Source organism: Flavobacterium flavigenum, from assembly GCF_027111255.2.
In the GTDB taxonomy this organism is placed as follows: Bacteria; Bacteroidota; Bacteroidia; order Flavobacteriales; family Flavobacteriaceae; genus Flavobacterium; species Flavobacterium flavigenum.
On sequence record NZ_CP114285.2, the window covers coordinates 3229600 to 3460285 of the forward strand.

The 230686-nt window shown below is 34.4% G+C and carries 203 protein-coding genes, 6 tRNA genes and 1 pseudogene (2 of these 210 running past the window's edge); 90 read left to right on the forward strand and 120 right to left on the reverse strand.

What is annotated here, in order from left to right; all coding sequences use genetic code 11:
• From OZP09_RS13240 to OZP09_RS13265, 6 genes are all read right to left on the reverse strand, one after another.
• Positions 1-336 carry the 5' end (the start) of a hypothetical protein gene (locus OZP09_RS13240; protein WP_281309514.1) on the reverse strand. Its footprint begins 1056 nt before the window's first position, so the window shows 336 of its 1392 coding nt (coding positions 1-336); its start codon is at positions 334-336; its stop codon lies off the left edge, out of view.
• Positions 337-341: 5 nt separating this feature from the next.
• Entirely contained in the window at positions 342-1874 is a 1533-nt protein-coding gene (locus OZP09_RS13245; RefSeq protein ID WP_281309515.1) for a T9SS type A sorting domain-containing protein, read from the reverse strand.
• A 36-nt stretch (positions 1875-1910) separates the two neighbouring features.
• Entirely contained in the window at positions 1911-3188 is a 1278-nt protein-coding gene (locus OZP09_RS13250; RefSeq protein WP_269234206.1) for a hypothetical protein, read from the reverse strand.
• A 79-nt stretch (positions 3189-3267) separates the two neighbouring features.
• The gene (locus OZP09_RS13255; RefSeq protein ID WP_281309516.1) at positions 3268-4779 is read right to left on the reverse strand and encodes a transglutaminase-like domain-containing protein; all 1512 of its coding nucleotides are present in this window, start codon (positions 4777-4779) and stop codon (positions 3268-3270) included.
• 31 nt (positions 4780-4810) lie between these two features.
• A complete protein-coding gene (locus tag OZP09_RS13260; RefSeq protein WP_269234210.1) occupies positions 4811-6277 on the reverse strand; it encodes an O-antigen ligase family protein in 1467 nt (488 codons plus the stop codon).
• Between the two features lie 979 nt (positions 6278-7256).
• Positions 7257-7946, reverse strand: coding sequence for an NUDIX hydrolase (locus tag OZP09_RS13265; protein ID WP_025570941.1), 690 nt, complete (start codon positions 7944-7946; stop codon positions 7257-7259).
• Positions 7947-8499: 553 nt separating this feature from the next.
• Between OZP09_RS13265 and OZP09_RS13270 the strand changes: the two genes are divergently transcribed.
• From OZP09_RS13270 to OZP09_RS13290, 5 genes are all read left to right on the forward strand, one after another.
• On the forward strand, positions 8500-10044 hold the full coding sequence (locus OZP09_RS13270; RefSeq protein WP_269234211.1) for an alpha-N-arabinofuranosidase: 1545 nt from the start codon (positions 8500-8502) through the stop codon (positions 10042-10044).
• Positions 10045-10167: 123 nt separating this feature from the next.
• A complete protein-coding gene (locus tag OZP09_RS13275) occupies positions 10168-11859 on the forward strand; it encodes a ribulokinase (protein WP_269234212.1) in 1692 nt (563 codons plus the stop codon).
• Positions 11843-12544 (forward strand): L-ribulose-5-phosphate 4-epimerase, encoded by a 702-nt coding sequence (locus OZP09_RS13280; RefSeq protein WP_025570946.1) that lies wholly within the window; start codon positions 11843-11845, stop codon positions 12542-12544. The genes OZP09_RS13275 and OZP09_RS13280 overlap by 17 nt, the downstream gene beginning before the upstream one ends.
• Positions 12545-12737: 193 nt before the next feature.
• The gene (araA, locus tag OZP09_RS13285) at positions 12738-14246 is read left to right on the forward strand and encodes an L-arabinose isomerase (RefSeq protein WP_269234213.1); all 1509 of its coding nucleotides are present in this window, start codon (positions 12738-12740) and stop codon (positions 14244-14246) included.
• A gap of 109 nt (positions 14247-14355) precedes the next feature.
• A complete protein-coding gene (locus OZP09_RS13290; RefSeq protein WP_269234214.1) occupies positions 14356-15537 on the forward strand; it encodes an aldose epimerase family protein in 1182 nt (393 codons plus the stop codon).
• 147 nt (positions 15538-15684) lie between these two features.
• Here OZP09_RS13290 and OZP09_RS13295 read toward each other — a convergent pair whose 3' ends face one another.
• Positions 15685-16557, reverse strand: coding sequence for a Dam family site-specific DNA-(adenine-N6)-methyltransferase (locus tag OZP09_RS13295; protein ID WP_269234215.1), 873 nt, complete (start codon positions 16555-16557; stop codon positions 15685-15687).
• A gap of 87 nt (positions 16558-16644) precedes the next feature.
• Between OZP09_RS13295 and OZP09_RS22670 the strand changes: the two genes are divergently transcribed.
• The 5 genes from OZP09_RS22670 (at position 16645) to OZP09_RS13315 (ending at position 19797) form a co-directional block, all read left to right on the forward strand.
• Positions 16645-16899 (forward strand): helix-turn-helix domain-containing protein, encoded by a 255-nt coding sequence (locus OZP09_RS22670; RefSeq protein ID WP_432419434.1) that lies wholly within the window; start codon positions 16645-16647, stop codon positions 16897-16899.
• Positions 16883-17734, forward strand: coding sequence for a DUF7687 domain-containing protein (locus OZP09_RS13300; protein ID WP_269234216.1), 852 nt, complete (start codon positions 16883-16885; stop codon positions 17732-17734). Before OZP09_RS22670 ends, OZP09_RS13300 begins: the two co-directional genes overlap by 17 nt.
• Positions 17735-18132: 398 nt before the next feature.
• Positions 18133-18546, forward strand: a complete 414-nt coding sequence (locus OZP09_RS13305) for a helix-turn-helix domain-containing protein (RefSeq protein ID WP_269234217.1) — start codon at positions 18133-18135, stop codon at positions 18544-18546.
• Positions 18547-18789: 243 nt separating this feature from the next.
• On the forward strand, positions 18790-19257 hold the full coding sequence (locus tag OZP09_RS13310) for a hypothetical protein (RefSeq protein WP_269234218.1): 468 nt from the start codon (positions 18790-18792) through the stop codon (positions 19255-19257).
• Positions 19258-19326: 69 nt separating this feature from the next.
• Positions 19327-19797, forward strand: coding sequence for an OsmC family protein (locus OZP09_RS13315; RefSeq protein ID WP_269234219.1), 471 nt, complete (start codon positions 19327-19329; stop codon positions 19795-19797).
• 82 nt (positions 19798-19879) lie between these two features.
• Here OZP09_RS13315 and OZP09_RS13320 read toward each other — a convergent pair whose 3' ends face one another.
• The 4 genes from OZP09_RS13320 to OZP09_RS13335 form a co-directional block, all read right to left on the reverse strand.
• Positions 19880-20536, reverse strand: coding sequence for an aspartate kinase (locus OZP09_RS13320; protein ID WP_025570960.1), 657 nt, complete (start codon positions 20534-20536; stop codon positions 19880-19882).
• 117 nt (positions 20537-20653) lie between these two features.
• Complete coding sequence (locus tag OZP09_RS13325) at positions 20654-21025, reverse strand: YraN family protein (protein ID WP_269234220.1); 372 nt, start codon at positions 21023-21025, stop codon at positions 20654-20656.
• Positions 21026-21065: 40 nt separating this feature from the next.
• The gene (locus OZP09_RS13330) at positions 21066-21578 is read right to left on the reverse strand and encodes a hypothetical protein (protein WP_269234221.1); all 513 of its coding nucleotides are present in this window, start codon (positions 21576-21578) and stop codon (positions 21066-21068) included.
• 21 nt (positions 21579-21599) lie between these two features.
• Complete coding sequence (locus OZP09_RS13335; RefSeq protein ID WP_269234222.1) at positions 21600-22496, reverse strand: S66 peptidase family protein; 897 nt, start codon at positions 22494-22496, stop codon at positions 21600-21602.
• A 225-nt stretch (positions 22497-22721) separates the two neighbouring features.
• On the opposite strand from OZP09_RS13335, the gene OZP09_RS13340 reads away from it, so the two are divergent.
• Positions 22722-23813: an endonuclease/exonuclease/phosphatase family protein gene (locus OZP09_RS13340; RefSeq protein WP_269234224.1), complete on the forward strand. Its 1092-nt coding sequence runs from the start codon at positions 22722-22724 to the stop codon at positions 23811-23813.
• 158 nt (positions 23814-23971) lie between these two features.
• On the forward strand, positions 23972-24505 hold the full coding sequence (locus tag OZP09_RS13345; protein WP_269234225.1) for a 3-hydroxyanthranilate 3,4-dioxygenase: 534 nt from the start codon (positions 23972-23974) through the stop codon (positions 24503-24505).
• A gap of 236 nt (positions 24506-24741) precedes the next feature.
• Here the strand turns inward: OZP09_RS13345 and OZP09_RS13350 are convergent, their stop codons facing one another.
• The 6 genes from OZP09_RS13350 to OZP09_RS13375 form a co-directional block, all read right to left on the reverse strand.
• Entirely contained in the window at positions 24742-25119 is a 378-nt protein-coding gene (locus OZP09_RS13350) for an ASCH domain-containing protein (protein ID WP_269234227.1), read from the reverse strand.
• Between the two features lie 52 nt (positions 25120-25171).
• Entirely contained in the window at positions 25172-25525 is a 354-nt protein-coding gene (locus OZP09_RS13355; protein WP_281309517.1) for a hypothetical protein, read from the reverse strand.
• Between the two features lie 137 nt (positions 25526-25662).
• Positions 25663-25896 (reverse strand): HNH endonuclease, encoded by a 234-nt coding sequence (locus tag OZP09_RS13360; protein ID WP_269234230.1) that lies wholly within the window; start codon positions 25894-25896, stop codon positions 25663-25665.
• Positions 25897-25900: 4 nt separating this feature from the next.
• Positions 25901-27394, reverse strand: coding sequence for a PIN domain-containing protein (locus OZP09_RS13365; RefSeq protein WP_281309518.1), 1494 nt, complete (start codon positions 27392-27394; stop codon positions 25901-25903).
• Positions 27394-27912, reverse strand: a complete 519-nt coding sequence (locus OZP09_RS13370; protein WP_269234234.1) for an ATP-binding protein — start codon at positions 27910-27912, stop codon at positions 27394-27396. The genes OZP09_RS13365 and OZP09_RS13370 overlap by 1 nt, the downstream gene beginning before the upstream one ends.
• A 50-nt stretch (positions 27913-27962) precedes the next feature.
• Positions 27963-29303, reverse strand: coding sequence for a serine hydrolase domain-containing protein (locus OZP09_RS13375; RefSeq protein WP_281309519.1), 1341 nt, complete (start codon positions 29301-29303; stop codon positions 27963-27965).
• A gap of 343 nt (positions 29304-29646) precedes the next feature.
• On the opposite strand from OZP09_RS13375, the gene OZP09_RS13380 reads away from it, so the two are divergent.
• From OZP09_RS13380 to OZP09_RS13405, 6 genes are all read left to right on the forward strand, one after another.
• A complete protein-coding gene (locus tag OZP09_RS13380; protein ID WP_281309520.1) occupies positions 29647-30861 on the forward strand; it encodes an aminotransferase class V-fold PLP-dependent enzyme in 1215 nt (404 codons plus the stop codon).
• 10 nt (positions 30862-30871) lie between these two features.
• The gene (locus OZP09_RS13385) at positions 30872-31297 is read left to right on the forward strand and encodes a putative periplasmic lipoprotein (RefSeq protein WP_269234236.1); all 426 of its coding nucleotides are present in this window, start codon (positions 30872-30874) and stop codon (positions 31295-31297) included.
• Between the two features lie 2 nt (positions 31298-31299).
• Positions 31300-31725: a SufE family protein gene (locus OZP09_RS13390; RefSeq protein ID WP_269234237.1), complete on the forward strand. Its 426-nt coding sequence runs from the start codon at positions 31300-31302 to the stop codon at positions 31723-31725.
• 107 nt (positions 31726-31832) lie between these two features.
• Entirely contained in the window at positions 31833-32156 is a 324-nt protein-coding gene (locus OZP09_RS13395; protein ID WP_031453991.1) for an SUF system Fe-S cluster assembly protein, read from the forward strand.
• Between the two features lie 64 nt (positions 32157-32220).
• Positions 32221-32730 carry a DUF2480 family protein gene (locus tag OZP09_RS13400; RefSeq protein WP_223681277.1) on the forward strand — a complete coding sequence of 170 codons (510 nt, stop codon included), beginning with the start codon at positions 32221-32223 and terminating at the stop codon, positions 32728-32730.
• A gap of 79 nt (positions 32731-32809) precedes the next feature.
• Positions 32810-33742: a DUF3078 domain-containing protein gene (locus OZP09_RS13405; protein WP_281309521.1), complete on the forward strand. Its 933-nt coding sequence runs from the start codon at positions 32810-32812 to the stop codon at positions 33740-33742.
• Between the two features lie 194 nt (positions 33743-33936).
• Here the strand turns inward: OZP09_RS13405 and OZP09_RS13410 are convergent, their stop codons facing one another.
• Positions 33937-35058: a hypothetical protein gene (locus OZP09_RS13410; RefSeq protein WP_281309522.1), complete on the reverse strand. Its 1122-nt coding sequence runs from the start codon at positions 35056-35058 to the stop codon at positions 33937-33939.
• 111 nt (positions 35059-35169) lie between these two features.
• Between OZP09_RS13410 and OZP09_RS13415 the strand changes: the two genes are divergently transcribed.
• On the forward strand, positions 35170-36444 hold the full coding sequence (locus OZP09_RS13415) for a hypothetical protein (RefSeq protein WP_269234242.1): 1275 nt from the start codon (positions 35170-35172) through the stop codon (positions 36442-36444).
• A gap of 180 nt (positions 36445-36624) precedes the next feature.
• Here the strand turns inward: OZP09_RS13415 and OZP09_RS13420 are convergent, their stop codons facing one another.
• From OZP09_RS13420 to OZP09_RS13430, 3 genes are all read right to left on the reverse strand, one after another.
• Positions 36625-36954, reverse strand: coding sequence for a DUF4870 domain-containing protein (locus OZP09_RS13420; protein WP_269234243.1), 330 nt, complete (start codon positions 36952-36954; stop codon positions 36625-36627).
• A gap of 114 nt (positions 36955-37068) precedes the next feature.
• On the reverse strand, positions 37069-37809 hold the full coding sequence (locus OZP09_RS13425) for a LytR/AlgR family response regulator transcription factor (RefSeq protein ID WP_269234244.1): 741 nt from the start codon (positions 37807-37809) through the stop codon (positions 37069-37071).
• Between the two features lie 4 nt (positions 37810-37813).
• On the reverse strand, positions 37814-39772 hold the full coding sequence (locus OZP09_RS13430) for a histidine kinase (RefSeq protein ID WP_269234245.1): 1959 nt from the start codon (positions 39770-39772) through the stop codon (positions 37814-37816).
• 298 nt (positions 39773-40070) lie between these two features.
• Here OZP09_RS13430 and OZP09_RS13435 point away from each other — a divergent pair, with 298 nt between their 5' ends.
• Genes OZP09_RS13435 through OZP09_RS13450 form a run of 4 tightly spaced genes read left to right on the forward strand, consistent with a single transcriptional unit; the run spans position 40071 to position 42063 of the window.
• Positions 40071-40538: a hypothetical protein gene (locus tag OZP09_RS13435; protein WP_269234246.1), complete on the forward strand. Its 468-nt coding sequence runs from the start codon at positions 40071-40073 to the stop codon at positions 40536-40538.
• A 2-nt stretch (positions 40539-40540) separates the two neighbouring features.
• Positions 40541-41008: a hypothetical protein gene (locus OZP09_RS13440; protein WP_269234247.1), complete on the forward strand. Its 468-nt coding sequence runs from the start codon at positions 40541-40543 to the stop codon at positions 41006-41008.
• Positions 40986-41507: a hypothetical protein gene (locus OZP09_RS13445; protein ID WP_269234248.1), complete on the forward strand. Its 522-nt coding sequence runs from the start codon at positions 40986-40988 to the stop codon at positions 41505-41507. The genes OZP09_RS13440 and OZP09_RS13445 overlap by 23 nt, the downstream gene beginning before the upstream one ends.
• Positions 41508-41520: 13 nt before the next feature.
• A complete protein-coding gene (locus OZP09_RS13450) occupies positions 41521-42063 on the forward strand; it encodes a hypothetical protein (RefSeq protein ID WP_269234249.1) in 543 nt (180 codons plus the stop codon).
• Positions 42064-42125: 62 nt separating this feature from the next.
• On the opposite strand, the gene hflX is transcribed toward OZP09_RS13450, so the two are convergent.
• From hflX to OZP09_RS13495, 9 genes are all read right to left on the reverse strand, one after another.
• Complete coding sequence (gene hflX, locus OZP09_RS13455; protein WP_269234250.1) at positions 42126-43355, reverse strand: GTPase HflX; 1230 nt, start codon at positions 43353-43355, stop codon at positions 42126-42128.
• 161 nt (positions 43356-43516) lie between these two features.
• Positions 43517-44380 (reverse strand): hypothetical protein, encoded by an 864-nt coding sequence (locus OZP09_RS13460; RefSeq protein WP_269234251.1) that lies wholly within the window; start codon positions 44378-44380, stop codon positions 43517-43519.
• Positions 44381-44516: 136 nt separating this feature from the next.
• The gene (locus OZP09_RS13465; protein ID WP_269234252.1) at positions 44517-45866 is read right to left on the reverse strand and encodes a DUF5689 domain-containing protein; all 1350 of its coding nucleotides are present in this window, start codon (positions 45864-45866) and stop codon (positions 44517-44519) included.
• Positions 45867-45885: 19 nt separating this feature from the next.
• Positions 45886-48723 carry a carboxypeptidase-like regulatory domain-containing protein gene (locus OZP09_RS13470; RefSeq protein ID WP_281309523.1) on the reverse strand — a complete coding sequence of 946 codons (2838 nt, stop codon included), beginning with the start codon at positions 48721-48723 and terminating at the stop codon, positions 45886-45888.
• A 301-nt stretch (positions 48724-49024) separates the two neighbouring features.
• Positions 49025-50242: an MFS transporter gene (locus tag OZP09_RS13475; RefSeq protein ID WP_269234254.1), complete on the reverse strand. Its 1218-nt coding sequence runs from the start codon at positions 50240-50242 to the stop codon at positions 49025-49027.
• Between the two features lie 111 nt (positions 50243-50353).
• The gene (locus OZP09_RS13480; protein WP_269234255.1) at positions 50354-50917 is read right to left on the reverse strand and encodes a DUF4256 domain-containing protein; all 564 of its coding nucleotides are present in this window, start codon (positions 50915-50917) and stop codon (positions 50354-50356) included.
• 15 nt (positions 50918-50932) lie between these two features.
• Complete coding sequence (locus OZP09_RS13485) at positions 50933-51973, reverse strand: Gfo/Idh/MocA family oxidoreductase (protein WP_281309524.1); 1041 nt, start codon at positions 51971-51973, stop codon at positions 50933-50935.
• 187 nt (positions 51974-52160) lie between these two features.
• Entirely contained in the window at positions 52161-53231 is a 1071-nt protein-coding gene (locus tag OZP09_RS13490) for an NADH:flavin oxidoreductase/NADH oxidase (protein ID WP_269234257.1), read from the reverse strand.
• Positions 53232-53369: 138 nt separating this feature from the next.
• Positions 53370-54002, reverse strand: a complete 633-nt coding sequence (locus OZP09_RS13495) for an ATP-binding cassette domain-containing protein (protein WP_269234258.1) — start codon at positions 54000-54002, stop codon at positions 53370-53372.
• A 1144-nt stretch (positions 54003-55146) separates the two neighbouring features.
• On the opposite strand from OZP09_RS13495, the gene rseP reads away from it, so the two are divergent.
• From rseP to OZP09_RS13510, 3 genes are all read left to right on the forward strand, one after another.
• Positions 55147-56487, forward strand: a complete 1341-nt coding sequence (gene rseP, locus OZP09_RS13500; protein ID WP_269234259.1) for an RIP metalloprotease RseP — start codon at positions 55147-55149, stop codon at positions 56485-56487.
• 86 nt (positions 56488-56573) lie between these two features.
• Positions 56574-56647, forward strand: a tRNA-Asn gene (locus OZP09_RS13505).
• A 38-nt stretch (positions 56648-56685) separates the two neighbouring features.
• Positions 56686-56759 (forward strand) — tRNA-Asn (locus OZP09_RS13510).
• Positions 56760-56808: 49 nt separating this feature from the next.
• On the opposite strand, the gene OZP09_RS13515 is transcribed toward OZP09_RS13510, so the two are convergent.
• Positions 56809-57498 carry a hypothetical protein gene (locus OZP09_RS13515; RefSeq protein WP_269234260.1) on the reverse strand — a complete coding sequence of 230 codons (690 nt, stop codon included), beginning with the start codon at positions 57496-57498 and terminating at the stop codon, positions 56809-56811.
• 265 nt (positions 57499-57763) lie between these two features.
• Positions 57764-57843, reverse strand: a tRNA-Leu gene (locus OZP09_RS13520).
• Between the two features lie 283 nt (positions 57844-58126).
• Here OZP09_RS13520 and OZP09_RS13525 point away from each other — a divergent pair.
• Positions 58127-59068 carry a ribose-phosphate pyrophosphokinase gene (locus OZP09_RS13525; RefSeq protein WP_269234262.1) on the forward strand — a complete coding sequence of 314 codons (942 nt, stop codon included), beginning with the start codon at positions 58127-58129 and terminating at the stop codon, positions 59066-59068.
• Positions 59069-59120: 52 nt separating this feature from the next.
• Complete coding sequence (locus tag OZP09_RS13530; RefSeq protein WP_269234264.1) at positions 59121-59732, forward strand: 50S ribosomal protein L25/general stress protein Ctc; 612 nt, start codon at positions 59121-59123, stop codon at positions 59730-59732.
• A 160-nt stretch (positions 59733-59892) separates the two neighbouring features.
• Here OZP09_RS13530 and OZP09_RS13535 read toward each other — a convergent pair whose 3' ends face one another.
• Positions 59893-60030, reverse strand: coding sequence for a hypothetical protein (locus OZP09_RS13535; protein WP_281309525.1), 138 nt, complete (start codon positions 60028-60030; stop codon positions 59893-59895).
• A gap of 163 nt (positions 60031-60193) precedes the next feature.
• On the opposite strand from OZP09_RS13535, the gene pth reads away from it, so the two are divergent.
• Positions 60194-60871 (forward strand): aminoacyl-tRNA hydrolase, encoded by a 678-nt coding sequence (gene pth / locus OZP09_RS13540; protein WP_269234267.1) that lies wholly within the window; start codon positions 60194-60196, stop codon positions 60869-60871.
• Positions 60872-61007: 136 nt separating this feature from the next.
• Entirely contained in the window at positions 61008-61616 is a 609-nt protein-coding gene (locus OZP09_RS13545) for a superoxide dismutase (protein WP_269234269.1), read from the forward strand.
• 433 nt (positions 61617-62049) lie between these two features.
• Here OZP09_RS13545 and OZP09_RS13550 read toward each other — a convergent pair whose 3' ends face one another.
• Together OZP09_RS13550 and OZP09_RS13555 are read right to left on the reverse strand one after the other, a co-directional pair.
• Positions 62050-63948, reverse strand: coding sequence for an amidophosphoribosyltransferase (locus OZP09_RS13550; protein ID WP_269234271.1), 1899 nt, complete (start codon positions 63946-63948; stop codon positions 62050-62052).
• A 79-nt stretch (positions 63949-64027) separates the two neighbouring features.
• Positions 64028-64951 carry a PfkB family carbohydrate kinase gene (locus tag OZP09_RS13555; RefSeq protein WP_269234273.1) on the reverse strand — a complete coding sequence of 308 codons (924 nt, stop codon included), beginning with the start codon at positions 64949-64951 and terminating at the stop codon, positions 64028-64030.
• 230 nt (positions 64952-65181) lie between these two features.
• Between OZP09_RS13555 and OZP09_RS13560 the strand changes: the two genes are divergently transcribed.
• On the forward strand, positions 65182-65760 hold the full coding sequence (locus OZP09_RS13560) for a hypothetical protein (RefSeq protein ID WP_281309526.1): 579 nt from the start codon (positions 65182-65184) through the stop codon (positions 65758-65760).
• Between the two features lies 1 nt (position 65761).
• Here the strand turns inward: OZP09_RS13560 and OZP09_RS13565 are convergent, their stop codons facing one another.
• Positions 65762-66166: a hypothetical protein gene (locus OZP09_RS13565; protein ID WP_269234275.1), complete on the reverse strand. Its 405-nt coding sequence runs from the start codon at positions 66164-66166 to the stop codon at positions 65762-65764.
• On the reverse strand, positions 66150-66737 hold the full coding sequence (locus OZP09_RS13570) for an RNA polymerase sigma factor (protein WP_281309527.1): 588 nt from the start codon (positions 66735-66737) through the stop codon (positions 66150-66152). Before OZP09_RS13570 ends, OZP09_RS13565 begins: the two co-directional genes overlap by 17 nt.
• A 206-nt stretch (positions 66738-66943) precedes the next feature.
• On the opposite strand from OZP09_RS13570, the gene OZP09_RS13575 reads away from it, so the two are divergent.
• Positions 66944-67294 carry a DUF6249 domain-containing protein gene (locus OZP09_RS13575; RefSeq protein ID WP_281309528.1) on the forward strand — a complete coding sequence of 117 codons (351 nt, stop codon included), beginning with the start codon at positions 66944-66946 and terminating at the stop codon, positions 67292-67294.
• A gap of 58 nt (positions 67295-67352) precedes the next feature.
• On the opposite strand, the gene rnhA is transcribed toward OZP09_RS13575, so the two are convergent.
• Positions 67353-67832, reverse strand: a complete 480-nt coding sequence (gene rnhA / locus OZP09_RS13580) for a ribonuclease HI (protein WP_269234277.1) — start codon at positions 67830-67832, stop codon at positions 67353-67355.
• An 88-nt stretch (positions 67833-67920) separates the two neighbouring features.
• Positions 67921-68484 (reverse strand): phosphoribosylglycinamide formyltransferase, encoded by a 564-nt coding sequence (gene purN / locus OZP09_RS13585; RefSeq protein WP_281309529.1) that lies wholly within the window; start codon positions 68482-68484, stop codon positions 67921-67923.
• Between the two features lie 175 nt (positions 68485-68659).
• Between purN and OZP09_RS13590 the strand changes: the two genes are divergently transcribed.
• The 5 genes from OZP09_RS13590 to pyk all read left to right on the forward strand — a co-directional run bounded on the left by OZP09_RS13590 (position 68660) and on the right by pyk (position 73133).
• Positions 68660-68896, forward strand: coding sequence for an acyl carrier protein (locus OZP09_RS13590; RefSeq protein ID WP_007137004.1), 237 nt, complete (start codon positions 68660-68662; stop codon positions 68894-68896).
• Positions 68897-69077: 181 nt separating this feature from the next.
• A complete protein-coding gene (gene fabF, locus OZP09_RS13595) occupies positions 69078-70331 on the forward strand; it encodes a beta-ketoacyl-ACP synthase II (RefSeq protein WP_025571040.1) in 1254 nt (417 codons plus the stop codon).
• Positions 70332-70340: 9 nt separating this feature from the next.
• Positions 70341-71081 carry a ribonuclease III gene (gene rnc / locus OZP09_RS13600; RefSeq protein WP_025571042.1) on the forward strand — a complete coding sequence of 247 codons (741 nt, stop codon included), beginning with the start codon at positions 70341-70343 and terminating at the stop codon, positions 71079-71081.
• 125 nt (positions 71082-71206) lie between these two features.
• Positions 71207-71695, forward strand: a complete 489-nt coding sequence (locus OZP09_RS13605; protein ID WP_269234279.1) for an IPExxxVDY family protein — start codon at positions 71207-71209, stop codon at positions 71693-71695.
• Positions 71696-71699: 4 nt separating this feature from the next.
• A complete protein-coding gene (pyk, locus tag OZP09_RS13610) occupies positions 71700-73133 on the forward strand; it encodes a pyruvate kinase (protein WP_269234280.1) in 1434 nt (477 codons plus the stop codon).
• A gap of 145 nt (positions 73134-73278) precedes the next feature.
• Here the strand turns inward: pyk and OZP09_RS13615 are convergent, their stop codons facing one another.
• Complete coding sequence (locus tag OZP09_RS13615) at positions 73279-74139, reverse strand: CPBP family intramembrane glutamic endopeptidase (protein WP_269234281.1); 861 nt, start codon at positions 74137-74139, stop codon at positions 73279-73281.
• 76 nt (positions 74140-74215) lie between these two features.
• Entirely contained in the window at positions 74216-75013 is a 798-nt protein-coding gene (locus OZP09_RS13620) for a helix-turn-helix transcriptional regulator (RefSeq protein ID WP_269234282.1), read from the reverse strand.
• Between the two features lie 243 nt (positions 75014-75256).
• Here OZP09_RS13620 and OZP09_RS13625 point away from each other — a divergent pair, with 243 nt between their 5' ends.
• The 5 genes from OZP09_RS13625 to OZP09_RS13645 all read left to right on the forward strand — a co-directional run bounded on the left by OZP09_RS13625 (position 75257) and on the right by OZP09_RS13645 (position 84324).
• A complete protein-coding gene (locus OZP09_RS13625) occupies positions 75257-76453 on the forward strand; it encodes a C1 family peptidase (RefSeq protein WP_269234283.1) in 1197 nt (398 codons plus the stop codon).
• A gap of 158 nt (positions 76454-76611) precedes the next feature.
• The gene (locus OZP09_RS13630; RefSeq protein WP_269234284.1) at positions 76612-77337 is read left to right on the forward strand and encodes a metallophosphoesterase family protein; all 726 of its coding nucleotides are present in this window, start codon (positions 76612-76614) and stop codon (positions 77335-77337) included.
• 42 nt (positions 77338-77379) lie between these two features.
• A complete protein-coding gene (locus OZP09_RS13635; protein WP_269234286.1) occupies positions 77380-77904 on the forward strand; it encodes a DUF6646 family protein in 525 nt (174 codons plus the stop codon).
• A 430-nt stretch (positions 77905-78334) separates the two neighbouring features.
• Positions 78335-81103 carry a pectate lyase family protein gene (locus tag OZP09_RS13640; RefSeq protein ID WP_281309530.1) on the forward strand — a complete coding sequence of 923 codons (2769 nt, stop codon included), beginning with the start codon at positions 78335-78337 and terminating at the stop codon, positions 81101-81103.
• A gap of 467 nt (positions 81104-81570) precedes the next feature.
• Complete coding sequence (locus OZP09_RS13645; protein ID WP_281309531.1) at positions 81571-84324, forward strand: pectate lyase family protein; 2754 nt, start codon at positions 81571-81573, stop codon at positions 84322-84324.
• Between the two features lie 70 nt (positions 84325-84394).
• Here OZP09_RS13645 and amaB read toward each other — a convergent pair whose 3' ends face one another.
• Both amaB and OZP09_RS13655 read right to left on the reverse strand, forming a co-directional pair.
• A complete protein-coding gene (amaB, locus tag OZP09_RS13650; protein ID WP_269234292.1) occupies positions 84395-85948 on the reverse strand; it encodes an L-piperidine-6-carboxylate dehydrogenase in 1554 nt (517 codons plus the stop codon).
• 80 nt (positions 85949-86028) lie between these two features.
• Positions 86029-86550 carry a hypothetical protein gene (locus OZP09_RS13655; protein WP_269234294.1) on the reverse strand — a complete coding sequence of 174 codons (522 nt, stop codon included), beginning with the start codon at positions 86548-86550 and terminating at the stop codon, positions 86029-86031.
• Positions 86551-86721: 171 nt separating this feature from the next.
• Between OZP09_RS13655 and OZP09_RS13660 the strand changes: the two genes are divergently transcribed.
• A complete protein-coding gene (locus tag OZP09_RS13660; protein WP_269237880.1) occupies positions 86722-87711 on the forward strand; it encodes an MBL fold metallo-hydrolase in 990 nt (329 codons plus the stop codon).
• Between the two features lie 79 nt (positions 87712-87790).
• Here OZP09_RS13660 and sufD read toward each other — a convergent pair whose 3' ends face one another.
• From sufD to OZP09_RS13680, 4 genes are all read right to left on the reverse strand, one after another.
• Positions 87791-89107 carry a Fe-S cluster assembly protein SufD gene (gene sufD, locus OZP09_RS13665; protein WP_269234295.1) on the reverse strand — a complete coding sequence of 439 codons (1317 nt, stop codon included), beginning with the start codon at positions 89105-89107 and terminating at the stop codon, positions 87791-87793.
• 65 nt (positions 89108-89172) lie between these two features.
• A complete protein-coding gene (gene sufC / locus OZP09_RS13670; protein WP_232677711.1) occupies positions 89173-89919 on the reverse strand; it encodes a Fe-S cluster assembly ATPase SufC in 747 nt (248 codons plus the stop codon).
• A gap of 162 nt (positions 89920-90081) precedes the next feature.
• Positions 90082-91530 carry a Fe-S cluster assembly protein SufB gene (sufB, locus tag OZP09_RS13675; protein ID WP_269234296.1) on the reverse strand — a complete coding sequence of 483 codons (1449 nt, stop codon included), beginning with the start codon at positions 91528-91530 and terminating at the stop codon, positions 90082-90084.
• 94 nt (positions 91531-91624) lie between these two features.
• Positions 91625-91954, reverse strand: a complete 330-nt coding sequence (locus OZP09_RS13680; RefSeq protein WP_026727150.1) for a HesB/IscA family protein — start codon at positions 91952-91954, stop codon at positions 91625-91627.
• Positions 91955-92238: 284 nt separating this feature from the next.
• Here OZP09_RS13680 and OZP09_RS13685 point away from each other — a divergent pair, with 284 nt between their 5' ends.
• Positions 92239-93096, forward strand: a complete 858-nt coding sequence (locus OZP09_RS13685) for an MBL fold metallo-hydrolase (RefSeq protein WP_269234297.1) — start codon at positions 92239-92241, stop codon at positions 93094-93096.
• A 61-nt stretch (positions 93097-93157) separates the two neighbouring features.
• On the opposite strand, the gene OZP09_RS13690 is transcribed toward OZP09_RS13685, so the two are convergent.
• Entirely contained in the window at positions 93158-94525 is a 1368-nt protein-coding gene (locus OZP09_RS13690; RefSeq protein WP_269234298.1) for a T9SS type A sorting domain-containing protein, read from the reverse strand.
• A gap of 328 nt (positions 94526-94853) precedes the next feature.
• Between OZP09_RS13690 and OZP09_RS13695 the strand changes: the two genes are divergently transcribed.
• Both OZP09_RS13695 and OZP09_RS13700 read left to right on the forward strand, forming a co-directional pair.
• Positions 94854-96473 (forward strand): S8 family peptidase, encoded by a 1620-nt coding sequence (locus OZP09_RS13695; protein ID WP_281309532.1) that lies wholly within the window; start codon positions 94854-94856, stop codon positions 96471-96473.
• Positions 96474-96552: 79 nt separating this feature from the next.
• Positions 96553-98433 carry a M1 family metallopeptidase gene (locus tag OZP09_RS13700; RefSeq protein ID WP_281309533.1) on the forward strand — a complete coding sequence of 627 codons (1881 nt, stop codon included), beginning with the start codon at positions 96553-96555 and terminating at the stop codon, positions 98431-98433.
• 71 nt (positions 98434-98504) lie between these two features.
• On the opposite strand, the gene OZP09_RS13705 is transcribed toward OZP09_RS13700, so the two are convergent.
• Positions 98505-99443 carry an L-threonine 3-dehydrogenase gene (locus OZP09_RS13705; RefSeq protein WP_269234300.1) on the reverse strand — a complete coding sequence of 313 codons (939 nt, stop codon included), beginning with the start codon at positions 99441-99443 and terminating at the stop codon, positions 98505-98507.
• Between the two features lie 292 nt (positions 99444-99735).
• On the opposite strand from OZP09_RS13705, the gene OZP09_RS13710 reads away from it, so the two are divergent.
• The 4 genes from OZP09_RS13710 (at position 99736) to OZP09_RS13725 (ending at position 106153) form a co-directional block, all read left to right on the forward strand.
• A complete protein-coding gene (locus OZP09_RS13710) occupies positions 99736-100344 on the forward strand; it encodes a hypothetical protein (protein WP_281309534.1) in 609 nt (202 codons plus the stop codon).
• The gene (gene mfd, locus OZP09_RS13715) at positions 100337-103702 is read left to right on the forward strand and encodes a transcription-repair coupling factor (protein ID WP_281309535.1); all 3366 of its coding nucleotides are present in this window, start codon (positions 100337-100339) and stop codon (positions 103700-103702) included. The genes OZP09_RS13710 and mfd overlap by 8 nt, the downstream gene beginning before the upstream one ends.
• 782 nt (positions 103703-104484) lie before the next feature.
• Positions 104485-105567 (forward strand): DNA polymerase IV, encoded by a 1083-nt coding sequence (gene dinB, locus OZP09_RS13720; protein ID WP_281309536.1) that lies wholly within the window; start codon positions 104485-104487, stop codon positions 105565-105567.
• 67 nt (positions 105568-105634) lie between these two features.
• Positions 105635-106153 (forward strand): PAS domain-containing protein, encoded by a 519-nt coding sequence (locus OZP09_RS13725; protein WP_269234304.1) that lies wholly within the window; start codon positions 105635-105637, stop codon positions 106151-106153.
• Between the two features lie 50 nt (positions 106154-106203).
• Here OZP09_RS13725 and OZP09_RS13730 read toward each other — a convergent pair whose 3' ends face one another.
• The 18 genes from OZP09_RS13730 to aspS all read right to left on the reverse strand — a co-directional run bounded on the left by OZP09_RS13730 (position 106204) and on the right by aspS (position 123809).
• On the reverse strand, positions 106204-106977 hold the full coding sequence (locus OZP09_RS13730; RefSeq protein WP_269234305.1) for a Bax inhibitor-1/YccA family protein: 774 nt from the start codon (positions 106975-106977) through the stop codon (positions 106204-106206).
• A gap of 162 nt (positions 106978-107139) precedes the next feature.
• Positions 107140-108531, reverse strand: a complete 1392-nt coding sequence (locus tag OZP09_RS13735; protein WP_281309537.1) for an NADH-quinone oxidoreductase subunit N — start codon at positions 108529-108531, stop codon at positions 107140-107142.
• Between the two features lie 57 nt (positions 108532-108588).
• Positions 108589-110028 carry a complex I subunit 4 family protein gene (locus tag OZP09_RS13740; protein WP_269234307.1) on the reverse strand — a complete coding sequence of 480 codons (1440 nt, stop codon included), beginning with the start codon at positions 110026-110028 and terminating at the stop codon, positions 108589-108591.
• A 10-nt stretch (positions 110029-110038) separates the two neighbouring features.
• Positions 110039-111922, reverse strand: coding sequence for an NADH-quinone oxidoreductase subunit L (gene nuoL / locus OZP09_RS13745; RefSeq protein ID WP_269234308.1), 1884 nt, complete (start codon positions 111920-111922; stop codon positions 110039-110041).
• Between the two features lie 6 nt (positions 111923-111928).
• On the reverse strand, positions 111929-112249 hold the full coding sequence (nuoK, locus tag OZP09_RS13750; protein WP_017494599.1) for an NADH-quinone oxidoreductase subunit NuoK: 321 nt from the start codon (positions 112247-112249) through the stop codon (positions 111929-111931).
• Positions 112249-112788 (reverse strand): NADH-quinone oxidoreductase subunit J family protein, encoded by a 540-nt coding sequence (locus OZP09_RS13755; RefSeq protein WP_223681330.1) that lies wholly within the window; start codon positions 112786-112788, stop codon positions 112249-112251. Before OZP09_RS13755 ends, nuoK begins: the two co-directional genes overlap by 1 nt.
• Positions 112789-113334 (reverse strand): NuoI/complex I 23 kDa subunit family protein, encoded by a 546-nt coding sequence (locus tag OZP09_RS13760; RefSeq protein ID WP_269234314.1) that lies wholly within the window; start codon positions 113332-113334, stop codon positions 112789-112791. It lies immediately after the preceding gene.
• 156 nt (positions 113335-113490) lie between these two features.
• Positions 113491-114546: an NADH-quinone oxidoreductase subunit NuoH gene (gene nuoH, locus OZP09_RS13765; RefSeq protein ID WP_269234315.1), complete on the reverse strand. Its 1056-nt coding sequence runs from the start codon at positions 114544-114546 to the stop codon at positions 113491-113493.
• A 2-nt stretch (positions 114547-114548) separates the two neighbouring features.
• A complete protein-coding gene (locus OZP09_RS13770; protein ID WP_269234316.1) occupies positions 114549-115580 on the reverse strand; it encodes an NADH-quinone oxidoreductase subunit G in 1032 nt (343 codons plus the stop codon).
• A gap of 93 nt (positions 115581-115673) precedes the next feature.
• Complete coding sequence (gene nuoF / locus OZP09_RS13775; protein ID WP_269234317.1) at positions 115674-117044, reverse strand: NADH-quinone oxidoreductase subunit NuoF; 1371 nt, start codon at positions 117042-117044, stop codon at positions 115674-115676.
• Position 117045: 1 nt separating this feature from the next.
• Positions 117046-117576, reverse strand: a complete 531-nt coding sequence (locus OZP09_RS13780; protein WP_269234318.1) for a complex I 24 kDa subunit family protein — start codon at positions 117574-117576, stop codon at positions 117046-117048.
• 82 nt (positions 117577-117658) lie between these two features.
• Positions 117659-118897, reverse strand: a complete 1239-nt coding sequence (locus OZP09_RS13785; RefSeq protein ID WP_223681336.1) for an NADH-quinone oxidoreductase subunit D — start codon at positions 118895-118897, stop codon at positions 117659-117661.
• 25 nt (positions 118898-118922) lie between these two features.
• Positions 118923-119444: an NADH-quinone oxidoreductase subunit C gene (locus OZP09_RS13790; RefSeq protein ID WP_269234319.1), complete on the reverse strand. Its 522-nt coding sequence runs from the start codon at positions 119442-119444 to the stop codon at positions 118923-118925.
• Between the two features lie 2 nt (positions 119445-119446).
• Positions 119447-119995 carry an NADH-quinone oxidoreductase subunit B gene (locus tag OZP09_RS13795; protein WP_163391742.1) on the reverse strand — a complete coding sequence of 183 codons (549 nt, stop codon included), beginning with the start codon at positions 119993-119995 and terminating at the stop codon, positions 119447-119449.
• A gap of 84 nt (positions 119996-120079) precedes the next feature.
• Entirely contained in the window at positions 120080-120445 is a 366-nt protein-coding gene (locus OZP09_RS13800) for an NADH-quinone oxidoreductase subunit A (protein ID WP_223681338.1), read from the reverse strand.
• A gap of 237 nt (positions 120446-120682) precedes the next feature.
• Positions 120683-120877: a cold-shock protein gene (locus OZP09_RS13805; protein ID WP_007137066.1), complete on the reverse strand. Its 195-nt coding sequence runs from the start codon at positions 120875-120877 to the stop codon at positions 120683-120685.
• A gap of 344 nt (positions 120878-121221) precedes the next feature.
• Positions 121222-122028, reverse strand: coding sequence for a hypothetical protein (locus OZP09_RS13810; protein ID WP_269234320.1), 807 nt, complete (start codon positions 122026-122028; stop codon positions 121222-121224).
• 35 nt (positions 122029-122063) lie between these two features.
• Positions 122064-123809 (reverse strand): aspartate--tRNA ligase, encoded by a 1746-nt coding sequence (gene aspS / locus OZP09_RS13815; RefSeq protein WP_269234321.1) that lies wholly within the window; start codon positions 123807-123809, stop codon positions 122064-122066.
• A gap of 154 nt (positions 123810-123963) precedes the next feature.
• Here aspS and OZP09_RS13820 point away from each other — a divergent pair, with 154 nt between their 5' ends.
• Positions 123964-124959, forward strand: a complete 996-nt coding sequence (locus OZP09_RS13820) for a TlpA family protein disulfide reductase (RefSeq protein ID WP_269234322.1) — start codon at positions 123964-123966, stop codon at positions 124957-124959.
• A gap of 208 nt (positions 124960-125167) precedes the next feature.
• On the forward strand, positions 125168-125515 hold the full coding sequence (locus OZP09_RS13825; RefSeq protein WP_269234323.1) for a toxin-antitoxin system YwqK family antitoxin: 348 nt from the start codon (positions 125168-125170) through the stop codon (positions 125513-125515).
• Positions 125516-125571: 56 nt separating this feature from the next.
• Here the strand turns inward: OZP09_RS13825 and OZP09_RS13830 are convergent, their stop codons facing one another.
• The 8 genes from OZP09_RS13830 to OZP09_RS13865 all read right to left on the reverse strand — a co-directional run bounded on the left by OZP09_RS13830 (position 125572) and on the right by OZP09_RS13865 (position 134897).
• Positions 125572-127131 (reverse strand): PepSY-associated TM helix domain-containing protein, encoded by a 1560-nt coding sequence (locus OZP09_RS13830; protein ID WP_281309538.1) that lies wholly within the window; start codon positions 127129-127131, stop codon positions 125572-125574.
• A 3-nt stretch (positions 127132-127134) separates the two neighbouring features.
• On the reverse strand, positions 127135-127437 hold the full coding sequence (locus OZP09_RS13835) for a hypothetical protein (protein WP_269234326.1): 303 nt from the start codon (positions 127435-127437) through the stop codon (positions 127135-127137).
• A gap of 3 nt (positions 127438-127440) precedes the next feature.
• Positions 127441-127773: a hypothetical protein gene (locus tag OZP09_RS13840; protein ID WP_269234327.1), complete on the reverse strand. Its 333-nt coding sequence runs from the start codon at positions 127771-127773 to the stop codon at positions 127441-127443.
• Between the two features lie 160 nt (positions 127774-127933).
• Entirely contained in the window at positions 127934-131110 is a 3177-nt protein-coding gene (locus OZP09_RS13845; protein ID WP_269234328.1) for an efflux RND transporter permease subunit, read from the reverse strand.
• A 134-nt stretch (positions 131111-131244) separates the two neighbouring features.
• Positions 131245-132312 (reverse strand): efflux RND transporter periplasmic adaptor subunit, encoded by a 1068-nt coding sequence (locus OZP09_RS13850; RefSeq protein ID WP_269234329.1) that lies wholly within the window; start codon positions 132310-132312, stop codon positions 131245-131247.
• 9 nt (positions 132313-132321) lie between these two features.
• A complete protein-coding gene (locus OZP09_RS13855) occupies positions 132322-133656 on the reverse strand; it encodes a TolC family protein (RefSeq protein ID WP_269234330.1) in 1335 nt (444 codons plus the stop codon).
• Between the two features lie 12 nt (positions 133657-133668).
• Positions 133669-134268, reverse strand: a complete 600-nt coding sequence (locus OZP09_RS13860; RefSeq protein ID WP_269234331.1) for a TetR/AcrR family transcriptional regulator — start codon at positions 134266-134268, stop codon at positions 133669-133671.
• Positions 134269-134375: 107 nt separating this feature from the next.
• The gene (locus OZP09_RS13865) at positions 134376-134897 is read right to left on the reverse strand and encodes a YceI family protein (protein WP_269234332.1); all 522 of its coding nucleotides are present in this window, start codon (positions 134895-134897) and stop codon (positions 134376-134378) included.
• A 254-nt stretch (positions 134898-135151) separates the two neighbouring features.
• Here OZP09_RS13865 and OZP09_RS13870 point away from each other — a divergent pair, with 254 nt between their 5' ends.
• The 3 genes from OZP09_RS13870 to OZP09_RS13880 all read left to right on the forward strand — a co-directional run bounded on the left by OZP09_RS13870 (position 135152) and on the right by OZP09_RS13880 (position 137329).
• A complete protein-coding gene (locus tag OZP09_RS13870; protein ID WP_269234333.1) occupies positions 135152-136126 on the forward strand; it encodes a polyprenyl synthetase family protein in 975 nt (324 codons plus the stop codon).
• A gap of 10 nt (positions 136127-136136) precedes the next feature.
• A complete protein-coding gene (locus OZP09_RS13875; RefSeq protein WP_269234335.1) occupies positions 136137-136871 on the forward strand; it encodes a hypothetical protein in 735 nt (244 codons plus the stop codon).
• Positions 136872-136975: 104 nt separating this feature from the next.
• A complete protein-coding gene (locus tag OZP09_RS13880; RefSeq protein WP_269234336.1) occupies positions 136976-137329 on the forward strand; it encodes a hypothetical protein in 354 nt (117 codons plus the stop codon).
• Positions 137330-137359: 30 nt separating this feature from the next.
• On the opposite strand, the gene OZP09_RS13885 is transcribed toward OZP09_RS13880, so the two are convergent.
• Together OZP09_RS13885 and OZP09_RS13890 are read right to left on the reverse strand one after the other, a co-directional pair.
• On the reverse strand, positions 137360-137566 hold the full coding sequence (locus OZP09_RS13885) for a hypothetical protein (protein ID WP_269234337.1): 207 nt from the start codon (positions 137564-137566) through the stop codon (positions 137360-137362).
• A 32-nt stretch (positions 137567-137598) separates the two neighbouring features.
• Positions 137599-138153: a hypothetical protein gene (locus tag OZP09_RS13890; protein ID WP_269234339.1), complete on the reverse strand. Its 555-nt coding sequence runs from the start codon at positions 138151-138153 to the stop codon at positions 137599-137601.
• A gap of 118 nt (positions 138154-138271) precedes the next feature.
• Between OZP09_RS13890 and OZP09_RS13895 the strand changes: the two genes are divergently transcribed.
• The 3 genes from OZP09_RS13895 to OZP09_RS13905 all read left to right on the forward strand — a co-directional run bounded on the left by OZP09_RS13895 (position 138272) and on the right by OZP09_RS13905 (position 143230).
• Entirely contained in the window at positions 138272-141049 is a 2778-nt protein-coding gene (locus OZP09_RS13895; RefSeq protein ID WP_269234340.1) for a 2-oxoglutarate dehydrogenase E1 component, read from the forward strand.
• 71 nt (positions 141050-141120) lie between these two features.
• Positions 141121-142362: a 2-oxoglutarate dehydrogenase complex dihydrolipoyllysine-residue succinyltransferase gene (gene odhB, locus OZP09_RS13900; protein ID WP_269234341.1), complete on the forward strand. Its 1242-nt coding sequence runs from the start codon at positions 141121-141123 to the stop codon at positions 142360-142362.
• An 85-nt stretch (positions 142363-142447) separates the two neighbouring features.
• Entirely contained in the window at positions 142448-143230 is a 783-nt protein-coding gene (locus OZP09_RS13905; RefSeq protein ID WP_269234343.1) for a ThuA domain-containing protein, read from the forward strand.
• Between the two features lie 50 nt (positions 143231-143280).
• Here OZP09_RS13905 and OZP09_RS13910 read toward each other — a convergent pair whose 3' ends face one another.
• From OZP09_RS13910 to OZP09_RS13930, 5 genes are all read right to left on the reverse strand, one after another.
• Positions 143281-143718, reverse strand: coding sequence for a retropepsin-like aspartic protease (locus OZP09_RS13910; RefSeq protein ID WP_269234345.1), 438 nt, complete (start codon positions 143716-143718; stop codon positions 143281-143283).
• Positions 143670-146318 (reverse strand): CHAT domain-containing protein, encoded by a 2649-nt coding sequence (locus tag OZP09_RS13915; RefSeq protein ID WP_281309539.1) that lies wholly within the window; start codon positions 146316-146318, stop codon positions 143670-143672. The genes OZP09_RS13910 and OZP09_RS13915 overlap by 49 nt, the downstream gene beginning before the upstream one ends.
• 106 nt (positions 146319-146424) lie before the next feature.
• Positions 146425-148377 (reverse strand): DUF7849 domain-containing protein, encoded by a 1953-nt coding sequence (locus OZP09_RS13920; RefSeq protein WP_281309540.1) that lies wholly within the window; start codon positions 148375-148377, stop codon positions 146425-146427.
• A 205-nt stretch (positions 148378-148582) separates the two neighbouring features.
• Positions 148583-149563 carry a hypothetical protein gene (locus tag OZP09_RS13925; protein ID WP_269234353.1) on the reverse strand — a complete coding sequence of 327 codons (981 nt, stop codon included), beginning with the start codon at positions 149561-149563 and terminating at the stop codon, positions 148583-148585.
• 201 nt (positions 149564-149764) lie between these two features.
• The gene (locus OZP09_RS13930) at positions 149765-150064 is read right to left on the reverse strand and encodes a hypothetical protein (RefSeq protein ID WP_281309541.1); all 300 of its coding nucleotides are present in this window, start codon (positions 150062-150064) and stop codon (positions 149765-149767) included.
• 130 nt (positions 150065-150194) lie between these two features.
• Between OZP09_RS13930 and OZP09_RS13935 the strand changes: the two genes are divergently transcribed.
• From OZP09_RS13935 to OZP09_RS13990, 12 genes are all read left to right on the forward strand, one after another.
• Positions 150195-150779 (forward strand): RNA polymerase sigma factor, encoded by a 585-nt coding sequence (locus tag OZP09_RS13935; protein ID WP_269234355.1) that lies wholly within the window; start codon positions 150195-150197, stop codon positions 150777-150779.
• 2 nt (positions 150780-150781) lie between these two features.
• Positions 150782-151507 (forward strand): tetratricopeptide repeat protein, encoded by a 726-nt coding sequence (locus OZP09_RS13940; RefSeq protein WP_269234356.1) that lies wholly within the window; start codon positions 150782-150784, stop codon positions 151505-151507.
• 333 nt (positions 151508-151840) lie between these two features.
• Positions 151841-152608: a TatD family hydrolase gene (locus OZP09_RS13945; RefSeq protein WP_269237881.1), complete on the forward strand. Its 768-nt coding sequence runs from the start codon at positions 151841-151843 to the stop codon at positions 152606-152608.
• Between the two features lie 63 nt (positions 152609-152671).
• Positions 152672-153808: a 1-acyl-sn-glycerol-3-phosphate acyltransferase gene (locus OZP09_RS13950; RefSeq protein ID WP_269234357.1), complete on the forward strand. Its 1137-nt coding sequence runs from the start codon at positions 152672-152674 to the stop codon at positions 153806-153808.
• A complete protein-coding gene (locus tag OZP09_RS13955; protein WP_281309542.1) occupies positions 153798-154835 on the forward strand; it encodes an asparaginase in 1038 nt (345 codons plus the stop codon). The genes OZP09_RS13950 and OZP09_RS13955 overlap by 11 nt, the downstream gene beginning before the upstream one ends.
• A gap of 95 nt (positions 154836-154930) precedes the next feature.
• A tRNA-Ser gene (locus OZP09_RS13960) sits at positions 154931-155017 on the forward strand.
• A 186-nt stretch (positions 155018-155203) separates the two neighbouring features.
• Positions 155204-158194 (forward strand): type I restriction endonuclease subunit R, encoded by a 2991-nt coding sequence (locus OZP09_RS13965; protein ID WP_281309543.1) that lies wholly within the window; start codon positions 155204-155206, stop codon positions 158192-158194.
• Entirely contained in the window at positions 158187-159218 is a 1032-nt protein-coding gene (locus OZP09_RS13970; protein ID WP_281309544.1) for a PDDEXK nuclease domain-containing protein, read from the forward strand. Before OZP09_RS13965 ends, OZP09_RS13970 begins: the two co-directional genes overlap by 8 nt.
• Positions 159202-160452, forward strand: coding sequence for a restriction endonuclease subunit S (locus OZP09_RS13975; RefSeq protein WP_281309545.1), 1251 nt, complete (start codon positions 159202-159204; stop codon positions 160450-160452). The genes OZP09_RS13970 and OZP09_RS13975 overlap by 17 nt, the downstream gene beginning before the upstream one ends.
• 3 nt (positions 160453-160455) lie before the next feature.
• The gene (locus tag OZP09_RS13980; RefSeq protein WP_269234365.1) at positions 160456-161526 is read left to right on the forward strand and encodes an AAA family ATPase; all 1071 of its coding nucleotides are present in this window, start codon (positions 160456-160458) and stop codon (positions 161524-161526) included.
• A gap of 6 nt (positions 161527-161532) precedes the next feature.
• Positions 161533-162513 (forward strand): N-6 DNA methylase, encoded by a 981-nt coding sequence (locus OZP09_RS13985; RefSeq protein WP_269234366.1) that lies wholly within the window; start codon positions 161533-161535, stop codon positions 162511-162513.
• Entirely contained in the window at positions 162485-163144 is a 660-nt protein-coding gene (locus tag OZP09_RS13990; RefSeq protein WP_269237882.1) for an N-6 DNA methylase, read from the forward strand. Before OZP09_RS13985 ends, OZP09_RS13990 begins: the two co-directional genes overlap by 29 nt.
• Before the next feature lie 206 nt (positions 163145-163350).
• Here OZP09_RS13990 and OZP09_RS13995 read toward each other — a convergent pair whose 3' ends face one another.
• The 6 genes from OZP09_RS13995 to OZP09_RS14020 form a co-directional block, all read right to left on the reverse strand.
• Positions 163351-164127, reverse strand: coding sequence for an SGNH/GDSL hydrolase family protein (locus OZP09_RS13995; RefSeq protein ID WP_269234367.1), 777 nt, complete (start codon positions 164125-164127; stop codon positions 163351-163353).
• Between the two features lie 67 nt (positions 164128-164194).
• Positions 164195-164977, reverse strand: a complete 783-nt coding sequence (locus OZP09_RS14000; RefSeq protein WP_269234368.1) for a DUF3050 domain-containing protein — start codon at positions 164975-164977, stop codon at positions 164195-164197.
• 89 nt (positions 164978-165066) lie between these two features.
• On the reverse strand, positions 165067-166245 hold the full coding sequence (locus OZP09_RS14005) for an acyl-CoA dehydrogenase family protein (RefSeq protein ID WP_281309546.1): 1179 nt from the start codon (positions 166243-166245) through the stop codon (positions 165067-165069).
• A gap of 160 nt (positions 166246-166405) precedes the next feature.
• Positions 166406-167113: a tRNA1(Val) (adenine(37)-N6)-methyltransferase gene (locus OZP09_RS14010; RefSeq protein ID WP_269234369.1), complete on the reverse strand. Its 708-nt coding sequence runs from the start codon at positions 167111-167113 to the stop codon at positions 166406-166408.
• 115 nt (positions 167114-167228) lie between these two features.
• On the reverse strand, positions 167229-167753 hold the full coding sequence (gene rimM, locus OZP09_RS14015; protein WP_269234370.1) for a ribosome maturation factor RimM: 525 nt from the start codon (positions 167751-167753) through the stop codon (positions 167229-167231).
• Between the two features lie 15 nt (positions 167754-167768).
• Positions 167769-168338 (reverse strand): 30S ribosomal protein S16, encoded by a 570-nt coding sequence (locus tag OZP09_RS14020; RefSeq protein ID WP_269234371.1) that lies wholly within the window; start codon positions 168336-168338, stop codon positions 167769-167771.
• Between the two features lie 243 nt (positions 168339-168581).
• Here OZP09_RS14020 and rbp point away from each other — a divergent pair, with 243 nt between their 5' ends.
• A complete protein-coding gene (gene rbp / locus OZP09_RS14025; RefSeq protein ID WP_025571406.1) occupies positions 168582-168932 on the forward strand; it encodes an RNA-binding regulator in 351 nt (116 codons plus the stop codon).
• 129 nt (positions 168933-169061) lie between these two features.
• Here rbp and leuB read toward each other — a convergent pair whose 3' ends face one another.
• From leuB to leuC, 4 genes are all read right to left on the reverse strand, one after another.
• Positions 169062-170117, reverse strand: a complete 1056-nt coding sequence (leuB, locus tag OZP09_RS14030) for a 3-isopropylmalate dehydrogenase (RefSeq protein ID WP_269234372.1) — start codon at positions 170115-170117, stop codon at positions 169062-169064.
• A 49-nt stretch (positions 170118-170166) separates the two neighbouring features.
• Complete coding sequence (locus tag OZP09_RS14035) at positions 170167-171690, reverse strand: alpha-isopropylmalate synthase regulatory domain-containing protein (protein ID WP_269234373.1); 1524 nt, start codon at positions 171688-171690, stop codon at positions 170167-170169.
• Positions 171691-171818: 128 nt separating this feature from the next.
• Positions 171819-172415, reverse strand: a complete 597-nt coding sequence (gene leuD / locus OZP09_RS14040) for a 3-isopropylmalate dehydratase small subunit (RefSeq protein ID WP_269234374.1) — start codon at positions 172413-172415, stop codon at positions 171819-171821.
• Between the two features lie 105 nt (positions 172416-172520).
• Entirely contained in the window at positions 172521-173915 is a 1395-nt protein-coding gene (gene leuC / locus OZP09_RS14045; RefSeq protein WP_281309547.1) for a 3-isopropylmalate dehydratase large subunit, read from the reverse strand.
• Between the two features lie 667 nt (positions 173916-174582).
• Between leuC and dnaE the strand changes: the two genes are divergently transcribed.
• Together dnaE and OZP09_RS14055 are read left to right on the forward strand one after the other, a co-directional pair.
• Positions 174583-179124 carry a DNA polymerase III subunit alpha gene (gene dnaE, locus OZP09_RS14050; protein WP_281309548.1) on the forward strand — a complete coding sequence of 1514 codons (4542 nt, stop codon included), beginning with the start codon at positions 174583-174585 and terminating at the stop codon, positions 179122-179124.
• 177 nt (positions 179125-179301) lie between these two features.
• The gene (locus tag OZP09_RS14055; RefSeq protein ID WP_269234376.1) at positions 179302-180240 is read left to right on the forward strand and encodes an outer membrane beta-barrel protein; all 939 of its coding nucleotides are present in this window, start codon (positions 179302-179304) and stop codon (positions 180238-180240) included.
• A gap of 398 nt (positions 180241-180638) precedes the next feature.
• On the opposite strand, the gene OZP09_RS14060 is transcribed toward OZP09_RS14055, so the two are convergent.
• The 4 genes from OZP09_RS14060 to OZP09_RS14075 form a co-directional block, all read right to left on the reverse strand.
• Positions 180639-181634, reverse strand: coding sequence for a Gfo/Idh/MocA family protein (locus OZP09_RS14060; protein ID WP_281309549.1), 996 nt, complete (start codon positions 181632-181634; stop codon positions 180639-180641).
• A gap of 364 nt (positions 181635-181998) precedes the next feature.
• On the reverse strand, positions 181999-184086 hold the full coding sequence (locus tag OZP09_RS14065) for a prolyl oligopeptidase family serine peptidase (protein WP_432419435.1): 2088 nt from the start codon (positions 184084-184086) through the stop codon (positions 181999-182001).
• 130 nt (positions 184087-184216) lie between these two features.
• Positions 184217-186424 (reverse strand): TonB-dependent receptor, encoded by a 2208-nt coding sequence (locus OZP09_RS14070; protein WP_269234378.1) that lies wholly within the window; start codon positions 186422-186424, stop codon positions 184217-184219.
• A gap of 142 nt (positions 186425-186566) precedes the next feature.
• The gene (locus OZP09_RS14075) at positions 186567-186920 is read right to left on the reverse strand and encodes a hypothetical protein (protein ID WP_281309551.1); all 354 of its coding nucleotides are present in this window, start codon (positions 186918-186920) and stop codon (positions 186567-186569) included.
• A gap of 207 nt (positions 186921-187127) precedes the next feature.
• On the opposite strand from OZP09_RS14075, the gene OZP09_RS14080 reads away from it, so the two are divergent.
• Positions 187128-187826 (forward strand): porin family protein, encoded by a 699-nt coding sequence (locus tag OZP09_RS14080; RefSeq protein ID WP_269234379.1) that lies wholly within the window; start codon positions 187128-187130, stop codon positions 187824-187826.
• Here OZP09_RS14080 and OZP09_RS14085 read toward each other — a convergent pair.
• On the reverse strand, positions 187821-188426 hold the full coding sequence (locus tag OZP09_RS14085; protein WP_281309552.1) for a hypothetical protein: 606 nt from the start codon (positions 188424-188426) through the stop codon (positions 187821-187823). The two genes, OZP09_RS14080 and OZP09_RS14085, sit on opposite strands and share 6 nt — an antisense overlap.
• Positions 188427-188557: 131 nt before the next feature.
• Between OZP09_RS14085 and OZP09_RS14090 the strand changes: the two genes are divergently transcribed.
• The 4 genes from OZP09_RS14090 to OZP09_RS14105 all read left to right on the forward strand — a co-directional run bounded on the left by OZP09_RS14090 (position 188558) and on the right by OZP09_RS14105 (position 193290).
• Positions 188558-191026 (forward strand): bifunctional UDP-N-acetylmuramoyl-tripeptide:D-alanyl-D-alanine ligase/alanine racemase, encoded by a 2469-nt coding sequence (locus tag OZP09_RS14090; protein WP_269234381.1) that lies wholly within the window; start codon positions 188558-188560, stop codon positions 191024-191026.
• Positions 191027-191095: 69 nt separating this feature from the next.
• Positions 191096-191479, forward strand: coding sequence for a large conductance mechanosensitive channel protein MscL (gene mscL, locus OZP09_RS14095; protein ID WP_269234382.1), 384 nt, complete (start codon positions 191096-191098; stop codon positions 191477-191479).
• 170 nt (positions 191480-191649) lie between these two features.
• A complete protein-coding gene (locus OZP09_RS14100; RefSeq protein ID WP_278011906.1) occupies positions 191650-192639 on the forward strand; it encodes an aspartate-semialdehyde dehydrogenase in 990 nt (329 codons plus the stop codon).
• 114 nt (positions 192640-192753) lie between these two features.
• Positions 192754-193290: a hypothetical protein gene (locus OZP09_RS14105; RefSeq protein WP_281309553.1), complete on the forward strand. Its 537-nt coding sequence runs from the start codon at positions 192754-192756 to the stop codon at positions 193288-193290.
• 51 nt (positions 193291-193341) lie between these two features.
• Here the strand turns inward: OZP09_RS14105 and OZP09_RS14110 are convergent, their stop codons facing one another.
• From OZP09_RS14110 to OZP09_RS14140, 7 genes are all read right to left on the reverse strand, one after another.
• The gene (locus OZP09_RS14110) at positions 193342-193659 is read right to left on the reverse strand and encodes a 2Fe-2S iron-sulfur cluster-binding family protein (protein WP_269234384.1); all 318 of its coding nucleotides are present in this window, start codon (positions 193657-193659) and stop codon (positions 193342-193344) included.
• Between the two features lie 62 nt (positions 193660-193721).
• Positions 193722-194207, reverse strand: coding sequence for a hypothetical protein (locus OZP09_RS14115; protein WP_269234385.1), 486 nt, complete (start codon positions 194205-194207; stop codon positions 193722-193724).
• Between the two features lie 214 nt (positions 194208-194421).
• Entirely contained in the window at positions 194422-194661 is a 240-nt protein-coding gene (locus OZP09_RS14120) for a NifU family protein (RefSeq protein WP_017494691.1), read from the reverse strand.
• A gap of 82 nt (positions 194662-194743) precedes the next feature.
• Complete coding sequence (locus tag OZP09_RS14125) at positions 194744-195874, reverse strand: Mrp/NBP35 family ATP-binding protein (RefSeq protein ID WP_281309554.1); 1131 nt, start codon at positions 195872-195874, stop codon at positions 194744-194746.
• A 277-nt stretch (positions 195875-196151) separates the two neighbouring features.
• Entirely contained in the window at positions 196152-198575 is a 2424-nt protein-coding gene (locus OZP09_RS14130) for an ABC transporter permease (protein WP_269234387.1), read from the reverse strand.
• Positions 198576-198698: 123 nt separating this feature from the next.
• Complete coding sequence (locus tag OZP09_RS14135) at positions 198699-199406, reverse strand: ABC transporter ATP-binding protein (RefSeq protein WP_269234388.1); 708 nt, start codon at positions 199404-199406, stop codon at positions 198699-198701.
• Positions 199407-199537: 131 nt separating this feature from the next.
• Positions 199538-200782, reverse strand: a complete 1245-nt coding sequence (locus OZP09_RS14140; RefSeq protein ID WP_269234389.1) for an efflux RND transporter periplasmic adaptor subunit — start codon at positions 200780-200782, stop codon at positions 199538-199540.
• A gap of 155 nt (positions 200783-200937) precedes the next feature.
• Here OZP09_RS14140 and OZP09_RS14145 point away from each other — a divergent pair, with 155 nt between their 5' ends.
• The 3 genes from OZP09_RS14145 to OZP09_RS14155 all read left to right on the forward strand — a co-directional run bounded on the left by OZP09_RS14145 (position 200938) and on the right by OZP09_RS14155 (position 205136).
• Positions 200938-202281: a sigma-54-dependent transcriptional regulator gene (locus tag OZP09_RS14145; protein WP_269234391.1), complete on the forward strand. Its 1344-nt coding sequence runs from the start codon at positions 200938-200940 to the stop codon at positions 202279-202281.
• 74 nt (positions 202282-202355) lie between these two features.
• Entirely contained in the window at positions 202356-203681 is a 1326-nt protein-coding gene (locus OZP09_RS14150; RefSeq protein WP_281309555.1) for a sensor histidine kinase, read from the forward strand.
• A 249-nt stretch (positions 203682-203930) separates the two neighbouring features.
• The gene (locus OZP09_RS14155) at positions 203931-205136 is read left to right on the forward strand and encodes a L,D-transpeptidase family protein (RefSeq protein ID WP_281309556.1); all 1206 of its coding nucleotides are present in this window, start codon (positions 203931-203933) and stop codon (positions 205134-205136) included.
• Here the strand turns inward: OZP09_RS14155 and OZP09_RS14160 are convergent, their stop codons facing one another.
• From OZP09_RS14160 to OZP09_RS14180, 5 genes are all read right to left on the reverse strand, one after another.
• Positions 205137-205463 (reverse strand): MGMT family protein, encoded by a 327-nt coding sequence (locus OZP09_RS14160; protein WP_281309557.1) that lies wholly within the window; start codon positions 205461-205463, stop codon positions 205137-205139.
• A gap of 119 nt (positions 205464-205582) precedes the next feature.
• A complete protein-coding gene (locus OZP09_RS14165; RefSeq protein ID WP_025572805.1) occupies positions 205583-206221 on the reverse strand; it encodes a LysE family transporter in 639 nt (212 codons plus the stop codon).
• Between the two features lie 41 nt (positions 206222-206262).
• Complete coding sequence (gene trmB, locus OZP09_RS14170; protein WP_269234397.1) at positions 206263-206940, reverse strand: tRNA (guanosine(46)-N7)-methyltransferase TrmB; 678 nt, start codon at positions 206938-206940, stop codon at positions 206263-206265.
• A 124-nt stretch (positions 206941-207064) separates the two neighbouring features.
• A complete protein-coding gene (locus tag OZP09_RS14175; RefSeq protein ID WP_281309558.1) occupies positions 207065-208444 on the reverse strand; it encodes an ammonium transporter in 1380 nt (459 codons plus the stop codon).
• Between the two features lie 262 nt (positions 208445-208706).
• Complete coding sequence (locus OZP09_RS14180) at positions 208707-209198, reverse strand: nuclear transport factor 2 family protein (protein ID WP_281309559.1); 492 nt, start codon at positions 209196-209198, stop codon at positions 208707-208709.
• Positions 209199-209526: 328 nt separating this feature from the next.
• Between OZP09_RS14180 and OZP09_RS14185 the strand changes: the two genes are divergently transcribed.
• Positions 209527-210201: a hypothetical protein gene (locus OZP09_RS14185; RefSeq protein ID WP_269234399.1), complete on the forward strand. Its 675-nt coding sequence runs from the start codon at positions 209527-209529 to the stop codon at positions 210199-210201.
• Between the two features lie 94 nt (positions 210202-210295).
• Here OZP09_RS14185 and OZP09_RS14190 read toward each other — a convergent pair whose 3' ends face one another.
• The 7 genes and pseudogenes from OZP09_RS14190 to OZP09_RS14220 all read right to left on the reverse strand — a co-directional run bounded on the left by OZP09_RS14190 (position 210296) and on the right by OZP09_RS14220 (position 218681).
• Positions 210296-210610 (reverse strand): HPF/RaiA family ribosome-associated protein, encoded by a 315-nt coding sequence (locus tag OZP09_RS14190; protein WP_269234400.1) that lies wholly within the window; start codon positions 210608-210610, stop codon positions 210296-210298.
• A gap of 98 nt (positions 210611-210708) precedes the next feature.
• Positions 210709-211155: pseudogene (locus OZP09_RS14195) on the reverse strand (very short patch repair endonuclease).
• A gap of 99 nt (positions 211156-211254) precedes the next feature.
• The gene (locus OZP09_RS14200; RefSeq protein WP_281309560.1) at positions 211255-212937 is read right to left on the reverse strand and encodes a hypothetical protein; all 1683 of its coding nucleotides are present in this window, start codon (positions 212935-212937) and stop codon (positions 211255-211257) included.
• Positions 212938-214470, reverse strand: coding sequence for an McrB family protein (locus OZP09_RS14205; protein WP_269234403.1), 1533 nt, complete (start codon positions 214468-214470; stop codon positions 212938-212940).
• A gap of 13 nt (positions 214471-214483) precedes the next feature.
• On the reverse strand, positions 214484-215740 hold the full coding sequence (dcm, locus tag OZP09_RS14210; RefSeq protein WP_269234404.1) for a DNA (cytosine-5-)-methyltransferase: 1257 nt from the start codon (positions 215738-215740) through the stop codon (positions 214484-214486).
• The gene (locus OZP09_RS14215; protein ID WP_269234405.1) at positions 215737-215958 is read right to left on the reverse strand and encodes a helix-turn-helix domain-containing protein; all 222 of its coding nucleotides are present in this window, start codon (positions 215956-215958) and stop codon (positions 215737-215739) included. The genes dcm and OZP09_RS14215 overlap by 4 nt, the downstream gene beginning before the upstream one ends.
• Positions 215959-216221: 263 nt before the next feature.
• Complete coding sequence (locus OZP09_RS14220; protein WP_281309561.1) at positions 216222-218681, reverse strand: AsmA family protein; 2460 nt, start codon at positions 218679-218681, stop codon at positions 216222-216224.
• 255 nt (positions 218682-218936) lie between these two features.
• Between OZP09_RS14220 and trxA the strand changes: the two genes are divergently transcribed.
• Positions 218937-219254 (forward strand): thioredoxin, encoded by a 318-nt coding sequence (gene trxA, locus OZP09_RS14225; protein WP_025572826.1) that lies wholly within the window; start codon positions 218937-218939, stop codon positions 219252-219254.
• Positions 219255-219493: 239 nt separating this feature from the next.
• On the opposite strand, the gene OZP09_RS14230 is transcribed toward trxA, so the two are convergent.
• Positions 219494-221572, reverse strand: a complete 2079-nt coding sequence (locus tag OZP09_RS14230) for an ATP-binding protein (RefSeq protein ID WP_269234407.1) — start codon at positions 221570-221572, stop codon at positions 219494-219496.
• The gene (locus OZP09_RS14235; protein WP_269234408.1) at positions 221573-222274 is read right to left on the reverse strand and encodes a LytR/AlgR family response regulator transcription factor; all 702 of its coding nucleotides are present in this window, start codon (positions 222272-222274) and stop codon (positions 221573-221575) included.
• A 195-nt stretch (positions 222275-222469) separates the two neighbouring features.
• Between OZP09_RS14235 and OZP09_RS14240 the strand changes: the two genes are divergently transcribed.
• The 4 genes from OZP09_RS14240 (at position 222470) to OZP09_RS14255 (ending at position 227033) form a co-directional block, all read left to right on the forward strand.
• Positions 222470-223048, forward strand: a complete 579-nt coding sequence (locus OZP09_RS14240; RefSeq protein ID WP_269234409.1) for a hypothetical protein — start codon at positions 222470-222472, stop codon at positions 223046-223048.
• A gap of 328 nt (positions 223049-223376) precedes the next feature.
• Positions 223377-225950, forward strand: a complete 2574-nt coding sequence (locus OZP09_RS14245) for a M1 family aminopeptidase (RefSeq protein WP_269234410.1) — start codon at positions 223377-223379, stop codon at positions 225948-225950.
• Positions 225947-226873 (forward strand): DUF58 domain-containing protein, encoded by a 927-nt coding sequence (locus OZP09_RS14250; protein WP_269234411.1) that lies wholly within the window; start codon positions 225947-225949, stop codon positions 226871-226873. Before OZP09_RS14245 ends, OZP09_RS14250 begins: the two co-directional genes overlap by 4 nt.
• A gap of 86 nt (positions 226874-226959) precedes the next feature.
• Positions 226960-227033: transfer RNA gene (locus tag OZP09_RS14255), tRNA-Asp, on the forward strand.
• 281 nt (positions 227034-227314) lie between these two features.
• Here OZP09_RS14255 and OZP09_RS14260 read toward each other — a convergent pair.
• Positions 227315-227545: a helix-turn-helix domain-containing protein gene (locus tag OZP09_RS14260; RefSeq protein WP_281309562.1), complete on the reverse strand. Its 231-nt coding sequence runs from the start codon at positions 227543-227545 to the stop codon at positions 227315-227317.
• 86 nt (positions 227546-227631) lie between these two features.
• On the opposite strand from OZP09_RS14260, the gene OZP09_RS14265 reads away from it, so the two are divergent.
• Complete coding sequence (locus OZP09_RS14265) at positions 227632-227865, forward strand: hypothetical protein (RefSeq protein ID WP_269234413.1); 234 nt, start codon at positions 227632-227634, stop codon at positions 227863-227865.
• A 242-nt stretch (positions 227866-228107) separates the two neighbouring features.
• On the forward strand, positions 228108-229322 hold the full coding sequence (locus OZP09_RS14270) for a hypothetical protein (RefSeq protein ID WP_269234414.1): 1215 nt from the start codon (positions 228108-228110) through the stop codon (positions 229320-229322).
• Positions 229323-229682: 360 nt separating this feature from the next.
• Here the strand turns inward: OZP09_RS14270 and OZP09_RS14275 are convergent.
• Positions 229683-229764, reverse strand: a tRNA-Leu gene (locus tag OZP09_RS14275).
• 157 nt (positions 229765-229921) lie between these two features.
• On the opposite strand from OZP09_RS14275, the gene OZP09_RS14280 reads away from it, so the two are divergent.
• Positions 229922-230686, forward strand: partial view of a dipeptidase gene (locus OZP09_RS14280; RefSeq protein WP_269234415.1) — the 5' portion only. 624 nt of this gene lie beyond the right edge of the window; only the first 765 of its 1389 coding nucleotides appear in the window; it begins with the start codon at positions 229922-229924; its stop codon lies off the right edge, out of view.

A 230686-nucleotide genomic window follows, 5' to 3' on the forward strand; every position in this document is an offset into this window, starting at 1 on the left:
GACTACAGGATCCTCTTCCGGTTCTTCAAAGTTAACAGGAGTAGGATCATTCAAATGATTGTAGGGATCATATAAATCGGCATTTAAATATTCAGAATAATCAGGCTCATGGTAATTATTTGTTACAGTAACATTATTTAATGTACCTCCATTGACATCGGCTCCAAAATCATTATTCCAATAATCATAATCGTTTGAATCATCACTATACCAGCCGTCATTACTATCCTCCCAGCCAAAATCATCATCAAAATCCTGCCAGTCCTGCGCATAACTGCTCTGACCTATTAGCAAACTTAAGAACGTAAGGACTAATATAAAATATTTATTTTTCATCGTTCTTATTTTTTAATTAAAAGTGTGGTTTTTACTTCATTTCCGTACGTAAGTCGCAGCAGGTAATATCCTGGAGGAGCATTCAAAGCCAGGGTTTTGGTTTGTTGCCCGGCTCTCAGGCCATTCCATTGTTCCCTGTACAATTCCCTTCCGGTGATGTAGTAAATACTCATAGTAGCATCAATGTCTTTTGCCAGATCAAAACTCAGGTTGAAATCGCTTACAACGGGATTTGGGTATATGACCACAGAGGAGAACATTTCGTTAGCTGTAGCTGTTTTTTCCTGTTTCTTATCTAAAATAAGATACATGGGCCTTTCGTTCTCACGCTCCTTTATATTGTAGAGATTTAGATTCCCAATGATAAATAAAGATTCATCGGTTTGCAGCAATTGTAATTTGGCCTCTTTAAACTGATAAGCCGCTACCGTATCTTTGTAGAAATGTTCCGTACGGTCTATTTTAGAATCTTCAAATACAATGGCATTCTCCTGTATTTGGGCATTAAAGGAAACGCTGTCACCGGCTTGTTCTTTCCATATTCCAGTCAGCTTTATTCCATCCTGGGTAAGGTCGATCTGCAAAGGTGTTTTACTGATGATATTTTGTCCACTCCAGTCATAACGCAGCAGATGCCCTGTATAATTGCCTGAAATATTTGTCGTTATTGGGGCCTGTTTTACCTTCTGAAAAGTTTCCGGAGCCTCTGTTTGAGTAATATTGATTACCTCAGGAATGGCTTGCGAAATAGTTTTGGTTTGGTGAGGATTTGCATTTTCAGCCTCCGGTTCTGCCAGTTCAGTTTCAGATTTTTTTAATCCCCTGGCTGCCGATTTGCTTAACCAGAATTTTGCTTTCTCGCTATCGATAGCTACTCCATAGCCGTTGCGGAAACACAGCCCCAGCATATACATGGCAGAGAGATTGCCTTTTTGTGAGCCTAATTCGAATTGCTGTACGGCAAGGCTGTAGTCTTGTGCACATCCTAAGCCTTTATAATACATGTAGCCAACGGAGTAGATAGAAGCCGGATCTCCCTTTTCTGCTCCTTCTTTAAAAATGCTTAAAGCCAAAGGATAATTTTGTGGGATGCCATTTCCTTTCATAACCATTCCTCCCCAGCTATTGTAAGCTTTGGCATATCCTGTTTTGGCTGCTTTTTCAAAATAAATCAAAGCTTTTGTCTGATCTGCCGGACTGGTTGTTTCTTTAAGCAACAGCCCTAAGTTATACGAGGCTTTTGCATATCCTGCTTCGGCTGCTTTTTCCAGCCATTGTATTCCTTCCTGCTCGTTTACGGGAACGCTGATTCCGTTGTTATAAATCAGTCCCAAAGCATTCATGGCTTCGGCATTGCCAAGGTTTGCGAGTTGCTTGTAACTGGCGATTCCCTGTTCAGGATTGTAGGTTTTACTGCCTTGCGTCAATTGTAATCGGGCTGTCAATAAACTCTTTTTGACATCGGGATTTTCCTGTGCCTGAGATAGCGCAGTCCCCAGAAGTAGGAGTAAGACCGCCTTTCGGGTAATTCTCTTCATAGATTTAAGTATTGGTTATTTATTAATTTTAAATTTCTACCAGGCCAGGGCATTTTTGGTCTTGGTATTTTTAGATTTTTTTAGATTAATGGCATCAAGTTGTTTGAGCAGTTCAGGTTTTTTCTTCTCGATATCCCGTTTTGCAAAAATGTTTTCCTGCGTATGATATACCATGGCTCTGTCTTTGGTTACCAGAAATTGTAACTGATAGACACCAAATTCTGTTAATGTCTTGTCTTTATCCAAATCTTTGGTTAAGCCTTCTTCCTCTAGCTGTAACCAGTTTCTTTGGGCTTCTTTTTTAGCGGCTAGTTTGTTTTTTTGAATTAGCCATTTCTTTACTTGCTCAGGAGTCAGTATATGGGCTATATTTTCGTATTCTGAGGGCACGATTTTGGAAGCTTCTACAGAAGATTCATTGTCTTTATTTTCTATTTTAATACGTTCCAGCTGATTGTATCTGAGTAAAAGTGTGTCAATCTGGCTTTGTGTGAGCTCCAGTTCTTTTTCATATTTAATGACAGAGGAATATTTATTATTGGAGTAAGTCCCATCGGATAAGATATTAGCACGCACTAATAGAGGCGGTTCTCCCAATGCCATTTTTTTGGCTAAAAGGTCTCTTTTGGTTTTTTCAAAGCGATCGGACTTTTTGTCTAAAAAAGCATTTTTAGCTATGTGGTAATTCAAGATTTTGGTGTACTGGGTTTTCTCGTCTTTATCAGCAACCAATTGCAGTTTTTTAATTTTCGCCCAGTCTTTTTGTGCTTCCTCAACAGACTGTTCGTGATACATCGCTTTGAGTACAGAGATATACTGTTCTTTCGTCAAAACTTCAAGAAGTTTTTTGTTGTAAATATGAATCACTTCTTTTTTTGAGGACATTTTTGGATCAACTTTCAAAGAATCATTAGCCTTTCGGATTGTGTTTATTTGTTCATGAGTCAGTTTTAACTGAGAAGAAAAAATTAAAACTGCCAAAAAACGATTATCTGTATTTTCCTGATAACCATAATAATCTAATTCCTCAGTAGATAAGATTGGCGTCAAAAAATTGACATCAACTTTATAATACGATTTTAAGTCAGTTATAGGGCCTCCATTTGCTAAACTTACATTTGCTAAACTGTCGGCTGTGTGAAGTTTTCGGCCTATTTTAATTTGCTTTCCTTCGGAAAGTTTTAGTTTTGAGTTTATTTCATCTATTTTATACACAATGTGTGCAGGAAACATCATGCTTACCTTTTGACTTACCTGTGCCCGGCCTAAGCAGGAAATGCCTAATAAGGCTAAGAAAAATAATTTCGTTTTCATATTTTTATATTTTTTGATTATCATAGTTGTCTTGAATTTTGTGATTGATATTGCCATTGAATTTTGAATTTTACCATTATCAAAACCATGTCCTGCTGCCGTTATCATCTATAGTAAAGGGACGTTCCAGTTTTTTAGAATCGCTGGCCAGTAATAAGAGAAGAGCATTTTTAGGTACTTTACTGAAAAGCATAGATGTAGTTTGGTTGCTGACTTCCCGGGTATCAATTAATTTCCATCCGTTGTTCCAGTAGTATAACTTGTAGGTAGTACCCATTTTAAAACGCAGGTATTTATCTGCCTCGGTTATTAAAATTTCTCGGGTATGGTTAAGGTCGGGAAGTAATACTTTCGATTCTTTCCCGTCAGCCACAACAGGTGCTCCGGCATGAACTAGTTTCCCGTTGGTGTAATATTGCGGAATCAGGACAGTTCCTTTGCATACAGCATTGAAAACAGTTTTTCCGTTTTCTGCTTTTCCCCACCAGAAAGGTCTCCACGAGAGTCCGTTAAAAGTAGTGGCATATACAATTTTAGATGGATTTGTTGAAGCAAATAAAGGGCATGTTACATCTGTCGTTTCCCAATAGTCCTTGGTAACGTCTATATAATTTTGCTGTTTTAGAATCGCTGTGGGAATATTGTTTTTGTCTTCAAAACTGGCCAGGGTTCCGGGTTGTTTAGAATAGGTAAGGCGCAGGACTTTGGCAGGTTCTCTTTTTAAATCTTCTTCGTAATCTTTTGCCCCAAAATCACAATTGTAAGGATGCATTTTATCATCAAAAAAAGTATTCGTAAAATGACCTCCTGTAGCGGTTGCCCAATAGGGAATTACATTTACAGTTGCAGGAATTCCCTGCGAACGCATCACAAAAACACCAAGATTGGCAATGTCAGGGCAAGGGCCTTCTTTTCTTGATAATAATTGCAAAGCGCTTAGTCTTGGCAAGGGTTCTTTGCGCTGTTCCCTTAAAGTGTTTTTAAACCAGCTGTTGTAATCATCTTTTACATTAAACAAAACGGGCTTGAATCCTTTGGACGGGATTTGCTCACTAATCCACTTAAATTTATCCGCATAAACAGGGCGCCAATCCTGCAAAGGTTCATCGCTTACACGATAAGGTAAAATAAATTCACAAAAATCAGTAAAAGAGGTGTTCTTCATTGTAGAAGAATGCCATACTGCAAAAGCCTTTTCAAGGTTCTGAATTAAGTAATCACCTGTAATGGTTTCTATATCCTGATAAATAACGGGTTTGGGGTGTATTCCCGGATTTTTTTCTTTGATAGCCGTAAGAGCTTTTTTTGCCTGTTCAAAGTCAGGATAGGCTAATTCATTATAGTCAACCTTTTCCTTTTCTTCGTTTTCCCAATAATAATCCGCTGATGAATGAATATCCATGTTGCTGATTAAAAACTGCATGGCTTTTATTTTTAATGCATCTCCAGTTTTATGGGTATATTGAAGTGCTTTTTCGAGTTCCGGTCTGTTTTTACCTGATTTTTTCAAATTGGCTTCAACCTGAGCAGGATATTGGGCATGGATTAAAAAGGGAATAAGAAAAAATACGATTTTAAAGGGTAGTCGCATATTTATTTTAAAGTTGAATTTGTTATAGATATTATTGGGTCTGAATTTTTTTTATGTTTTTAGGTACGCCTAATTTTATCAGTAAAGCCCTACAGTGGCTTTTATACCGACCCACTTTTTCAGATGGTATTTTTGGTTTGAGTCTGATGATTTCCTCCGCAAGCGAAATTGCATTGGGAATATTTTTGTTTTTTAAATACATCTCAAGCAATAGCATTCGGTATAAAAATTTTGAGGGGTATAATGCAACGAGTGTTTCATATTCCTGAACTGCATGAGGATATTGTTTTAGTTTATGGTAGATTTTTCCGCTGCCTAAATATACTGGAGGTAGTGAACTGAATTTTTTTGCTTTCTCAAAACAGACTGACGCTTCAGGAAAACGTTGCATTTTAAAGTACAGATGCCCATAATTTTGCCAATAATCACTGTTTTCTTTTAACGCAGGCTCGAGACTGGCCAGAATTTGCCATGATTGTTCGTAATTGCCTGTTTCTTTCAGGAGTTTTGCTTTTTTATTTTGTCTGTCTGCAGAGGCCAGTATTATAACCTGATAGAGCAAAAAGGAGCTGGCCGAGATTGTACATGCTTTAAAGATTATTAAAAATTGATCTGTTTTAAAGAAAGAAATGCCTTTAAAAACTGAAACAGGTTCTGTAGTGCTACAAATCATAGCGGCATAAATCATCAACAAACACATTAATGGTATTATTTGGGTAGTAGAATTGACCATTGACATGGCTATAAAGCTGATGGTTCCTGCATAACCTAAATTAAAAAAGCTGTTTTCCGGAACTTTCGTGATTTTATCCTCCGAGTTTTCCGGGTTGTCTTTGTTTTTTTGTCTTATGGTAAAAAGAAGGGAACCAAAAAATAGTGAAATCAATAAAACTCCTATAAAGCCTCCTTCTACAGCATGTAACAACAACTCATTATGGGGCATAATTACAGGACCAGCATTGACTAATTCTTCAGGTGTTGCATTGCCTTTTTTTATATAATTGGCCTGGAACAAATTGTATTCTTTTTCAAAGGAACCATATCCGTAGCCGGTAAGTGGTTTCTCCATCGCCATAACACTTGATAGTTTCCAGATAAATTTCCTTCCATCGGCTGAATCTTTTTTCGAATTGTATAAATAAGAGCAGGCTGAAACACTAATGATCAGACTTAAAACCAGAAACGCCTTTACGCTGAGGTTGTTTTTCTTATTTTTTGCCCAATCTGCGAGCCGGTATTCTAAACTGTAGAAAACAATAATGGAAACTATTGTCCCAATAAACGCAGCACGGCATTTAAGCATCAAAAGCGCAGAAATTGAAATAACAAATCCGGCCAGAATTATTTTCTTGTTTTTTCGCTTCAGTAAATACAGGAAAAAAGGCACAGTAAGCGCCAGGAACATGGCTGTAACATTAGGGTTTTCCCAACTGCCCGTAACTTTGAAATCGTTATTCTGACTTTTTACAAAGCCTGAATACTGTATAAAACAATACAATGCTTCTATCGTTGAAATTACAGTGACTCCGATGCAGAATTCTATAAATCTTAATTTAAGGCTGCGGAAGAAAAAGGTTGAGGTAAGCAGTAAAAAGCAAAGGACAATACTATAAATTGTAAAAACTAAACTTGTCCTGTGCGTTAGGCAATAAAATAAAACATAGAAACACCATAAAATAAACAGAACAAGAGGCGTTTTAAAGACAGTCTGCTGATGACGATTGAGAAAAATATTGAAAATTGTGTAAAGTAAAATTGCTGTGCAAGTACTATAATAAGCAACAGAATTTGAATTAAAAAAATATTCAATATTAAGTAACGAAACAACAATAATAAGGAGCAATAAAAATATTTGCCACCTTGCAAAACAAATAGGAGATAATTTCATTTTTTAGCAGAATATGCCTGCTAAAATACCCCCGATGATGTAGTAAGACGCAATACCCACTTTTGGTGATATTGTTAATAAATATATAACGAAATATAGTAAAAAAAGTTTTTTTTAAAGGATTACTTTAATTGATGATATAATTTGATTTTAAATTAAATTATATCATTTTTGCTATATATGGATTTAAAGTGGTTAAAAAATTGCATGGCTGAAATTGAATAAAGATAAGGTCTGACATTGCGTAAGTTGTTAGTTATAATATGATAAGTATGAGGGACTAAAATTTTTAAAGGTTTAGCTACATCTTATAAGACTCACATATGGGTCTCAGTGCAAGACAATGTTATTTCGATTTTGAAAAGTCTAAAAAGGAAGAACTAACTTTATAAATATCAATGAAATTTCCGAACCTTCAGCCGTTTGGATGCGTTGTTTCAGATTCTATAGGGTATAGGAATATTACAGATGAGGGATAATTCAAAAATTCATTCTAAAAATTAAATTTAAAGAGGGACTAAAAGTCCTTCGTAAAACAAACCTCTACTTAGTTTTTAATACTTGCAGACTCGATCTAAAATCTGAGGTTTTATAAATTCAGGACAAAATCGTTAAGTAATTTTTCTTCGTATTTTTCTTTATTGAACGTATATAAATAAGATCCTTTTCTGGAAGACTGCATGTCTTTTTCATCCAGTTTGTTTAAAATTTCTAAAGAATTAATCTTACTGATAAAGTTACGTTTGTCTAATTCTTTGCTTAAAATTGCCTCATACAATTCAAGCAATTGTCGCATGGTGAATTTTTCCGGCAGTAATTCAAATCCAATTGGTTTTATCGAAGTTCTGTAACGTAACCTTTTAATGGCATGCTTAACCATTTCGTTGTGGTCAAAAATAAGGTTAGGGGCATCTACAACGCTAAACCATTCTGCATGATAGTTTTTAATGAGTTCTGTATTATGGTTTTCAATATTAATGAGTGCATAATAAGATACAGATATAGTCCTGTCGACTGGGTCACGATCTATTTCGCTATAGGCGTGCAGCTGTTCCATATAGATATCCTGCAGTCCGGTATAGGTACTCAAAATACGAATGGCGGCATTGTCTAATATTTCATCACGTTTTAAGAATCCGCCAATTAAAGACCATTTTCCTCTTTCAGGTTCAAAATCCCTTTTAATTAAAAGTATTTTTAATCCCTGATGATCGAAACCAAAAATGATACAATCGACTGCTAATAAAACCTTATCCGCAGAACTATAACTATTTAACATATACTGTAATTTGGGAGTAAATATATAAACTTCCTAATAGGTTTCATAATTTATTAATGTAGATAGAACACTTAATTCATTATGGTCAAATTAAAAGTAATAATTATTATAGTTGCTTGTGATATTTAGATCCATAATTATTTAGTAAAGATGTTTGGAATAATCTCATGATTAATAAGCTTTTTTATCAAAAGCTATAAAGTACATCTTTTTAATTTCTTACAAAAGGTATAAAATCATTAAAACTAAATTTTTATCTAATAAGTCATATTTTTCTCCAAAATTATCTTTATTCATAAAAAATTTATGCTACCGGTTGTGTTTTTAGAATAAAAAATAACATTTGAATGTTTGAATTGAAGTTAAATTATGAAATATGCTCTAATTGTACAGTTATTTTACCATATCAATTTGTTTTTAAGCTTTTTTTTTATTTAAATTTACAAATGTTAAAAAGACACTTAATGAGTATTTTTATTAGATTACTACTCAAAAGTTAGAAAAAATGGGTTAACAGCTATTCTTCTAAAAACTTAAAAAACTAAGAAAAACCATGAAAAAAAACCTTCTATTTTTATTTGTTGCACTTTCTTTACAAACGATTTCTGCACAAAACCAAACGACAATAATTGCCATAAAAAATGATGCGGGTGCTCCAACTATCAACAAAAATATTTATGGGCATTTTGCTGAACATTTAGGACGCTGCATTTATGGAGGTTTTTTTGTGGGAGATACTTCTAAAATACCCAATACTAAGGGAGTTCGAAACGACATTATTGCTGCTTTAAAAGATTTAAAAATTCCAAATCTAAGATGGCCTGGAGGTTGTTTTGCTGATACCTATCACTGGAAAGACGGAATTGGCCCTCAGGAACAAAGACCAACAATTGTAAATAAATGGTGGGGAGGCGTGACCGAAGATAATAGTTTTGGTACTCATGATTTTTTGAATATGTGTGAAGTTCTTGGAGCTGAGCCATACTTGTCAGGAAATGTAGGAAGCGGAACGGTTCAGGAATTAGCTGACTGGGTTCAGTACACCAATTTTAGCGGTAAAAGTCCGATGAGTGACTTACGCAGAAAAAATGGAAGAACAGAGCCATGGAAAGTTAAATTCTGGGGAATCGGAAATGAAGCATGGGGCTGTGGTGGAAATATGACTGCTGAATATTATGCAGGAGAATATAGAAAATTCGCCACTTTCATGTCCGATTGGGAAAACACAGGAGGCATTACACGTATTGCATCAGGTTCAAATGGTTCAGATTACAACTGGACCGAAGTGATGATGAAAAACATTCCTCTTAATATGCTGGGCGGCCTTGGTGTACATCATTATGCTGTAATTGACTGGAATAAAAAAGGAGACGGCGTAGATTTTACGGAACTGCAATATTTTCAAACGATGAAATCTGCTTTGAAAATGGAAGAACTTGTTACCAAACATGCTGCTATAATGGATAAATATGATCCTGAGAAAAAAGTAGCCATGCTGGTTGACGAATGGGGCGGATGGTATGAAGTAGAAAAAGGAACAAATCCAGGATTTTTATATCAGCAAAATACGATGAGAGATGCGGTTTTGGCCGGAGCAACGCTTAATATTTTCAATAATCATGCAGACAGGGTCCGTATGGCAAATTTAGCACAGTGTGTGAATGTGTTGCAGGCGGTAATTCTGACTGATAAAGCTAAAATGATTACAACACCAACGTATCATGTCATGAAATTATATGCGGTTCACCAGGATGCAAAATTATTACCTGTAAGCTTTCAATCACCTTTGTACACAGTTAATGGAGAAACCCTTCCGGCAGTATCAGCTTCCGCTTCAAAAGATAAAAATGGAGCAGTTCATATTTCTTTAGTAAATGTAGATTCAAAAAATAAAAATAAAATTGAAATAGATATAAAAGATCTGGGGGTTAAAAATTTCACAGGGTCTGTAATTACATCTTCAAAACTGCAGGATTACAACTCTTTCGAAGCACCAAATAAAATTGTACCAACCGTTTTTAAAGGTTTCGAAAATAAAAAAGGGAAATTAGAGATCACCATTCCACCTTTCTCAGTGGTTGTTTTAGAAGGAAAATAGCTCTATATAATATGATGTAATTGATAAAAATATTATAAAAAATAGTAAGCTAATTTTATTAAGTGTTTTTTGTACACTTATAGGGTAATTATATTATATTTGTCGTCATTAAATGAATTTGAAATGAAAAACTATGTTATAGGATTAGATTACGGAACAGATTCTGTTCGTGCAGTGCTTATAGACACTGAAAATGGACAGGAACTGGCATCAAATGTTTCTCATTATAAAAGATGGAAAAACAAACAATATTGTGACGCTTCTATAAATCAGTTTCGTCAGCATCCTCTGGATCATATTGAAGGACTGGAAATTACCATTCAAAATGTTGTTAAAGAAAGCAAAGTTGATCCTGCCGCCATAAAAGGAATCTGTATTGATACCACAGGATCTTCTCCGGTTCCGGTTACAAAAGATGGAATTCCACTGGCTTTGACAAAAGGTTTTGAGGAAAATCCAAATGCAATGATGGTGTTGTGGAAAGATCATACTGCCATAAATGAAGCAAACGAAATCAATGAACTGGCAGTAAGCTGGGGCGGTGAAAATGTAACAAAATATGTAGGTGGAATCTATTCATCAGAATGGTTTTGGGCAAAAATCCTGCACATTGCCAGAGAAGATGAGGCCGTAAGAAACGCAGCCCACACCTGGTTAGAGCACTGCGATTTAATGACCTATTTATTAATTGAAGATAAAGATTTAAAAACATTCAAAAGAAGTCGTTGTGCAGCAGGTCACAAAGCCATGTGGCACCAGGACTGGAACGGACTTCCTCCTGTTGAATTCTTAGAAAAACTACATCCATATTTAGCTGCACTTCGTGTCAATTTATACGATGAAACCTATACTTCAGATTTGGTAGCCGGAAAATTGAGCAAAGAATGGGCTGACCGTTTAGGACTTACGACAGATACAGTTGTAGCTGTTGGAACTTTCGACGCACATTCTGGAGCAGTTGGGGCTAAAATTGGCGAAAATACTTTGGTACGTGTAATGGGAACTTCGACTTGTGATATTTTAGTTGGTTCTTATGATGAAGTAGGCACCAAAAACGTTCGCGGTATCTGCGGTCAGGTTGACGGATCTGTGATTCCGGGCTATATCGGTCTTGAAGCAGGTCAGTCTGCTTTTGGAGATTTACTGGCCTGGTACAAAGAATTGCTAATGTGGCCAACAGAACAATTGTTAGGTTCTTCATCCATTTTAAATGATGCTCAAAAAGAACAATTAAGAGAAGAATTCAGTGATAAATTAATCGTAGAATTAACCAAAGAAGCTGAAAAAATTCCATTGTCTGAAAGTGTACCAACCGCTTTAGACTGGATCAACGGACGCAGAACCCCGGATGCAAATCAGGAAGTAAAAAGCGCCATTTCAAACTTATCATTAGGATCAAAAGCACCTCATATTTTTAAAGCTTTAGTAAACGCAATCTGTTTTGGATCTAAAAAAATCGTGGATCGTTTTGAAGAAGAAGGGGTAAAAATTGACAGCGTTATCGGTATCGGTGGTGTTGCCCGTAAATCGCCTTTCATCATGCAGACTTTGGCAAACGTTTTAAACAAGCCAATTAAAGTAGCCCTGTCAGATCAGGCACCGGCTTTGGGAGCTGCAATTTATGCCGCTGTCGCTTCCGGGATTTATCCAAATGTAATTGAAGCCAGTCAAAAAATGGGAAGTCCTTTTGAAAGTGAGTACACACCACAACTTGACAAAGTAGCAGCTTACAATAAACTGCTTATTGCTTACGAACGGTTAAGTGCTTTTGCAGATCCATCTATTAAAATTACAGAAAATGAGTTCTCTTTATAAAGATTTAAAACAAGAATGCTACGAAGCCAACATGCAGTTAAATGCATTGAATCTGGTAGTGTATACTTTTGGAAATGTAAGTGCAGTTGACAGAAAAAATGGTGTTTTTGCCATTAAGCCAAGCGGTGTTCCTTACGAAGATTTAAAGCCTGAAGATATTGTGATTGTTGATTTTGACAACAATATCATAGAAGGAACAATGCGTCCGTCATCAGACACCAAAACGCATGCTTACTTATACAAAAACTGGCCAAACATTGGAGGCGTTGCACACACACACGCAACCTATTCAGTAGCCTGGGCGCAATCTCAGCGAGATATTCCAATCTTTGGGACAACACATGCAGATCACTTAACTGCTGATATTCCGTGTGCTCCGCCAATGGCAGATTCGCTTATCGAAGGAAACTACGAACACAATACCGGAATTCAGATTTTGGATTGCTTTAAAGAAAAAAATCTTTCCTACGAAGAAGTAGAGATGGTTTTGATAGGAAACCACGGTCCGTTTGCCTGGGGAAAAAATGCAGCAAAAGCGGTTTACAACAGCAAGGTTTTAGAAGTCGTAGCCGAAATGGCGTACCTGACTTTACAAATAAACCCGAATGCACCAAGACTGAAAGATTCATTGATAAAGAAACATTACAACCGTAAACACGGAAAAGATTCGTATTACGGACAGTAAAAATTTAGTTTCAGGTTTCAGGTTTTTTTGTTTCAGGTTATTGGAACGCTGAACTTGGAATCTGCAACTTAAAAGAAATAAAATAAATAATAAATAACAAAGATTTTCAGCATTTCAAAAACTTGAATAGACAGTCCTGATCGAAAAGGAGAAGCAAACTTGAAACCTGAAACTTGAAACAAAAAATAACAAAATGATTGACATTTCTCAAAAAGAAGTATGGTTTGTAGTAGGAAGCCAGGAATTATACGGTGAAGAAACACTAAGAAAAGTAGCAGAACATTCTCAGATAATTGCAAAAGGATTAGGAGAATCATCTCAAATCCCTGTAAAAGTGGTTTATAAAGATGTAGTAAAATCACCGGCTCAGATTTTAGATGTTTGTTTAGCGGCAAATACAACGAAAAACTGTATCGGTCTGATTACCTGGATGCATACATTTTCACCGGCAAAAATGTGGATTGGCGGATTGAGTATTTTGAAAAAACCATTATGTCATTTACACACACAATACAATGCTGAAATTCCATGGGGTTCTATCGATATGGATTTCATGAACCTGAACCAATCAGCTCACGGAGATCGTGAATTTGGTTTCATCATGTCCAGAATGCGTAAAAAACGCAAAGTGGTTGTAGGACACTGGGAAGACGAAAGAGTTCAGAAAAAATTAGGCATCTGGACAAGAGTAGCTTTAGGATGGGACGAGCTTCAAAACTTGAAAGTAGCACGTATTGGAGACAATATGCGTGAAGTTGCTGTTACAGAAGGTGATAAAGTGGAGGCTCAAATACGTTTCGGAATGTCGGTTAACGGATATGATTCTTCTGATGTTACCAAGCATATTGAGAAAGTTACTGATGCCCAATTAAACGATTTATTGGCAGTTTACGAAACTTCTTATAACTTAACGGATTCTTTAAAAGAAGGCGGAGCACAAAGAAGTTCATTAGTAGAAGCAGCAAAAATCGAACTAGGTTTAAGAGCTTTCCTTGAAGAAGGAGGTTTTGGAGCTTTTACAGATACATTCGAAAACCTTGGTGCATGGAAACAATTACCGGGAATCGCAACACAAAGATTAATGGCAGATGGTTACGGTTTTGGTGGAGAAGGTGACTGGAAAACAGCTGCTATGGTAAGAGCATTAAAGGTAATGAACATTGGTCTTGAAGGCGGAACTTCTTTCATGGAAGATTACACCTATCATTTCACACCACAAAAATCATACGTTTTAGGATCTCACATGTTAGAAATCTGTCCATCTATTGCTGACGGAAAAGCTTCCTGCGAAGTGCATCCTTTAGGAATTGGCGGAAAAGAAGATCCGGCTCGTTTGGTATTCAACTCACCTGCAGGAGAAGCTATCAATGTTTCATTAGTAGACATGGGGAACCGTTTCCGTTTAATCGTAAACGAAGTGGTTGCTGTAAAACCTATGGCTGAATTGCCTAAACTTCCGGTTGCCCGTGTATTGTGGGATTGTAAACCAAACCTTGACATTGCTGCTACAGCATGGATTTTAGCAGGAGGAGCACACCATACAGTGTACAGCCAGGCAGTTACAACTGAATTTATGGAAGATTTTGCAGATATCGCCGGAATTGAATTATTGGTGATTGATGAAAAAACAACTATCAGGGATTTCAAAGATAAAATTAATGCAAACGAAGCGTACTATCATACGTTTCAGCACGGATTATAATCTGGTCCAAAGTCGAAGGTCATAAAGTCATAAAGATTGGTTAACTTTGGATCAATTGGCTTTAAGACTTTCGGCTTTAAGACTTTACTAACTTAAAAAACCAGTATTTATGAATGTATTAAAACGTTGTGCTTTCGGAATTACGATAATCGGTTTGGCAGCACTTTCTGTTCAATGTAAAAGCGATAAAAAAATGGAGTCGAACACAACTCAAAACGCAAAAGATTCTGTAACAATTGTAAAATCGGATTACGGAACAACTCCAAAAGGAGAAAAAATTGAAAGCTACAAGCTGAAAAACCAAAACGGAATGGAAGTCGATATCATCACTTTTGGTGGTATTATTACAGATCTGAAAGTGCCAAATAAAGATGGTGTTTCTGAAAATGTGGTTACGGGATTTACTTCTTTGGAACAATACATGAAACCAAATCCGTTTTTCGGAGCTTTGATCGGACGTTTCGGAAACCGAATTGCAAAAGGTAAATTTACATTAGACGGTAAAGAATATACGTTAGCAATCAACAATACACCAAATGCCCTACACGGAGGACCGGAAGGTTTTTTCAGGGCTGTATGGAAAGCAGAAGAAGCTAAATCAGGAGAAACAGCTGTTTTGAAATTATCGTATTTAAGCAAAGATATGGAAGAAGGCTACCCTGGTAACTTAAAAGTTATTGTAACCTATACGTTAACGAAAAACAACGAACTGGAGGTACTTTACGAAGCAACTACAGATAAAAAGACCGTTGTAAACTTAACGCAGCATACGTATTTTAACCTTTCAGGTGATTTCTCTAAAACAATTTTAGATCATGAACTTACGTTGAATGCGGATAAAATTGTTCCTGTGGATGCTACTTTAATTCCAACTGGTGAATTACAGGATGTAGCCAATACACCTTTCGATTTCAGAACACCAAAATTAATTGGAAAAGATATTGATGCTAAAGACGAACAATTAATAAGAGGAAAAGGCTACGACCATTGCTGGGTACTCAACAATCCTGAAAAAGGGAAAACCGTTATCGCTAAAGCTTACCATCCTGCAAGCGGGAGAGTTTTGGAAGTTACCACAGACGAACCTGGAATTCAGTTCTACTCCGGAAATTTCCTTGACGGAACTTTACCAATGCGCAACGGCGGAACTTATGCGCACAGAACAGGTTTTTGTTTAGAAACACAACATTATCCAGATTCTCCAAACCAGAAAAACTTTCCAACGACAGTTTTAAATCCGGGCGAAAATTATAAAACGAAAACAACCTTTAAGTTTTCAGTAAAAAAATAAGTTTAATCAGTTTTGTTAGTTCAAAAAACCTCGAAAGTTGTTATTTCGAGGTTTTTTTGTTTCTATTTGAATTTTATACATTTTAAATAAGAAAAATTTAAAGACTTTAATTGCGAATTATTGAAGTCATGTATCCATTATCCTTAATTAATAGCTTAGTAATAAACGATCAGAAACGTTTTCATTTTCTAAAGTTTGACCTTCTAATTGAAATCTTCTCAACATAGATCTTCCGCAATTTACATAAAGTTCCTTCTCAAAAAGACCATGTTCAATCGGTAAATCACAAAGTAAGTTTCCAGATTTTTTGTGCCCGTCAATACTAAGGGCAACACGAACACCTTTTGATTTTGCTTTATCAATTTCTAATAATAAATCTTCTAATTTAAAATCTTGTGCTCCGTAAAGAATTGTTTGACTATGGGAATATGGAGGATCACAATAAATTAAATCACCATATTTTGCTTGTGAAAAGGCTTCTCTATAATCACAATGCTCAAAATCAACTTTACTTAGACGATTCTTCCATTCATTTACACGTTTAGAAAAACTTTCGACAGAAATTGGTTCATGAACACCACAAGGAGTAGACATATATCCATCAGCTTTACGAAAACGAATTATTCCTCCATAGCAAGAACGAGTTAAAAAGAGAAAATCTGCACCGTTTGGTTTTGCATTATATGAAGCTAAAACTCTTTTATAAACTTCATCTTTAGCTTCTTCTCCTATTTGATTTCTTCTTTCTGCATACCAATCTATGAGTTCATTAGAATTTGCTTTTAGCATTTTCCAAATTTGCATTAATGGTTCGAAAGTGTCAGAACCCAATCCATTATGTGGAGCTACTGTGGCTAGAATTGCACCGCTTCCTAAAAATGGTTCAAAATACCTTCCATAATGTGTTGGAAAGCTTCGTGTAATTTCTGCAGCAAATTTTTGTTTATTTCCAACCCATTTTAGTAACTGTGATTTTGGCGGATAATATGTTCCATACTTTTCTTCTAAGGTGAGTTGCATATACTTTGTAGATTTATTTTCAAAGGTAATAAATTTGCGCTATTATCCTATTTTGGGATATTCTGTTTTAGGATATATTTTTGAAATGTGAAAAAATCGCTTAATAGTAAGGAAAATAAATTACTACTCGAACTGCTATACCAGCTTCGAGTATCTTCTGGATTACGCCAATCCGATCTCGCAGACTTACTAAAAGTCCCTCAATCTTTCATTAGTAAAATTGAAAGTGGAGAAAGAAGAATCGATTTCATTGAACTTCGAGAAATTTTAAAGTGCTTCAACACGAACATGATTGAATTTCTAACAGAATTTGAAAATAAAATAAATGCAAGCAGAAAATAAGTTTTTAAAACAACCTCAAGAATTTTGGGCAAATGTAAAACTCATTAGTCAAAAAGTAGGTTATACAAACAGAGGGCTAGGAACTATTAAAATTCCATCTATTGAAGAAATTGTAACTGCTTATGATAGGCTCGGGTTAGATTCAAGTAAGATTGTTTTAAAAAATGAAGTAACAGTTTTTGGTAGTTTACTTATTGAATATTTTCAGTTTCGGGCTGATTTTCTTACTAATCATATCGAGCCAAATCTTCAGAACCTAAAACAAGCGAAGGATTTATACACAAAATTAAAAGCTGATTTAAAACCTACATGTCCTGAACCTTTGAATAAGCAAAAAGGAGAAAAACAAGGTCCTGCATATTTTACTTCTATTATAAATATGTTAATTGAAGCAAATTCAGTAGGATATGACTGTAACTATGATCCAAAAGAATTATCTGCATTCACTCACGATAATTTTCCTATTCGCAGTTTATCTCGAAGAGTTGATGGATCATTTCCGAATGTTATAAACCCAATAGCTTTGTGGGAAATAAAAGAATATTATTATACAACTACATTTGGAAGCCGTGTTGCTGATGGAGTCTATGAGACGCAACTAGATGGTTATGAACTGAATGAAGTTCGTGATCATTTAGGGAGAAAAATTCATCATTGTTTAATGATCGATGACCATAATACTTGGTGGGGAATGGGGAAATCATATTTGTGCAGAATATGTGACATGTTGCATATGGGACTTGTGACTGAAGTTATTTTTGGAAAAGAAGTAGTTACTCGTATACCTGCACTCGTAAAAGAATGGACAAAACAATTTGACGAAGAGGCTAAGTAGAAAAAACTCAAAAAGTAATTTTTAATCTAGGTTGATTTTTAAATTTAGTTCTTGTGATTGAAAATACGGTATTAATTGCGAAATCATTTAATAACTGTCCTTCGAACACCTTTTCAAAGCAGCAATAAATGAGATTCTAACCCGAATCTAGTAACGACTTCCAAATTTTACGGCAAAAGTTATAAATCGTCATTTAAAGGAAGACGAGTTTTGGGTATTTCGGTTGTAAAGCGTTTCAATCAGTTATGTAAAAAATCTTGGTTTAATAACCTAAAGTCTAATTTTATAAGAACTTATGACCAGCAACCTGACAACAATGCCGTAAAAATGTCGCAAATAAACCGCTATAAAAATTACAGTTTCATAATAGTTTTGTCCCAAAATAAACAGAATTAATTATGAAAGAAATCGGAGAAAAAATCAGGGAAGTCAGAAAGAAAAAAGGGCTGTCTCAGGAAGAGCTGGCAGAATCATCTAAAATAAATTTAAGAACCATCCAGCGAATCGAAAATAACGAAAGCGAACCACGCGGCAAAACGCTCCATTTGATTTGTGAAGTTCTCGACATAAACGCAGAGGACATTTTAGATTACGGGAAAAAAGAAGATCATCATTACTTGATCATTTTGCATCTTTCCGTGTTAGCGTTTTTATTTATTCCGGTTGGAAATATTATTCTCCCTTTAATTTTATGGATGACCAAAAAAGATAAAATTATAGGTATGAAAGAAGCTGGCGCTAATCTTTTGAATTTTCAGATAATATGGTCTGTTTTTTGCTTACATTTCAATAACGCTTTTCGCCTTATTTAAAATTATGCATTGGGGTCCTCACGATATTTTGTTTTATGTAGTGGCTATACTTTACGCATTAAATGTAATTCTGCCGATACTGTCTGCTGTTAGAACAAGAAATGGAAATACACAAAACGGGTATCCGAAGTTAATTAGAATTATAAAATAGTGAAAACAATTTTCAAAATCCGTTTGTTGAGATATTAAGCTAGTAGTGGAATAGTTTTTGTCAAATGAAACTGAACGTCTTTTTAAAATAATATGGAAAATAAAATCACTATACCAAAACCTTGTAATGAAAATTGGAATTCAATGTCGCCAGATAAAAATGGCAGATTTTGCAATTCCTGCAATAAAACAGTAATCGATTTTACAAAGATGAAGAACGCTCAAATCCATAAATATTTCACTGAAAACTCAGACAAGGAAAGGATTTGCGGGCATTTTAAATTGAATCAGATTGAAAGCGAAGAAAGCATTAAATACGAAAAAATAAGAAGCAGACTTAGCCGAATTAAAATAAAGCCAATTCAAAAAATCGCGCTATTTTCATTGGGCTTAGCTTTTACTTTAACAAGCTGTATGGGCAAAGCAGTTGTAGATGGCGAACCGGCTGTAAAAAGCAACGATACAATAAACGAAAGTGAAATTAATCACCATGTAGAAAATGGCGAAAAGCAGAATGATTCTATAAAAAAGGAAAATATTCAGGTAAAAATAAATAAATAAGGATTTAATAAAAATTAGTTATTAATTACTCCCATTAGTTCCGTATTAATAGATAATATCAATTAATTTATGACATTTAAGCATCTTTTTAAAGCAGCAATAAACTGGACTTCAAACCCGAATCCGATAAGACCAATTTCAAAATCCTACAGCAAAAGCCATAAAATTTCAATAGAAGGAAAACCAATTTTAGATGTTTCCGCAGCAAAAGCATTCAAAGGCGATCCCGACTTATATAATCCTGAGGATTTACTTTTAAGCAGTCTGGTTTCCTGCCACATGATGTCGTATTTATATGCGTGTTCCCAAAACGGAATTGAAGTTTTAGAATATACTGATAATGCCGAAGCAGTCCTTGAAGTTTCTGCTGATGGAAGCGGCCGTTTTACAGAAGTCCGTCTGTACCCAAAAGTGAAAATTGCTAATCCCGATAAAATTCAGGAAGCTTTAGAGCTGCATAAAAAAGCCAATCAATTGTGTTTTATTGCAAATTCCTGTAATTTTCCGGTTCTTCATAATGCCACTTGCGAAACAGCATAAAAAAAGAGACTGTTTTGAGAACAGCCTCTTCGTATATTGTCTTTTTTTTTCTTTTTTTTGGATTGGGTTTCTCGGAAGAGAATTAATTTTTCAAATCTTTGATTACTTTAAAAGCAACATCAACCTGCTCTTCTCCTACCAGGATCGTAAATTCGTTTGAAGTTGAAATTACCTCATTTATAATAATTCCTTCCCAGGCTAAACGCTGAAAAATGAAATAATAAATTCCAGGAACTACAATATTTTCTTTTGGTAATTTTACAGTAATAGAAGCCAGATTATCTAATTTCTGAATCAGTTTTTCGCGAATAAAATGTTTCTCCACTAAATGGTTGATACTGCTACTTACTACGATATTGGTTTCGTTTACACCGCGTGATGAGGTATAGAATATATCAGACAGTACATTAATATCAGAAATCAAATCGGCCTGTTTATTTAAAACAGTGTCAGAAGCAGCAAAAGTGTAATCTGTCAATTCAGAACGAACCGTGATTTCACCAATGTTTTTTATGACTTTGTTGATTTTGTGGTTCAGTTTAAAGTCTAACTCTTCTGTCAGTCTTTTTAGGGACATTACGACAGCACCTTGTTTAACTTCTTTACCGAATTCACTTTCCAGTTCGGTCATGATATTACGCGACAGGGAAGTCAGGTTAATAATTCCAAGAGAAAGTGCATTGAGTAAAAATGGCTTTGTCTTGATGTAATTTTCTACAATAGAAGAAACGGTTTTCATAATCTTTAATTGTTTTTGAACGTAATTGTGTTAGTTTGGTTTGTTTGAGATGTTATAAATCTCTGCAAATATAAATTAAAAAACAATTTGTTACAAATATAACAATAAAAAATTATGTTAAAAATGATAAAAAGCGTCAGTAAGATGCTCAACAGCAAATGTTTCCTGAGTTTTATGGATGGCAATTATATCAAAACGGATTTCTAAATTATCTTCAAAATCCTTTTCCCTATCGTTTATGTAGGCATTTACTGCTTTTATGAGTAATTGAATCTTTTTTGGTTTCACAAATTCCTGCGGCAAACCGAAATCTAAACTTGATCTTGTTTTAACTTCGATAACAGTAACGATATTTTCTTTTTTGGCAATAATATCAATTTCGGCTTTTTGAAAAGTCCAGTTTCTTTCTAAAATTGTATAATCATTTTGAAGCAGAAATTCTACGGCTAAATCTTCACCTTTTTTTCCGAGTTCGTTGTGTTCAGCCATTTTTGGAGTTATTGATTATGAGCTGAGGATGAATTTGCAGCTAAATTGTTAGTAATGCTTTTATATACTTTCTTTCATATTGTGTGTCGAAACCAATATAATTTATGTCACTGAATTTAATAACTTTAATATCGATCCAATTAGAATCTTCGTCAAGTAAATGTAATTCGACACATTCATTTTTTACAGATAGAATTTTTGCAAGATAGAATGAATCCTCATTGCCGTATGTAAATATTGAAACTAATTTTGATTTTAGACTTTTTAATGAAGTTGCAATATCTAAAAATTTGTTTAAGTCAATTTTTGCTATTAAATCTTTAGAATTATCGTTTTTTAGTTCTAAGTAATTATCTTCATTCCACGTACAATATTTTTCAACATCATTATTTTTAACAATCGTAAATCCATCAAACTCTCCTTTTGCTTCATCAAAATTAAGTAGCAGCATTATTTCTGAGTTCGCAATCAAACACATTCCTGTATAAACAGCATCAACATTTGGAGCCAGATCTATATCAATAATTAGTCTTTTTTCAGCTAAGTCTTCCACTTATAAAAGAACCATTAATTTTTATTTAAAAACAACAGTACTTCCCGAAGCATTCACTTCAATAGAAACTGTACTTCCCATAACAAGCGCGCGATTATCCTGAATGTGGCCCGCCGGAAAATTAAAAATCACCGGAATATTATATTTTTTGGTTACATCATCAATAATTTCCAGCGCATTTTTTCCCCACGGAATTTCATTGTCCTTCATCTTCGTCATACCGCCAATAATGATTCCTTTCAGGTTTTCGATACAGCCGTTGCGTCTCAGATTCATCATCATACGGTCAATATGATACAGGTATTCGTCTAAATCTTCGATAAATAAAATCTTGTCTTTGCAGTCAATTGCTGATGGCGATCCTAATAAACTGTATAAGATAGAAAGGTTTCCACCCACTAATTCGCCCGTTCCCTGACCAAAACGATTCATTTGATGCGGAGCAACCGAATAAGACAAAGGTTCACCAAACAAAGCCGATTTCATAGAACTAATCGCAGCCGGTGTCGCACGCGGAATAGTAACCGGCATCACACCATGAATCGATTTGTAACCCATTGTGTTTAAATGATTGTGCAAAACCGTAACATCACTAAAACCAATAACCCATTTAGGATGCTGCTTGAATTTTGTAAAATCAAGTAAATCTAACATTCTCACAGTTCCGTAACCGCCACGGACACACCAGATGGCTTTTATATTCGGATTATCCATTTGTTTTTGAAAATCGGCAGCACGCTGTTCGTCTGTTCCGGCCAATTGATGGTAATCCAAACCAATTGAACTTCCAATTACAGCTTCTAAACCCCAGCTTTTGAGTAAATCTATGGTAGGTTTTAAATTATCATCTATGTTTTTTCGGGCTGTTGCTAAAAGAGCTACAGTATCTCCTTTTTGTAAATAAGGTGGTGTTATCATGTTTTGTTGGGATTGACAGGTAAAGCATTGTAAAGCAAAAATAAGGAATACGAATTTGCAAAAAGCAAAAGGGCTGTTTATAAGAAGGAACCTGCTTGTATTCATTTTCTTTTTGGCTTTTGGAATTTATTTATAACAAAGATAAAGATTTAAAAAAATAAAATTAATTGAAATTTCTTACAAATGTAAAAATTCATTAATTTCAGCGATTAAAAAAATCATTTTATGCGAATCATTATCCTTAGAATTTGTTTTATTTTCTTGTTTTCGATTACAACTTTTGGTCAGGCCAAAAAATATAGCATTCACACAGTTGCTTTTTACAATTTCGAAAATCTTTTTGACACGATTGATGATATTTACACCAATGATAATGAATGGACACCAAACGGAACGCAAAACTGGACAACAGAAAAATACAATCAGAAACTCCAGAATCTTTCTAAAGTCATCTCAGAAATTGGTAAACCGGAAAATCCAAATGCACCTGTTTTGATTGGAGGTTCGGAAATTGAAAACAGAGGCGTTCTAGAAGATTTAGTCAAACAGCCCAAATTATTGTCTTTTGATTACGGAATCATCCATTTTGATTCGCCGGATAAACGCGGAATAGATGTGGCATTATTATATCAGAAGAAATATTTTAAACCCGTGACTTTTTCGAATATACCTTTATATATATTGAAAAATAAAAATGTACAAGAAGAGAAAAAAGAAGAAGCAACAGATGCGGAAACAACAATGGCAATTCAAAACAATCGTGTTTTTACCCGTGATCAGCTTTTGATAACCGGTTTTCTGGAAGGAGAAGAAATTAGTATTATTGTCAATCACTGGCCGTCGCGTTCCGGTGGAGAAAAACCCACAAGCGAATATCGCGAAGCAGCCGGAAAATTAAACCGTAAAATAATCGATTCGCTGCAACAGATCAATCCAAACGCAAAAGTGATTACGATGGGCGATTTAAATGACGGTCCTTATAATAAAAGTATAAAAGTGGCTTTGGGGGCAAAAGCCAAAAAAGCAGAAGTCCCGGAATTTGGCACTTACAATCCGTTTGAAGAAATGGCAAAACGCGGCATGGGAACGACAGCCTTTCGGGATTCATGGGACATTTTTGACCAAATCATCATTACAGAATCATTCATAAAACCTGATTTCTCATCATTCAAGTTCTGGAAAGCGGGAATTTTCAACAAACCCTTTCTTATACAAACTTCAGGAAAATACAAAGGTTATCCGTTGCGGCACAGTACAAATGAAGTAGGTTACAGCGATCATTTTCCGGTTTATATTTATCTCATAAAAGAAATGTAAACGTAGAGGCGCACTGCAGTGCGTCTGAAATTGCCCTAGATATTTAATGGGCATCTAAAAAGACCTGATCTCAATATAAAAGACGCACAGCAGTGCGTCTCTACAAATTTTCGTTACCTTAGCGTCTCAGAAACTTAGCAACTCAGAACCTTTAAAAAATGGCTATAGCAAAACCTTTCAACCTGACAAAATGGATAGACGAAAACCGTCATTTACTAAAACCTCCTGTTGGAAATAAAAATTTATACGTAGACTCCGGCGATTATATTGTCATGATTGTAGCGGGTCCAAATGCTCGAAAAGACTATCATTACAACGAAACTGAAGAACTTTTCTACCAGCTGGAAGGCAATATAAAAGTAGTAATCCAGGAAGATGGCGAACGCAAAGAAATGGTTTTGAATGCCGGCGATATGTACCTGAATCCTGCTAAAGTACCACATTCTCCCGTTCGTTCAGAGGGTTCTATTGGTTTGGTAATAGAAAGGAAACGTGCAGGATTAGGCTATACCGATGGTTTGCTTTGGCATTGCGACAACTGCAACCATAAATTATACGAAGTGTTTTTTGAACTGCACAATATCGAAAAAGATTTCCTGCCGCATTTTGAACATTTCTACAATTCAGAAGATTTAAGAACCTGCGATAATTGTGGAACTGTGATGGAATCTGATCCGAGATTTGTTAAATAAAAATAGTCTTATTTAATAAAAATGGGTAAAAACTTAAATAAGATTTTTTTAAATTAATAAAAACGTCAAAAAACTTAAATAGTAGTTTTTAAAATTAACTAAAACCGATAGATTTTAAAAAAGACTATCGGTTTTTTTAGGAGCTATTTCCCGCTATTCGTTTCAATCTTTTTTTCGATAAAGAATCTCAAAAAAGGATTTCCACTTCTTTCGGGGCTAAAACCAACATATCATAATTATTCATTTGACCAGTATGCAAATGACTGAGGAGGAGATAAATTATAATCTGCTTTTAAACATTTAGGATTTTCAAATCTATTTTTATTTTTAATTTGAATAGCGAAACCCTGTTCTCTATTTTCAAAATACTCATAAAAATACTCTTCAGTTATTCCTGAATATTCTTTTGTTTTATCCCAAAGGGTTTTTAAATCTAAATTAAATATTTCGGCTATTTCAAATTCACCAATTACTTTTTGAACAGGAGAAGAAGCATAAACCAAAACTGAAGTAACATTCTGGTTTTTGAAAATAGATTTTCTGAATTCAAATTTTTTTGTCCCATCAAATATTTTATTTGCAAATTGGGGCTTGATTGATAGTACTACTTTCATAATTATTTTAAATAAATTGTGCATCAAATGTAATATAAATTTACATTTGAGATTAAACAATAATAATTCTTTCTTCGGGTTCCTTAAATTTATAATTTTCCTCTAAAATTACATTTTCTACCAAAGGAACAAAAAATTCAAGGTAGTAAAGCTTAAAATGTAAAAACACTAATCCATTATCTTCATAATGAATATCCATAAAACAATGATAGTCATCCCAATATTTTTCTTTTAAATACCTATTGATTAAGTTATTATTTTCTTTTTGAATATAAAACGAAGGTAAATCTTTGATTCCAGTTAAAGCATATTTTCTAGCAGGATTAAATCTTTCTTCAAAAACTAATTTATTGTCATTGGCTCCGATAGTTTCAATCCCTATTTTTAAGAGAGTACGTAAAACCATATCGGTTTTTTTTTGTTTGTGCTGGAATAATTGTATGTTTTTTTTGTCCGGTTTCAAAAGAATTTTTAAGCACTTCATTGGGTTCATAAATTATTGTCCCTGATTTTCCTCCTGAAATTAAAGTCCCTTCCCAATACTTAAACCAAGGAGCTTTTTGTTGGAATTCCTAAAAGAGTTCTAAAATTTACAAATGGATAATCTGCCAATGCTTGTTGTTCAATAGAAGAGCCAAATATATTTTGACAATTATCACAAAATAATCCTTCAGGTAAAATTGCCCAATCACCACCTCCAAGGCTATCTGGAAGAATATGTTCTTTTGTGTTAAACTTTGTTTCATCAGTTATCAAACAAAAAATACATTTTTTCATTTTCTTAATATGCAAATTGTAAAAGTTTATCAAATTGTTCAACTGTTATTTTTGAAAATCCTCTTGGTACATTTTCATAGCTTGATATGATTCCATTATCAACTAACCATTCAAGGTTAGGTCTTTTCCTAAATGAGTATGTATATAGAAAATTAACAATAAAAGGTGTGTTTGCAGGATTATGATTCCAATGTTTAGATAATTCTTCGTTTGAAAAGACACTTCTTTTTCTGCATAACAAAAGAAACTCTTCTTCAGTTTCAATATTTAAAACAGATGATTCAACTATTCCTAATGTTGTAGCAACTCCTTTATATTTTCCACCTGTCATATAAAAAACTATAATATCACCAGATTTCAAATTTTTTTCATAAGAACGTGAAATATATACTTTACTCAAAGCATTTCTATGAGGGTAGTTTTCAATGAAATCTTTTGGAGACTGGTTATTCAATATTGAATCTGGAAATAATTCCGTATGATATTCCGGATAAATGGGAACAATAAAAATATTTTGTTGTCGGGAAAAAAAAGGGAATGTCAATTTTGGATTTTCAATATTAATTAGTTCTCTATTGAAAGTCCTAACATAAACTTGTTCATCACCATTGTGAGTTGATTTTATACCAAAATGATTAAACCCCCATGACTTTAATAAATCTATTAATCTTTCTTGTTCTTCTCTTTTATCAAAAATTGTAACATATATTTCATCAACTCTATATTGTAGAGCATTATCAAAAATTATTTTTAAAAATCTCTCGCCTATTTTATAACCGTTTGCAGTTACTTTAAATGTGCCAATTTTTAATCTCTTTTTAGGTTGAAAAACCGGAGAAATATTAGAATAATTCTCATTTTCATGTTCTCGTTTTATAAATAAAAAAGCGGTTAATTGATTATCACTATAACAGACATAACAAATATCATCTGCTTTTTTATTAAACCATTTGTCAAATTCAGCATAATCCTCCCTAAAGCTATCAAAGAACTGATCTCTTATATTCACTTTCGCAAAATCAACTTTTTCTACTGATAAAACTTTATAATCAACTAATTCCGGATTTTCAGATATTACTTTTTCTAAGAAACTTTGAATTTTAAAAACTTTATCTTCTATCCCAAGAAGCTTTGCTTTAGAGTGTATTTTTTTATCTTCAGAAATTAAAATATCGACTCTGCTTTCATAAACTTCATTAAGAATTTGAGTATCATTTATGTCGTTATCCTGATTGTCAATTTTTTTACTGACGTTTAATATTTCTTCTCCTAAAGGAGCTTGATGCTTAAGCAAGTTATAACTTTGGATTTTAATACTCATTGTATCAAGAGCATTTGGATCTTTATATCTTTCTAATTCTTCAACTGTTAAGGGATGAATATATTTTGAATATTTAAGATTATCAATCCATTTGAAAAGTTGTCCAATTTCAGGCTTATATATCTTACTTGCTTCTCTATGGATAATGATATTAGTATCGAGTAAAATTTTCATCATTAAATAATTTCTATTAATCGATTATAATTTCCGTTTTTTATTTCGATATAAGGAACTGAATACTTATTTGAAAGATACTTTGCATATTCGATTTCCATTAGTTGCAATTGATTTAAAACTCCTACATCGTAAATTTTATAGTCTCTCGATTGTAATCTTTCGGCAACTTTTTCAGCATCATCAATAACAATTGCTATAATTTTTGGATTAATTTGATCAAAAGTATCTTCATCGACTCTTTTTGAAACTCCATTTGAATCTAATAGGCAGAAATGTCCATCCAAAAGATATGTTTCGTCTTTTTTTATTAGATTTTTCAAGCCTTCTACTAATCGGTTTTGTGATGAGGTAATATCTTTTACAAGTTTATTATTGCTATCGCTAATTTCTTCCCATTTTAAAACTTGACTTGCAGTTATATGTATTAATCTAGTCTTAGATGCTATTTCTTTACAAATAGTTCCTTTTCCTACACCATGAATCCCACCGATAAAATATATGTTTTCAAATACCTCCATGAAATGAATTTTTCGACTAATATATTAAAAAGAATGAAATGGCTTACAAATTATTTCACACATCCAATAATTCCTTTCAAAAACCCATTAAAATCAAAAGCTGGATCTTCCGTCAATCCCATCCTTACAATCACCATATCTTTTGATGGAATAATCGCTACCATTTGTCCCTGATAACCGTTGCAGTAAAACATGTCGCGAGGTGCGTCCGGGAATTTTCCACCGGCATTGAGCCAAAATTGTGCACCATATTTTCCTTCAGAAGTATTAGTTGGTGTTGAGGTGTATTTTACCCAGCTTTCATCGAGAATCTGTTCGCCGTTCCAATTGCCTTTATTCAGATATAATAATCCAAATTTAGACCAGTCACGTGCCGTTGCCCATGCGTATGAAGAACCTACAAAAGTGCCGCTCATATCCTGCTCGACAATCATTGAACTCATTCCGATTTTATCAATAACGGCGTTGTACCAAAAATCAAGATATTCTTGTTGGGTTTTGAATTGTCTTTTTAAGATAAGCGACAATAAATTGGTTGTTCCTGAAGAGTAATTCCAATGTGTGTTGGGTTTAAACTGAGCCTGTTTGTCCAGTTGTACTTTGCCCATATCTTCGGCCTGAAATAGCATTTTCGTAGCATCGCAAATGGTGCTGTAATTCTCTTCCCATTCTAAACCTGAATTCATATGCAGCAGATCGTTGATGGTGATGTTTTTACGCTCGTCATTCTGCCATTCTGCTACCGGAGCCGGTTTGTAGATATCAATTTTTCCTTGTTTGGCAAGCACTCCAAAAGCCGAACTAGTTATGCTTTTGGTCATGGACCAGCCCAGAATCCGGCTGTCTTTCGTAAATCCGGTATCATATTTTTCGGCAATGAGTTTGTTTTTATATAAAACTACTACGGCGCGTGTTCTTTTCAATTTTCCACCCGATTTGTCAAAAGCATTGTCAATTGTTTTTTGTAATTGGGTATAATCAATATTCGAAAAAATAGTGTCTTTCGGATCAACATTTCCATAAGGGAAAGGCAAAGTTTTGGCTTTTAATCTTCTGGGAAGCAAATACGGTTTCGAAACATCAAAATCATCATTTATCAGAGTAGCTCCCAAGCCTTCACGGTAAATGGCTTTTCGTTCTTTTAATCCGTAAACATTCGAAGTGGCAAATTTTCCTGCCTCATTAATAGTATTTGTTGCCAGATCAATTAGTTTAATATCATTGTCGGTTTTCTCGATTAATTCTTTTGAACGGTTATCCAAAAAATGGCCTGAAGCAATACTTTTGGCTGAAAAGCCTGAAATCAGATCCAGTTTTGGGTAAGTGGTAAAACCAAAATAAAGAATTATCAAAAGAAGAAGAATGCCAAGTAATTTGAGAATTTTTTTCATATTTCGATACAGCTGTTTTTTATGCAAGATAAATAATTTAAGGTCACGATTTTAAGTCGTTTAGTTTGAATCATAAACTTCTAAATAAACACATAGACAACATAGTTTTAAGTGAAAAAAAGAATATAAAAGAGAAACTTATTTCTCAACACATAGCTATGTTTTTTTGGAATAAGTGAAACGCCTTTTTACACTTACAAAATCTATGTTTCTATGTGTTAAAAAATAATGGATTAAGTTATTAAAATATGGAATGATAGCACTATAAAAGGAAATTATAGAATTGGCGGATAAAACAATTTAGTTTTAGTACTTTTGTACTTAGAATTTTTCTAAATAAATTATGCTGGATATTCAAAAAATAAGAGCTGACTTTCCGATACTTTCTGAAAAAGTAAACGGAAAACCATTAATATATTTCGACAATGGGGCAACCTCGCAAAAACCACAGGTGGTGATTGATGCCGAAGCGAAATACTATCAGGAAATAAATGCCAATATTCACCGTGGAGTTCATACATTAAGTCAATTAGCGACTGATGCCTATGAGATTTCACGTGTAAAATTGCAACATCATATTAATGCCAAATTTTCTCACGAGGTTTTATTTACTTCGGGAACAACACACGGAATCAATTTAGTAGCCAATGGTTTCGCTTCTATTTTAAAACCGGGTGACGAAATTTTGGTTTCTTCTTTGGAACACCATAGTAATATTGTTCCGTGGCAAATGTTGTGTGAAAAAACAGGAGCTGTCTTAAAAGTGATTCCGATAAATGAAGAAGGCGAACTGATTATCAGTGAATACGAATCTTTATTATCTGAAAAAACTAAAATCGTTACGGTAAATCATATTTCGAATGCATTGGGCGTAATCAATCCTGTAAAGGAAATGATTTCCAAAGCTCATGCCGTTGGAGCTGCTGTTTTAATTGACGGAGCGCAGGCTGTTCCACATTTAAAACCGGATGTTCAGGATTTGGATTGTGATTTTTACGCTTTTTCAGGACATAAAATGTGCGGACCAACCGGAACCGGAATTTTATACGGTAAAGAAGAATGGCTAAACAAACTTCCTCCGTATCAGGGAGGCGGCGAGATGATTAAAGAAGTTACTTTCGAAAAAACAACATATGCCGACCTGCCTCATAAATTTGAAGCCGGAACCCCAAATATCGCGGGCGGAATAGTTTTAGGAACCGCAGTTGATTATCTGAATGAAGTTGGTTTTGGAAATATCCAGCTGCAGGAAAAAAAATTACTGGAACACGCTACAAAGAGACTACTTGAAATTGAAGGTTTGAGAATTTACGGAAACGGAAAAAATAAAGCTTCTGTAGTTTCGTTTAATATAGATGGGATTCATCCGTATGATATTGGTTCGATAATTGATAAATTAGGAATTGCAGTTCGTACCGGACATCACTGCGCGCAGCCGATCATGAATTTCTTCTGTATTCCGGGAACCATCCGTGCTTCGTTCTCTTTTTATAATACGAAAGAAGAAATTGATGTAATGGTAGAAGCGGTTAAAAAAGCAAAAACAATGCTAAGCTAAAAAACTTTTTATGAGAACTGTATCTTTTTTATTGCTGACTATTTTTATGATGACAGGCTGTTCAAGCCAGAAAAAAACAGATATGACATCGACAGTGATTGAATATTCGGCTATGTCGCGAGGTTATTATAAAAAGATAGTGGTACAAAATCAAACGGTTTCAGTGATCAATAAAAGAGATGCGCAACCTGTAGAAAGCAAAATTGAAAAGGCAGATTGGGATAAAATCACAGCCGAATTCGAAAAGATAAATTTAGAAAGTATTCCCACTTTAAAAGCGCCAACCGAAAAACGTTTTTATGATGGTGCAGCGATTGGGAATCTAAAAATAACCCAAAATCAGAAAACTTACGAAACACCGGGTTTTGACAATGGTTTTCCTCCAAAGGAAATTGAAAAACTGGTCAATTTGCTGACTGATTTTGCTAAAGAATAATTATGACAATCAAAGAAATACAAGACGAAATAATAGACGAATTTTCGATGTTTGATGACTGGATGCAGCGTTATGAATACATCATCGAATTAGGAAAAAGTCTTCCTTTAATTAAAGAAGAATACAAAACCGACGATAATTTAATCAAAGGTTGTCAGTCGAAAGTATGGCTTCAGGGAGAACAAAAAGATGATAAAATTGTGTTCACTGCAGACAGTGATGCGATTTTGACCAAAGGAATTATCGCGATTCTGATTCGTGCTTTCTCAAATCAAAAAGCATCTGACATTATAAATGCGGATACAGAATTTATAGACGAAATCGGATTAAAAGAACATTTATCTGCAACCCGAGCCAACGGACTGGTTTCGATGATAAAAAACATCAAAATGTACGCTTTGGCTTTTGATTCGAAAAATAAAAATTAAATTTTTTCTGCCACGAATTTCACGAACCCACCCGAATTTTTTAAATATCAAAGTAATAAATTAGGGAAATTTGTGAAATTCGTGGCAACAAAACAATAAAAAATAAAATGGAACAAGAAATAGACACAAACGAATTAGGAGAATCAATTGTAAAAGTTTTAAAAACGATTTACGATCCTGAAATCCCTGTAGATATTTACGAATTAGGATTGATTTACGACGTAATGGTAAATACGGATTACGAAGTAAAAATCCTGATGACTTTAACATCTCCAAATTGTCCGGTAGCAGAAAGTCTGCCACGCGAAGTAGAGGAAAAAGTAAAAACAATCGAACATATAAAAGATGTTGAAGTAGAAATTACTTTTGACCCGCCTTGGAGTAAAGATTTAATGAGCGAAGAAGCAAAATTAGAATTAGGAATGCTTTAATTATTTTGTTTCAGGTTTCAGGTTTCAGGTTATGACAACTTGAAACCTGAAATAAACTTTTCATATGGAAGAAATTATCAATAAAGTTGCCAATAGTGCCTTAGAAGTTTTTGATTTAGAGGATTATTACCCAAAAGGAATGCGTGTTCAGATTGACATTTCGCAATGGCTTTTGGAAGGTTTTTTATTGAAAGAAAAAGACTTTAGGGAACATCTTAAAAATCACGACTGGACACAATATCAGGATCAGTATGTGGCGGTACATTGTAGTACCGATGCTATTATTCCGGCATGGGCATTGATATTGGTTTCAGTTCATTTGGCTCCTTATGCCAAAAAAACAGTTAACGGAACAATCGAAGATTTAGATGCCAGTTTATACGAGGAAATTTTAAGTAAAATTGATTATTCTGTTTACCAAAGTAAACCGGTAATCGTAAAAGGCTGTTCTAAAAAACCTGTTCCTATGCGTGCTTATATTTTGGCAACTACCTATTTACAGCCTTTTGCGAGAAGTATTATGTACGGAGAGGCATGTTCTGCGGTACCACTTTACAAAGAATCTAAGAAATAACTTTCTTTATAACCCAATAAACTCTCGGGCTTTAGCGTTTTTAATATTATATTTGTTACTACACTAAACTAAACAACCCATGAGAAAGATAGCTTTATTACTATTCGTTTTAGCGAACTTTACATTTGTTCAGGCTCAAAATACCGAAAAAGAATTAATTCAGAATACCGAAAAAGCGGTAACTAAGATAAATGATACAATTGAAGGCGAAGGCTGGAAAACAAAAGGAAATCTTTCTTTATTACTAAATCAGTCCAGTTTTAATAACTGGCTTGCCGGAGGTGAAGACAGTTTTTCAGGAACTTTAGGAATCAACTACGATTTCAATTACAAAAAGGATGATCTTACCTGGGATAATAAAATTTTGGCTTCATACGGAATCTTACAAACTAAAAACACCGATTTCGGAAAAAAGACAGATGACCGTTTAGAGTTTAATTCGATTGTTGGAAAAAGAGCTTTTGGTGAATGGTATTACTCTTATTTTTTAAATTTCAGAACTCAATTTACAACAGGCTACATCTACGATAAAGATGAAAACGGAAAAGAAATCAGAACAGAAAACACCAAATTTATGTCTCCGGGTTATCTGACAACCGGTCCCGGAATTTACTGGTCAAAAGATGAAAATCTAAAAATAAACTTTGCACCTTTAACTTCAAAATTCACTTTTGTAGACAGTGCCTATACGTCAGGAGCTGGTTATGTAAACGGCGAATATTTTGGTGTAGAAGCCAATAAAAGCATGCGGTACGAATTAGGTTTTTATGCTGCTGTGTATTACAAACTTGCCCTTATGACCAACGTAACCGCAGAAAATTCGCTGAATTTATATTCTAATTATCTCGAAGACCCGCAAAATGTAGACATCAACTACTCTTTGAATATTATCATGAAAGTCAATAAATTCCTTTCTGCAAACCTTTCATTTCAGGCTATCTATGACGACAATGCTTTTAGAGGATTTCAGACCAGGGAAGTTTTTGGTTTAGGAGTTAATTTCGGATTCTAATTTTAATAATCAGAAGCAGTCCAATAGGCTTCTATTTTAAATATTGTTTCTATATAATTTATATTATACTCGCTAAAGAAGTGACGATAAGTATATCTTTCCAATAATGGCTAATTTCAAAAAATCGGGTTCTTATAAATATTTAAAAAATGCATTATAAAAAACGGCTGCTGAAATTTTTCAGCAGCCGTTTTTTATAATGAAGGATTATGTCTTGTTCTAATTTGCGATTTATTGAATTTTTCAATTAATTTTTTTGAACTTGCAATAATATCTTTTCCATCTCCTTTATCATAATCATTAGCAATTAAACCTTCCCCTTCTAGTATAGCTTTTTCAGGCTGGTCTAAATACAAATAAATTTTCCCAAGATTATAATATGCTGAATATCTAATTTTTTTGTTCCCTTTGCTGTCTTCTTTGTATTTGGTTTTTAAAGACTCAAAATATTCAATCAAAGGTTTTAAATCCTCAGTTAATTTATCAATTGACTGGTCTGCTTTCATGGTAGCAAACTGAACTTTTACAGCTTCAATAGCTTCTTTTTGAATAGTTCCCTCTTCATCTTTCGAATCTAAAATCCATAATTGTTCCTGACGGCTAATTGGTGTAAATCCATAATTGTAGTTTAATTCTGAATTTGCATTTCTGATAGCATAATCAATAAATTCCCTTAAGCTTTTATTAAAATTAACACGTCTGTTTTTAATATTTTCTTTTTCTAAATAAGACCTATTAATATTCTCAGCAGATTTTATAGTTACGGTATTAGACAGGTTGTAATTTTTTTTACTTTCACCTGTAGCCTCTGCCGGTACTTCCTGGTTAGTACTCTTCAAAAATCTGTTTGCAGGCTTAGCTGCTTCCTGTACAGGAGCTGTGGCTGCTTTTGTAATATTTGGGGCAATAACATTAGCATAAGCCTTTCCTTTGTAGGTTGTAACAAGAGTGTACATTGGATAAGATCGAATTACTTTTCCATCTTTATCTTTTTCTTCTACTGTTCTTGTTTCCACTTTAGTTCCTTCTTCATAAAAATCAGCCAAATTAAGGTTAACAATTACTGAGGCACCTTCGGTTACTTTTTTCCATCCATAAATATTGAGCTGATCATTAAGAACTCTTGCTCCGTCAAATTCATTTGATATTGGTCCATCTGTTATGACATTTGTCGAAAACGTTCTCTGCTCAAACGGAACAATAGTAGCGGGAATATCCTGATAATTTACATTAAAATAAAATCGGTCTAAATCTACTTTTTGAGCAAAAGAAAAAAGAGAGTAAAAAGAAAAACATAATAGGGTAATTTTTTTCATAAATTTAAACGGCTGGTTAATTACTGTTTTATTAAAAATTTGTTGACAAAAATAGGGTATATTGTTTGTTAAATATTATTTTTATCCGATAAACCTTAAAATATTTAAATAATGATTAAAATCAAAGCAGTGGCTATGTTTCTTCTTTTTTCTGTAGCCATAAATGCACAAAAAGCAGATACCAAAACAAAGAGTTTTATAATTCCGGTTCCAAAATCTGATTTTTTTAATTCAATAAAAAAATACTCAATTATTGTACAAGGTTCTGAAAGATGGTCATATACATCAGAACGTGTAAAAGATGCCACTTACGAAAAAGATATAACGCTGGACAAGTACAAAAACGATACGCATATTGACAATGCTAATCCTGACTTAAAAGTTTTGGTTGGTTATTCCCCTACTAAATCACGATCTGTTAATGCAATGGGGCAAACAATTATAGAGGGTGATTTTAGTTTCTTGTTTTTAACCAAAGACAATGAGATCATTTATCAAACTTCTATTAATAAGGCCTGTACTCTCGAAAAAAGTCCTAATAAAACGAATGAATCTGATTTAGCAAATACTTTGTGCGGACAAGCTTATGAATTAATGGATAACTTATTAATTACTGCCAATGAATCAAAAACTACTTTTAATTACGGAAATTTTGAAAAATGTGAAGAGTTTCCGGAATTAGTTACTTTTAATACCAAAACTGATGAAATGCTGAGTAAATTAGAATCACTTTCTTTTGAAGATGCTTATTTGGATGAAATGCAAAGTTTTTACAAAAGTTACATCGGAAAACAATTCGGAAAAATGAAAGATAAGGACCTTAACAAGGTAATCTATCTTAACCTGAGCCTTATTGAAATTTTCAAAGTAAATTTTGCAAAAGCAAATGAATACCTGGCTGAAGCAAAACAAGGTGCGGGATTATTAAGTTTATGGCCAGACAATGCTAAAAAAACGATTGCTAAATTTGAATTAGTGAATCAGCCGGGAGTTTTCACAAATAAAATAAGCAATTTTAACTCAGAGTCGGTTTACTATATCGCGACAAGCGGAACTGCTTATTATAAAAAGAAAATATTCGTAGGCGACTTTTACGTTCCAAGATTTAAACCATCATCAAATAGTTCAGGAGGCATGATGAGTCTGGACTCCTATACTCCAAATTTCATCATCTACGAAAACGGCAAAAAAACGAATGATTATCCTAATGGAGACCAGTTTAGTGTTAAAACAAAAGAAGGAAAAGAACTTTCATTTAAAAAATATAAAGGTGAAATCATAATGGTAGAGAAAAATGCCGATGGAACTTTTAAACCTTATGAAAGCCTTTCATCAGAAATCTACACATCTCCTGATGGGGAAAAATTGGAACTAAAAAAAGCATAATTTCGTTTAAACATCACAGAATTTATAAAAAAATCGGTTTTTGAAATTTTCAAAAACCGATTTTTTTTTCTTATAAAAAGAAAGATTCCCAACTACTCTTAGTGTGAAAACCAAGATTGTTGAGAATCATTTTCTACTTTTCCAAAAATAAAAACGTCAGCTAAAAAAGATAATTTGATATTAGTCTATAAAACCAAATTTATCTTCAAAAATTTTTCCAATCACCGGAATTGGTTTTTTCTGTTCGTTGGCAGCGTTGATGATACCGAAAATCCATAAGATAAAAATGGCATATCCAATGTAGCTTAAGAAATACAATGAAGTCACAGTTGCAATAACCACAGAAAGAATAATGTTTACGGCGAGAGAAACTAAAAAGATTCCGAAACCTTGTTTCAGATGGTAGGTTACCAAATCGCTTTTTGGGTTTAAATCTTTGTTTTTTACAAACGCTACAATCCACCCAATAATAGTGATGTAGCTTAAGATAGATAGGGTTTTTCTGTTCATCGTTATAGTTATTTACTGCATCAAAAATAACTGCAACTGCTGCAAGTCAAAACCCGCACTTTGTCTTCTGCTGTTTCCGGTTGGTATTTAGTTTCTTTAAACAGATATTGCGTATTAAATTTCATCTTTCATCAGTTTAAAAAACTGCTCTTTTTTTGCCCTTGAAATAGGTATAAAAGATTTATCATTCATCTGGACCATTCCTTCACGGGAGTAACTTACAATGCAATTCACATTTATCAGATGCGATTGATGTATCCTGAAAAATGCGGGTGGTTCCAGCAGATCTTCATAATTTTTGAGTGGTTTGGAAACGATAATTTTTCTGCCGTCAGTAAGAAAAAAAGTCGTGTAGGATCCAGAAGTTTCACATCTTATGATTTGCTCGAGCTTTACCACATACATCGCTTCCTGCGTTGGCAGGATAATCCGGTCTGGTGTTTTAGAAAGATTGGTTTGTAATTCAGTAAGCTGTTGTTTTTCTAAAACCCTTTCCTGTAAAAGAGCAATCCTATTTATAGCGGTTTTCAGTTCTTCCGGATCTATGGGCTTCAAAAGATAATCAATGGCACTGTATTTAAAAGCATTGATGGCATGCTGTTCGTATGCAGTTGTAAAAATCAGGTGAAAGGAATTAAAAGAAATTTGCTGCAGCACATCAAAACCGGTTCCGTCTTTCAGCATGATATCCATAAAAACCAGATCCGGTTTTAAACGGTCAATGAGTTTTACAGCTTCTTCAACGCTTTCGGCGTAAGCCACAACCTGAATTTCATCAGGGGCTGTCATTTCGAGCATTATCGATAAAGCCTCTCTGAGTCGCTGTTCATCTTCAATAATAATAGTTTTGTACATTTTATTATAGTATTGGAATATTTAAAATTACGATACAGCCAGGTCCTTCATCTGCATTGCGTTCCCGAACCTCAAATCCTGCATACGGATTTTCTTTCTGCATTTTGCTTAATCTCTCATCTGTAATTTTGGTAGACAAAGATTCGTGATTGTCTTTTAGTTTCAGTTTTCGGGAAGCCGCTAAACCGATTCCGTTATCTTTAATGGTACAGATCAGGTTTTTTTCATCTGTATGTTGTGTAAAATGAATGGTAATCAAACCTTTAATCTCTTTTACCTGCGGTTTCAGTCCATGTTCAACGGCATTTTCTATAAAAGGCTGGATCAATAATGGTGGTATAAGAACATCGGTTTCAACCGTTTCATCACATTCAATGAGATATTCAAAACCATTATTAATACGCAATTGCTGCAGTTCGATATAATTTTTTAGAGTATTGATTTCTTCGTCCAGCGCAATGGTTTCTTTGCGTGATTGTTCTAAAACCTGACGCGTTAGTTTCGCAAATTTATTCAGATAAGAAACGGCTGGAAGCGTATCTTTTTGCAGAATCATGCTCTGGATATTCCCCAAAGCATTAAAAATAAAATGCGGGTCCATTTGAGAACGCAGCAATCTTCTTTCCATAGCAAGACGTGCAGAGAGATTTTCTATCGTTTCCTTTTCCATCAACTGTACTTTAAGTTCAGTATTGGCCTGTTCTTGTTTCAGGAAATCTTCACGCTTTTGGTAATAACGCTGACGATAATAATAGGAACGAAACATAAATACTAATCCAATCAGTAAAACACCGGCAATTCCGTAACCCAATAATTTGTTTTTTTGTACGAGCTCGTTTTCGAGTTCCAGTTGTTTGATGCGCTCTATTTTTTTTGAAGATTCATAACGTACATCAGCATTTTGCAATACTTTTTGAGCAGATTCATCATATTTTAACTCATTGTATTTAACATATTCTGCATCATAATTGTAGTAAGCCTCAAAATCTTTTCGCTTCGCCGCAACATCTTTGAGGGAATTGTAAAAAGCAGCTAAAAGATAATTATCTGTATAAGGAAGGCTTTTTTGGTATTTTATTCCTTCAATAAATAACAATTCAGCTTTGGCATAATCACCTTTTTCTGTAAAATAAAACCCCTTAAGCCCTATGGCACTTCGGTAAATGATTCTGATATTGTATTGTTTCGCAATAGCAGTTGCTTTTTCCAGGTTTTTCAAAAATGCTTTTTCATCAATAGGTTTTGGCCCTTTCGAATAAAGGTCGGCCAGATTGATATACGCAATTCCCATATTGCTTTTACTTACTATTGAGCTGGCATGTTTTTCAGCAAAATCAACCGTTTCCTTAAAAAAAGTTATTGCTTTCTGCCATTCGGCACTGTCTGAAGTTTCAAGATTATCAGTTAAGTAGCTTCCAAAAGCAAGGCGGGCGTGCAGTATACTTTCAGCATCACCGGCTTTAGCAGCATGATATAAAGCTTCCCTGGCATATTTTTCGACTTTAGCTGGTGACGCCGGATAAAAAAGATAGGATATATCGGCAGCAATTTTAGAACACTGATCATAAGCCTGTGCTTTTGCAAAAAGCTTATAGGAAGCCAAAAGATATTTTAATGCTTGCGGTTTCTCATCAATATAGGATTTTAATGATCCCATAGCGAGGAATGCATATGCTTTCGGCCTTATTTTATTGGTTTTGCCTGATAAATAATAGGCACTGTCGGCATAATGCGAAAATTGTTTTAAATGCAATAACCGTTTTTGGGTTAAAGCTAAATACGAATAGCTAATAATCTTGTCATCAATACTGTTTTTCCTTTTTGCCTGATCTAATGCCAGCTGCTGCATTTTTTTGCAGGAAGCAGTATCCAGGAAACGTTTAGAATATCCATAAGCAGCCAGATTTTCTGTAGCAGAAGCTTTTTGCGCATGGACTGAAATTCCAAAAAAAACAAATAACAACAGGAAAAAAATGCATTTTAAATAGTCGTTTTTTAAAGGCAAAATTATTGAATTAAAGTGCATAGATATCGATATTACTGAAGCAAAGTACAAATTGTCTGATTACCGACCAAACATTTTCAGACTGAAAAATTAATTTGTAAACAGGGTCCTAAATCAACTCTAAAGCTTGGTTTTACTTATACACTGTAACTCTGACCAAATAAAAATCTAACCCAGCCATATACCAATTCCGAATTGTTCTAAGGCTTAGTAAATAGTAATCTTGCTATAAATATTTTTTAAATAAATCTAAATTATGAATAAGAAAAAACTTGCATTAATACTGGTGGTATTTTGTTTTTTGACCACATTGAGTTACGGACAACAGGAAGAAAAACGTGTTAAAATAGAAATTACGGTAAAGGACGGAAATAAAACTATTGTAGCGCCGGTTCGTTCTGCTACGTTTTCTTTTACAACTTCAACAAATAACGTCACAGCAACTGACGGTACTGAAAAAAAGGAGCAGACCAAGAATTATTATTTCTCGATAGATTTTGAAAAGCAGAATATTGCTTTATTAAAAGCTTTTATGACCAATAAAAACGGGCTTGATGGGTACATCACAATGGTAGATTCTTACGGTAAAATGCCTTCCAGAAAATTAGAATTTACAAAAGCGAACATAGATTCTTTAAGTGATCAATTAACTGCGGATTATACCAGCTCGTATATGTCCATAATATGTGCTACACTAATTATTGACGGGGTAAAAGTTGAATAATTATGGAAGCATTACAAAAATTCACAAAAAACGGAAACCAGTATGTCATGAAAAGACAATACGGTTTTGGTCTTATTGTAGTTTTCGGAATGGCAGCATTTGCTTTTGCAGGCGTATTGATCAGTAACACAGCGATGATCTGGATTTTTGGAATTTTGACTGTTTTATGCCTGATTTCGGTTTTTATAAATCACGTCGTAATTGACATGGGTCAAAGAGAAATCCTCATCAAAAATGCCCTGATTATTCCGCCTGTTCGGATTCCGCTGAGTGATTTTATCAATTTTGAAGTTGTACGGACCACTCAGTATTTCATCACTATAAATGTTTCTTTGAATTTGTATTATATGAAAAACGGAAAAGAACAATGCAGCGGTATCGCACAGGGATTTACAGCCAGATCGATGCAAAATTTACTTAACGAAATTCATGAAATTATAAATACAGATGAACATTCAGGAAAAATATAATATTGAAGAAACACTCCATACTTTTTCTTTATGTCCCAAAAAACCATCGCTTTCCTTGTCGTGGTGGTTTTTAGCAGGAATTATTGTGGGAATTGTTATTTTATTTCTTTTTGATCATCGTCTTGATGAAGCTATGCGATGGGCAATTTACATCTTAATGGGTTATTTTGTCCTGCACAGTGTGTATGATATACAAATAGGGAGTAAAATACGGTATACTTTTGATGCCAAAGAAAATGCGGTTTTTAAGAGCAGTCCGTTACGGGCTAAAAGAAAAATCATGAAACTGGAAGAGATCGTAATTTTTGTACACTCCGAAATGGGAAGCTGGTATTACGCATTAGGTGCACAAAAAAGTCAGTTTATAAAAAGTTATATCATAAGCGAAAGTTTTAGTTCAGGTAAAAAAAGCGAAATAAAACAGCATGCTTATGAAAATTTTGTTTTGATGAAAATAGATAAATTGCAGGCTTCAGTCATAAAAAAGCAGGATGCTTAAAAACTATAATAACATGAAACTTAAAATTATTTTTGCTCTTTTTTTGTCGGCTATTATTTCGTCCTGTAATTTGTTAAATGATAGCCCGGATCAGATATTTCAAGTCATTGGCCTCAATGCGAATAAAATTCCCAGAAGTTTTGAACAGGTTTTCAAAGAACTGCGCCAGCATAAGGCAAACGGAAACCTGCAGGTTCCGACAGCGGATAATAAATCAATGCGTCCTGGCACATGTGTGGAGTCTATAAAATATTGGTATGGCAATACATTTAAAGAAGATATCAAAAAAATCAAAAAGCTAAAGGTGGAGGAAGAGGCCAAACCTATCGTAAAAGCTGCTTTAGATTTGTTTGAATATGCCGATGAAATACAAAAAACAGATTTTGTAATAATCGCTAAAATGATTGACGAGGGAAAAAGTGACAAAGAGATAGATACTGCCAGCAGAAAACTAGACGATACCAAAGGTATTTTGCTCGATAAAAAATATGAAAGCGTCATGAAGCTTTTGTTGCCTTACGCTGATAAAAACGGTGTTGAATATAAGACGTTTTAGTATTAATAAAAAATCCCTTTTGAAAGCCAAAGGGATTTTTTGTATTTAATTTTTTCAGAGATTTATTCCTCTTCCTTCTCAACTGCATCCTTATAATCCGGATACAGGAATTTATTATAAGGAAATCTGGTAATGTGAATCTGGCGGACCGCTTCATACACGATTTCTCTGAATTCTTCGAAGTTTTCTTTTTGAGTTGCAGATATAAATAAAGCTTTATCCTGACCTACATTACTCATCCAGGTTTGTTTCCATTCGTCAAGCGTGTAATGTCTTCTGGTTTTTTCAGTAATCAGATCATCTTCGTCAATGGTCAGATGTTTGTAGGCATCAATTTTATTAAAAACCATAATTGTTGGTTTGTCATTACTCTTGATTTCCAACAAGGTCTGATTTACAGATTCGATATGGTCTTCAAAATCCGGGTGCGAAATATCTACGACATGTAATAATAAATCGGCTTCGCGAACTTCATCAAGCGTACTTTTAAAAGAATCTACCAGTTGAGTTGGCAGTTTTCGAATAAAACCTACAGTGTCCGAAAGCAAAAAAGGAAGGTTTTTAATCACCACTTTTCGTACTGTAGTGTCTAGAGTTGCGAATAGTTTATTTTCGACAAAAACATCACTTTTTCCAATCGCATTCATCAAAGTTGATTTTCCCACATTCGTATAACCAACTAAGGCAACCCGTACCATAGCGCCGCGATTGCTGCGCTGAATACTCATTTGTTTATCAATGGTTTTGATTTTATCTTTCAGCAATGAAATACGGTCACGAACGATACGCCTGTCGGTTTCAATCTCTGTTTCTCCAGGACCACGCATACCAATACCTCCTTTTTGACGCTCAAGGTGTGTCCACAAACCTGAAAGTCTTGGCAATAAATATTGGCACTGCGCCAGTTCAACCTGAGTTCTTGCATAGGATGTTTCGGCTCTTTGCGCAAAAATATCCAGAATTAAATTCGTTCTGTCAAGGATTTTGCAGTCAATAATTCGTGAAATATTCTTTTGCTGTGAAGGAGTTAATTCATCATCAAAAATAACAGTCGATATGGCATTTTCTTTTACAAAAAGATTGATTTCATCTATTTTTCCCGTACCCACAAAAGTCTTAGGGTTTGGTCGTTCCATTTTTTGCGAAAAGCGTTTAATCACTTCTCCGCCGGCCGTAAAAGTTAAAAACTCCAGTTCGTCCAGATATTCTTGTAGTTTCTCTTCATTTTGATTTTGAGTCACAATACCAACAATGGCTGTTCTTTCAAAATTTATTATTTCTTTTTCTAACATAGCTTGGAATAAGCTGCAAATTTAATGATTTGTAAATAGAATACTTATAGAATTTAGTTTTTAAGTTCTATTTAAGAAATTGTTATAGTCTGTAAAAAATAAAAACCATTTAGAAATTTACTTTTCTAAATGGTTTTAAAGGATATCAGAGAATAGGGTTTTTATTCGTAAATAAAAGTTTTCTCCGTTTTTACAATTCCGTTTTCTTCAATTTGAGAGCACGATATCGGGAAATTCAGTTTGTTGTATTTGTACTTTCTGCTTACAGCGACCAACGCTGTTGAAGTAGGACTAAAGTTAACTTCATTATTATACGATATAGATTCGAAGCTAAATTCATTTTCATGATACGAAATCATGGGTACAATAATTTTGTAATTATCGCCAAATAAATTCTGGACGATTAACTGATCTACCGATTTTTTATCATCAAAAGTATAGGTTTTGGATATTTTGTCTCCTACCAAACCTTTGTGTTTTGATACATTGTCGTTCACATACACATATTCAATTTTACCGATAATGGCTTTGTTTCTGTCACGTGAGGTACGTCTGACGATAATACCGTTCTCAACAATATATTCAATATCTTCAAGCACATTCTGATGGTTGGTACTTTTCTTTGTTATGGCTTTAATCCTTGCTCCATCGTAATTAAAAGTAACCGTTTTGGTTATATAATCATTACCTTCATGATACTTATTTACAAATTTTGTAATGTTGTTGTCTGCGTCATAAGTATAATTGGTAACTTCTTTCCAGTCACTTCCTATCTTATCTTTTACAGTCATATCCAGTAATCCGTTTTTGTTATAAAAGAATTTCTGAATAACATCTGAGGTAGTGATGGTTTCGATTTTTCCATCTTTAAAAACAACCGTTTTGTTTACAATTTCACCGTCTTTAGAATTTTGATAATTTGTTTTTACGATGTTAATCTGTTTCAATCGAACCGGATTGTCCTGACTGTGCAGCAAACCGGTAGAAACCATTGCAAGAATGGCTAGCAGGTAAATTTTTTTCATAAGAAGTTTTAATTTGGGATGACCAAAATACAAAATTCTATTAAATTTTAACAATCAAACAACTGAAAAACACAATAATTAGATTTTTATTACCATTTTATTATTGTAAGTCATTGGATTATATTGTTTTCGAAACTTATTTTTCTCCAAACATTTTTACATCATCAACCATAAATGCTCCATTAAGAGTTTTATCTTTTCCTGATCCGGTATATTTAAATGCAATATTGACATTTCCTGAATAAGCAGATAGGTCAATTCCTCCTGAACTAATAAACTGGCGTGTTGGCGTAGAAAGTGATGCTATTTTGGCATTTAATTTTATCCAGGTGGCTTTATCTACTTCTGATCCGTCAAAATTAGTTGAGATATAAACTTCTAAACCATTCAAAGGCGAATCAACTTTTAAGTCATGTTGCGCACTTCTAAAAGAAAATACCGTATTTTTATAATTCGTCAAATTAATTTTCGGGGTTATAAGCCAGGCAACATTCTCTGCTGCTGTCGTGCTGGTGGTATTAAACTCGGCATATCCGTTTCCGGCAGTAACCATAGTTCTCCATAATTTTGAAGCTTTCTCTACAATATTGCTCCAGTCTGGTAATGCGAAATTGACATTATTTGTAACCGTTTGAAAATCTTCAGTAAAAAACGGAACATTACTTTTTCCATCCATGACGACATCTTTTTCAGAGCGGACCATTAACTGATAATCGGAACCATATTTGGTTAAAATTCCGCGCACTTTTCCGCTTCCCTCCGGAACTAAATGGGTCGAAAAATCGGCAAAACTGCTCGTCCTGAAAATAATCTGATTTCCGGATTTGTCTCTTAATCCCCAATTCGTAGATCCTCCAACATTATTAGCTTCTTCAAAATAATGACGGCCAATAGCCGCTTCCAAAAACTGGACATCTGATAATTCTATAAGTGTGTTGAGCTTACTGTCCTCCAAAGCTTCTTCAATAGAAATTGAATTCACTAATTCATCTTCATTCATTATCGTACATGATGCATGTAATACATTTTTATAATCATTTTGCGAAATTCTTCCAACAGATGCTGTTCCCGAACTGCCTTCATATAAACTTCCAATCCGCATTCCGCCGTAAAATAAATCGGTAAACTGATCTTTTAATTTTATATAGACTTTATTTCCAATACGGTAATCAATGTAAGTATTTGTCGCATCCACAGCAACACTAAAACCTACAGACGGTTTGGTTTCTGTTGCTAAAGTCTGAAGATACAGGATTTTGAAAAAATTTCCGTTTTCGTCGCTTGAAACTACATACGCTTCAATTACATCATCATAAACATATTTTGTAGCGGTAATTGTAGCGGTTTTAAGGACATCATGAACTGTTCTGTTCACCGTAAAATCAGGTTGTGTGCATTCTAATTTTGGAACAGCCACATCTTCACTGCAATTGCAAAAAAGCAATACAAATACTATCGAAATAAGGTTTTTATAGTTGTTTTTCATTTGGAAAAAGTTTTTTTAATTATAAACTGATTGTCAGGTTTACGAAATAAGTTCTCCCATAGCCATAAAAATATTTTGGCGCGAAAGAAGGCGTTCCGCTGGAGACATCCTGATTCAATTCTCTAAAATTTGAATTTCTTGCCTGTTCAAATCCGCCTGTTTTATACTTAAAATCAAGGACATTATTAATGCTGGCAAAAAGCCCTATTGTAGTCTTATAAATACGCCAGGATTTTCCGCCGGTCATATTTAAGAGCGATACCGGGTTTAATTTTTCCTGTTTAAGCAGCGTTTTGGTTCGTTCTTCTGAAGCTTCCGGAAAATTGAAACCACTTGCCGGATTGATATAAAATCGTGATGTTCTTGTAATTGGAGAAACATCGATGTAACGGTCTGTGATGTAATTAATATTAGCAGAAAACCACCAGAATTTAGGATCATGATATTCCATTCCCAATGAAAATGCCTGCTGTGGCATTCCGGATTGCTTGTAATTTTTGAGTAATGATTGGCCAAAATCAAAAGTTGTTTCCGCATCAGCAATGGCCGCATTTGCATCGTTGGTGATAGAAACATTTGGATTGCTGTTATAAATGTAACTTCCGTAAGCAGCTGAAAAGACAGTTTTAAGAGTAGACGAAACTGGATATTCCAGACTTAACTCAGCACCAATGTTTTTCTTGTCTAAGTTGGTTAATGTTTGACTTACAAAGGCATCCGTATTATCATAGCCGGCTCCATCGTCAAATATTCCTTCTGCATAAAAGAAGGATGTTTTTGTTGTATTTTTTATCAAGGCATAATAACCGGAAATACGCATTTTAAGTTTTGGTGAGTGGTAAACATAATTGATATCAGCACTGCTTAAGGTTTCATTTTCGATTCCGTTTACAATTGAATTGTTTAGCCTTGAATTAGAAAAAGTATTTCGGAGGGAAGGTGCTTTGGTTTGATACATTCCACTAAAAAACAACCATTGCTTTCCTGAAATTTTATAGTTAAGTCCGCCTTTGAATCCGAAATTTTCAAAATTTACTTTTTGGCTTTTGCCAAATGAACTTTCCGGATAAATACCATTTTGATACAAACCTTCTCTCTGGTATTTTGAAGTAGAAAATGAATTTCCCAGATAAAAGTCTACTTTTTTATACACAAATCTAAACTGCGTAAAAGCTTCTACTGTGGTAGCATAAAAATTAAAATTATAACCATAACGATCACCTGTTTTTACCTGGCGATCCGGGTTTTTTAAATCCGACTGCGACTGATCTCCTTTATAAAATGAATCAATATCGTCAAAGTAGGCACCGCCTAATAAATCCAGCAGATTCTGAAAATTGTGTGATTTTAGATTCTTAAAAAGTATTCCGCCGCTAAAAAATATATTTTCTGAAAGCTGCGCGTTGAGGTTTGAATTTAAAGCTAATGTTTTGTCATCGGTTCTGTCTTCATACAAAACATAATTACTTTTTGAAGGTTCGTATCCTGTAATGCTTCCTTCAGAATTGGTTATAGGTTTCTGATTCGCTCTGTACATTGAATCCCAGTTGATTTGCGAATTTTGTGAAAATAATGTTTTGCTTATTACTGCATTTTCATAATCAGGAGTAAATGCTCCTGAAAATTCTCCCTTGTCAGCCGAATAAAGGGAGGTAAAATAACTCGGCAATTTTCTGTAATAAGTGGGGTCAGGACTGTCTGCGTTTTGAAAATCAATATTGCTGTTACCCACTTTTCCAAATTGGTACATAATGGAAGATGTGAGGTTAGTATGGTCATTAATTTTAAAATAATGATTGAGCATGAGCAAAGGTTCTTCGACGTTTTTTACTCTTGCATTTCGTTTTTCGCCACTTTGATATCCCCAATACGAGTTGTATTGCTCCGATTTTAAATTAATAATTTCATCAGTATTTGGCGAATTTTTTCCACGTGCATTTGGTGTAAAAAAACCGGTAAAATTTAAAGAATGTTTCGGATTTAATTTTTTCTCAATACTTATAAAAAAAGAGTTCGCATTATAATTTGTTCCTTCAAAATAACCTTCGTCAGCCCAGCGTTTTCCAACCGAAAAAACATAAGCCCAGCCGGAAGATTGCATGCCCGAAGCATAAGTAATCATGGTTCTCCAGTTGTAATTGGTATTGGTTCCTGAAAAAGACATCCGGATTCCCTTTCTATAGGCTGATGCCTGGGTGAAGATTTGCTGTGTGCCTAAAATCCCTCCAAAAGTATAGTCAGAAGGAGCAGGGCCAATGGTAAATTCCTGATTTCTGAGAACATCATTTAATCCTCCCCAATTATTCCACTGGGGTCTTCCATCGTAAATTTTATTCATTTTAACGCCATTAAGCATCATCGTTGCGTTTTCGCTGTCTAATCCGCGGAGGCTAAATCTTGCTTGTCCCCAATTGAATGCTGCTGCCTGCAAAAAAGCATCTTTTGAAGATTGCAAAAGTCCGGAGGTAGTTTCTGATGAAGTGTTGTCTTCGTTCAGGTCGCTTTCTAAAAGTGAAATAATGGTGGTTTGAAGATTTTCGATTTGATCTTCTTCTAATAATAAGATGCCGAGATTTACTTTTTGACCAGCATTCGTATTTACTTTCAGAAGCAGATCCCTGTAACCCTGACTGTGTATTAAAAGCAGTTGCTCGCCGGGCAATGCAGTATGTAATTCGAAAGTTCCATCATTTTTGGTCAGCTGCATTAAAGCTGAATTTTGGATACTAACGACTACATTTTCTAAAGGATTCTGAGTTTTAGAATCCATAACACGCCCTGAAAAAATAGTTTCTTTTTGGGCTGAAGCAATTTTAAAAATAAAAAGGAGTATAAGAACGAGTAATTTTTTGTGCATGTAAACCGAATTAATTAAAAAAACCCTCTTCTTTTTTACAAGAAAAGGGTATAAATCTTTTTTGACTGAAACTTTTGAATTCAGAAAATTTCAGTCAAAAAAATCAAATTGAGTTTGGAAATGCAAATGTTTGAAAGTAGATAATTAGTGGTATTTCAATTTTCCAAACAAATAATAAGTTTATATTAGGTCTGAATTATATTACAAAGGTAAAACAAAAAATGTTTTTATTTCTTTTTTCCTATTAAAATATTTCAGAAATCGAAAATATTTTGTGTAAGCAGTAATTGATAATTTAGATTTACGCCGATACTTTTATTTTCGAAGCCATAAAAGCGATCAAAACGCCAAATATTCCGATAAAGGCAAAGGAAAACTGAAGTCCGAAGGTTTCTGCAATATATCCAATAACAGGAGGTCCCATAAGAAATCCAAGAAAGCTGACACTTGAAACAATAGTTAGGGCTTCTCCGGCAGAAACACTCTCATTTTTACCGGCAAGGCTATAAACGGTAGGAACTATAGTAGAAACGCCCAGACCAACAATCATAAAAGCAATTGTACTAGGAATAATATACGGAAAGAAAACAGCGGTAAAAAGACCAAGTGAAATCATACAGCCACTAATTTGCATGACCCGTTTCCGGCCAAATTTATTATTCATGGCATCTCCGATAAATCTCCCGCTGGCCATCATAATCATAAAGGAAGTGTATCCTAAAATTACCAAGGCACCCGGCGCTTTTACGATATCTTTAAAATAAATACCGCTCCAGTCAAACATGACACCTTCGCTTGCCATGCTGCAAAAGCCAATTATACCCAGCCATAATAAAGAACTATCGGGTCTGGTAAATAATTTTTTGCCTTCTTTTTTGGGTTTGATTTTTTCTTTTGCCTTAACTAAAAATTTAAAATTAAAAACAATCATTACTACTACAATAGCAGCAACAATTAAAAAATGCTGATACGGATTTAGGTGAAGAGACAGCATTCCTAAACCTACCAATGCACCTGTAAATCCTGCAAAACTCCACATGCCATGAAAAGAAGACATGATGTTTTTTTTGAAAAGTGTTTCGGTGTAAACTCCCTGAGTATTTACGGCAATGTTGGCTAAATTCCCGAATATGCCAAAAGTAAATAATCCCATCGAAAGCTGAAACGCACTTGCAGCCAGACCTAAATTGGTCAGACTGAAAACGTACATAATTAAAGAGAAAATCAAAATGCGGTGACTCCCAAATTTGGTTACCATTTTTCCCGAAAAAGGCATAACGATCAATTGCCCGACAGGAAGTGCAAAAAGCACAGAACCTAATTCGGCTTCACTTAAATGTAAAGCCGTTTTAATATCCGGAATTCTGCTTGCCCAGGTGGCAAAACTTAAACCCATTCCAAAATAAAGCATGCTAACGGCAAAACGAATTCTTTTTAAATAGGAAGCTTTTGCCTCACGATAGACTTTTTTAATTTTTCCTTTGGTCTGGAATAAAGCTAATGGATTGAAATCTATCACAGAAATGCATTTTAAATTTGAAGATACAAAGGTATAGAATTCCTATTTTAAAGATAAAGAACAGCGAATTGTTTATTAAATATACAACGTTATTGTTTATAAATTGTGAATTTAAACACTTAACGCTCCCCGAAAACCTCTTGCCGCATAATATGACTGGGCACTATTGTGATACACAAATACTGTATTGTAACGAAAATCAGCAAAAAGGGCGCCGCCAAGTTTTCTGATTTCAGCAGGGGTTTTGATCCAGCTTGACGTTTTTTCGTCAAATTTTCCAAGCTGCTGTAATGCCCTGTATTGTTCTTCATCGAATAGTTCAATACCCATTATAGCAGCCATGTCAATAACATTATTCTCAGGCTTATATTCTTTTCTGGATTCCTGGGCTTCGTTATCGTAACAAAGACTTCTCCGTCCTTTTGGACTTTCAGCCGAGCAGTCATAAAAAATATATTCGTTTGTTTTTTCATCGAAAGAAACCACATCCGGTTCACCTCCGGTTTTCTCCATTTCATTCAGAGACCATAATTTTTCAGGATTGGATTCCAGCTTTATTTGTACAGTATCCCAATCCAGATTTTGGTGACGGCTTTTGTTTTTTTCAAAACGGTTTTTTAGGGTTTTAAGCAGCTGTTCACGCTCTTCAGGTAACAATTCTTTTTTGTTTTTCATGCCTGGATGTTTGAATTACAAATCAATAACTTTTCTCTGCAGGTTGCTCGCAATTGCGGCTTCAATAACCTGCATTACTTTTACGCCATCCTGAGCCGTAACAGGTTCTGGTTTATTATTAGTAATGGCATCATAAACACCATCAAAATATTCAAAATAATTACCCTGAAGTGTTTTGATTTTTTCGCGGATTGGTTTTCCGTCAATTTCGGTATGCAGGATTCCTTCAAAATCGTCTAATTCTGTTCCCCAGGATTCCCGGTTTGGTTTTTTTCCTATTTTAAGTTCGTCTTCCTGCACATCACCGCGCTGTTTTAAGAAAGAACCTTTTTTTCCATGAATAGTGTAGGAAGGATGGGCTTCTCTCACAAAATAGCCAGCTTTTAACCGCACCCTGAAATCTTCATAAATCAATAACAAATCGATCCAGTCATCTACTACTGTATTTTCCCTCGTATAGCGAATATCTGCAAAAACCGATTTTGGCGAACCAAACAGACAAACAGCCTGATCGATTAAATGCGGACCTAAATCTTTAAGGATTCCGGCTCCGTCGTTTACAGTTTCTTTATGCAGTTTCGGGCTTAATACCGGATTGTATCTGTCAAAATGAAATTCGGCTTCGACAAGATCTCCTAAAACACCGTCATTGATTACTTTCTGAATCGTTTTAAAATCGCTGTCCCATCTTCTGTTCTGGAAAACGGCAAGCTTCAAACCTTTTTCTTTAGCGATTTGAGCCAGTTCTTCGGCTTCAGCTGCGGTTGTCGTAAATGCTTTTTCAACAACGGCATGTTTCCCTGCCAAAAGTACTTTTTTAGCATATTCAAAATGTGTCCCAACGGGTGTGTTTACAATAACTAAATCCACATCATCGGCTAATAAGTCATCAATTGAAGGATAACTTTTTACCCCTGGATAATCTTCCTGAATCAGTTTTTTGCTTCTTTCCCAGGAACCTAATAATTCAAAACCGGGATGAAGATTCAAAAAAGGAGCGTGAAAAACTTTTCCCGACATTCCGTATGATAAAAGTGCTGTTTTTATTTTTTGCATTTTTGTATATAATTATTTTTTGCCACAGATTAAAATGATTTGCACAGATTAATTTTTTCTTTCGCCACGAATTACAAAAATTTACACGAATTATATTTTTATTATTTGAAAAAAAATAGGGAAAATTTGTGTAATTCGGGGCAACAGAAAAATCTTTTTTAATCCATATAATCTGTGGCTATATTATTTAATTTTTAGCTCTTTCGTATTGTTTTGGCCATTGAACATCATTGTTCAATTCTCTCGCAAAATCCAAAGGCATGTTCGGATTTCTGAGTGATTCTCTGGCAAATAAAATCAAATCAGCCTGACCATTATTCAAAATTTCTTCGGCTTGTTGTGCTTCTGTTATCAAACCAACTGCTCCGGTTAATATGTCGGCTTCTTTTTTTACTTTTTCTGCAAATGGAACCTGATAACCCGGTCCAAGTGTGATTTTTTGATGAGAAACCAATCCGCCGGATGAAACATCGATTAAATCTACTCCTTTTCCTTTTAATAGTTGCGAAAGCTGTACAGATTCTTCCGGGTTCCAACCGTCTTCTGCCCAGTCTGTAGCAGAAATTCGAACGAATAAGGGCAAATTTGAAGGCCACTCTGTCTGAACGGCTTCAACGATTTCTAATGTAAAACGGATTCTGTTTTCGAAACTTCCACCATATTCATCGGTTCTGATATTCGTTAAAGGCGACAAAAACTGATGTAATAAATAACCGTGTGCGGCATGGATTTCGAGAACCTGATAACCGGCTTCAACGGCTCTTTTAGCAGCAGCTTTAAAATCAGAAATTACTTTTTGTATTCCGTTTTTATCCAAAGCTTCAGGAAGAAACGGCTCGTTTTCATGATACGGAACGGCACTTGGCGCAACAGTCTGCCATCCGCCATGAGCGAAATCTAACTTTTTATTTCCTTCCCACGGGGCAGAAACACTTGCTTTTCTCCCGGCATGCGCCAGTTGAATTCCCGGAATTGAATGCTGAGAAACAATAAACGCATTGATTTGTTTTAGTTTTTCAATATGCTCATCTTTCCAGATTCCAAGATCAGAAGGAGAAATTCTTCCGTCAGTCGATACCGCAGTAGCTTCCTGAATAATCAATGCGGCGCCTCCGCTGGCACGGCTTCCTAAATGAACCAGATGCCAGTCGTTTGCAAATCCGTCAACTGAAGAATACTGGCACATGGGCGAAATGACGATCCTGTTTTTTAAAGTGATGTTTTTTATAGTAAGCGGTGAAAATAATAGTGAAGCCATAGCGATGTAACTTTTAATGTGTTTGAGCTAGCAATTGGTTAAAGTCATGAAAAAGTAAAGTTAAAGCATCTTCTTAAAAATAGAAATCCAAATGTTTGTTAATTACAAATATTTTCAACAAAATAGTGCTTTACAGCATTACCTGAAAAGCTTATCTTCTATTTCGGAAAAATCATCCTTATCAAATTCAGTAATTTTCTTGTCTTTCAGTAGAAAAATTTTATCACACTCTTTATAAAGAATTTCCAAAATATGGGATGAAATAAAGATAATGCTTGTATTTGAAATTTCCCTAATATAGTTCATTAATAAATAATTCGATTCTAAATCCAATCCATTAAAAGGTTCGTCTAAGATATAAATCGGAAATTTTTTTTGAAAGACGGCATTTAAATAGGTTTTCTTTTTCATTCCTGTAGAAAATCCGCGGATTAACTGCTTTTCCGGGACTTCAAATATTTTATTAAAAATGGGTGTATTCAGATCTAACAAATGTGCATAAAAGTCATAAAATTCTTTGGCGGTAAGTTCGTCATAAATTGGAGGTTCCGTTGGCGCCCAGCCAGCATTTTGAAGTAAAAGTTTTTCATGATTAAGAAAGCAACTTCCTTTAAATTGTTCAAGACCTAAAATGCATTTAAAAAATGTCGTTTTCCCTTGACCATTTTTACCAGCCACTCCATAAATTCCAGGCTTTTCAATCTTAATTTTTATATCTTCTAATATAGACACATTGCCGTATTTTTTTTGATCAATTTGAATGGTCAGCATATTTAATGGCTTTTAAATTTTTAATGGCTTTTTTATACATAAAAGGGATTGCTACTAGTGGTATTCCAAACAGAAAAAAGATAGAGGGAACAAATAGTGCAAAAACAATTTGGTGAGTTAAATTATTATGGAAATGTATATATTTTAAAATTATGTTTAGAGCCGGAGGGATAAAAACGATTCCGAATAACAGCAACTGCTCCCATTGCTGTAAGAAACAAAGCACTATAAAAACTGGAATTATAATATAAAAGGTATTGATTATTTGGTTCTTTAATTGGAACCATAAATATTTTTCGGCTTTAAAAGGATTACGTTTTATTTCTTCTGTTTTTTCTCTCTCAAAAGAGGGCAGACAACCAATTAGAGCTAAAATCAGTATAACAAAATAAATTAGATTTTCATTTTCATATTCAGATGCAGCATAAATTAAGAACGCTAAAAATGGAAATAGATAGATTAATTTGTATTGCCTGAAACAGATGTGCCAATAGACATTAAATAAATGAAAAGGATATCGAATGGTTTTAGAATTTGATTTTGGTGTGTGTATTAAAAGGATATTGAATATAAAAATAGCCGCAATGAGCAGGAATTCTTTTTTGAATAATAAAACCAAATGAAATGGGAGGGAATAAATGAGGTATTCTAAAAATATTATGACCTTGTAATTTTTCTTCAATTTCAGAATTTCGATATCAGATCTTTGCAAATGATAACCGACAATATCAAAAAAAAATAATAAAATATAATTTTGGAAGTATGTATAGTTTTTAAAAACAATGAAAGCTGTAGTAAAATAAAGCAGTATAATTAAAAATATGGCAATATTGTCATCTTTAGAAACAAGTTTTCTAAAACGAATAATAAATAAATACTGTAAAATTTTTATCAATGCTCTTAGGGTTTATAGTTTCACAAATATTTGTAATGTAAAATAGTTGTAATTCAGTATAAATAACCTTACTACATATTTGTAACATAAAATGGCAATACGTTACTAATAAAAATAATCTAAAATTTAAAATATTAAGACAACAGCAATTATTAACAAACATTTAAAGCCTTATGTATTATATTGCGCTCTCAAATTAAAATAGAAAACGTTACTTTTGTGCGTTAAATTACGAACTAAAATTACAAAATGGATATAGTTATCAAACTCTCTCAATTTCTATTGAGTTTATCTTTACTTATTATTCTTCACGAATTAGGGCATTTTATTCCTGCTAAATTATTTAAAACAAGAGTCGAAAAATTCTACTTATTTTTTGATGTAAAATATTCTTTATTCAAAAAACAAATTGGCGAAACGGTTTACGGTATCGGATGGCTTCCGCTTGGGGGCTATGTGAAAATCTCCGGAATGATTGATGAAAGTATGGACAAGGAGCAAATGGCACTGCCTCCACAACCTTGGGAATTTCGTTCCAAACCGGCATGGCAGCGTTTAATTATCATGTTGGGCGGTGTTACGGTAAACTTTATCCTGGCTTTTATCATATATATAGGTATGGCATATGCATATGGTGATACTTATGTTGCAAATGCTGATTTGAAAGACGGTGTTTGGATAACGAATCCCGCACTTGAAAAAGCGGGAATAAAAACAGGAGATAAAATAATTTCAATAGATGGTCATAAAATTGAGAATTTTGATGATGATACCAATTTAAAGGTAGTTATGGCCAAAGAAATTTTGATCGAAAGAAATGGGCAACAACAAGCAATCAAAATACCTACAGATTTTATTGATGACCTCTCAAAGCATGAGAAAAGTTTATTGATTAGACCAAGAATGCCTTTTGTTATAGGAAGTGTTCAGGCTGATTCACCAAATACTTCACTTAAACCAAAAGATTTGCTTATCACATTAAATGGTCAAGAAGCTAAATATTACGATCAGGCTAAAGTAATTTTAAATGCAAACAAAGGAAAAACAATTCCTGCAGTTGTTTTGCGTGATTTAAAACAAACTCCAATTACGGTTAAGGTTTCTGACAAAGGAACATTAGGTGTAGTTTCAGGAGGTTTAGATATCAAATCATTAGAAAAATTGGGCTATTATAAAATTAGCACCAAAGAATATAGTCTTGCTGAATCTATTCCGGTCGGACTAGAAAAAGGGAAAAACAAGTTGGTAGATTACGGGAAACAACTGAAAATGATTTTTAATCCTGAAACAAAGGCGTACAAACAAGTTGGTGGCTTTGCAGCAATTTATAACATTTTTCCGGATTCATGGAGCTGGGAAGCGTTCTGGTCAATCACTGCTTTATTGTCAATTATGTTGGGTGTAATGAATTTATTGCCAATTCCGGCACTTGACGGAGGTCATGTGATGTTTTTATTATACGAAATCATTAGTGGTAAAAAACCGAGCGATAAATTCCTTGAAAACGCCCAAATGGTTGGTTTCGTTCTACTTATCACACTGCTTTTGTTTGCTAACGGAAACGACATTTACAAGGCAATTGTCAAGTAGAAAAAATATTTTTTAAAAAGAGTTAAAATATTTTTGAGAAACTAAAAAATCATCTATATTTGCACTCGCTAAAAAGAGCAACAACTTCCTCCTTAGCTCAGTTGGTTAGAGCATCTGACTGTTAATCAGAGGGTCCTTGGTTCGAGCCCAAGAGGGGGAGCAACTTTTTTTAGCAAACATATTGACCTTTAAGGTGATTCCTCCTTAGCTCAGTTGGTTAGAGCATCTGACTGTTAATCAGAGGGTCCTTGGTTCGAGCCCAAGAGGGGGAGCAAAAAAGACTATCAGAAATGATGGTCTTTTTTTTGTTTCGGACCTATTCTATTTTTTGGTCATTGCAAGAGTTGTATTTTTACTTTCAAAGAGTTTTGTTATTTCTTCTGATTTTTCTGGCTGGTTGATTGCTTTTAGGGATTTGGCACATCGTAAATAAAATACTGGTTCTGAATTTTCTTCAACACTAAATAATTCCAGGTAGTATTTGGCGGCAGCTTCGAAATTATTTTCAAAATAAAATTTATCGGCAACCTTTTTAAGCATGTCTGCAGATTTGTAGCCTTTGTCCAGAACATTTGCATATGTACTTAAGATATCTACGGTTATAGATTTTTTGCTTTGTGTGGGAACTGTGGTCTGGATTGTAATGGGTTGAATGGTTTTATCGGTTTCAATTATTACAGTTTTTGTGGGTGTTATAGGTTTCGTTTCTTTAACGTATGCCTTTTTGTATATTGCGGTTACCGTTATGGTGTTGTTAGATCCCGGATCGTAGGCATTAACCATGTTGAGTTTTGAGACTTCGTATGTTGTGATTCTATTTTTTTCGATAGCAAGGTTAATTACTTGTTCTACACAATACGATTCTATAACAAGATCTTCTTTGGACTTGTCGTCAAACTTTAATGGTGCTTTACGAACGTCTGGATTGGTGATTACCTGACTTACCTGACCAAAACAATTCAATGAAAAAACACCTGCAAATACTATAAAATGTATTGTATGGGTTTTCATGATAATTAAAATAAAGTTGAGAGCTGTATTGAAATTATATAGTAAAGGTATTTATTATGTTTTGTTTGTATTTGTTTTGACGCTTAACTGTTATTAAAGTCGTTTAAAATGCTGCATTTGAGGTATGGAATGTGTTCTTTTTTAAAATAAAATTTTCGAACCAGTAAAATGAATGAGGTAATTGAGGTTTTAACTAAGGATAGTAGGAGTTCAGAAGTGCTTAAAAAAGAAAAAGCCGTCAAAAATGACAGCTTTTCCGTTAATGTACCCGGAGCCGGAGTCGAACCGGCACGGTTTCCCACAGGTGTTTGAGACCAGCGCGTCTACCAATTCCGCCATCCGGGCTTAGCAGACGAAAAACAATCAGAATTTGATTATTTTAACGCAATAGAATAAGCTATAATAGGCTTATTCCTTTAACACGGTGCAAATGTAAAAAATAAAATTAAAAGTTCTACTAAAAATACTCGAAAATTTCCTTTCAGTCTCCAATAAATTTTCTAAATTTGCACCTCGTTAAAACGAAGCACACACAACTAACTACATCCGAGGCAGATACAGGAATTTGGCTAAAAAATAAATTTAGCCGGAACTCCGCAGAAACCAAGGAATAAAACAACAAATTATAATGTCGCACCTAGAACCAGAAGCTAAAATTTTTGCTTGTTCACAAAGTGTTTATCTTGCAGAAAAAATTGCAAAAGAGTACGGAATTCCGTTAGGAAAAGTAACGATGTCAACGTATAGCGATGGTGAATTCCAACCGTCTTACGAAGAGTCAATAAGAGGTTTGCGGGTTTTTATCGTTTGTTCAACTTTTCCAACAGCCGATAATTTGATGGAATTGTTATTGATGATTGATGCTGCAAAACGTGCATCTGCAAGACATATTACAGCTGTAATGCCTTATTTTGGCTGGGCAAGACAGGATAGAAAAGACAAGCCAAGAGTTCCGATTGGAGCAAAATTAGTAGCAAATCTATTAAGTGCTGCGGGAGCGACAAGAGTAATGACGATGGATTTGCACGCAGACCAGATCCAGGGCTTCTTTGAAAAACCGGTAGATCATTTATTTGCTTCAACCATCTTTTTACCTTATGTAGAAAGTTTAGGCCTTGAAAATTTAACGATTGCATCACCGGACATGGGAGGTTCAAAAAGAGCCTATGCATATTCTAAGTTTTTAGAATCTGATGTAGTTATCTGTTATAAACAAAGAAAAGCAGCCAATGTTATCGATACTATGGAGCTGATTGGTGATGTAAAAGGACGTAATGTAGTCTTAGTGGATGATATGATCGATACAGGAGGTACTTTAGCGAAAGCTGCAGATCTTATGATCGAAAAAGGAGCGTTAAGCGTAAGAGCAATTTGTACGCACCCAATATTATCAGGAGGGGCATACGAGAAAATTGAAAACTCGAAACTAACAGAATTAATCGTTACAGATTCAATTCCGTTAAAAAAAGAATCAAAGAAAATCAGAGTAGTGAGTTGTGCACCTCTTTTTGCAGAAGTTATGCACATGGTGCACCACAACAATTCCATAAGTGGAAAATTTATAATGTAGTTTAACTACATAACGAATTAGAATATTTTTTTAATAACTATATTTTTTTACAATGAAATCAATTACAATTAAAGGATCAGAAAGAGAAAGCGTGGGCAAAGTGTCAACTAAAGCCTTACGTAATGCTGGAGCGGTTCCTTGCGTGTTATACGGAGGAAATCAGGCAGTACACTTCTCAGCAGAAGCTGCGGCTTTCAAAAACTTGGTTTACACTCCAAACGCACACACAGTTGTGATTGAGCTTGGAAAAGGAAAATCATTCAATGCAATTTTGCAGGACATCCAGGTTCACCCTGTAACTGACAAAATTTTACACATCGACTTCTTCCAGTTATTTGATGACAAAGAAATCACAATGGAAGTTCCTGTGAAAATCGTTGGTACATCTAAAGGTGTTCTTGCGGGAGGTGTTTTACGTTTAAACACTCGTAAATTAAAAGTAAAAGCTTTGCCTAAAAATCTTCCTGATTTTGTTGAAGCTGATATCACGCCACTTGAAATGGGTAACAAATTATATGTTACTAAAGTTGGTGCTCCGGAATACAAAATTATGCACCCGGACAACACGGTTGTAGCTCAGGTAAGAATTTCTCGTGCTGCTATGAAAGCTGCTCAGGAAGCTGCAAAAGCTGCAAAAGCGCCTGCAAAAGGAAAGAAAAAATAATTTTTTTTCAATCATACAAAAAGCATCAATCGAAAGGTTGGTGCTTTTTTTGTTTTAAAGGTTCTGAGTTGCTAAGGCTCTAAGTTTCCATATGTCAGGATGAGCAAAGTCAAACGTTGCGCAAAAAAATAATTGCTTAATTCCCACATTCCCAAATTATCTAATTGTTTTTTAAGAGCAGAAATTTCAGGTTTTTCAAGACGTGACGTTCCTGCCATCCGCTAAATCTTTTCCCGGCTAAAGAAGCCGGAAAAAGGATACCGCTGCTGTCAGGGCTAGCCAGAAATATCTTTTTCATAAGTTTTTAGGATTGAAAAAAATCTGCTTCATCTGCAAAATCTGCGGGAACCCTTTTATAGCGAATTTTGATTAAATAAGCCATGCAGAAATCAATTATCTAATTTTCAAATTATCTAATTGACACATTTCCTAATTCCCCAATTAACCTTACTTTTGCAAACATGATAAAATGGATAAATAGCCTGTTTTCATCAACATCAAAAGAAGAGAACAAAGAAGATAACATCAAAGCAGAGGTTCACGAACACCAAAAAAATAATATAAAAAGCGTGAGTAAAAAATATTTAATCGTAGGATTAGGAAATATCGGAGCCGAATATGTAAATACAAGACATAACATCGGATTCAAAGTTTTGGATTTTTTAGCCAGAAAGGAAAGCCTTTCTTTCGAAACCGTAAAATTAGGAGCTTTAGCTGAGTATAAGTTTAAGGGAAGAACATTGTTGCTGCTTAAGCCAAATACGTACATGAACCTTAGCGGTAAGGCCGTAAAATACTGGATGGACAAAGAAAATATTCCGTTAGAAAATATTCTGGTCATTACAGATGATTTAAACTTATCTTTCGGAACCATCCGAATCAAGCCAAAAGGAAGCGACGGAGGTCACAACGGACTTAAAAACATAAATCTTGCGTTAAATACACAGCAATATACCCGTTTTAGGTTTGGCATCAGTGATCAGTTCAAAAAAGGACAACAGGTCGATTATGTTTTAGGGGAATGGGATGAAGAAGAAAAAGCAAAATTACCGGAAAGATTAGAAGTTGCGTCTGAAATTATAAAATCTTTCGGTACGGCAGGATTAGAAAATACAATGACAACTTTTAACGGAAAATAAAGATTTACAAGTATTTATGCCTTAAAAAGCCAAATTATCAATTAATTAAATTGAATTATAACGAAATAGTATTTTCTATTACAAAGTTAAATGTTTAAATTTGGATAAATTAATATAAATCATAAAATCATATATCATGGCTTTTGAATTACCACAATTACCTTATGCATATGACGCATTAGAACCACATATTGATGCGCGTACAATGGAAATCCACCATACTAAACATCATAATGCATACACAACAAACCTAAATGCTGCCATTGCAGGAACAGATTTAGAAGGAAAAACAATTGAAAATATCTTAATCAACTTAGATAAATCAAACGCTGCAGTTCGTAACAATGGCGGAGGTTTTTACAACCACAATTTATTCTGGACTGTGATGTCTCCAAATGGAGGCGGATTGCCAACAGGCGATTTGTTAGCTGCAATTGAGGCTTCTTTTGGAACTTTCGAAGAGTTTAAAGCGAAATTTGCTAAAGCCGGAGCAACACAATTTGGTTCTGGATGGGCTTGGTTATGTGTTCAAAAAGGAGGAAAATTAGAAGTTTGCGGAACTCCTAATCAGGACAACCCATTAATGCCGGAAGTTGGCTGCGGTGGAACTCCAATTTTAGGAATGGATGTTTGGGAGCATGCTTACTATTTAAACTACCAAAACAGAAGACCAGATTATATTGAAGCTTTCTTCAGTGTAATCAACTGGACAGAAGTGGCAAGGAGATTTGCTTTAGAAAAGTAATCTTTTTTCAAATAAAAATAAAACCCGATTAGTTCATTTTGAATTAATCGGGTTTTATTTATTGTTACATTCGGATTAAAGGCAATAATATCCGATTAAATTATTTGAAGATTTTTTCTGTTTTTTGACCAAATCTACTTTAAAATTCAATTTATTCAAAATTGGAAGATTGGAAAACTCGATATGGGTATATTATTTTTTTCAACAATCAGGATGAACGGCAATAAATATCCGATTAAATGATTGTTTTTTTAACTTAAGTTTATTCCAATAAAAAAGGTGAGATTTCTCCCACCTTTTTTGCCCCAAATCTACCATAAACTTAACCTACTAATGTTATGGTCTCTCAAAGATATATCAGCATTGCAGTTTTCCCAAAAAAAAAGGATGAAATGCAAAAAAATCCGATGAAATGCATTTTTTAACTTTTTATTTAGTATGCCCTTGCGTTTTTTCCTTCATAAAAGTTAATAAATGCTCTGTTTACCACACGATTTCCGCCTGGTGTTGGATAATCTCCGGTGAAATACCAATCTCCAAGATTTTTCGGACAGGCAATATGTAGATCATCTACTTTTTGGAATATAATTTTCACTTCAGCATTAATCTCAGGAGAACTTAACATTTCTGCAATCCTGTCTGAAATTTCTTCCGGTGTAAATTGATTATAAATTGCGGTTACATAATTTACAATATCGGTATCAGCAAAATTTTCCTGAGCTTTACATTTAGCATATACTTCATCAACTATGTGATATAAATTTCTTTCCTTCAGTAAATCTAAAGCAGCTCTAAAAGCAACAAGACCTTCTAGTTTTGCCATATCAATTCCATAACAATCCGGGTAACGAATTTGTGGGGCAGAAGAAACAATCACAATACGTTTTGGTTTCAATCGATCCATCATTTTAATGATACTCATTTTTAATGTCGTACCACGAACAATACTATCGTCAATAATTACCAGATTATCTTCGGGCTTAATTACTCCGTAAGTAACATCGTAAACGTGAGCTACTAAATCATCACGACTGCTGTCTTCTGTAATAAAAGTTCTGAGTTTAGCATCCTTTATGGCAACTTTTTCTGTACGTATTTTTACAGAAAGCAATTCCTGGAGGGTTTCGGCTGTAAGTGTATTTCTGTTTTCTAAGATATAATTGTTTTTTCTCTGATTTAAGAAATCCTGAGCCGCTTCAACTAAACCATAAAAAGAGGTTTCAGCTGTATTTGGTATGTAAGAGAAAACAGTATTATCTGTATCATTGTCAATTGCTTTAAGGACAGCAGGTAAAATTAATTTACCTAAATTTTTACGCTCCTGGTAAATTTCAGCATCGCTTCCTCTTGAAAAATATATTCTTTCGAACGAACAGGCCTTTTTAACCGTTGGTTCTAAAATTTGTTTCATTGAAACGTTTCCGTTTTTCTTGATGATCAGAGCATTCCCCGGATCGATTTCCTGAACACTTTCGAAAGGAACATTAAATACAGTCTGAATAACAGGCCTTTCAGAAGCTACAACAACTACTTCGTCATCCTGATAGAAATAAGCCGGACGAATCCCTGCCGGATCTCTAAATACAAAAGCATCTCCATGACCTAATAATCCGGCCATAGCATAACCTCCATCTAAATTTTTAGCTGAACGGGCTAAGATTTTAGCAATATCCAAACGCTCTGCAATTACCGGTGAAGCTTCTCTTTTTGAATAGCCTTCTGCTTTACAGTCCTGATATAATTGCATTACTTCTTTATCCAGAAAGTGACCAATTTTTTCCATTACAGTAACAGTATCGGCCATTTCTTTTGGATGCTGACCCAGTTCAACCAGATTTTGGAAAAGCTCTTTAACATTCGTCATATTAAAGTTTCCTGCCAAAATCAGATTACGGTGCATCCAGTTGCTTTGACGTAAAAAAGGGTGAACGCTTTCGATGCTGTTTTTTCCGAAAGTTCCATAACGAACATGTCCTAAAAACAATTCCCCAACATAAGGAATACTTGTTTTTAATTCTTTCATATTATCCCCTAGTTCAGGATTTGCTTTCAGTTCTTCACTGATACGATCATTGATTTGTTTAAAAACGTCCTGTATAGGCTGTGAGTGGTTTGAACGAACCCTGCTGATGTAACGTTCGCCAGGTTCTACATCTAATTTGATGCTTGCAAAACCGGCACCATCCTGACCACGGTTGTGCTGTTTTTCCATCATCAAATACATCTTCTGGATTCCGTAAAAAGCAGTTCCGTATTTCTCTTTGTAATATTCAAGCGGTTTAAGAAGTCTGACTAAGGCTATACCACATTCGTGTTTTAAAGCGTCGCTCATTTTGTTTTGTATTTGTGTTGTTGTAAGTTGTGTGTATTAACGTAATAAAAAAGCCCCGTTTTATCGAGGCTCTTAGGCATTATATTTCTATGTCAAACTGAGTTAACGACTTAAATTGCTGTAATCGAATCGCTACTTCTGCTTTACTTAATGTTTCCATCCTCTCTGTTCCAAATTTTTCTACGCAGAACGAAGCTAAATTTGAACCGTAAATAATTGCGTTTTTCATGTTTCCGAAAGAGATGTTTTCGCTTTGCGCAATAAAGCCAGAGAAACCGCCTGCAAAAGTATCTCCAGCTCCTGTTGGGTCAAAAACTTCTTCTAAAGGTAAAGCCGGTGCAAAGAAAACTTCTCTGTTATGGAATAAAAGTGCGCCGTGTTCTCCTTTTTTGATCACCACGTATTTTGGTCCCATTTCCTGGATTTTAGCAGCAGCTTTTACTAATGAATATTCACCTGAGAGCTGTCTTGCTTCTTCGTCATTAATTGTGATGACATCCACACGCTTAATAACGTCTAATAATTCTGGAAGAGCGCAGTCCATCCAGAAGTTCATGGTGTCTAAAACCACTAGCTTTGGTTTTTTCTCCATTTGATCCAAAACACTGCTTTGTACTAATGGATGTAAATTTCCTAACATCACCACATCAGCATCTTTAAAGTTTTGAGGAACTTTTGGCTGAAAATCAGCTAAAACGTTCAACTCAGTTACCAGTGTGTCTCTTGAATTCAGATCGTTGTGATATAAGCCGCTCCAGAAAAAGGTTTTTCCTCCTTTTACAATTTCGATACCAGAGATATCAATATTTTTTGAAGTCAATAAATCTAAATGCTTTTGAGGAAAATCGTCGCCAACTACAGAAACTATGGCCGATTGCAGGTTGAAAAAGGATGCTGATAAACCAATGTATGTTGCAGCACCGCCTAATATTTTGTCTGTTTTTCCGAAAGGAGTTTCAATCGCGTCGAAAGCAACTGTTCCAACAATCAATAATTTATTCATTTTATGAATTTCGAATTTAAGGTGCAAAGATACTTTATAAGTTACAATATTGCAACGGTTTGTAATCTCAAAGTTTTCATAAAATAATAACGATGATTTCTAAGTAAAACTCTTGTAAATGAATTGGTTAAAATTGTTTTTCTGAAGGCTTATAATAGGTTTTCCGGATTTAAAATGCAACTTATATTTTGTAAATATTTTTAATTAGATTTGTTTATATATGATTTTATATGATGAATAAAATTTTGACTTTATTGTTGTTTTGCTTTTTGTTTTCCTGCGAAAAAAAAGAGCCTGCTTTTTCTAAAGAAATGATTGAAATCTTATCAGAACGAGGAGAGTTAAAAAATAATACGGAATCATTACCACCACCTCCAATATCATTTTCAGATGTATATCTTTTGACAAATAACGATGAAGTTGTTATACTAAATGAAAATGAATTGTTTTTCTTTTACAAAAAAGATTATTATACAAAGTTTAAATCTTTTAAAGAATTTTTAAATGCTGTTTTGAATAATGGATTCGTAGTAGAAAAAAAAATGTTTAAACATCCAAATTATCCTAGACGATTTAAATTAAACTCCAAAATCAAGAAAGAATATTCAGATTTAGGATTTCATGAATTTTTAAAGAAGTATTCTAAATTATCAAGTAGAAAAGTAGCTTTAGAACTTAATAAATCAATTATAAAATCAGAAGAATATCTTACAATAACTTATCTGTTGTATAAAAATAAATATGACATGAGCAGAGATTGTTATCTTGGTAAAGATTATGTTGAAAAAAGAGTAGATGCGTTTAGATAATTTACACCTGATACTTTTTGTCAAAATAATTCTTCAAAACCCCAACCTGAACCAAAACCATAAAAGGAATTATTAAAATAGCATACAGGATATTTTTAGAAAAATGAACTCCGGTGAATACTGAAGTAATTTTGTTAGAATATAATTTTCCGATTTCGTCAATTTTAAGAGTGCTTTCGGAAACTGAAAAAAGAGAAGTGTAAACCACTAATAGAGCTAAAGCGATTCCGATTGAAACCCAGACCGATTTAGAAATCAATGGTTTGTATGTTTTTTGTTTTTTCTCTTCCAAAATTAGAACTTTCGCCATTATTTTAGAAGTAAAATCTATTGATGGTGACTGCAGTTTTTCTTCAGCCATTATTTTATCAATAAGGTTTTCTAAGTTTTTATCGCTCTCTTTCATAACATTGTATTGTTTCTGGTTCTAACTGCTGTCTCAAAATTACGGCTAATTTCTGTCGGCACCTGAATAATTTTACCTTGACATTATTAGCATTAATATTCATGATTTTTCCAATTTCTTCTAAACTCTGATCTTCAAAATAAAATAAAGTCAACAGGAAATTTTCTTCACTTGGTAACAAATTTAAACAATTTTGAATGGTTTGCTTCCGCTCTTTGTCTTCTAAAGCGCTCAAAGCATTGTCCATCGTTTTGATTAAATGAGCGGAAAATTCATCTATCGAAATATTGTTGTCCTCTTTTTTATTTTTTTTCAGACGATCTAAACAGGTGTTGTAAGCGATTTTATAAATCCAGGTCGAAAATTTAGAATCCCCCTTAAACTTGCCTAAAGAATTATATATTTTGATAAAAGTATCCTGAGCAACTTCTTCTGCTTCTTCTCTGTTTTTAACCATTTTCAGCGCCAAAGTAAAAATCATGTCTTTATAACGATCAACCAGCACGGCAAATGAATTTGTTTCGCCCTGCAGAATTCTATCAATATAATGTTGATCGCTTATTGTACTCATATTATATAGGACGACAATTTGTCTTCAAAGGTTACATCGAATTTATAAAAAAATAAAATTCCAATATTAAAATTGCTTCACCAGAGTCCAAACACCACTTTTATATATATAATAGGTATAGAATTTGGAATTTATTCCTAAATTCTTGTAACCTTAATTTAAAAGGTGTCGTCCTATGGAGTATCAATCAATTAAAATATAAAATTATGAATGCAGAAATTTTAATCCCAATCACTTTTTTTCTGATGATTTTCGGAATCGTATACCTTATTTATTCAACACGAAACAGAGAACGATTAGCACTTATTGAAAAAGGTGTCGATGCCAGTATTTTTTTAGAAGGAAAAAATAGAGGTGTTCCGGCATGGAAAGTATTTGTTGTGAATCTGGCTTTCTTATTAATAGGAAGCGGTGTCGGAATTTTTATTGCGTTATTAATCACAACATATACCTCTTTAGAAGATGATGTGGTTTATCCTTCCATTATCTTTATAATGTCGGGAGTTGGCTTATTGGTAGGATTTGGAACTGCTAAAGATTTAGATAAAGAGCAATAAAAATTTTAAATTAGTATTAAAAACGTATCGGGATTTGATTTTCGATACGTTTTTAATTTTATATCAGTTTTGAATCGGTTGTTTCATAAAAAGAATCTACAGAAAGCTTTGGTTGCATCGATGCCATTACGGCCAGTTGGTCACAGCGTTCGTTTTGAGGGTGATTGTTGTGGCCTTTAATCCATTTAAAATTGACCTGATGTTTGCGGTAAATAATTAAAAACCGTTTCCAGAGATCCGCATTTTTTCTTCCAGCAAAACCTTTTTTCTCCCAGCCTAAAACCCATTTTTTTTCAACAGAATCTACCACATATTTAGAATCCGAAATTACAAGGACTTTCATGTTTGGCTTTTTGAGTTTTTCTAATCCCACAATTACAGCCAGAAGTTCCATTCTGTTATTAGTAGTGAGACGAAAACCTTCGTAGAATTCTTTTTTATGCGGAGTCCCAACGAGTTCCATTACTACCCCGTAACCTCCATTTCCTGGATTTCCTTTTGCGGCACCGTCTGTATATATATGTACTTCGTGATTCATTTAGACATCTTAGATATTAGAATTTAGATTTTTCAGATTTGGATTTTCAGACTCTTAAAATCTAAGAAGTCTAACAATCTAAAACAATTTATTGTTCTAATATGGTCTGAATAATTCCCGGAAAATGTTTTTGCTCCAGTTCATGAATCTTCTCTGCAACGGTTTCTGCAGTGTCTTCGTCTGTTAAAGCCACATTTGCCTGAAAGATAATAGCCCCTTCATCGTAATGCTCATTTACATAATGAATTGATATTCCGGTTTCTTTTTCCTTATTATTAACTATCGCCCTGTGTATATGCATCCCGTACATGCCTTTGCCTCCGTAATTGGGTAAAAGTGCAGGATGTATATTGATTATTTTATGAGGGTATTGTTCAATTATATTTTCAGGGAATTTGAGTAAAAAACCAGCCAGGACGATCAAATCCGGATCGATTTTTTGTATTTTTTGTAAGATATTATGTTCTAAAAGTTCGTTTTTTGAGAAGATTTCGACTGGAATTTGATGTTTTTCTGCCCTTTCAATGACTTTTGCATTGGCGTTATTTGTAAAGATGGAAACAACTCTTGCGATTTCGGTTTTTTTAAAGTATGTAATAATATTTTCTGCGTTACTTCCTGAACCTGAAGCAAAAACGATAATTTTTTTCATAATCAAATTTATTTTGAGAATGCAAAAAACGGAATAAAAAATCAAAATAAATAGTATTGAAACACCTTTCTTGAAATTAATTTTATAAATTAGTAACACATTTATTAACTAAATAGTTGTTTTAAAATAAAGTTTTTTATTTTTGCCAACAAATTAAATTCTAAAATTAAAGATTATGTCAGACATTGCATCAAGAGTAAAAGCGATTATCGTAGACAAATTAGGTGTTGACGAAAACGAAGTTGTAACAGAAGCAAGCTTCACTAATGATTTAGGAGCTGACTCATTAGACACTGTTGAGCTTATTATGGAATTCGAAAAAGAATTTGATATTCAAATTCCAGACGATCAAGCAGAAAACATTGCTACTGTTGGTCAAGCTATTTCTTATATCGAGGAAGCTAAAAAATAATAATATCACACCCGATTCTGATTTAATTAGAATTCGGGTGTTATTATTTTAAAAAAAATTAAAATTTCGATTGATTTTCAATCCAAAAGATATATTTATATTGTAATTCCCATGGCTCTTAAGTAACAATACAGTTAAGAAATCATGGGTTTTATTTGTTTAAGATACAAAACACATATTTATGGCATTAAAGCGAGTTGTTGTAACAGGATTAGGTGCTCTTACTCCTATCGGAAATAATATCCAGGAGTATTGGGATGCACTTATTAATGGAGTTAGCGGTGCTGCCCCAATAACGTATTACGATACAGAGAAACATAAAACTAAGTTTGCCTGTGAAGTAAAAAACTTCAATATTGAGGATTATATGGACCGTAAAGAATCTCGTAGATTAGATAAATTTGCTCAGTATGCAATTGCTGCGAGTGATGAAGCTATTAAAGATGCGGGATTAACAGACGAAAATATCGACAAACAAAGAGTAGGAGTTATCTGGGGAGCAGGAATTGGAGGTTTAGAAACTTTCCAGGATGAAGTAATGTACTATGCAAAAGGTGACGGAACTCCAAAATTCAATCCTTTCTTTATTCCTAAAATGATCGCTGATATTGCACCGGCACATATTTCTATGCGTAATGGTTATATGGGACCTAATTATACTACCGTTTCGGCTTGTGCTTCTTCTGCAAATGCTTTAATTGATGCTTTCAACTATATTCGTTTAGGGATGTGTGATGTTATTGTATCCGGTGGTTCTGAAGCCGCAGTTACAATTGCTGGTATGGGAGGTTTTAGTTCAATGCATGCTCTTTCAACAAGAAACGAAAGTCCGGAAACAGCTTCAAGACCTTTTGATGCCACAAGAGATGGTTTTGTTTTAGGTGAAGGCGCAGGAGCTTTGGTTCTTGAAGAATATGAACATGCAAAAGCCAGAGGAGCAAAAATTTATTGCGAAATTGGCGGCGGCGGAATGTCATCTGATGCTTACCATTTAACAGCTCCACATCCGGAGGGAATTGGTGTTATTGCAGTAATGAAAAATACTTTAAGAGATGCCGGAATGAACCCTGAAGATGTTGATCATATCAACACACACGGAACTTCAACTCCTCTTGGTGACGTAGCTGAGTTAAAAGCTATTAGTAATGTTTTTGGTGAACATGCTAAAAATATCAATATAAATTCAACAAAATCAATGACAGGACATTTACTTGGTGCTGCAGGGGCTATCGAAGCTATTGCTTCTATTTTAGCAATGAAACACAGTATTGTCCCTCCAACAATAAATCATACTGTGGTGGATGAAAACATTGATCCATCATTAAATCTTACCTTAAATAAGCCTCAAAAAAGAGAAGTAAATGTTGCTATGAGTAATACTTTTGGTTTTGGAGGACATAATGCCTGTGTATTGTTTAAAAAATTAGCTGACTAATTTCTGTATATGAATATTATCAAAAAAATATTTTCAAAATCCCGTTCTCAAGAAGACGGGATTTTTTTTGACACTATTCAGAAAATTCTTGGTTTTCAGCCAGTTTCGCTTGGATTTTACAGAAAAGCTTTTACGCATCGCTCTTCTAATAAATTGGATGAATCAGGAAATCCAATTAATTATGAGCGACTTGAGTTTCTGGGAGATGCTATGTTGAGCTCGGTCATAGCTGCGCATTTGTATAATAAAGCGCCTAACGGAGATGAGGGTTATTTAACCAAAATGCGCTCTAAAATTGTGAGCAGGGAACACTTAAACGAATTAGGTAAAGATTTAAATTTAGTACGATTTGTAGAGAGTAAAGTACCTATCCAGCATTTTGGTGAAAATATTCATGGAAATATTTTCGAAGCACTTATAGGTGCAATTTATTTAGATCGTGGATATTCTTTTTGTGAAAAATTTATTCAAAACAGGGTGATTATACCGTATGTCGATATTGCCCGGCTTGAAGGAAAAGTAATCAGTTATAAAAGTTTGGTTATTGAATGGTGTCAGAAGGAAAAGAAAGTCTTTCATTATGATATTTTTGAAGATAACGGCATTGACGGGCAACGCTTATTTGGGGTTAAATTAAGCATAGACGATAAAATTATTGCAAGGGCACGAGCTACTTCGAAAAAGAAGGCAGAAGAGAAAGCATCACAAAGGGCTTATTTTGCATTTCAGGAAAAAATGGATAAGAAATAATGCAAAAAGTAGTGTAATATTCTTAATGCTATAACGTTTTCGTTTATAAATTAATAAAAACATACTGTAGTTAACTATTTAAGCTACGATAGAAATAGTATATTTACAGCTTGATATTTCATGACATGGCTGTTCATAGATTGGATTTAGACGAATTTGACGAGATTGATTATTATTTAATGGCAATCCATACTTCTTTAGAAGATTATAGATTAGCCTATTTTATAAATAAAAAACTTCCGATAAACTTAAGTAAGAGCAAAAACGAGATTCATGCTCAGACTAAGGAAGGTGAGACAAATTTTTCAAGATTCTATTACTATGATACCGAGAAAGCCATTTCGTGGAACTTGATTCAGAATAAAAATGAAATCATTTCTGTGAGTAAAAATGATTTTCAGAATTTGTTTTCTAATGAAAATAGTGAGATTTCAACAACAATTCATTTACTTCCTGAATTCAAAAAAGTAGATTTTTTCCTGAAAATCGATAATAGCGGTGAGGCTATAAACTTTTCAGAAATACAGCAAAAGCTAAATACAATTGAGAGTATCGCGGCTATTTATGCTGTAGATATCAATAAAATAAAATCAAAAAACAATTTAATTTTTTAAAGAAATGCTTACAAACAAAAAAACCAAAATTGTAGCTACACTTGGGCCTGCATGTAGTACGAGAGAGATCATTAAAGACATGATCGATGCAGGGGTTAATGTATTTAGAATCAATTTTTCGCATGCTGACTATGAAGGAGTAAAAGAGAAAATAAATATTATTAGAGGACTAAACGAAGAATTTGGTTACACTACAGCAATTCTAGGGGATTTGCAAGGGCCAAAACTTAGAGTTGGTGTAATGGAAGAAGGGACTGTAGTTAATGATGGTGATTTAATCACTTTTACAACTGCTGAAGATATTGTCGGAAATGCAAAAAAGGCATTCATGAAATATCAAAATTTCCCAAATGATGTAAATGTTGGCGAGCGAATTTTACTTGATGATGGTAAATTGATTTTTGAAATTGTTTCAACAGATAAAAAAACTGAAGTTGTTGCAAAGGTAATTCAGGGTGGGGAATTGAAATCTAAAAAAGGAGTGAATCTTCCAAACACTAAAATTTCATTACCAGCTTTAACTGAAAAAGATATTGCAGATGCCATTTTTGCTATTGAGCAAAAAGTAGACTGGATAGCACTTTCGTTTGTGAAAACACCTCGTGATTTGCAAGACTTACAGGAGTTAATTGCAAAACATTCGGAAGTTAAAATTCCAATTATTGCTAAAATTGAAATGCCGGAAGCTCTTGAGAATATGGATAGAATTGTAGCTTATTGCGATGGTTTGATGGTAGCTCGTGGGGATTTAGGAGTTGAACTTCCTGCTCATGAAGTGCCATTAGTTCAAAAAGACTTAATTCGCAGAGCAAAAACTGCCAGAATTCCTGTTATCGTTGCTACGCAAATGATGGAAACAATGATTACAAGTCTAACTCCAACAAGAGCTGAAGTTAATGACGTTGCGAATTCAGTAATGGACGGAGCTGATGCTGTGATGTTATCTGGAGAAACTGCTACTGGAAATTATCCGGTACAGGTAATTCAGAGAATGACGCAGATTTGTGAAGCTGTTGAAGATTCTCCGCTTATCCATGTACCTCAAAATACACCTCAAATCAAAACAAAACGTTTTATTACTAAAACAATTTGTCAACAGGCGGCTATGATGGCCAACACAATTCAGGCAAAAGCAATCTGTACACTTACAAATAGCGGTTATACTGCTTTCCAAATTTCTGCCTGGAGACCATCCTCTGCACATATACTGGTATTTACTTCAAACAAAAGGATTTTAACGCAATTAAATTTATTATGGGGAGTTAAATCATTCTTCTATGATAATGAAAGCAGTACTGATGATACAGTAACTGATGTAAATAAAATTGCTGTAGAAAAAGGTTATGCTGTAAAAGGAGATTATTTAATTAATCTTGCTGCAATGCCAATTAAAGACAAAGGAATGGTAAATACCATGAGAGTTTCTGAAATAGAATAGTTTTTAAAACACATATTTAAAAATCCACCTGATTACCGGTGGATTTTTTTATTTTTATAATTAATTGTATTGGTGTAGTCAAGGAAAAACTCCCGACAAATAAAATTGATCGGGAGTTTTGATTTTTTGTTCAGATATATAAAGACTATCTTTTCCAGTATGGTTTAATGATTTTATTTTGTTTATGAATTAAAATTAAGAATAAAATTGTTGCGAGTCCGCAGAAAACAATAGCCTGGATTGATCCTTCGGGTCCAAATTCACCTCCAGTAATAATTTCAGGACCTTGTATTTTAGATTCCAATAAGCTGTTTGTTTTTTCATTCCCGGATGTAATGGCGCCAAAGATTCCAGATTGTGTAAAGTTCCATGCAAAGTGTATGGCAATTGGAAGCCATAAATTACGACTGTAAATAAAGGCAGCTCCAAATAAAAATCCTGCGGTGATTATGCATATTGTTGACAGTAAGGTACAGTGAGGATTTGCAAGGTGAAAAACACCGAACAGGACTGATGAGATAGTAAGAGCAATATAGCTTCCAAGTTTTTCTTCTAAAATTCTGAATATAATTCCACGAACCAATATTTCTTCAATAATAGCTACTGTAAACATAATGGTAAAAGGAATTATAATAAAGGAGACTGGATTGATATTCAAAATGGTATAATAACCATTTATATACATCACTAAAATAGTAAGCGATTGTAAAACAAAGCTTATTAAGATACCGAGAGATATATTTTTGATAATTCCCTTTGTAGCAAATTCAGTTATGATTCGTTTGTCATATTTTTTAAAAAATAATATGTAGCTAAAAACGCAGGCTGATGAAACTAAAAGCCCTTTGAGCAGGTTTCTGTAGTCTTTATCCAGAGGAGTTAAGACCAGTAATTTTGAAGCAATTTGCTGTCCAATTATAACAACTGTCATAAAAACAAGCAAAGCAAGCATTATCTTAGTAACTGGCGATTTAAATATTTTTTGTTTTGTAGTAAGGGTTTCCATTCAGATTGGTTTTAATATTAATTTGAGGCAAATGTAAATTGCAGCAAAACCAAAAAATAGAATGAAATTTGCCTTCTTATAATTTTTGAAATTGTTTTGGTAAAAAACCAGTTTGATTCTTGAAAGTTCTGATAAAATGACTTTGATCAGCAAAACCACATTCGAGACCAATTTCGGTTAAATTGCTATTACAGGACTGAATAAGAGAAATGGATCTTTCTATTTTAATACGTCGCATGTATTCACCCAGTGTACAGCCAAAATATTTCGGAAAGTGTTTCGATATTGTAATAGGATTAAGTTGTAGTACATGTGCCAAATCTTTCAGATTTGGGTTTTCATTCCAGCAGTCATTTAATAATTCATTTAAGCTTTTTACCCAATACGGACTCTTATCAAATCGTTCTAAATGATGATAGGTCTGGAATAATTGAGAAAAAAGCATCGTTATGTTGTCGCTTGAAAAAGTATCTGCAGTAAGTGTTTCTTTAAAAATTTTCAGAATTAAAAATTTTGTAAGTGCAGTATTTTTAACAGACTTTTCAATTATGGCTTCATTAATACGAAGTTCTTTTAAAATGTTTTCTTCGATTTCGATATTGATGTTTTTCGATGGAAAAAGTGTATTTTGATTTAGATGCAGTTCATCACTATGATAAAACAGCAATGAACCTGCACCTACTGTTTCACTAAAGTTTTTTCGTTTTTCCGTCGTTCCGCCTTTCAGAAAAAGTGTAATGTGAGCATTATTGTGTGAATGCCAGCCTTCGTAAACCTTATTTTGATATTCAGTTTCAACAACAGCAATCCCTTGATTGTTATTGAAGATGTTTTTGTTATTGCCTAAATATTTTTCTTTTTCGAGTTCGTACATTCGTCGATGGCTGATGTTATTTTAAGGCTTAAAAATACTATTTATTAAGTAAATAAAAATAGGTAATAAATTACACTTTCAATATCGAATACTTTTTGAATAATTTGTAAGTTTTGGATGCTTAACAAAAATATTGTGTAAATATTAACTGAAAAATAATAGTTTTTTTACTTATTATTTAATTGATTTGTAACAAAAATAAAATAAGGGTTACTAATTAGGTAACTATTAAATCATTTGATTATGTATAAATTTACAATGAAATCATTATTTGCTGCGTCTATTTTTTTGGCAGGTGTCAATGGATGTTTCGCACAAGACATTTTAGTAAATTCACTTAAGCTTAATGCAAGTGAAAAGAGCAAAGAAAACTTTAAATTCACTGAAGTAATTAATTTAGGAACTACTTCAGTAAAATTGCAGGGCTCTTCTGGAACCTGCTGGAGTTATTCTACAAATTCTTTTTTAGAGTCTGAAATGATTCGTTTAGGAAAACAGCCAGTTGAGTTGTCTCAGATTTTTTCAGCAAGAAATGTATATGTTGAAAAAGGAAAAAATTATGTACGCATGCACGGCGCTGTTACTTTAGGAGACGGAGGTTCTTTGCATGATGTAATTAATATGTATAAAAAATACGGAACAGTTCCGAGAGAAGTGTACACAGGATTAAATTACGGAACAGATAAAAATAAATTTGCTGAAATGGCAGCTCTTATTGAAGGGGTATTGACAGCAGTAGTTAAAAATCCAAATGGGGAACTGACTCCAAACTGGCAAAAAGCCTATGCATCTGTAATTGATTCTTATTTAGGAAAAGTTCCGGATAATTTTGACTATAAAGGAAAAAACTATACGCCACAAAGTTTTGCTAAAGAAGTTGTTGGAATTAATCCTGATGAGTATGTAGAAATGTCATCATTTACAACAGCTCCGTATTACCAAAAAACAGTATTAGCAGTACCTGATAACTGGTCATTTGATCAGGTTTATAATGTAAAAGTAAATGATATGACAGATGTTATTGATAATGCTTTGAAAAAAGGGTATACTGTAGCGTGGGCAACAGATGTGAGTGAGAAAAGCTTTAGCTGGAAAAATGGCGTTGCTTATGTTGCTACAAAAAAATATGATGATATGACGGCGGAAGAAAAGGCCGACATGTTCAACGGCCCAAAAGCTGAACCTGAAATTACTGCGGAAATGCGTCAGGCTGCTTTCGATAATTACCAGACTACAGATGATCACGGAATGCATATTATCGGTTTGGCAAAAGACCAGACAGGGAAAGAATATTATATTGTAAAAAATTCATGGGGAGAAACAAATGATTATAAAGGTTTCTTATTTGTAACTAAAAATTTTGTAAAATATAAAACAACAGCTTTAATGGTTAACAAAGGAGGAATTCCATCTGAGATTGCAAAAAAACTTGGAGTTTAATTTATTAAAAGTTTTAATTATCCTGACAATACTTAGACATTGCGTTTAAGATTTGTCGGGATTTTTGTTGTTAAATAGCAATATAAATTAGATTAATAAGTTACTTGTTTAAAGCGGTTCTTTCTATATTTTTGCAATTAAAGATTAAATGATTAAAAATGAGAACATTTGTTATAGGTGACATTCATGGTGGCTTACTCGCACTTGAGCAGGTGATGAAAAGAGCTGAAGTTACAGAGAAAGATACCTTAATATTTCTTGGGGATTACGTTGATGGTTGGAGCCAGTCGCCACAGGTAATTGATTATTTGATTGATCTTCAAAGTAAGCAAAATTGTATTTGCATCAGAGGGAATCACGATGAGCTCTTATTAGAGTGGCTTAAAAATGCAAAAAATAATGAGCTTTGGTATCAGCATGGTGGTGAGGCTACGGTTTTGGCTTATGAAAAATTAAATAAAGGCCAAAAACAAAAGCATATAAAATTTTTAGAATCACTAGAAGATTATCATCTTGATGAACAAAATCGTTTATTTGTTCATGCGGGTTTTACAAATTTAAACGGTGTTGGCTATGAATACTTCCCAACATTATTTTACTGGGACAGAACTTTATGGGAAACAGCTCTTTCTTTGGATCCAAATATGAAAAAAGACGATTTGTATTATCCAAAAAGGTTTACACTATACAAAGAAATTTTTATTGGGCATACACCTGTGAGTCGGATTGGTGAAACGGTTCCTGTCAATAGGGCTTGTGTTTGGAATATTGATACCGGAGCAGCTTTTAAAGGGCCTTTGACAATAATGAATGTTGATACAAAAGAGTTTTGGCAGAGCGAGCCTTTAAATAAGCTGTATTCTAATGAAAGGGGAAGAAATTAATTGTAAATTTCTATTTTTGCACTCAAAATATATTTTAAAATTATGAAAAAAGTTATCACACTATTATTTTTAGTATTGGTAGGAGTTGTACAGGCACAACAGGCATTTAAAGGAAAAGGAGATACAAAAATTAATGTTGGAGCGAATTTACAAAATGACGGATCCGGAATCCAAGGTTCCATTGATTTTGGTTTGGCAGAAAATTTTTCTTATGGTTTTGTAGCTTCCTATTTGTTAGGAGTAAATGAGTTTTCCGGATTTTATGGAACTACTCAATATGTAAATGAAAAGCCTGAGTTTAAAGATCGATTTGATGCCAAATTCAGAATAAACGCTAATATTGGGAATGTTTTAAATATTGATGAAAAATTAGATATTTATCCTGGTTTAAATTTGGGACTGAAAAATTTCGGAGGCCATGTTGGGGGACGATATTTTTTTACTGAAGGATTTGGAGTATTTACTGAATTAGGATTTCCAATTGCAAAATACAGTGATGATAATGATTTATTTGATCATTTAAACAATCAGGTTACTTTTAGCCTTGGTGCTTCATTTAATTTGTAGATACTAAATTAAACATAAAAGCGGTGGTTTTGAAAATTTCAAAACCGCCGCTTTTTATTTGGAAGGAATTTGAATCTTTTTTTAATTAAAATTGTAAAATGAACAGTTTAAAATTGGAAGAGCTTGTATGGTAAAAGTAAGAATATGCTTGTTGTTTAATTTCTTTGTTTGTGAAATGTGAATTTTAAAGTTTGAGATTAAATTAGTTTCTGGTTACGTTAGTGTTTTCAATTACTTGAGCGTTTTTCGAACCACAACGTTTTAGTTGTTTAAGTGATAATTTATTAACATGTATTTTTTGTTATATGTAATTTTTTGTTTAAATAATTTTTATATTAATAAAAAACATTTATTTTAGTGTAATCGATTACATCTTGACTTTCTATTATTTAAAATAAACTATCTAATCTATTTACTTTAAACCACAATTATGAAAAGAATTTTACTTTACATGGCTTTGCTATTCGTTTCTCTACAACTTCGAGCGCAAACCATTACAAAATCATCCGGATGGCTTGAATCTGCTTTTGTAGAATGGTCACCTGTTGCAGGAGCAGACAGTTATAATGTTTATTACACTGGTGGCGCAGAAACAAACAAAAAAATTGATGAACAGCTGATTCGCAGTTATGGTACTTATTTTCGTGCTGATGTTCCGGGTCTTGCAGCAGGATCTTATACGATTACTGTAAAACCCGTAATATCAAGTGTTGAAGGTGTTGGTACAACAACATCAGTTTTAACTGTTTTGGCTCAGGACCGTGCAGGCTTCGCTTTTCAGGGTGGTCGTATTCCAGGGGCTTATAATTTGAACGGTACATTGAAAAACAATACTATCGTTTTATATATTACACAAAACACCAAAAATACGATCTCTCTAGATGTTGTAACGGGTTCAAATGGTACAACCAAAACTAAATACACCGGTTTGCAAAGTATTTTGGATGGATATAAAAAGGGGAATGACACCCGCCCTCTAGCAATTCGGTTAATTGGAAATATTAGTGATTTAACTTATATGCTTAACGGAGATCTTGTTATTGAAAACAATCAAAATACCTTAAGTTCAATTACAATGGAGGGTATTGGAAATGATGCTGCTGCCAACGGTTGGGGACTTCGAATTAAAAATGCTTCTAATGTTGAAGTTCGTAACATTGGATTTATGTTAACTGATGCTGCTGAAGGGGATAATGTGGGATTGCAACAGGATAATGATCACATTTGGGTTCATAATTGTGATATGTTTTATGGAGCAGCAGGTGGTGATGCAGATCAGGCAAAGGGTGACGGTGCATTAGATGCTAAAAGATCTACCTACATTACATTTTCATATAACCATTTTTGGGATTCTGGAAAATCTAATCTATTAGGATTAAAAGAAGGGGCTTCTATGGCTGGATTATACATAACTTATCATCACAATTGGTATGACCATTCTGATTCGCGTCATCCTCGTGTAAGATATTATTCTGCTCATGTTTACAACAACTATTACGATGGGAATTCAAAATATGGAGCCGGATCAACTTTGGGTTCGTCAGTATTTATGGAGTCAAATTTTTTCCGTAATTGTAAATATCCTATGCTTACTTCTCAACAAGGTACCGATAAATATGGGGGGGCTGAAGGTACTTTCTCCGGAGAGGCAGGAGGAACAATAAAAGCTTTTAATAATGTCATGAGTGGGCAAACCCGTTATGTGACTTATGACGCAATTAGTAATCCAATAGAATTTGATGCAATTGAAGTTATAGACAAATCGCTTCCTATAAGTAATAGTATTAAGTCGAAATTAGGTGCAAATGCTTACAATAATTTTGATATCGATCCTCTGATCATGTATCCTTATATAGCAGATAGTCCCGCAGATGCAAAAGCAAATGTGATGACGTACGCTGGACGCATTGAAGGTGGAGATTTGAAATGGACTTTTAACAATGTTATTGATGATATGTCATCAGATGTAAATGTAGCATTAAAAACAGCGCTTACAGATTATACGACAAAAATGCTGTCTGTACAGGGTGAAACTGTAGTTCCAGGAAACCAAACATTAGTGGTAACTACAGCTAATAATGATCAAAGTGTTTCTAGTGGAAATGCAATTACTAATATCGTATTTACTTGGGGGGGAGATGCTACTGATGCTACTGTAACAGGATTACCAAATGGAATTATTGCTACAAAAAAGACTACTACAAAAACATTAACTCTTTCAGGAACGCCAACTGAAACAATGGATTATACGGTTACCACTACTGGAAGTATTGGTTCAGCAGCTTCTATTTCCGGAACGATTACAATGTTGCCTCCAAGTAGCCAGGTGCTTACTTCTACAAGTAAAAAGGACCAGACAATAACTTTGGGTGCAGCTATTGCTCCAATTGTATTTACCTGGAGTGGTGATGCAGAAGATGCAGAAGTTGGTACCTTACCAGCAGGTCTTGGATCAGTAAAGGATATATCTGCAAAAACAATTACAATTTCTGGTACTCCAACAGCGACAGGTTCGGTTACTTTTACGGTAACTACTTCGGGTAGTACAGGTACTCCGGTTGCTGTATCCGGGACAATTGTTGTTAATGCGGTTCCTGCGGGTGATCAAATACATAATTTTACAGCAACGTATACTTTATCAAATAATTTTTATGCTATTACAGGAAATTTATCTGATAGTAAAGGTACTGTTTCTTATAATGGACTTACATTAACAAAGGGTTTAAAAATAGAATCAAAAGACGGGACTGTCAGTTATACTACAACCCAACCAAGCACTTTGACTTTGGTTTTTGCAGAAGCTACGGCAAAGATTAAAATTGACGATGTGTCTAGAACAGCTTCTTCAGGAATTATTTCTTTAACTCTTGCTGCAGGAAATCATACACTTAGCAGGGATTCTGGAACTACAACATTGTACTATATTAAGACTTCTTATCCAACATTAGGTTTAGGAGATAATATTCAGGCTTCAAAATTAACGGTACATCCAAACCCTGTATCAGATCAATTGTTTATTTCTTCTAAAGATCAAAAAGTAGAAATCGTTGTAATATATAGCTTAACAGGAACTGTGGTGAAAAGCATTTCAAATTTAGCTGAAGAAACCGTTAATGTTAGTGATTTAGCTACAGGGAATTATGTTGTAAAAGTAACTACAGATCAAGGCATTGCTACCAGAAAGATTGTCAAAAAATAATTAAAAATTAAGTTTCGTTAATTCATGAAAAGGCTTCCAGATGGAAGTCTTTTTTTGTTGCTATGTTTTTTAAAAAGGCACAAGTTGATTTTTTTTAATTGATTTACAGCTTGTTGGTTTTTAAATAGTAAATTTTTTCTTACTACATTTTAAATATTTAACATTTTTAAATTTATAAAACAAAAAACGTAATTAACCTTCTTATTTGTTAAATCACATTTTTGAAATGTTTGGGATGCTTTATAGAATAAGGGGTTTTTAAATGTGTGTAATTTATTACATTTAATGTAATTTATTACATTTTAATCATTTAAATTGATTTATTTTATTTAATGTTGTTTTTTATTATAAAAATATTATGAATAATGAAAATTTATATATTTTTACGTAATCGATTACATTTTTTAATGCAGTCGATAAAAATAAAAAACCACTTTTTAAAAAACTATCAATTAACCAAACCACACATGAAAAAAAAACTATTTTTTCTGACTATTTTGTTTGTATCAATGCAAACATGGTCACAGCAAATTAATGAGGCGGCCGGCTGGCTGGAATCTGCTTTTGTAAAATGGCAGCCCGTCAGTAATGCCCAGACGTACAATGTTTATTATACCGGAAACGGCTTTACAGACAAGAAAATTGACAATCAATTAATCCGTAGCTATGGTTCTTACTATCGCGCCGATATTCCGGGTCTTAAAGCAGGAACTTATACTGTAAAAGTTAAACCGGTTATTTCAGGTGCTGAAGGAAATGGTACTATAACCGGTACTCTTACTGTTTTAGCTCACGATCGTAACGGCTTTGCTTTTGATGGAGGCCGCGTTCCGGGAGGATATAAAGCGGATGGAACTCCGAAAGACAATGCGGTAATTCTTTATATCTCACAGAATACTAAAAACACTATTTCGATGGACATTACCGGAGCAAGTGCAAATCCGTGTGTTGGATTACAAAATATTTTGTATGCCATTAAAAAAGGAAAAGATACGCGGCCGTTCATCATCCGTCTGTTAGGGAATATTACTGATATGACTGTTATGGAAGGCGGAGATGTTGTTATCGAAAATGATAATAATGCTTCGAGTTATCTTACTTTTGAAGGTGTTGGTAATGATGCTGTTGCAAACGGTTGGGGAGTGCGTCTTAAATCTGCTTCAAATATTGAAGTCAGTAATATTGGATTTATGAATTGCAATAGCACGGCCGGAGATAATGTAGGGATGCAGCAGGATAATGATCACATCTGGGTTCATAACTGCGATTTATTTTACGGTGATGCCGGAAGCGATGCCGATCAGATTAAAGGAGACGGAGCATTAGATAATAAATCATCAACTTATGTTACATTGTCCTATAATCACTTTTGGGATAGTGGTAAAGCCAGTCTTTTAGGTTTGAGTGAAGGAACAACAACAGGTTTGTATATTACCTATCACCACAACTGGTTTGACCATTCTGATTCCCGTCATCCAAGAGTTCGTTATTATTCTGCACACATTTATAACAACTATTATGATGGAAATTCAAAATACGGAGCCGGCTCAACATTAGGTTCATCTTTATTCATAGAAGGAAATGTTTTCAGAAATTGTAAATATCCGATGCTTACTTCTAAACAGGGAACTGATATTTTTTACGATTCTACAGGTACTTTTTCTGGTGAAGCCGGAGGAACTATTAAAGCATTTAATAATACGATGACTGGTCAGACACGTTATATTCCGTATAATGCAACCAATTATCCTGTTGAGTTCGATGCTATTGAAGCCACAACCAGAGGTGAGGTTATCAGCAGTAGTATCAAATCAAAACTGGGTGGCAATAGTTATAATAACTTTGATACCAATGCTGCATTATATGTCAAAAATCTGGTTATCGATCAGCCCGCAGCAGCGCAAACTAAAGTGGTGCAATATTCTGGTCGTGTCTCCGGAGGTGATTTAAAATGGACTTTTGATAATTCGGTTGACGATGCATCTTCAACTGTAATTGCAGCATTAAAATCGGCTCTTACTAATTATACCGGAACATTAATTTCAGTACAAGGAGAAACAAATTTAGTAAGCAATCAGACGCTGACTTCAACAACCAATAATAATCAAACTGTAACTAGTGGAACAGCAATTGGTTCAATAGTTTTTACCTGGGGCGGAAGCGCAACAGATGCAACAGTAACAGGATTACCAGCATCAGGGATTACTTTTGTAAAAAATACTACTGCTAAAACCATTACGATTACCGGAACACCAACAGCGACTCTTTCATACTCAATTAGTACAATAGGAAGTGGAACAGCTGCTACAGGATCAGGGACGATTACAGTTACGTTGGCAAGTGCTCAAACTCTTACATCAACAACTAATAATAGTCAAACTGTAACAAGTGGAACGGCAATTAGTTCAATAGTCTTTACCTGGGGAGGAAGTGCGACAGATGCTACCGTAACAGGATTGCCGGCATCGGGAATTACTTTTGTAAAAAACACTTCGGCTAAAACTATTACTATTTCAGGAACACCAACAACAACGGTATCTTATTCTATTGCTACAACCGGAACAGGCACAGCAGTTACAGGATCTGGAACGATTACAGTTACAGGAACATCAACAGGAAACCAGGTTCATAACTTTACAACATCCGGAAAAACAAGTACATTTTACAGTATTACCGGAAATATGAATTCGACAGCAGGTTCTGTAACCTATGCCGGACTAACATTGACAGCCCGTTTAAAAATAGAGTCCAGCACATCTATTACATACACAACAACAGCTGCGTCGACATTAAAATTGGTATTCGATTCTAATTTTACAGGAACAATAAAAGTGAATAATGTGTCTTATACTGCAGTTTCAGGAGTAGTTACAGTATCGCTTCCTGCTGGGGTTAATACGATAACAAAAGGTTCTGTTGCAAATTTATATTACATCAGTACAACATATAATACTACAGCTCGTATGTCGGCAAACAGTTTTGCAGAAGAAGTGGCTTCTGCAAAACTGACGTTGTATCCAAATCCTGTTTCAAGTGAATTGAATATTGATTCAGATAAAGCAATTCAAAAAGTGGAAGTGTATAATTTAACAGGATTATTGGTAAATACACAACAAGGAAATAATAATAGTTTTGATATGAGTAATCTTGCCAATGGCAGTTATTTGGTAAAAGTTCATACTGAAACGAACGTCACTACTAAAATTATCATTAAAAAATAATACCTAAATAACCATTATTCAATGCAAAAGGCTTCCTAAATTTTGGAAGCCTTTTGTGTATTTAATTATTTTACAAATCAAATTTAATTCCCTGTGCCAAAGACAAACTCGTAGTATAATTAATTGTATTGGTCTGGCGTCTCATATAGATTTTCCAGGCATCAGAACCAGATTCTCTTCCGCCTCCAGTTTCTTTTTCTCCGCCAAAAGCACCGCCAATTTCAGCTCCGGAAGTCCCGATGTTTACATTTGCGATTCCACAATCAGAACCGGTTACCGATAAAAATCGTTCGGCTTCACGTAAGTTGTTTGTCATAATTGCTGATGATAACCCTTGTGCAACGCCATTTTGTTGTTCGATAGCATTATCTATTTCTCCGGAATATTTCATCAGATATAAAACCGGTGCAAAGGTTTCATGCTGTACTATTTCAAATGAATTTTCGGCTTCGGCAATTGCGGGTTTTACATAACAGCCGCTTTCATAGCCCTCACCGGAAAGTACGCCGCCTTCAACTATAATTGTTCCGCCTTCTGCAACAACTCTATTTAAGGCTTTGGCATACATTTCAACTGCATGAATATCAATTAGCGGGCCTACATGATTGTTTTCGTCAAGCGGATTACCGATTCGTAATTGTTTGTAGGCAGCAACCAGGGCCTCTTTTACTTTATCGTAAATACTTTCGTGAATAATCAATCTTCGGGTTGAGGTACAACGCTGTCCGGCAGTTCCAACGGCTCCAAAAACAGCTCCAATTACAGTCATTTTTATATCAGCATCCGGAGTAACAATAATCGCATTGTTTCCTCCTAACTCCAATAAAGATTTACCTAAACGTCCGGCAACAGCCTGAGCAACTATCTTCCCCATTCGGGTTGAGCCGGTAGCAGAAATCAACGGAATCCGGGTATCAGCAGTCATTAATTCACCAATAGTAAAATCACCATTTATAAGACACGAAATTCCTTCCGGCAAGTTATTTTCCTTAATAACCTGTGTAATTATATTTTGACAGGCAATACCGCAAAGAGGTGTTTTTTCAGAAGGTTTCCAAACACAAACATCACCGCAAATCCATGCTAAAGCTGTATTCCAGGACCAAACCGCTACAGGGAAATTAAAGGCCGAAATAATTCCGACAATTCCTAAAGGATGGTATTGTTCGTACATGCGGTGTCCGGGCCTTTCAGAATGCATTGTTAATCCGTGCAACTGGCGTGAAAGGCCAACTGCAAAATCACAAATATCGATCATTTCCTGTACTTCTCCGTAGCCTTCCTGTAATGATTTACCCATTTCATAAGAAACTAATTTTCCAAGAGCTTCTTTATTTTGGCGTAATTTTTCTCCAAACTGACGTACAATTTCTCCACGCTGAGGTGCTGGAATTAAACGAAATATTTTAAAAGCTTCTGTTGCAGACTGCATTACTTTTTCGTAATCTTCAGGTGTTGTCATTTTTACAGATGCGATTAATTTTCCGTCAACCGGAGAATAGCTATCTAAAATTTCTCCTGATGAAAAACTTTCTATTCCCGTAGATGTTCCTTCATTTATAAATTTGATGCCCAATTTTTCCAGGGCTTCATTTATTCCAAATTGAGACGCTATTGTTGTCATTGTAACTTTTTTAGTTTAAAATGTGATATTTTAACGTAAAGATATTGTTTTAAGATTGAATTCCTTCTTTAAAAAATAATTTACAGCTTTTTCTTTTTTACAATTATGAGAATCAAGAATAAAAGGAAACTTAATCCTGAAAGAGTATAAATTATTTTATCCTTAGTTTTTAATTTTTCTTCAAATGAATTTTTAACTAAGTCAATCTGATATTGAATGTTGTTTTGAAATCTTATTATTTTTATTTTTTGCTTATTCTTAAGGAAATTTTTACGTAAGTTTTCTAAAGTTACCAATTCTTTTTCATCTATATTGCTTAATAAATTTGTTCGGGAACAAATTGAACAATTAAGAGTATAACCATTACTTTTAGCATAAATCAAATATTCTTCACCAATTATAAAAGAGAAGTCACAAGAGCCACTATCAGCAAACAGAATAGTTCTGTTTTTTCTTTCTCCAAAAATTTCCTGCTTATAAGAATTGCTTATTGTAATAGTAAAAGAATATATTTTTTTCACCATAATTTCCATAAAGTAGGCTGTCAACTTGAATGATTTTTGCAGTAAAAACTTCGCTAGCCAATTCCCAATTTTTTTCAATTGATGGTTTTTCGGAACAGTCACATGAATAACTATTTTGAATTACGAAGCATAAAATTACGAAGAGGAATAGTTTTTTCATTAGGCAAAAGATATTTTTTAAATGAAAAGTAAATTTAGATTATTAAACAGGATTTTCAGGAATCAGTACAAATTTATTCCCTATAAATGATGAAATTTGCAATTGCAAAATTATCAAAGATGAATTTCTCTAAATATTTACTAATTGCGTTACTTCTAATTTCGGGATCTGTATTTTCTCAAAAAAAGTTACAATCAGCTTTTCAGGTTGTTCCTTTAGGTGTCAAGGGTGGAATAGATGAAAAAAACCTTTCGGCCTATTTAATAGCATCTTCTAATACTAAAGATTACATCTGTCTGGATGCCGGAACCATCAATTCAGGAATCGAGAAAGCTATTGAAAATAAAGTATTCAAAGTTCCAACAAGCGAAGTACTACGAAAATACATTAAAGGATATTTAATTTCACATGCACATTTGGATCATGTTTCGGGTTTAATAATTAATTCTCCGGCAGATTCCTCAAAAACAGTTTATGCCACAAATAAATGTATCGAGATGATGGAAAACCATTATTTTAATGACAAAACCTGGGCAAATTTTGGAGATCAGGGAGTAGGTTTTCCATTGAAAAAATATCATTTTCAGACTTTGAATGTTAATGAAGAAACTCCCATTACAAATACTCAAATGACAGTAAAAGCTTTTTCCTTAAGTCATGTCAATCCATATGAAAGCACTGCTTTTTTGATAAAAAATGGAAACGACTATGCTTTGTATCTTGGTGATACTGGTCCGGATGCAGTAGAGAAAAGCAATAATTTACAGGTGTTATGGAAAGCAATTACTCCATTAATCAGGAGTAAACAATTAAAAGGCATTTTTATAGAAGTTTCTTTCCCAAATGAGCAGCCGGATCAGTTTTTATTTGGGCATTTGACTCCGAAATATTTGATGGATGAACTTCGTGAACTAGAGAAACTGGCGGGTAAAAATTCTTTAAACGGATTTAAAATAGTAATTACACATCTGAAACCGCCTGCGAAGAATATTATAAAAATTAAAGAGCAATTGAAGATCCAAAATAATTTAGGATTGAAATTTATTTTTCCAGAGCAGGGAAAAAGTTTCGAATTGTAATAAATAAAAGCATACAAAAACCGGTAACTTACTTTTTTAGTATGTTACCGGTTTTTATATTTTTGAACTTAGAATATTTTTACAAATCAAATCCTAAATTCACGCCTAGTTTGGTGGCAATGATTTTAGTGATTCTTTGCTTTAATTCCGGTATTTTGATGCTTTCGATCACGGCATTTGAGAATGCGTACATCAATAAAGCTTTAGCTTCTTTTTTAGGGATTCCGCGGGACTGCATGTAGAACATTGCTGTTTCGTCCAGCTGTCCAACTGTACATCCGTGAGAACATTTTACGTCATCGGCAAAGATTTCCAGTTGAGGTTTTGCATTAATTGTAGCTTTGTCGCTTAATAAAATATTATTGCTCTTTTGGAAAGCATTGGTTTTTTGAGCTTCCTTGTCAACTAAAATTTTCCCATTGAAAACTCCAGTTGAACGATCAGAGAAAATTCCTTTATAATCCTGAAAACTTTCGCAATTTGGCTGTGCATGGTTTACCAACGTATAATGATCGACGTGCTGTTTGTCATTTAGAATTGAAATTCCGTTAAGCGTACTGGTTAATCTTTCGCCAAAATGGTAAAAGTTTAGATTGTTACGCGTAATGTTTCCTCCAAATGAGAAAGTGTGAACGTAAGCGTGACTTTCCTGCTGTTGAGAAACGTAAGTGTTATCAACTAAATTTGCTTCGCTATTGTCGTTTTGAATTTTATAATAATCGACAATGGCACGTTTTTGAGCGAAAATCTCCGTAACAGAATTCGTTAAAACCGGATTTTCATTCAGGCTTTGGTGACGTTCAATAATCTGAACATGTGAATTTTCACCCACAATAACAAGGTTTCTTGGCTGCACCATTAACGCAGTTTCATTTCCAGTTGAAAAATACATGATTTCAATTGGTTTATCAGCTACTTTTTTCTTTGGAATATTGATAAAAGCACCTTCAATTGCAAAAGCAGTGTTCAATGAAGTTAAACTGTCATCTTTGCTTGCAATTTGGTTAAAATACGTATCAATAACCATTTTGTATTTAGGCTTAGTCAATGCCGAAGACATCAGACAAACATCGATTCCGTCGTGGGTTGTAGAGGATAAATGCGAACTGAAAATACCATCAATAAAAACTAATTTATAAGTGTCAATTTCGTGTAAAAAGTATTTTTTTACCTGATTGAATTCGATTGCATTTTCCTGCTTTGGAAAAACCGTAAAGTCATTTTTTAAGATGGCATTTAGCGATGTATATTTCCACGCTTCTTCTTTTTTGGTTGGGAAACCTTTATTTTCGAAGTTTTTTATAGCATTTGTACGTATGTCATGCAAGTCTGAATGCACATCAACACGCTCTTCAAAAGCCATAAAAGACGATACTAATTTTTCTTTTAAATCCATTTCTTTAGTTATAAGTTATGAGTTATAAGTTATGAGTTTGGTAAACTGTAAACTGTAACTGTAAACTAGTTTTCTGCCTTGATCCAGTCGTATCCTTTTTCTTCTAATTCGTAAGCCAATTCTTTCCCTCCTGATTTTACGATTCTTCCGTTGTAAAGAACGTGAACGAAATCCGGAACGATATAATCTAACAAACGTTGGTAGTGTGTAATTACTATAATTGCGTTTTTGTCGCTTTTTAATTTGTTTACACCATTAGCCACAATTCTTAAGGCATCGATATCAAGGCCAGAATCGGTTTCGTCAAGGATAGCTAATTTTGGCTCTAACATTGCCATTTGGAAAATCTCGTTTCTTTTTTTCTCTCCTCCGGAAAAACCTTCATTTAAAGAACGAGATAAAAATTTACGGTCGATTTCTAACAATTCAGATTTCTCACGAATCACTTTCAACATTTCGTTTGCAGGCATTTCTTCCTGACCGTTTGCTTTACGAGTTTCATTAATGGCAGTTTTCATAAAGTTAGTTACACTAACTCCAGGAATTTCTACCGGATATTGAAAAGAAAGGAAAACACCTTTATGTGCTCTTTCTTCTGGAGCTAAATCAGCCAGGTCTTCTCCGTCAAGAATTACCTCTCCGTCTGTAACTTCATAATTTTCGTTTCCTGCAATAACTGCAGAAAGGGTACTTTTTCCAGAACCGTTTGGTCCCATTATCGCGTGAACTTCTCCAGCTTTAACTTCTATATTAATTCCCTTAAGGATTTCTTTATCACCAATTCCGGCGTGAAGGTTTTTTATTGATAACATCTTTTCTTTGTTTAAAGTTTCAAGTTTCAAGTTTTCAGTTCGGCTGAAAACGAAACTTTGAAAAATCTTTTTATTTTAAATTGATATAAAATTCTTTTTATAATGGTTATAAAGAGCAAAGTTTCGGATTCAAAAACTTGAAACCTGAAACCTGAGACTTTTCTAACCCACAGATCCTTCTAAAGAAATCTCTAATAATTTTTGAGCTTCAACAGCAAATTCCATTGGGAGCTTGTTCAAGACATCTTTACTGAAACCGTTTACAATTAAGGCAATCGCTTTTTCAGTCGGAATACCTCTTTGGTTGCAATAAAAAACCTGATCTTCTCCAATTTTACTTGTAGTGGCTTCGTGCTCGATTTTTGCTGATGGATTTTTACTTTCGATGTAAGGGAAAGTATGCGCACCACAATTGTTACCCATTAATAACGAGTCACACTGAGAAAAGTTTCTTGCATTTTCTGCTCTTGGTGAGATTTGCACTAAACCACGGTAGCTGTTTTGCGATTTTCCAGCAGAAATACCTTTAGAAATAATAGTCGATTTAGTGTTTTTTCCTAAATGGATCATTTTTGTTCCGGTATCAGCCTGTTGGTAATTATTGGTAACGGCGATAGAATAAAACTCGCCAACCGAATTATCTCCTTTCAATACACAAGAAGGATATTTCCAGGTTACAGCAGAACCTGTTTCAACCTGCGTCCAGGAAATTTTAGCGTTTGTTTCGCATAAACCTCTTTTGGTTACGAAGTTGTAAACTCCACCTTTTCCTTCTTTGTTTCCAGGAAACCAGTTTTGAACAGTCGAATATTTAATTTCAGCATCGTCCAAAGCGATTAATTCAACTACAGCAGCGTGTAATTGGTTTTCGTCACGGCTTGGAGCAGTACATCCTTCAAGATAAGAAACGTAACTTCCTTCGTCAGCAATAACTAAAGTTCTTTCAAATTGTCCTGTTCCTGCCTGGTTAATTCTGAAATAAGTTGAAAGTTCCATAGGACAACGAACGCCTTTTGGAATATAACAGAAACTTCCGTCAGAGAAAACCGCTGAGTTTAAAGCGGCGTAAAAGTTATCTTTCTGAGGAACAACAGTTCCCAGATATTTTTTAACTAATTCCGGATGTTCTTTAATCGCTTCAGAAATCGGACAGAAAATAATCCCTTTTTCTCCAAGTGTTTTTTTGAAAGTTGTTGCAACAGAAACAGAATCGACAACAATATCCATAGCGACATTGTTCATCATTTTTTGTTCGTCAACAGAGATTCCTAACTTTTTGTACATTTCTAAAAGCTCAGGATCTACATCGTCCAGGGTTTTATTTGGATCTACCGCTTTTGGAGCTGAATAATATGAAATGGCCTGAAAATCTGGTTTTTCGTAGTTTACGTTTGCCCATTCCGGCTCAATCATTTCTTTCCAGACACGAAAAGCTTCAATGCGCCATTCGGTCATCCACTCTGGTTCTTCTTTTTTAAGAGAAATAGCTCTTACAATTTCTTCGTTTAGACCAATAGGAAATGTTTCAGATTCTATATTGGTATAAAATCCGTACTCATATTCTTTGGTTTCCAGTTCGATTTTTAAATCGTCTTCGGTGTATTTGCTCATTGTTTTTTTATTGAAAGATTTCAAAATAGAAGGATTTAAATATTTAAAACCACTTCTGTAATTAAATCTTTAAATTTTGCAATTGTTTAATTGTTTATAGCGAAAATGATTCACCGCATCCGCAGGTTCTGCTTGCGTTTGGGTTGTTGAAAACAAATCCTTTTCCGTTTAATCCGCCAGAGAATTCTAAAATTGTTCCGGCTAAATAAAGAAATGATTTTTTTTCAACGGCTATTTGTATGTCGTTGTCTACGAATATTTTATCGTCATCTCCTTTGGTTTTGTCGAATTTTAAATCATAAGACAAACCAGAGCATCCACCGCTTTTTACTCCTACACGTACATAGTCATGTGCGGCATCAAAACCATCATCAGTCATCAGGTCGATGATTTTCTTTTTGGCTGTATCAGAAACTTTTATCATTTTTTATAGTATTTATCTTTTTCAACATTCCTTTTAAAAATAGTAATGAAATTATTACAATTAAAGTACTGTATGTCAATGTTGAAATGAAATTATCTGCAAAGATACGACTTAAAAACCTTTTTCCATAACGGTTCACATTATTATAACAAATGTTAAAATAGATATAAGTTATTTAATAAACAGGATTACACAGAATAAAAGGGGGTTATGGTTTTTTAGTTGAAATTTTAGCATAAGGAAATCCAATTTCCTAGCTTTGTTTCTAATATTGATTTTTTATTATGAAACTTTATCCAATAGAATCAGGAAATTTTAAATTAGACGGAGGCGCCATGTTTGGCGTTGTGCCAAAAACAATCTGGAATAAAACCAACCCCGCAGATGCCAATAACCTAATTGATATTGCCGCACGCTGCCTGCTGATCGAAGATGGAAACCGCCTGATTTTAATTGATACCGGAATGGGTGATAAGCAATCAGACAAATTCTTTGGCTATTATTCGCTTTGGGGTTCACATTCTTTGGATAATTCTTTAGCAAAATATGGTTTTCACAGAGATGATATTACCGATGTTTTTATGACGCACCTTCATTTTGATCATTGTGGCGGAAGTGTTCAATGGAATGCGGATAAAACAGGATATGAACCTGCATTTAAAAATGCAAAATTTTGGACAAACGAAAATCATTGGGAATGGGCAATACAGCCAAATGCCCGTGAGAAAGCTTCTTTCTTACCAGAAAATATTTTACCAATGCAGGAAAGTGGTCAGTTACATTTTGTGAAAAGACCAAATGCCGATTTTGGCTTTTCGGAAGAATTAGGTTTTGATATTTACTATGTTGATGGTCACACCGAAAAACAAATGATTCCACATATACAATACAAGCATAAAACTATAGTTTTTTGTGCCGATTTATTGGCTACAGCAGGACACATTCCGCTCCCGTATGTTATGGGATATGATACAAGGCCTTTATTGACGATGCCGGAAAAATCAAAATTGCTAACTGCTGCGGCTGACAAAAATTATTATTTGTTTTTAGAACACGATGCCCATAACCAGATTATTACAGTAGAACATACTGAAAAAGGAGTTCGGTTAAAAGAAATTTTTACCTGTGAGGATATCTTATAAACATTAAAACCATATTTCAGTCATTAGAAATATGGTTTTAATTTTATAATGAGTTTGTGTTTTATTGGACTAGAATTTTTTTAACAATAGTTGCTCCTTCGTTTTCTAAATAAATGTAATAAATACCATTTTGTAATCCTGCTAAATTAATATTGTTATTAGTGTCGTTTTTAGTAAACTTAGTTGTTGTAATTAGTTTTCCAAATGCATCATATACATTTGCTTTTTCAAGAGTACTATTGTCAATGTGTAGTTCTCCTTTTACAGGGTTGGGATAAACAGCTATTTTTTTAAAACCTGCTTCTGATAGTCCTAAAGTAGGACAAGTTAAATTATATGTTGATGCAGCGTCTTTACTAGTCCAGTTAGTATTTGAATAGGTAACATCATCTACCTGAATACAACTTAAATTAGCATTTGAAGTAAAATTTATATTTGTTAAAACAGTATTCTTTCCGTTTTTTAAATTAAGACTTGTTAATTGGTTAGAATAACAATGTAAAGTTTCCAAAGCGATGTTTTTAGAAAGGTCTAATGCTGTTAATGAGTTAGAATGACAATCTAAACTTTTCAAAGCAATGTTTTTAGAAAGATCTAATGTTGTCAATGAGCCTGAATGACAAGATAAATTTTGTAAAGCAGTATTCATAGACAAATCTAATGTTGTCAATGGGTTATAAAAGCATTGTAAAAACAGCAAAGCGGTATTATTAGAAAGATCTAATGATGTTAACGGATTTGATGAGCAGGTTAACTGTGTTAACGCGGTATTTTTAGAGGTATTTAATGCAGTTAATTGATTATAATCGCAAGTTAAAGTTTTTAAAGCGGTATTTTCAGAAACATCCAATGTTGTTAATTTATTATTATCGCAATGTAAATTTTTCAAATCCTTATTCTTAGAAATATTTAATGTTGTCAATAAGTTAAAACTACAACCTAAATCTGTTAAAGCGAAATTATTAGAAAGATCCAATGTTGTCAGTGAGTTCGATTGAAAATCTAAATTCTCCAAAGCGGTGTTATTAGATAGGTCTAATGATGTTAATTGGTTTGATCTGCAATATAAAAATTTCAAAGCTGTATTCATAGACAGGTCCAATGCCGTTAACGTGTTATAGTGGCAATACAAATATTGCAAAGCGATATTTTTGGAGAGATCTAATGTGGCTAATGGATTATTGTTACAAATTAAAATTTTTAAAGACACAAAATTCTGAATCCCTGTTAAGTCAACAATAGAACTATTTGAAATATCAATGGAAGTTAATTTATCAATACTACTAGTCAGTACCTGATTATCAGGTGCTCCGGAATCAATTCCAAGGGCAATCAGTTTGTTTTCAAAATTATTATCCGGTATGCTGGTATATTGAGCATAAATAGCAAAATTTGCGAATAATAGTAATGTGAGTAATTTTGTTTTCATAGGTTAAAATATTATTTTTAAGGACATGCAAATATATTTAACACAGCGTATTTTCCTAATAATTTTTTAATATAAATTTTTGTTCAAAATAATTTTGGAAAAAAATAGATTCTTTAAAAGAACGTCCTGTTTTCATTCATTAGAAAATGGTATAATTTAGTTTTAATGAGGTTCAATTAACCATTATTGTTTTTTAGCAGTACATATCCTGATTATATAGGTATTTTCTTTTAGGATAAAATTTCATAACACAGTGTTAACAGTTAGTTTTTTGTAACAAAATATCATAATTTAGTCCCATCTTTAACTTTTACATTATAATAGGTAAATGAATACTATAAAACCACTTAATTTATCTGCTTTTGCATTACTTGTTTTAGCAGGCTGCAGCGCCACTTTGCAGGCGCAGGTTTCAGCTCCAAAAGAATTTATAACTGCTCCAGCAGCTGTTGTTAAAAAAGCACCGGTTACTGAAAATGAATTGAAAAGATGGAGTCATCTTGATTTAATCAAAGATTCAATTCCTGGAATGAGTGTTGACAAGGCTTATGCTGAATTACTAAAGGGAAAAACAGGTAAAAAAGTAATTGTTGGGGTTGTGGACTCCGGAGTTGATATCGAACATGAAGATTTAAAAGGAGTAATCTGGAAAAATCCAAAGGAAATTCCGGGCAATGGAATCGATGATGATAAAAATGGTTACATTGATGATATTAACGGCTGGAATTTTCTAGGGGATGCTGTCAACGAAAACCTTGAAATGACCCGTATCGTTAAAAAAGGAGATGATGGTTCTGAACAATATAAACAGGCTTTAGCGCAATACACAGAAAAATACGAAAAAGCATTAAAAGATAAAGAGCAAGTAGATTTTTTACTGGATGTTCACAAAACCATACAAACAGCTTTAAATAAAAAAGAATACAAAAGCGAAGATTTAAAATTAATTACTTCTACTGATCCAAAGGTGGCCAGAAGCAAAATGGTAATGACACAGATTTTTACCAATGCCGGGCCAACATTTAATCCGGAAACTGAATTGGAAGATTACAGAGAACATGTTTATAACGAATTGGATTTCAATTTAAATAAAGATTTCGATGGAAGAAAAGTTTTAGGTGATAATGCAGAAGACATTAAAAGTACTAAATACGGGAACAATATTGTATTTGGCCCGGATAAAGAAAAAGCATTACATGGAACCCATGTTGCGGGGATTATTGCACAGGTTCGAGGTAATAATTTAGGCGGAGACGGAGTTGCAGACAATGTTGAAATTCTGACTGTAAGAGCAGTTCCTGATGGAGACGAATACGATAAAGATATTGCTTTGGCAATTCGTTATGCGGTTGATAATGGTGCAAAAGTAATTAACGGAAGTTTCGGAAAAAGCTTCTCACCACATAAACAATGGGTGTATGACGCCATTAAATATGCAGCAAAAAAAGATGTATTGATTGTTCATGCAGCTGGTAATGATGGTTATAATATTGATGAAAAGCAAAACATTAATTATCCAAACGATTCTGAAGATAATGTGAAAGAATTTGCAGACAATGTAATTACAATTGGAGCTATTAATAAATCGTATGGTCAAAATGTAGTAGCCGGGTTTTCTAATTTTGGAAAATTAAATGTAGATGTTTTTGCTCCTGGTGAAGAAATTTACGCAACTATTCCAAACAATAAGTACAAATATTTGCAGGGAACTTCAATGGCATCTCCAAATGCTGCGGGTGTCGCTGCTCTAATTCGTTCCTATTATCCAAAGCTAAAAGCGGCTCAGGTTAAAAAGATTTTAATGGAATCCGGAGTGGCTCTTCCTGAAAAAGTGGTTTTAGGTGAAGAAAAACCAGAAGCAGTATCTGCTACAGAGTCATCAAAAACGGCTAAAATGGTTAATGCTTATAACGCTTTATTGATGGCTGAGAAAATGTCAAAAAAATAAATTTTATCGTTTTTAATAATCAAACTACAAGTTTACAAGATCACTTTTGTAAACTTGTAGTTTTTTAAATAATATCGTAATGAAAAAAATTGTCCTTCTTTCTTTTTTGAGTTTTGGTTTAAACGCAGCTTTTGCACAAAACACCTCATACTGGCAGCAGCATGCAGATTATAAAATGGAGGTTTCGATGGATGTAAAAAACTATCAGTATAAAGGAAAACAGGAATTGGTTTATACGAACAATTCTGCAGATACTTTGCGAAAAGTATTTTATCATCTGTTTCCAAATGCTTTTCAGCCTGGAAGTGAAATGGACGCCCGTTTGCATTTTATAAAAGATCCGGATGGGAGAATGGTAACAAAAACAAAAGGAGCTGATGGAAAAGACATAAAGCAAAGCCGAATAGAAAATCTGAAACCAAATGAAATTGGTTATTTAAAAATCACAAACTTCAAACAGGATGGTGCTGATGCTCAAACAAGAGTTTCGGGAACAATCTTAGAAGTAACTTTGGCAAAACCAATTTTACCGAATTCTAAATCGACTTTTACGTTAGATTTTGACGGACAGGTTCCGGTACAGGTTCGTCGTTCGGGAAGAAATAATTCTGAAGGAGTAGAGCTTTCCATGTCGCAATGGTATCCAAAATTAGCCGAATTTGATTTTGAAGGATGGCATGCTGATCCTTACATCGCAAGGGAATTTCACGGTGTTTGGGGTAATTTTGATGTGAAAATCACCATTGACAAAGACTACACCATTGGAGGTTCAGGATACTTACAGGATAAAAATACAATTGGTCACGGTTACGAAGATGAAGGAGTAAAAGTCGTTTATCCTAAAAAAACAAAAACATTGACGTGGCATTTTATCGCGCCAAATGTTCATGATTTTACCTGGGCGGCTGACAAAGACTACACGCATGATATTGTAAAAGGGCCAAACGATGTCGATTTGCATTTCTTTTACAAAAACAATCCAAAAACTACTGAAAACTGGAAACAATTGGAGCCTTTAATGGTGAAGGTAATGGATTATTACAATCAAAAAGTAGGAACTTATCCGTACAAACAATACTCCTTTATTCAGGGTGGAGACGGCGGAATGGAATATGCCATGTGTACACTGATGTTGGGAAACGGAACTCTTGAGGGAATTTTAGGAACGGCAACTCACGAATTAGGGCATTCCTGGTTCCAGCATATTCTGGCTTCAAATGAGTCAAAGCATCCCTGGATGGATGAAGGTTTTACAACCTATATCGAAGACAGTGCTTTGAATGAATTAGCTGGAGATAAAAAAGTCTCAAATCCGTTTAAAGGTAATTATGCGGCATATTACAGCTTAGTAAATTCAGGTAAAGAACAGCCTCAGACAACTCATGGTGACCGTTATGACGAAAATAGACCTTACAGTATTTCTTCTTATATTAAAGGAAGTATTTTCCTTTCGCAGTTGGAATATGTTATCGGAAAAGAGAATGTCGACGCTGCTTTAAAAAGATATTTTAATGATTTTAAATTCAAGCACCCAACTCCAAACGATATTAAAAGAACAGCCGAAAGAGTTTCGGGAGCAGAATTAGACTGGTATTTGACAGACTGGGCACAAACAACCAATACAATTGATTACGGAATTAAAGACGTTGCTGATAATTCAGGGAAATCAACAGTTACTTTAGAAAGAATCGGAAGAATGCCAATGCCAATTGATTTAAAAGTGGATTACACAGACGGGACTTCCGAGACATTCTATATTCCATTGCGAATGATGAATTTCATTAAACCAAATCCGAATCCAAACGAAAAAAGAACTGTTTTGGACGACTGGGCTTGGGCACAGCAAAACTATAGTTTTACAATTGACAAAAACAAAGCGTCAATCAAAAAAATCACTATAGATCCAAGTGGATTAATGGCTGATGTGAAAGCTGCCAATAATGTTTTTGAAGTAAAATAATCTTCAAGTTAGAATATAAAAAGTCCCGTTTAGAAATACTAAGCGGGACTTTTATTTTAGGATAAGTCAAGTTAACCCAAATGCTCCAGCATATCTTTCGTCATCGATTCTAAATCAAAACTATGATTCCAGTTCCAGTCTTTTCTGGCATCAGAATCGTCGATACTCGCTGGCCAGCTGTCGGCAATTTTTTGGCGGAAATCGGGATTATAAGTGATTTCAAATTCCGGAATATGTTTTTTAATTTCCGCTGCAATCTCTGTTGGCGTAAAACTCATAGCAGCTAAATTATAAGAAGAGTGTATTTTGATTTCTTCAGCAGGAGCCTTCATAATATTGATCGTAGCATCAATAGCATCATCCATATACATCATTGGCATTTTGGTTTCGGATGATAAAAAGCACTCATATTTTTTATCGGCAATAGCTTTATAGAAAATATCCACAGCATAATCTGTAGTTCCGCCGCCGGGAGGAGTAGACCAGCTAATCAAACCTGGATAACGAATACTGCGAACATCAACTCCGTAAATATTGTGATAGTATTCGCACCATCTTTCACCAGCTTGTTTACTAATTCCGTAAACGGTTGAAGGTTCCATAATCGTATATTGAGGTGTGTTTTCTTTTGGGGTTGTGGGGCCAAAAACAGCAATGCTTGATGGCCAGAATATTTTCTGAATTTTTTTGGCTTTTGCCAGATTCAAAACATGAAATAAAGAGTTCATATTCAAATCCCAGGCAAATGCAGGGTTTTTTTCGGCAGTAGCAGATAAAAGTGCTGCCATTAAATAAATGTCAGTAATATGATGAACTTCTACCAGATGTTCAATTTGATTAAAATCCAAAGCATTAATCACTTCAAACGGACCTGAATTAACCACATCTGTATTTAATTTTCGAATATCAGAAGCAATTACATTATCAGTTCCGTACAGTTTACGAAGTTTCTGAGTCAGCTCTGTCCCAATTTGACCACATGCGCCAATGATTAATATTTTTGGATTCATTTGAATATATTTAAAGAACAAATATAATTTTTTCGCAAATAATCCTGCTTTTTATAATGTTAAATTATGAATTTAATAACAAATAATATTGATTTTTGTTTAATTCATTTCGATACAGCTTTATTAAGCTTAGATAAAATGGTTGCAAATCAAAATTCATAATTGTAAATTTACTTGTAACTTTGTAGCTTAATGTTTTACCACGTTGAAATCGCCATTACCAAAAGTTTACTCAGGCAGCAATAAATGAAGGTGATATCATATAGGGGCATTGAAAATAAATTTAACACATATGAAATACAAAATAGCTCTTGTTCTGCTTTTAGTTTTTATACTGAACTCCTGTCAGGATGAAAATGAAAAACGTCTTGCAGAAAACAAAAAAGAAGCAAAAAAGAAAGAAATCATTTTTAATAATATAAATAAAGAATGGTCATTTATTGACGAACCAATCAATGAAATCTCAGAGAAAAATGCAACCGACTGGAAAGAGTGGGGAGAATTTTTAAAAGAGCTGGGTGGAAAGCCCAGAAAAACGATTGGGGCATTCCAAAAAAAAGCTGCTGCTATTGCAAAAAAGGCAATGGCATTAAACAATAATATTCCTGCACAATTCAATCAGCCTCAAATCAGAAGCCGAATTTCTATTTTGATTACTAAAGTAAAAATGATGGATTTATTCATTCATTTGCAAAAAATTCCGGATGATAAAGTCACTTTTTTAATTGGAGAAATCAATAAAGAATTAGTTTCATTACAAAGACAAATGGATAAAATTGTCGAAAAAAGCAAAATTCCGCAAGAAGAAGGGGAGTCTGATTTTTTAAGAATGTTAGATACTGCCCGGGCGATCCCGAATTCGATGCCACCAATAGATCAAAATTTACCTAAAGTTGAGTAAAAACGCCTTATATACCACCTATGATAATCTGCCAAAAGCTGAGCAGATTGCAACAAGTTTACTGGAAGGGAATCAGATAAAAATGAACATCAGCGGATTGTTAGGATCTGCAGTATCATTTATAATCCGGTCTGTCTTCAAAAAAACCGAACTGCCTTTTTTAATTGTTTTAGACAATAAAGAAGAAGCCGCCTATTATCTAAACGATCTGGAACAAATGATTGGTGAAGAGGATGTATTGTTTTATCCTGCGTCTTTCCGTCGCCCGTATCAGGTTGATGAAACTGATAATGCGAATGTTTTGCTTCGTGCTGAGGTTTTAAATAGAATTAATTCCCGTAAAAAACCAGCTGTAATTGTTACGTATCCGGAAGCACTTTTTGAAAAAGTGGTTACGAGAAGAGAACTCGATAAAAACACTTTAAAAGTAGCTTTGAACGATAAAATTTCGATAGATTTTATCAACGAAGTCTTGTTCGAATACGAATTCAAAAGAGTAGATTTTATTACAGAACCCGGAGAGTTTTCGGTTCGTGGGGGGATTGTCGATGTATTTTCTTTTTCAAACGATCATCCATACAGAATCGAATTTTTTGGAAACGAAGTAGACAGTATCAGAACTTTTGATGTAGAAACGCAATTGTCTGTAGAAACGCATAAAAAAATCACGATTATCCCGAATGTCGAAAACAAACTTTTTCAGGAAAATCGCGAAAGCTTTTTAGATTATATTGCAGAAAAAACCGTTCTTTTCATTCAAAATACTGAAGGACTTTTTAGTCAGTTGGACAAACAATTTGCAAGAGCAGAAGAAGCTTTTGAGAAACTTTCGAAAGAAATAAAACACGCGACGCCAGAGCAATTGTTTTTAAATCAGGCGTCGTTTATAAAAAGATCTTTGGACTTTTCTGTTGTAGAATTGGCTTCAAGACCCGTTTATAAAACGACTAAAAAATTCGAATTTCATATTCAGCCTCAGCCTTCGTTCAACAAACAATTTGATTTATTGCTGAATAATTTAAGCGAAAATCATTTTAACGGATATATCAATTATTTGTTTTGTTCGAATGATACACAGGCAAAACGTTTTCACGATATTTTTGAAAGTTTAGATGAAGCCAATTCAGAAAATATCCGAAAACAATATCACACCATTGTACTGCCTTTATACCAAGGTTTTATTGATGAAGAAAACCAGATTACAGCTTATACAGATCATCAGATTTTTGAGCGTTATCATAAATTCAACATCAAAAACGGTTATTCTAAAAAGCAGAATATTACGTTAAAAGAACTGACGGCACTTTCTGTGGGCGATTACGTAACACATATCGATCACGGAATCGGGAAGTTTGGCGGACTGCAAAAGATTCAGGTCGAAGGAAAAACACAGGAAGCCATAAAACTGGTTTATGCCGATAATGATATTGTGTATGTAAGCATTCACTCGCTTCATAAAATCTCAAAATACAACGGAAAAGACGGAACGCCTCCAAAAATATATAAATTAGGTTCGAACGCCTGGAAGGTTTTAAAACAGAAAACCAAAGCGCGCGTTAAACATATTGCATTCAATTTGATTCAGCTCTATGCAAAGCGCCGTTTAGAAAAAGGTTTTCAGTTTGCGCCAGACAGCTATCTTCAAAACGAATTAGAAAGTTCGTTTATTTATGAAGATACTCCGGATCAAACCAAATCAACGGCAGAAGTAAAAGCAGATATGGAAAGCGATCGCCCAATGGATCGTTTGGTTTGCGGTGACGTTGGTTTCGGAAAAACTGAAGTTGCGATTCGTGCAGCTTTTAAAGCCGTTGACAATAGCAAACAAGTGGCCGTTTTGGTTCCGACTACTATTTTGGCGTATCAGCATTACAGAACTTTTTCGGAACGTTTAAAAGATATGCCCGTTTCAATCGGTTATTTAAACCGATTTAGAACGGCGAAACAAAAAAAGCAAACGCTACAAGATTTAGCCGAAGGAAAACTTGATATTGTTATTGGAACACATCAATTGGTCAATAAAAATGTGGTTTTCAAAGACCTTGGTTTATTGATTGTCGATGAGGAACAGAAGTTTGGAGTAAACGTAAAAGATAAACTAAAAACGATTGCTGCGAATGTTGATACGCTGACATTAACGGCAACGCCTATTCCGAGAACGCTTCAGTTTTCATTGATGGCTGCGCGCGATTTATCGGTGATAACAACGCCTCCGCCAAATCGTTATCCGATTGAAACGAATGTGGTTGGTTTTAATGAAGAAATTATCCGCGATGCAATTTCGTATGAAATTCAGCGAAACGGACAGGTTTTCTTTATCAATAACCGAATCGAAAATATAAAAGAAGTGGCCGGAATGATTCAGCGTCTGGTTCCAAATGCAAGAGTCGGAATTGGTCATGGACAAATGGACGGCGCTAAACTCGAAGAATTGATGTTAGGTTTTATGAACGGCGATTTTGACGTTTTGGTCGCAACCACAATCATCGAAAGCGGATTAGACGTTCCAAATGCCAACACGATTTTCATTAATAATGCGAATAATTTTGGATTGTCAGATCTGCACCAAATGCGTGGTCGAGTAGGTCGAAGCAACAAAAAAGCATTCTGTTACTTCATCTGCCCGCCGTATTCATCCATGACCGAAGATGCCAGAAAACGTATTCAGGCGTTGGAGCAGTTCAGCGAACTCGGAAGCGGTTTCAACATAGCTATGAAAGATCTTGAAATTCGTGGTGCCGGAGATTTATTAGGCGGCGAACAAAGCGGTTTCATTAATGAAATTGGTTTTGATACGTACCAAAAAATCATGAACGAAGCGATTGAAGAATTGAAGGAAAACGAATTCAAAGATTTATATCCTGAGGAAAATGATATTGATACCAAAGAATATGTAAAAGACATTCAAATTGATGCCGATTTTGAGTTATTATTCCCAGATGAGTATATCAATAACGTTTCAGAACGTTTGGTTTTATATAACGAATTGGGCGCTATAAAAGACGAAGCCGGATTACAGGAGTACGAGAAAAAATTAATCGATCGCTTTGGACCATTGCCAAAACCCGCCGTTGCTTTATTGAACAGTATCCGAATAAAATGGATTGCAACAAGGGTCGGAATTGAGAAATTAGTCCTTAAACAAGGCAAAATGATTGGCTATTTTGTATCCGATCAGCAATCAGATTATTATCAATCTGCTAAGTTTAGAAAAGTTTTAAATTTTGTTCAAAAACAAAGCTCACTCTGCAAGATGAAAGAGAAACAAACCGTCAACGGATTACGTTTGCTATTGACTTTTGATAATGTGAAATCAATAAAACGGGCTTTGGAATTAATGGAGCTGTTTGAAGAATAGTTGTTTTTTTAGGAGCAGATAATTTCGTTTCAACAGGCCCTCAGTCCCGCTATTCCTTACAACCTTTTGTGCCGAACCCCGGCACAAAAGGGTTTTCAGTCCTATCGGGGCTAGGTTAGAAGTATATTGATTTTAAGCATTTTGAAAAGTAAACATAAAAGCCCGAATGAAATTTCATTTGGGCTTGCTTTTTTAACAAATTCGTGTAATTGTGAATTTAAAAGTTTTTTGCTTTAAAGTTTATTTTATTGATTGGCTGTAAGATAAATTTTCAAAACAAAAAAAAATCACCCGGGGGAAGGTGATTTAATTGGTCAATTGGTTTTTTGGTTTAGATAGTTCATCATGAACCCAAAATGCTTGCATTTATTCGATGCTGTCTTTTTGTTTTCTGATAATATTTATAGATATGCTGAGTCATTATGATTTATCTTAAGAACTCATGCGTTTCTTTCCTGATATTTAAAACTTGTTTTTGTTTGTAATTTTCAATTCACTTTTACCGGAATGTATTATGTAATTCGTTTCGGTACGGCAAATATATAAAAATATTTTTCGCAATTATTGATATATAAAAAAACTTATTTTATTTTTTTTTATGCTTAAATTTTTAATAATGAAAATAAGTGCCTCGTTTATTGAGATATTTTAAATGTATATGATTCATTTTATTAGTCCCGGAAACGATTTTTATTAGGAATTAAATAAAAAATTGAATTTTCTGAAAAACATTTGACCAATTTTGATAACTCAGATTAGCTGTTCTTCTTTAAATTTGTAGTATGTCTGAAACTCCAGTTTATCGAAAAATAATCCACATCGATATGGATGCTTTTTATGCTTCGGTAGAGCAAATGGATAATCCTGCTTTACTGGGAAAGCCTATTGCAGTTGGAGGCTCAGAGAATAGAGGCGTCGTTTCGGCAGCAAGTTATGAGGCGAGAAAATTTGGTGTCAGAAGTGCTATAAGTGGTGTTTTAGCCAAGAAATATTGTCCCGAAATCATATTTGTCCGGCCTCGTTTTGAACGTTACAAAGAAATTTCATCTAAGATTCATAAAATTTTTCATGAATACACAGATATGGTTGAGCCACTTTCGCTTGATGAAGCGTATCTTGATGTGACCCAAAATAAAAAAGGAAATCCAAGTGCCTCTTTATTAGCTCAGGAAATCAGATTACGAATTTTAAACGAAGTTGGGCTTACAGCTTCTGCAGGCATTTCTATAAATAAATTTGTAGCTAAAATTGCCAGTGACTACAATAAACCCAATGGACAGAAGACGGTAAATCCGGATGAGGTAATTCCGTTTTTAGAAGAATTACCGATCAGAAAATTTTATGGCGTTGGAAAAGTGACGACAGAAAAAATGTATCAGTTGGGTATTTTTACAGGATTAGATTTAAAAAGTAAATCGCTTGAGTTTTTAGAAAAACACTTTGGTAAATCAGGTAAGTTTTATTATTACGTTGTAAGAGGAATACATAATAGTGAAGTAAAACCTTCAAGAAATACTAAATCGGTTGCATCAGAACATACTTTTGATGTCAATCTCACATCCGAAATTTTTATGCTGGAACAGCTCGAAAAAATAGCTGCTTCGTTGGAGAAAAGATTAAAAAGATACAATGTTTCAGGAAAGACGGTCACGCTTAAAATTAAATACAGCGATTTCACGCAACAAACCAGAAGCAAGACTTTACCTTATTTTATTTCTGATAAAAGCTTAATTTTAGAAAGTGTTGAAGAATTATTATATCAGGAACGAATGAAAGATTCTGTTAGATTATTAGGAATTTCTTTGAGCAACCTCAATACAGAGCAAAAAAAAGCAGTAGTTGTACAGTTAAAATTTGCCTTTTAAATGAATATTAATTTAAAAACGGAATATTACAGAGAAATTTGGCTAACTTTATATATAAATTTTTTTTATGAATTCTGTAAATAATTATGGCGTGTTTCTCGAAGAATATGAGGCAAATCTAAATTGCAACTCTGTTCCGATACTTTGCTGGGATTTTCATTATGAATCCATAAATGAACTGAAAACATTTTCTTCCGACTTAAAAAGAATCAAAAACATTTCTGATAAATTTAAATGGGAAATCACGCATTTAGATATTAACGAACGGCTGAAACAAGAAGTTGTGTTGATTACAGATCCGGAACAGAAAATAATTTTTGCTTCTGAAGGAATTACTAAAATGACAGGTTATACCGAGAAAGAAATTTTGGGAAAAGGGCCAAAAATGTTTCAGGGGCCTATGACTTGTCCTTCAGTTTTAAATGAAATTAAAATTGCAATCGAAAAACAAATTCCTTTCGAAAAAACAATTTTAAATTATAAAAAGAATGGTGAAACCTATAATTGTACCATTCATGGTTTTCCTGTTTTTAACCTGAAAGGGAATTTATCACATTTTATAGCTTTTGAAAAAGAAGCAGCATAAAAAAAGCCTTTTTGAATTTCAAAAAGGCTTTTTTTATTATAGGAAAAGAATTAATCTCTGCTTGCAAATTTTGATAATAATCTAAGGAATTCAATGTACAACCAAACTAAGGTAATCATCAATCCCATAGCGCCGTACCATTCCATAAATTTTGGCATTCTTTGCTGTGCACCTTTTTCAATTTGGTCAAAATCCAAAAATAGGTTTAGTGCAGCAACAATGATTACAAAAACACTAATTCCGATACTCATCAATGAATTTCCATGATGAACAGGCGTGTAGTTTGTAAACATAGAAACAATCCACGAAATTAAATAATAAGTTGCAATTGCCAGTGTAGCAGCAATAACTACTGATCTGAATTGCTCATTTACTTTTACAATTTTAAATTTATACAATCCCAGACAAACTAAAAATGTAACTAAAGTTGCTCCAACAGCATTAATTACGATTCCTGGAAATTTAGCCTCGAAAATAGCAGAAATCCCTCCGATAAATAAGCCTTCAAACAAAGCATAACCGGGAGCTAAATAAGGAGAAGCCTGTGGTTTGAATGCTGAAATTAAAACCAAGATAAAGGCAACAATAGCACCACCAATAGCTGGCAGCATTGCGTTCATTCCGTTAAATGCCATCCACCATGTCAACATTGCTCCGGCACATAACAATAAGAATAAAATAGCTGTTTTATTGATAGTTCCGGATATAGTCATATCCTGATTGTAATCAATAATTTGTGCATGATGCACTTCTTCAGTTTTTGAAACAGCGTTTGAAGAAAAACGTTTGTCGCTTAAAAATGGATTTTTCGAATTGAAGTTCATATTTCTAATACATTTATTTGTACTCAAATATAAGTAGTTTTTTTGATGTTCAATTGTTTCTGTAATTTTTTTAACATGATTTTTTCTTCTGAATAAATTCATCTTAAAAATAAAAAATCCATCCTTGTGGGGATGGATTTGATATATTTGAATTGAATGTTTTTAATTCAATAAGTCTAAAACTAATGATGGAAATAAGCCTAAAACAATATTTAAAGCAATTGAAATAACAGCTACAGCATAGATAAGAAATGGTTTTCCGGTACGCTCCTGATTCGGTTCTTTTGAATACATAGCCAATATCAGTTTGAAATAATAACCAACACTAATGATAGAATTGATAACAGCAACTATCACTAAGATAATATGACCAGCCTGAATCGTCTGATTAAACAAAAATAGTTTGGCAAAAAATCCTGAGAAAATCGGAATCCCGGCCATAGATAATAAGGAGCCGGTTAATATTGCAGCCAATAACGGATTTGTTTTTCCTAAACCGTGAAAGTTAGTAATATCTTCGTTGTCTTGATTTTTACATACATATAAAATTACACTAAAAGCAGCAATCCCAGCCAAAGCATAAGCCGCAGTATAGTACAATAAAACTCCTGCTGAAGTAGCTACAGTTAAGAAAGTCATTAGCATAAAACCGGCATGAGAAATTCCTGAGAAAGCCAGCATACGCTTTACATTTACCTGACGCAATGCCATAATGTTACCAACAGTCATCGAAGCAATTGAAATAATTACGATGATATTCTCGAAAGTGTTTAAATGATCCTGATTTTCTAAAGACGGTATTAAATTTAAACCCGAAATTAATTTAAATAAAGTTGCAATGGCTACCACTTTTGCCAAAGTGCTCATTAAGGCTGTGGTTAATGCAGGTGAACCTTCGTAGACATCCGGAGCCCAAAAATGAAAAGGGACTGCGGCTATCTTAAATAACATTCCGATGGTTACCAAAATCATTCCGATAGGGAACCAGATTGGCAATTCGGCAGATAGAGAAAATTCGCTGATTTCAACTACATCGAAACTTCCCATTGCTCCGTAGATCAGACAGATGCCGAATAAAATAATTCCTGATGCGAATGAACCCATCAAAAAGTATTTCATACCTGCTTCGTTACTTTTCAGATTCAAACGGTCACTTGCCGCAAGAACATAAAGTGCAATAGATAAAATTTCAATTCCAAGGAAAAACATCGCTAAGTTTCCAAAAGAAACCATAGCAACGGCTCCTGCTAATAAAAATATTTTTATGGCAATAAAATCAGAAATCTTTGTCTGATGGTTTTCATAAAAATTATGGCTTAACGCTACAAGAAAAATAGTTAAGATGATAAACAATGATGAAAAAGCAGTAGAGAATTTACTCACTGTTATCATGTTGTAATAGTAACTTTCTGTTGATCCAAATTCATAAAAATTAAGCGCCAATACACCCAATAAACCTAAAATGGTAAACGGAACGATGCCCTTTCTAAAATTTAGAATTTCAAACAATAGGCAGAAAACACCTAATCCTGTTATAGCTATTAATGTATTCATTTTTGTTTTTTTGATTTAGGAAATCTAAAACGCCCTAATTTATTTTTATTTAAAATATTAATTTTTATTGATAACGTTTAAAATCGTTTCTAAACTTGGTGTAATCAAATCTGTAATTGGTTTTGGATAGAAACCAAAGAATAACAAAACAGCAATGATTACAGTAAATGAAATTCCTTCGTTAAGTGTAACATCTGCAAAAGTTTTAGAATTCGTTTCACCTAACATTACGTGCTGAAACATTCTTAACATATAGTAAGCTCCTAAAATAATTGTGGTTCCTCCAAGAAGAGCAAACCAGATATTAACTTGGGAAAGACTGTATAAAACTGTAAATTCCCCAACAAAGTTAAATGTACCAGGCAAAGCAACAGAAGCTAAAACCAAAATTAAAAACATCGAGGTAAATTTTGGAGATTGCGTACGGATTCCACCCAATTTAGAAATTTCCCTGGTTTCAAATCTTCTGAAAATAACTTCAGCAGCAAAGAATAATCCAACAACTACAAAACCGTGAGCGATCATTTGTAAAACCGCACCTCTTAAACCATCAAGAGTTAAAGTGTATGATCCTGCTGCGATTAATCCTACGTGAGCAAGAGAAGAATAAGCTAATAATTTTTTCAAATCATTTTGTCTCAAGGCTACAATAGAACCGTAAATTACACCTGCAATTCCAAGAGCGATAAAGATGTACATGTATTCTTTAGCAGCAAGAGGGGCGATTGGCAATTGCCATCTGATAACACTATAAAGTCCCATTTTTAGCATGATACCAGATAAAAGCATCGTTCCAACAGTTGGTGCTTTTTGGTACACATTTGCCTGCCATGTATGAAAAGGAATAATTGGAATTTTAATAGCATAAGCCAAGAAGAAAGCCAAGAAAATCCAGAATTGTTCGCAAGCAGATAATTGTACTTTATATAAATCTTCGATTAAGAAAGAACCTGCTTTTTGATATAAATAAATAAAAGCAGTTAACATGAACAGCGAACCTGCAAGCGTGTAAATAAAGAATTTAACCACTGCTTTTCTGCGTTCATCAGCATCTCCGTTGCCCCATATAAGCGCAATAAAGTAAATTGGAATTAAAGCTAACTCCCAGAAAATATAATATAAAAGACCGTCTGCAGCAAGGAAAGTTCCTGTCATAGCAAACGCCATGAAAAGAATCAATCCGTAGAAAGCTTTTGAGTTTTTATATTCATTTCCAAAAGAAGAAAATATAATAACTGGAGTAAGAGCTGCAGTTAATAAAACCATTGCTAATCCTAATCCGTCAGCATTTAAAGCGAAAGAAATTTTCGGTTGTGTAATCCAGCTGTTGATTACGCTGATATTTTCGCCGGCATTATAATTATTCAATAATACAATTGAACATCCTAAAGCAGCTAAACTAAAAAGCAAAGCAACTTTTGAAGCTAGTTTGTCACCGGAAAAATAAGTGGCAAAGGCACCAATTAAGAGTATAATTAATATAGTAGAAACGTTCATAGTTATAATATTATTGAGCTAAAAATATATAGGAAATAATGGCACACATTCCTAAAACAAAAACAAACAGATATAATCCGATACTTCCCGATTGTAATTTCTTTCCTTGAAAAGCAATTTCATTCGTTACTTTACCTAATCCAAAAACAAGATTAGATAAGCCAGTTTCAATATAATCTCTAAAGAATTTAGATAAAGCATTAATTGGCTGTACAAATATTGCATCGTAAATTTCATCTACATAATATTTGTTGTATAAAACTTTTGCTACGCCAGTAATGTTTTCATCAGATTCCGGAACATTATCTTGTTTGAAATATTTAATGTAAGCAATCAAGATTCCTAATAATCCACCAACAACAGCAATACCCATTAAAGTATATTCTGTTGCACCTAAATGATGTTCTTCGCCAGCTGCTTTTGTAAAAAGAGGAGCAAGATATTCGTTTAACCAGCTGTTTCCTGGCAAACTGATTAATCCTCCAAATGTTGCTAAAATAGCTAAGATAATAAGTGGAATAGTAATTAAAGAACCACTTTCGTGTAAATGATGTTTTTGCTCTTCAGTTCCTCTGAATTCTTTGAAGAAAGTCAGGAACATTAAACGAAACATATAAAAAGCTGTCATGATTGAAGCAACAGATCCAACAACGTATAATGGAATACTGTGGTGGAAAGCCGTCATTAAAATTTCATCTTTTGAGAAGAATCCTGAGAAAAATGGAACTCCGGAAATAGCTAACGATGAAATCAACATCGTCCAGAATGTAATTGGCATTGCTTTACGCAGACCACCCATTTTGCGCATATCCTGTTCTCCGTGTAAACCGTGTATTACAGATCCAGAACCTAAGAATAAACAAGCTTTAAAGAAAGCGTGTGTGATTACGTGAAAAACAGCTACTTCATAAGCGCCAAATCCTAACGCTAAAAACATTAAACCTAATTGTGAAACGGTAGAATAAGCCAATACTTTTTTGATATCGGTTTGAACTAATCCAATTGTCGCTGCAACTAATGAAGTTACAGCCCCAACAATCGCAATAACATTTTGAACGTCATGAGCTAAATCAAACACAAAGTTTAATCTCGTTACCATAAAAATACCAGCAGTAACCATTGTCGCTGCGTGAATCAATGCAGAAACAGGAGTTGGTCCGGCCATCGCATCAGGCAACCACGTATATAACGGAATTTGAGCAGATTTACCACAAGCTCCTATGAACAAACATAAAGCTGCTACAGAAAGTAATGGTAAATTCAAATTTGAAGCTCCGGCAATTGCCGTTTTTAAAGTTGCATAATCTAAAGTTGAGAACATTGAACCGATTATGAACATTCCGATTAACAAACCTAAATCCCCAATTCTGTTCATGATGAAAGCTTTTTTCGCAGCATCATTGTAATCCTGGTTTTTATGCCAGAATCCAATTAATAGGTAAGAACAAAGTCCAACACCTTCCCATCCAATAAATAAAACTAATAAGTTGCTTCCAATTACAAGTGTGATCATAAAGAAAACGAACAAATTCAAATAAGAAAAGAATTTGTGCAAATTTTCATCGTCATGCATGTAGCTAATAGAGTATAAGTGAATCAAAGATCCAATCCCGGTTACGAAAAGCAACCAAAGAACAGACAACTGATCTAATAAAAATCCAAGATTGATTTTTAAGTTACTAATCTGAATCCAGTCAAATAAAGTAACTTCTATCGCTTTTCCGGTTGACGTAATTTGATTAAAAAGTACAAGGGTAACGATAAAAGAAATTGCTACAGCCATAGTTCCGATTGCTCCTGAAACTGTTTTGCCTAAGCTTTTTCCAAAGAAAACATTAATTAAAAATCCTAAAAAAGGAGTAAGTACTAATAGTAAAGCTAAATTGGTATCCATTTCTGTTTATCCTTTTAAATTTTTTAAATTATCGATACTAATCGAACCTAAATTTCTAAAGATCGAAACTAAAATAGCCAATCCAACCGCAACTTCAGCCGCAGCAACTGCCATCGAAAAGAACACAAAAACCTGTCCCTGTGCATCCTGATGATAAGTAGAAAAAGCCACAAATAAAAGGTTTACCGCATTCAGCATGATTTCAATAGACATAAAAACAATAATTGCATTTCGTCTGTACAATACACCAAAAATACCAATACAAAAAAGTACAACACTTAAAAAGATGTAGTTTTCTATACCTATTTGATTTAATATATTACCCATTATTTATTTAATTTTTCTTTTTTAGACAATAATACTGTTCCAATCATTGCTACCAAAAGCAAAATAGAGGCAAATTCAAACGGAACCATATATTCGTTCAGTAATATTTTACCCAACACTTTAATAGACTGGAAATCTTCTCCGGTTGAGTCATATTCGCCAACAATTGGTTTTGAGTTAATGAAAATAGTAATTAATACAATAACAATTAGACAGAAAGAAACAATCGCACCCAAACGTGTAATCCTTGGTTTGTGTACCTGATGGCGTTCGTTCAGATTCATCAACATGATGGTAAACAGGAACAGAATCATAATCGCACCAGAGTAGACAATAATATGTACGATAGCCAAAAACTGGGCATTTAATAATAAATAGTGACCTGCAATCGAAAAGAAACAGATTACTAAATAAATAGCACTGTGAATTGGGTTTCTGCTAAAAATGGTCAAAAAGGCAGTAATTACCGTGATAAACGCTAAGAAACAAAATATAACTTGTACAGTAGTTGCGTGTGCAAAATCAGGAATATGTATCATTTAGTTAGCATTATTAAGTTGAGCATTTTTGATCGCCATTTCCAACGGCATCACTAATCTGTCTTTTCCAAAAATGAAATCTTCTCTTTCATAACTAGAAGGAACTAATACTTTTGAAGTCGTCAAATAAATAGCATCTTTTGGACAAGCTTCTTCACAAAGTCCACAAAAAATACAACGAAGCATATTGATTTCGTAGATTTCAGCATATTTTTCTTCTCTGTACAAATGCTTTTCATCAGCTTTACGCTCGGCTGCCTTCATTGTAATGGCTTCAGCAGGACATGATAAAGCACACAGACCACAGGCAGTACAGTTTTCACGGCCTTGTTCGTCACGTTTCAGCATATGTTGGCCACGATAAACCGGACTCATTTCACGAACCTGTTCAGGGTAATGAATGGTAGCTTTTTTCTTGAAAAAGTGTTTAATGGTAATTAATAAACCTTTTACAATCGCCACAAGATACAATCGCTCCCAAAAAGTCATCTCTTTGTTAGAGACCACTTTTTTTCTACCCGATAATGATATAGTTTCTATTGACATTTAAAGTATAATTTGTGATTCAATTTGATGATTAGGACCAAATCCAATCTATTTCGTTTTTTATTTAGTAGCTAATCCTGCTATCCGCTATATCTTTTATGGTGAACCCCACCATAAAAGGATGCCGCTGCTATCAGGGCTAGGGCATTACGGTTCTTAGAATCCTAAGAAGGCAGCCAGATCGTGTCTTAAAATTACAATTCCCGTAACAATAATATTTGCAATTGAAAGCGGAATCAAAATTCGCCATCCCAAATTCATTAACTGGTCATATCTAAATCTCGGAATCGTCCAGCGAACCCACATATAAAAAAAGATCCAGAAACATATTTTAGCGAACAAAACCACAATTCCTAATATGTTAGCAATGTTTACACCTGCATTTTCTACCATCCACTGCATTCCCGGATAATTGTACCCTCCAAAGAACAATACTGAAATAATAGTAGCAGAGATAAACATATTCGCATATTCAGCAAATAAATAGAATCCCATTTTCATGGATGAATATTCCGTATGGTAACCACCAATCAACTCAGATTCACATTCTGCTAAGTCAAAAGGCGTTCTGTTGGTTTCAGCAAAAGCACAAATAAGGAAAATAAGGAAAGATAATGGTTGATAAAAAACATTCCAGTTTATTCCGGCCTGCTGCTCAGAGATTTCTTTTAAGCTCAAAGTTCCGGTCATCATCAACAAAGCAATCATCGATAATCCCATTGCAACTTCATACGAAACCATTTGAGAAGCCGCACGAACCGCTCCCATCAAAGAGAACTTATTGTTAGATGCCCATCCACCAATCATAATTCCGTAAACCCCAACAGAAACAACCCCGAAGAAATATAATAAAGCAATATTGATATCGGTAGCCTGTAATAAAATATCTCTTCCAAATAAATGCAACCTGTCTCCCCACGGAATAACTGCACTGGTCATCAAAGCTGTACTCATGGCAATTGCCGGTCCTACAACAAATAAAAATCGGTTTGGTGTATTCGGGAAAAATTCTTCTTTCGAGAATAATTTTAAACCGTCAGCAAGAGGCTGTAATAAACCTCCCCATCCGGCGCGGTTTGGACCCACACGATCCTGAAGAAAAGCAGCTACTTTACGCTCAGCCCAGGTAGAATACATCGCCATAATCATAGTTATGGCAAAAACCACAACAATAACAACACTTTTTTCTATAATAAATGCACTATCTACCATTGTTAAGAATTTTTGTCGTTAGTGTTTAACGGAATTTCAGCCATACTGATTTTTTTACGGTCAATATCTCTTCCTAAAAGAATATTCTTTTCGGTATCGATTTGTACTTTCTCTAGTTTTTGAGTGTAGTTATTTTGGTTTATTACAGAATCTTTTTCAAATTCTCTTGGTCCTTCAATCACCCAGTCATTTACATTTTTATGGTCAAAACGACAGCTGTTGCAGATGAACTCTTCTACTTCATGATACTCGTCTTTACGACCTGTTACACGCTGAATTTCTCCTCCAAACATCCAAACGGTAGTTTTACCGCAGCATCCGGGAGTAGTACATTCTCTGTGCGCATTATAAGGCTTGTTAAACCAGACTCTTGATTTAAAACGGAAAGTTTTGTCAGTCAAAGCTCCAACAGGACAAACATCAATCATGTTTCCGGAGAATTCATTATCTATTGCTTTGGAGATTCCAGTAGAAATATTTGCGTGATCTCCACGATCTAATACGCCGTGAACCCTGTTGTCGGTCAATTGATCTGCAACTTGTACACATCTTTGACAAAGAATACAACGGTTCATATGCAGTTGAATATTCGGACCAATATCTTCTGGTTCAAATGTTCTTTTTTCTTCGATATAACGTGATTTTGGATTTCCGTGTTCGAAACTTAAATTCTGCAAATCACATTCTCCCGCCTGATCACAAATAGGGCAGTCTAAAGGGTGATTGATCAATAAAAATTCAGTTACAGATTTGCGGGCTTCTGTTACGCGGTCAGAAGATTTGCTGTTTACTTCCATTCCGTCCATACAGCCGGTTACACAAGATGCCATTAATTTCGGCATTGGTCTTGGATCCGCTTCACTTCCTTTTGAAACTTCAACTAAACAGCAGCGGCATTTTCCACCGCTCCCTTTTAATTTGGAGTAATAACACATGGCTGGCGGAACTAAATCTCCTCCAATCATACGCGCCGCCTGCAGGATGGTAGTTCCTGGTTCTACGTCAATACTTTGACCGTCTATGGTTACTTTCATCTCTCTTAATGATTTGAATGCCGAAAGTTTAGATATTCAAAAGATTTGCTGTCCTTTTAATACTATATAACTTCGTACTTCTTTATATTTTTATTATATGATTACCTTACCGCCAACCAGATGTTTTACTTGCGAAAACGGTTCAGCAACAAAATGATCTCTGTGTTTTATTTTTTCAGGGAAACGAACATGGTATTCAAATTCATCTCTAAAATGACGGATAGCTGCTGCTACCGGCCACGAAGCCGCATCTCCAAGCGGACAAATCGTATTTCCTTCGATTTTGCTTTGAATACTCCATAACAATTCGATATCCTCTTCACGGCCGTGACCGTTTTCAATACGATGTAATATTTTTTCTAACCAGCCAGTTCCTTCTCGGCACGGAGTACATTGTCCGCAGGATTCATGGTGGTAAAAACGGGCAAAATTCCAGGTGTTTCTTACGATACAGGATGTGTCGTTGTAAACGATAAATCCTCCTGAACCTAACATTGACCCGGTAGCAAAACCACCATCACTTAAAGATTCGTAAGACATTAAGCGGTCTTCACCATTGGCTGTTTTGAAAATTAATTCAGCTGGTAAAATTGGCACAGAAGAACCTCCCGGAACCAAAGCCTTTAAAGGTCTGCTGGAAGACATTCCGCCTAAATATTCATCAGAATTCATGAATTCATCAACACTTAAGCCTAATTCAATTTCATAAACTCCCGGATTTTTAATGTGTCCCGAAGCCGAAATTAATTTTGTTCCAGTAGAACGCCCGATACCGATTTTAGCATACTCATCACCTGAATTATTGATAATCCATGGTACTGCAGCAATCGTTTCAACATTATTTACTACTGTTGGATTTGCCCAAAGTCCTGAAACTGCAGGAAATGGTGGTTTAATACGAGGATTTCCTCTTTTACCTTCCAGTGACTCAATAAGTGCAGTCTCTTCCCCGCAAATATAAGCACCAGCTCCACAGTGAACATACAAGTCTAAATCGTAACCTGTACCTAATATATTTTTTCCTAACCAACCCGCAGCTCTTGCTTCGTTGATTGCTTTTTCTAAAATTTTGAAAACCCACATATATTCTCCACGAATGTAGATGTAGGACAGGTTTGCGCCAAGAGCAAAACTTGAGGTAATCATTCCTTCGATCAATAAGTGAGGGATAAATTCCATCAAATAACGGTCTTTGAAAGTTCCTGGTTCAGATTCGTCGGCGTTGCAAACCAAATGTCTTGGTTTTCCTGATTTTTTATCAATAAAACTCCATTTCATTCCCGCTGGGAAACCAGCTCCACCACGACCACGAATTCCTGATTTTTTTACTTCTTCAACAACTTCATCCGGAGTAAGGGTTTTTAAAGCTTTTTCTACAGAAGCATAACCGCCGTTTTGGCGATACACTTCGTAGGTTTTGATACCCGGAATGTTGATTTTGTCTAATAATATTTTTTTTGACATCTTATTTATCGTGTAATATTATTTTATCCTCTTTACAATCAGCAATTAACTGATCGATTTTTTCTTCTGTCAGTTTTTCTTTGTAGAAATCGCCTAACTGCATCATAGGAGCGTATCCGCAGGCACCTAAACATTCTACACCGGCAATGGTAAACATCCCGTCAGGAGTTGTTTCGCCCATTTTAATGCCTAATTTTTCAGAAGTGTAATCCATTAAATTTTCGGCACCGCTTAAACAACAACAAGAAGTCTGGCAAAACTCAAACATGTATTTTCCGATTGGTTTTTGGTTGAACATGGTGTAAAAAGTAACCACTTCATAAACCTCGATTGGTTTGATTTGAAGAATTTCGGCCACTTTATCCTGCAGTTCAATACTAAGCCAGTTGTTATGCGCATCCTGAACTTCATGTAATACAGGCAATAGAGCCGATTTTTGTTTTCCTTCAGGATAATGACTAATCAGTTCATTGATGCGGTTCATCAATGCCTCGGTGATGTTTATTTCTTGTTTGTAATGTTTACGTTCCATTTTTTATTATTTTGAATCTTAAATTTTAAATTTTAAATGTTTGCGGCATTTATAATTTACAATTCAAAATTTATAATTCATTTTATGCGTCTAATTCTCCTGCAATTACATTTAAACTTGACAAAATAACAATTGCATCAGATAATAAAGCACCTTTGATCATTTCCGGATAGGCCTGATAATAAATAAAACAAGGTCTTCTGAAATGTAATCTGTATGGAGTTCTGCTTCCGTCGGTAACTAAATAGAATCCTATTTCTCCGTTTCCTCCTTCAACAGGGTGATAAATTTCTGCAACAGGTACAGGAACTTCTCCCATGACAATCTTAAAGTGATAAATTAGAGATTCCATTGATGTATACACATCTTCTTTTGGAGGAAGGTAATAATCCGGAACTTCTGCATGATATTCATTTCCTGCCGGCATTTTATCCAAAGCCTGACGAATAATGCTTAAACTTTCCCATACTTCAGCATTACGAACACAGAAACGATCGTAAGTGTCACCTGATTTTCCAACAGGAACAATAAAATCAAAATCTTCGTAAGAGGAGTAAGGCTGTGCAACACGAACGTCATAATCAACTCCCGCAGCACGTAAGTTTGGTCCTGTAAATCCGTAAGCCATTGCTTTCTCTGCAGAGATTGCACCTACATTTACAGTCCTGTCAATAAAAATTCTGTTTCTTTCGAATAAGTTTTCAAATTCTTTCCATGCAACAGGAAATTCTTCAAGGAAAGTATCAAGTTTTTTGAAAGCTTCCGGTGACCAGTCTCTTTCAAATCCACCGATTCTACCCATATTCGTTGTCAAACGGGCACCACAAATTTCTTCGTAGATTTCGTAAATCTTTTCTCTAAACTGAAAAACGTATAGGAAGCCGGTATAAGCACCAGTATCAACTCCTAAAATCGAGTTACAGATTAAGTGGTCTGTAATACGCGCCAGCTCCATAACGATAACTCTTAAATATTGAGCTCTTTTTGGAACTTCAATACCTAATAATTTTTCTAATGTCATCCACCATCCCATATTATTAATAGGAGAGGAGCAATAGTTCATACGGTCTGTAAGAGGTGTAATTTGATAAAAAGGACGGTTTTCAGCAATTTTTTCGAATGCTCTGTGGATGTAACCAATAGTTGGTTCAGCTTCCAGAATTCTTTCACCATCCATCAACAAAATATTTTGAAAAATACCGTGGGTAGCCGGGTGAGTAGGACCTAAATTCAGTACAGAAAGCTCGCTTCCGTCTTCGTTTAGTTTATCCTTTATTATTTTAGCATATCGATGCTCTGGTGATAATAATAGTTCTGACATTTTATAATGTTGAATTATTTATTTTTTAGCAATTTGTTGTTGTTCTTCCAAAGAATCTGTCGTCCTTATCTGTTCTTCCGCTGTCTTCCATTGGAAATTCCTTTCTCATAGGGAAAGACACCATTTCATCCATATTCAAAATACGTTTCAATTGCGGATGACCAATAAAGTTTATCCCAAAGAAATCATATGTTTCCCTTTCCATCCAGTTCGAACTTAAGAAAATATTTGAAATGGTTTTGATTTCCGGTTTTTCACCATTAAGATACACTTTAATTCTGATACGTTTATTTTCGTACCAGTTATGCAGATGATATACAATGGCAAACTGACGTTCTGATTCGTTATCCGGGTAGTGAATACCGCATAAATCAGTTAAAAAGTGAAAACGCAAATCAGCGTCATTTTTCAGGAAAAGAATCAGTGCTGTAATTTTATCAGCTGAAGCCTCTAAAGTAAAAATATCTCTTTCTTCGTGAAAGTTGAAAACATCAGTATTGAATGTTTGTACAAGTTTTTCCTGGATCAGTGTATTTTCTAAAGCCATTTTTATGAGATATTATAGGAAGCTAATAATTCCTGGTATTCCGGAGAGCTTCTTCGTCTCACAGATTCGTTTTTTACCAATTCCTGAAGTTTCATTACACCGTCAACAATTTGTTCCGGTCTTGGAGGACATCCCGGCACGTAAACATCAACCGGAATAACTTTGTCAATACCTTGTAAAACAGAGTAAGTGTCAAAAATCCCACCTGATGAAGCACAGGCTCCAACTGCAATTACCCAACGAGGTTCAGACATTTGTTCGTAAACCTGTCTTAAAATGGGTGCCATTTTTTTAGAAATTGTACCCATTACCATTAACATATCAGCCTGACGGGGAGAAAAACTCACACGTTCAGAACCAAATCTTGCCAAATCATAATGTGAAGCCATAGTTGCCATAAATTCGATTCCGCAGCATGAAGTTGCGAAAGGCAATGGCCAAAGAGAATTCGCTCGTGCCAAACCTACAACGTCATTTAGTTTTGTGGCAAAGAAACCTTCACCAACAACACCTTCAGGAGGGGCAACCATATTTACATTTGAATCGCTCATTTTTGTTATTTTGAATTTTGAATTATAAATTTTGATTGTTCAAATAATTATAATTCAGCATTTATAATTTAGAATCAATGTTTGTTATTCCCAGTCTAAAGCTCTCTTTTTAATGATGTAGAAAAAGCCAACTAAAAGCAAAGCCATGAAAACAATCATTTTCAGCATTCCCTCAATTCCTAATTCTTTAAAGTTTACTGCCCAAGGATAAAGGAAAATCACCTCTACGTCAAACAGAACAAATAAAATGGCTACAAGGAAATATTTTACTGAAAACGGAATACGGGCATTACCAACTGATTCGATTCCGCATTCAAAGTTTTTATCTTTAGTTTCTGAGGTTCTTCTTGGACCTAATTTTCCGGAAATAATGATAGTTCCCACTACAAAACCAACAGCCAGTATAAGCTGCATTAAGATAGGAAGATAGCTGTATTGATCAGATTGCATAAAACTTAGGGTTTTTACTTAAAAAATAGTCACAAAGATAGCTTTCAACTCTGTAAATCACAAACTAAAAAATGATTTAAGATAGTGCATAATATGGTTTGTATGTAATTTTTATTGATTATAAATAAAAGGTCAGAGTTTTGCATTTTTTTAACAAGTATGCAAAAAAAAACGTTTCGAAATAAATCGAAACGTTTAACCATTCAGAGGCAAAAAAAATAAATTGCTATATTTTTCTTAGATTACTGCTACTTTAGCAGCAACTTTCCCTTTTCTTCCTTCTTCTTCTTCGTAGCTTACACGGTCACCTTCGCGTAATTCTTCCGCGTTAATTCCTGAAGCGTGAACGAAGATGTCTTTTCCTGTTTCTTCGTCTGTAATGAATCCATAACCTTTAGACTCATTGAAAAATTTTACTGTACCTGTACGCATTGTAATTGTAATAATAATTTATAATAAAGCAAATGTAACATATTAACTAATACAAAAGACATGTATGTGTTAAATTTTTCTAAAAATTATTGATTTACAGTGATTTCTGTATGTTAATTACATTAAAATTCATATGAATATTTCTGAATTTTGATTCTTTTATTAATAATAAAGCAATTTATATAGTTGTTTTATTGTAATAAACGGACTACTTATTAAAAATTAGCTTTTTGATAATTTGCAGAATTTTTGTAATCAAAAAGAGCAACAAAATTAATTGCTGCTCTTTTTTGTTCTTTATATCTTAACTTATGAAGTAAACTTATTTTTTGAAATTATTAATCTCATTCAAAATCATACATTATGTTGCCTGAAGCATCATATTTATATTCATAGTTTGAAGTTTTTGTCTGTATTAATTCATTATTCCTATAATTAAGATGCTCATATTTGGCATAATTATTTTTTGATATTGATCGCAAATAGGTTTCGTCAAAAATTATTAATTTTTTAAGTGGGTTGGCTGTGTTGTCATAATTGCTAAATTTCTCGACAGTTCTATCTCCGTTAGGTCCTGTAAAATATTGTCCTTCCTCATAATTAACTGTAACAATACTGTCCAGATTTTGTTGTGGATTGTAATAATATTTTGCTTTTTGGTAAAACCTTGATAAATATTGAGGCTTGCCGTATAATTTTAAAGTTTCATCAATTTGGTTCAGATTGTTGTAAGTGTAAAATATACTGTCGTTAAGTTCAGGATCTTCCTTATAAATTATTTTTTTTATGACCCTGTTTTGATTATCCACTACAATTTTTCTCTCAAAAAATAAATTGATATTTGGAATATTTCTGGTAATTTTAATTTCATTGTTATTGTAAACTATATCTTCTGTTACATCACTGAAAAAGATGTAAGTTTCGTTGCCAAGGCTGGTAGGAAGTGGTATAAGACCTCCAATTCTTTTAATTATTCTGTTTTGCGAATCATATTTTAGTTTGACAGAACCTGATGATCCATTTTGGCGATTAAAATAATCCATGTAGCTCAGGTCATAGCTTTGAATATTATTTTCAGCTTCGTTTTCCTCTGAAGAACAGCTGGCGAATTGCAATATCGCCAGCAAACTTAAAATTTTTACCAGTTTCATAATTTTGGTTTGGTTTGGTTAGTTTGGTAGTCATTTTATTTAACTTGTATATGCAATTCTTTTAATTGTGATTCATCTATGGCTGAAGGTGCATCGATCATTACATCACGACCTGAATTATTTTTAGGGAAAGCAATAAAATCCCTAATCGTTTCCTGACCTCCTAAAATAGCAACTAATCTGTCTAAACCAAAAGCTAAACCTCCGTGTGGTGGTGCTCCAAACTGGAATGCATCCATTAAGAAACCAAATTGTGCTTTTGCTTCTTCTTCTGTAAAACCTAAATATTTAAACATTAACTGTTGCGTTGCTTTATCATGAATACGAATCGATCCTCCGCCAATTTCATTTCCATTTAAAACCATATCGTAAGCGTTTGCACGAACTTTTCCCGGATCTGTTTCTAACAATGCCATATCTTCTGGTTTTGGCGATGTAAACGGATGATGCATGGCGTGGTAACGGCCACTTTCTTCGTCAAGTTCCAATAGTGGAAAATCAACTACCCATAATGGTGCAAATTCTTCTGGATTACGCAAACCTAAACGAGTTGCTAGTTCCATACGTAAAGCAGAAAGTTGAGCGCGTGTTTTGTTTGCAGGACCAGAAAGTACAAAAATCATATCACCAGGTTTTGCTTCTGTTGCTTTTGCCCAGTTTGCCAAATCGTCCTGATCGTAGAATTTATCTACAGACGATTTATAAGTTCCGTCTTCGTTACATTTCACGTAAACCATTCCGGATGCGCCAACCTGCGGACGTTTTACCCAGTCAATCAAACCGTCAATTTCTTTACGAGTGTAATTTCCCGCTCCAGGAACAGCGATTCCCACAACTAATTCTGCTGCATTGAATACAGGGAATTCTTTATGTTTTGCAAATTCGTTTAATTCGCCAAACTTCATTCCGAAACGAATGTCCGGTTTGTCGTTTCCATATGTTTTCATGGCATAGTCGTACGTAATTCTTGGGAATTTATCAACTTCTATACCTTTTATTTCTTTTAATAAATGTCTTGTCAATCCTTCAAAGACATTCAAAATATCTTCCTGTTCCACAAATGCCATTTCGCAATCGATTTGTGTAAACTCAGGCTGACGGTCTGCACGTAAATCTTCGTCACGGAAACATTTCACAATCTGGAAATATTTATCCATTCCTCCCACCATCAAAAGTTGTTTGAAAGTTTGAGGCGATTGTGGCAAAGCATAAAACTGACCTTCGTTCATACGGCTTGGTACCACGAAATCTCTTGCTCCTTCCGGAGTCGATTTGATTAAGTAAGGCGTTTCAACTTCGCAGAAATCTAAATCAGATAAATATTTACGAACTTCCATTGCCACTTTGTGACGGAATAATAAACTGTTTTTAACCGGATTTCTTCGGATATCCAAATAACGGTATTTCATTCTGATATCTTCTCCACCGTCTGTTTCGTCTTCAATGGTGAATGGAGGTGTTAAAGCAGAATTCAAAATAGTTAATTCAGAAACTAAAATTTCAATTTCACCAGTTGGAATGTTTTTGTTTTTTGCTTCACGCTCGATAACAGTTCCTTTTACCTGAATTACAAATTCTCTTCCCAGGGTTTTTGCCAATTCAAAAACGGTTTTATCGGTACGGCTTTCGTCGAAAATAAGCTGTGTAATTCCGTAACGGTCACGTAAATCAACCCAATTCATGAATCCTTTATCTCGTGATTTCTGAACCCAGCCTGCAAGTGTAACTTCGGTATTAATATTTGAGGCATTTAACTCGCCACAATTATGACTTCTATACATTGATCAAAATTTAGACTGCAAAAGTAAACACAAAATTCAAATTAATATAGTAAAGTAATAACTTGATGCTTATAAAATTGAAATATTTTGTTAATGCCTAATTTTCTCATCTATAATTTCTTTAGATTTGATCTATCTAAATAAATTGTCAATTATGAGAAAAGTTATTCTTTTTGCTTTGATTATGCTGAGCATTTTTAACGTTAATGCCCAAACAAAGAATCAAATTAAATTTACGGCTAAAATTGCGAATAGAAATAGCGATACCTTAGTTATTCGCGGTGCAAATAATTTCACACAGATTATTCCAATTGATAAAAAGGGTGTTTTTGCAGCCACTTTTGAAGCTCCAAAAGGGTTTTATCAATTTTCTGATGGTCATGAAGTTTCGAGTTTGTACTTAAAACCAAATTCAGAAATAAACTTGACGATGGATGCGAAACAATTTGATGAAACGATTGCATATAAAGGTAAAGGTGTTGATGAAAGCAATTTTCTGGCACTTTACTCTTTAAATAATGAAAAATTTCAAAACGAAGCTTTTACTAAAGATGAAGCAGAATTTGCTGCACTTTTGGAAGCAAAGAAAAAGTGGGATAATGAAACTCTTGAAAAAGGAAAATATGATGCAGAATTTCAAACTGCTGTAAAAAGTGCGTTCTCACAATTTCATGAGTATGCAGCCCAGGCTTATCAAAGCAATGCACAAACAAATAAACTTAAAGGAAAGCCTTCACCTGATTTTGATTATGAAAATTATAAAGGCGGAAAAACAAAACTTTCAGATTTAAAAGGGAAATATGTTTACATAGATCTTTGGGCAACCTGGTGCGGGCCATGCAGGGCTGAAATTCCTTTTTTACAAAAAATAGAGGAGAAATACCATGGGAAAAATATTGAATTTGTGAGTATCTCAATCGACAAAGCAAAAGACAATGAGAAATGGAAAAAATTTGTAGCTGATAAAAATTTAGGCGGAATCCAGTTATTTGCAGATAAAGATTGGGAATCTGAGTTTGTAACAAGTTATGGTGTAACCGGAATCCCAAGATTTATATTGATTGATCCTAAGGGAAACATTTTAAACCCTGATGCTGATAGACCATCATCGCCAGAATTGCAAACACAATTAGATGCTTTATTGAAGTAATTCTTTCAAATTACAACGTTATCGTAATTTTAGCAATTTTCTAAAAACACCAGTAAAACCAATGCTTCAGCATTGGTTTTTTTATATGCGGCTGATTTCCAATGTTAAGTTTTTATTCAATGTTACCAAATTGTTAAGCAAAAGTTTTTTTAATGTAAACAATTAATTATATTTGGTAAAGATTTGATAACATTAATAACCTAAAGATATGAAAAAGTGTGTAATTTTAGTTGCAATATTGTTCTCTGGAATTTTAGTTGCACAAGAGACAAAACCTGAATTAGAAGCTGTTGGAAACAAAGTGAGAGCTACTTATTATTATGATAATGGAAAAGTACAACAAGAAGGCTTTTTTAAAGAAGGTAAATTAGATGGTGTCTGGGTATCTTATGACGAGAATGGAAATAAAAAAGCTATCGCAGAATACACAAACGGATTAAAAACCGGAAAATGGATTTATTTTAATGACAAAAATATTTGTCAGGTAGATTATTCAAACAGCAAAATTAATTCTGTTAAGAATTTAGAAGAAAAAGTTGTTGCGCATAACAATTAATACAATTTTAGTTAATTGAAAAAGGAGAAAATTGAATTCAATTTTCTCCTTTTTTATTATATTTCTGCTATTTGATTCTTTTTTGATTTTAATGAAAAAGCAACATATAGTGTAATTGATGCTAAAATAATCCAGAAAATATCAATAAAGAAAATCTGAATTTTGTTTTGGAGGAAAGAATTCCAAAACCAGTTTCCGGTAATGATTCCATTTGTAAGCGGAATCAAAAAACCTAAAACACTTCCTGAAATTAAGCACCATTTGTTAGTAAAAGCATCATTCTTTTTGATAATAAAAAAGAGGGCAAGTAAGAGCCATCCAATAAAATAAATACTGTATAAATTAGACTGAGTTAAAGGATAAAATAATTTAGATGCAATGAATGCCAATGCAGTAATCGGATACATACTCAAGCAAATAGCCAGATAAATACATACAACCCTTTCGTTGAAACGGCGTTTCTTCTCAGGCATATTTTTTTTATCCCTCGCAATTAACCAAATCATAACTCCTGAAATAATCACGAAGCAGGTTATAATTCCTAAAGCAAAGCTTACTATTTTCAATGCATAACCACCATAATCACCAAAATGTATCCGGTATAAAACATTTTTGACAACATCTAAATAATGGTTTTGTGTTTCAGGATTTTTCCTTGCAATTTCTTTTCCATCAGCAATACGGTAAACTACTTTTCCGTTTCCGGTAAATTTTTTGGTGCTTAACAATTCACCTTCAACCAGAAGATGCATATTAGCATCGCCATAGTTCTGAATCATCACACGGTTGATTTCAAAATCCTTCCAGTTGCTTTTCGCTTTAGAAACTAACTCATTGATACTAAAAGGAACTGTCAATTTTTTATTCTCAAACTTAAATTCAGGATCTGTATATTCAAGTTCTTTGTATAATTTGTCCTGATCTCCTTTATAAAGAGCCATTACAGCCGGCGCAACGATTAAAAGCTTAATCATGAAAAAAGCACCGGTTACGGCATAGACAAACTGAAAAGGCAATCCGATCATTCCTAATGCTGTATGGGCATCTGTCCATAATGTTTTAAGCTTTTCTTTTGGACGAAAAACATAAAAATTCGAAACAATTTTTTTCCAGTGTAGTAAAACGCCTGTTACTATTGCAAATAAGAAAAACAGCGCAATGAAACCCGAAAGATAATATCCGACAGGATAAGGAATCTGTGCAAGGAAATGCAAACGATATAAAAACTCTCCAAGAGAATAGGACTCTTCGTAGGTTGATGTTTTATAGTTTTTGGTATCTAAATAAAAAAAACTTCCTTCTTTTTGTTTTGCTTGGGCCAGACTATCTTTGGTTCCTTCTAAAGAAATATTAACCCGTCTTTCGTTACTATGTTTAGAAATGGTAATATTTCGTCCTTGGAGAATATACTCTTTGTCCAGTTTTTTTAACGCAGCATCATAGTTTAAATCAATTTCGCGTGAAATAGAAACTGATTCATTTTTTTCCCAATTGATTATTTCGTCCCTGAAGAAAGAAAAGGATCCGGCAAAGAAAATCACAAAAAGAACAACACTGATAACGATTCCGCTAACGGTGTGCGTATGGAAATAAATATTATAATTACGATTACTCATCTGTTATTGTGCGGTTGTATTATAGGTTTGTCCCAGATATATTAAAAGAGAGAAAATGAGTGAAAGGAGTATGTAAACCATCCATATTTTCCATCCGTTTTTGGCTAAAAAAGCAATTACCATCAGTGCTACCCAAAGAATAAAGCCACTAAAAGCCATTGTAATAAGGATATTTGCCCTATTGAACCAGGAAGCTAAAGCGAGGTGAAAAGTAACCGAAACAAAATAACCGCCCAGAATAGCGGCAGTAATTTTAGCAAACCGTTGCCATTTTGACTGTGTTAAGTATTTAGGATTTGCAGGCATGGTTTAAGTGTAATAAATTTCTAGTAAGATTGCAGTTATGAAAAAAATCAGTAATGTTATTCGACTTATTTTTTTTAGCGGAGTTAATATCACAATCAGGCTTCCTATTACCATTAACTGAATTAAAAAAAGCAAGGTTCCACAACACAGAGAGGCTGTAAATAGCCAAAAAAAGTAGGCAGTTATAAGCAAAAGTAATCCGGTAATTTTAGTTTGTTTTGGGTTTTTCTGCATCCATTTTTCAAAACCTAAATCATAGGATAAAGCAGCTCTTTTAGAAGTAAAATACAAGGTATAAAAAGCTAAAAAAACGATAAGACTTGCTATTGTTACCATAATCTGAAATTTTATGCAGCAAATTTAAGTTTTGAAATAACACAAAACAAATTATTTTTATTTATTCCAAATAAGAAATAAAAACAAAAGCATATAAATGCAAAAAACCTGCTCAAATGAATGAACAGGTTTTTCAGGTTTAAATCAAATCAACAATTAATTAATGCGTATGTTTAGGGTTAAAACCGTCTTCGCTTAATTCGGTGTGCTCATAATCAGCTACCATTTCAGCTTCGTAATCAATTTTATCTCCTTTAGATAATCTTCTCATAATACCTTCCATGATCTGGTAGATAACCGGAACTACAATTAAGGTTAAGAATAACGAAGAAATTAATCCTCCTATAATTACCCATGCAAGTCCGTTTTTCCACTCAGCTCCTGCTCCGGATGCTAATGCAATTGGGAACATACCAAATACCATCGCAATTGTTGTCATCAGGATCGGACGTAAACGCGCGTGGTTTGCCTGGATCAATGCTCTTCTAATCGATTCTCCGGCAGCTCTTCGCTGGTTGGTATAATCGACAAGCATGATCGCATTCTTACACACCAGACCAATCAACATGATGACCCCTAAAATGGTAAAGATATTTAATGTATTGTTTGTTAATGCCAGTGCAAATAAAACCCCAATAAACGAAAGCGGAATCGCGAACAATACCACAAACGGGTGAACGAAACTGTCGTAAAGACCAACCATTACAAGGTAAACCAAAATAATAGCCGCCAATAATGCAATTCCTAAAGTACCAAAACCTTCAGATTGGTTCTCCTGGTCACCTCCCCAGATATAATTTACTCCGGTTGGTTTTTGCAGTTTGTCTAGTTTTTCCTGCCATTGTGTAACGATTGTTCCCGCCGGCACCCCAACGTTCTGACCTTGTACGGTTACAGAAGCTGTTTTATCTCTACGCTCTAATTTACTTGGTCCTGAACCTTCAGTAATAGTAGCAAATTGGTTTAATTTAATTTGTTGCCCTGCATTGTTGATGAAAATCAAGTTACTAACGTCTGTGATATTTTTTCTGTCAAATTCGTTGTATTTGATATTGATGTCGTATTCGTATTCGCCAGCTCTAAATTTACCGTCAGTATTTCCACTATAAGCTGTCTGCATGGTTAAACCAACAGTTTGAAGTGTTAGTCCTAAAGCAGCCATTTTATCACGGTCTACTTTTACGTTAATTTCAGGGTTTCCGTCTTCAACTGTTAATTTAATCTCAGTTGTTCCTGGAATGGTACGCAACTCAGCTTCTGCCATTTTTGCAAATTTCATAGCGCTTTCTACGTTTGGACCTGTTACGATCAAACCTAAAGTAGCATCTTCTGCTGTACCTAAAATACCTACTGGAACTGTTTTAACTTTTGCTCCAACTAATATTTTTTCAAGCTTACGCTTTGTCTTCGCAGCATAAACGTTTGCATCGTCTGTACGATCTTTTTGCTCGATCATTTTAACATCGATCTCAGCTTTATAAGCTGTTGCCTGCGCTGCACCTAAACCTTCACTGGTTTGTCCTACCGTTGTAATCTGGCTGAAAACATATTTCTCTCCTTTTAAGAAAGCTTCTGCTTTTTGCGTCATAAAGTTGGTCTGCTCTAATGAAGCGTCTTTTGGCATCTCGATTTGTACTAAGAACTCACCACTATCAGATGATGCGAAGAATTCTCCTCCGATGTAACCACCTCCCATTAACCAGAAGATAGATCCGAAAAACAGGACTAATACAATTCCGATTGTTTTAAAGTAGTGATCTAAACACCAGTTCAATAAATTTGAAACCCAGTCAGTAAAACGAGTTAAGTAGCTTTCAAATCCAAGGATGATTCTTCCGAAAAGGTTTTTACCTTCAATATGCTCCAGTTTTCCAAAACGAGAAGACAACCACGGAATAATAGTAAATGAAGCCAATAATGAGAACATTGTAGAGATAATTACCGTAACACAGAATTGTGTAATAATGTTCGATACCAAACCTGTACTCATTGCAATCGGCAGGAACACCACCACAATTACCAATGTAATCGAAGTTACTGTACCGCCAATTTCTGCAGTACCATCATACGATGCACGAATTCGGCTTTTACCCATCTCCATGTGTCGGTAAATGTTTTCTAATACCACAATCGCATCATCCACAAGAATACCAACAACAAGAGATAAACCAAGTAATGACATTAAGTTAAGCGTATAACCTAATAAATAGATTCCGATAAATGTTGCAATCAAGGAGGCAGGAATAGAAATCATTACGATCAACGAGTTTCTAATACTGTGCAGGAAGAACAACATTACAAATGCTACCAGAATAACCGCTATTAATAAATCGTGTACAACGGAGTCTGCTGCTTCAAGAGTAAATATGGTACTGTCTTTTGCAATATCAAGTTTTAAACTGGATTTTTTATAATCTTGTTCTAATGTCTTAATTGTTTTAACCAACTGCTCGCTTACTGCTACGGCATTCGCATCTGATTGTTTTACAATTTGAAGTACAATCGCACTTTTTTGGTCTACACGCGCAATTTTCTCCGCGATTTTTTGTGTATCCTGAACGTCAGCAATATCGCCTAAACGAACCTGGATTCCGTTTTGAGAAGAAACTACTAAGTTTCTTAATTCTTCAACGTTTTTATATTTACCCGCTAAACGGATTAAGATTTTTTGATTTCTAGTTTGAATGTTACCCGTTGGGAAATCCAGGTTTGAAGTCAAAATGGTCTGTTGTACCTGAGGAACAGAAAGTCCGTAGCCTTGCATCTTTACTGCATCAAGGTTTACCTGAATCTCACGCTCCTGACCACCAATAATATTTACCTGCGCCACACCTTGTACACGAGATAAAACGGGTGCAATCTTTTTATCGATCAAATCGTAAAAAGCAGCCTCATCCATTTTACCATTTGCACCAAGCGTCATAATTGGTAAATCACTCAAAGAGAATTTAGTTAACGACGGCGGATCGGCATCATCTGGAAGATCACTCAAAATCGCATTAATTTTACGCTGCGCATCATTCATCGAAATATCTACGTTAGCAGTAGAAAGCAATGTAATCGACACTACAGAAAGTGACTCATATGATTTTGAATCGATTTTCTTGATATTTTCTAATGATGCAATCGCATCTTCAATCTTTTTTGTTACTGTATTTTCAACCTCACTTGGCGAAGCTCCAGGATATACAGTAGAAACCGTAATAACGTTGGTTTCAAATTTCGGGATCAGCTCATAGCCTAACTGGCTGTAGCTGAACAATCCACCTAAAATCAGAATTGTAAACAATACAATTACTAACGACGGACGTTTTATGGATATTTCGGCTAATTTCATATGTTTTTTTTTAAAGTCTTTAGTTTTTTAGTCCCTAGTCCTTTTTAGTCTTTAGTTATTAGACCCTAGTTTAATATTATTTAATTTCTAAGGACTAGCAACTAAGTACTAATCAACTTAATCACTAATTACTCTTACTTAATAATTTCTACTGTATTTCCGTCTTGTAAGTTAATTTGTCCCGTTACTATTACGGTTTCCCCATCATTTAATCCATCGATAATTTCAACTTTATCACCTAAGATTCTGCCGGCTACGACTTTTTTCAATTTGGCAACATTGTTTTCAACCACAAATATTTGGTTGCTGCTTACACTTCCTACGAAAGCATTTCTTGGAACAATTTTCAGGTTTTGTTTTTGGTTGTTACCACCAAAATTTGCTGTTCCGTACATACCCGCTTTTAAATCGTTATTTGAATTATTTGTAATTTCGATTTCAACAGGAAAGTTTAAAGAAGCATCTGCTTTTGAAGCAATGAAAGTAATTTTTCCGGAGAAATTTTTGTCAGGATAAACACTTGCGGTAATGTTAACTGTGTTTCCTAATTTTAAACTTGCAACCTGACTTTCATTTACAGCAACAGTCAGTTTTAATTTGGATGTATTTACAATATCAAATAATGCAGTTGCAGGCATACCAGTTAAGATAGATCCCGGTTCAATATATTTTTTATTGATGAATCCGTTGATTGGTGCTTTTACTTTTGTGTCACCAACATTAATATTTGCTTGTTTTAAATTAGATTCAGCATTTGTTAAAGCTAATTTTGCCTGATCTAATTGTTGTTTTGTAACACCACCGGTTTTAAAAGCATTTTCATATCTGCTGTAATCAGATTTTGCATTTTGGTAAACTGCCTGAGCCTGTTGTGCACTCACATTAATCACATCGCCTCTCATAGTTAGTAAAGTCTGGCCAACTCTTACATAGTCACCTTCTTTTACTAAAACACGGATTACTTTTCCGGATTTTTCAGCAGAGAAAGTCAATTCCTGAATAGGCTCAAAGTTTCCGTTGGCCGTAAAACCCAGATTTACATCTTCTGTTTTAACTGTCGCTACTTTTACAGAAACAGCAGCATTTTTTTGTGCCACAATAGCAGTTTTAGCCTCATTTTCTGTTTTATTTTTATTTAAAAGGTAGCTAATCCCGACAAAAGCTACGGCTATGATTACGATTGTTATAATTATTTTCTTCATTGTAATTAGTTATTTAATAAGAGTTTTTAGTTCGCCTTTTGATTTGATTAGAGATATTTCGGCAATTTTATAATTTAAAACTGCTCTGCTGTAATTATTCTGAGCTTCCTGATTTGCATTTTCTGCATCTAATAAGTCAGTTAATGATGCTAATCCCTGTAAGTAATTGTTTTTGGTATTGCTTAAAATTTCACTTGCAAGTCGCATATTTTCTTTTTGGTTCTCAATAGTCACAAGATTATTATTGATTTGCGTCATCGCATTTCTATAATCCAGGTCAAGAGAAAGTTTAGTGTCTTTCATGTCTTCCTGTAGTGTTCTGATTTCAACATCAGCCTGTCTCACTTTCGCACGGGTACCAAAACCGGTAAAAATCGGAATATGTAGATTTAATCCTATAGCAGAATAATCAGACCAGTAAACCCCGTCTTTAGGCTTTTTAAACCAAGGCATTTCAGGTCCCTGACCAATATAGTTGTAACCTGCAGTTAGTGAAAGTGTAGGATAATATCCGGCTTCAACAGCTTTCTTATTGAATACAAGTAATTCTTCTTGTTTTTTCAAAAGAAGATATTCTGTTCTGTTTTCTACATTAGGAGTTTCAGTCAATGCTGCCGATGTAGCTTCAAATTCTTCTGAAGGAATTTCGATTTTGGTTTCAATTGGCATACCCATATAAAACTTTAAAGCATTTTCCTGTAACTCAACCTGATTCTTAACTTGTTGACGCTCTGTATCAATGTTTGATAATTTTACAATGATACGGTCTAAATCAATTTTCTTGGCCAAACCATTGTCAAATTGTCCTTTTACAATATCGCGAACTTTAGTAGTATTGGCATATGTACTGTCTAATAAAGTTAAAAGGTCTCTTTGAACATAAACAGTATAATAATTGTTGGCTACTCTTTCAATTACCTGTTCTTCTGTCAGCTGATCATTTATCTGATAAAATTCACGTGTCGAACGGGCGGCCCTCAGTCCTGTAAATACAGACTGATCAAAAATTGCCTGAGTTAAAGAAAGTCCTGCAGTAGAAGTCCATTTTTGGCCTAATGGCGCTAAAAGTGTAGTTCCTGGAGCGCCAAAAAAATCTCCAGGTAAAGCATTTAACTGCAAAATAGGATTGTAAGTCAAATTTCCGTTTGCAGAGATTTGTGGCAGTGCTCTTGAACGTATTTCCTGAATTTTATACTCACTGTTTTCAACCTGCAATTTAGATTTCTTAGCTTCTGCTTTATTTTGAAGAGCGTAGGTAAGAGCGTCTTTTAGGGTTAGTGTCTTGACTTGTGCATTGGCGGAGAGGCCAACACTGCACAAAAATATTAGAACGATTCTTTTCATATAGATTGATGATTAAGTAATAATTTTTTTAAGTTGTTTTTCTAATTCTGCAATTCCTAATGGTGTTGACATTGCTCTGGTGTGATATTCTAAGGCCTCTAATTCTAATTTTTGCGATTCTTTGTCTGATACTGTTGTTTCATTAATATGAAAAATTAAAGTATAATAAAACCGTACATATACATCAATATTCAGGTCTGCCCTGTATAAGTTTTCACGAATTCCTTTTTCAATATTTTCTCTAAACCATTGGCTGCATTGTTCTATTTCCTGAGTCATAACTTTATGGTAAATTTCAGGATAATGTTTTTTAAGCTGATAAATGGGAGACGAATCCATACTGTTTGTAAACATTTCGCAAAACATTTCACGGATCTCAAAATTCTCCTGAATTGCATTATTGTTTTTAGCTACAATCGTATCAATGATTTCATGTACCTGTTTATGAACTAAAGTTGTGCTTTCTTCTATTAAAATCTCTTTATTACAAAAGTATTTGTAAATCGTTTTTTTTGAAATGCACATTTCACCTGCGATATCATCCATTGTGACACTTTTAAAACCTAGTTTTAAAAATAGCTCACTTGCTTTTGATATGATTTTCTCTTTCATTATTAATTTTCTCTTTCATTACAAATATATTCAGGAAACTAAAGTTAAGAAAAAACTGTCCAATATATTCGTAATTATTTTACATTCCCTTATTCATTTCGTAAGATTTATATGCTGAATTCTAAGTTTGCAATAAGTTTGATGTCTTTTCCTAACGCTAATCCTCCATTGTGGTTATAGGAATTATAGTCTAAACCAAAATCCTGGCGTTTAATATCCCCTTTAATTTCAAAAGCTACTTTTTTCTCCCCATTATAAGTATTGACACCAATAAACTCTGCATCAAGCTCTACTACTTTGGTCACATCTTTTATGGTTAAATCACCTTTAAAGAAATTGATATTATTATTTACTTTTTGAAAAGAGGTCGATTTGAAACTAATAATCGGATGCTCATTCACGTTAAAAAGATCATTTAACTGTAAGTGAGAATCAATTTGTTGAAAACTGTCATTCTTGTTATTTATGTCTAAAGAAAATTCAACAGAAGCATCTTCAATTTCATTATCCTCGATATTTACATAGCCATCAAACTTGTTTGCGTTTCCTCCCAAATAAGCAATTATCGAATGCCTCATTTTTATTAAAACATCTGACTGGCTAGAATCTACGGTCCATGTTGTTTTCATATATTTTTGATTTTGTTGAGTTTATGCTTGCTTAAAATCTTTTGGAAACTTAAATAGTGTTTTCAGTTTCCGTGTGCAAATATAAACAGGAAACTTAAAACACCAAAAAAGTTTCCATGTTTTTTTAAAATAATTTTAAGAGAGCGAGAGGAGTATGAAAACATCAGATTAAAATCATTTCGAGCAATTAAATTTTAGACCATAATTTCACATTTGAATTGTATCTTTGGGCTCGTAATCAGATTTTCATTTTTATGCACCATATTAGCCAGTACCAGGATTTTTTTATTAATTATCTAAAAAGCCAAAACATTAGCAAAGAGCCTAAAAACCTTTATGAACCTATTGAATATATTTTGGGACTTGGGGGCAAACGGATGCGTCCGGTACTAACTTTAATGGCAGCAGAAGTTTTTGATGCCGATTATAAAACAGCACTTCCGGCTGCAATGGCGGTAGAAGTTTTTCATAACTTCTCTTTGGTTCATGATGATATTATGGATGATGCACCTTTGCGAAGAGGAAAAGAAACAGTGCATGAGAAATGGAACCTTAATACAGGAATTCTATCCGGAGATGCAATGCTTATCCTTGCTTATCAATACTTTGAGCAATACGAGCCGGAAATCTTCAGGGATTTAGCAAAGCTTTTCAGTAAAACAGCGCTCGAAGTTTGTGAAGGCCAGCAATGGGATGTAGATTTTGAATCACGTTCAGATGTTACTATTCCTGAATATCTGAAAATGATTGAGTATAAAACAGCTGTTTTGGTTGCGGCTGCTATGAAAATGGGTGCAATTGTAGCCAAAACTTCTGGAAAAGAAGCCGATTTGATTTATGATTTCGGACTTAACTTAGGATTGGCCTTTCAGCTGCAGGATGATTATTTAGATGCTTTTGGAGATCCTGAAACTTTTGGAAAACAAGTAGGAGGAGATATTATCGAAAACAAAAAAACCTATTTGTACTTAAAAGCAATAGAGTTTTCTGCTTCTGAAAAAGCGGCAGAATTGCAGAGTTTATTCACTTTGCAATTGGAGGACAACGCTGATAAAATAGAAAAGGCCAAAGCGATTTTTAACGAATCGGGTGCATCGGAAGCTACTCAAAAAGCGATAGAAATGTACACTTTTAAAGCTTTTGAAACACTTGAAAAAATGGATATCAGCACAGAAAAGAAAAAGATCCTGAAGACTTTTGGCGAAAATCTAATGGGCAGAAAGGTTTAATATTCAAATTATGGATGCTTTAATAAATAATTTTTTTACCGACAGAAATAGTAATGCGAAAATGCAGCTTTTTTTTGCGGCATGTTTTCCTTTTTTTACCCTTTTTGCTTTAGGAATTGACAGTGTTGCATTTGAAGAAAATTATTTTGACGGGCGACAAATTACAAATATTTTAGCTATACTTTATTTTTCTTTCTTTTTTTGGGTTTTCGGTTCTTATTTAAGGAGACTAATGTTTGTAATGGTTTTTTTGTCTTATATAGGAGAAGTGATTTTTTGTACTTTACTTGGAATGTATCATTACAGAACAACCGTTATTCCATTATATGTTCCTTTCGGTCACGCCATTGTTTATGCTTCCGGTTATGTTTTTGCCCATACACAATGGGCGCTCAAAAATGATAATCTGCTTCGAAAATATTTTGCAGTTGGATTTGCGTTACTGTTTTTAGCCGTTGGAATATTTCTTAAAGATGTTTTTTCATTGATCTTCGGAGTTTTTTTCTTTTTGATTTTAAAGCGAAAAAAATGGCAGAATTTATATTATTTCATCGCCCTTTGTGTTATATTTATTGAGCTAGGCGGAACATATTTTCAATGCTGGAAATGGGTGCCAAAAACCTTTGGATTAATTCCTGCAGCTAATCCGCCAATGGGAGCTGTATTTTTCTATGCGGGCGGAGATGTCATCTTATCTAAAATTGTAGATTATTGGAAATTAAAAACTATAAAATCCCAATATTGATTGTTATTGAATTGATTTTTGAGATTGCTATTGAAATTGAATTTGATCTTTGAGATTACCATTGATTTTTGCCATTGAAATTGAATTTTGAAATTGTATAAACTATGTATGTTTCGCCGTTAAATGCCGATTTATTATTTGAAGAAGCTCAAAAGGATTCTTTATACCTGAACTTGATTGAGCAGCTCAATAAAGATTTTAATCTGGCAAACGAGGGAATTGATTTTCCGCTAAGCATCACTCCGAAGGAATTAAAAATCCAGCTTCACGAAAAAATATACAGAATGATTCAGTACAAATTTGCTGAATATCTGAATTTGCTCTACATTATTGATGTTCCGGAAAATGAAATTAAACAACTCGACGGATCAGATTTAATTATCCTCGCAGAACAGGTTTCTTTTTTGATTTTGAAGAGAGAATGGCAGAAAGTTTGGTTTCGAAATTTTTACAAGTAAGTTATTCAGTTATCATAATACTATAATTACCTATCTGAATTTTTCAATGCGTTTAGTGAATATGTTAGCACCAAAAATAATTGCTCCCATAATAAATGGAACAAAGTGAGAAATTTGCCAAAAAAGATCAATACCGGTTTTTAATCCTTGGTCGATCGTTTGAAACATGCCTAATCCAATAAAAAATAAGCAAATGGTAAAAAGTACAAATTGAATTTTATAATTTATTTTAATCATTATTATGAATTTTAATTAAACAAATCAAAACCTTAAAAATACACCCTCACAAAAGGCATAAATGCAGATCCGTAAAGGCTTCTTTTGCTGTTGAATAGAACATCATAACGACCGCCTATAGTTACGCTTCCGGATCTGTAACCGGCCCCTAAAAACAAAGCCGTATTCCAGTAATTGTCGGAAAAAGCAGTATTCATAGTAGTCGCCTTATAATTTGTATTTACACGTACCTGTTCCAGTTCGGCAGAGAACTGAACTTCAGGAATTGGATTTACTAAGCCTATAATGCTTCCTCCATAGACATAGGAACTGTAGTAATTTTTAGAAGAAAGATAACCAAACTGCAGTCCGGCACCAACAGCTACAATTTCGTTAATGTTGTAAATGGCACTTGGCATTACAGAAATATCTGTATATCCTGAACCAAATCCAAGACCTAGTCCGCCACCAAATTGTACTTTATTCCAAAACTGATGATTGTTATCGATTACATTATTTTCTTCCTGCGCAATTATAAGATTTGAAAATAGGCTAATCAAAATCACAAAAAATGATTTGAAAACGATTGAAAGATGAATATTCTTCATAGTTTGCGCTATTTTTAACAAATTTTTACGTAAAAGTACGTAAAAAAATCATTTAAATAATATCGTTTGTTGTACTTTTGCCATTCTATATAACAAAAAGTATATTCACTCAAATATTATGGATAGGTTTTCATTTTTAAATGCAGCGCATACCGAGTTTTTTGCACAATTATACGATCAATATTTAGTAAACCCAGACAGCGTTGAGCCAAGCTGGAGAAGTTTTTTTCAGGGCTTTGACTTTGGACAAACAACTTATAATGATGAAAATCCTGTGCAAACAATCGTTGAGTATGTAACGACTAACGACAACACAGATTACAGTAAAGTTTCTGAAAAATTACAAAAAGAATTTAACGTTTTAAAATTAATTGATGGCTACCGTACACGTGGTCATTTGTTTACTAAAACAAATCCGGTTCGTGATCGCAGAACTTCATCGCCAACTTTGGATATTGAAAACTTCGGACTAACAACTGCTGATCTTTCTACGGTTTTTGACGCTGCAAAGGTTATTGGTGTTGCTCCTTGCTCTCTGCAGGATATCATTACCCGCCTTAAAGCAATTTACTGTCAGCATATTGGTGTTGAATATATGTACATCAGGAACCCTGGTGTTGTAAAATGGATTCAGGATAAATTGGGTGTGAACAACAATCAGCCTAATTTCTCAACAGAGGAAAAACAAACGATCCTTAATAAATTAAATGAAGCCGTTTCTTTCGAGAACTTTTTGCATACTAAATATGTAGGTCAAAAACGATTTTCATTAGAAGGTGGTGAAACTATTATCCCGGCTTTGGATGCTTTGATCGAAAAAGCGGCTGAAAAAGGAGTGGAACAATTCGTAATGGGTATGGCTCACCGTGGTCGTTTGAATGTTTTGGCAAACATCTTCGGAAAATCAACTCAGGATATCTTTAGCGAATTTGATGGTAAAGATTACGATCAGGAATACTTTGATGGTGATGTAAAATACCACTTAGGGCTTACTGCCGACAAAAAAACAAGATCAGGAAAAAGCATCAACATCAATTTGGCACCAAATCCTTCGCACTTAGAAACGGTTGGAGCTGTAATTGAAGGAATCACAAGAGCAAAACAAGATAAATATTACGCAGACGATTTCTCAAAAGTATTACCAATTGCCGTTCACGGTGATGCTGCAATTGCAGGACAGGGTTTACTGTATGAAATCATTCAAATGGCACAATTAGACGGTTACAAAACCGGAGGTACCATTCATATCGTAATCAATAATCAGGTTGGATTTACTACCAATTATTTAGATGCACGTTCTTCTACTTATTGTACAGACGTTGCCAAAGTAACGCTTTCGCCTGTATTACACGTAAATGCTGATGATGCTGAGGCTGTTGTTCACGCAGTATCTTTTGCATTAGATTACAGAATGGAATTTGGACGTGACGTATTTATCGATTTATTAGGATACAGAAAATACGGTCATAACGAAGGTGATGAGCCTCGTTTTACACAGCCGGTTTTATATAAAATCATTGCAAAACATCAAAATCCAAGAGATATTTATGCTGAAAAGCTTTTATCAGAAAGAGTTATTGATGCTAATTATGTAAACACAATTGAAAAAGAATACAAATCAGACCTTGAACAAAATTTAGAAGCATCCCGTAAAAAGGCGTTGACAATCATTACACCATTTATGCAAAATGAATGGAAAGGATTCCAACAGGTGTCTGATGATGTGATGTTGAAAAAAGTAGATACTACTTTCGATAAAAAAGTTTTGGATTCTATTATCAATACTATTTCAACTTTACCTTCTGATAAAAAATTCATCAATAAAATCAACAAGATTGTATCTGACAGAAAGGCTGGATATGATAACAATACTTTAGACTGGGGAACAGCAGAAGCATTAGCTTACGGTTCTCTTTTAACTGAAGGATTTGATGTTAGAATTTCGGGTCAGGATGTGGAGCGTGGTACATTCTCACATCGTCATGCGGTTGTAAAAGTAGAAGATTCTGAAGAAGAGGTAATTTTATTGAACAGCATCGAAAACAAAAAAGGAAACTTTGGCGTATTCAATTCACTTTTATCAGAATACGGAGTTTTAGGATTTGATTACGGTTATGCATTAGCAAACCCGAATGCCTTAACAATCTGGGAAGCACAATTTGGAGATTTCTCTAACGGAGCACAAATTATGATCGACCAGTATATTTCTTGTGGAGAAGATAAATGGAACAACCAAAACGGTATTGTTTTATTATTGCCTCACGGATACGAAGGTCAGGGAGCAGAGCACTCTTCTGCAAGAATGGAGCGTTATTTACAGCTTTGTGCAAGACACAATATGTATGTAGCAGATTGTACTACTCCTGCCAACTTTTTCCACTTGTTGAGAAGACAAATGAAAACGGACTTCCGTAAGCCTTTAGTAGTTTTCTCTCCAAAAAGTTTGTTGCGTGACCCAAGATGTGTTTCTTCAGTAGATGAATTAGCAAATGGAAGCTTCCAGGAAACTATCGATGACAATACAGTAGATAAAAAGAAAGTTAAAACTTTAGTTTTCTGTACAGGTAAATTCTACTATGATATTGTTGCTGAAAGAGAAAATAACGGAAGAAATGATGTTGCAGTTGTTCGTATCGAGCAATTATTCCCTTTCCCTGCTGAGCAGATCAAAGAAATCATTGCAAAATATCCAAAAGCAGATGATTACGTTTGGGCACAGGAAGAGCCTAAAAACATGGGAGCTTACAGCTTTATGTTAATGAACTTTGATCTTGTAAAATGGAGACTGGCTTCATTAAAAGCATATTCTGCTCCGGCTGCAGGAAGCTACACACGTGCAAAACGTCGCCATGCAGATGCAATCAGAATGGTATTCGATAAAGATTTATTTAGATAAAAAGAATGTTTCAAGTTTCACTCCCGATAGCTTCGGGATTGAAACCATAAAAACCTTAAACAAAAACAAAGATGATTTTAGAAATGAAAGTCCCATCACCAGGGGAATCAATAAAAGAAGTTGAAATTGCAACTTGGTTAGTAAAAGACGGAGATTATGTAGAAAAAGATCAGGCGATTGCTGAAGTTGATTCAGATAAAGCTACTCTTGAATTGCCTGCTGAAATGAGCGGTGTAATTACACTAAAAGCTGAAGAAGGTGATACAGTAGCAGTAGGTGCTGTAGTTTGTTTAATCGATACTGATGCAGCAAAACCATCTGGTTCTGCAGCTGCACCAGCAGCTGAGGCTCCTAAGGCTGAAGCTCCAAAAGCAGAAGTAAAAGCAGAAGCTCCAAAAGCTGAGCCAGTTCAGGCATCGGCAGCAACAAGCTATGCAGCAGGAACTCCATCTCCGGCAGCAAGAAAAATTTTAGACGAGAAAAATATTGCTCCTGCATCAGTTTCAGGAACTGGTAAAGGTGGAAGAATCACTAAAGATGATGCTGTAAATGCAGTACCTTCTATGGGAACTCCAACTGGTGGAAGCCGTGGGACTGAACGTACAAAATTATCAATGTTACGTCGTAAAGTAGCAGAAAGACTGGTTTCAGCTAAAAACGAAACGGCTATGCTTACTACTTTCAACGAAGTAAACATGACGCCAATCAACCAAATTCGTAACGAATACAAAGATGCTTTCAAAGCTAAACACGGTGGATTAGGATTAGGTTTTATGTCTTTCTTTACAAAAGCAGTTACAAGAGCTTTACAATTATATCCAGATGTTAACTCTATGATGGATGGTGACTACAAAATCGCTTATGATTTTGCTGATATCTCTATCGCAGTTTCTGGACCAAAAGGTTTGATGGTTCCTGTTGTTCGTAATGCTGAGTTATTGACTTTCCGTGGAATTGAAGCTGAAATCAAAAGATTGGCTTTAAGAGCTCGTGACGGTCAAATTACAGTTGACGATATGACGGGTGGAACTTTCACAATCACTAATGGTGGTGTATTTGGTTCTATGTTGTCTACTCCAATTATCAACCCTCCACAGTCAGGAATTTTAGGAATGCACAACATTATCGAGCGTCCAATTGCTGTAAACGGTAAAGTTGAAATTCACCCAATGATGTACGTAGCACTTTCTTACGACCACAGAATCATCGATGGACGTGAGTCTGTTGGTTTCTTGGTTGCGGTTAAAGAAGCTTTAGAAAACCCGGTAGAATTATTGATGAATGGTGATGCTAAAAGAGCATTGGAGTTGTAATTAATAATCCTTTCAATTATAAAACCCCATTTGATTTTCATCATTTGGGGTTTTCTTTTTATATTCGGAACATAAATATCTGAATATGAAAATAAAACTAATACTACTTACCATTATATTGGGTCTGAATTTTGTTTCTGCAAATCCGCCAGTCAAAAAACGCATATTGGTTTATACGAAAAACGGAAAAGGGTATGTGCATAAAAATATTGCAGCCAGTGTAGAGGCTTTAAAGAAAATTGGCGAGGCAAATAATTTAATTGTGGATGTTTCAGATGATCCTTCGGTGATGACTATCGAAAATTTAGCAAAGTACAGCTGTCTTGTTTTTTCGAATACGTGTAATGATATTTTTGATACAGAAGAACAAAAGCAGGCATTTGCAGCTTATATCCAGCGGGGAGGCGCATTTGTAGGGATTCATAGTGCTTCTGATTCTGAACGTTCCTGGCCTTGGTATGCAGAGTTAGTAGGAGGGAAATTTAAAAAACACCCGGCTTTTCAGTCTTTCGAAATAAAAGTGATTGATAAAAATCATCCTGCGACTTCAAAACTTCCCGAAGTTTGGAAAAAGGAAGATGAATGTTACTATATGGATGAACTCAATCCAAATATTCATGTAGTATTGGCTGCTGATCTGCGAACTGTGAATGATAGTGAAAAAGGTGTTTATCCGGGGCGTATTTTTGGGGATTACTTTCCATTGGCCTGGTTTCATGAATTTGAAGGTGCCAGAGTGTTTTACACGGCTTTGGGGCATGATAGTAAAGATTATTCAGATCCTGTATATATACAGCATCTTACCGGTGGAATTTTATGGGCATTGGGAAATGCTAAAGATTCCCATTTCAAGGAAAAAAGAAAATGATTAAATAATATACTTGTTCTTTAACTATGAGAAATGAAGGTTTTTACTTTCTATTTCAAATACAAATAATGATTATAATAATCAATAATCGCTTTTCCTTCCAATAAAACATCAGCGCCAATTATGCCATGAACCGGTTTTGCTTTGTATTGCGTTAATGCTTCGTTGACATGTGAAAGGTCAAAAATTACGATACCAAAATCATTGTTTTTCCAGGAACCAATCTGTACTAAATTTTGTTTTGAAATTTGTGTTTTCATTCCGGTTCCGCCTGCACCGGCAGCTTTAGTTTTAGATTTTTTAGAAGTTAATTCAAATCGCTCAATACTTTCAAATCCGACGCAGGAATTGGAAGCACCGGTATCTAAAATGAAATTTCCCGAAACGCCGTTGATCTTTGCCTTAATCAGTAAATGCTGCGTTTTGATGATTTTGAATTTTATTTTTTTGTATTTCTCTTTTTTGAGAACTTCATGAAGATTTTCCATTTTCGATAATGATTGAAAACCAAAAATAAACCAATTACAGTCAATAAACTAATGATGTAAACGATATAATTTGAAACATTTTCTTCTGTGGAAACCGAACCGTAATACACAAACGAACTCCAGTAATAAGGCGATTTTTTAGCATTCGGAATCGATTTATCATTTAAGAAATCAAGTTTGGCATTTGTATTGGCTTCAAAATAAGTTTGTTTGTTTTGGATGTTTTTATAAAAATCAGTCATAAAAACCGAAGTGGTGTAATCGTTTACTTTCCATAAAGAAAACAACAGATTCTGCGCTCCTGCAAACTGAAACCCCCTTGCAACACTCATGGCTCCTTCAGCTTTATAGAGTTTTCCTATTCCGGTTTCACATGCACTTAAAACCATTAAATCCGGATTGATATTCAGGTTGTACAATTCTGAATATAAAACTTCCCGATCATAAAATTTGATGCTTGCCGGAGTTTCAATATCGCCAGATGAAGCATGTGTGCTTAGATGCAGAATCGAATAATTAGTAGCATTTTGTTTAAAATTTGCAAAGCTGGCTTCTGAATTTTCTAAATATTTTCCTTTAAAATTAATGCGGATAGATTCTAATTCTTTCTTCGAATAAGCCAATTCAAAAGCTGTTTTTTCGAATACAGGAAAAACACCCAAAACGGTTTTTTCTGATTTTGGAATGGGTTTTGAATTCACATACATGTTTGCCGAATTATTATAGGCAATTTTAAAATCATTGAGCAAATAATGCATTTTGGCAAAATTTGTTGTATTTGATTTGCGTGTAATCAATGCCTCAAACGGAAGAAAATTCAAAATGCCATCCGGAACAATGATTAGGTTTTGATAAACCGAATTACCAGGCAATTGTAATAGATTGTAAACATTATTTCCGGAACGATTATAACCCGAAATATCATTTATAATTGCATTGGCATCATTGAAATAATCCAGAAAAAAAAGAATATCAGTTATTTTTCCGTCTCCAATTGGAACTCTTTTTAATGAAATCCGATTATGTTGCAAAGTAAAATAATACAATTTTTCAGCACCCATAAAATAATAAACCATCACGGCTTTGTCATTTTCTAATTTCTTAAACAATGATTTTAATTCATAATTTTCCGGTATGTAATCTGCATTTTCAGCCTGAATTTTCTTTAGGGAAAGCATCGATTCATTTTGTTTTTTAATGAACTGATTTATTTTTGAAATATCGGCTAAATCCCCTTTTTGCTGTTCTTTTAAAATGGCGTTATTCAGATTTTGAAATTGCTGCAAAAGCTGTTTTTCTGCTGCGGAAGCGTTTTTAATATTCGAACGATAACTTTTTAAAATTCCGGCTTTGGTTCGTTCAGATAATTGAAAAGCTTGTTCCAGATATTCAGCTTTTCCTTCTTTTTCATATAAATTATTATAAATCGAAATACATTTTTCAGTCCGGTTTCTGGATCGCAATTGCATCAGGATTTTGGAGTTTTCGTAAACCAAACCGTTCATGAGTAAATCTTCAATATAAAATGAAAGAGCAAAAGCTTCCAGTGCTTTTTTGGGTTGATTTATGTTTAAAATTTCTCCTTTTAAATCAAGAGCATCAACTAAAACTGTTTCTGCGTACAATTGATTTTTATTTGGGAGACTGTTCTTTGAATTGTAATCAGGAATTAAAGTTTTAAAAACAACCATAATTTGGTTTGAACTTTCTTCATATTTTCTTTCATCAAATAGAATCAGAGCTTTTTCATAATAAAGTTTAGCCAGTTTTCTCGGCTGATGGTCAGGAGTTTTTAAAAATAGTTTTTCGGCTTTTTCCAGATAAGAACTTGCTGTTTCGAAGTTTCGTCTTTGGCGATTAAACGTAGCAAGATTTCGATAAGAATTGGATAAAGTTTCGAATTGATCTTTCTCTTTTTGAAGAAATTTTATTGAAGATTCAAATGCTTTTTCGGCTTTTTCTTTTGTTCCGGGAAATAATAAATTTCCGTCAGAGCTTAGTAAATAATTATTCCCAAGATTATTCAGTAAAATTCCTTTTAGTTCGTTTGACAATTTTTTAGTTTTTAAAGTATTTTCCAAAAGTTCAATTGCCATTGAAATTTTTCCAGAACTCTGATAAACGTTTGATAAATTAAGGATTGCTGCTATTTTTTGTGATTGGTTTTTCTCAGTTTCAGCAATAAAATAATACTGTTTTATAGTATTTTCGGCGCTGTCATAATCTCCCAAAACAGTGTATAAATTGCCTAAAGGCTTAAGGCAGTATTCAATAATATCGTAATCTTTAAGTTTATATTTCTGATAGAATTGCCAGGCTTTTTCATAACTTGAAATTGCATGGTGTGTCTGACCAAATTGATTCTGGTAATAGGCTTTGTTGCAGTTTAAAACTACAATGGATAGCAATTCGTCTTTGGTTTTTGGTTTTTGATTTTTCCAGAAAGTGTTTTCTGCATTCGTTAAATTTTGTAATGCTTTTTCAGAAGGGTTTGCAACAAAAACATCAATTGCATTGTAAATTTTGTCTTCGGGATTTTGCCCAAAAACATTCAGGTTAACAAAAAGAAAGATTAAACCATATAAGTGATATAAGTTCATATTATAGTTGTTGGTATACTAAAATAAATCATATAAGCTTATGTGTTATATCTTTTTGAATTTAAAAAACTTAAATTTACTTAAATCACTTATATGGTGGAAATATTTAAAACCTCCAAATCCCATACACCTGAAAATAATTAAAATCCTGTTCGAAGTTGATCACATAACGCGCTCCTAAACTCGGGCCGATTCTGGCAAAACCTGCTGTTAGGTCAAATAGAATGCCAGTTTTAAAATCTGCAAAGGAGTTTTTTATGGTGTTGTTTGTTATTTTTGTATCTATTAAAAGATTTTCTTTTTCATTTTCAAAAGTTTCTATTTTTATATCCTGATGCTGTTGGGATGCCACATTGATATTAGCCTGAATTCCGGCTCCGACTCCGATATAATTATTAATGTTGTACCGAATCAAAACAGGAACTTCCCAGTTGACGTTTTTATTTTCAGTTGTAGTGGTGGTACGTATTAATCGCCTTGTTCCGTTTGCATTGGTGTCAAATGCCGTTGTAATATTGACTGCGCTGTTATATTTATTTAGAGCATTAACCCATTCTGCCTGCCAGTAAAAACGATATGATTTGAAAGGTGAAATAGTAGCGCCCACAAAATAACTGGTTGATTTGTCTAAGTCTGAATATAAATTATATCCAGCTTTTGCGCCGATCGAGATTCCGGGTAAAAATCGGGTAACGGCGTAATTGGTTATGATAGGTTCATTTTTATCGAAAATAATAGATGTCCGGCTTTTGGTTTTTACTTTATGAAAGTCTTCACTGAATTTCATCGAATAACGAACAAAACCTTTGGTACTGTCTTTTTCCTGAACGTTTTTTTGCTCAGTTCCCGGAAGATAAATATTCTTAAATGTAAAAATGATTTGTTTTTTTGTAATGATGGTGTCGAGACAGCTTACGGTTGGCTCTTCGCCTTTTGGACAAATTGGGCATTCGGGATACATATTTTCGATCTGGAATGTTTTTTTGTCAAACATATCCGGGATATCGGTTTCTAAACGGATTTTTCGAGCAGGACCTTCGCCATTGTTTTGAAAACGGGTTTTGAATTTTACTCTTTTAAACCGTACCAGCCTGTAATTCATAAAACTCCCGTTTGAACCCATTTTGTTGGGGTCGTGAGAGGTTAAGATTTCCATTTCGAGGTTTTTGACTTTATGATTTTTAAAACTGCGGTTGGGTACAAAAATCCCACGCATGGTAACCGTTGCGCTGGTATCTTTGATCATTTCAGGTGTTGTTTTGAAAGTATAAAAAACATTGCGTGTTTCGTTTGGATTGGCATCGTCAAATTCCAGAATCGAAACATTATGATAAAGTGTATGTGCTTCTTTTAAGCTGGCTTCTAAATCTTCTTCTGTGGTCGTGTTTTTATATTTTTTGAATTTTACAGTGTTTTCTGCAGAAGCGACATAGGAGTTTGTGTCGTCAAGATCATCGACTGAAGCAATCATATTTTCTTTTACTTCACGTTCTCCGGCATGCGTTCTGAAATCAACGAGTTCGAAATTGTTGTTTTTGAATTGTTTTTCGTTGTAAAAAAGATAGAGCTTTCCATTGGCAACATAATTTTCCAGATTTTGATAACTAACTACGACTACCATTTCCTGATCCGGAATCGGGTCACAGTTTTTTATAATAGCGAATCCATTTTGGTCAGCGATGGAGGCGATGTCTTTATAATCTGTGTCGGTAATGTCGTTTACAGCTACTTTTTTAGGGCGGGTTGCCGGAGGTTTTCCGTTATCATAATTGTTGGTTACGGCAAGTCTGGCAGTATAATTTCCTTTGTTTTTATAAACGTGTTTCGGCTCTGCCTGTTTGCTGTAATGCCCGTCGCCCATTTCCCATAAGTAGGAATAACTAGGTTTTGGCGCACCTGCAATTGGGATTAAAGGCGGTGTTTCGGGTTTAAAAGTTACCGAATTGCCTTTCTGAGCATAGTTGATATTTGCTCTTCGGGTGATGGTGTCTTTTACTTTGGTCTGCGCCAACACCATTGCTGATGAAAGGATAATGAAACAGCATAAAAGTTTTTTCATGGTCGAGGAGGTTTTTAGCCCTGATGGAAGCGGCATCTCCCGATTTAGAAAAACAAGGCTTTTTAGCCGTAGTTTTTGTTATCGGGAATACAGCGGACAGCAGGATTAGCTTCTGAAAATCATCAGAATGAGTTTAAAACAGCATTAAATGTAAAAAAAAGTGGTGAGCAAATCACCACTTTTTCTTAAAAAAGTATTTTGTAAGTTACTGAATAGCATTGATTGCTGCTACCAGTTGGGCTTCGGAGCCGACTGTTGTTTCGGCTAAAGTAAAGGTGTAGGTTTGATTGGCAGCAATTGTTACCCCTTTGATTGCGTAACGCCATTGGCCGTTATCTTCTGTAGCAAAAATGATGTGACAGGCTAAACCAACCGGAATTTGTCCGTAATGTTCGCTAAACAAACCTGCAGCTGTGTAAGTATCTAATTTTGCAAGAGCATTTGTTCCTTCTCCGTCATAAGACAGGTAAATTGCGCAGTTGTTGTTGTCATAACCTTCAGGAGCATCTACCAAAATAGTAGTTTTAGGTCTTGGATCGCTGTAGAAACGGTCAACATTTGTCCATCCAAAGTTTCCAAAAGTTACATAATAATTGTTTCCTTCTCCCTGTACACCGCCTTTTCCGTTGGCTCCGTCAGCACCAGCTTTGGCTTCTCTCCATACAAGTTCTTCTGCTTCATCAATTACACCTGTCCAAAGTGTCATAGTATTGTCCAGTCCGCCTGTTAGGTTTGTAGGAATAATCATATTCATAGTACACGAAGTCTGAAGTTCAACACCGCCTTGTGTGGCTTTGATAAAAAATTCTCCTCCTGAGATTAATAAATTTTTCTTTCCGTCAGCCATTAAGCCCATAGTTGGTTTGTTGGTTACCAACATACTTCCTTTGTCAAAAAGCTCCACAAATTCAATGTCGATTGCTCCTGTTACAGCATTTCCGTTTTTGGTAAGACAGTTTCCGTTGATGTTAAGTTTAACACCTTTTGCAGAAGTTATCGTAATTGTTCCGTCTCCGGCTGTTGCTGTAAAATGTTGTGTTTTTCCTGCCAAAGCGTTGTCTCTTACCGCTGCAAATTCTGATGCAGATGGTGGCGTAACTTTGTTATCTCCTTCGCTGTCATCACAACTTGCGAAAGCCGCTAAGGCTAAAAATAATAATCCGATTTTTCTAAAATTTGTATTCATGATTTCTAATTTTTATAAATCTGAGCTGATCTTTATCAGTTGGTTTTCAGATTCGGGTTGTTAATTTAATTTTTATATCCTTACATCAACTCGGGTTTGATATTGTTACCCTTGTTTTCAAAATTTATTTTTATTCTTTTTATATGACTATATCAACAGGCTTTTAAAATTGTTACCTCTGTTTTTTATTTTTTTTGAAGTTTATTTGGAAAAGCATTTTTCTTCAAAAACATTTCCGTCTTCATCGAGTGCAACCAGGATTTGTTTTTTGCGTGAAAGACTAATGATCAAATAAAGCCAGACAATTGACCAAAGCCCCAGTGTAGCAAAAACCAAAGTCAGCTGCAGGGAAGAATCAATTTGTTTTTTTTCTCTGGATAAAACCACATAAGGAAGTTTATCATTTTTTTCAATTACGATAAATCCGTTGCGAATTTTGTTCGACAGCGTCTGCTGGAACTTGGCAAAATCTTTCTCGGATGTAAATTGATAACTTCCCATATTTATGTGATTTTTTGATTCTAAATAACCCTTTACTGTCTTTATATCAACTGTCTTTTAAAATTGTTACCCCGCTTTTGTGTAATTTTTTTCAGATTCTTTTTTTTACTTTAGCTAATAATTTTCAATTATGGAAAAAAGTAAAATTCATCCCGACCAGAAATATATTGAAGGAATTGCCGCGAATGACTCGGTCATAATTCGTTCTATCTATAAAAATTTCGTTCCTAAAGTGGTCTATTATATCATGAATAATTCCGGAGACAAGGATCAGGCACAGGATGTGGTTCAGGAAATCATGATTTTGCTTTTTAATCAGGCAAAAGCCAATACATTACAGCTTACTTGTCCGTTTGATGCCTACTTCTTTTTGCTGTGTAAAAGGAAATGGCTTAACGAATTGAAAAAAACTTCGAATAAAGGGGTAACAATTAATGAAGATTTTGCATCTATCAATGAATCTGCTCTCGAATTGGTTGAAGAAACCGAACAATTTGATGAAAAACAGCAACTTTTTGATACGATGTTCCAGAAATTAGGAGACAAATGCCAGGAGGTCCTAAAATTGAGTTTTGCCATTAAATCGATGGAGGAGGTTGCCGAAAAGCTAAACGTAACGTACGGTTATGTCCGTAAAAAGAAATCGTTATGTATCGGACAGCTGACACAATGGATTCAGGAAGCAAAAAATTTTAAATCTCTTAAAAATAATTAGCCATGAACGAAGAACGCTACATATTATTTGATCAGTATCTGCAGGGAGAAATGACTGTTGAAGAAAGAAACAGCTTTGAAAGAACGCTTTCAGAAAATCCCGAATTTGCCGCTGAATTCAGAACGTTCAAAGAAGTTTTGGAACAATTAGAAAATAAATTCGGGCATGAGCAGGAAAAAGAGGCGTTTAAAGAAAACCTGTCTGCTATTGCAGATAAACATTTCAATAAAGAAAAGCCGAAAGTGTTCCCGATGCGTCCATGGTATTATGCAGCGGCAGCATCTGTAGCTATTTTATTCGGATTGTTCTTTTTTGACTACAACCAGAATCCGTCTTTTAATGATTATAACCATCCCGAACAGGCTTATTTTACAGAAAGAAGCAATACAAATGAAAATTTGGTACAGGCCGAAAAAACGTTTAATGAAAGAAAATTCAAGGAAGCCATTCCGTTTTTTGAGGCGGTTCTTAAAAATAAAAAAACCGCTGAAATTCAATATTATTATGGGGTTTCTTTATTGCAGGTCAGTCAGTATAATAAAGCAGAAACAGTTTTTAATGAATTGAAATCAGGAAATTCTGTTTACAAAGAAAAAGCACTTTGGAATCTGGCTTTATTAAAATTAAAACAAAAAGATTATAATGGCTGTAAACAAATCCTGCAGACTATATCTCAGGATTATGAAGGCTATGATGAGGTTCAGGAACTTTTGGATGCTTTGGAATAATTGTTACACAGCCATACACGGAGATTTTATACAGAGATTCGCAAAGTTTTAAAAATGCTTTGCGGATTTTTTTTTAGATTATACCCAAATAATAGATCTGTATACCAAGCTATAATTGCTATTTTTTTGCATATTGCCGTAATACAAACGAGAAAATAATACTTTATAGGACTTCGACTCCGCTCAGTCTGACAATTAGTAGAGGAAAATCCGTGTTACATCAGTGTTTTCACGAAAGTGAATCCGTTAAATCTGCGTCACAATTCCCTAATTGCTATTCATTTATTATTGTCGTAATTTTGGCGTTTTAAATTTTTGCAATTGGAACCTACTATTACAATCACAGATACACACACGCATTTATATTCTGAAGAGTTTGATCAGGATCGTGACGAAATGATGCATCGAGCCATAAATGCCGGAGTAACCCGTTTTTTTATTCCTGCTATTGATGCTGCAGCCACACAATCTATGTATGATTTGGAGCAAAATTATCCGGATTATGTTTTCCTGATGATGGGACTGCATCCTACTTACGTGAAAGATGACTATCTGGATGAGCTGAAACATGTTGAAACTGAACTTTCAAAACGAAAATTCTATGCCGTTGGCGAAATCGGAATCGATTTATATTGGGACAAAACGCATTTAAAAGAACAGCAAATTGCTTTTAGAAGACAAATCAAGCTGGCAAAACAATATAAATTGCCCATCGTGATTCATTGTCGTGGAGCTTTTGATGAAATTTTTGAAATTCTGGAAGAAGAAAAATCAGCTGATTTGTTTGGTATTTTTCACTGTTTTACCGGAACGTACGAACAGGCGCTACAGGCAATTTCGTATAATATGAAACTCGGAATCGGAGGTGTTGTTACATTCAAAAACGGAAAAATCGACCAATTCTTACACCAGATTGATTTAAAACATATTGTTTTAGAAACCGATTCGCCTTATCTGGCACCCATTCCGTACAGAGGTAAACGCAACGAAAGCAGTTATTTAGCAAATGTAATTGCAAAACTGGCCGAAATTTACGACCTTTCAGATACAGAAATTGCAGCAGCAACAACGCAAAACTCCAAAGACGTTTTCGGGATTTAATATGCCGATTACGATACTTTAATTTTTTTTTTGTTCTTTTGCCCACCTAAATTGATAATTATAATGCAGAAATTTGACGCTATTCGACCATTTTATGATTCTGAAGTAAACGAAGCACTTCATGGAGTTGCCAATCATCCGATGATGAAAACCATGATGAATTTTACTTTTCCGGAATTAAATGATGAAGTCTGGAAAGAACAATTGAAGAAAACACACTCTATTCGTGATTTTCAATGCAATTTTATTTATCAGACCATTCAGAAAGTTCTCGAAAAAAGTTCAGAAGGGCTTACAACTTCAGGCTTTGAGAAATTAGAAAAAAACACTCCTTATTTATTTATATCCAATCACCGCGATATTTTGCTGGATACCACTTTACTGAATGTTTGTCTTTTCGAACATGGTTTGGTTATGACAGCATCTGCAATTGGTGATAATTTAGTTAAAAAAGCATTTTTGAGCACCCTCGCAAAACTGAACAGGAACTTTTTAGTTTTGAGAGGTTTAACGCCAAGAGAAATGCTGCAAAGTTCGAAATTACTGGCAGAATATATGGGGCAGTTACTGCTTCGTGAGAATCGTTCGGTTTGGATTGCACAGCGTGAAGGTCGTACCAAAGATGGAAATGACGAAACCAATCCGGGAGTTTTAAAAATGATTGCAATGGGTTCTGATGAAGCGAATCCGATGGATTATTTCAAAAAATTAAAAATCGTTCCGGTAGCAATTTCATACGAATATGATCCGACGGACGTTCTGAAAATGCCGCAATTAATGGCAGAGGCTAATAACGAAGTGTACGTAAAAGACAAAAACGAAGATTTCATGACCATTTTAAGCGGTATCATGGGAACTAAAAAAAGAATCCATATTTCTGTTGGAGATGTTCTTGACTCTGAAATTGATCAGATTGTGGCTGAAAATGATAATTCGAACAAACAGATTCAGGCTTTGGCACAAACGATTGATGATTCTATTTTACAGAATTACCAGTTATGGCCAACCAATTTTATTGCTTACGATATTTTAAACGAAACCAATAAATACGCTCATTTGTATAAAGAAAGTGAAAAACAGCTTTTTGAGCGTCGTTTAGAAAAGAGAATAGGAACTGACAATGGTGTTGCCAGACAAGGATTTTTGGCTATGTATGCCAATCCGGTCGTGAATAAATTGAAATATCAGGATGCCTTCTAAAGCTAAAATACTCTTAATTTATACCGGTGGAACCATCGGGATGAGCAAAGACTTTGAAACAGGGGCGCTTAAAGCTTTTGATTTCGGAAAACTACTTAAAAATATCCCCGAAATAAAACAACTGGACTGCGAAATCGAAACGGTCTCATTTGAAAATCCAATTGATTCTTCGAATATGAATCCTCAAATGTGGGCCAAAATCGCTACTATTATTGAGGAAAATTACAATATGTTTGACGGATTTGTAGTGCTTCACGGTTCAGATACGATGTCATATTCGGCATCAGCATTGAGTTTTATGCTTGAAAATCTGGCTAAACCTGTTGTGTTTACAGGTTCACAATTGCCAATTGGTGATTTGCGTACTGATGCCAAAGAAAACCTGATTACAGCCATTCAGATTGCTTCACTTCAGGAAGACGGAAAGCCTGTTATAACTGAAGTCTGTCTGTATTTCGAATATAAATTATACCGGGGAAACCGAACGTCAAAAGTAAATGCGGAACATTTCAGGGCTTTTACAGCACCCAATTATCCGGAACTGGTAGAATCCGGCGTACACTTAAAATTAAACCGGCATTTATTTCTTCCGGTAAAAACCGATGCAAAACTGATTGTCCATAAAAACCTGGATAATCATGTAGCGATTATAAAAATGTTTCCCGGGATGAGCGAAACTGTTCTGGCTTCCATTTTAGCGACTAAAGATTTAAAAGGAGTTGTTCTGGAAACCTATGGTTCAGGAAATGCACCAACCGAAGACTGGTTTTTAAACCTGATAAAAAAAGCAATTCAGAGTGGAATGCATATCGTGAATGTAACCCAATGCTCCGGTGGAAGTGTCAACATGGGACAATATGAAACCAGTACAGCTTTGAAGTCGCTGGGAGTTATTTCCGGAAAAGATATTACAACGGAAGCGGCTATTACTAAGCTGATGTATCTGCTGGGACATACAGTAAGTATTCCGCAAAACGAATTTAAAACGATTTTTGAAACGGCTTTGCGTGGCGAGATTTCGCTATAGCCGGTTTATTTTAGATAAATAAGACAAGTATTGAAAGGAATTTTTAAAAATGCTTTTCTAACTCGTTTTTTTTCATGTTATTTGCAAACCAAAATAGAGAGGTGTCCGAGTGGTTGAAGGAGCTAGCCTGGAAAGCTAGTATATGGGTAACTGTATCGAGGGTTCGAATCCCTTCCTCTCTGCGAGATAAAATCTTCGGATTAAGATTTTAAATATATAGCCCAATTTTACACATAAAAATGTAGAATTGGGTTTTTTTTACTTCAATTAATTACTTTAATCCTTTGGTTATCGTTATCGGTTAAAAAAATATTTAACTACTTTTGAGTAATAATGTATGTTTATAAATGAATCATTTTTTACATTAAATGACAAAAGAGACACATATTGAAGAGAGCTTACTTACAAAGCTAAAAGATTTAAAATACATTTATCGTGCTGATATACGTGACAGATTTTCTCTTGAGCAAAACTTTCGTGAAAAATTTGAAGCACTAAATCGGGTTCGTTTAAGTAATTCAGAATTCGCACGATTACGGGATGAAATCATTACTCAGGATGTTTTTGCAGCGTCAAAAACACTTCGTGGAAAAAATTATTTTCAGCGTGAAGATGGAACTCCGTTGCATTATACTTTGGTTAATATCAAAGACTGGTGCAAAAATGATTATGAAGTAATTAGCCAGTTGAGAATAAATACAGAAAATAGCAATCATCGCTATGACGTAATTATTTTGATTAATGGTTTACCAATTGTTCAGATAGAACTGAAAGGAATCAGCATCTCGCCAAGACAGGCAATGCAACAAATTGTCGATTATAAAAATGACGCAGGAAATGGATATACCAATTCATTGATGTGCTTTATGCAGATGTTTATTGTCAGTAATCAATCGAATACGTATTATTTTGCCAATAACAGAAATCAACATTTTCAGTTTAATGCAGATGAACAGTTTCTGCCTGTTTATCAATTAGCTGATGAAAGCAATAAGAAAATTACAAATCTTGCGTTATTTGCCGATAAATTTTTGTCTAAATGCACTTTAGGCGAAATGATCAGCAAGTATATGGTTTTGGTAGAAAGTGAGCAAAAACTTTTGATAATGCGGCCCTATCAAATCTATGCTGTAAAAGCTATTGTAGATTGTATCAATCAAAATCGTGGCAATGGTTATATTTGGCACACAACAGGAAGTGGAAAAACCTTAACTTCTTTCAAAGCCTCAACTTTACTAAAAGAAAACCCTGAGATTGATAAATGTTTATTTGTTGTAGACAGAAAAGACTTAGACAGACAAACCCGTGAAGAGTTCAATAAATTTCAGGAAGGAAGTGTTGAAGAAAACACCAATACCGAAAGCTTAGTGAGACGTTTACTATCTTCTGATTACTCTGATAAAGTCATCGTTACCACCATTCAAAAATTAGGCTTGGCACTTGATGATACCAAAAATTACAAAGAGCGATTAAAGCATCTGAGCGATAGCAGAATGGCAATTATTTTTGATGAATGTCATCGTTCTCAATTTGGAGAAAACCATAAAGCCATTAAAGAGTTTTTCCCGAAAGCGCAGTTATTTGGTTTTACGGGAACTCCAATTTTTCCGGATAATTCAAATTATACAATTCGGGAAGGTGAAGAAGCTACCTATAAGACTACCGAATCTATTTTTGAAAAAGAACTGCACGCTTACACCATAACACATGCCATTGAAGATAAGAACGTACTGCGTTTTCATATCGACTATTACAAGGGACAGGGAGAAATAAATCCAAAACCCGGCGAAGCTATTTCACAGCAGGCGGTTGTAGATGCTATTTTAGAAAAGCATGATTCGGCTACTAACCATAGAAAATTCAATGCAGTTTTTGCAACAGCTTCAATTAATAATGCTATTGAATATTACCGCTTATTTAAACTCGCCCAACAGAAAAAATCAGAGGCAGACGGTGATTATGTTCCTTTAAATATTGCTTGCGTATTCTCTCCGCCTGCACAACTAATGGCAAAAGAAGGCGAACAAAAAAATGCCGAAGACATCAAGCAGTTACAGGAAGATTTGCAACAGGAAAAGTTCGACAATCAATCCAATCCTGAAGAAAAAAAGAAAGCACTGATTGAAATTATTGAAGATTACAATAAACAATTTGGTACCAATCATAACATCAATGAGTTTGACGCATACTATCAAAATGTACAAGCGCGAATAAAAGACCAGAAATGGGCAAATAAGGAACTTCCGCATAAAAAGAAAATAGACATTACCATTGTGGTTGATATGCTGCTTACCGGTTTTGATTCTAAGTTTCTAAATACTTTATATGTAGATAAAAACCTGAAATACCACGGATTGATTCAGGCATTTTCCCGAACCAACCGCGTGCTGAACGACACAAAACCTTATGGAAATATTTTAGATTTTCGTTCACAGCAGGAACAGGTAAACCAGGCAATTGCTTTATTTTCTGGTGAAAAATCAGAAGACAAAGCCATTAAAATCTGGATGGTTGATCCTGCTCCGGTAGTTATTGAAGAATACAAAAAAGCGGTTGAAGCTTTAGGTGTTTTTATGGAAGAAAACAATTTGGTCAACGATCCTTCTGAAGTGTATAACTTAAGAGGCGACACTGCAAAAATCACTTTTGTAAAAAACTTTAAAGAAGTTCAGAGATTAAAAACGCAGTTAGACCAATACACCGACTTAGACGAAACACAAAAAGAAGTTATTGAAACCATCTTGCCTGTCGATCGCTTACAGTCGTTTAGAAGTTCTTATTTAGAAACGGCTAAGCAATTTAAAGCCATCCAAGACAAAGAGGGTAACAACGCACCAGAAGACATTCAGCAACTGGATTTTGAATTTGTATTATTTGCTTCTGCGGTGATTGATTATGATTATATAATGAATCTCGTAGCAGATAACCTGCAGATGAAACCGTCTAAACAAAAAATGAGTAAAGACGAAATCATCTGTTTGCTGAGCGCTACTGCCAATTTAATGGAAGAACAGGAAGATTTAGCTGATTATATCAATAGTTTAGACTGGAACAAAGGGCAGGATGTGGACAAACTGCGCGCTGGCTACCAAAAATTTAAAGACGAAAAAAACGATAAAATATTAACCAATATTGCAATTATTCACGGTTTACAAACGGCCAATTTAAAAGCATTTGTAGCCAACATTATGAGCCGGAAGATTTTTGACGGTGAAAAACTGACTGATTTGTTAGAACCTTTAGAACTGAACTGGAAAGAGCGAAGCGTAAAAGAACAAGCTCTTATGACGGATTTGATACCGCTATTAAAAAAGCAAGCCCAAGGGCAAGAAATATCTGGACTTACGGCTTATGAATAAAAAAGAAATAACAGCGATCAATAAAAATGAGTATGATGTACTATTCAATCAGGCTGTAGCAGAGATTCACGCGACAAGGAGTCTTGTCGCGAGACAATTGAATAGTGCCACTACTTCTATTTATTGGAATTTAGGCAAACTACTTTTTGAAAAACAATTGGCAGAAGGGTACGGCAGTGGCATTGTTGGTCAATTGTCTGTTGACCTCAAAAGCAAATTTCCCGATATGGGCCTGTCTCCCCGTAACCTATGGGATATGAAACGTTTTTATGAAAGGTATCATCTGGCAGGTGAAAAACTGCGACGATGCGTCGCAGTTTTGCCGTGGCGACATAATTTGTTGTTATTAAGCAAGATACAATCCTTTGAAGAAGTTGAATTTTATGCCAACGAAGCCGTAACCAAAGGCTGGAGTAGAGACCTGTTGCTCAATGCTATAAAAATGGACCATTACGCCCACGTTCAAAAGCAAATCAAATCACACAATTTTAACGATACACTTTCCCCAGTTGATGCAGACTATGCCAACGAAGTTTTTAAAGACACCTACAATCTTGGTTTTTTAGGAATAACTGAAAACGTAAAAGAACTGGAATTAGAAAAAAGATTGGTAGAAAAAATTAAATCTTTTGTTTTAGAATTAGGAAAAGGTTTTTCTTTTATCGGTAACCAATACCGATTAGAATACAACCAAAAAGAATATTTTGTAGATATGCTTTTTTTTCACAGAGGTATGCAATCTTTGGTAGCTATTGAACTGAAAATAGGAAGTTTCAAAGCTGAATATGTGGGAAAAATGAACCTTTATCTTTCCTTACTCGATAAATTCGAAAAAGGCACAAACGAAAACCCATCTGTTGGTATTATCCTTTGTGCAGACAAAGACCATCTGGATGTAGAAATTGCATTGCAAGACATCAACAAACCTATTGGTGTGGCAGAATACCAACTACTATTACCAAAAGAAGAACTCCAAACCTTAGTGTTAAACGAATTAAATGCAAATAATGAGCAACCAAAATAAATTTATTCCTGAATTACGTTTTCCTGATTTTGAAAATGATAAGGAATGGAAAAATAGCACTATTGGCGAAATAGGCAAATTTTACTACGGAAAAAGCGCGCCAAAATGGTCATTATCTTCTGATGCGCCAACGTTTTGTGTAAGATATGGCGAATTATATACCAAGTTTGATACTATTATCTCTGAAATTAAATCACGAACAAACATCGACCCAAGCGATTTAAGATTTAGTAAAGGAGGTGAAATTCTTGTGCCCCGTGTAGGAGAAGTTGCAAAAGATTTTGCATCTCATTGTTGTTATCTACCATTTCCAAATGTTGCAATTGGTGAAATGATTAGTGTATATGAAACAAAAGAATATCCAATTTTCTACACTTATTATTTCAGGACATTAGAAAAGGAGTTTGCTCGAGTGGTTGAAGGACAAAATGTTAAAAACTTATATTATGTAAATTTAGAGCCAATCGTTATTGGAAAGCCTTCTATTGATGAACAAAAAAAAATAGCAGACTGCCTTTCTTCATTAGATGAATTAATAACCGCTCACACCAATAAATTAGAAACCTTAAAAACCTACAAAAAAGGATTGATGCAAAACCTTTTTACACAAGAAGGAGAAAAAGTGCCGAAGTTGAGGTTTAAGGAGTTTGAGAAAGATGGGGAGTGGAAAATAGAAAGGTTAGATAAAGTCGCTGAAATAATTACTGGAAATACTCCAAGTACTATTGAAACACAATATTACAATGGTGAAAAATTATTTGTTTCTCCTGCTGATATTAATGATAATAGACATATTACAAATACCAAGACTAAATTAAGTGATTTAGGATTTTCTAAAACAAGAAAAATAAAAGAAAATAGCGTTTTATTTGTTTGTATAGGTTCAACAATTGGGAAAATTGCTCAAAGTAAAGTTGAATGTGCTACAAATCAGCAAATAAACTCTTTGACTTGTTTTGAAAACTATTCCAACGATTTTTTATATTCAGTTTTAGAGTACAACGCTTCTAACATTGCTGATATGGCAGGGAATCACGCAGTTCCTTTAATAAATAAATCAGCATTTTCAGCCATAGAATTAAAATTTCCACCGTCATTAAAAGAACAGAAAAAAATAGCTGAAACCCTTTCATCGGTGGATAGCTTAATCAAAGAACAGTCAAATAAAATTGAGCAATTAAAATTACATAAAAAAGGATTAATGCAAGGGTTGTTTCCTAAAGTAAGAAATTAAAATATGAGTACATTAACTGAAATAGCTCAGGAATTAAAAGATACGAAGGAAAAAATCATTCTTGTTTACGCTTTTAACGCAACAGGTAAAACCCGTTTATCTGTTGAGTATAAAAACGTAACTAAGACTGAAGAGGGAAATCATACAGGAGTTTATTACAATGCCTTTAGTGAAGATTTGTTTGTATGGGACAATGATGAACCAAATGACAATCAAAATATAAAACTGGATATTGTATCAAGTTCATTAAATCAATTTCATTCATTATTACTTGATACTGATATACTAGAAGAAACTTTAGCATTATACCATCCAAGATATAAATTCAGTTTAAATCTTTATGAGGATGGAGACAGAGAAAAAGGTATTCATTCGGTTACTTTTTATGTAGATGATGAAAATACAAACCCAATAAAAATCTCCCGAGGAGAAGAAAGAATTTTTATCTGGTGTTTTTTTATAGCCTTATTTGAAACGGATTCCTGGACAGGTGTTCAGGACGCTCATTTTTTCATTGACGATCCTGTTTCTAGTATGGATGACCATAATATCTTTTTGACAGCAGAATCTATTATGAAGTTGATTGTTGATACCTTTCCAAAAAAACAGATAATAGTTACAACCCATCATATAGGATTGTTTTCTATACTATTTGATAGGTTAAGTAAAGGCGAAAAAAGTGACAAGTACAAAAAGAATTCAAAATTCTTTATGCTGAAAAAACAAAACAAAGAATTAGAATTAAAACCGTTTAACAAGGAAGTCTTTCTTTTTCATTTGCATCTATTACAAGTATTAGATGAAGCTAAAAAAGCAAATGAACTCTACACTTTTCATTATGTTCTTTTACGGCAGCTATTAGAGAATATTACTTCATTCATTGGTACAAGTCAAATTAAGATGCTGTTACAAGAAATAGAAATAGAAAAACCCGAAGATATCATTATGATGATTAATTCAGTATCTCACACTAGAGTTTTTGCTCCTAATATTAGTGAAATGAATGAAGAACAGATAAGAGTATTTAGTGAAGTTTTTGATAAGCTTGTAACTAAGTATAATTTCAAATTTTAATTGAAAATGACACAAAAAGAACAACAACAATTGGGTAAAACCCTTTGGGATATAGCAGATAATTTACGTGGAGCGATGAATGCCGATGATTTTCGGGATTATATGCTGTCGTTTCTTTTCCTTAGATATTTATCATCGAACTACGAAGCATCCGCAAAAAAAGAATTAGGAAGAGATTATCCCAATCTGGATGATAATGACAAAAGAAACCCTTTAAGCGTTTGGTACGCAGAGAATGAAGCAGATGTAGCTGAATTTGAAAAACAAATGCGCAGAAAGATTCACTATGTAATAGAACCAAAACATCTATGGAGCAGTATTGCTGAAATGGCGCGTACTCAAAATAAGGATTTACTTGAAACATTAGAGCAAGGTTTTAAATACATAGAAAATCAGTCTTTTGAAAATGCGTTTCAAGGATTGTTTTCAGAAATCAATCTGAACTCCGAAAAATTAGGAAAAAAACACGAGGATAGAAATGCCAAACTATGTGTCATCATTCAGAAAATTGCAGAGGGAATTAAAGATTTTTCTACCGATTCAGATACTTTAGGTGATGCTTACGAATATTTAATTGGTCAGTTTGCAGCAGGTTCAGGTAAAAAAGCAGGAGAATTTTACACGCCACAGCAAATATCTTCCATTCTTTCAGAAATAGTAACCTTAGACAGCCAAGACCCTACACAAGGTCCAAAAATAAGACTTGAGAAAGTCCTTGATTTCGCAAGTGGTTCCGGATCGTTGCTTTTAAATGTTAGAAAACGCATAAAAGAAAATGGAGGAAACGTAGGTAAGATATATGGTCAGGAAAAAAACATAACTACCTATAACTTAGCCCGTATGAACATGCTTTTACACGGCATGAAAGATACCGAGTTTGAAATATTTCACGGTGACACTTTACTCAATCAATGGGATGAATTAAATGAAATGAATCCGGCCAAAAAAGTTGAGTTTGATGCTATTTGTGGCGAATCCGCCTTTTAGTTTGCGTTGGGAACCTAATGAAGCTATGGTAGAAGATTTCCGTTTTAAAAGTTATGGTTTAGCACCTAAATCAGCGGCAGATTTTGCTTTTTTATTACATGGCTTTCACTTCTTAAGCCAAAACGGAACGATGGCGATTATTCTGCCTCATGGTGTATTATTTCGTGGTGGTGCAGAGGAACGCATTAGAACCAAATTATTGAAAGAAAATAATATTGATACCGTTATTGGACTACCTTCAAATCTTTTTTATTCCACAGGAATTCCAGTTTCAATTTTAATTCTAAAAAAATGCAAAAGATATGATGATGTGCTTTTTATTAATGCAAGTGAGCATTTCGAAAAAGGAAAACGACAAAACACACTCAGCGAAGAACATTTCGAAAAAATTATTGATACGTACAAGTACAGAAATGAAATACCAAGATATTCGAGAAGAGTATCAATGGATGAAATTGAGAAACAAGGATATAATCTTAATATTTCAAGATATGTTAATACTTCTGTGGAGGAAGAAAAAATTGATTTACGACAGGTTAATTTAAAATTGAAGGCTATAAATTTAGAAATTGAAAAATTTACAAATGATCATAATAAATTTTTAGACGAGTTAGGATTGCCAAGGATTTAATGGAATTGCTTCCTCTCTGTAAAAAACGCCTTAATTTCAATAAGAGATTACGGATTTTTTTATTTCTTGAAAAAACAAAACCTCTAATCCAGCCCCGATAGAAATGATATCCTTTTGTGGCGGGGTTCGCCATAAAAGATAAAATGGATAGCGGGAGAATTGGTCTTTTGAATAAGGATTTTCTGCTTCATAAAAGTAATAAATATCTAATCCTGCAATACTACTTTGACTTTCGGTATAAGACGTTCAACAAATAAAGCATAAGCAGATTCTGAAGGATGCAGTCCATCTGAAGCGACCAGATTTAGGTTGCTCAGCCCTTGCCGGGTAATGTCAGTAATATTTACAAAAACGATTGCATTTGTTTTGCAGTAATTCTCAGCAAAGGTATTGTACTGATTGATTTCGGTGGAGATTTTTGTTTTTTGACTGTCACTTAAATTTTTTGCATAGGGGGTGTAAGCATAATCAGGTATCGAAACCACAATTACGTTTTTTTTGTCGCCTTTCCCCAATGCAATTGCTTTGGTTACCAATTCAGGAAACTCTCTTTCATAAACAGAAAAATCTTTTCCTTGATACTGATTATTGACACCAATTAATAACGTCACCAAATCATAATTGGATTCGGGTTTTTGCTGGTTTATGGCCGAAATTAAATTGGTAGTTGTCCATCCGGTTGTGGCGATAACCTGTAATGAAAAGTTGGTTTCTGTATAAAACGATTTTAAACTCGTTTTGAGCTGTTCCGGAAACCGGCAGGTTTCGCAGACACTTTGCCCAATAGTATAACTGTCGCCTAGTGCTAAATAATTTATTGATTTAGCAATAGATCCGCTTGGGATTTCCGGATTAGGGATTGTTGTTGGAGGTGTGACAGGTTCGGGTGTAACAGCCGTTTCCGAAGGGCTTTCTTCAGTGCTGCAACTCAAAAGCGATATAGAAAGTAAAACAATAACTATTTGTTTAAAGTGTGGTTTCATAATTTGTATAAATTAGATTTCGCATCATTTCTAAACAAATAGTTACGTTAAAAAAGAATTTGTGGTTTTACACCATTTCTGCTTTCATTGAAATTTCTTCTTCAATAGCATTCCAGAGTCCGATTCTTTTTTCTAAAGCCAGAATTGAAATTTCTTCTACATCAGACCATTTTTGAGCATCATCCTCACATAATTCTGTAATCATTTGCATGGCCATAGGACCGTGCTCATCGGCATCAAGTTCAATATGTCTTTCGAAATAATAAAGGAGTTTTGTTAAATCAACTTCAGGAAGATTTTTTTGAAAGTTTTTCAGAATTTCCGTGAACATAGCCGGAATTAAATCTTCTCTTCCAAAGGTAAAGGCAGCCGCAATCTCATGTGGTTTACCTTGTTCTATAACACGGAAAGTGAAATCTAAAAATGATTTTACATCTGGATGTAAGGAACTTTGTTTGATGGCAACAAAAATATTATGAAGCGAATTTACCTCAGATAAAAATTTGTTTATTGCAGATGTATCTGCACCACAGGCCTTCATTGCCTCGATATACATTTCGTAATGACTTTGTCTTTTGCCGTCAATAGTGAGGTCGGTTTCTTCAGCAAGGACAATTTCGTTGATTAAATATCGGGTTTCGGGATTTTTTGTTGGAAACCAAGGCGTAGTTGTACAGGTAAGTTTAGCCTGTAAAGCCTTTAATAGTGACATAAAGTCCCAAACTGCAAAAACATGACTTTCTAAGAAACTATGCAGGTCATCGATGCTTTGGATTTTATTGTACAAAGAATGCTGTAAAAGCATTTCCTTTTGAGGGTAAATGCGATTGTTGATGGTTTCAATATTCATAGACGTGGTATTTTTGGTAAATATAAAAAAGCTTCCCGATTAGAGGAAGCTTTTGGTATTGATTTTCAATATATTTTAATAGAGGGTTATTATTTGAATGCCGAAAGCCCTGTAACATCCATTCCTGTTATCAATAAGTGAATGTCATGAGTGCCTTCATAAGTAATGACACTTTCAAGGTTCATCATATGGCGCATGATCGAATATTCGCCTGTAATTCCCATTCCGCCCAGCATTTGTCTGGCTTCTCGCGCAATGTGAATTGCCATGTCAACATTATTTCGTTTAGCCATTGAGATTTGGCCCGTTGTAGCTTTCCCTTCGTTTCGTAGAACTCCTAATCTCCAGGTTAATAATTGTGCTTTTGTGATTTCGGTAATCATTTCGGCCAGTTTTTTCTGCTGTAATTGTGTTCCTCCAATAGGTTTTCCAAACTGGATTCTTTCTTTGGCATAACGCAAAGCAGTATCGTAGCAGTCCATTGCCGCTCCAATTGCTCCCCAGGCTATTCCGTATCTGGCTGAATCTAAACACCCAAGCGGTGCTCCCAATCCGGATTTGTTTGGTAACAGGTTTTCTTTAGGAACCTTTACGTTATCAAAAATCAATTCGCCTGTCGAAGATGCACGAAGCGACCATTTGTTATGCGTTTCAGGCGTTGTAAAGCCTTCCATTCCGCGTTCTACGATTAATCCGTGAATTCTGCCTTCTTCATTTTTTGCCCAGACTACGGCAATATCAGCAAAAGGAGCATTCGAAATCCACATTTTAGCACCATTTAAGAGATAATGATCGCCCATATCCTTAAAATTGGTAATCATGCTTCCGGGGTCAGAACCGTGATCTGGTTCGGTTAAACCAAAACAGCCCATCCATTCCCCTGTGGCCAGTTTTGGCAGATATTTCATTCGTTGTTCTTCATTTCCATATTTCCAGATAGGATACATTACTAAAGAAGACTGTACTGATGAGGTAGATCGTACGCCCGAATCTCCGCGCTCAATTTCCTGCATGATCAGTCCGTATGAAATCTGGTCTAAGCCTGCTCCGCCATATTCTACAGGAATATAAGGTCCAAATCCGCCAATTTCTCCAAGACCTTTTATGATTTGTTTTGGAAATTCTGCTTTTTGAGCATATTCTTCTATGATAGGAGAAACTTCACGTTTAACCCATGCACGTGCAGACTCGCGAACCAATTTGTGTTCGTCTGTTAGTAAATCATCAAGGTTATAATAATCGGGTGCTTGAAATAAATCGGGTTTCATGGTACGATAGTTTTATAATTACAAATCTACATAAAGAAATATAACAAAACTAATAGTTAATGTTGTAAAAATTAGTTTTGTTCAACTTCTTGAGATATTAGAAGTATAAAAATAAGATTTTGTAATGTGTTTTGAACCTGAAATTTAAAAAAGAGAGAAGCTACATTTTAAGGTAAAAATCTTTTGTCAACTCAATATATTCTGGTGTATACACATGTCGATCGATTTCAATAACCAATTCATCTATTTCAGCTTCCTGATTTTCGTTTCGGCTAAAAGCTAATAAACTGCGTTTAATTTCTGAAGTTTGGGTACCTTTTACGCGAGTAATTTTGGTTGAATATAATTGAGCTTCTTTGGCCAAAGCTATAAAGTTTTTCTCTTCTTTGAATGGAAGGATCACTGCAAATATTCCATTTTCTGAAAGCAATAAGTCCGCTGCTTCAACCAATTCTTCAAAAGGCATTGCATCCTGAAAACGGGCCAAATCACGTTGTTCGTTTGATGTTTTATAATCTTCGGAATAAAAAGGTGGATTTGAAACAATCAAATCGTATTCATCTTCCGGTTCTTCAATAAATTCGTCCAACCCGGCATGAAAGCAGAATAAACGATCTCCCCAGGGAGAATTTTCAAAATTTTCTACTGCTTGTTCATAGGCGTCTTCGTCAATTTCAAGCGCATCGATTTGTTGTGCTTGACTCCTTTGAGCAAGCATTAAAGCGATGACTCCGGTTCCTGCACCTATATCTAAAACACTAAACGGATTATGATTTACAGGAGACCATGCACCTAGTAAAACACCGTCAGTTCCAACTTTCATAGCGGTTTTGTCTTGCTGAATAGAAAATTGTTTGAATTGAAACATAATGATTTAAGAATGATAATTAACGATTCTTGATTTTTGATTTTCCTTGAAAGGAACGAATAATGTTAATTTGGATAATCTAAAAGTCCAACAATCTAAGAAGTCTAAAATGTAATTATAAGTACATTTCCACCAATCCCTCAGGAAGATTCATGATGACTTTTTTGTTTTCCCTGTCAATCTTTACAAGGAAATGATCAATCATTGGAACTAGTATTTCAACTTCGCCATTTAAAACTTCAAAAAGTGGCTGGGCAGAAGAATCATTAACAGAAGTGATTTTTCCAAAAACGCCTAAACGCTGGTCTTCAATTTCGAAACCAATAACTTCGTGGAAATAAAATTTGTTGCCGGAAAGTTTTGGCAACATAGTTAAAGGAAGATAGACAGCATTTCCAACTAAGGCATCAGCATCTTCTTCGGTGTTTACATCTTCAAAACGAACTCTTAAAAAGTCGTTTTTGTGTAAAGAACTTGTTTCAATAAAAAAAGGAACCAGATGTTTGTTGTGATCAACAAACACTGATTCCAGATTTTCGTATAACTCAGGTTCGTCTGTGTCTAAATAGATCAGGACTTCACCTTTGAAACTAAATTTTTTAGCGATTTTACCTAAATAAAAACATTCTTCTTTACGCATTATCGCTAACTAAAATTATGCTTCAGTTGTTTCGTTATTCTCTTCAGCAGCAGGAGCTTCTTCAGTAGCAGCTTCAACTTCAGCAACTTCTTCTGTAGCCTCTGCAGCAGTTGCAGCAGCGATAGCATCAGCTTCAGCCTGAGCTGCAGCAGCTAAACGTTTTGCATTAACTTCTTGTTCTGCTTTTAAAGCTTTAGCTTTAACATCAGCCTGTGCTTTTGATAAACCGTCTTTTTTAGCATCAACTTTTCCAGCTTTAGCCTCTAACCAAGCAGCTAATTTTGCATCTGCCTGCTCTTGAGTCAAAGCTCCTTTACGGATACCTCCATCAAGGTGGTGTTTCAATAAAGCACCTTTGTAAGAAAGGATCGCTCTTGCAGTATCAGTTGGCTGAGCACCATTGTGCAACCATTTTACTGCACTATCAAGGTTTAAGTCGATAGTTGCCGGGTTAGTGTTTGGATTGTAAGTACCGATTTTCTCTAAGTATTTACCATCTCTTTTTGAGCGTGCATCTGCAGCTACAACCCAGTAAAAAGGTTTTCCTTTTTTACCGTGTCTTTGTAATCTAATTTTTACTGACATAATCGTATGATTAAATTTTGAGGTACTCGACCTCTGTTAATTAAGGGCGCAAAGATATAATTTTTTTCTGAATTTAAGTGTCATAAATTTATTAAATCTGTTGAAGAAAATAAATGGGCTTTATTGATGATTATTTTATAGGATTCTTAGCTATAAATCAAAATAAAAACATAAATAAACTAATCTATAGTAGATTACAGAAAAATAAGACTACATTTGCTACATTATAATAAACAAGTACATATGAACATTTTTGTGGGAAGCCTTCCATTCAGTATTGAGGAAGCAGATTTAAGAGAGTCTTTCGAGGCTTACGGAGCGGTAGATTCAGTAAAAATTATTACTGATAAATTTACCGGAAGAAGCAAAGGATTTGGTTTTGTTGAGATGCCAAACGACGCGGAAGCTCAAAAAGCAATTGATGAATTGAACGGAGCTGTTGTTTCAGGACGTGCAATTGTGGTTAATAAATCTGAGCCGAAACCTGAAGGAGAAAGAAGAAGCTTCAATAACAACCGTGGAGGTGATTCTCGCGGAGGTTACGGAAACAACCGTGGTGGAAATGACCGTGGTGGAAACAGAGGAGGATATTAATATTTTTTTCTAAATATATAAAAGGGATCAATTTACATTGATCCCTTTTTTTGTTTCATGTTTTATTTGTTTCAGGTTTCACGTTCCAGTAGTAACCTGAAACTTGAACCTGAAACAAAAAATAACTAATTATACGTTTGCAGCTAACCAGTCACCTACTTCTTTGGTTCCGTATGCTTTGCCTCCATTAGCTAAATCTTCAGTAACTACTCCGGCTTCTAAAGCTTTGTTTACAGCATCTCTCATTGCTTTTCCTTCTTCCATCAATCCGAAGTTTTCGAACATCATAGCTGCAGATAAAACAGTAGCCATTGGGTTAGCAATATTTAATCCTGTAGCTTGTGGATATGAACCGTGAATAGGCTCAAATAAAGATACTTCAGCTCCCATCGATGCAGAAGGCATTAATCCCATTGAACCAGAAATTACAGAAGCTTCATCTGTTAAAATGTCTCCAAATAAGTTCTCCGTAATCAAAACATCATAAGAGTTTGGCCATTGTACCAAACGCATCGCAACCGCATCAACAAATTCGTAGCTTACTTCTACTTCCGGGTAGTCTTTTTCCATAGCCTGAACCGTTTCTCTCCATAAACGTGACGTTTCCAGAACGTTAGCTTTATCCACACAGCATAATTTTTTAGAACGTGTCATGGCTAATTCGAAACCTTTTTTAGCTAAACGCTGTACTTCGGCTCTTGTATAAACACAGTTGTCAAAAGCAGTATCTCCGTTGTCTTTTCTTCCTTTTTCACCAAAATAAATTCCGCCGGTTAATTCTCTTAAGAAAACTAAGTCAGTTCCTTCGATTCTTTCTCTTTTTAAAGGAGATTTATCCAATAAAGAGGGGAATGTAAATGTTGGTCTTACGTTTGCGAACAAACCTAATGCTTTACGCATTTTCAACAAACCTTGTTCCGGACGTACAGGCGCAGAAGGGTCGTTATCATATTTAGGGTGTCCAATGGCTCCAAAAAGAACAGCATCAGCATTTTTACAAATTTCGTGTGTAGCATCCGGATAAGGCTCACCTACTGCATCAATTGCAGCAGCACCGGTTAAAGCTGGTTTCCAGGTAATTTCATGTCCAAATTTTTTGGCAACAGCATCTGATACTTTTACTGCCTGATCAATTACTTCTGGTCCGATTCCGTCTCCGGCTAAAAGGGCTATGTTAAATTTCATTTTATTGATATTATGGGTTTATTTACTATTTCGATTATTTATTTAAGTTTTACTGCGTGATGACATTCAGCATTTTCTGAGTAGCAATAATGGCTGCAACGGTCTGATCCGAATCTAATCCGCGGGTTTTGAATTCTTTTCCGTTATTTACCCAGGTGATAATAGTTTCGCATAAGGCATCTGAACTACTTCCGGGAGGGATTCGCACTGCATAATCAATCAATTTTGGAAGTGTTAGTTTTTTGCTTTTGTAAATCTTGGTCAATGCATTCATGAAAGCATCAAACTGACCGTCGCCTTGTGCGTTTTCTTCTATTATTTCGCCATCTAAATTTAAAGATAAAGTGGTCGATGGGCGCATTCCTTTAGAATGAACCAGCATATAAGAATCTATCGTAATTTTATCCTGATAAGTATGACTGTCTAAAACATCAGAAATTATATAAGGTAAATCTTCTTTGGTAACAGTTTCTTTTTTGTCGCCTAATTCGATGATTTTTTGGGTTACCAGTTTCAAATCTTCCTGATTTAATTTTAATCCTAATTCCTGAAGATTTTTTTCAATATTAGCTTTTCCTGAAGTTTTTCCAAGGGCGTATTTTCTTTTTCTTCCAAAACGTTCCGGAAGAAGATCATTAAAATATAAATTGTTTTTGTTGTCGCCATCGGCATGAATTCCGGCAGTCTGTGTAAAAACGTTATCTCCAACAATAGGTTTGTTTGCAGGAATTCTGTATCCTGTAAAAGTTTCAACTAATTTGCTTACAGAGTATAACGAGGTTTCTTTAATGTTGATTTTTACATCCGGCATAAAATCATTGATAACAGCAACCGTACTTTCAAGCGGTGCATTTCCGGCGCGTTCACCCATTCCGTTTACGGTTACGTGAAGTCCTTTTATTCCGGCTTTTATAGCTTCCATAACGTTAGCAACACTTAAGTCGTAATCGTTATGAGCATGAAAGTCAAAATGAGTATTGGGATATTTTGCTGTAATGGTCGAAATAAATTCGAAAGCCTGAGATGGAATCAATACTCCCAAAGTGTCCGGAAGCAGAATTCTTTTTACAGGTTGCTGCGTTAAGAAATCTAAATATTGAAAAACATATTCAGGAGAATTACGCATTCCGTTGCTCCAGTCTTCCAGGTAAACATTGGTTTCAATGTTATTTTCTTTTGCTAACGCTATTGTTTGGGCTATTTCAGAAAAGTGTTGTTCCGGAGTCTTTTTTAATTGATGTGTCAGGTGGTTGAGAGAGCCTTTCGTCAATAAATTCTGGACTTTGGCACCTGATTTTTTCATCCAGTCTATAGAAAGGCCGCCGTCAACAAAAGTCAGGACTTCAATTCTGCTGGTGTATCCTTTTTCTTCGGCCCAGGACATAATGCCACTGACCCCCTGAAATTCGCCTTCACTCACACGTGCTGAAGCAATTTCGATTCTGTCAATATTTAATTCTTCCAGCAATAATTGTGCAATGGTCAGTTTTTCTGCAGCAGAAAAAGATACTCCTGAGGTTTGTTCACCATCACGGAGCGTTGTATCCATTATTTCAATTTTTCTTTTTTCCATATTAAATATGAGATGACTTTTGTGTGATTTGATAAGTATCGAATCAAATTTTGTAAAATTGTAAAAAGCAGTTATGAAGTCCAACTTAAGAATTGAAACTTACATAACTGCATTTGAGTTGGTTGTGTTTAGTAAGGAAGCTTGTCAGCGAAAGCTTTGATATCTTCCTTAATATTTTGTAAATAATCAATATCATCAAACCCATTGATCATATTGTTCTTTTTGTATCCGTTGATCGCAAATGATTCCTGTTCACCTGTTGACAATAAAGTAATAGTCTGAGCCGGAAGATTGATTTCTAATTCTGTTTTTGGATCAGCTTCGATAGCTTTGAAAATGTTTTCCAAAAATTCAGGGCTGATTTGTACTGGTAAAACACCAATATTCAAACAGTTTCCTTTGAAGATATCAGCAAAGAAAGAAGAAACCACAGCACGGAATCCGTAATCGTAAACTGCCCATGCAGCGTGCTCTCTAGAAGATCCAGAACCGAAGTTTTTTCCTCCTACAAGGATTTTTCCGCTGTAAGTTGGGTTGTTTAAAACGAAATCTGCTTTTGGGGTATCGTCGCTATTGTATCTCCAGTCTCTGAAAAGGTTGTCTCCAAAACCTTCACGTTTTGTAGCTTTCAGGAAACGAGCTGGAATAATTTGATCTGTATCTACGTTCTCAATTGGCAACGGCACTGCGCTGCTGGTTAATATATTAAATTTATCGTATGCCATTTTAATTTAAGATTTTTGGATTTTAGATTTTAGATTTTCCGAAAGCGAGAATCTTTTAATCTAAAAACAATTTTAATTGATTTTTGAAATTGTTATTGCAATTGACTAGAACAATTCTCTCGGGTCAGTCAATTTTCCTGTTACCGCTGCTGCTGCTGCCATAATTGGACTTGCCAAAAGCGTTCTGGAACCAGGACCCTGACGACCTTCAAAGTTTCTGTTTGAAGTACTTACTGCATATTTTCCAGCAGGAACTTTATCGTCGTTCATGGCTAAACAAGCAGAACATCCAGGCTGACGTAATACGAAACCAGCTTCTGTCAAAATATCCAAAATTCCTTCTTCTTTAATTTGTGCTTCAACTACGTGAGATCCAGGAACTAACCAAGCGGTAATATTATCCGCTTTTTTTCTTCCTTTTACAATTTCAGCGAAAGCTCTAAAATCTTCAATACGTCCGTTTGTACAGCTTCCTAAGAAAACGTAATCGATTTGTTTTCCAATCATTACGTCATCTTCGTTGAAGCCCATGTAAGCTAACGATTTTTTGTAAGTTTCCTCACCGCCTTCAACTTCTTTAGCGTTCGGAATATGTTTTGTAATACCAATTCCCATTCCAGGGTTAGTACCATACGTAATCATTGGTTCGATGTCTTCAGCTTTGATGTTTAATTCAGCATCAAAAACAGCATCAGCATCCGTTTTAAGTGTTTTCCAGTATTCAACAGCTTTAGTCCAGGCTTCTCCTTTTGGAGCGTATAATCTTCCTTCTAAGAAATCGAAAGTAGTTTGGTCAGGAGCAATCATTCCTCCACGAGCACCCATTTCGATACTTAAGTTACAAACTGTCATGCGGCCTTCCATAGTCATGTTTTCAAAAACATTACCAGCGTATTCAACGAAGTAACCAGTTCCTCCAGAAGTAGTTAATTGAGCAATAATATAAAGCGCAACGTCTTTTGGTCCAACTCCTTTACTAAGTTGCCCGTTTACGTTGATACGCATTTTCTTTGGTTTAGGCTGCATGATACATTGCGTAGAAAGCACCATTTCAACCTCAGAGGTTCCGATACCAAAAGCGATAGCTCCAAAAGCACCGTGAGTAGACGTATGCGAATCTCCACATACAATAGTAGCGCCTGGCAAAGTAATTCCGTTTTCAGGACCAACTACGTGTACAATTCCATTTTTTTGGTGACCTAATCCCCAGTGCGAAATTCCGTATTCGTTTGCATTGTCTTCAAGAGCTTTCAGCTGGTTCGCAGATAAAGGATCCTGAACAGGCAGGTGTTGGTTTATGGTTGGTGTATTGTGGTCAGCAGTTGCAAAAGTACGTTCCGGGTATAAAACGTTAACGCCTCTTGATTTTAATCCTAAAAAAGCAACAGGACTCGTAACTTCATGAATGAAATGACGGTCAATAAAAAACACATCTGGTCCATCTTCAATTTTACGCACAACGTGTGAATCCCATACTTTGTCAAATAATGTCTTACTCATTTTTTATTTTTTTTAATTGTAATTTATATAATCACAGCATTCCTGTTCATATAATAGCAAAACAAAAGTAAAAAAAGATACAAAATCGTCAATTTTAATATTTCATTATATACGATGCCCAAACCAAAAACAAATTAAAAATGTGCTTTTGTGCAATCTGTTTTGACGGAATAATGATACAGGAACTGATTTTGAAATTCCTTTTTAAGCCTAAATTTTACTTAATTGGTTTTAATTTTAATAGTTTGCAAATTTATTTCAAAAACCCTATAAAATGTATTGTTTAATTAAAAAAAATGTAACAAATCGGATTAAAATAGTAATAATTATTAGTTTTGATTTCTTTTCATAAAGCTTGTTTTTTTGATTTTTTGGTGTTTTTTGAGCTGTTTTTTCTTGGTTATTTAGATTCAATAAAACACCTGAATACTACGACATCCAAAAAGCGAAATTTTATCAAATTTTATATATTTTAAGATAAAACCTGATATCTTCATAAGAATCTCTTTTACTTGAAATTTCCATTTTCTGTCTACCAAAAAAAGCGTAAATTTGAATTCCTTCCAGTTTTCATTTTATATTTTATTATGTTTCATGTTGTCAAATGTTTACAATATGAAAGGCTTGGAATTTAGGATTTTAAAATTTGACTTTTCTATAAAAATATATGTACTTAATATTCGATACCGAAACAACCGGATTACCAAAACGCTGGGATGCACCAATTACAGATTCTGATAACTGGCCCCGCTGTATACAAATTGCCTGGCAGCTTCACGACGAAATGGGTCAGCTTATCGAGCATCAGGATTATTTGGTAAAACCAGAAGGATTTAATATTCCGTATGATGCTGAACGTATTCACGGAATCTCGACTGAACTGGCTGAAGCCGATGGAATCACGCTGGCCGAAGTTTTGGAGAAATTCAATATTGCCTTAAGCAAAACCAAATTTATCGTTGGTCAGAATTTAGGATTCGACGTTAATATTATGGGTGCTGAATTTCATAGAATGGGAGTTGAATCTCAAATGAGTTCAATGCCTGTTTTAGATACCTGTACCGAAGTTACGGCTTCATTATTAAAACTTCCCGGAGGGCGTGGAGGGAAATTTAAGCTTCCTACTTTAACTGAATTACACGAATATTTATTCAATGTTCCTTTCGCGGAAGCGCACAACGCAACTGCCGACGTTGAGGCAACAACGCGTTGTTTCCTGGAACTGGTAAGAAGAGAAATTTTTACCAAAGAGGAGTTAGACGTTCCGAAAGAGTATTTCAAAGATTTTCAGGAAAGAAATCCGCAGCCATTTCGGCTTATTGGTTTAAAACACATCAATTTAAAAGCAGCTTCTGATAAAATCAGGGAGCAGCTTAAAGCTTTAGCCGGAGAAGGAAGGGAAGCGGTTGTTTCAGAAGAAGATAAAGCGGATTTCAAAGCAGCAAAATTTGCGCATTTGCATAACCATACTCAATTTTCAGTTCTTCAATCAACTATCGGAATTGGAAATATTGTTTCGGCTACAGCCAAAAATGGAATGCCGGCTGTTGCCATGACCGATACCGGAAACATGATGGGTGCTTTCCATTTTGTGAGTGCTGTTATGAACCACAATAAAGGAGCTTCTGCCAAAAACAAAGCTTTAGTTGAAGCAGGAGAGGAACCAACCGAAACTGAAATTAAGCCCATTGTGGGTTGCGAATTCAATATTTGCGAAAACCATTTAGATAAAAGCAAAAAGGACAATGGTTATCAGGTTGTTTTAATGGCTAAAAACAAAGCTGGTTATCACAATCTGGCTAAAATGGCTTCGATTGCGTATACAGATGGTTTCTACTATGTTCCGAGAATTGATAAAAATATTGTAGAGCAATACAAAGGCGATATCATGGTTTTGTCTGGGAATTTATATGGAGAGATTCCGAGTAAAATTCTGAACATCGGTGAAAATCAGGCAGAGGAAGCTTTAATTTGGTGGAAGGAACAATTTGGCGAAGATTTCTATCTGGAAGTGATGCGACACAATCAGGAAGATGAAAATCGTGTAAACAAAACGCTGATTGAGTTTTCGCAAAAACACAATGTCAAATTAATTGCGACCAACAATACCTATTATTTAAATAAAGAAGATGCCAATGCGCACGATATTTTATTGTGTGTAAAAGACGGTGAAAAACAGGCAACGCCAATTGGTCGTGGTCGTGGTTACCGTTATGGACTTCCAAATCAGGAATACTATTTCAAGTCGCAAGACGAGATGAAAAAACTATTTGCCGATTTGCCGGAAGCGATTATCAACATTCAGGAAATTGTCGATAAAGTAGAAACTTATTCTCTTTACCGCGATGTATTGCTTCCAAAATTTGAAATTCCGGAAGAATTTGTTGATCCGGAAGATGAAAAAGACAATGGTGTTCGAGGTGAAAATGCTTATTTGCGTTATCTTACCATGGAAGGTGCTAAAAGAAGGTACGGCGAAATTACCGAGTCGATTCAGGAACGTCTGGATTTCGAATTATTGACAATTTCGAATTCAGGATACCCGGGTTATTTCCTGATTGTTCAGGATTTCATCGCCGAGGCCAGAAAAATGGACGTTTCGGTAGGACCTGGACGTGGTTCTGCAGCCGGATCTGCCGTTGCATACTGTCTCGGAATTACCAATATTGACCCAATTAAATATGATTTGCTTTTTGAGCGTTTCCTAAATCCTGACCGTGTATCGATGCCCGATATTGATATCGACTTTGATGACGAGGGTCGTGGACGTGTAATGGAATATGTAATCAATAAATACGGTCAAAAACAGGTAGCGCAGATTATCACATATGGTAAAATGGCGACCAAATCAGCCATTCGTGATACCGCTCGTGTACTGGATTTACCCTTATTTGAAGCCGACAGGATTGCTAAACTGATTCCTGCGATGATGCCAGGAAAGTGGAATCTGGCACGATTTATTTCTGAGAGTGAAGATGAGGTTAAAAAAGCTTTAAAATCGTCTGAGGAATTTGACCGGGTGAAGGAATTAATTGCGATTGCTAATGAAGAAGATCTCGCAGGGGAAACCATTCAGCAGGCAAAAATACTCGAAGGTTCGATGCGTAATACGGGAATTCACGCCTGCGGGGTAATCATTACGCCGTCGGATATTACGAATTACGTTCCCGTAACGACTGCAAAAGACTCGGATTTATATGTAACGCAGTTCGACAACTCGGTTGCAGAAAGTGCCGGATTGCTGAAAATGGACTTTTTGGGTCTGAAGACCCTTACGCTGATAAAAGATACCGTAAAACTGGTAAAATACAGAACAGGAATTGATCTTGACCCGGATACTTTTCCGATTGATGATCCTGAAACATATGCACTTTTCCAAAGAGGTGAAACGGTTGGAATCTTCCAATACGAGTCACCTGGAATGCAGAAATACATGAAAGATCTGAAGCCAACGGTTTTTGGGGATTTAATTGCGATGAATGCACTTTATCGTCCTGGACCTTTGGAATATATTCCTTCTTTCGTTCGAAGAAAAAATGGTGATGAAGAAATCAAATACGATTTAGATGCCTGTGCCGAATATTTATCAGAAACCTACGGAATTACGGTTTATCAAGAGCAGGTGATGCTTTTGTCTCAGTCTTTAGCAGGATTTACAAAGGGTGAGGCCGACGTCTTGCGTAAGGCGATGGGTAAAAAACAAAAAGACGTACTGGATAAAATGAAGCCGAAGTTTGTTGAGCAGGCATCAGCAAAAGGTCATGATGCAAAGGTTTTAGAGAAAATCTGGAAAGACTGGGAAGCCTTTGCGAGTTATGCCTTCAACAAATCGCACTCGACTTGTTATGCGTGGATTGCCTACCAAACAGCTTATTTGAAAGCGCATTATCCTGCAGAATATATGGCGGCGGTACTTTCGAATAACATGAACGATATCAAGCAGGTTTCTTTCTTCATGGAAGAATGTAAACGTATGGGATTACAGGTTTTAGGCCCTTGTGTAAACGAATCGTACTATAAATTTACGGTAAATGATGATTATGCGGTACGTTTCGGAATGGGGGCGATTAAAGGCGTAGGTTCCGGAGCTGTTGCAACCATTGTTGAAAGCAGAAAAGACGGTAGGTATAAATCAATTTTTGATCTGGCAAAACGAATTGATTTGCGTGCCGCCAATAAAAAAGCGATTGAGAATTTAGCATTAGCAGGAGGATTTGATTCTTTTGAAGGAACAACAAGGGCACAGTATTTCCACGACGATGGTGACGGAATTACGTTCTACGAAAAAGCAATGCGCTACGGAAATAAGTTTCAGGAAAATGAAAATTCATCGCAGGTAAGTTTGTTCGGAGAAACAAGTGAAGTACAGATTGCAGAACCTGTTGTACCGCCATGTGAAGACTGGAGTACGATGGAAAAACTCGCTAAAGAAAAAGAAGTTGTCGGAATCTATATTTCCGGACATCCGCTTGATGATTTTAAATTTGAAATGAAATACTTCTGTAATGCGAGACTGGAAGCATTGAAAAACATGGAGCAGTATGTAGGGAAAAATCTAACCTTTGCCGGAATTATCAATAATGTACAGCATAGAATTTCTAAAAACGGAAAGGGGTGGGCGATGTTTACTCTCGAAGGCTATGATGAAAGTTATGAGTTCCGGATATTTAACGAAGAGTACCTTAAATTCCGCCATTTCCTGATTCAGAATAATTTTGCCCATATTAAGGTATTGATTAAAGACGGCTGGGTCAATCATGATACTGGAAAAAAATCAGAGCCGAGATTGCAGTTTGTTGAAGTAAGACAGTTACAGGATGTTTTGGAAGCATTTGCTAAAAAATTGATTTTACTGCTCAATATTAAAGACTTGCAAACAGAGTTTATTCATAAATTAAGTAACCTGTTTAATATTTATAAAGGAGATAATTCGGTGACTTTTGAAATCATGGAACTTGAAAAAATCAAGCGTATGGTTGAGGTTGAAACAGCCAATGAGTTTGAAGAAACAGACGATACCGTTTTTACAGATGAAAATGATGATGGGGATGTTGTTCTTGAAGATACTAAAATAAAAGAAGTAACAGAAGTCGAAGAAATAAAAGTAGTAACCAAATTGACAATGCCAAGCAGAAGGCTTAAAGTTAAAATTTCGACAGAATTGCTGCAGGAATTAGAAAAAATGCAGGTTAATTTTAAACTCAACTAAAAATTTAACAGTTAAAATTTAATTAATAATATTCTTTTTTGGTTAAAATTATGCGCGCATAGTAGATTCTTTCGTGAATAATTTGTAAATTGACAGTTATGATAAAACAGTGTGGGAATGCTGTAAAAAAAGATATCTAATTTATTTTATGTTTGTGTGAAATTAATAAAGAAAATTATGAAAAAGCATTTATTTTTAATCGGATTAATGATTTGTTCCCTGGCCACAATGGCACAGTCAGAAAGTGCAGATAAACCGGAAAGCTGGTATTTTAAATTGGGTGGATCTTACTTCATTCAGACAGCCGCTACGGAGTTTCCAACTGTAAATGGTCGATTACCTAACACGGATGTGTATGCCGCAGATGGAACTACATTACTTTCAAGAGAAACTAATCATGGATCATTTGGAGAAGGATTTCGTACAGGTTTAACCGCAGGATATCGTTTTTCACCACGCTTAGGTGTTGAGTTAGGATTTAACTACTTTAATAGCAGGGAGAAAACCATGGTGCAAACAACCAATATATTAGTGCCAAATCCTGCTAATATTCCAATTTATGCTACCGGGGATGCGGTAGGTAAAATTGAAGCATATGATTTAGCTCCTGCAATAGTTTTATTTTTGGGGGAATCTAATGGTTTTGAACCTTATACAAAAGTAGGTGTAATTGTTCCAGTTCATGGAAATTTGACAATTGAAACTACAAGGGCATATACTACTCCGGCAGGAGTAACAAATACTTATACAAAAGATGTAGTTAAACCAAATCCGACAGTTGGATTTATGGCAGCATTAGGTACATCTTATAAGTTGGGAAAACATATTTCAGTTTTTGGAGAAATAGAATACCGTAACTTTACAGTACACGGAAAAACAAAAGAAACAGAGGTTTATACTGAAAATGGAGTAGATAAATTAAATACTACAACAAGCTTTAGAACAGCTTCATATTCTGCTAATCATGTTAATTATGTTGACAAAATTGATGCAAATTCTAATAGTATGTTAACTAATCCAGGTGGTTTTGATAATACAAAAGCAACTGATGATATTAGCTCATATATTGGGATTTCAGGTTTAGGATTAACTTTAGGTCTTAAATATAGCCTATAATTTATTCTGCTTTTATAGTTTATAAAAGAGGATATTCGAAAGAACATCCTCTTTTTTTTATGCTCATTTTTGTCATCTCGAGGAACGAGACTCGAGCGATAGCGAACAGGCGAAGCAAATCACACTAGAAACTTTGTAAAGTATATTATCATTAATCTTTGTTGAATATAGAGTGTGATTTCGTCGTAAGGAGAAATCACAAACTGATTCGTATTAACTTGTAAAACTATCGACACAGATTTTAGGATGAATTGCCTCCTGCTTTAGCCGGAGGTTAATAAAATGGATTTAAAAAAAAGGCTTTAGCCAAACTATGTGTTTGGCTAAAGCCTTCTAAAATTCTTTTAAAAATATACCTCCAGCTAAAGCAGGAGACAATTCAAATCTAAAACATACAATTATTTAGAAGACTCTCTAAATTCCTTCAAAACCTGATCAATAACCCAGGTTGTTCTGGCTGCTGATGTTCCTCTTGAAGGAGAAAATCCTTCTTTACCTAAAAGTTCTTCCATGACAGTTTCAATAAAAGGCTGCTGGATATGTAGCGGATTTTCGATTGTGATGGTTTCTTTTTCTCCATTTGCATATTCAACAAGGATGGGATCTTCTCCGAAAGTTGAAAATGCTATTTTGCCTTTGTCGCCCACAATTTCGGTATTGTCATAACGTTCAAAACTGGCGAAATTCCATAATCCGGAACCGTGGATTCCATTTTCGAACAGAAAAGACATTGAAACAGCGTCTTCGGCAGGGTAGGCTTTTAACTGGGAAGTAGCATGTCCTCGTACAGACTTTATCGGACCTAAAACAAAATCCAGAAAATCCAAGGTATGGCAAGCCAGATCAACAAAGATTCCACCTCCTGAAATGTGTGGTAAAACTGTCCACGGGAGATTGATTTCATCATCATAACGTTCTTCAAAAGGATGGTATAAAATACAATTTACATGGCGTATATTTCCTAACTTTCCTTGATCGATTATTTCTTTGATTTTTAAAAACCGTGGTAAAGCCCTTCTGTAATAGGCCACAAACAACGGAACATTATGTTCTTTACATACGCTGATCATTTCGTTGCATTCTTCAAAAGTAAGCGCCATAGGTTTTTCAACATAAACCGGTTTTCCGGCTTTGGCACACAAAATCGTATATTCTTTATGAGAAGATGGAGGAGTAGCAATATAAACGGCATCAACTTCAGGATCGTTGATTAAATCTTCCGCTTTAGAATACCATTTCGGAACATTGTGGCGTTTGGCGTAATCTTCGGCAAGTGCTGCATCTCTTCGCATAACGGCAACTAAAGCGGAGTTTGGTGCTTTATGAAATGCCGGACCGCTTTTAACTTCGGTTACGTTTCCACAACCTATGATTCCCCATTTTATAATTTTCATGGTTTGTTTTTTTAGTTTCTCAAATTTAAAAAAGGTTTGCCACGAATTGCACGAATTTCCACGAATTTATTTCTCCCGCAGATTCTGCGGATTTTGCAGATTCATAGTGTAAAAAAATCTGCCTATCTGCTAAATCTGCGTGAGAATAATATTGAGCAAAAAAAGTTAACCACGAATTAATTTCACGCAGATCTGAAAAGATTTAAGCAGATACACGCAGATTTTTTAATAATCATATCTGCCTAAATCTGCAGAATCTGCGTGAAACAAAAAATAAAGCCACGATATTCAGAAAATTAATTCGTGAATTGCTTCGCCTATTCGCTATCGCTCGGGTCGTGGCTAAAAAATTTAGATCTAAATCTTACTTAGAAGGCAATGCTTTAAAACCCATATTGTAAAGCGTGAACGCCTGGATATCTACATTTTCCTGAATCGTAGCCGCAACAGATTTTCCTGCTCCGTGGCCTGCTTTTACATCAATACGAATCAAAACCGGATTGTCTCCCGTTTGTTTTTCCTGTAATTCAGAAGCGAATTTGAAACTGTGAGCAGGAACCACACGATCATCATGATCTCCGGTAGTGACCATTGTTGCAGGATAATGTATTCCTTTTTTAACGTTGTGAACAGGAGAATATCCTTTTAAGTATTCGAACATCTCTTTGTTGTCCTGAGAAGTTCCGTAATCATAAGCCCATCCTGCACCTGCTGTAAAGGCATTGTAACGAAGCATATCCATAACGCCAACTGCTGGTAAAGCTACTTTCATCAAATCAGGACGCTGTGTCATAGTGGCCCCAACTAATAAACCTCCGTTTGAACCTCCGCGAATGGCTAGATAATCAGATGAGGTATATTTTTGAGCAATTAGGTATTCCGCAGCAGCGATAAAATCATCAAATACATTTTGCTTTTGAAGTTTGGTTCCGGCATCATGCCATTTTTTCCCATATTCACCGCCGCCTCGTAAATTGGCAACGGCATAAACGCCTCCATTCTCTAGCCAAACTGCATTTGCAATACTGAAAGCCGGGGTTAAGCTAATATTGAATCCTCCATAACCGTAAAGGATTGTTGGGTTTTTACCGTCTAATTTGGTTCCCTTTTTATAGGTAATAATCATCGGGATTTTGGTTCCGTCTTTTGAAGTATAAAAAACTTGTTTAGATTCGTAGTCTTCACTTTTGAAATCTACTTTTGGTTTCTGATAAATTTCAGATTTCCCTGATTTTGGTTCAAAAGAATAAATACTCCCCGGAGTGGTATAATTGGTAAAGGTGTAGTATAAAATCTTTTCCTCTTTTTTACCGCCAAATCCGCCTGCAGATCCCACAGCAGGAAGTTTGATTTCACGCACTAATTTTCCGCTGTAATCGTATTGCTGTACAAATGAAACAGCATCTTTTGTATAATTGGCAAAGAAATACCCTGCGCCGGTTGAAGGAGACAGGATGTCTTTAGTTTCTTTAATAAAATCTTTCCAGTTTTCTGGTTTTGGATTGCTAAAATCAACCGTTACAACACGTTTATTAGGTGCATTAAAGTCGGTTTCGATAAATAATTTGCTTCCTTCGTTTTCTATGATACTATTGTCGCTGTTAAAGTTGTCCACAATCGTAACAATCGAACTCTTTGGTTTGGTAAGATCTTTAATGTACAACTCATTTCCGTAAGTAGAGTTGGCTGCTGTAATCACCAGATAACTATTGTCTTCAGTAACATAACCTCCAACATATCTTCTTTTTTGATCGGCTCCAAAAATTACTCTATCATCTTTTTGGGAAGTTCCCAATTTGTGGAAATATAATTTATGCTGATCTGTTTTGGCAGACAATTCACTTCCTTTTGGCTTGTCATAGCTGGAGTAGTAAAAACCTTCGTTTTTATACCATGAAATGCCGCTGAATTTTACATCGACTAAAGTGTCTTCCAAAACTTTTTTCGAAAGAGCATCAATTATAATTATTTTTCTCCAGTCGCTTCCTCCTTCGGAAATGGAATAAGCGGCTTTTGATCCGTCTTTTGAAAAATTCAGTCCTCCCAGCGAAGTTGTTCCGTCTTTAGAAAAGGTGTTCGGATCTAAAAAAACTTCTTCTTTACCGCTTTTGTCTTTCCTGTAAACAACCGATTGGTTCTGAAGTCCGTTGTTTTTAAAATAGTAGGTAAAATTTCCTTCTTTAAAAGGAGCGCCTATTTTTTCGTAATTCCAAAGTTTTTCCATTCTTGCCTTTAAAGCATCGCGAAACGGAATCTGATTAAGATAGGCATACGTTACTTCATTTTGTGCTTTTACCCAGGAACCAGTTTCTTCTGATTTATCATCTTCAAGCCAGCGGTAAGGATCAGCTACTTTGGTATCAAAATAAACATCAACAGTTTCACCTTTTTTAGTTTCGGGATACTTAATTTTACTTTGACCGGAAGAAATTCCTACTGTAGTTATTGCCATTATTAGAAATGTTTTTTTCATAGCGTTTTTTGTGTTTGTAACAAAAATAGGAAATTTTGTTTAAAAATATCAAACACATAAAAGCACAAAGTTACCGGTATAAATCTATGCTTTTATGTGTTTAAAAATGTTATAAATTGAAATTTATTCCTAAAACAATATTTCGTCCAATGTTTGGAATACCGTCTGTTTTTAAGCGCGAAAGGTGCGCAATATATTTTTTATCGAATAAATTATTTCCGTTCAGGTTTATATCAAAAGCAGTTTTACCCAGTTTTACAGTTCCTCCAAAGCCTAAATTGACCAAAGTGTATCCTTTTGAAGCGGTTTCAAAACCACTCACATTATCCTGATCAAAAGTCGAAGAAACATTTAAGGAAGCAAAACCTTCGCTTAACCAGTTTTTGATGTTGAATTCGGTTCTTAATGTGTTATTCCAATTATTGGCAGGAATTAAAGGCAGGTAATCGTTATTGTCCTTTTTACCGGTTACGGTTTCAAAGCTGGTTTCAAAATGCAGCCAGTCTAATGGATGCGGGTGAAAGTGAAGCCCAACTTCGCCACCATATAATTGTGCATTATCCTGAACGTAGGCAAAAACATCATTATCATCTAAAACATCTCCTGTTGGCGAAGTGTAAATGTAATTGTTTATGTGATTGTAAAATCCGTTTACAAAAAACTCAAAATGTGAATTTTTATATTCCAGATTCAGATCAGTCTGAACATTTTGTTCGGTTTTTAAATTAGCATTTCCAATTTCGTAACGGTTGGTTCCTTCGTGAACACCGTTTGAAGTCAGTTCTGCCAGGTTTGGCGCTCTAAATCCGGTAGCTACATTTAATCGAAGGGTTAACGGTTCTGCTAATTTTGTTTTATATCCCAAAGAAGCATTAAAACTGTCAAAAGATTTGTCAAGCGGTAAAAAATAACCTTCTTCACCTTCTGTTCCGTGTGCAATTGACGTAACATTTCTGTTGTCAAAACGTAATCCGGCTTGTAAAACACTGTTATTCCATTCATAATTCGCCGTTCCAAAAATGCCAAAATCGTTCGTTGTCGCATCCGGAATTAAATATTCTTCTCCAGAATTTTTATTAGTCTGATGCATTCCCTGAACTCCTAAAATGGTTTCAATTTTACCGAATTTTGGAAAATGGTATTTTATATTATAGTTGAAAGTATTCAATTTCATGTGTAAAGATGCTTCATTGCTGTCTTCAAATTCGCTTCTGTCATTGGAGATGTAACCCAGATCAACATCCAGTTTTGAGTTTTCAAAGAAGATCACATTGTTTAAACTAAACAAATGATTGAAAATCCCCTGTCTGGGAAATTGGGTTTCCTTGCTCGAAGATTGCTCTGCGATTCCATCTTCCGGAATTCCGATGTCCAGTTTATTGTAATTATAACGTAAAACGCTTGAAAAAGTGGAATTGCTGTACCCGATTCCGGTTTTAAAGTCAGTTTCATTATAGCGTGAATTGGTCACACGGTCGCCATCAGCAATTTTGTAGTCAGAGTGGGTGTTGAAGCTTCCACGGGCAAGAAATTTCCAGTTGTCTGTTGAGGTTTTTAATCCAATAGAGGAATTGCTTCCCTGTGTATTGGTAAAATATTTTTGACTGAAATTAGCTTTAAAATCACCTGCATCTGCAAATTTTTCAGGATTGAAATATAAAACACCTCCCAAAGCGTCAGAACCGTACAATAAAGAAGCCGGACCTTTGATTACCTCTACGCTTTCGATTCCGGCATCATTTAGCCCTAGTCCATGTTCATCCCCAAACTGCTGGTTTTCGATACGGACACCTTGTGAATAGACTAAAACACGATTGCCGCTCAATCCGCGGATTACGGGTTTCCCTATAGAAGTTCCTGTAGAAATCTGAGAAACTCCCGGAATTGTCGCCAGCCCTTCGATTAAGGTTGAAGTTCCTTTTTGCTGTAATGTTTTAATGCTTTCATGATCAATTTTCATCACGTTTTGCGATTGCAGTTTGTTAAAAGGAGTAGAAACCACGACTTCATCCATTTCTAAAATGGATTCTAAAAGTATAATGTCTAATGTATTTTCTTTTACCAGTTTAACAATGGTTTTATTTTGATTAGCATAACCTACATAAGAAAAAGCAAGTCGTAAATTTCCGTTTGGAAGATTCTTTAATTCATATTTTCCGTTCTCGTCTGTTGTAGTTCCTTTATGCAATTCGGGAGCGTAAACTGAAACACCCGGCAACGGATTATTTTGATTGTCAGTTACAGTTCCTGAAACCGAATTTTGAGCAGAAACGATGCCCGACAACCCTAAAATAAGGGCAATTATAAATTTTTTCATTTGAAATGATTGCTATAGTTAATGGATTTTTTAAACGGAATCAAATAGGGTAAAGTCTGCTGAATTTCCATAGTAATGAAAACCAGAAAACTTAACTGAGTTTTGAATTCAGTTAAAACTGTGTTTTTCGAATAATCGAAATTTAAGATGCTATAGCGAAAGGAGGCCCGCGAAGAGCGTAAAGACTTCCGGAAAAGGAAATAATACTTTCTGAAAATCCAAAGAAATAAGGGATTTCCTGATGATTATTGAAAAACTGAAATATAAAATTTTCAGGAGCAATGTAGCTTCCAAAAGAAAAATTACAGATAAAACAAGAGTCATCGTTATGATGCTGATGCGTGATTTCGCCATTTGCGTCATTATAATTATGATGACATTTTTTTTCAGAAAGCTGTTGCGAGATATGTTCATAACTGTGTATCGACTGAAATAATATTGAGAACAATACCATCAATCCCAAAGAAAAACCGGTTATGAGCTGTCTTCTTTTCATTATGATGCAAAGGTATAAAAGCAAATATAAAAATGTTTGACTTTAACGCTTTTTATTGAAAATAGTGCAACAGAATATTTTAATGTAAGGCAAAAACGGAATAATTAGCATTGTAGCCCTTCATAAACAATCATTATATTATATTTGTGTGTCAAATAAATAATCCCCAAAAACGTTTATTTGAAATTCTATTAATTCAAACACACTATGCGATTATTTTTTAGTTGTTTATTTCTGATATCGTTTTGTAATGTTTTTTCGCAGGAAGAAAAACCTGAAATTAAACCTGTTAAAATCGATTCTTTGTACAGAGAAGATCAGTTTTATTTTTCTGTTGGTTATAATCTTTTTTCTAAGGCTCCACAAGGTCTTAAGCAGAATAAATTTTCTGCCGGGATTTCTGCGGGTTTTTTGAGAGATATGCCAATTAACAAAAACAGGACAGTTGCAGTTGCTACAGGTCTTGGTTTCACTTATAAGAATTATTTTCAGAACCTCACCATTTCTAAAAGCAATGATGGAGCATTAATTTACGGAGTAAACGATTACAATGAATTTGTATCAAATAAATACAGACAGTATTCGGTAGACCTCCCGATAGAATTTAGATGGAGAAATTCGACTTATGAGAGTCATAAGTTCTGGAGGATTTATACAGGACTTAAATTTAGCTACATTTTAGACAGTAAATCTGTGGTTGATGATGGTGAAAACAAATACATAATCCATAATAATCCAGACATCAATAAACTTCAGTATGGGGCGACACTTTCTGCTGGTTATAACACCTGGAATGTTTATTTTTACTATGGGCTAAATCCTTTGTTCAAAGATGTTAAAACTGTTTCCGGAGAAGACGTCAAGGTGAAAACGATGAGCCTTGGTCTTATTTTTTATATTTTATAGCCACAAATACAAAAATAAAACCTGAGGAATAATTCCAACGAAAAAGCCTATTATCAGCTCTCTATACGTATGTGCATTCATTTCCAGGCGTGACGATGCCACAATTCCGGTCAGCAAAATTAAAAAAGCGGGCCAGTACGGATTATGCAGCTGAAGATGCATGTTGAGCCCAATCACAAAAACAGCAAAACCACTTATGGCCATCATGTGTAAACTGACTTTTATCTTAAAAATAGCGTAAATAAGAGCAAAAATAGTACTGAATAATCCGCCCAGAAAGAAAAAATGTAGTTCGGGATAACGGCTTATTACAATACTCCTTTTTACGAGCAATATTAATAAAAAGCAAAGCAGAGTTAACGGAATAATCCGCTGAGATGTATCCGGAATCATTATTGATTTTATATTTCCGGTTGATTTTAGCAATAAAAAAAACAATATCGGAACGACAAAAGTAATAATCAGGATCTGAAATAAAACGAAATATTTTTCCTGAATACTAAAGACATCCCCTTTATAAAAAAGATAAAATAATGCAGCATATATCGGAATAAAAACCGGATGCAATATATAAGAGAATATAGGAAGTAATTTTTTCAAAACACTGTAATTTGAGGTCTTCAACAAATATAAATGAAATATAAATAGCTTTATGTTAACCATTTATTTTTTAAGAAAACTACAACTCTTTTCGGGCTTAATGTTTAAATTTGAAAAAAAGAATTTTTCTAATGAGCGTAAATTTAAAAAGCCTTGTATCGGTCCTGCATGCCGATTGGACTGGCTCAGATGCCGCCGTTTTTGTTGATCATATTTCTATAGACAGCCGTTCACTTCAAAATGGTTCGCAAACCTTGTTTTTCGCATTAACGGGCGTCAATAATGATGGACATTCTTATATTTTAGAATTGATAGAAAAGGGTGTGCAGAATTTTGTAGTCCAATATATTCCTGAAAATAGTGTTGGAAAAGCTAATTTTTTAGTTGTAAAATCTACTCTGGAAGCGCTACAGAAATTTGCTGCTTATCATCGAAATCATTTTGATATACCTGTAATCGGATTAACCGGAAGCAACGGAAAAACAATAGTAAAAGAGTGGCTCAATTTTTTACTCGGCCCAGATTATAATATTATCAGAAGTCCTAAAAGTTATAATTCGCAGGTTGGAGTGCCTCTTTCAGTAATTGCAATTAACGAAAAACATAATCTGGGTATTTTTGAAGCCGGAATTTCGACCGTTAATGAAATGGATAAACTGGAAGAAATCATTAAACCTACCATTGGAGTGCTCACCAATATAGGAACAGCTCACGATGAAGGCTTTGTGAATTTGGTACAAAAAATCGATGAAAAACTGCTTTTGTTCAAAGATTCACCCGTTATTATTTATCAGAAAAATGAAATTGTCGATTCCTGTTTATCCCAATTTGCCGCAGAATACATGTTGCATCCCAGAAAGCTTTTTTCATGGAGTTACACAGATGAATCAGCGGATGTTTTTATTCTGAAAAAAGAAAATAAGGAAGAAACCACAAGCATTCGATACCGATTTAAAAAAGAGGATTACAATCTGCAAATTCCTTTTAGCGATTCGGCCTCTTTAGAAAATGCCATTTCGTGTTTATTGGTTTTGCTTAATTTTCAATATGATGCTGCAACGATTCAAGATCGTATTCAGGGATTGTATCCGGTAGAAATGCGTCTGGAAGTGAAAAACGGAATCCATAACTGCAGTATTATTGATGATAGTTACAGTTCCGATTTTCAGTCTCTAAAAATAGCGTTGGATTTTCTGGAAAGCCAAAAAAAGAATGCGTCTAAAACGGTTATTTTATCAGATATTTTTCAAAGCGGATTTTCAAACGAAGAATTATATTCAAAAGTAGCGCAATTAATCGCTGATAACAAAGTCAATCGGGTTATTGGAATTGGCTCTACGATTTCGTTATTTAAAAATAAGTTTTCAAATTGTATCACCTATCAAAATACTGCAGAGTTTATTGCCGATTTTGAAAATCTGAATTTTGCCAATGAAACGATTTTAATAAAAGGGGCAAGGTCTTTTCAGTTTGAAGAAATCGTGTCTTTGCTGGAAGAAAAAACCCATGAGACAATTCTTGAAATCAATCTGAATTCCATTAGTCATAATTTGAATTTCTTTAAATCGAAATTAGCTCATGATGTCAAAATAATGGTCATGGTTAAAGCATTTGGCTATGGAAACGGAGGGCTGGAAATAGCCAAATTGCTCGAACATCATAAAGTGGATTATTTGGGTGTGGCTTTCGCCGATGAAGGAATTTCGCTGAAAAACGGTGGAATCAAATTACCTATTATGGTTTTAAATCCGGAATCAACCAGTTTTGCATCCATTATTCAATATCAGTTAGAGCCTGAAATTTATAGTTTGAAAGGCTTAAATGCTTTTTTGAAAATTGCCCGTGAAAAGAATTTAAAAGACTTTCCTATTCATATCAAACTCGACACCGGAATGCATCGTCTGGGTTTTGAAGAAAATACAATTGATGAATTGATTGATATGCTAAAAGGAAATTCAACCGTTCGTATTCAGAGTATTTTATCGCACATGGCAACGAGCGATGACATGCAGCATTATGAATTTGCAATGTCACAGATCAGATTATTCGAAAAACTGTCTTCAAAATTAATAAATGAATTAGGTGTAAATTCGATCCGTCATATACTGAATACTTCTGGAATTAGTAATTTTCCGGATGCACAATATGACATGGTGCGTTTAGGAATTGGCCTTTACGGAGTTTCAAACGACTCTTCAGAACAAAAATACCTGGAAAATGTTGGAACTTTAAAATCGATTATTTCACAGGTTCGAACCATTCCAGCAGGAGACAGCGTTGGTTACGGGCGTAGATTTATGGCTCAGAAAGAAACCAAAATTGCTACGATTCCAATTGGTTACGCAGACGGCATTTCGAGATTATGGGGAAATGGAGTAGGCTACATTAGAATTAAGAATCAAAAAGCACCTATTGTGGGAAGCGTCTGCATGGATATGCTGATGGTTGATGTTAGCGAAATTGATTGTAAAGAAGGGGATTCGGTTATCATTTTTGGGGAAAGCCCGGCCGTAACAGAAATTGCAGATGCTTTAAAAACGATTCCTTATGAAATTCTGACCAGCATTTCACAACGCGTAAAAAGGGTGTTTTTTAGATAGAATAAAGGAATTTTGAAGAAAATTACGTATTTTCGATATTCATTTATTTAAAAACTAAACAAATCAGATATGGGATTTTTTTCAGAATTTAAGGCATTTGCAGTGAAAGGCAATGTAGTTGACCTTGCTGTTGCTGTAATTATTGGAGCTGCTTTTGGTAAGATTGTAAGCTCATTTATCGAAGACGTAATTACACCTTTAGTATTAAAACCAGCTCTGGAAGCGGCACATTTAGAAAAAATTCAGGATCTTACTGCTTTTGGTGGTGTAAAGTACGGAATGTTTCTTTCGGCCGTAATTAACTTTATAATTGTTGCTTTTGTTTTGTTCCTGATTATTAAGGGATTAAATAATCTTAAAAAGAAAGAAGAGCCGGCACCGAATCAACCAGCAGCACCAACTCAGGAAGAATTGCTTACGCAGATTAGAGATCTTTTGAAAAATAAACAATAATACAATATACCGCTACACTAAGTCTAACTTAACCGCCTTCTAAAGAGGCGGTCTTTTTATTTTGTTTAATTTGTAACAATTTGTTATTTTTTGTGAATAGAATTGTATTCCTTTTTATTATCCTTACTTTTGCAATCTAAATTAGAACATTCATAATAAAAAATATAAAAATGAGAATAGCGGTTGTAGGCGCCACCGGTATGGTTGGCGAAATAATGTTGAAAGTTTTAGCAGAAAGAAATTTTCCGGTTACAGAATTAATTCCTGTTGCTTCAGAGAAATCTGTAGGGAAGGAAATCGAATATAAAGGACAAAAATACAAAGTGGTTGGTTTGCAGACTGCGGTTGATTTAAAAGCGGATATTGCTGTTTTCTCTGCAGGAGGTGACACTTCATTAGAGTGGGCTCCAAAATTTGCTGCTGCAGGAACAACGGTAATCGACAATTCATCTGCCTGGAGAATGGATCCGACTAAAAAATTAATCGTTCCTGAAATTAATGCAGAATCATTAACTAAAGAAGATAAAATTATTGCCAATCCAAACTGTTCTACGATTCAGATGGTATTGACTTTGGCTCCGTTGCATAGAAAATATAACATCAAAAGAATCATTGTTTCTACTTATCAATCGATCACTGGTACAGGTGTTAAAGCGGTAAGACAATTAGAAAATGAGTACGCAGGAGTTGAAGGAGATATGGCATATAAATATCCAATTCACAGAAATGCAATTCCACAATGTGATAGTTTTGAAGCTAACGGATACACGAAAGAAGAAATGAAATTAGTTCGTGAAACTCAAAAAATCCTTTCAGACAATACGATCAGAGTTACGGCTACTGCAGTTCGTGTACCTGTTGTTGGAGGTCATAGTGAGGCTGTAAATGTTGAGTTTACTAATGATTTTGATGTAAAAGAAGTTCGCGAAATTTTACAAAATACAGATGGAGTAGTGGTACAGGATGATCTGGATGCTTTTTCTTATCCGATGCCTTTATTTGCAGAAGGTAAAAATGAAGTTTTTGTTGGAAGAATCCGTCGTGACGAAAGCCAGCCAAATACATTAAACATGTGGATTGTGGCTGATAACTTAAGAAAAGGTGCTGCAACAAACACAATTCAAATCGCTGAATATTTAATTCAGGCAGGTTTGGTATAAACACTGAGGTTACAAAAATTGTTATAGAAAAAAAACCGTAATTACGAATAGTGATTACGGTTTTTTTGTTGAAAAGGAAATGATTTTTATTTAAGTTTAAAAATCTAATTAAATATGAAGCAGATTAAAAATTTATACGAGTATATTGATTTAATGAAGACAAGAATAATGATGACTGTCGGAGAAAAATCACTTTCTGCATTATACTTTCATGTAAAAGGCTATGAAGTTGGTTGTAAAGAGAATGAAAGATTGGAACCCGAATTTCATTTATTTCATGATTTTGTTGCAAATTATTATTTGCGTTCAGAATCCACAGCTGGCTGGAGAAACATAATATTGGCGGAAAGTTATGGTAATGAAGAACAAGCATTAGAAACTTTTTTTGTTCTATTTGATGATTTTAGACGAAATGTTAAACCAAAAAATTCAAAAAAAATTTTACTTGACCTTCTGGAAAAGATAATTTTAAATGAAAATGATTTTTTAGAAAACTTGGTAATAGAATTTACTGATGAAGATTATAATATATTTAAGTTGCTAATAAATAAAATTGCCTCAGTAAGTTTTTTGTCTGATTACGATGAACTCTTGAACCAAATTAAAGCTTTGACTATTAATTCTAAAAAAATTCAGGATTTGTTAATTTAGAAATTATGATAATAAGAAAGCGAGAACATAATTCTCGCTTTCTTAGGATTTTTAATATTCAGGAGCCAGTTCAAGTTCCAGTCCGTCTAATTCAGTAGTAATTGGGATCTGACATCCTAAGCGGCTATTTGATTTAACATAAAAGGCTTCCGAAAGCATGGCTTCTTCATCATCTCCCATTTCTGGTAAGGTAACATCATTTAAAACATAACACTGGCAGGAAGCACACATGGCCATTCCGCCGCAGGTTCCTTCAACAGGAAGTTCGTATGCTTTGCATAACTCCATTATATTCATTGCCATATCAGTTGGAGCCTGTAATTCGTGTATAACTCCTTCTCGGTCTTTAATCTTTATTAATACATCCATTTTAAACTATTGGAATTTATTTAGTTAGAATTTGATAAACAGAACAAATTCTAAAATATTTATTAATTAGTTGATTTTAATGTAAAAGCGTATTCTTTTCTGCTGTTTTCTTTGAGATGCATCTTAGCACCCAATATATTTCCACCTTTTTCTAATAAAGTTACTATAACAATTACGGAATAATAATCTTTATCCATTTGGAAAATTAAAGTACCTTCATAAGTGGAATTTAAAACTCCTTGCTTATCTGTTGTTGCAGATAGTTTTCTCGGATGTGAGAAATCTGCTGTGCTATAAGCCATTTTATTTGAGAACTTTGCTTTTCCTTCGCAAAAATCATATAAAAAATCGTAATTACCAATTCTAAGACTCCCTTCTTCACTTTGATGATTGATAGAAAATACAATTTTTCCTGAATAAGTATAATCAGACCATTCTTCTGAATCGTTTACCCAAGCTTTATCAACAAGTAATGTTTCTGGACTTTGTTGTGCATAATTTGCAGCTACTGAAAACAATAATATAAAAAGTATGTAATATTTTTTCATGATTTATGATTTAAGGGGTTTGTTACAAATTTAAGTTAAATGTGTATCAATTTCTTAACAGAATCTCTTAAATCTTTTGATTATTTTTTATTAAAATCGTAAAAAAACATGTGTTTTAACATATTTTCATGTAAAATTTCATCAAAAATGTTTCAAAGGTTATTTATTCTTATTAAATTTTAATGTTTCATAAGAAGTTAAATCATTTATTTCATTACATAATATTAACCACTGTTTCTATTTGTGGAGCATATTTTTTGATAGTGGTCTCTACTCCTGCTTTTAAGGTCATCTGATTTACACTGCAGCTAATGCAGGCTCCTTCAAGACGAACTTTTACATGTTTATCGTCTTCAATAGAAATCAGCGTAATGTCACCTCCATCAGAATTCAAAAAAGGTCTGATTTCATCAAGAGCCAATAATACGTTGCTTGTTAATTCTTCTGTTGTCATAATATTAGTGTGTCAATTAGAGAATGTGTCAATTAGAGAATGAAATTACCTAATTACTTAATTATCAAATTATCTCAATTATCTAATTCTTTTTAACTGCTGAACAACCTGCCATGGTTGTGATTTTTATGGCTTCTGTTGCAGGCAGGCTTTCGTTTCTGTTTACTGTTTCCTGAACGACATTTCGCGTAATTTCTTCAAATACAGTTTCAATTGGTGAAGCTGTTTGTAAAGCTGCCGGACGGCCATAATCTCCGGCTTCACGGATAGATTGTACAATTGGAACTTCTCCTAAAAAAGGAACATCTAAATCTTCTGCCAGATTTTTAGCGCCTTCCTTTCCAAAGATATAATACTTATTATCAGGTAATTCTTCAGGTGTAAAGTACGCCATGTTTTCAATAATCCCCAGAACAGGTACATTAATATTGTCCTGCATAAACATTGCAACTCCTTTTTTTGCATCTGCCAAAGCAACAGCTTGCGGAGTACTTACTACTACAGCCCCGGTTATAGGTAATGACTGCATGATCGAAAGATGAATATCACCTGTTCCCGGAGGTAAGTCCAGAAGCATAAAATCCAATTCTCCCCAGTCAGCATCAAAAATCATTTGGTTTAAAGCCTTTGCAGCCATTGGACCTCTCCATATTACAGCCTGGCTTGGTGCAGTAAAAAATCCGATTGAAAGCATTTTGATTTCGTAACTTTCTACAGGCTTCATTTTTGATTTCCCATCAACGGTAACCGAAATTGGTTTTTCATTTTCTACATCAAACATGATTGGCATTGAAGGCCCATAAATATCGGCATCCAGAACGCCAACTTTAAATCCCATTTTTGCCAGCGTTACAGCTAAATTTGCAGTAACAGTAGATTTTCCGACACCTCCTTTTCCGGAAGCAACGGCAATTATATTTTTGATTCCCGGAATGGCACGGCCTTTAATTTCGTTTTTCTCAGGAGTTTCCACCTTCGTATTTACCTTAATTTTTGCTTCTGGCGATACCAGTTCATGAATCGTTTTTTTGATATCGTCTTCTGCTCTTTTTTTAATGTGCATGGCAGGTGTATGAAGTACTAAATCTACTACTACTTCATCACCAAATGTAATAACGTTGGCAACAGCACCGCTTTCAACCATATTTTTTCCTTCTCCGGCTATGGTGATAGTTTCCAAAGCTTTAAGAATTTCTTTTCTATCTAATTTCATTTTTGATATAATGTTTTCTAATGAGCGAAATTAATTTTAAGTAATATTAATTTAACCAAATTCAGTTTGCAAAGATAACGCATTAAGTTCGGATTTTTGCTGTTTTGGATTGTATTTGTTGATATTACAATTATTCAAAATGATACGTTTTATAAAAAAAGAGATTTTGAATTAGAATGATTTTCAGCACAGAAAAAATATACTGAGGTTCAGGATAAAAAAAGAAACCCGCCAAATATTCTGATTCAGCGGGTTTCTAAAAAAAATGGTCTACAAGTTATTCGTATTTCAGATATTTCAAAACATCTATTTTCGTTACCTGATATGCTTTTGTCAGGACAATCAGTAAAGTAAGCGCCAGTAATGAAATGAATGCGATTGAAAATGGCAAAGCCGAAATGTTTATTCTGAATGCGTAATCTTCAAGCCATTTTTGTAATAAAATATAAGCCGGAATGATTCCAATTCCAAATCCCAGTAAGCAAAAAAGTATATATTGTTTTGATAATTCTTTCAGTAAGATATCTGTTTCTGCACCCAGTGTTTTTCTAATTGCTATTTCTTTCAGTCTTCTCTCCATCGAAAATGATGCCAAAGCGAACAATCCAAAAACGGCAATTAGTATTACGACCATATTTAGAATGAAAAACAGGTTTTTTTGCTTTATTTGTTCCTCGTAAGTTTTAGCAAAGCCTTTATTAACAAATTCATAATCAAAAGGATAATCTGGATTGACATTTTTCTCCCAATATTTTTTCAAATTTTCTAACGTTTCGGTTAAATTATTTGGAGAAACCTTTACAAACACATTATTAAAGTTATTCCATTTTAAAGTTTTAAGATTAATAAAAACCATTGGTGGCACTTTACTCTGCAATCCAGTAATATTAAAATCTTTTACAACTCCGACAATTTTAAATTTCAGGTTGCCCTTTTCATTACCCCATCCAGAAGTTACAATCTGGTTTATCGGATTTTTAAGATTTAATTGCTTGACCAAAGTTTCATTCATCAACATACTGCTAATCGTATCCGACGAATATTTAGGAGATAAATCACGTCCCTGAACGATTTTAATTTTCATCATATCCAGAAAACCAAAATCCATTTCAACATTTCTTGGCTGCACAAAAATGCCATTGTGTTTAAAACCAGAACTGGAACTGGTGCTTCCTCCAAAACTTCCTGCAAATGTAGTTACATCTACAACTCCGGGAATTTTTGCTATTTCCTGTTTATCGACCAGATATTTCTCTGTTCTTTTAAATCGATCTGGTTTATTGTACGGAATCGAAATTACCTGATCACCGTTAAATCCAAGATCTTTGTTCATCATATATTCAACCTGGGAGTTGACAATTAATGCTCCAATAATAAAGAATGCTGCGATTCCGAACTGAAAAATAAGCATAGAATTACGAATCCAGATACCACTTTTACTTCTTGAAAAATTGCCTTTAAGCACCTTTAAAGTTTCAAAATTGGAAATATAAACAGCAGGGAAAATACCCGCAGCAATAATTACTAATCCAAAAATTCCAATGAGCTGCAGGTAAAATTCACCACCATTTATGGTCAGCATTTTATTTAGAAAGTTATTGTAATACGGTAAAGAAAGCTCTACAATAGCCAAAGCAAAGAAAATTGCCAGCAATACAATTATTGCCGTTTCAAAAATAAACTGAACAATAATCTGATTTTTTGAAGCCCCAACAATCTTACGGACACCGACTTCTTTAGCACGTTTTATTGCAGATGCAGTAGCCAGATTTACATAATTTACTAATGACAAAATCAAAATTAAAAGAGATAATCCTGCCATAATATAAAGCAGTTTCAAATTGCCCATGCCTTCCGGGAAAGTAGAACCCGAAGTCTTTGTACCATGTAAACGCGCCATTTTTAACTGATCCAGCAATATTGTAATTTCGCCGTTTTCTTTAACATATTGTTCAACAGTCTGCCCGCTTTCTTTAGCATCTTTTACCGTTCTGTTGACAAAATTTACGTGCTGCATTTTCTTTAAAACTAAAGCACGATCGGTGTCTTTTTTAATTTTAATAAGAAAACCATAATTAAAGTTTCCCCAGCTATTTAGGTCCGGTTCTCTTTTTACGCCGCTGAAAACATAATTTGGCTCAATAGAAGAAGGTCTGATAATTTTATAAACAGATTTTACAGTATAATTTGCAGCCCCATAAAAGATAGACTTACCAATTGGATTTTCATTTTTGAAGAGTATTTTTGCTTGTTCATCTGAAATTGCAACGCTGTTTTTCTCTTTTAAAATATTTGTTTTGGCGCCTTTTAGTATTTCAAAGGGAAAAAAATCAAAGAAATTCTCATCACTTACCATTATTTTTTTAGCCATCAATTTCTGATCTTGATATTTGATAATATCCTGATCATACCAAACGTTAAAAAAACAGATTTTTTCAATCTCTGGAATTGTAGCTTTACAAGTTTCACCAAACGGAATAGAGCTGGTTGCCCAGGTATCCCCATTTCCAATTTTATTAAGAACTAAATAAATATTTTCTTTTTCGGGATTCCATTGATCGTATGAGTGCTCATTATTCCAATACAAAATCGCGAAAATCACACCGGCAATCCCAATGCTCAATCCTAAAACATTTAAAAATGAAAACAATTTGTTTTGTTTTAAATGATAAACAAATATTTTAAACCAGTTATAAATCATGGTGTATGTTTTTTATATTATTTCAGTTTTTGACAAGCCGATTTTTAGACAATTGCGAATATTTTGCAAACAAACTCAACCAGAATCAGGATTGCGGTTACAATAAATTTTAGCATCTTTTAGTTATTTAGCGTTCATAAAAACATCAACATTTCGCTGATTTAGCTTTTCAGAAAATATCACACCGTCTTTCATGTGAATCGTTCTTTGCGAAAAAGAAGCATCATAATCAGAGTGGGTTACCATTAAAATTGTGGAGCCTTTTGCGTGCAGATCGGTTAAGAGTTCCATAACTTCATTTCCGTTTTTACTGTCCAGGTTTCCGGTTGGCTCATCGGCCAAAATGATTTTAGGATCATTTACCAAAGCTCTGGCAACGGCAACTCTTTGCTGCTGACCTCCCGAAAGCTGCTGTGGAAAATGTTTGAGGCGATGTGAAATATTTAGTTTTTCCGCAATGGCCTCAATTTTTTGTTTTCTGTCTGCTGCTTTTATATTATTGTAAAGCAAAGGCAATTCGATATTGTCATAAACAGAAAGCTCGTCGATAAGGTTGAAGTTCTGAAAAATGAACCCGATATTTTCTTTTCGAACCTGAGCCCTTCCTTTTTCTTTCAGGCTAATCATTTCCTGATCTAATAATTTGTAGCTTCCTTCATTGGCGCTGTCTAACAGCCCGATGATATTTAATAAGGTAGATTTTCCACAACCTGACGGTCCCATTATAGTTAAAAAGTCTCCTTTTTTAATTTCTAAAGAGATACCGCTCAAGGCTGATGTTTCTACTTCTTCTGTCCTGAAAACTTTGGTTAAATTCTGAATTGTTATCATTTTGTAAAGGTGTTAAAATGTGATTGACTGCGTTTTTTGATTGATGATTGATGTTTTTATATGTTCTTGTTTCAGGTTTAAAGTTTCACGTTTGGTTACAGAAGACTTGAAACTTTAAACCTGAAACGATTTTATTCTTTATTAATCGAAAGTTCTTCAATATCCTTATAATCTGAATAGGATGATGTAATTACGGTTTCACCTTCTTTTAATCCCTCCAGCACTTCATAATACGATGGATTTTCTCTGCCTAATTTTATGTCTCTTCTTTCGGCCTTATTTCCTTTTACCACAAAGATCCATTTTCCTGCTGTTTCCTGGTTGAAGCTTCCTTTTGGAACAACCAGTGTTTTGTTTTTTTCAGATAAAATCAGCTTTACGCCAAAACTTAATCCGTCCTGTAATGCAATATTTTCTTTAGATGTAAAAGCCAGTTCTACTGTAAAATGACCGTTTTTTACTTCCGGAATTACTTTGGTCACTATTATTTCAAGTACCTTTCCTTTAAACTCTACCTGACCTTTTAATCCTTCCCTAATTTTCTCTAAATAAAATTCATCTACATCGGCTGCCAGTTTGTAGCCGCGTTTTGAATCAATTTTCCCGATGCTCTCTCCTGCCTGAAATGTTTTTCCTAAAACGGGTTCAAAAGAAGTCAGTCTTCCGGATTCCGGAGCGGTGATCAAAAAGTTCTTTTTATTATTTCTCAAAATATCCAGACTTTTTTCCATGGTCTGAATCGAACGGTTGATCTGCGAAATTTGCAACTGATTGGATTGCTTTTCTTTTTGAATACTTTGCTGGATTGTTTTTTTGCGTTCTTCCTGAAAACGTAAATTTTCTTTAAATGTATTCCAGTCGTTTTTCGAAATCACATCTTTTGCAAATAATTTCGAGTTCATATCGTACAATCTTTTCGCGTCGTTATAATCGTGTTCAATCAAAACCAAGTCTTTAGTTAAGTTTAATTCCTGATTTCTGATGTTTAGTTTTCCTGTATTCAGGTTGTTGATTTGTTCAATAATGGCAGTTTCCTGGGTCAGGTAATTTAATTCAGTGTTCGGATTGTATAATCTTGCCAGTGATTGTCCTTTCGTTACCATCGCGCCGTTTTCAACAAAAATCTCTTTCACAGATCCGCCTTCTGTTACATTTACAAGCATTACATTTAGCGGTTCAACTTTGGCCTGAAAAACTACAAAATCTTCAAAAAAAGCTTTTTCTGCTTTTTGAATTGAAATTTCTTCTGCTTTTACATTTAAACTTCTTTTCGTATTGAACGAGAAAAAGATAATCACTGTCAAAGCTAAAAAAACACCAATTGCTATTGTGAAATATCTAAATTTTCTATTTTTACGAGGAATTACCTTGTCCATTTTTTTAATAATTTACTGATTACCAATAGGTAAATACTGTGCCATTAAATTTATTATTTGTAAAGCATTGATTTTAAAAGAGCTTTAAAAACCATTCAAAAAAAGAGTGTCCGATAATGAACAGTTGACCGTTCAAAACCGGACAAAAAAGACAGATGCGAAAAAAACTAGCCCAAATATTAATTGTCGATGATCAGGAAGAAATTCTTTTTTCGGCAAAAATGATTCTTAAGAAACATTTTGAAACCATTTTTACGACAAATAATCCCAAAAAAATCCTTTCACTTTTAAGCGAAAACGAAATAAATGTGGTTTTGCTCGATATGAATTACCGAATTGGTTTTGAAGACGGGCGCGAAGGGATTCACTGGCTGAAAGAAATAAAAACACTGTCACCAAATACAATTGTAATTTTAATGACTGCTTTCGGGAAAATTGAAACAGCTGTTGAAGGTATCAAAATTGGTGCTTTTGACTATGTTTTAAAACCTTGGCACAATGAAAAATTATTGGAAACAATTGATAAGGCTGTCGCCGAAAGCAGAAAAAATAACAAAAAACCTGTTATAAAAAATAATGAAAAAAGATATTTTACCGGTATTTCACCAAAAATAAAACAGGCTTACGCTATGGCCGAAAAAGTGGCCAGAACTGATGCGAATGTTTTGATTTTAGGTGAAAACGGAACCGGAAAATATGTTTTTGCTGAGTTTATTCATCAGAATTCAGAAAGAAAAAGTTTGCCTTTTATTCATGTTGATTTGGGTTCCCTGAGCGATAGTTTATTCGAAAGTGAACTTTTTGGATATGCAAAAGGCGCCTTTACGGATGCAAAAACCGATACGCCGGGAAGGTTTGAACTGGCGCAAAACGGCACTATTTTTCTGGATGAAATTGGCAATATTCCACTTCATTTGCAGGCAAAATTATTACACGTTTTACAAACCAAAACGGTTACCCGTTTGGGCGAAAGCAGGCCCAGGACTTTGAATGTCCGTATTATCTCTGCTACAAACAGTGATATTAAAACAGAGGTTAAAAATAAAAACTTTCGTGAAGATTTGCTGTACCGCATCAATACGATGGAGATTCATCTGCCGTCGTTGCGGGAACGAAAAGAGGATATTGTTCCGATGGCGAATTTCATTCTGGATCAGATTGCTGAAAAGTACAATCAGGAAAATTGGCAGTTTGAAGAAAATGCTGCCCGTTATCTGGAAAGATATCCATGGAAAGGAAATGTACGCGAAATGGAAAATAAAATTGAACGTGCTTTGATTTTATCTGATAATAATATCATTTCTGTCAGTAATCTCGACATTTTAGATTTTGAAGATGTTCCTGAAAATGATGAAAATCCGCTATCTGAAATGGAAAAAACAGTCATCGAAAAAGCACTGTTTAAGCATCAGGGAAATATCAGCAAAACGGCTGAGGAATTGGGTTTGTCAAGAGCTGCTTTGTACAGAAGAATTGAGAAATACGATTTGAAGAATTAAAAATTAAGAGTAAAGAAGTTTCTTTTATCTGCTAAATCTGTAGCAAAATAATCTCTATCCCAAAAAGAAATTAAATGAAAAACTGGAAGTTTTATAACGCTTTGTTTGTTAGGGTATTGTTTGTCGTGATGCTCTTTTTCTTTTGCGTTTTTCTTATTTATAAGATGTTTTATTATAATGCGATTTTGGTTGGATTCTTTGCGGTTGTAATGCTTTTTGAAATGTATTCTTTTGTAAAAAATCAATTGCTCTTTTACGACAGAACACTGCTTTCGATACTTCAAAATGATTTTTCGACTAATTTTCCGGATGAACATAAAAAAGATAATTTTAAAAGTTTGTACCTCTTATATGATACACTGAAAATACAGCAGCAGGAGCAAACCTCAAAAGAATTGATCTACAAATCAATTTTAAACAGTATTGACACCGGCACTTTAATTTTGGAAAAAGAGAATGAAGAATGGCATGTTTTTTTAATGAATGATTGCTTTTCGAATTTATTTAAAGTGCCAAAAGTGAGTCACTGGAAATACCTTAAAAACTATTTGCCCTCTCTTTGCAATGAAATTGAAAAGTCTGATTTTGCCGAATTAAAATCGGTAATTTCTATGAAAATTGAAGAACAGGATTTGCAGACTTTTATCCTTCAGACCTCGTTGACGAAAACGTATAACAAGGAATATTTTATCATTTTACTGGACAGTATTCAGCGTGTCATTGAGAAAAAAGAAAAAGAAGCCTGGATCAACCTGATGAAAATTATTTCGCATGAATTAATGAACTCTTTAACGCCAATTCGTGCGCTTTCGCAGAATTTACTTCAGATTGTCGATCAGGAAAAACTGGAAGATGATGATTTTGAAGACATCAAAAGCAGTATTTCGACCATTATAAACAGAAGTGACCATTTGCAGGTTTTTGTTGAGAATTACCGAAAACTTGCCATGCTGCCAACGCCAGCTAAAGAAATGACGCCAATCAATCTGCTTTTTGCAGACTGCCTACGAGTCATGAGTCCAATTCTGAAGGCCGAAAATATTGAATTGATAAATGATATCCATAGTTCACGATCTGTCTTAATTGATAAAAACCAAATGGAGCAGGTCATTATTAATTTGATTACCAACAGCATTTACGCCCTAAATGAAAGGACTGAAAAGAGAATTTTCATATCGAGTTTTACCGAAAATAATCGCTTTTTTATTACCATTTCAGACAATGGAAAAGGAATCGACCAGGAAATTCAGGACAAAGTATTTCTTCCATTTTTCACTACCCGAAAAGACGGAGCAGGAATTGGTTTAACACTCTCTAAAAACATTATTGAAGCCCACGGTGGTTACCTAAGTTATCAAACGGAGGAAGACAAAACCACGTTTGTAATTTGCCTTATCTAAGATGTAATAAAATTCTGTATTTCTTTAATTTAATGAACTTCAGGTTGTTAATGTGAATTTTAAAAGATGTATATTTTATTCTGTAAAGTGATTCTTTTGATATAGCCGTAAATTTGAAGAACCCTAAATCCTGAATTTGCACTATTTTAAAAAGTATGGCGAAGACTCATTTTTAAGGTTACTGATTATGTTTTTTCGCTGTGTTTTTTAAATAAAAGTTTAATAAATAATATTTAAAAAAATTACATCATGCGACAATTATATAAATTTCTCCTAATTATAGCTGCAGGTTTTGTATTTGCTTCATTTAGCTTTAAAAAAGATATAAAACCAATTGACAATTTATATCCAAAAGAAAATCCCGCAGTTCAGAATAATTCTGATTCAGCAAGCAGTGCTTCTAAATCCAGAGAAGTGTATCTTTTATCCAGACAGTACGACCGGCTAGAGGGAGCTTTAGAAAAATACCAAAAAATTGACCGAAAAAAACTGTGGAAAAAAATAGATGTTGACAGCGCCACCTATAAAGAATTAAAACCTTTTGATAGTGGTGCCGTAGTAAAACAAATTCGTGAACGTTTGTTTGTCGAAGGCGATTTAAAAAAGGATTCTAAAAAAGGTTTATACGATGAAGAGCTTATGGCCGGGGTTTTAAATTATAAAAAAAGATACGGTCTGAAATTGAACTACAAATTGTCATTCGAACATATCAAACAAATGAATGAGCCTGTATCAGAAAGAATCAGAATTATAAAATTAAACATGGACCGTTGTCGCCTGATTCCTGAAAATTTAATAGATGCAAGGGATTATATTATGGTAAATATTCCGGCTTACCGGTTATTATACGTAAAAAATGGTGCAAACGAGTTTACATCTGATGTTTTTGTAGGTGCTAAATGGTCAGAAACCGAAATTTTCAGCAGTGCAATGGATAAAATTGTATTTAGCCCGTATTGGAATGTGCCCCAGAGTATCATCGATAATGAATTAAAACTCAATATGGCTTCCAATAAAAATTACCTGGAAGAACATAATATGGAATGGAACGGAGGAAAGGTAAGACAAAGACCCGGGCCTAAAAACTCTTTGGGATTAGTAAAATTTTTATTTCCAAATCCGTTTGATATTTACATGCACGATACCCCGGCTAAAAGTTTGTTTATGTTTGAGCAGCGTACATTCAGCCACGGTTGTATTAATATAAAAGAAGCTAAAAAAATGGCGCATGTAATTTTGAAAGACGACCCGGACTGGACGGACGAAATGATTGATAATGCGATGGATGGTGAAAAAGAAACCACATGCATACTGAAAAATAAAATTCCGATATACATAGGCTATTTTACTTCGTGGGTAAGTGAAGAAACCGGTGAAGTTTATTTCTATCCTGATGTGTATCAAAAAGATAAAGAAACAACAGCTGAAGATCCAAATGGTTTGGTAATGGATTAATTATAATCCAATTTCAGGCTGCCAGTAATGTTTGTCAAAATCAACAATCTGATTATTGACCACTTGAATGCCTTCGTTTTCTAAAAGCTGCTGCATTAAATTGGTTCCGTCAAAATGATGTTTTCCGGTCAACAGTCCTTTTCGGTTTACCACTCTGTGCGCCGGGACATCATCCATATGGTGACAGGCATTCATGGCCCAGCCTACCATACGTGCAGAACGTGCGGTACCTAAAGCTTTTGCTATTGCACCATAAGAAGTTACTTTTCCGTACGGAATCTGTCGGGCGATTGCATATACTTTTTCGAAAAAATTTTCCTCAGCCATAGTTTGGTTGTTTGCCACAGATTAAAGGATAAAATATTGGTTTTAGTAACGATTGAAACACCTTTTTTGCCCTATTGCCAAAGAGACCGGTTTCATCTTTTAATCTGTGGTTTTATTATTTATCCGAAATAATAATTCAAAATATTAAAAAGCGTTACAAGAGCTACTAAACCTGTAATACATCCAATAATTTTATTCATATTCCGCATCAGGTAATCGGTTTTTTGCTCTATTTTTTCAAAAAAAGCAATATAGCAGTATAAAGCAGCAAAAGAACCTAAAACAGATCCCAAAACAAAAATGGAGATGATATTGTTTTCAAAAGCAAAAAGCTGATAGGAAGCTAGCGTTACACTTACAACCACATAATAAGGAATAGGAAAAAAGTTTAGACCAGAAAGCAGCATCCCTAAAAAGAAACGACTTTTTTTACTGCTTTTTTTAATCTTTGATTTTTTCTTCGCTGTTGGTTTTTTGGCAATAAATAAAAAATAAATGGTCAAAATAGAAAAGGCCACAAAGCCAATTTCGCGCAGCAGCGTCACAATATCCGGTCTGTTGTCAATTACACGTGCAAATAAAACCGCTACATAGACCTGAAAAAAAATAACTAAAACGGCACCAACTACAAACCATAAAGCATTCTTTTTCCCTTCTTTCAGATTTATTTTGGCAGCTGTCATGTTCAGTAATCCCGGAGGAATGATTCCGATAACAGCAGCAATAAAACCTGAAACTAAAGGGGTGAGTAAAGCCATTCGGTTGTTTGATGGGTTAGAATTTCGTTTTAAAAAATAATTTAATCTTTAATTTTAAAACGAATATACGTAATTGCCTTGTTTATTTCTAAATATTGTTTTTCGTAAAAGGTCTGAATCGAAGTTACTACTTCAGGACTTCCTTCATTTTTATACACATTATGGTTGGCATATAAAACTTCGTGTCCTTCTCCGTGCAGTAATCCTAAGGTATAACCGTGCATGAATTCACTGTCGGTTTTCAGGTTTACTACGCCATCTTTTTTGAGTATTTTTTTATACAATTTCAAAAACTCAGAATTGGTCATTCTGTGCTTGGTTCTTTTGTATTTGATCTGAGGATCCGGAAAAGTGATCCAGATTTCGTCAACTTCGTTTTCAGCAAAAATATGATCTATTAATTCGATTTGAGTACGTACAAACGCAACATTATGCAGGCCATCTTCAACAGCTGTTTTGGCACCTCTCCAGAAACGGGCACCTTTAATGTCAATTCCGATAAAATTTTTGTCCGGGTATTTTTCTGCCAGTCCAACAGAATATTCGCCTTTTCCGCATCCTAATTCTAAAATTAACGGATTGTCATTTTTAAAGAAATCAGTATTCCATTTTCCTTTCAAAGGCATTAAATCGCCCACAACTTCTTCTCTGCTTGGCTGGAAAACGTTTTCAAATGTTTCGTTTTCCCTGAATCTTTTTAGTTTATTTTTACTTCCCACTTTTTACAAAAATTTTCCGCAAAATTAAGGAATATAAACGAATGGACGAGGCGGAATTGAAGTTTAAATTTTAGCCGCAGTATTTTCAGGTTTTTAATCTGAGAAAGCTGCGGCTTATCTTTGGTTAGTAATGTGGTTCAGTTATATGTGATGATTTTGGATCCAGCGTTTCATCATGCTGAGATAAATCCAGTCCGATGTGTTCTGATTCTTCTGAAACTCGTAACGGAATAATGAAATTGGTTACTTTGAACAAGAAATAAGCTCCGAAGAAAGTGAAAATGGAAACCAGTACTAATGCCATCATGTGATGCCCGAAAACATTCCATCCTCCGTGCAGTAAACTTGCATCTTCACCGTGGGCAAAAATAGCTGTTAAGATCATTCCCATGATGCCGCCTACACCGTGACAGGCAAAAACATCCAGTGTATCGTCAAATCTTTTTGAAAAACTGCAGTTTACAGCCGTGTTTGAAACCAATGCTGTTATGAATCCGAAAAACATACTTTCAGGAACCGATACAAAACCTGCGGCAGGAGTAATCGATACTAAACCTACAACAGCCCCGATACAGGCTCCGAGTGCTGAAACTTTTCTTCCGTTCATTCGGTCAAAGAAAATCCACGTTAACATGGCTGCAGCTGATGAAGTGGTGGTTGTTGCAAAAGCCATTGCGGCAGTTCCGTTTGCTGCAAGAGCAGAACCGGCGTTGAAACCAAACCATCCAAACCATAACATTCCGGTTCCTAATAATACAAACGGAATGTTGGTTGGAATATGCTGACTGTTTTTTCTTTTTCCTAAAACGATAACCCCGGCCAAAGCGGCAAATCCGGAACTCATGTGTACTACGGTTCCTCCGGCAAAATCTTTTACACCAAAATAGCTTCCCAAAATACCTGTTGGGTACCAAACCGCATGACATAAAGGAGCATATATAAAAATGGTAAATAAACTGATGAAAATTAAATATGATATAAAACGAACACGCTCCGCAAATGAACCCGTAATGATAGCAGGACAAATAATCGCAAACTTCATCTGGAACAAAGCAAATAACATAAACGGAATCGTAGTGGCCAATTGTTTATGAGGCAGGACGCCTACGTAATCCATAAAAGCAAAAGTTGTCGGGTTTCCGAAGAAACTGTAAAAATGATCTCCTGAACCAAAACCTACAGGCTCTCCAAACGCAAGGCTAAAAGCGACTACAGCCCATAAAAGCGTAACCACTCCAAGACAAATAAAACTTTGTAACATCGTTGAAATTACGTTTTTCTTGCCTACCATTCCGCCATAAAAGAAAGATAATCCCGGGGTCATGATTAAAACCAGACAGGAGGATGTCAGCATCCACGCAACGTCTGCGGGTACAATGTGATCAATGGTGCCAAATGCAGCTAATACATAATCATTTTCTGTAACAGTAGGCCAAAAAGCACCCGTGATACAAACAATACTTATCATAATAAAGGAAATGATCCAGCGTTTTTCTATTTTCATTTTTCAAATACTTTATTTAACCCTATTTTTTTTGGGGGCAAAGTTAAAAAAAAATAAATATTTTAATTTTAAGGGCTGACAAAATAGAGGCTTGATTTTTATTTTAGTAAATTTTATAAAATTCAGCTTGTTTTTTTGAGAGTATCTTATTTTGTGCTTCTAAATTTACGCTATTATTGCCAAATATATTATAATAGAATTGATATTCTGAGTTGTAAAGTGCCAGAAAGCCAATGATTAGAATAAGAATGAAAGATATTGCCTATTTTTTTTGAAGTTTGGCAATCAGAATATCTTCGACAGGTGCTTTAACTTTTACCACAGCATCCACTTCGTCATTTGGAATCGTCATGGATAAAACGTAATGCTGAATTTTCCATTCTTTCCCTATTTTGACCAAAACGCCTGAACCTCGGCAAATTTTCATCTGCGTATTCAGCAATTCGTCAAACCACGCCATTTTTCCGGATTTATCAAAAAAGATATGACGTTCCAAAGCAGTAAAATTCCAGGTTGTGCCTTTGTCGAAATACGGTTTCGCCCAGGCTTTAAAGTCAGGTTTTACCCAGTTTTCTGTGGCGTCTGTTCCAATGTAAACCGCGTCTTCGGTCATGGTATTAAAATAAGCGTCGAACTTTACATCAGCCGCGGCTTTGTGCCAGGCATCAAGAGTCTGGTTGATTTTGTCTTTTTCGGAATTTTGGGCATTGGCAAAAGAAGCAATTAATAAAAGTAAAAGAATTGTGTTTTTCATGTGTAAGAGAATTTGAAGTTTAAATATAAAGAATGATTTCTCAATGAGAGAAATTTTCCCGCAGATTTAGCAGATTCAGAAGATAAAATTTAGATAGCTAAAAAAAAATCTGTATGATCTGCAAAATCTGCGTGCAAAAAAATATAAGCTTATTGTGTTTCTCGCAAAGACGCAGAGTCGCAAAGACAATTAAAATAAAACTTTGCATATTAGCGATTTAGCGAGGCTAAAAAGACAAAGTATGACTAAGAAAAAAACTTAAATTATCTTATATTCACTTATATGGTGGAAAAAAATTATATTTGAGTGCTTTTTAAACACCTCAAACATGAATTCAAAAATCTACATAAGTTCGATCGTTATTGCCTCCTTAGTTTTTATTTCCTGTAAAAAAGAATTAGAAGTCCAGGAGAATACTTCAACATCTGAACTGATCCGGTTAGGACTTGCAAAAGATACTTCTAAAACAGCCGCTCCGGTGGCACAGGCTCCGGCTACAAACCCAAATACGGTTTTAGGAGAAACAAAAGGACTGAATCCTGCTCACGGACAACCGGGACATCGTTGCGATATTGCGGTTGGAGCGCCTTTAAATTCGGCACCAACACAACAAGGGCAGGTTGCTGCTCAGGCACCGCAAACCGTTCAGGTTAATGCTGGCCAGCCCAATATGGTTACCACAAAAACGGTAACTGCTGCTCCGGTAAAAGTAGGGAAAGGAATGAATCCGTCGCATGGTCAGCCGGGACACCGATGTGATATTCCGGTAGGAGCACCTTTAAATTCTCCGGTTACAAAACCTGCTACTACAACAGCTGCAGCACAAGGCGGAACAGTAGAAAAATCATTTACAGTAACACCACCAGCAAACAATACAGTTCCCGCTTTATTAAGCACCGAAACCGCAAAACCCGTAACTACTGCCGAAGGCACAAACCCAGTACACGGACAGCCAGGTCACCGCTGCGATATCGCCGTGGGAGCACCATTGCCGAAATCATAAGAGGAAGGTACAAAGTTGCAAAGCAACAAAGGGACAAAGATGCTAAGAAAACCTTGGAGCCTTTGTCCCTTTGTTGCTTTGAACCTTCAAAAAATTAATGTGCTTTCATTTTTTCGAAAGTAGTAGTCAGTGATTTTTTGGCTTTTGCCAAAGCACCGCTAAATGCTTTTTCAAGAGTGTCCGCGTGTTCTGTAACGGTAAGTGGCTGTAAGTTGGCAATACGCACTTCAAGAACGCATTTTTTATCGTTTAAGCTGAATTTCTCTCCATTCTCATCTCCAAAGTGTACTTCGATGCGGGTAATTTTATCTTCAAAACGTGCCAAACCTTTTTCTAATTCTTCAGAAAAATAGTTTTCTAATCTTGCATGTCCTTCAATGTTTTTGTCGGTATTGATTTGAATTTTCATAATGTTCTTTATTTAATGATTGTTTCTCAAACTTATCTTTTTTTAGATGAAAAGGCAAGTGAGTTAAGGAAAGATTATGAAATGTTGAGGAGATTTTTTTATTCCCAGGAAGGAGGAATTTTCATTAATTGCTGAGTCCTATAATTAATTGTGTTTAGTATTTCTGTAATGCAAGCGCCTAAATTCTTTTTGATATCATCGCTCCAAAAACGCAGGACTTTCCAATTGTGAGATTCGAGATAATGATTGACTTCAAGATCACGCTGTATATTTCGTTCGATCTTGTTGATCCAATATGCTGAGTTGGTTTGCGGTTTTTTTCTGGTCTCCCAATCTTTACCATGAAAGAATTCGCCATCAACAAAAATGGCAATTTTTAGATTTCTAAAAGTTAGATCTGGACAACCGAAAACTTTTTTATTGTTTTTTCGGTAACGTAATCCTATATGTCATAAAGCTTTTGCCAAACGAACTTCATCTTTGGTGTTTTTGCCACGAATTTTGCTCATGACTTTTGAGCGTTGTTCTGGAGTGAAACAATCCATGAGGGCTAATTATTAAATGCTTTTAAATTTAATAATTAGCGGATTTGATTAATTATAAGATTAAGAAAGAAAGTTATGTTATTCAAATTTCGAATTAATCTATTCTAATTTTTTTATATTAAATGACTTTTCAATTATCAAATCATTAAGAGATAAGTCTTTAGTATGTTGTGCAATTAAAAATTTCTCATCATTAGTGTAAAAAGACTTTCCGTTAAGTAATCTGAAATAATTTGTCATAATTGCTTCGGCATCTACTTCGTTCATTTCTTTTTCATAAATTTTAAAACCAGATTTAGAAGAGTCATTAAAAAAAGAAATAAATTGATTTCTGAATTCAGTCTTTGTTCTTATTCTAAACTCTTTGATTTTATTTTCATCAAATGTTGAATATGATTTAATAACATACAAAAAATTTATTTTATATTGATGCACAAACAAAGTATCTCTATCGAATAAGCGATTTTCAAAGTGAAATGATTTTACAGGAATTTCTGTTTTATGCTCTAAATTGTGCTCATCAAAATTTCGAAAATCTTGAATGTAACCATAAATAAAGAAATTTGGAGTAATATTATAGCCCTCAGTTATCTTATCTCTGTACCGAACATTTTTTTTATAAACATCGCCATTATTTAGTAAATCAATGTTAAATTGAATTACATTTTTAGCGTAAGTAAACTGTTTGTATTTAGATAATTTATCTGCTTCATTTCCAGACTTATAATATTTAGAATCTCCAATATAGAAAATATCAGAAGTATCTATTAACGAATCATAATTAAAAACATGGTCTATTATTTTACCATCATTATTGTATTTTAAATCGTCTAATGAAATTTTGTCAACTTCTTTATTTTCGTCTAATTTATCCGAAAATAGTTTGTCAATCATATCTTCAAAAACAATGTTGTAATTGCTTACTGATATAAATTCTTCTTTTTTCTTTTTACTACTACTTATGTCTGTTTTAGAAAAATAAAGTTCACACAAAACGTACATTCTCTTTAAGGTGTCTGAGAAATAACGATATTTTATTTTTCTTAGTTTTGACAATCCACTCTTTTGAAGTTTTTCAAATTTTTCATTTTTGATGATAGTAAAACTTGGATCAATTTTCAAATGTAAAAGATGTTCTTTATTAAAATGATTTAGTATTGAAAAAAAATAAGTCAAAAGCTCCTCTTGAGAATTTATAACTTTCTTTTTATTTTTTATTTCAATATAAATTGAAGTGTTGTTTGAAGAAAGTATTGGTAGAGATTTTCTAATAGTTTTATCCCATTTAGGTTTCTTTACTTGATTAGATTTATATTCAATGTGTTTATATAGAATTGTATTTTTGTTTTTTTTATAAAAATTTACAAAGCTTAAAAGCAGGTCCAAATAAGAATATTCTAAATCCCCAAGATTGGTATTTAATTCAAAAGCCAACGAAGATTCAATAATTGAAGTGTCTTTAATTCGTCTTTTATATTCAGTAAGGCTATTATAAAAATAAACTAATAACTGTCGAATCCATCTGTAATCTTCATTATGTTTAAATGTTTCGAAATTATCAAAATTAAACAAATCGTCTTTAGTAATGCCAAAAACAGTTTCTTGATTATCTTTCATGAAAACTTTAGGTAACATATAAACTAATTCTTTCTTTTCAAAAGAATGATAATATCCTACCGAAATTATTTTGCCATTTCCATTTTGATTATAAAATTTTGGGTCATCAAAAATAGAAGCTAAGTTTTCAATTGAATAATCTTCACCTTCAATTAGAATTTTCATTTATACAGTTGTTGGTTCAATGTTTATTCTTTTTAAAATTTTTAGTATTTGATCTTTTGCATTAATATCTATTGGAAAAAAATCTTCATAACACACATTTTTTTCAAATAGTGATTCAGAACTGTCTTCATCTTTAAAAACATCATTCCATAAGTAAAATATAGCTTTGTTAATGAATTCTTTTAAGCTTATTTCTTTAGTTTCTGATTTAATAAAATAATTCCCTATACACTTATCCATGCCAAGATTTGGATTGTTTTTTATAATCTTATTTACTTCCCTAATGAAATCAATCCATTTAAAAGAAGTTGTATCGTCTATTTTTACTTCATAACCATACGACTCGTTTTCCGGAACGTCGTCATAACAAATAGAAATATATTCCCAATCCCAACGTCTTTTAAAAGCACTATCCATTGGGAAAAGAGATTGGTCAGAAGTGTTCATTGTAGCATATATAGTTAGATTGGGAGGGAGTTTTAATCCTCTACTTAACCCTTCCTCATTGGTAAGAGTATCTTCTAAGTATTCTTTCAATTCATAAGAAGGTGAAACAGTGTAATTACTTTTTCTATCTAAAAGTTGAAAAATATCCCCAAATATTTCAGCACAATTTCCTCTGTTAATTTCTTCAATAGCTAAAAAATATCTATTAGCTTGATCATTCCATGCTTTTACATAAATATTAGTAAATGCTTGAGGAACGAATTTATATTTTATTGAGTCGTTTCCAGCTTCATCCTTTTCATTTTTTGGTTTATATCCACCAACAAATGAAGAATTATCGAATTCAGGATGAAAGGTAATTCTTTCGTAGAAATGTGGATCAAGTGATTTTAATTTTTCGTTAACAATATATGATTTTCCCGTTCCAGGAGCACCATAGAAAATGGTGTTTTTACAATTAAAATCATTTTGTAGTTGTTCATTATTGTGAATTGTAGAAAATCTATTTTCTAAATAATCATATAGGTTTGGTCTTTTAGCAAGACTATAAATTATACTTCCAAGTTTTGCGGAAGAAACATCAGGAACATTTATAATTTTCAATACAACTGAGCCAAAAAAATCTCCCGCTGATCTGATTTTATATTTATGATTTTCTCCATTTATAATAGATTTTGCACCAAAATTTAATTTTGGATTTGATGAAGAAAACATTTCTTTAAATAATTCTAAATCTTGAGATGTTAATCCATTAGTATTTGTTAAATCTTTGTTGCTATTTATGAATTCTCCTATGATATTTTTATCATTTAAACTTTTCAAATGTTCAAAAGCATCAGTGTATTTTATCAATTCTTTTGCAAAATCTTTTACTTTAAGTGCTAATAAAATATATTGGCTTGGAATGAAAATAATTTTATCTTCGTTTCGAAATTTAATTGAATGTGACTCAACTTTTTCAACATTAGGTAGTTCACTAATTCTGTCTTTGTCAATACTGTTAAAAGTGATCTCAGGCCACTCTGTGTTTTGAAGAAAATAATTTTTTAATTCATTTCCTAATTCTGATACGTCTAATAAAGTCATGGGATCTAAATGATTAAAGTAATTGCCTTTTTATTTCATTGAAAATAGTTTGAATTACGGGGACAGAAACGCTGTTTCCAAATTGTTTATATGATTGATTATCTGATACTGGTATTATAAAATTATCTGGATAGCCCTGAAGGTTTGCTGCTTCTCTGGGAGTTAATTTTCTTGGGTTTTCACCTTCTTGTTCTATTAAAATTTCGCTTCCATCCTTATAATATCTTGCTGATATTGTACTTGTATAAATAGAATTTCTATTAAAAGAAGAGAATCCAAATCCGTTTCCTTTCTCTGCATGTTCTTTTCTTCGTCTTAAATGACCAGCATAAAGCTTATCAGAAATAGTGTATTTAGAATCTGTATTGTTGAATAATATATCTCCGACTTTTGTTTTTCTTACTTTGGATAAATCTTTTTGATCAAAAATCACATTATGGTCTTCATCAATTCCTAATGGAAATTGGAATTCTTTTTGAGATTCTTTAAGCCAAGCAACAATAAAAATACGTTCCCTATTTTGAGGTAATCCAAAGTTTTTAGAATTTAAAACCTCATTTGCAACATTATATCCTAAATCATCAAAAGTGCGCATTATTGTTTTTAAAGTATTTCCCTTATCATGGTTTCTTAACCCTTTTACATTTTCAAGGAAAATTACTTTTATTGGATTTCCACTTTCTATTCTTCTGTTAATTATATCTGCAACGTCAAAAAATAATGTTCCACGAGTATCTTCAAATCCTTTTTTTAAGCCTGCATGTGAAAATGGTTGACATGGAAAACCACCACAAAGTACATCAAATTCGTTTGGAATATATGATTTTGTGCTTTCTTTTGTTATATCGCCAAAAGGTGTTTCTCCAAAATTTGCCCGATAAGTAATTTGTGAAAACTTATCCCATTCGCTTGTGAATACACATTTTCCTCCAAGATTCTGTAATGCCATTCTAAAGCCTCCTATCCCTGCAAAAAGATCAATAAATTTAAAAGTATAATTTTCGGGAGTAGGAAATGGAACGTTTTCGACTTCAAATAATAACTCTTGTATTGCAATATCAGAAACAATGTTTAGTTTCTCTTCTTCATTTTTATATTCAACGATTTGTTTAATATATTCTACAGCTTCTTCTTCAAAATGATCTTTAACTCCATTATGGTAATTGTGTAAATAATGTGTCACAACGGCTTTTCTATTATCATCTTCTTCTACAAAGCGAATTTTAAATTTTTTACTGTCAAATTCATCAATTGATATTTTCTCTTTCATTTCTTAAAATTCTTATCATTAAAAAAAGCTCCAAAATCAGTATCAAGAGCTGTAATTATTTTTTCTATAATTTCTATGGAAACATTTCGTTGACCTTTCTCTATGTCTGAAATATAATTTCTGTCAACGTTGGAAATATTGGCTAAATACTCGATTGAGTATCCTTTTTGTTCTCGAAGTTCTTTGACTTTGAATCCGAATTTTTCTTTGATATTCATAACCTATAAAAATAATTTTGTGCGGACAATTGACCCGCCTACAATTGACCCTATTAAAAAATAGTTTTCAACTTGATTTTAAGCGTAATTTTAAATTTTCCCATAAAAAAAACGCCAATCATTTTCCTGATTGACGTTAAATACTATTTCTAAATTTCTTATGAAAACAAAACCCCTAGCCCTGATCGAAGCGGCATCCTTTTGTGCCGTCCCGATAGCTATCGGGAGGGACAAAAGATACAGCGGAGAGCAGGAAGTGGCTTCTAATTATTCTTATCCTTCTTCCCCCATTTAATTTTCATCTTGCCATCGACATCTACGGCGAGTAAATGCAGTACGATTCCGCGTTGGCGAACGGCGTCGCGTTCGGCCTGGGTGGCGAGTTTGGCATCGTCTTTTGAGTTTCGGAGTGGGACGGTCATAGCCAGATTGGTCCCCCGGCCAAAGGAATAAACGCCCGTGGCATCCATGTTGAGCACGCTGGAACTTATGGTGAGGGCATTGACATCGACCTGCTCGCCGCGAAGTTTGAAATTGCCAGATAAATCGCTGAACGTAATGTTCTCGACATCGCGAAACGGAAAGGCAAATTTGCCCACTTTCATAATAGGATCGAAGTTAAGTAAAGCGCCCTGGCTGACACTGAAGGTCAGGTTTCCGTATGCCGAATTCCGGATGAGTTCGCCGCTGCTATTGATCAAACCAGTTACTTTGGCGCTGCTGCTGAGTTTTCCGCGCATATTATCTGGAGAAAACGATGTGATGCCGAAGTTGCTGAACGACTTTAAAAAGCTGGTGATGTCAACCTGATTGACCTGTGCGTTGGAAACGAAATTGAAGTTTTTGCCTTTTGGAGAAACGGTGGTGTTAAAACTGATGCTTCCGCCACAAGTCTGCAGCGAGCCGTTTTTGATGACCAGCCGTGAATCGATCATCTGAATCTGGGCTTTGGTGTTGGTTGCGGTAAGTTTGTTGTAGGTAATTTTATCGGCTTTGATGCTGATGTCAACGATACATTTTTCGATTGCAGTCCGCAGCTGATTTGATACAGAAGGTTTTTGGGAGGTGGTTTTCTTTTTTTGTGAAGAGGCCAAAATACCAAGAAATTGCCTGATGTCGAGGCTCGGGCAATAAATGTCCCAGTTGACGACCATTTTTTCGGGAGCGTCATAATACAAATTCAGGAAATTGTCGATTCGGCCTTCAATGAAAATCGTGTTTTTTTGGTGTTTGTAGGCGATTTTTTTAATCAGCAGTGCTTCCTGAGTGAATTCGAGCTGAACATTGATTTTTTCGGCGTTGACGTTTTTCGGAATAAAAAGAAAAGAAGCATTCTGAACGTTTACATTACCAATAAAACGGGGTTTGGTAATGTACAAATCGACAATATCAAACTGAAATTTTAGGTTGGCTGTGGCGTGTCCATCGGTAAAATTAATCCATTTTTCGGTGTTTGCTTCGTTGAGGTTTTGGATATCGAAGTCCGAATTTACGATTCCGGTTGCAATTGGCTTATCCAGATTGTTAATCGATAATTGCAGAATTTTGAGCGGAACATTTTTGTATTTCCCCGAAAAGCGCGTTAAAATAATCGCTGAATTGGCATCGGTAAAACCCGCTTTTGGCTTGAAATTATTGGTAAAAATGCCTTTAAAACTGCAATCGGTAATCAATCCGTCGGGAATGGTGAGTTCGTTATTGTGAACTTCGGCCTGAACGACAATTCGTGGGTCGCCTTCCGCATTAAAATCGCCTTTGATGTCGCAGTTCACATCGATTTCGTTTTTCAAATTAAAACGGTCGAGTTTAGAACTGATGTTTGCCGAAAGTAAATTGGAGGCATTTTGCCATAAAATAGAGGTGCTGATATTGATGCCAAAAAGGGCATTTCCTTTGGCAAGATTGAAAAAAGCAACAATATCAAAAGCATCTTTTCCGATTTTTAGATTCTCGGTTTTGACGTCTATTTTATCTTTTTCGGCCCCATAAGAAACGGCAAAAGTACCTTCGAGTATTTTTTCTTTGGCGAAACTGCCGTGAACGGTATTAAAAGCCAGACTTTTGATTTTGGTTTTCAGTAATACATTGGTCTGCCAGTTTTCGTCATCGTATTTTACTTTCGATTTTAAACTGGCAATATCAAAATCAAATAATTTATGTCCGATGCGATTGTCTACTATAAAATGTACCTCATTGAGATCGACCTGATTAATAGTGGTTTCGGTTTCAGATGATGTTTCAGATGATTTTTTCTTTTTGGGTTTAAAAATATTGGCGTTAGAATAGCCATTTTTGGCTTTGTACACATAAATCTGAGCTTCATTGATCAGGATTTTGTGAATGTTGATTTCGCTTTGCAGCAGACTCCAGACATTTAAGCGGATTTCGATTTCGTTGGCTTTTAGTAAAGTATGTTTGTGGGTATTCCATTGATTGTCTTTTAGTTCGACGTCTTTCAGCGCCAGCGTAAAATTCGGGAAACCGGTTAAAAATTTATACTGAAAATCACCCACATGAAATTTTCCGTTGATGTTTTCATTTATTTTTGTGTTGATTCTGGCTATGATTTCAGTTTTGTTCCGGTTTAAATAAAGGGATAATGCTCCGGAAGCCATTATAATGACCGCAATACATCCTAAAATAAAAAAGCCAAAACGTTTGGCGTATTTTTTAAAACGATTTGATTGCAAAAAAATCTTTATATGGAGTAAAATGGCTGTCATGGAAATGAGTTATACTTATATTAAAGATAAGGTAAAAATCAATGTTTTGTTAATGTTTTGATTTGCAATTTATTAATGTGTAACTTAACAGTACGTTTAGTATGAATATAATTTATGACAATGCATTTATAATCAAAACTAATTTATGAATGGCGTTTGATTGATTTAAAATTTCTAAATTTGTACTAAAGTTTAAAACTTATTAAAAATTGTTTCCCTGAACGGGTTGACGGGATAATCTTAAAATAAATTATTATGGCATTAGCAATCACAGATGCTACTTTTGATGAAGTAGTTTTGAAATCAGATAAACCTGTAATGGTAGATTTTTGGGCAGCATGGTGCGGTCCTTGTAGAATGGTTGGTCCAATCATTGACGAATTAAGCAGCGAATACGAAGGTAAAGTAGTTGTTGGAAAAGTTGATGTTGATGCAAACCAGGAATTCGCAGCAAAATATGGTGTGCGTAACATTCCAACTGTTTTGGTTTTCCATAAAGGAGAAGTAGTAGGAAAACAAGTAGGAGTAGCTCCGAAACAAACGTACGCCGATAGCTTAGACGCTTTGTTGTAATCGTAAGATTATGATTTATATAAAAAACGCCTGATGAAAGTCAGGCGTTTTTTATTGTACAGACAATTTGAGTTTTTAAACACATAGATGCATAGGATTTTGTAAACTTGAAAAAGTCGTTTCACTTTACATCAAAACACATTAGTTATAAGGATATATATGTGTCTTTTTTTTAAATTAAGTAAAACGCCTTTTATCTTCAAAGAAAAGCTATGATTCTATGTATTTAAAAATATTTTTTATTGGAATAAAATAGTAAAAGTAGTTCCCAAATCAGGTTTTGAACTGACCTCAATTTTGCAGTTAATCGCTGTAGCCAGATCACGAATTAAATGGAGCCCCAAACCAGATTTGATTCCGATGACTTGTGAATCATCATAAAGTGCTTTGAATTTTTCCAGATTTTCTCCAGGACCATTATCTGTAATTGACATATAAATTTGGTTGTTTTCCTGCCAGGCTTTCCAGATTATTTTTCCGTTTTTATTTTTATCCAGTGCTTTTACAGCATTTCCGGTCAGGTTTCTGATAATGGTTTTGAGATAATTTTCATCCGTATTTAAAATGATGTTTTCAGGATTTTCAAACGAAATATCGATATTTTCGACAGCTGAAAAATGTTTCTTTGTATCTTCGAATATAACCTCTACCGGAATATTTTTATAATGCGGTTTGAAGTTTTCCATCTGCCCTTTGCTCCAAAGCAAAATATCTTCCATGGAGGATAATAAATTTTCGGCTCCTGAAATAATTTTGGTCTGCATTCGTAAAGCAGTTTCTTCATCAATCAGTTCGGGATTTTCTTTTTGAAGATGTAAAAAGTGAATCAGATTTGAAATCGGGCTTCGTAAATCATGGTTTAAAATTCCGAAGAATCGCGCTTTGATTTTATTGGCTTCATCAAGTTCCTGATTCAGGAGCTGTAATTTTTTATTGGTTTTTTTACGGTTTTGATTTTGTCTGAACAACAATAATCCGATTATAAAAACCAATACAAGGCCCGAAATCAAATAGAAGCGCTGTTTTCTGGCATCGTTAATCTGAATATTTTTAATGGTATTTTCTGCCGAAAGGTTTTTAATTTTCTGCTGTTTGGTTTTATTCTGATATCGTGCTTCGGCATTGGCAATACTTTGTTTAGCCGACTCCTGCATCATCTCGTCATTGTATCTGGAGTAGATTTCATTATAGTGAAAAGCTTCTTTCCATTGTCCTAAAGCCGCATAACTTTGGGATAGGTTTTTATTGATATTTACAAAGTTTTCCTTATCATATGTCAGGGCATTGATGGAAGCTTTTTTGAGAATTTCAATGGCATTTTTGTAATCCCTTTTTTCATAAAGTACCCGCCCCATGATAGCATTGGCTTCCATAATAATTTCTTCATCTGTTGATTTTTGCCCAAAGGAAATTGCCTTTTTAGCATAACCGTAAGCTGTATGTATTTTGCCTATATCAGCATAATATTTTGCCATATTCTGGTTGGCAAAACTTAAATTCAGAAATAGTGAATCTTTTACTGTTGGATAAGTATAAATCAAGTTGTAATATTTGTGAATACTGTCTGGCTTTTTTTGTGCTACAAAACATTGCATATGATAATTGCCGGAAAAAGCGCTGATATAGGGAGATGTTTTTATATATGGATTAGCCTCTCTTAAATATTCCAGAGCTTTGTTGAATTGTTTCATTTTTATATAAGAAGTAGCAATCTGAAGGTATGAAACACCAATATTCTCTGTATTTGCTTCACTTTTATCAAGCCGTTTTTTGTAGTTTATGGCTTTTAACTGATATCCAATAAAATTTTCATATTCAGAAGTATTCAGATAATACTCGCCGAGACTCCCGTAAAGCACCGCTTGTACATAATTACTTTTGGTCGTATCAAGTACTTTTTTGATGGTTTCAATTAATTCTTTGCCTTTTTGGATTTCATTTAGAGAATAATAAATATAGTTGAGCCGCATCAAAGAAGAAGTTTGGTTTTCTATATGACGGACTTTGTGAGCGTATTTCCATGAATTTTCATAGTTAACCAATGCTTTTTTGTATTGATTATTGCTAAATTCATAAGCAATTCCCTGCCGTAGGTAAAATGTACTTAAATATTTGTAATGGTTTTTTGAAAGTGCAATTCCTTTTTGTGAAGCAATGATAAGTCTCGAATATTCTTCTTTTTCTAAAAGTGATTTGGTATAGGTAAGTAAGGCATCCAGTTTTTGAATGGTTGTTTTATATTTTGCCAGATTTGGTTCCTGTTGCCCAAAAACAGAAATAGTAATAAAAAACAAAATCAAAAAACCGGCTTTCTTCATCTAGATCAGGTTTAAGTTGTCTTTGTAGCTTCTGCCAACCGGGATAGAGATATTATTGTTTAAAATAATTTCGGTAGAATTCATTTTCTGAATAAATTGTTTCTGAACTGCAAAACTTCTGTGAATTCGTATAAAGGACTGAAAGTGGTTTTCTTTCAATAAATTTCCGATACTCGACAAAACGCAATGTCTTTTTCTTTCGGTAACAACTAAGGTATAATCTTTTAAAGCTTCGAGATAGAGAATTTCATGCAGTTTTACTTTGGTCTGTTCATGTCCTTCTTTGATATAGATGGTGTCGCCTCCAATGCTGGCTTCAAAAAGAGAAGCTTTGAGTTTGATTTCCATAAATTCCTCAATACGGTTCATGGTTTGTGTAAAACGATCGAGTTTTAATGGCTTGACAATAAAATCGAGAGTTTCAATCTGAAAACTTTCAACAGCATGTTCGGGATGTGCGGTAATAAAAATACAAACCGGAATTTCCAGGGCATTTTTTCTAAACTCAATTCCGCTTAATCCAGGCATATCAATATCCAGAAATAAAATATCGATTTTTTGTTTTTGGATAAAAGGAAGTGCGTCTTCAGCAGATTCGAAAACACCTAAAATATCCAGAACCGGAAATTTTTTGGCAAAAGAGAGTGCCGTCAGTCTGTCAATTTCATCATCATCAACAATAATACAGGAGTATTTCTTCATTATTCCAGTTGTCTGTCTATTTAAAATGTTGTTTGTCTATTGGCTGTTTTTATCAGGATTTTATTGATGCAAATTTGTCTTGTAATTCAGCACAAGCAAAAAAATAATCCCCTTTTTGAGCTTTTGATCTTTACAAAAATAAATGTTATTGAATTAAATAAGAACCATTTGACCAATTTTAAAATTAAAATTATTATGAAAACTTTAAAGAGTATTTTTACCATTTTATCGATTGCCATTTTTACTGTCTCATGCAGCAGCGATGATGATAATTCACCAAAATTTAAGACAGAAAACCCGTTAGCAGAATATTATACTAAAACAGGATTTACTACGGTTAGCAATTTCGTTAATTCCGGAGATTATGAATTCGGATTGGTTTTTACGCCAACAGTAAAAGGAAAAATAACAGCAATTACCTTAAAATTGCCTGCTACAAATCCAAATTTACGTGTTACTATTTGGGATTATGATGCAAAAACAGTTTTACGTTCCGAAACTTTAAACGTTGCTACTGCAGATGTTGAAGTTAAAAAAGTAATCAGTGAGCTGAACCTGGAAAAAGATAAAAAATATCTGATTTCTATGAATTCTAATGATTGGTATAAAAAGAATAAAGCAGATAATTCTGCCGCTACATATCCTATTGTTGCCGGAAACATAACTTTTAATGAGTACAGATGGCTTTCGGGTACCGCACAGATTTTTCCAACCAGTATTTCAGCAACTTATAATGCCGGAGATTTAAGTTTCGATTTTCAGCAGACAGAATAATGTTTTTTGGGTACTTTGAATTAGTAGTTAAAAGGTCTGGCGAAAGTCAGGCCTTTTTTATTGAAATAATGCTGTTGAGCATAATTGTTTTAACGCATAGAGATATAGCGCTTCTTTGAGAATAAAAGGCGTTTCACCTTTGCATCAAAACACATAGCTATTTGTTTTCAAACAAATGAAATGCCTCTTTTTAAGTTTGCAAAAGCTATGTTCCTATGTGTTTAAAAATTTATGTCCAAAGACTTAAACTGTATCAAAATAATTAATGAGAATTAGTGAAATTCGTGGCAAACATTTTTTATTTTTACGAATCTTATATCACGTTAAAATGAAAATTCCCTATTGGTTTCCTGCCTTTTTTATCACTCTCACGATTGGATTTTCTCAATCAAAAATAAACGAAAATCTTGTTTTAGAAAATGGCGTTTCTGAACCAATGGCCATTTTTCGAAAACATCAGATTTCAGATGTCTCTTACGGACTGACCTTTGAAATTCCGAAGCAAAAAAGCGAGAACATCAATTCTGAATTGTCGTTAAGCCTGAATTTGTCTGATGTAAGTCAGCCGTTGTATTTAGACTTTAAGGAGAAATCCCAAAACATACAATCAGTTGCTGCAAACGGAAAAAATATAGTCATTGTTCACGAAAAAGGACATATTGTAATTCCTGCCCAAAGTTTAATTTTAGGGAAAAACACGATTGCAATTTCGTTCATCGCCGGAAATTTGTCTTTAAACCGAAACGATGATTTCTTATATACTTTATTGGTTCCGGACCGTGCGAGTACTTTATTTCCTTGTTTTGATCAGCCGGATATAAAAGCAACTTATAAACTGAGTCTTTCTGTGCCCAAAGACTGGAAGGTTTTGGCTGGAGCCGATGTAAAAGAAACCGTTGAAAAAGGTGATTTTATTTTATACACTTTCGGGGAATCTGACAAAATGAGTACCTATTTGTTTTCTTTCGTAGCCGGAAAATTCAATAGCGTAACAAAAAAACCTGGTTTAGAAATGACTTTTTTATTCCGGGAGAATGACAGAGGTAAAATTGCAAGCAGTATGGATACAATTTTCAGCCTGCATCAACAGTCTTTGGATTTTTTAGAAAAATATACCCACTATAAATTTCCTTTTCAAAAACTGGATTTTGCTTCGATTCCGGTTTTTCAATATGGCGGAATGGAGCATGTGGGCGCGATTCAATATCGTGAATCGACTTTGTTTCTGGATAACAGCGCTACTGACAGCGAGAAATTAAACCGTGCCAAATTAATCGCACACGAAACTTCGCACATGTGGTTTGGCGATTTGGTTACGATGAAATGGTTTGATGATGTGTGGATGAAAGAGGTTTTTGCCAACTTCATGGCAGATAAAATCATGAATCCGATTTTCCCGAAAGTCAATCATAATCTGCAGTTTTTTACAGCGCATTATGGCAGCGCTTACGCGGAAGACCGATCTTTAGGAACCCATCCGATAAAGCAGCATTTAGCGAATTTAAAAGATGCCGGTTCGCTTTACGGAAGTATTATTTACAACAAAGCACCCATAATGATGCGACAGCTGGAAGCTTCGATGGGAAAGGAAGCTTTTCAGAAAGGAATCCAAAAATACATTCAGAAATATGCCAACGACAATGCCGACTGGAATAATCTCGTAGAAATCCTGGATGCCGAAACGCCTCTGGATATGAAGAAATGGAGCGAAGTCTGGGTGAACAAATCGGGGAGGGCTATTTTTACGGATAAAATTGAATACGATAATCAAAACCGAATTATGGTGTTTGAAATTGAGCAAAATGCAGAAGATCAATCAGAGAACATCTGGCCTCAGGTTTTTCAGATTGGTTTGGTGTATGCGAATGAGGTAAAAGTAGTCACAGCAAATTTTACAGATAAAAAATTAGTTCTTAAAGAAGCCATCGGACTTGAAAAACCTTTGGCAATCGTTTATAACTATAATGGTTTTGGTTACGGTGTTTTTCCGCTTGACGGGGCTCATTTAAATTATATTTCAGGCTTAAAAGATGAGGTGGCAAGAGCTTCTTCCTACAGTAATGTTTACGAGAATATGCTGGTTGGCAATATTCCTCCGCAAAAAGCTTTTGATTGTTTTTTTAGGGGAATCCAAACAGAAGAAAATGAATTGGTTTTACGAATTGCATCAGGAAATTTAAACACGATTTATTGGCGATTTTTAACCCAAAAACAGCAGGATAAAATGGGGAAATTACTCAGTAATACCCTGCTTGCACGTCTGGAAACCAATTTGTCTCCAAATATCAAAAAGACTTTATTCAATTTATTTAATTCAATTGCATATTCCAATTCGGCGAAAGCCAAATTATATCAGATCTGGAACAAAGAAACTGTGATTCCGAATCTGAAATTAAACGAAGATGATTATACGAACATGGCGATGAATCTGGCTATTTTCAAACATAAAAAAGCCGATGAAATTCTGAAGAGAGCCCAAAGCGCGATTACAAATCCGGACAAACTGAAGCGATTTGAGTTTTTGCTGCCTTCATTGTCTAAAGACGAATCGGTTCGCAATAAGTTTATAGAATCCTTAAAAGACGATGCGAATCGCGAGAAAGAATCGTGGGTTTCTGTTGGCCTGTCAAACGTAAATCATCCGCTTCGTCAGGAAAGTGCACAGAAATATATCAGATTTTCATTAGATTTGACAGAAGAAATCCAGCGGACGGGAGATATTTTCTTTCCAAAAGACTGGCTTGACAATACCGTGGGAAGATATTCGTCGAAATATGCTTTTGATGAGGTACAGCGATTCTTAAAAGAAAACCCTAATTTTAGTCCGATCCTGAAACGTAAATTGTTTATGGCGACAGATTTGCTTTATAAAGCACAAAATATTAAAAAAGAAACCGAATGAAAATTGAATCGGAAATAAAGAAAGTCTCCAGTTTTCAGCATCTTGAAATGCTGGCGAATCAGGTTGTGGAAGGTTTTATATCCGGAATGCACAAGAGTCCGTTTCATGGATTTTCGGCTGAATTTGCTGAGCATAAAGTATATAATGCAGGTGAAAGCACCAAACATATCGACTGGAAATTGTTTGCCAAAACAGATCGTTTGTACACCAAACGCTTTGAGGAAGAAACGAATATGCGTTGTCATCTTATTGTCGATAATTCGTCGTCGATGCATTATCCTGAATTAAAACCGAATCAGCCTTTTTATGAAAAGAAGATTGGTTTTGCGGTTCTGGCTTCGGCAGTTTTAATGAATATTTTAAAAAAACAGCGCGATGCCGTTGGTTTAAGTGTTTTCTCAGATCATTACGAATATTACGCGCCAGAAAAAGGAAGCGACCGTCATCACAGAATGCTGTTGAATAAACTGGAGCAATTGATGGAACAGCCAAAAGTCAAAAAAACGACCGATACGATTACGTATCTGCATCAGATTGCAGAGAAAATGCACCGCCGTTCGATGATTATTTTATTTACAGACATGTTTCAGTCTGAAGATGATGAAAAGCTGTTTAATGCGCTGCAGCATTTAAAACACAACAAGCATAAAGTCGTTTTGTTTCACGTAGTCGATCATGAAACCGAGCTGAAATTTGACTTCGATAACACACCAAGAAAATTTATCGACTTAGAATCAGGTGAAGAAGTGTCGATTTTTGCAGATAATGTGAAACTGGAATATGAAAAACGGGCAGAAGCCTATTTTAAAAACCTGGCTTTAACGTGTGCCAGGAACCAAATTAAGTATGTTCCGGTCAATGTTGGCGATAATTTTGAAAAAATATTGACAACATATTTGGTTGAAAAACAAAACTTTGGCTAGTATTTTAAAATTATATTCAAAAATTTTTATCAAAACGCTTGCAGAAACGAAATTCTGTACTATCTTTGCAACCGCAATAACGCAGAGGTTTGGTAGTTCAGTTGGTTAGAATACATGCCTGTCACGCATGGGGTCGCGGGTTCGAGTCCCGTCCAGACCGCAATATTGGGAGAAGCCTTTCTTAACGGAAAGGCTTTTTTTGCCCAAATACGGTATCTAAGATTAGTTGTGTTGTTTGCTACGACTTTGTAACTCGTAGCTGGTTTAGTAGTTAGACCAATGAAAAGCTTTCCACTTTTGTGGATGGCTTTTTTGATTTAAGAGGTAATTGATTATGGTATTTTATCGATAATTTCTATAACCTATTCCGCTTTAGTTCCTGCTGTTGTACTACAATTGTTCTCTTTCTGCCTTTTGCTGTTTATTAAGATATTACAATTCTTATTTTAAAGGAAAATCAAGCAATTCTTTTGGCTCAACATCCAAGGCATTAGCAATTCTTACAAGAGTTTTTACAGTAGTATTTATTTCAGCTCTTTCAATTCTTCCTACCTGATTTTGTGTTATACCACAATCATCAGCTAAATCTTGTTGAGACAATCCTTTCTTTTCGCGTATTTGTCTAACGTGAATGCCAAGATTTATAATAAAGTTTTCTTCTGAAATATTCATATTTCAAAAGTCATAAGATTTATTTTTCAATTACACCCATATATGGGTGTAATTTATTATATTTGAAATGAATAAAAAATAAGACGATGACTACAGAAAATAGTTCAAGCGAAGAACTTGAAACCAGACTGAAGAATTTCTTTAATGATATAAACCCAAAAGAAATGGCAAAAATAATACGAAAAGTAAATTACGCTTTGTCGTTATGCTCCATGCGGGAATGTGAAACGTTAGAATCTGAACTTCCTAAAATTGATGATCATTTTTATTGGCTTAATAGATTGGCTGAAGCTTTGGATCCTTATTTGGAAGTTATATAAAGAATATATAGCAATGACAAAGTTTGTTCATTTTAATTAGACAAAGTAAATCTCCAAGAGTAACTCTATTGGCAAAATAATCCCCAGCTTTGCGGAGTTTCTTGAGGAGATTTCTCTTTCTTCGAATGAAAGATTACTTAGTATTACCTAGTTTGCTTAGCACTCAAAATTTAAGAAGGAAGATTAAATATTTTTGTAAATTTAGTTTCCTTAATAAATTAATATCTGATTACAAATTTGATATGAAAAACACAGAATTTGAGCAGCAAAGTCAAACTTATTCAAACTACATAAAATTGTTTTACCCTACTTTGCAGTGGGCAAATACTGTTTATAAAGATCTTTTTAACATGTTAACCGAAGGATTGCAATTATCCTTAGTAAGTTTAGGAGGTTATTTCTTTGAGCAATTTTTATTTACATTAAAAAATAATTTGAGCAGAATAGAAATAGAGGTGTTAGTTTATGTAGAAAACAATGATTTTGATAAAATTCAAAAGGAATATATTTTTTATCATAAATCGTTTTTAGAAAATCGTATAAATGAACTTTTTATTGAGTACAATTTTGAGAGTAAATTAAAATTAGAAAAAGAAAAAATGATTTCGAATTATGACAAAATTTTAAAAGAATTAAATGTCATAGGAACGATTTTTAAATCCCAAATGGATCCCACTATTCATTTAGGAAGCGGAATGGGATTAGCTAGATATTGTAATGAAATTTTTATATTTTCAGATGTTGAACTATTTAAAATTGGAAGCTATAAAACCGAATATACATCAAGATTAGAAAATTCAAACAATAAATTATTGTTGCTAAATGAACTTGTAAATATTTATAATCTATCCTATGCACTTTATAGTTTTTACGTTAATAACCTGCTTAATCATCCTAATAAGAAAGAAATATTCAAAGGTAAAGATGCGAAGCAACAAATCATAGATAGTACTGGATATTATAATTTTATAAATTATAGAGCAAGTTTTTGCTTTTTTGGAGTTGAGAAAAACGATATAGGTTCAAACTTTTTACAGAATAAATTTAGCTATAATTGTAAAAATGAAATACTAGTAAATTTTTGTGTACAACTATTAGAATTTATAAAGTTATGTGGAGTTATAGGGGAGATTGATGCAAATTCGGTTGAAGAGAAAAATTATCACCCTGATATATTTTCTGGAAATGATAATAAGGCATTTAATTTGTTTAATGATTTTGCGAAAGAGGTGACAGATTGTTATCCAGATTATTCTTTTATTTTTCAAAAGATGAGAGGTGAGAACTTGATAAATAAAAGAGTTAGACATAAAGAATTTATGGAATGGTTGTTTAATAATGAATTTATAAATAACGTTTATTACGAAGAATTTATAGATAAAGAAAGTTTTTCAAAAAAATATGATAGAGGAATGAGAACAACTCGATATTATATGATTAAAAATAAATACTTTTAGATTTTCCGATTAGTCGGAATAAATTACCATAAATCGGAAATTAAACTGTTGGAATATTTGTGAAGAAATTTTAAAAATATTCACAAATGAAAATACAAGAGATTATAAGTTATTCAAAGCAATGGCGAAATAAAATCAATTCTATAGTAAAATGGTTAAAAGAAAAAGAGAATGAATATGAAAAGGTGATATATCTGGTCAGATTATGTTTAAAGATATATAATGTATTTACTTGTTCTGAGATTTGCGATTTTCTACTTAACATAAAAAAGATGTTCGAAACATGGTTTTAGGGATTCTCAAGATTCAAATTATCCCAAAAACAAAAAAGCTCCTGAGTTATCTCAGAAGCTTTTTCAGTGCGGATAATAGGACTCGAACCTACACGCCTTGCGGCACCAGATCCTAAGTCTGGCATGTCTACCAATTTCACCATATCCGCGGAATTAATTCACCTAAACTCTTATTTTGAGAGGAGTTCATTGAACTGGTGTTTGTGGGTGCAAAGATAAGCATACTTTCGAATAATCAAAGCATTTTTTCAAAAAAAATATTAATTCTCTTTTTTGTATATTTGGTTTTCTATAAAAATAATTTAAATGGAAAACATTAAGTCGTACGTTCAACAACATAAAGATCGCTTTATCAATGAGTTGATCGAATTATTAAAAATTCCGTCGGTAAGTGCCGACACTGCATACTCTCAAGACGTTATTGACACAGCCGAGGCTGTAAAAGCAAGTTTATCACAAGCGGGCTGCGATTTAGTCGAAACTTGCGACACTCCGGGTTATCCAATTATCTACGGAGAGAAAATAATCGACCCCAATCTTCCTACTGTTTTAGTGTACGGACACTACGATGTTCAGCCGCCGGACCCAATGGAATTATGGACTTCACCACCTTTCGAACCTGTTATCAAAACAACCGATATCCATCCTGATGGCGCTATTTTCGCCCGTGGTGCCTGCGACGACAAAGGTCAGATGTATATGCACGTAAAAGCCCTTGAATATATGGTACAAAGCAACACACTGCCTTGTAACGTAAAATTCATGATCGAAGGCGAAGAAGAAGTAGGTTCGGCAAGTCTGGCCTGGTTCGTAGAACGCAATCAGGAAAAACTGAAAAATGATGTAATCCTGATTTCAGATACCGGAATGATTTCCAACCAACAGCCATCCATTACGACTGGTTTAAGAGGCTTGAGTTATGTTGAAGTTGAAGTTACAGGACCAAACCGTGACTTGCATTCAGGTCTTTATGGTGGGGCAGTGGCTAACCCAATTAATATTCTGGCAAAAATGATCGCTTCACTTCACGACGAAGACAATCATATTACGATTCCTGGCTTCTACGATAAA

Coding starts and splice junctions, on each gene's coding strand:
- OZP09_RS14260 (WP_281309562.1), bottom strand. CDS start 227,545: ATGAATATTTCAGAAGAAAACTTTATTATAAATCTTGGCATTCACGTT.
- OZP09_RS13845 (WP_269234328.1), bottom strand. CDS start 131,110: ATGAAATTAGCCGAAATATCCATAAAACGTCCGTCGTTAGTAATTGTA.
- OZP09_RS13975 (WP_281309545.1), top strand. CDS start 159,202: ATGAGCAACCAAAATAAATTTATTCCTGAATTACGTTTTCCTGATTTT.
- amaB (WP_269234292.1), bottom strand. CDS start 85,948: ATGACAACAATAGCGTCTCAATTTGGAATAAATGAAGCCCTGGAAAAA.
- OZP09_RS13355 (WP_281309517.1), bottom strand. CDS start 25,525: ATGGTTTTACGTACTCTCTTAAAAATAGGGATTGAAACTATCGGAGCC.
- OZP09_RS13525 (WP_269234262.1), top strand. CDS start 58,127: ATGTCGCACCTAGAACCAGAAGCTAAAATTTTTGCTTGTTCACAAAGT.
- OZP09_RS13555 (WP_269234273.1), bottom strand. CDS start 64,951: ATGAATAAATTATTGATTGTTGGAACAGTTGCTTTCGACGCGATTGAA.
- OZP09_RS13810 (WP_269234320.1), bottom strand. CDS start 122,028: ATGAAACTGGTAAAAATTTTAAGTTTGCTGGCGATATTGCAATTCGCC.
- OZP09_RS14150 (WP_281309555.1), top strand. CDS start 202,356: ATGAAAAACTGGAAGTTTTATAACGCTTTGTTTGTTAGGGTATTGTTT.
- OZP09_RS14080 (WP_269234379.1), top strand. CDS start 187,128: ATGCGATTATTTTTTAGTTGTTTATTTCTGATATCGTTTTGTAATGTT.
- OZP09_RS13450 (WP_269234249.1), top strand. CDS start 41,521: ATGAAACTTAAAATTATTTTTGCTCTTTTTTTGTCGGCTATTATTTCG.
- OZP09_RS13950 (WP_269234357.1), top strand. CDS start 152,672: ATGCAGAAATTTGACGCTATTCGACCATTTTATGATTCTGAAGTAAAC.
- hflX (WP_269234250.1), bottom strand. CDS start 43,355: ATGTTAGAAAAAGAAATAATAAATTTTGAAAGAACAGCCATTGTTGGT.
- OZP09_RS13360 (WP_269234230.1), bottom strand. CDS start 25,896: ATGAAAAAATGTATTTTTTGTTTGATAACTGATGAAACAAAGTTTAAC.
- OZP09_RS14230 (WP_269234407.1), bottom strand. CDS start 221,572: ATGAAGAAAGCCGGTTTTTTGATTTTGTTTTTTATTACTATTTCTGTT.
- OZP09_RS14240 (WP_269234409.1), top strand. CDS start 222,470: ATGAAAACTTTAAAGAGTATTTTTACCATTTTATCGATTGCCATTTTT.
- sufC (WP_232677711.1), bottom strand. CDS start 89,919: ATGTTATCAATAAAAAACCTTCACGCCGGAATTGGTGATAAAGAAATC.
- OZP09_RS13315 (WP_269234219.1), top strand. CDS start 19,327: ATGACATTTAAGCATCTTTTTAAAGCAGCAATAAACTGGACTTCAAAC.
- OZP09_RS14130 (WP_269234387.1), bottom strand. CDS start 198,575: ATGATTTATAACTGGTTTAAAATATTTGTTTATCATTTAAAACAAAAC.
- fabF (WP_025571040.1), top strand. CDS start 69,078: ATGGCATTAAAGCGAGTTGTTGTAACAGGATTAGGTGCTCTTACTCCT.
- OZP09_RS13440 (WP_269234247.1), top strand. CDS start 40,541: ATGGAAGCATTACAAAAATTCACAAAAAACGGAAACCAGTATGTCATG.
- OZP09_RS13630 (WP_269234284.1), top strand. CDS start 76,612: ATGAGAACATTTGTTATAGGTGACATTCATGGTGGCTTACTCGCACTT.
- OZP09_RS13770 (WP_269234316.1), bottom strand. CDS start 115,580: ATGAAAGTAACCATAGACGGTCAAAGTATTGACGTAGAACCAGGAACT.
- rnhA (WP_269234277.1), bottom strand. CDS start 67,832: ATGAATCACGAAGTACATATATATACAGACGGTGCCGCAAAAGGAAAT.
- OZP09_RS13615 (WP_269234281.1), bottom strand. CDS start 74,139: ATGGAAACCCTTACTACAAAACAAAAAATATTTAAATCGCCAGTTACT.
- OZP09_RS13955 (WP_281309542.1), top strand. CDS start 153,798: ATGCCTTCTAAAGCTAAAATACTCTTAATTTATACCGGTGGAACCATC.
- OZP09_RS13590 (WP_007137004.1), top strand. CDS start 68,660: ATGTCAGACATTGCATCAAGAGTAAAAGCGATTATCGTAGACAAATTA.
- odhB (WP_269234341.1), top strand. CDS start 141,121: ATGATTTTAGAAATGAAAGTCCCATCACCAGGGGAATCAATAAAAGAA.
- OZP09_RS13640 (WP_281309530.1), top strand. CDS start 78,335: ATGAAAAGAATTTTACTTTACATGGCTTTGCTATTCGTTTCTCTACAA.
- OZP09_RS14105 (WP_281309553.1), top strand. CDS start 192,754: ATGAAGCAGATTAAAAATTTATACGAGTATATTGATTTAATGAAGACA.
- purN (WP_281309529.1), bottom strand. CDS start 68,484: ATGAAAAAAATTATCGTTTTTGCTTCAGGTTCAGGAAGTAACGCAGAA.
- OZP09_RS13410 (WP_281309522.1), bottom strand. CDS start 35,058: ATGAAAAAAATTACCCTATTATGTTTTTCTTTTTACTCTCTTTTTTCT.
- leuB (WP_269234372.1), bottom strand. CDS start 170,117: ATGAAATTTAACATAGCCCTTTTAGCCGGAGACGGAATCGGACCAGAA.
- nuoL (WP_269234308.1), bottom strand. CDS start 111,922: ATGGATACCAATTTAGCTTTACTATTAGTACTTACTCCTTTTTTAGGA.
- OZP09_RS13855 (WP_269234330.1), bottom strand. CDS start 133,656: ATGAAAAGAATCGTTCTAATATTTTTGTGCAGTGTTGGCCTCTCCGCC.
- OZP09_RS13830 (WP_281309538.1), bottom strand. CDS start 127,131: ATGAGTAATCGTAATTATAATATTTATTTCCATACGCACACCGTTAGC.
- OZP09_RS13690 (WP_269234298.1), bottom strand. CDS start 94,525: ATGAAAACAAAATTACTCACATTACTATTATTCGCAAATTTTGCTATT.
- OZP09_RS13740 (WP_269234307.1), bottom strand. CDS start 110,028: ATGAACGTTTCTACTATATTAATTATACTCTTAATTGGTGCCTTTGCC.
- OZP09_RS13685 (WP_269234297.1), top strand. CDS start 92,239: ATGAAACTTTATCCAATAGAATCAGGAAATTTTAAATTAGACGGAGGC.
- OZP09_RS13350 (WP_269234227.1), bottom strand. CDS start 25,119: ATGAAAGTAGTACTATCAATCAAGCCCCAATTTGCAAATAAAATATTT.
- OZP09_RS13990 (WP_269237882.1), top strand. CDS start 162,485: ATGCTATTTGTGGCGAATCCGCCTTTTAGTTTGCGTTGGGAACCTAAT.
- OZP09_RS13910 (WP_269234345.1), bottom strand. CDS start 143,718: ATGGAAAATCTTCATGAAGTTCTCAAAAAAGAGAAATACAAAAAAATA.
- OZP09_RS13905 (WP_269234343.1), top strand. CDS start 142,448: ATGAAAATAAAACTAATACTACTTACCATTATATTGGGTCTGAATTTT.
- OZP09_RS13865 (WP_269234332.1), bottom strand. CDS start 134,897: ATGAAAACAACATGGACCGTAGATTCTAGCCAGTCAGATGTTTTAATA.
- OZP09_RS13760 (WP_269234314.1), bottom strand. CDS start 113,334: ATGTCAATAGAAACTATATCATTATCGGGTAGAAAAAAAGTGGTCTCT.
- OZP09_RS13730 (WP_269234305.1), bottom strand. CDS start 106,977: ATGAACTTCAATTCGAAAAATCCATTTTTAAGCGACAAACGTTTTTCT.
- dcm (WP_269234404.1), bottom strand. CDS start 215,740: ATGAAAGAGAAAATATCAATTGATGAATTTGACAGTAAAAAATTTAAA.
- OZP09_RS13565 (WP_269234275.1), bottom strand. CDS start 66,166: ATGAAAGAGAGCGATAAAAACTTAGAAAACCTTATTGATAAAATAATG.
- OZP09_RS14160 (WP_281309557.1), bottom strand. CDS start 205,463: ATGGCTGAGGAAAATTTTTTCGAAAAAGTATATGCAATCGCCCGACAG.
- OZP09_RS14235 (WP_269234408.1), bottom strand. CDS start 222,274: ATGAAGAAATACTCCTGTATTATTGTTGATGATGATGAAATTGACAGA.
- OZP09_RS13425 (WP_269234244.1), bottom strand. CDS start 37,809: ATGTACAAAACTATTATTATTGAAGATGAACAGCGACTCAGAGAGGCT.
- OZP09_RS13325 (WP_269234220.1), bottom strand. CDS start 21,025: ATGGCTGAACACAACGAACTCGGAAAAAAAGGTGAAGATTTAGCCGTA.
- OZP09_RS14005 (WP_281309546.1), bottom strand. CDS start 166,245: ATGAAACCCGATTTATTTCAAGCACCCGATTATTATAACCTTGATGAT.
- OZP09_RS13280 (WP_025570946.1), top strand. CDS start 11,843: ATGAGTTCTCTTTATAAAGATTTAAAACAAGAATGCTACGAAGCCAAC.
- OZP09_RS13390 (WP_269234237.1), top strand. CDS start 31,300: ATGACAATCAAAGAAATACAAGACGAAATAATAGACGAATTTTCGATG.
- OZP09_RS13860 (WP_269234331.1), bottom strand. CDS start 134,268: ATGAAAGAGAAAATCATATCAAAAGCAAGTGAGCTATTTTTAAAACTA.
- OZP09_RS13375 (WP_281309519.1), bottom strand. CDS start 29,303: ATGAAAAAAATTCTCAAATTACTTGGCATTCTTCTTCTTTTGATAATT.
- OZP09_RS14250 (WP_269234411.1), top strand. CDS start 225,947: ATGAAAATTGAATCGGAAATAAAGAAAGTCTCCAGTTTTCAGCATCTT.
- OZP09_RS13275 (WP_269234212.1), top strand. CDS start 10,168: ATGAAAAACTATGTTATAGGATTAGATTACGGAACAGATTCTGTTCGT.
- OZP09_RS14185 (WP_269234399.1), top strand. CDS start 209,527: ATGAATTCAAAAATCTACATAAGTTCGATCGTTATTGCCTCCTTAGTT.
- rimM (WP_269234370.1), bottom strand. CDS start 167,753: ATGCGTAAAGAAGAATGTTTTTATTTAGGTAAAATCGCTAAAAAATTT.
- nuoF (WP_269234317.1), bottom strand. CDS start 117,044: ATGTCAAAAAAAATATTATTAGACAAAATCAACATTCCGGGTATCAAA.
- OZP09_RS13880 (WP_269234336.1), top strand. CDS start 136,976: ATGTATGTTTCGCCGTTAAATGCCGATTTATTATTTGAAGAAGCTCAA.
- OZP09_RS13415 (WP_269234242.1), top strand. CDS start 35,170: ATGATTAAAATCAAAGCAGTGGCTATGTTTCTTCTTTTTTCTGTAGCC.
- OZP09_RS13700 (WP_281309533.1), top strand. CDS start 96,553: ATGAAAAAAATTGTCCTTCTTTCTTTTTTGAGTTTTGGTTTAAACGCA.
- OZP09_RS13465 (WP_269234252.1), bottom strand. CDS start 45,866: ATGAAAAACAACTATAAAAACCTTATTTCGATAGTATTTGTATTGCTT.
- OZP09_RS13400 (WP_223681277.1), top strand. CDS start 32,221: ATGGAAGAAATTATCAATAAAGTTGCCAATAGTGCCTTAGAAGTTTTT.
- OZP09_RS13985 (WP_269234366.1), top strand. CDS start 161,533: ATGACACAAAAAGAACAACAACAATTGGGTAAAACCCTTTGGGATATA.
- dnaE (WP_281309548.1), top strand. CDS start 174,583: ATGTACTTAATATTCGATACCGAAACAACCGGATTACCAAAACGCTGG.
- OZP09_RS13245 (WP_281309515.1), bottom strand. CDS start 1,874: ATGAAGAGAATTACCCGAAAGGCGGTCTTACTCCTACTTCTGGGGACT.
- OZP09_RS14145 (WP_269234391.1), top strand. CDS start 200,938: ATGCGAAAAAAACTAGCCCAAATATTAATTGTCGATGATCAGGAAGAA.
- sufD (WP_269234295.1), bottom strand. CDS start 89,107: ATGGATTTAAAAGAAAAATTAGTATCGTCTTTTATGGCTTTTGAAGAG.
- OZP09_RS14135 (WP_269234388.1), bottom strand. CDS start 199,406: ATGATAACAATTCAGAATTTAACCAAAGTTTTCAGGACAGAAGAAGTA.
- OZP09_RS13340 (WP_269234224.1), top strand. CDS start 22,722: ATGCGAATCATTATCCTTAGAATTTGTTTTATTTTCTTGTTTTCGATT.
- OZP09_RS14075 (WP_281309551.1), bottom strand. CDS start 186,920: ATGAAAAGAAGACAGCTCATAACCGGTTTTTCTTTGGGATTGATGGTA.
- nuoH (WP_269234315.1), bottom strand. CDS start 114,546: ATGGTAGATAGTGCATTTATTATAGAAAAAAGTGTTGTTATTGTTGTG.
- OZP09_RS13825 (WP_269234323.1), top strand. CDS start 125,168: ATGAAAAAGTGTGTAATTTTAGTTGCAATATTGTTCTCTGGAATTTTA.
- OZP09_RS13980 (WP_269234365.1), top strand. CDS start 160,456: ATGAGTACATTAACTGAAATAGCTCAGGAATTAAAAGATACGAAGGAA.
- OZP09_RS14070 (WP_269234378.1), bottom strand. CDS start 186,424: ATGAAAAAATTTATAATTGCCCTTATTTTAGGGTTGTCGGGCATCGTT.
- OZP09_RS13795 (WP_163391742.1), bottom strand. CDS start 119,995: ATGAGCGATTCAAATGTAAATATGGTTGCCCCTCCTGAAGGTGTTGTT.
- OZP09_RS13850 (WP_269234329.1), bottom strand. CDS start 132,312: ATGAAGAAAATAATTATAACAATCGTAATCATAGCCGTAGCTTTTGTC.
- OZP09_RS13405 (WP_281309521.1), top strand. CDS start 32,810: ATGAGAAAGATAGCTTTATTACTATTCGTTTTAGCGAACTTTACATTT.
- OZP09_RS13385 (WP_269234236.1), top strand. CDS start 30,872: ATGAGAACTGTATCTTTTTTATTGCTGACTATTTTTATGATGACAGGC.
- OZP09_RS13870 (WP_269234333.1), top strand. CDS start 135,152: ATGCACCATATTAGCCAGTACCAGGATTTTTTTATTAATTATCTAAAA.
- OZP09_RS13680 (WP_026727150.1), bottom strand. CDS start 91,954: ATGATAAAAGTTTCTGATACAGCCAAAAAGAAAATCATCGACCTGATG.
- OZP09_RS13290 (WP_269234214.1), top strand. CDS start 14,356: ATGAATGTATTAAAACGTTGTGCTTTCGGAATTACGATAATCGGTTTG.
- OZP09_RS13785 (WP_223681336.1), bottom strand. CDS start 118,897: ATGTCAGAACTATTATTATCACCAGAGCATCGATATGCTAAAATAATA.
- OZP09_RS13575 (WP_281309528.1), top strand. CDS start 66,944: ATGAATGCAGAAATTTTAATCCCAATCACTTTTTTTCTGATGATTTTC.
- OZP09_RS13295 (WP_269234215.1), bottom strand. CDS start 16,557: ATGCAACTCACCTTAGAAGAAAAGTATGGAACATATTATCCGCCAAAA.
- OZP09_RS13725 (WP_269234304.1), top strand. CDS start 105,635: ATGAATTCTGTAAATAATTATGGCGTGTTTCTCGAAGAATATGAGGCA.
- OZP09_RS14200 (WP_281309560.1), bottom strand. CDS start 212,937: ATGAAAATTCTAATTGAAGGTGAAGATTATTCAATTGAAAACTTAGCT.
- OZP09_RS13420 (WP_269234243.1), bottom strand. CDS start 36,954: ATGAACAGAAAAACCCTATCTATCTTAAGCTACATCACTATTATTGGG.
- OZP09_RS14270 (WP_269234414.1), top strand. CDS start 228,108: ATGAAAAACACAGAATTTGAGCAGCAAAGTCAAACTTATTCAAACTAC.
- OZP09_RS13255 (WP_281309516.1), bottom strand. CDS start 4,779: ATGCGACTACCCTTTAAAATCGTATTTTTTCTTATTCCCTTTTTAATC.
- OZP09_RS13820 (WP_269234322.1), top strand. CDS start 123,964: ATGAGAAAAGTTATTCTTTTTGCTTTGATTATGCTGAGCATTTTTAAC.
- OZP09_RS14140 (WP_269234389.1), bottom strand. CDS start 200,782: ATGGACAAGGTAATTCCTCGTAAAAATAGAAAATTTAGATATTTCACA.
- OZP09_RS14215 (WP_269234405.1), bottom strand. CDS start 215,958: ATGAATATCAAAGAAAAATTCGGATTCAAAGTCAAAGAACTTCGAGAA.
- OZP09_RS13470 (WP_281309523.1), bottom strand. CDS start 48,723: ATGCACAAAAAATTACTCGTTCTTATACTCCTTTTTATTTTTAAAATT.
- rnc (WP_025571042.1), top strand. CDS start 70,341: ATGAATATTATCAAAAAAATATTTTCAAAATCCCGTTCTCAAGAAGAC.
- OZP09_RS13925 (WP_269234353.1), bottom strand. CDS start 149,563: ATGAATACAAATTTTAGAAAAATCGGATTATTATTTTTAGCCTTAGCG.
- OZP09_RS13970 (WP_281309544.1), top strand. CDS start 158,187: ATGAATAAAAAAGAAATAACAGCGATCAATAAAAATGAGTATGATGTA.
- OZP09_RS14090 (WP_269234381.1), top strand. CDS start 188,558: ATGAGCGTAAATTTAAAAAGCCTTGTATCGGTCCTGCATGCCGATTGG.
- OZP09_RS14020 (WP_269234371.1), bottom strand. CDS start 168,338: ATGTCAGTAAAAATTAGATTACAAAGACACGGTAAAAAAGGAAAACCT.
- mscL (WP_269234382.1), top strand. CDS start 191,096: ATGGGATTTTTTTCAGAATTTAAGGCATTTGCAGTGAAAGGCAATGTA.
- OZP09_RS13480 (WP_269234255.1), bottom strand. CDS start 50,917: ATGAAAAACAAAAAAGAATTGTTACCTGAAGAGCGTGAACAGCTGCTT.
- OZP09_RS13940 (WP_269234356.1), top strand. CDS start 150,782: ATGAACGAAGAACGCTACATATTATTTGATCAGTATCTGCAGGGAGAA.
- OZP09_RS13625 (WP_269234283.1), top strand. CDS start 75,257: ATGTATAAATTTACAATGAAATCATTATTTGCTGCGTCTATTTTTTTG.
- OZP09_RS13395 (WP_031453991.1), top strand. CDS start 31,833: ATGGAACAAGAAATAGACACAAACGAATTAGGAGAATCAATTGTAAAA.
- OZP09_RS14265 (WP_269234413.1), top strand. CDS start 227,632: ATGACTACAGAAAATAGTTCAAGCGAAGAACTTGAAACCAGACTGAAG.
- OZP09_RS13805 (WP_007137066.1), bottom strand. CDS start 120,877: ATGCGTACAGGTACAGTAAAATTTTTCAATGAGTCTAAAGGTTATGGA.
- rseP (WP_269234259.1), top strand. CDS start 55,147: ATGGATATAGTTATCAAACTCTCTCAATTTCTATTGAGTTTATCTTTA.
- OZP09_RS14175 (WP_281309558.1), bottom strand. CDS start 208,444: ATGAAAATAGAAAAACGCTGGATCATTTCCTTTATTATGATAAGTATT.
- OZP09_RS14125 (WP_281309554.1), bottom strand. CDS start 195,874: ATGAAATTAGATAGAAAAGAAATTCTTAAAGCTTTGGAAACTATCACC.
- OZP09_RS13635 (WP_269234286.1), top strand. CDS start 77,380: ATGAAAAAAGTTATCACACTATTATTTTTAGTATTGGTAGGAGTTGTA.
- OZP09_RS14220 (WP_281309561.1), bottom strand. CDS start 218,681: ATGACAGCCATTTTACTCCATATAAAGATTTTTTTGCAATCAAATCGT.
- OZP09_RS14010 (WP_269234369.1), bottom strand. CDS start 167,113: ATGTTTCAATTCAAACAATTTTCTATTCAGCAAGACAAAACCGCTATG.
- OZP09_RS14190 (WP_269234400.1), bottom strand. CDS start 210,610: ATGAAAATTCAAATCAATACCGACAAAAACATTGAAGGACATGCAAGA.
- OZP09_RS13305 (WP_269234217.1), top strand. CDS start 18,133: ATGAAAGAAATCGGAGAAAAAATCAGGGAAGTCAGAAAGAAAAAAGGG.
- OZP09_RS14055 (WP_269234376.1), top strand. CDS start 179,302: ATGAAAAAGCATTTATTTTTAATCGGATTAATGATTTGTTCCCTGGCC.
- OZP09_RS13270 (WP_269234211.1), top strand. CDS start 8,500: ATGAAAAAAAACCTTCTATTTTTATTTGTTGCACTTTCTTTACAAACG.
- OZP09_RS14155 (WP_281309556.1), top strand. CDS start 203,931: ATGCGACAATTATATAAATTTCTCCTAATTATAGCTGCAGGTTTTGTA.
- OZP09_RS13620 (WP_269234282.1), bottom strand. CDS start 75,013: ATGTACGAACTCGAAAAAGAAAAATATTTAGGCAATAACAAAAACATC.
- OZP09_RS13605 (WP_269234279.1), top strand. CDS start 71,207: ATGGCTGTTCATAGATTGGATTTAGACGAATTTGACGAGATTGATTAT.
- OZP09_RS13485 (WP_281309524.1), bottom strand. CDS start 51,973: ATGCAAAAAATAAAAACAGCACTTTTATCATACGGAATGTCGGGAAAA.
- OZP09_RS14035 (WP_269234373.1), bottom strand. CDS start 171,690: ATGGAAAAAAGAAAAATTGAAATAATGGATACAACGCTCCGTGATGGT.
- OZP09_RS13320 (WP_025570960.1), bottom strand. CDS start 20,536: ATGAAAACCGTTTCTTCTATTGTAGAAAATTACATCAAGACAAAGCCA.
- nuoK (WP_017494599.1), bottom strand. CDS start 112,249: ATGGGTAATATATTAAATCAAATAGGTATAGAAAACTACATCTTTTTA.
- OZP09_RS13645 (WP_281309531.1), top strand. CDS start 81,571: ATGAAAAAAAAACTATTTTTTCTGACTATTTTGTTTGTATCAATGCAA.
- OZP09_RS14245 (WP_269234410.1), top strand. CDS start 223,377: ATGAAAATTCCCTATTGGTTTCCTGCCTTTTTTATCACTCTCACGATT.
- OZP09_RS14000 (WP_269234368.1), bottom strand. CDS start 164,977: ATGAATATTGAAACCATCAACAATCGCATTTACCCTCAAAAGGAAATG.
- OZP09_RS13915 (WP_281309539.1), bottom strand. CDS start 146,318: ATGAACTTATATCACTTATATGGTTTAATCTTTCTTTTTGTTAACCTG.
- OZP09_RS13380 (WP_281309520.1), top strand. CDS start 29,647: ATGCTGGATATTCAAAAAATAAGAGCTGACTTTCCGATACTTTCTGAA.
- OZP09_RS13515 (WP_269234260.1), bottom strand. CDS start 57,498: ATGAAAACCCATACAATACATTTTATAGTATTTGCAGGTGTTTTTTCA.
- OZP09_RS13345 (WP_269234225.1), top strand. CDS start 23,972: ATGGCTATAGCAAAACCTTTCAACCTGACAAAATGGATAGACGAAAAC.
- sufB (WP_269234296.1), bottom strand. CDS start 91,530: ATGAGCAAATACACCGAAGACGATTTAAAAATCGAACTGGAAACCAAA.
- OZP09_RS14180 (WP_281309559.1), bottom strand. CDS start 209,198: ATGAAAAACACAATTCTTTTACTTTTATTAATTGCTTCTTTTGCCAAT.
- OZP09_RS13755 (WP_223681330.1), bottom strand. CDS start 112,788: ATGATACATATTCCTGATTTTGCACACGCAACTACTGTACAAGTTATA.
- OZP09_RS13800 (WP_223681338.1), bottom strand. CDS start 120,445: ATGCAATCTGATCAATACAGCTATCTTCCTATCTTAATGCAGCTTATA.
- aspS (WP_269234321.1), bottom strand. CDS start 123,809: ATGTATAGAAGTCATAATTGTGGCGAGTTAAATGCCTCAAATATTAAT.
- OZP09_RS13735 (WP_281309537.1), bottom strand. CDS start 108,531: ATGAATACATTAATAGCTATAACAGGATTAGGTGTTTTCTGCCTATTG.
- OZP09_RS14100 (WP_278011906.1), top strand. CDS start 191,650: ATGAGAATAGCGGTTGTAGGCGCCACCGGTATGGTTGGCGAAATAATG.
- OZP09_RS13835 (WP_269234326.1), bottom strand. CDS start 127,437: ATGCCTGCAAATCCTAAATACTTAACACAGTCAAAATGGCAACGGTTT.
- OZP09_RS13875 (WP_269234335.1), top strand. CDS start 136,137: ATGGATGCTTTAATAAATAATTTTTTTACCGACAGAAATAGTAATGCG.
- OZP09_RS13885 (WP_269234337.1), bottom strand. CDS start 137,566: ATGATTAAAATAAATTATAAAATTCAATTTGTACTTTTTACCATTTGC.
- OZP09_RS14115 (WP_269234385.1), bottom strand. CDS start 194,207: ATGAAAAAATATTACATACTTTTTATATTATTGTTTTCAGTAGCTGCA.
- pyk (WP_269234280.1), top strand. CDS start 71,700: ATGCTTACAAACAAAAAAACCAAAATTGTAGCTACACTTGGGCCTGCA.
- OZP09_RS13930 (WP_281309541.1), bottom strand. CDS start 150,064: ATGGGAAGTTATCAATTTACATCCGAGAAAGATTTTGCCAAGTTCCAG.
- OZP09_RS13710 (WP_281309534.1), top strand. CDS start 99,736: ATGAAATACAAAATAGCTCTTGTTCTGCTTTTAGTTTTTATACTGAAC.
- OZP09_RS13370 (WP_269234234.1), bottom strand. CDS start 27,912: ATGGAGGTATTTGAAAACATATATTTTATCGGTGGGATTCATGGTGTA.
- OZP09_RS13570 (WP_281309527.1), bottom strand. CDS start 66,737: ATGAGTACAATAAGCGATCAACATTATATTGATAGAATTCTGCAGGGC.
- OZP09_RS13530 (WP_269234264.1), top strand. CDS start 59,121: ATGAAATCAATTACAATTAAAGGATCAGAAAGAGAAAGCGTGGGCAAA.
- OZP09_RS13660 (WP_269237880.1), top strand. CDS start 86,722: ATGAAATTTGCAATTGCAAAATTATCAAAGATGAATTTCTCTAAATAT.
- OZP09_RS13920 (WP_281309540.1), bottom strand. CDS start 148,377: ATGAAAAAACTTTTATGCTGTTTCATTATCCTTTCATCAGCAATGGTG.
- OZP09_RS13535 (WP_281309525.1), bottom strand. CDS start 60,030: ATGAAAAAGATATTTCTGGCTAGCCCTGACAGCAGCGGTATCCTTTTT.
- OZP09_RS13310 (WP_269234218.1), top strand. CDS start 18,790: ATGGAAAATAAAATCACTATACCAAAACCTTGTAATGAAAATTGGAAT.
- OZP09_RS14120 (WP_017494691.1), bottom strand. CDS start 194,661: ATGACAACAGAAGAATTAACAAGCAACGTATTATTGGCTCTTGATGAA.
- OZP09_RS13490 (WP_269234257.1), bottom strand. CDS start 53,231: ATGGCTTCACTATTATTTTCACCGCTTACTATAAAAAACATCACTTTA.
- OZP09_RS13560 (WP_281309526.1), top strand. CDS start 65,182: ATGATGAATAAAATTTTGACTTTATTGTTGTTTTGCTTTTTGTTTTCC.
- OZP09_RS13265 (WP_025570941.1), bottom strand. CDS start 7,946: ATGTTAAATAGTTATAGTTCTGCGGATAAGGTTTTATTAGCAGTCGAT.
- rbp (WP_025571406.1), top strand. CDS start 168,582: ATGAACATTTTTGTGGGAAGCCTTCCATTCAGTATTGAGGAAGCAGAT.
- trxA (WP_025572826.1), top strand. CDS start 218,937: ATGGCATTAGCAATCACAGATGCTACTTTTGATGAAGTAGTTTTGAAA.
- leuD (WP_269234374.1), bottom strand. CDS start 172,415: ATGGCATACGATAAATTTAATATATTAACCAGCAGCGCAGTGCCGTTG.
- OZP09_RS14060 (WP_281309549.1), bottom strand. CDS start 181,634: ATGAAAATTATAAAATGGGGAATCATAGGTTGTGGAAACGTAACCGAA.
- dinB (WP_281309536.1), top strand. CDS start 104,485: ATGTCTGAAACTCCAGTTTATCGAAAAATAATCCACATCGATATGGAT.
- leuC (WP_281309547.1), bottom strand. CDS start 173,915: ATGAGTAAGACATTATTTGACAAAGTATGGGATTCACACGTTGTGCGT.
- araA (WP_269234213.1), top strand. CDS start 12,738: ATGATTGACATTTCTCAAAAAGAAGTATGGTTTGTAGTAGGAAGCCAG.
- OZP09_RS13300 (WP_269234216.1), top strand. CDS start 16,883: ATGCAAGCAGAAAATAAGTTTTTAAAACAACCTCAAGAATTTTGGGCA.
- OZP09_RS13840 (WP_269234327.1), bottom strand. CDS start 127,773: ATGGTAACAATAGCAAGTCTTATCGTTTTTTTAGCTTTTTATACCTTG.
- OZP09_RS13705 (WP_269234300.1), bottom strand. CDS start 99,443: ATGAATCCAAAAATATTAATCATTGGCGCATGTGGTCAAATTGGGACA.
- OZP09_RS13545 (WP_269234269.1), top strand. CDS start 61,008: ATGGCTTTTGAATTACCACAATTACCTTATGCATATGACGCATTAGAA.
- OZP09_RS13365 (WP_281309518.1), bottom strand. CDS start 27,394: ATGATGAAAATTTTACTCGATACTAATATCATTATCCATAGAGAAGCA.
- OZP09_RS13935 (WP_269234355.1), top strand. CDS start 150,195: ATGGAAAAAAGTAAAATTCATCCCGACCAGAAATATATTGAAGGAATT.
- OZP09_RS14165 (WP_025572805.1), bottom strand. CDS start 206,221: ATGGCTTTACTCACCCCTTTAGTTTCAGGTTTTATTGCTGCTGTTATC.
- OZP09_RS13495 (WP_269234258.1), bottom strand. CDS start 54,002: ATGCTGACCATTCAAATTGATCAAAAAAAATACGGCAATGTGTCTATA.
- OZP09_RS13445 (WP_269234248.1), top strand. CDS start 40,986: ATGAACATTCAGGAAAAATATAATATTGAAGAAACACTCCATACTTTT.
- OZP09_RS14110 (WP_269234384.1), bottom strand. CDS start 193,659: ATGGATGTATTAATAAAGATTAAAGACCGAGAAGGAGTTATACACGAA.
- OZP09_RS13995 (WP_269234367.1), bottom strand. CDS start 164,127: ATGAAACCACACTTTAAACAAATAGTTATTGTTTTACTTTCTATATCG.
- OZP09_RS13550 (WP_269234271.1), bottom strand. CDS start 63,948: ATGAGCGACGCTTTAAAACACGAATGTGGTATAGCCTTAGTCAGACTT.
- OZP09_RS13335 (WP_269234222.1), bottom strand. CDS start 22,496: ATGATAACACCACCTTATTTACAAAAAGGAGATACTGTAGCTCTTTTA.
- OZP09_RS13780 (WP_269234318.1), bottom strand. CDS start 117,576: ATGGAACGTAAACATTACAAACAAGAAATAAACATCACCGAGGCATTG.
- OZP09_RS14205 (WP_269234403.1), bottom strand. CDS start 214,470: ATGACTTTATTAGACGTATCAGAATTAGGAAATGAATTAAAAAATTAT.
- OZP09_RS13965 (WP_281309543.1), top strand. CDS start 155,204: ATGACAAAAGAGACACATATTGAAGAGAGCTTACTTACAAAGCTAAAA.
- OZP09_RS13890 (WP_269234339.1), bottom strand. CDS start 138,153: ATGAAGAATATTCATCTTTCAATCGTTTTCAAATCATTTTTTGTGATT.
- OZP09_RS14065 (WP_432419435.1), bottom strand. CDS start 184,086: ATGGCAATAACTACAGTAGGAATTTCTTCCGGTCAAAGTAAAATTAAG.
- OZP09_RS13460 (WP_269234251.1), bottom strand. CDS start 44,380: ATGAAAAAAATTTACCTGCTAGCCATTCTTGCAATGGTTTCTACCGGT.
- OZP09_RS13695 (WP_281309532.1), top strand. CDS start 94,854: ATGAATACTATAAAACCACTTAATTTATCTGCTTTTGCATTACTTGTT.
- OZP09_RS13895 (WP_269234340.1), top strand. CDS start 138,272: ATGGATAGGTTTTCATTTTTAAATGCAGCGCATACCGAGTTTTTTGCA.
- pth (WP_269234267.1), top strand. CDS start 60,194: ATGATAAAATGGATAAATAGCCTGTTTTCATCAACATCAAAAGAAGAG.
- OZP09_RS13250 (WP_269234206.1), bottom strand. CDS start 3,188: ATGAAAACGAAATTATTTTTCTTAGCCTTATTAGGCATTTCCTGCTTA.
- OZP09_RS13790 (WP_269234319.1), bottom strand. CDS start 119,444: ATGGCTTTAGAAAATACACTGATCCAGGAAAAACTTGTACAAACATTC.
- OZP09_RS13435 (WP_269234246.1), top strand. CDS start 40,071: ATGAATAAGAAAAAACTTGCATTAATACTGGTGGTATTTTGTTTTTTG.